Raw genomic sequence first — 191195 nt, forward strand, 5'->3', positions numbered from 1 at the left:
GTTAAGCATATTTGCATAGAAAAATGGATTCCAGCAAAAAAAGACTAAGGGACGGTGGTTATGTCTTAGGTAGACACAACCACCGCCCCCCCCCCCCCCGTCTTCTTAGCTGTATAATTAACCGCAAGTTTAGGCCAATCAGCAACTCCACTTCCATTATAATGGAACTCAGAAACATAAATTTCCTTAAATACCCTTTTGATGCTGGACCCTTCTATGATTTCTCTTAAACCAGAAGAGATAATATAATGCTCAACTTTAACTTCCTTCGTTTTACCATAGTTATTTATTTGTGCAAACCACTCCCGAACACCAGTAAAAACTCTCTATAAATTCACGGTGTCTAAAAGGTTCCAGAACTATGTTCATACTTGCGTTTCGCTTCCTCAACCGAGTGATTCCCGAACGCATCATTAATTGAGGATATAAGCTCGCTTATCTGCTCTTTAGAATAACCTAATGACTTGGCGGCAAATAGTACATAGCCACAGCAAGCACTATTTGACCAGGTTTCGCTACACAATAAAGCCATGATATTTCTGTTTTTATTCTCTTGTTCAGTATCCATGCTTATTGCCCCTTACACACAATCTCAATAAGCATATGCAAATACAGTCTTATTTATGATAAATGATAATTAATTTTCTAATTCAACCAGCATAGATTCTTGCTCCAAGCGAACTTTATTTGCAATTAAATATTTAATACAATCATAACAATCCAACAATTCATGCTTGGCGGTCAATAGCTTTAGTTTTTCAGCATATTGCTCTGTTATCGGGGCAGTCAGGTGCTTATACTTTATTAGTTCGGAGGTATTCATCCGAAAAGGCTTGATTTCTTTCCGAATTTCCCGTCTTAAACGTGCTAACATGCTAAATCCTCCGTAATCGATATCACCCCAATGTGCCCAAATACAGCCTTCCGGCATCTTTTCGCTGATAACGAGAAAAAAATGTTTTTTAGATGGGCTATACTGTCCCGCGTGGTAAAGAACAAGTTCATCATCCGCCATGCTTTTTTGTATATATTCAATGTAATTTGCTCGGTTTTCAATGCTCAATATCCGTTTTACATACGGTGATATCACCAAATTTCCCCTTAATAAGTCGGATATACTGAGGCTGCCGCCAAAACGAAGAGGAGCAAAGTCAACCACTTCATCTTCAATCATCAAACTGACCTTTCCGCAGAATTCAAATTGCTCAGGATATTTGACGATCCCGACCTGCCGAAGTATATCCTCATCGCGGGTATCATCATCACACTCCAGATATTTTCTTAAAATACTTATGATACGGGATCTTGTTGCCTTCTCAAATTTCTTTGAATCTCCAAAACACTGTAGAGAGAATACTCTTTCGGTAATTTCCGGGCCAGTCATCTTATCTATCGTACATATAGCTTTGAATAAGTGATTTCGTTCCGTTGCGTCGGTAGGAATAGAACTGACAATGCTGCGTTTTTGGGAAATCACAGTGTAAGCATCATGGAAAAAATTCTTGAACCACAGAGAAGCTACCTGTTCATGCATATCCAGAATCTCCAGGCAGATTTCATCGACAACATCTCTCTTCGATTTGCGCCCGGCAACTTTATAAGCAAATTCCATTTTATCTGTGTTCAGCCAAACCTTCGCAATGATGTGATCTCGTTCACCTTTCATCCACTCAAAGGATATCAAGTTCAGTTCGGATAACTCTGTTACCGCCTGATTTACAGAAATGCGCCGCTCGCTCTGCTCAATATCGTAATAAGGAAAATCACTTTTTCCGCCATCGTAGAATTTCAACAGTATTCTGCGTGTCGGTTGCTTTTCGTCTCTGAAGAAACTGCTGCGCTCATATTTGTCCAGTAACGCCGATAGTATTTTTTTCTGAATAATACTACTCATAGATAATTTCCTCGACTTGCTTTGGATCAAAACTCCGGATGCAAGTGTGCTTTCCGTCCCTTAAAACACAAAGATTCCTATCTACAAGCGTCGCGATATCGCCAATCTTATCAGGCGGGGCAGATAAAACGACTTGAAAATCAAACTTCCGCAGCAATTCTATGCTCCTGACGATTCGTTCGCCATCCATTTTAGAAAAGGCTTCGTCGAAAATAATAAGACGGGCTGTCCTATAGCTTTTTTCTCGTCCTGCGCGGTATAGTTGAGCGAAAGAGGCCAGGACAGCGATATAAAAAGGCGTCTGTGTCTCACCGCCGGATTTTTTGCCGAGTGTTTTGGATAAGCGCTGGGCCACGTCATCCGGTCCCACAACCTCAAGGTCAAAGACCAAATAAGTACGATAATCGGTAAACTCATGAACCCGTTTTTCGTATTCCATGCTTCCCTGTGGACCGCCCGCTCCGTCTTCATTAGTTATGATTGCAAACAAATCCTCGATTTCCTCTTTATACTTCGCGTTAAATTGTCCTGAAAGCAGATTATATCCGCCCTGCAAAAGCATTTCATCGACAATCATGTCATAATAACGCTTGTACTCCGGCTTTGGAATCATGCGAAACCGGTATGTATCCTCACCGAAAGAGGCTCCCCTCAGCGCGCCGTTTAATTCGTCAATTTGGCGCCTGGCATTGTTGATATTGTTTTGTAAGCGGCTCAGAAAATCTTCTTGGAATTGTTCAAATGCTTTTGAGCGTGCATCTGTGATTCTGGTCAAATAGTCAGGCAGCTTGTTATCGGTGAGCTCAAGCCATGCATCGTCATAGACGTCATTGCTTTCCGCCTTGACGTCAAAGCCCATTTTGTATTTTTCATTGTATAAGCGTCTCAGTTCCAGTATTTGTTCCCATGCAACCTCTTTTGCGTTTTTGGCTCTGCTTCGTTCCCTTGGAAAAGCGTCGGCGATATGATCGGCTTTTCTTCTTGACGATAATTCCCGTTCATATCTGGGAGAGCCAGTTTCCCGGATCCAATCCGCACTGTACCCGGCTGCAATAGCTGTTTCCTTCTCTTTCAGTTCCTCTGTAAGCTTGGGAATTGTTTCATCCTGTAAGCGGCGCAGCGTTTCTTCAAGCTTTCCGCTGTATTCCGAATCTTGACGCAACAGTTGATCTTGTTCTAAGACACTTCTATCCAGCGCCGCAATACGGTTTTTCAAAGAATCTACGGCGCTTGTGTCAATTGCTTCACGGCTTTTTCGCAGCGTAGACAAATCCGCTTCGAGTGCCGGGATGGAAGATACGTTCCTGGCAGCGGAAACAGCATACTCTATTTCAGTATTACTCAGTAAAGTCAGTCCGCCGGTATAATCAAGTCCTATTTTTATGCCAGCGCAAACCGCGACTCGCTCAGTCAATAAGTTAATCTCTCGTTTAACGGCGTCAAGCCTTCTTTGAATAGCGCCTTGCCCAATGGCCGGCTTTGCCCAGCGTTCCGGATTCATTGCCCTGACAACAAAGTTTTGATACAGCATTCCTTCGTCAGTCACTGAGGTGCGAAAACTTCGCAGTTCTCCCACGTTTTCGCACTTTTGAACTCGCCCTAGGGTGTAGTTTAAGAAAATTTTTACATCAGAGTCGTCTGTTTCAATTTCTTCTGCCAGGCTCCCGGTGTCTGCCATAGGATTTAATCGTTTTAGTTTTTCAATATCGACAATTCCTGTGCCATAGATAGCTTGTTGGCGTTTAATTGAATCATAGACACGCAGAGCCGCAGTAAAATATTCCTGCGGCACAATGAGATAAAACTTTTGAGTATTGAGATATCCTTCAATGGCATTGCGCCAGCGGTCATTTTTGATTTCGGCGACTTCTGCAACAATGCGTACATTGACATCCTGCTTGGCAATTATGCGCAGGCGAGAAATCACCGCTGCTTTTAAATCAAGCGCATCCGGCGGAAAACGATAAATTCCCCTTTCAAGTGATTGCTGCTCGGCCATGAGTTCTGATCGTTGCTTTGCCAGAGTTTCTTGCGTATCCCGCAAGTGGGCCGCTAATTCGATGGAGTGCCTTTTAAGATTATCAGCGGCAGCGGAATAATCAGCCAGCCCGGCTTCTCCAACCTGCACCACGGCAGCCGCATCCATCTTTAACAAGGATCCGCTACTTTCGAGAAAGGTGCGCCCTTCCACGCAAATGTCACTGATGCGGGATGCAACGCCCAGTTGCATTAAGCTTGTTTTTGCCGCTTCGACTTTTTGGAGCATTGCCTCGGTGTGTTTTCGCCATGCAGAAATACATGACGAAAGGATACCCAGCGTCTTTTCATATTCAATTTGAAGCGTACTGATTTGGACCTCTTTTTCAGCAATCTGCCGGTCAATTGTATCTAATGCTTGCGCAGCACTGTCATTTAATAATTGGGCATTTAATGTGTCTCGTTGCTCACGGAGTTTTCCAAGACGAATATCCGCATCCGCTATTTTGGTTTTCAATTCAGCAAGTTGCCCCGCGACTTTTTTAGCGTCTGCCAAAGCTGAACCCAATTCGGCACTTTTCATATCTGCGGATGCACGATCAATTAAATAGGAATACAGTCGTTCATTGCTTCTCTGCGTGGTATAACTTTGATGTACGCTCACAATTTCATCCAACAACGCAATTCTCTCTTTGAGAACAGCGGCTTCCGCTTCCAGCCGCTTATAGCTTCTGATGTTTTCTTGCATATGGCTCACATCAACAGCTTGCTGTGTATCACATACAAAGTCAGAAATGAACTGCTGAATATCCACACTCGGATTGAAAGATACCGCTTTTTTCAGAAGACTTGCAAAGCGATCACGTAAACCGCCAAGCTTGCCGTATAGTTTTGTTCGGAAATCTCTCCCCACATCGGTTGTCTCATAATGACCAATATAACGCTCTTTGAGAAAAGTCCGCAATGCAGTAATATCCATTGGCGTATTTCCACGCAGGAATCCATGATTATGCATCTCGCCATTATAAAGGAAGAACAACTTTTGTGTGTCGTTTTCTGAATATGTATCAAAGCAGCAGCCTACAGTAAAAGCCTTTTTCTTTTCTTTATCATAGAACTCCAACACAATATAGCTTGTAAATCTTCCGCTTCGAAGATAGCGAAACCCAGAATCCTCATCATCGCCCAATTCGCCCATGAGATAGCCTTTTAAGGTACGATTTCCACGGCCGCTTGCAGCCTTATTAAAAAAACTGCCGCTTGTATCGCCCAACAATATCAATTGCAAGGCATCAATAATGGTTGATTTTCCCGAAGCATTTTTTCCTGTGAGAAAATTTAGCTGGCCAAATTCGATCAATTCATGATTAAAGTAATGCCAATGAATCAGCAGGAGTTTGCGTAAGATTTTCATTCCGAATCCTCCTGTTCTCCGGCTTCTACTGCCATATCCATATCGGCATCATCCGCTCGCAACTCTTCTAATTCCAGCATCATATCATTGATCCCTTGGTTCGGGATCATGGACAGGATGGACGGAAAAATTAACACACCGTTTCCGTCGGCGCTCCAAGCTGTGGTTTCAGTTTTTTGGATAATATTAAAATGGGAAAGGGCGCGTTGCGCTTCAAGCCGCTCCTTTTGTGTTGTTTTGCCTTTATTGAGAAGCCCCAGCATCCTCATTTTTTCCACAATAGCGCCCGTATCAGTTCGTACAATGTGCAAGTTGTCCCCCTGCTCCCGTCCTTCTTCATAGATCAAGCGGCAGGTGTAAAGGAACAGCGTTGTAAAACGGTCTATACGTAATCGGTTGTGATCATATTCGTTGGCAAGCGAGATAACGCCATAGTTATCATCCTTTTCCAGCTTCCAACCAGACGCAGAAAAGTACTCGCCCATACAATCAAATAGCCGATTGACCATTCGATAATCTCCGTTTGGTTCAGTCCATTGTTTATCTGGTTTATACACATCGCGGACAAGGTATGTGTGCGACAGGAGGTAGTTGGCAAGCCTGCGAAATTCACCCTTATCATAATTGGACAGGGCTTCGAAAGTCTCACTCCACATGCTTTTCAACCTCCTTTTTGGCGATTGTCATATCAGAGATTAAATATCCGTTCCGCCGGACGCGTCCTTCCCTCATCTCAACGATATACGGCATCCCTCTATCATTTTGCCGGATTACAGCCAAAATGAGCAAAATAAAATCGGCATCATCGGTTATGGGGATATCCTTTGCATCCACCCGACTGGCACCCGTTGCAAAAAAACCTTCAACAAAAGCGCGCACCCTCGCGGCAGGGTATCCGTTTTTTATTTGCTCCAGCAAGTATCCTTCTGCGAGATCGGCAAATGAATCATCCTGCTCTATGGTGAGCGGAGCTCTGTCAATGCGCCGGCTTTTAATGTTTTTATGGTATAAAGACCAGGCGTCAAAAAACTCCTGTCTGCTAATCCGAATATTTTTCTCCATAATCCCGGCAAGCCGATCGCGTTTTCCTTCTGTCATGCTTGCGTATGTTTTTAACAGATCTGCAAGCTTGCCTTTAATGGATTGGTCTGCGGTCATCAGGTATTGGATTTTTTCAATAGAACTTTTGGTATATATGCTGTGTTTTCGATCTATCTCGCTAACAAGGTCGCCGACTGCCTGATATGCATCCAGAATGTAATCAATCGCTTTGACGATTTCCGTGTCGGCTTCCGTTTCATCCTCATACTTTTTTATGCTCATGGCGCGATCACGCATCGTTTGCAGCAGCGTTTCATCCGCCAAGATATCAGTTAGTAAGCTCTGAATCGGAACCATATACCGATGGACGGAGTCCATCGTCTTAATGGGGTGGTAGATACGATCCGACATTCTTTTGTACTCACCAAAGTGATCCTGCAGGAGTAGATTGACATCTTGCTGTTCCACAATGCCTCGAAGAAAGCCCCGTATTCCATGATAGAGCGAGCGCAAAGCATATTGTAATTGTTCTGTGTTGGCTTTTGCGGATAAAACAGCCTCATACATATGCGATTCATTCTCCGTCTTGGCTTGTTTTAATCCGGAAAAGGTTGCAAAAACCAAGGAGTTATATTCTTGCAAGGCATTGTTGCCCAACTCGCTAAGTAGTTTCATGACAGGAATTGCATAGCTGCGCGGTGTAATAATTTCAATAAAAGAACCATCCAAAAACTCTTTATCAACCCATCCTGTTTTGGTAAAGCGATCTAAAATTAATCTGGCTTTCCCGCTTAAGGTGAGTCCGTTTTCCTGCATCTCATCATCTTCCTCTAATTCAAAGGCTCTATCCTCTAAGATTGAAATCAAAGATGCAATAAAGTCGTCCACACGTATGTTCAACTCAAACTTGAACATTTCATGTAGAATCATCAACGCATCAAAATAGATTTCTCGATTTCTAGAAGATAAAATCGAAAAGAAATTACCTGGAACTACGTCAAACAGCTTCAAGTCATCACCACCTCGTATAATAAAGTTGTATAAAATATTGCTCCATTAGGAGCGTGTTTGGTACAATTCAAGCAACAGATAGAGATCGTAGTTCACCGCCGCGTTAAGTGTTCCGAAAAGCTGAATCTTGCCAGGCGTCGGTGTGGCGTTGAAGGCAATCATCGTCACGTTCGGCTACTTGCTGTCTTCCGGATTTCCTCAACAATTTGACTTCAGTTGTCCGCTCGTCATCATCGTCTGTTTTCAGCGTCATCTTTCCCAGGAAACAAAGGACGGTGGTACTGTTTTTTTAACTTTTTGATAAATACATTTCGTTCTATTTTATTTAATCGTAAAACCAAGTGTTTTCTGCTCGACTTACTTCTAATTATTAGTAACATTCTTACATAAGGCAATACCCCAATTCATCCCAGGTAAACATTTTCGTTATGCATTCCAAATAACGCTGATCTGGCAACTGCTCTCTCCGTTCAGGTAAAAAAAAAGGACGCGTGGACAGGTTACCGTCCCATTATATTCTCACGATCACCCTTTTTGATATCCAGTTTTCAAATATGCTCCGCTTATTGATTCCCCTGCACATGATAGATAATTCCTGTCTTACTTTTCTTTCTCACTTGTCTTGGGATTATATCACCTCACGCTAATATAACAGATCCACCCTTCTGGAACAATGAATTTGTCCCTCTCAAGGTCGAGAAGAAGCATTTTTCATAGAATATTAGAGGGATTATTGTATCCCTTTATTTTTTTTAGTTGCTTGTGACTTTTCTGAACTAGTGCATCGGTAGCCGCCATCTGGCAAATAATCTCTTTCACTAATGCGTCAAGCTCACTACCTTCTGAATAGTCAACAGGAGCGATATAATTTACTCGTTTATGAAGAAGTAAATCTTCGACCTTAGCCTTTTTTTGATATACCGCAATAGATTGTCCGCCATTAGCTCGAACCAATTTCATACAAGGAACATCGGTTAATCCATCCCCAAAATATATCATGTTTCTAAAAGGCACCCGTCGCTCATCTCCCGGTACATACTGGTTTAATGCCCCATCTTCAGAAATATCTAAAACACCCTTGTTAATTCGGAATAAGAACTGGGTTTTAGCTGTATAATTAACCGCAAGTTTGGGCCAATCAGCAACTCCACTTCCATTATAATGGAACTCAGAAGCATAAATTTCCTTAAATACTTTTTTGATGCTGGACCCTTCTATGATTTCTCTTAAACCGGAAGAAATAATATAATGCTCAACTTTGACTCCCTTCGTTTTACCATAGTTATTTATTTGTGCAAACCACTCCTGAACACCAGGAAAAAATTCAATATCCTTACCCATTTGTACGAAATCTTCTCTTCGTATGGACTTATTTGCTGCGTCGGCTTTGCGAATCATGGTATACATATAGGCAAGAATTCCGTCCATATGTTGCTCTTTTGCAAGTCCATTAGATTCCCTCCAAAAATCATTGGAACTCATGCCGATATGTGGAATAAATGTGTATTCCTGCATATCTTTTGTGCAAAGCGTTTTATCAAAATCATACATCAAAGCGATAATCGGCTTTTTAGCTGCCATGATTACTCCTTTCTAATTCTTGCCGTCAAATAAAAACTTTTTCTTATCTGCCAATGTTTGGCTCTGCTTCACGTTCAGCCGCAGAGAACATGGTGATAGCGGTTTATTCACTTTTTCGGGAAACTATTTTGAATGGCAGAACCGATTTTAAAACGATCAGCCAATTGCCACAAAGACTTATAGTGTACGGGATGGACGAAGTTATCGACATTTATATGTTTAAAAGGCAGCCTTACTGCCCTACTACTAGAATCGTGACCATCTTTCTTTATCTACAAACCCATTACAAACTTATTTCCTATAAAATACAAAAATCCTGCCAAATTATACATATTGAGGCAGGATTTTGCTATGATAGTGGGAAATAGTATCCGGCTTTGAAGGCTTAAATTAAGAAACTATATTTATAAGGTGCGATATGCAGGCGATTCCTATCCAAATTTTTGAATTCATTTCTACCCCATAACCCGTATTGCATTTTCTTTCACTTCTGAGACCAACTCCATAATTCGCTGCTGTTTGGTTTTATCAAACAGCTTCATAAAGCTAACGGGTTTATCGAATGGCGGTTTCATCAGGTCCACCGTATTTTCCACATAGCCGTTTTGCACAATATAGTCTACAATCTTTTTCACGAAAACAATTTGCGATTGGCTCAGGGACTGATCATTAATGAATTCGGAAAATACTTTCATTGCAGCATCCTGTTCCAGCTTACCAATTTTGCGCACCAATAGGCCAAACGGCGTATTGCCGAATTCCCGCTCATAATCGGTTTTGCTGCCAAGGTCATCGGTCAGAATGTGCTCCAAATTTTTATAATCCGCTGCGGTTAGGGGTATATTGTTGCGAAGTTTATAGATAGCAAGGTTATCTTTATTGTCTTCAATATACCGGTTAACTTTCAGTTTATAGTCTTCAAAATCATAGGGCGCACCTAATGGGTCCCCTTCTCTGACTCCCATTACCTGGTCGGTTAAATTCGTATAGATTACATTTTGTCCACCCGTATCGACAATAAATTTAATTAAGTCCCGCAGAGCAACGCGTACCGCCTCGAAGGATAAAATACCGGCATTCTGCCAGAATTCATCGGTTTGAATGGTATTGATCAGCTCGATTTTTTCTTTCACCTGGGGGATACTGATTCGTTTAGCCAGGTTTATACCGATATTGATTAATTGCCGCTTGTTCCTTTTAAAATATGGCAGTGCTTCAATCTGGGCAAGCATGAGACCATACATCAAATTATCAAAGCCCTTAGCATATTCATCTTTATCCTCCATATAAACCAAGGGGGCCAGATACTGGATTAGATTATGCTTGTCACTCTCTTCCAGACAAACAAAGGTGGCTTTTTCTTTGTACCGTTCAACATGTTGCAACTGCAATTTTACCGAAACCAGCTCGGGATTCAGCGCCTGAATCTGGAAAATAATCCCTTCAATTAGCTCATTTCGCCAGTTTTGATAGTCTGCAGCGTCAAACGTGGCTTGCTGCAAATGGGCAATTAGCCGAATCCTTTTGCTGAAAATCGCTTCGGTAACGCTTTCGGTCTCAGAAGACTCAATCCCTTGCGGTGCCTGGCGGAAAAACTCAAAGTTGCCCAAATAATCAAAGATATAAAAACACTGTTTAACCCTGCCCGGACCAAACAGATTCTCGCAAAGCCGGGTTCCCCGTCCGATCATCTGCCAGAATTTTGTTTTTGAGCGTACTTTCTTAAAGAATACCAGGTTCACAATTTCCCTCACATCGATGCCGGTGTCCATCATATCTACCGAAACCGCGATTTGCGGATACTTGTCGGTCACTTTAAAATTAGTGATCCGGTCCAGAGCATACGTTATTTTATTGTCAATGATCTGGGCAAATTGTCCGTTATGCTGTGGATACAGCTTGTTAAAGCGTTCCTCAATATACAGAGCATGTTTGTGATTTGCAGCAAAGAGGATGGTTTTCCCCAATTTATCGCCGCCTGCTACTTTAATGCCTTGATTCATCAAGTGTTCGAGCACATAATCCACGGTATGCTGGTTGAAGATAAACTCATTCATTGCCGGGGAAGGAATAAAGTCCGGCATGTCGCCGTCCTCATCGGTAAAATCTTCTTCATACCGGTCTTTATCTTCCGCCGAAAGCTCGTCATAGGTAATTCCCTGCTCCAGAAACTTTGTCCGTACTTCGATATTATGGTAAGGTACCAGTACCTTGTCTTTTTTTACAGCCGTATCATAGTCATAGGCATAGGTCGGCACACCCCGTTCCATTTCGAAAAAGTCATAGGTGTTCCGGTCGACTTCGGTTTTCGGGGTTGCCGTCAGTCCCACCAGGTATGCATCAAAATACTCGAAAATGGCACGATATTTTTTGAAGATGCTCCGATGGGCTTCGTCAATAATAATCAAGTCAAAATGGGCCGGTGTAAAGAGCTTTTTCCCATCCTCGCTCTTGGCGGTATCAATGGCATTAAGCATAGTCGGGTAAGTAGAAAAAACAATGCGGGCGTTTTTATCCTCCTTGCCATTTAGCAAATTGCCAAGAGACATATCCGGCAAATAGGTTTTGAAATCATCCTTGGCCTGCTTCACCAAGGCGGTTCGGTCTGCCAAAAAAAGGGTATTGGTAATGTACCCGCCCCGTGACAATACATCGGTGAGGCTGGATGCGGTTCTCGTCTTGCCCGTTCCCGTTGCCATAACCAAAAGGGATTTTCTGTGTCCGGTCGTAATATTTTCACAAACGGCGCGGATGGCTTCCTTTTGATAATACCGGTCGGTGATACGGTCCTGAATCTTGACTGCCTCTAATTTTTTGCGCTCTGTTCGCCGGCTCATCAGTTTTTCCAGGTCTGATTTGGCAAACATGCCGCTAACTTTTCTTTGGGGTGAAGTGACATCATCCCAGAGGTAGGATTCAAAGCCATTCGTCATAAACAGAATGGGCCGCCGGCCCGTCATCCGTTCCAGACAATCAGCGTATAACTTAGCCTGGTGGGTACCGAGCTTCGGATCTTTCGAGGTCCGTTTGGCTTCAATTACTGCCAGGGGCAGACCGTCTTTGCCGTATAGCACATAGTCGGCAAACCCTTTTCCCTGTTGATTCGGCATACCGGCAAGTTCTACTTCTTCTTTGACATCATCGCCAAATACCCAGCCTAATAGTTTTAAATCCACATCAATATAGCGTTTGCGGGTTTGAAATTCGGACAGATCCTCCGGTTTAAATTCCCGTTCCTCTTTATGCTGCTCTTTTTGTGCGGTCAACGCGGTGCTCATTTCGGCAATCTGTGCCAGCAGTTTTTCAATTTGGGAATCCTTTTGCTTAATAAGACTGTCGTCAACCGCCACTTTTTCCCGGGGTATCGCAGCTTCGTCAAAATGGCGTTCTGCGTAGTTTGCGCCGTAGCAGTAATCCAGCCACTGAATAAATTCAAACAATCCACGCATCGACAACACTGCATCGTTACGACTGACCGCTTTTTCGGTATGTACCGCCAGATTGCCAAGTTTAATAATATAAGACAATTTGCCCCAGGTCTTATGATCCAGGGCAAAACGGAACGAAGGTTCATGAATGAGGGCCTGCAAATTGTCTTTATAAGGCATAGAAATGGTGTTGTCGGCTGAGTAAACCCATTTTACGGCTAACTCCAGTGCTTTTCTGGCTCCCACCGCCGCCATAGCCGGCGAGGTCATCAATACCTCCTCCGCTTCCATGGCCGCAGGCGCAAATAACTGGTATTCAGCTTGTCCTTGTAAAAAATCAAAATTTGCAGGCATATGGATCACCTCATATTATTCGAAGTACTCGCTCATTAAGCTATCAAACAGATATTGGCTTTCATCGATGGCTTTTTGTACAAGGGCTTTTTGTTCTTCAATTTTGGTGACGATTGAGGCGAATTGGGTTTGGAGGGGGAGGGGAGGAAGGTATATGGAGATATTTCCAAATTCTTTGGCATTAATATTAGCCATACCAATAATGTTTTTTGCCATAGATAGAAGAAGCTTCTTGCCATAAGAAGAATTTAAATAACTTGAGATAAATTCTGAATTAGCTTTTTCATTTGGTATAAGCTTAACTAAATATCCAGCAAAAGCCATGGGTTGCTCTTCTTTAAAGACAGCTGTTTTACCTACCAACTCTTTGCTATTAGTTCTATTGAAAAGCAGGTCCCCCTTATAAACTAAGTATTTTTCTTTATCCTGCTCTTCTAAATCAATGTATTTCAAGTTTGACAAATTCATACTTCCACTGTATGTAATATTATTCATTCTTAATATTGGATACTCTCTTTTCGATTCATCTGCTTTTGAACTTGTACCATATTGAATCTTCTTAGATAATTCTTTAATATGTACGATTTCCCACCCTTTTTCATTAACCATTGGGTCACCAAACATATCATAAAAAGTGGATTTAATCAGGTTGTCTAGTTCTTCCAACTGTTTTTTACGAAGGGCTATTAGTCTGGCTGCTACGTCAAGGGTTTGGGCAATTTGTTTTTGGATATCAAAGGGCGGACAAGGAATTGAAAGACCCTTTAATACGCCACTTGTAATACCTTGAATAGTTGCTCCTCTTTTCTGGGTATTCAAAAAATGGAAAAAGCTTTTTATACAATAGACTAAATATTCTTTAGAAAATAGTTTCTCATCTATATTCGTAATGGATAGAATATCTTGACTAGTACACATTTCTACACTGTTAATTGAAACTTTACCAACCCCTACGCGGATTCCTATCATAAGTGAATTTTTTTTTATTCTTTTAGTAGCACTATTCTTAATTGCTTCATCAGTAATAAGCTCTACCGCGTCTTCTTTGTTAACATATGTCTTTCCAAGTGATATTGTGGTTATCCAAGGCACATTTCCTTTAAAATACTTTGATTCTTGTCTTGTTGGAGTTCCCCCGCTTTGAAAATCACCTATACTACCTAATCTAACCTTTTCCCACTTACTCACCGATAAGCCCCCTCAGTTCTTCCATCTTAGAGCTTATCTCAAGACTGAGTTCATCCAGGCGAGTCATAATCGCATAGGGTGGATCATATTCAATTTTTTCGTATTCTATTTCTTTATAGCGGTTAATGGAAAGATCATAATCATTCTTTTCAATAGCCGCTTTATCCACCAGGAAGCTTTGTTCGGTCGGCTTTCTATGAGCTTCCCCGGCAAGGTTATTAAAACGGGTAATAATATCGGGAATATCGCCCTCGTTACCTAAGTTAGTACGCTTATCATCCAGAGAGAATCCATCGGACTTCATATCATAAAACCATACCTTATCCGTGCCGCCCGCTCCGGTTTTGGTAAACACCAATACCGCCGTCGAGACACCGGCATAGGGTTTGAACACACCGGACGGCATGGAAATAACGGCCCGCAGTTGATGGTTTTCCACCAATTCTTTGCGTAATGCCTTATGCGCCTTGGTTGTGCCAAACAGGACTCCGTCCGGTACAATACAAGCACAGCGCCCGCCCATTTTCAGCATTCTGAGAAAGAGCGCCACAAACAATAATTCTGTTTTTTTGGTATCGCACACAGCCTTTAAATTATCATGAATGCTTTCGGCATCCACGGTTCCGGTAAAAGGCGGATTGGCTAAAATCACGTCAAATTCCGAAAAGATAGTGTTTGTTTTGGAAACGCTGTCCACATAGTCCACATGAGGATGCGTAATAGAGTGAAGCATTAGGTTCATAGCCGAAATACGCAGCATGGTACGGTCGGTATCGTAGCCGGAAAACATATCGCCGGCAAAATGCTCCCATTGATCAGCCGTCATTTCAGCTTCATACTTGGTTCGCACATATTCCGCCGCTGATACCAGAAAACCCGCCGTACCGCAGGCCGGATCGGCAATTTTGTCATCCGGCGCAGGATTCACTAACCGCACCATCATATCGCGGATGTGTTTCGGGGTTCTAAATTGACCATTTTGTCCGGCTGTAGCCAACTTGCCCAACATGTATTCATATAAATCGCCTTGCATATCCAGGTCTTTTATATCATGCTCATAAAGTTCATCCAGGCCTGTGACGATTTTCTGCAGTACCTGGGGCGTCGGAATTAAAAACATGGCATCTTGCATATACCGGGAAAAGGCAGAGCTATTTTCGCCATTCATTGCTTTAATGAAAGGAAACACTTTTGTTCCGACAATCTCATAAATTTCCCGGGGATCTTTATTTTTGAACTTACTCCAGCGCATTGCCTGTCCATTTGCATCCTGCGGAAATATCTTAGGCATTGCTTCGCCACTAACGGCCTCAAAGCTTTCTGTTTCCAGCTCTTTTTCGTCAAGGGACCGAATAAACATTAAATAAGTGAGCTGCTCAATAACCGTCAAAGGATTGGTAATCCCCCCAGCCCACATATCCGTCCATATTTTATCAACTTTATTGCGTACTTCTCCTGTCAGCATTGCTTCAATCCCTCTCGCTATTGACTAATTTGAATAAATGTAACAATTTTTTCACTAATATCATATAGTTTTTAAGTATTTGACTTTTATTGGAACAAATCCTCCTGATGCAACAGAAGAATGTTCCCTTTTGTCAATGTAGGCCCTATTTACCTTTCAAAAAAAATCCTGCAGAATGATCATCTTGCAGGATTTTACATTGTTAGGTGTCGCGAGACAGTTTGTCAATATTTTTATTTTATCAAAACGCTATGGTTCCAGCCAGTTCCATCGGAAAATCAAATTCATCAATTGATCTCAATATTTCCATCCGGAATATCTACAATTAAAATACATCCGCCAGCGTTTGGGCTCCCAGGAGTCGGCTAAATGTGGTATACCTCGGTGACTGTGGAGCCGCTCCTTGTTTTTTCCCACCAAGGCGTATAGGTCCAATTGGCTTCGCTTTGGACTTGAACCATACCTGATATTTGCCAGTATCCTTATATCGCGCTATATTGGCAACCTCTGCGTAGTAAGTTATAGCCGATAATGGAGCAGTCTGATAGGCAGCGATATACTTTATCCGATCAATCATTGCGCTGGAAATCCGTATTGCATACCAACGGTCCTCTCCAAGAAAAACATCGGCAAAACCCTCCTCGTTGGCCGGGACAACAATTGTATCAAGCTCATCGCTACGAATACCTTCTTGCAATGTAATCTCCTTAATGTCTTGTTGGAACGGAACAAATTTGTGAATCATATCCCCCTGGCTCTTAAACGTCTGAAATTCGATGACATCTGTTTTCATGGTAAGCTGACTAAGTACACTCTCCAAAGCAGTACTTTGTTCGTCAATCACAATGATGGCTGAGACTTCTTTTTCGAAAATTATATCCTCAAGCAAATTATCAATATTACGATAGTTCGTTTTTTCAATAACTGAATCGACCAAGCCTTTCTTCTGAGAATCGCTCAATATCGACTGCAGTAGAAAGTCTTTGATCTTTCTTCCACTCACTTTATACGAAATTGCGAACTTCAGAAGCTGTTGGCCAATGTGCTTATACGGGTCGTGCTTTACCAATTCGTTTTCCAATATATATAACTTAGGCTGGGACTCGAAGGAAAAGTCCAGCAAATACCCGTCCGGTATGGAAAGAATCTCATCACCAATACGTTTTTTAATATCGATATAGATTGACTTGGAGCCAAAGATCTGCCTTGCCGACTCAACAATGACTTTTTCAAATTCTACTTCGTTGGGGTATTCGTAATACTCATATATTCTTTCCCCTACAACCAGCACAGATTTTTCCATAATCCACCCTCCATTGTTAACCCATACACCCAATTGCCTTCATGGCCCTTTTTTATGCCTTAATAACCCGAACAACTTGAATTGCTTCATCATAGAGCCGAAGTAATCGACATTCTTATATTCTAGAAAGCATATTACCGGCTCCAATATTTTTTCAATCCGGTTTTATATCGTCGAAGAATCGTGAGTATCTTCTCTATTTCAAAACCTATTAGCAACTTTATTTCCCACAAAAGACAAAAATCCTGCCAAAATCACATGTATTGAGGCAGGATTTGTCATAATGGTTACTACAGCGCAGCTGAACAGATACACCGTTTAAGCAGCCCGCTGGCGCTGCCATCTGTGTTTTTCCATCCTGTTTTCCATAGATGTTGGACAATAGGATGATTACGGAACGGCATGGTACCAAAAATTATTTTACGAAAATTTTCGTTATATTTTCTTGATTTATTTCTGCGATCAGGGTATATTAATTATAATAACTTAAAAAAGTAGGTGAATTTATATGTTCTCCATTCGTCCTATCTCCGATTTATCAAGAAACATGACCGAGATTGAGCGGCTTGCTATTGAAGAAGGTCAAATTATTCAGTTAGCTAAAAATTCCAAAGAGCATATGGTAATTATGGGAAGCGATACTTATAAAAATTTGTTGGCAAAGCTGTCAATGTATGAAAGCCTTCTGATATCTGAAGCGCAAATTCGTCAAGGTAAATCACAGCCTTTAGAAGTTGCTATGAAGAAATCAAATAAAAAGTTTCAGGAGAAATTAGATGCCTTCAATTCGACAACGCAAAAAGTACACGGTTAATATTACACCCCGCGCGGAAGCCGACTTGGAACGATTGACGGATTGGTGGCTTTTTGAGAAACAAAATCCGTCAATCGCCGAAAAAATTCATAACTCCTTTTGGGATAAAGCTATAACTCTACAGGACAGAGCCCAGTTATACCGTATTCCATGGGACACACATCCGGAACTGGCAGACCTTGATTATCATTTATTTACGTTTAATCCTAAATTTCATGCCGTAATGCTTTATCGTATTGATGAAGTTATTAATACGGTTCATATTCAATTTGTTTGCGATTCGAGAGAAAATAATATTTTATCAGAAATGATAGAGGAAGCAAAGAAAACTAAAATCCTTAAGCTATAAGGCTAGCAAATCCGGCGATTTGCTAGCCTTTATAACAATATCCATTTTGAAAATAGGCATAAGAAAAAGCAGCCTATCCTCTAAGCTGCTTAAATTATGATATACCACTTCCCGAGATAGTTGATGGTGTCGGTTTTTCTACTCCCTGAGTAGGGAGTGGTCCTTAAATAACGGCATGAAAAAAACCGCTTAGCGGTTGCAGCGGCCTTCTTCAAACAAATTTGCAATTCCGAGAAGAGCCGACGCGACCAAACATCAGCTATCTCTTTCTATTTACTATATCCGCTAAAATGCACCCCGTCAAGAATACTCAACGCCGCAGACGGCGTTTTCCTCTTGCTTCGTCTGCTTCCTTCTTATCCTGTATTTCTTTGGCAGTCGTCATATAGTGATTATGTGTTGGAAAAAAATATAGCGTTATTAGTTCCGGAATTAAGACGATCAAAGCCATTCGCTTCTCCCATTTTTCCGTCAAAATACCTGTAGAAACAACGCCAAACATGAGCATGGCCCACGGACCTTTCGCGATTTGTACAACAAGAATTACGGTCATAAGCCATAAGGCTATCGTAACAAAAATCATCTCATTTTCGCACCCTCCATTACTTTTCTTTCTATAAACTCCACTGAATCTTCGGCTATACTCTTTTTATATAGAACTATCCCCGCATGGCCGCAGTGATAGAGCTTCCGCTCCGGTTTATCCCACTTTTCCCATAACCTGCTTGCATCTTTAAAATCGATATACCTATCGTGGAGTGCTGAAAGGATCAGCACTTTTTCTTTGGGCATCATAATATCAAAATTACCGGTATTCAACATGGCCCATTGTGTTTTTAACTGGTCATATGTATAATCGCTTTCCTCAAAGTCCCTCTTGATGTACTTTCCTGGAACGTTGTGCCAAATGGCATGAGAAAGACTGTTTGGAGAAAAGACAGTAATCGCTCCGTCGATATTTTTTTCAGATGTGGCCGCAAGATTGACAATTAATCCTCCAAGGCTTATTCCGACTAATACAACCGGAGCCGGCCTATTGGCTCTCAGCCAGCTAATTAATGCTCTCAAGTCAACAACAGCTTGTCTTACCGAAGATAAAGTTCTCTCGATATTGGCGCTAATCATGAATTCCCCGTTATAAGACAAAGTACTGTCCTGTCGTTCTGTATGATGGGGTAAAGTAACAAAATACATGTCATAACCATGATTCATAAACGGGTTTAAGTAAATTGCCTTAATTCTCTCAGTATCCTGACGCCAGCCATGTACTAAAATGACATTCAGTGAAGTATTTTGCTTGTTTTGAAAAAACGTACCTGTCGCGTATTCGTTGCACTTAGCATTCTCGACTTCACTTTTGTATTTAAAACTGCCTGTTTGATAATTACCGCTGTTACTCATATCTTCAAAAATCAAATTTGGTGTTTTAGGCTCAAAATAAAAAAGTGTAGGATTTTCCGGCATCGATATTGATTCAAGGGCTTTAAATTGCGAAGTAACACTTTTTTGTCTATGCAGTTGATATAATGCATATTCATCAATGACTTTCGCTAATAGTCGATTCAAACTGAAAACCACCCTTTATGTTAGACCAACTTTACAATTGCCGGTTTTCCCAAAGAGTTTAAGTCAGTTCTTATAACAAAAAAAGACCGCCAAATGATATTAGTAATAGTATGAACAAATGCAGCTGCAAATATATTTTTTGTAAGAAGATAAGTCAAACCATAAAAAAAGCCAGCTATCGAAGAAAGCACAAACAGCTTTTTTCCACCAAAGCTAATGTGGTGGCACCCGAACAAAAGCGTTGCCAAAATAAGAGGAATCCACTCTCCCCCGATAAACTGCCGCAGATAGTTAAAGACAAATCCCCGAAAAATAATTTCTTCTGCAATAGCTACATGGAAAAAATTAAAGATTATTAAAATGAAAAGATTTCTTGCTCTGATTTCTTTTAAATTAAAAGAAAGATATTTTAATTTGTATCCTATAAGAGCGGCAAAAAGACAGCATAAAAAAGTTAGTCCCAAGGTTACTATCCATACGTTTACTGTACCGAGAGAAGTTATGTTGATATCAATTCTCCTATACCCCAAGAAAATATACAGGATTAGAAGATGAAAGGTTAAAGATAGCCCATAGAACTCGATAGTATTCGCTTGATACAGCAAAGGCACCTTGATTAAACGAAATTGATTCATTGCAATTATCAAAGCAATAATAAATATATCGATAAAATGGAATTGGTTTTTACCGGTCGAAAATATAAAGCTTAATGCGATTGGTACTGCTATAAACAATACTATTTTTAAAAAGTTTTTTAATCCTAAGGTATGATTAATATAAATTTGAGAGGATGCTAAATATAGCATTAAAATGGCTGCCGCCGAAAAAGGATGAATCGTTAGTGTTAAGCCATATTGAAGAATATAAAAATACATTAAGGAATAAGTAATTATAAATAAAGTAGTGATTTTTCTATTACCTTTAAATGAAGTATTAGGAAGTAGCGAAAGCATAATTAATGTTAATACTACTCCGATATAAAAAAGCACATTGATTCCTCCATTATTTTTATATAACGAAAATTATACCGGAGCATTCCTAATATTTCCATAGATATTGTCCCAAAAGGTAATATCTATGATTACAACTGTATGTTTTAGCCATTTATGTAAACTATTTTTTCATATACTTTTGCATATACTTCTGTGTCCATGGACAATTAGCTAAACATTTTAAACAACATCTGCAGTGATATACATCAACCAGTAAATCCCTATTCATCCCTACACTCCATGTTAATCCACGAATACATTTTTCTGGGCAAATATTTTGACAGACAGTACATTCTCCACATTTTGATATTACTATTGGTCTATTTTCGGTAGGTAATGGTGCGTTTGTCAATACGGTAGACATACATAACGCACTCCCATATTCCTGGGTAATTAACAAATTGCTTTTTCCAATCCAGCCCAATCCTGCCAATACGGCAATTGTTTTATGTGGAAGTGAAGTAGTTTTTGTAGTCTCATCATAAGACCCATGCAAAAGGTGATTTTTCTCTGACTGCGCATAGGCTTTATATCCATGTGCAGTGATAAAATTAGCCGCCCATTCTGCGAGCTTATCAGCGTTACCTTCCTTTTCATGGAATTCCGAATAATCTAATATATTTTCCGTAGACAGACGATAAATATAACTGGGGCCTAGAATTACTCCTATTAAAAGAGCAACGCCATACCCCCGATTTTCGTTTGCCGAAAGCATTGATATATCAACTACCTTGACAAAATTAACACCACGGATATTTAATTCAGAGACTAACTCGTTTAACATGTGCCCCTCCGATTGTTTTGCAGTTACAAAATAATCTGTTGTTCGCATTATTTAACGAATACGTAAAAAGAGTCAAGGGACGGTTCTTTGACTCATTTTATTAAAAACCAAACTATAAAAAGAGTAGTAATAATGCTTTTTTATCTTAGGCTTATTTTTTCTTTAAAAAGTTACGCGTTTTTCGTAAATTTACGGATTTTTCTTTTGACCGTTTCCATTTAGCTAATAAATATTGTACTTTATCTGTTACAAGTAAATTTTCCATTTTATATTTCACATAATTTTGATATCGTTCAATATCTAATTCTCCATTTTCTATAGCAGCTCTTACAGCGCATCCTCTCTCATTCTGATGTTTACAATCTCTATATTTGCATAGGCTCTCCAATGCCTCAATATCTCCGAAGACATCGGAAATACCTTCGGTCGCACATACAATTCCTACCTCTCTTAAACCTGGTGTATCGATTAATAATCCTCCGTTTGGTAATTTAATAATCTGTCTATGTACTGTTGTATGCTTGCCTTTACCGTCTTTCCGAGTCTCTCCTACTTGCATCGTATCCCTACCGATTAGTGCATTCGCTAAACTTGATTTTCCCACCCCGGAAGAACCTAAAAAAAGCGCTGTTTTTCCTTTCTCAAAATAAAGATTCAACTCATCAAGTCCCTCGCCTGAATGTACAGATATCGCATGTATCGCAACATCTGGAAACCTTTGTTGACATAATAATATTTCACTCTCAATATCATCACATAAATCCGATTTTGTTAAAACAATAGAGATATTGGCACCACTCTCTTTTGCCAATATCATATACCGCTCAATTCTTGCAGGATTAAAATTCGAATCCAAAGATGTGCAAATAAAAATGGTTTGAAAATTTGATGCCAGTACCTGTATTCCATCTTTAGACCAATTATCCTTACGATAGAATAGTGTTCTTCTAGGAAGCAACTTTTCTATTATTGCCATATCGTCATGCTGGGATAAAGAAACCAATACGTAATCTCCAACAACGGGGTATCCGCTTTCTAATTTCTGCTTGTAAGCAAACTTACCTGATACCCGGGAAAACATTATATTCTTTTCTGTAACAATTTCATACCACTGTCTGTGTTGCGAAATAATCCGAGCAATTGTATATTCCTCATTTTGACTATATAAATTACCCTTAGAATATACCAGAAACCCATATTGATCTAATAAATCACTCAACCTTGATATCTCCCTTTTTATATCATTTTATCTACATTTTTACCTGTAGAAACACGGAGATAGCCATAAACCATGTTAAATACTCTCCAGACCATGAAAACCGTATTAATATATTATAATTGTCATTATATGACTATAAATAATCAACTGTAATGTAGCAATTATTGTACCATGAAAACGTATGTTTTTTTCGCCAAGGCCAAGTTAATCTATTGTCATGATTGTTGGCAGGAATTTCCTGTTTTTAGTAAGAATAAGTAAAACTGTAGTAGAGAAACTTTATTGGGATATGAGTAGTGAGTGCCGGTAAAATTGTTATAATCCACCGATTGTGGGCGGTGGTAAAGCTATATTAACTAAGAAAGGAAATAATATGGCAGTAATTTATCTTGATAATGTGTCCTTTCAATTAAAACAGATACAAGATTTCTCATGGCTTAAAGAAATTGGCGATGTCTTTTGTGTTTTTGATCAACAAGATTCGGGAAATGTTTCCTTTGGCGTAAAAAATGGTGATAATAAATATTTTGTAAAATATGCGGGAGCGCAAACAACAGAATATAAAGGGAGTACGCAAACTGCAATTCATAGTCTTAATAAAGCCGTACATATATATGAGGACTTAAGGCATGCGAACGTGGTTAATTTTGTAAAAAAAATAGATACAGATAATGGCGTAGCTGCTGTATTTGATTGGTTTGACGGAGAGAGCCTGTTTGCACACTGGACATTTGATAAATGGGACAGGTATACTCATCCTGCTTCACCGTACTACAAATACAAAAGGCTAAGTGTAGAAACCCGGTTAAAATCCATAGATGCAATATTTCAATTTTTATTGTTTGTTGAACAACAGAATTATGTTGCTGTCGATTTCTATGACGGGAGTATTCTATATGATTTTAATACTGATACAACCAAGATTTGCGATATAGATTTTTTCAGGAAGAAACCAACCATGAATGATATGGGTGGATACTTTGTGGGATCAAGAAGATTTAAGTCACCGGAAGAGTATATTTTAGGTGCTCCAATAGATTCAATAACTAATGTAAATGCAATGGGAGTATTGTTATTCGGATTAATCGGCGGAGAATATGATCGTTCATTTAAAAAATGGGAAGTTTCAAAGGAACTGTATGAAATTGCAAAAAAAGCAACTTTACCGGAAAGAGAAATGCGATTTCAATCAATCAAAGAGTTTTACAAAGAATGGGATACGGCAGTAACTCATGCATATGGTGGAAGTGTGCCGGGAAGTGTGTAGATGGAACAACCTGCCAGAATTTGTGGATAAGGCAACGCAGGGGTGCGACCTAAGCGTCATATAAGATTTGGCAAGGTGGCGATGCTAAAGGCTTACGGCTTTTTTATGTGCCTAATGCCTGCGCTTATTTTGGCTTAAAGTGTATTTTAAACAAATATCCGGTAGGATTATGATTTAATGGCAATAATAAGTACATTAAGCTGGGTGCCGGATGAACTCCTGCCTTCCTAGTGGTATAATAATAATATCGGTTCGGGGGTACGTTGTCACTCAAACGAAAATTCTTTTGATAGAGGTAGGTTGATAATATGGGAAAAGGTTCACCTAAAACCAGTTACAAGAATATCCAAAAGGCCACTAAGAGTTCTAAGTTCGCTACTGCCCAACAGGCGGCAAAGAATACAATATTTAATCGTAAGGATAAAGAGAAGTAACATAGAAGGTAGTTGTAAACTTATACATCAAATCGAAAACTCCCCTGCCGAAGGCAGGGGAGTTACATTTCTAGTAGCGTCTATTATTTTGACTGAAGCAGTCTCTGCAGTAAACGGGACGGTCACCACTAGGGAGAAACGGGACTTGGGTCTGTGCACCACAGGCGGCGCAGGTTGCAGCATGCATTTCGCGCTGCTGGTTGTTGTTATTACGGCGAAAACCGCCATTGTTTTGTTGCTTGCGAGCTGCTCTGCAATCGGGGCAGCGGCTAGGTTCGTTGGTGAATCCTTTCTCGGCGAAAAAGTCTTGTTCCGAAGCAGTAAAAACGAACTCGGCGCCACAATCGCGGCAGGTTAAATTTTTGTCTTGATTCATATAGAATCCTCCTCAATTTTTCTACCCAGAATAGTGAATGTGAAATTACGCATCGAAACTTCCCTCACTGGCTAGATTGAGAAGGATAAATGGTTAACCGCATTAGCATATGTACTGAGCTTTTTAATTATACTACTTATTAGGGCAATTGTAAAGCACTAGAGGGTGTCAAGGAGATGGGGCGTCGACCAAAGCCAGGATTGTCACTGGTTAGTGGCCTCCTGGCTTTCCCAATTCTTCTGAAGATTTCATTGGGCAAATTTAGCTATTACTGAGTATTTATCTTGACAGTCCCCAATAGCTAGTTATTTTTTCTTTCCATACAAAGCTATATTTCTCTACTAAGTCACGAACCCGTAATGGTTTTCTACCAGTCAATTTTTCAACTGTATCTGTTTCAATTGCCATTAGGCCGTCTCTAATACCGGCTTCGTTTGTTACCATGTCATTACTGCACCAGGGCACCGGTGATTTTGAATAATCGCCGCTTGTTTCACGAGGAATATATATTGAATCTAAATACTTATAGAATTCTTCATTTGTAGCTGTCACGTATTCATAATTAATACCTGAAGTCTCAGCAATTATAGCGCAAATTTCACGCTGACTAATTAATTCACCGCCTGTTACATCATAGTCTTTATTGTGTTCGCCTTTACCTAATAACAACGCAGCGGCAACACGCCCACTGTCATCTTTTGCAATAAATGTTGCTTTTCCTTCGCCTGCGGCAGTAATCCATTGGTTGTCACTCAAGTTGGCTAACATAACGGAATTAGTTAAGTAATTTTCCATATAAAGGTTGTTTCTCATAATATTAAAGTTTACGCCAGTCTCATGTAAATATTTTTCTGTGGCGGTATGATCCGGTAATACATATTGATAATATCCTTCCCGATTAGCGCCTAGGAATGAAGTATACGTAATATGGCCTACACCGGCTGCAATAGCCGCATCAATTACATTTTTATGTTGTTGAACCCGTTCCGGTCCATTTTTTATACCGGATACAATATAAATACGGTCTCCGCCTTGGAAGGCTTCTATCATTTGCTCCTTGTTATCATAGTTTGCTTCTTTCACCGTAACGCCTTGGTTTTTCCAATCTTCTATCTTCTTTTTTGGCAATCGATTTAAAACTGGGCAGGTAAATATTAATTCTTCTCCGGGTACCTCGTTAAGCATATTCGTTGCTACTCTTCCACCTAATTGTCCATCTGCGCCGGTAACAATATAACGCATATTTTCCCCTCCTGTTTATTCCCAACTAAAATAAATGGATAATCTAATACGTTACCCTTTATTTATTAACATTTTACCGTTTTACTGCTTGGGAATGAAATTGAAATATGTTATTATTAATAAACAATTTCTATAAGTACGGGAGGTCAGTCTACATGCATGTCAAACAAATCGAGTGTTTCGTTCATCTAGCTGAAACTCTAAATTTTTCCAGAACTGCAGAGCTTTTATATATCACCCAACCTACTGTGACCCATCAAATTAACACGCTGGAAGATGAGCTTAGATTAAAATTATTTATTAGAACCAAAAGAAAAGTTGAACTGACTCCGGCAGGAGTTTCCTTCTATACTGATATGAAAGATATTTTAACAAGAACAAACATCGCAATCGTCAAGGCAAAGAACTACGCCCGAGCCTTTGAATCTAATTTATTAATCGGGTATGACGGAAATGTAGAGGTAAATCGCCTTCCCAATATACTAAGTATCTACAAGGAAAAGTTTCCCCACGTACATCTTTACTTAAAAATAGCTGATTATAAAGAAAAAAGAAATCTATTTACGAATTATAATTTTGATTTAATTTTTGCTGTCAAAGAAAGTATTGAAGATTTATCAGAGGCTGAGTATGCCGAACTTTTTACGGGAAGATTCGTCTGCGTCTTGCCTAAAGACCATCCATTAGCTCACAAAACCGTTATCCAAATGATTGAATTGCAGAATCAGCCTCTGATTCTATTAGATCCTTTAAAATGTCCATCCGAAATGGCACGGGTCCAAAAGGATATCCAGATAAAATGTCCTGCTTCCACTGTTTATTTTGGTGACAGCGCCTTAGTCGGCTATACCATGATTAAGGGAAGACTTGGCATAGCGGTGTGATGCCTGACTTTGTATGTCCGGAAGATCCGGAGCTTTCTATTATTCCACTGGATGTAAAAGATTTAATTTCTTATGGAATTGCATGGCATAAAAACAATGAACGGAATGAAATAAAAGGCTTCGTTGAAATTACAAAGCAAATCTACAAAACCTCGCTAACAGCCTGATGGCAACTTTAAAGCTACTGCCCATCTTGGGAAAGAGTATACTTCCTGCTATGCCAAAGTAAAATTTATTGTATATTCGCCTGAGCCCGTGCTTGCCTTATAACTTCTATCATATTTTTCAAACGCAAGACCCTCGGAATCCGTAATGTTATCAACATCAGCAAGGTACAACGTTGCAGTCGTATTTACCGGAACATTTATTTTGATAGAACCTTTTTTACCATTGAGCTGCCAATGTATACCTACTTCGCCGTAAACGCTCTGATAAGCGGCTTTGACATAAGACAACCCACCACCAAATAACGGCTTGAGGAGGATATGTTTATACCCCGGTGCGTTTTCGTCGATTTCAATTCCGGCAGCAGCGCGATAGAGCCATTCGCCGATTGCGCCGTAAGCATAATGGTTAAAAGAATTCATGTCCGCGCTCCACATCGTGCCGTCCGGCTTCAATCCGTCCCAATGCTCCCAGATTGTCGTAGCGCCGCGTTTAACCTGATAGAGCCAAGAAGGAAAATCGTCTTTCAGTAAAAGGTCATACGCTTCTTTTACATAGCCGTTCTGACTTAAGGCATGACAAATATAAGGCGTACCGACAAAGCCCGTTACGAGGTGTCCGTTTTCCTTTTGGATGAGCTTTACAAGATTCGCTGCAATTTTTGCTTTGTATTTCTCTCTGACTAAATCGAAATACAGTGAAACCACATGCGCTGTCTGTGTCTGCGCTTTTAAGTTGCCTTCGTTGTCAAAGAAGTTCTGCTGATAGTCTCTCTTTATCCCATTATAGCGTGCAAGATAGACTTCATAATCTCCATCCTTGCCAATGGCCTTGGCCATTTTCGCAAAAAGCAATGTAGAATAAGCATAATAAGCGGAGCAGACAAGTTCATTCGGCGTCGCGCCGAAATAGCTTCCCTCTTCAGCATCGAGCGCAACCCAGTCGCCGAATTGCAGCTTGAATTTCCAGATACCGTTTTCAGCATGGCTATGCATGAAATCGACCCATTTTTTCATGGAAACATACTGCTGACGGATAATGTTTTTGTCACCGTAGGTCAGGTATACAGTCCATGGCACAACCACTGCAGCGTCAGCCCAGGCTGCGGCTGAATGCGTTCCCTGGCGCAGCAGCCAATCCCCCTTAAAATCCCCTGTCAAAAGATCAGGTACGACATGCGGCACGCCGCCCTCTTCAGTTTGGTCGGCGGCAACATCCTTAAGCCATTTTTCATAAAAGGCGTACGTATTCTTCAGAAAGCAGGCCGTACGGCAGAAAATCTGTGCATCACCCGTCCAGCCAAGGCGCTCATCGCGCTGCGGACAATCCGTAGGAACATCAAGAAAATTACCCTTGAGTCCCCACAGAATATTATGCTGCAGCTGAGTGATATCCTGATTGGAGCATTCGAAAGAACCTGTGGATTCCATCACAGAGTGAACTGTATAAGCAATAAAATTCTCCAGTTGCGGCGCGCCCGGATATTCAACGATCTGGGCGAACTGAAAGCCCTGGAACGTAAAGCTCGGATGGAAGACTTCCTTACCATCGCCTTTGCAGATATAGATAACCGTCTCCTTGGCGGCGCGCAGATTGGCGAAATATGCATTGCCGTTTGAATCTAGGACTTCAAAACATTTCAACTGAACCTTATCGCCTCTTTTGCCGTCAACCGAAAACTCGATCCATCCTGTCATATTTTGGCCAAAATCGACTACTGTCTCGCCCTTCGGCGTCGTAAAGATGCGTTTTGCCGGTATTCTGTCATTGACACCAGGTCTTGAAGCATACTGCGGCTGCAGGAGTACTTTCTCGTACTCAACGATATTCACGCCATGCCATAAGCTGCAATCGAAACCGGCACAACTCCAGCCGTCCTGCTCAAGCGTTGCGTCATATATCTCACCGTCATAGATTTCTGAGAAAATGACCGGACTATCCGAGCCCTGCCAGCTTTCATCCGTAACGAAGATGTCTTCCGTACCGTCTTCATATTTTACATGAACCTGCGCCAAGAATGCCGTGACCTTGCCGTAAATATTTCTTATGTGGTTAAAGCCCATCAGCCCCTTATACCAGCCGGCCCCCAAATGGGTGCCTAATGTGTTTGCACCTTCCTGCAACAGCCTAGTCACATCATACGTCTGATATAAGAGACGCTCCTGATAAGACGTCCATCCCGGCGTCATCTGATCTGCGCCGACTTTTTGGCCGTTGATAAAGAAATGATATAGCCCCAGAGCCGTCGTATAGGCATAGGCTTCCTTGACTTTTTTACCGATATAAATGTCCTTTCTTAGATACGTTCCCTTTGATTGATCAGCATCCGCCTCTGTTTCGGCAGAGATGAAAATTCCCCGCCAATTATTGTCTACGAGACCGCTCACAAAGGATACCGGAAGCGACCACTCACTCCATGAATTTTCATTATCCTGCACTTTAACACGAACGAAATACCGGGCAGCCGTCTGCAGTACAAAATTTTCAATATCAGCCTGTAACGATTCGCCGGAATCTACAACACCGCTGTCGTATAAAACAGAAAAAAATGTCTCATCTTCGGCAAGTTGCAGCTTATACGCCTTCTGGCTGATATTCCTTTTATCACTGGAAAGCTGCCACGAAAGCACAGGCATTTTTACCACGCCGGCAGCTTCATCCATATAATTCATTTTTACCTGTATAACCTTAAACATTTGCGAAATCCCCTTTAAGAAATTATTAAACGTAGTTTAACAGCTACTTATCCGTTTATTGTTATATCATTATGGTCTGTTGGATTTATTTCCATATCATCGAGCGCGTCACCATAGCGTTCCTTCGTAATCTGTTCCAATGTCTTCCCTCTGTCATCCGGAGCCCAAATTGCACCAATAATCCAGCTTATAAATCCAAAGATTACCAGCATAACTGCAGCAGTCCGGAAACCGAGGAAATTCATGATGAGCGGTACAATAAATCCCCAGACAGCTGCAATAGCACGGGCAACGAAGAACGTAAAACCCTGTGCCGTTGCACGATAGCGTACCGGAAAAAGCTCGGAACTCCAAAGCTGATAGAATTGCTGTTGCATGGAGAAAGAGGAAACAAGAGTAAATGCCCAGAGCATCCATGGCTGCAGCATATCAGCCGGCAAGGTCCATATGATCCAGGAAATCATGCAGACCGAGCCAAAAACTCGATAAAGCGTTCTTCGGTTCATTTTATCGGCATACTGCATAAATAATATAGCCGTCAACACGCAGAAAACAAAGTTAATAGACTGCAATGTCAACGCCATTGTGTTGCTGAGATTGCCGACATGCTCATAAATGTATGGCATGAAGAAACCGGAAGTACTTGCCGGAATGTTCCAGATTGCGTAAATACCGCAGAGGAATAAAACAGTTTTCAAACTGGTGCCCTTTAGAATTGTTGTATAAGTAATTTTCTTCAGCTTGCCTTCAGCAATAAGTTGATTCTCTTTTTCCTTGGCATTTTTCCATTCACTGGATTCCGGCATCTTTAAACGCTGATACCAGACAAAAGCGGCAACGACAATGAGATGTGCAAAAATAATGCGGTTGCCCAGCAAGCCGAAGGCCGCATTCAGCGGAATAGAAGCTGAAAGAACGAGCGCCGGTCCAAGCATCCAGGCAAACTGTGCAGAACCACAGTGCTTTGCCCTGTTCTCCGACGGTGCTTCTTCCGCAATAAAGGTCCATGATGCAACAATGTCAGCACCTACCGCAAGGCCAATAATCAAATAACCGAACAGAAACATCGGATAATTCGTAGCGAAAACGATAAGAGCAACACCTAGCATATAGACCAGTAAGGCATAATTGTATACGAACTTTCTCCCATATTTATCGCAGATTTCGCCACCAATGAGCGCTCCCAACGCAGCGCCGCCTGTATTTGAAGACAGAGCCGCCAAAATGCCCATCTGTAGGCTATCCATTCCCAAATATGCCTGCCACATACTGAGCCCTGCTGCACCAGCAACAATAGAACCGGCGTCGATATAACTTATTAACCCGGCAATAATTGTTTTTTTCCAAGGTGACATAGTATTATTCAGTTTCATATGTTGCCATCCTTCCTTTAATCTATTATTTTAAGTAGTCCATTTAATAAGCTTTCTGCCTGCAGAATACAGAAGCTTTTCGGTTTGAGTAAATGTAGTATCAACCAGCAAATGATAGAAAAAATTTGCTGATTGAGGTGCTAAGCTTAGACCTTTTATTTGTTATAATTATAAGTAAATTCAGAAATAAGAAATAGGAATAAAATTAATTAGTTTAATTGATTTATTTTAATATCTATTCTAAATCGCAAGTGGAAACACCGAGGTGGTACAAATGAAACTGGAAAGCATCGAAGAATATCTTCAGGCTTTGAATCCGGATGAGATTTTTTATCGCCAATACTATCTGGCGAAGAGGCATGAGAAGGAATACGCCACTTACATCCAGAGTCTAAATCCCGAATTCATCCGGCAAAACAACCTCATTGTCCCGGAAATTGCATACTCCTTCCAGCCGGAACAATTCGGGGATGAATCTTTTTTCTGCATAGATAGTCCCCAATGCATTTTTTTAAAAAAACATGACCGCTACACACCGGAATTTCTGCACAGTCATATCTTTTTTGAGGTTATTTATGTACTGAAGGGAACATGCAGGCAATCCATCCAAGGACAACAGGTCTTCATGGAAACGGGCGATGTTTGTCTGCTGTCCCCGGGAGTAAAACATACGATCGCTTGTTTCGATGACGACAGCCTCATCATAAATATCCTCATCCGGCGCAGCACCTTTAAAGAAGTTTTTTTCAGTTTTCTGCGCAACGACAATATTCTTTCTTCATTTTTCCTCACTAGTCTTTATACAAAACATATTTGCGAATACATTGTTTTCCACACAGGTTATGATTTAGAGATAAAGCGAAATCTTTTAGAGATGTACATTGAACAGTTGGAGAATAAGAGATATTCCGAACGTATCCTGAACAATATGTTGATGATTTATTTTGCGAAAATTCTCCGGGGATATGAACATAACATCATTTTGCCGGCGGCGGTAAATAAGGAGAATATCCGGGGACTTGCGTTCATTTATTATATGAAACAGCATTATAAGGATATCACGCTGGAAGATATGGCAAGGGAATTTCACTTTACGGCACCGTATACCTCGGCATATATTAAAAAAGTTACGGGTTATACCTACACGCAGATTCTGCAAAAGCTGCGCCTAGAGCATGCAGAGTCGCTGTTAAAGAACACAAATGTTTCTATCAGCCGGATCAGCGAAGAAATCGGTTATCTGAATCCGGAGCATTTTATCCGTCTCTTCAAACGAAGCTATGGCATATCTCCAAATTGTTTCCGGCAAAAGTGGGGGAACTGTCAAGAGGACCTTTTGTCCGCCGTATCCTTGACACCGAAGTAAAAAATACCCTATAAAATGGACTCTCGCATCGTCCATTCTATAGGGTATTTTTATCAGCCTTATCCAATATAGTGTTACCGTCTCATATATTTACAGTAGCAATGCATTGGTCAATGCAGCGACAGCCTCAGCATTGGTAACCCTTGTCTCTTTGTCAACAAAAGCAGTGTAAATATGAGGAATTACAAATTGTACACCATTTTCCAAGCAAGTCTTCACAACAGGAAACACGGATTTAGCGTCTATACCACCAGTTGGCTCAAAAATGGTAATGCCATACTTCACAGCCGCCTTAACCATAGCTGCCACCTCATCAAGACGTTTGCACCCTTCAATCGGATAGAACTTAACTGATTTTACACCGATTTCCTGCATCAAAGCCGCCGCAGCCTCACAAGAAATTACATCTTTATACTCTTTGCTAAGAGGCCCGGTCAAAATACTTACTTTCCCCGGACTACCGGCAGGTGCAACCAGCGCATTAACTAGTGTACGGCTGCTGCCTGCGCGTTCCAAAGCCCCCAGTGTATATCCTGCCGCGGGAAATATCTGGTTAACGTGTACCGGCTTTGTTTTTACCGCAACGTCAATCACTCTACGCCACTCTTTCGGGTCACCGGCGCCTAAGCCTACGGATACCGGAATCCCGGCCTCTTGGTAACTATTTACTTGCGTCACTGCCGCCTCAACGTCGGCAAAATTTTTTACCATAATCCCAATATATACATTCCCTTTAGTGGCTTCCGTAATTTGTTTCGCATTTTCCAAATCTTTGGCTAACACATTTAAACAGATAGGATTAGACATCTTATTTCTCCTTTATGATTTCTTTAATGCGCATGGCAATTACTTCCTCCTGCCGTTTTAGGAGCGGACGCGGGTCTATGCTGATAATTCCTAAATTAGCATAGTAGTTACGGGTATAGATAGCCGGATTTCCCTCTTCCAGTTCTTTAATAATTTGGTAGGCATCTTTGCTGGTTATTTCAGGATTTATGGTCAAATTGGCACGGTAAATTGCCCGGCCAGCCTCATCCTGAACAATTTCTCCCTTGATTCCGGAAGTCTTGTCAAACTGATTGATTAGCCAGGTCATACGCTCAATCTGCAATTTAGAATCATCCACTTGGCATTCATATAGTTTCAGCGCAGTCAAAAGGCCGATTATCCCTTCCTTCCCCACTTTCATTGCCCGGCCAATCCCCTTATACTGCTTACGGCAGGCCTTCATAAAATTAGCCCGGCCGCAGATAAAGCCGGAAGTGGGGCCTCCCAGAGCCTTACCTCCACTGTAGATAACAATATCCGCACCGGCCGCCGCATATTTTTTCAAATCGCCTTCAGCAGCGGCATCGATAATAAAAGGCAAGTTATATTTCTTGGCAATGGCCGCCATTGTTTCAATGGATTGCATGCCCTTTTGCACTGCATGATGGGATTTAACATAAAATAGGGCAGCTGTTTTTTCAGTAATCGCCTCTTTAATATGGCACGCTTCCACATGATTCGCCTGGCCGGCTTCGATAACCCTGCCGCCGCCTAAAGTAATCATTTGTGCAACCGGGGCGCCAAAATTTACGACGTGTCCTTTTTGCAAAATAATTTCGTTTTTTAATCCGTCACTATTGGGCAATCTTTCGATTTTGCTCAAATCTGTACCCGCTATAACAGCTGCCACCGCAATTGCTATCCCGGGAGCTGCCCCGGCAGTAGGGCAGCCATCCTCAGTCCCGGTGGCAATGGCAATTTTTTGACCCGCGGCTACCATCAATTCTTCCATGACTACATAATCCATAGCCGCCGCCCCCAAGGCCTCGGCGATTTCAGGCTGAACCGCACTGGCGCCCAGGATAGTCATTTTTCCACTGCCATTAATCACTTTCCGGACACCAAATTTCTGATAAATACTCATTCCATTCCCTCCACAACATCCGCAAATCTGGCCGACACCGAACAAGTATAGCCAGCAGATAACGCTAAGCCTTTTGCGGCCGCGAAATCCACTGGCTGCACTTATTTAGTTAAGATAGCTGATGAACTCCAGATTATAAAACCAGGATGTTACTATAATTTCAGCACCCCATTCGCTATAAAAGCCCCGTCACGGAACAAATCACACTAATCGCAATAATCGTTGTTAAAATGATATTGTAGCGGGGTCCCTTTTTCTTCAGGTATATGTAGATGCCAAAAACAGCTACAATTGGCAATAATCCTGGAACAACAGAATCTAATATTTCTTGCAAAGGCAGTGGCTGCCCCTCTAGGATACCTAATTTAAACGGCGTTACTATTTTTACATAGCTTGCCGACAAGGCTCCCATCATAAATAACCCTAAAACACTGGCTCCATTGATTAGCTCCTTGATTCTGCCGTCCTGCAAAAATCCTATAATGGATTCTTTACCTAATGAATATCCTCTATGGCACAGGATATAGCTTACTACTAAAGTAATTCCCGTATAGGCGACGAGTGGCAAAATCCCCCCCATAGGGTTTCCATTCATAGCCAGAGGCAGAAACAATGCAATAAGCAAGGGCATGACTGCGCCCCAGATAATCGCATCACCGATACCCGCAATCGGTCCCATAAGACCGGTTTTTATTCCTGTAATAGCCACTTCAGGCAGATTGTCTTCCTTGGCCTTTTCTTCCTCCATGGCAATTGTTATACCATGAATAATGGTACCGGCAACCCCTTCGGTGTTAAAGAAATTCAAATGGCGGGTTAAAGCTTCACTAAGCGCGTCCTTTGTCGTATATAATTTTTTAAGTACGGGAATCATACTGGCGCAAAATATTAAACTTTGCAGCCGTTCATAGGAATTTGACAATTCAGCGCCCATATAATAGGTTAGCCATACTTTTGTAATATCACTTTTCGTAATCTTTGAAGCGTTATCAATCACCATTATGCTTTTGCACCTCCATCTTTTGAGGAATTATCTCTATACAATAAAGCGATACAAGTGCCAAAAACCGCTGCCGCCATTACACTGATATTAAGGAATTTTACCGCGAAGAAACCTAGAATGAAGAAAGGGATTAAATGCTTTTTACCAATTACCAGAATCGTAATGGCAAAGCCCAATGCCGGTAAAAATCCGCCCATGATTTCGAAGGAATGAGTAAGCCATTTGGGCATCAGCGCTAAAAAACTATTTACAACCGAGTCGCCATAATACGTCGTCGCAAATACGATAGGAAACCGAATGACAAAACCGGCTAAGGCCGGATAAAGAAAAGCGCAGCGATAAATTCCGCCCGTGTTACCGTTTTCTGCATATCGATCGGCCATATGTACCCAGGCGGCATTTATGGTACGTCTGAGTTGATCAACAAATACGCCGATTACGCCAAAAGGCACCGCCAGGGCAATGGCTAAACTTGGCTCCATTCCTGTTTTTACCGCAATGGGGATAGCGATACAAGAGGCTAGCGCAGGATCGGACGGCACATTGCCGCCAGGGGTCGAAGTAACACCCAGATAAACCAGCTGTATGCCCGCTCCTATAATCATGGCTTTGCTCATATCGCCTAATAACAAGCCTACTACGATTGCAACACATACAGGCTGCAACAGCATACCGGAGAAGGTATACCCAAAACGCAATCTGGCAAACCAATAATAGAGTCCCATACAAATGGCAACTGTCAATGAATCCATTTTTACCCCTTCTTTCTTCTTAATATTTCTTGAGAATTTGGCCTAAAGTCTGCGGCGTATCCTCCGGTATTGTCTGAAAGTATATTTCCACTCCTTTCGCTGCCAGTTCTTTTAATATTTCCACATCGGCAGCATCTAAAGTGATATTCTGAAATACCACTTTCCGTTTAGGTCCTCCTCCCAGTCCGCCTATTTGAACTTTCTTTATTTCAAAACCCTTGTTCCAAGCTGCTAAAAGTGATTTTAAATCGCCAAAAAGAATCAGCACATTTCCTTTGCCAAACTGGCTATTTTTCCAATGCTCGCAAGCTTCCTCTATACCATAACAATCAATCTCTACCCCAGGCGGCGCCGCCATCATATAAATATTTTTCATAAAAGGATCCTGTATGAGCATGTCACTTGCGACAATAATGCGATTTGCATCTGACTGCCCTAACCATTTTGTTAAAACTTGCCCGTGAATTAATCGGCTATCCACTCTACATAAAGCAATCGTTGCCATATTTCTCCTCCTTCTTTAACGAATAGCGCTCTTTTCAAAACTTGCCCGGATTTCACCAACCACATCCTTACACCCCTGTTGACTCACTGTAACAATTTGCCGTAACGTTTGTGGATCATCCAAACTATCAATTGAGCTCATCGCTTCCAATAACATAGGAGCATTTAAGCCGGATAAAATATGAATATTATATTTCTGGCTTAACTTCGCGGAAACATTAGAAGTTGTACCGCCGAACAAATCAGTAATAATCAGTGAGTGATCCGCCATTTGCGCCACCTTGTCCGCCACTTTTTCGAAATATTCCTCGAAAGTATAATGAGGCATTAAAGGAATCTCCGATACTCTAGCCGTACTTCCCCATATCATCTTTAGACTGTCAATTAGTTTCTCACCCCATCCGCCATGGGTAAGTAACAAAATTTCTGCTTTTGGGCTTCCCATAAAACACCTCCCTTCTGTCAACTAACAATAATCGCAAATATCATGCCAACTTGTGTCATAAAAAAAACACCCGAAGGTGTTATTGCTGTAAAATCTCATATATACAGTTTAATTCCCCTTTAGATAGCTCGATTCCATAATTATTTTCGATTGTCGCAAATGACAGTTTTATGACAGATAGTATTTCATTATAATTTTGATGCTGTATTTTTGCTTTATATTCTAATGGTTTTTTATTTATGATAATCCGTTCGACCATGCAGCAGCAATGTATTAAAAAACGTAACCGCACTTGTTTCGAAACCCGCAGTTTTAGTTTATTACATAATATCGACAATACTTCCTCCATTTCGGTTAGTATCTTTTCGGGGTTTAGAATTGTGAGATAATCAATCAAACTTTGCAAGGTAATGGAACCTACAAAATTCCTTGTAATATCCTCCAGTCGATTATCAGCATTATCCAGTTGATTTCGAATACCAATTATATCAACAAGCAAATCAATCCCATCCTTAGAGAATAGTTCCTCTAACGAAATAAACGGGATGTCCAGTAAATTAATATTAAAAGTTCCTATTACGCCAATAATTTCCTCATCTTCTTTAACTTGACCCAACAATTTTTCTTGCGTATTAATCAGATGGTATTCCTTCGCTTCAATCCGAAAGTCCTGCGGCAGCAAATCCTTAAACGTATTTTCAACCAATGTCTTAATTTTTTGGGCCGTTCCTATTCCCGTAACGCAGGAAGTAATTAACACCTTGGATTTTTTTTCGGTTAACTTCACCGTTTGCACCAACAAAGTATACTGCTTTGATAACTGTTCAAAGTAAAGCAGCATGTCTTTAAGAGGTTTAGGATTATAGAGTAAAGTTTTCGTAATCTCTAACAGAATTTCTGTTGTGATATTTTTAACCACCAAAGTTTCAATTCCGAATTGACGTTTTACAATTTCTCCGAAGGTAGTCAACGACCCCATATCAACTAAAATAATTAGCTCTTTGTAGCTTTTTTGCCGGACTAATTGTAATAATTCCTCTAATGTATCACTAATTGATTGCTCAATGGGCATATCAATTGCTTCTACCATATCTGTCTTGAATAATGCATTGGCAAAATCAGCCATACTTGTAGCTGTCATTTTACCATGAGCGATAATTACTATACCGCAACTAAGATCTTTTGCCTCACCCAAATTACTGTCATACAAAGCATTCAAAAATAAAGTCATAAAAATAAGTTCACTTTTGGGGCATGGAATATTTAAAAATTTAGACATATAATCACATATTTGCTGCGCTTTTTCATACTCTTTTTTATAATGCTCTATGATAAAAGGAGCATTATATATGGGCGGATTAATTCCTTTTTTCATATAGGTTACAAATGTATATATATGAAGATAGAAATTATTTCTTGTACTTTCATCTAAGATTTTACCTGTTATTTCTTCCAGTTTTTTTATAAGTTTATCAATTTTTCCTGTCATTGGCACTTCTAGATTCCGGCGGCTACAATGATTCACACTGCAACTCATCGACTTATTATAAAAAGTATACTGAAACAAAGTCGAAATTTTATTTTCCAATAGAGCCCGGCTTTCTGCATAAGAAAATCGATTCTTAAGAGCATCATATTCCTTTATTAGCAAGGAGTAAAAATTCATCTCATCCGCTTCATTATCCTTGCTATTATATTCCTGTAATAAAAATCCTTCACTTTCCGGCGTAATAATAATAGTATCGTTCTTGTTGAATATTGATTCCAATATTGTTTTTATCTTTACCTCATTCATGTGAATATTTTCTGTCACAAATGTGTCGTCCAAAATAATATTCTTATATCCTTTTGTCATAACATTCAAAAATGCTTGCGCACACTTATACTGAATTTCACTTTTTAATGCACCTATATTGCCCTCAAAATTATGAGTCATAAGATAGTATGCAAAAGCATATGATAATTTTATACCCAATTTTGTTTTAGCACTTTCCTGCTGTAAAAAGAATATTATTATCTCCAATCTTTCCTGCAAAGTTCTATCTTTTAACGAAGGGATGCTGATAGCCACCTGGATCCTTCTAAGAAATGTTTTTAGTAATGTCGAATTAATATCACACGTAGTTGCACCAATTAATCTTACAGTGGCTTGTTCCTCTATACCCGAACCCAACTTACGAAAAGTCCCCTTGTCCAATAGAGAAAAAAGTTTTTCTTGTCCTTCCGCGGGGAGCCTATGGATTTCATCCAGAAAGAGAAAGCCTCCGTCCGCTTTTTTTATCATACCCACTTTATCCTGAGCAGCTCCGGTAAAAGCCCCTTTAATGTATCCAAACAGCTGCCCCGTAAGCAATTCAACATTATTGTAATATTCAGAGCAATTAAAATAGACAAATGGAATGGGACCTTCTTGCTTCCGGTGTAGTTCATAAAACTTATGCATCAACTCGGCAAAAAAGGTCTTACCCACTCCCGATTCACCACTTAGCAGTACATGTAACCCGCTGGGAGGATATAACACGGCTGATTTCGCCTTGTTTATAGCATCTTTAAGACTGTTATCATGACCAATCAACATTTGAAATGGATCTTGAAAAATACCATCCTGCTCCGGCGGAGAATGCTTTTCCCAATAATAGTATTGTTTTAATTCTTCAAAACTTTTGATTTCCCAATGTTCTTTATCTATAGAGATATCCAGCAAAGTCTCAAGTTGATTCTTATCAACAAAAAGAACCGGTCTGCTTTTAATTTTGACTAATTTACCTTCTTTATGAAGCAAGTTTAATTCCTGACTTACCGTATTCCTTGCTATGCTCAGATTAGCACTAACTGTTTCGGCAGAATATCCAATTTCTGCATCATTATAGAGTGAATCTTTATCAATTAACTTTGATAAATTTTTAATTTCTCCATATATGCGTTCTTTTCTTTTCATACTTTCCTCCACAGCTATTATAAATAATCCGGCAAACAATAAACTCCCAACATTTCCGCTTCATTAAAACGAGTTCAACTAGGCTTCCACTCTATACCTACAGCTCTTGCTTGTTTCATTTTTCTTATTATACCTATACCCTCTCCCAAAAAGCAAGGGAACCTATTAATAAACAAAAAAGGCAATGGGAGTATTGTTATTCGGATTAATCGGCGGGGAATATGATCGTTCATTTAAAAAATGGAAAGGTTCAAAAGAACTGTATGAAATTACCAAAAAGCAACTTTACCGGAAAGAGAAATGCGATTTCAATCAATAAAAGAGTTTTACAAAGAATGAGATAAGGCAAAATATTAAGCAGACCTGCAGCCGAAGCCACCGGAAACAAAGACAGCAACCATTTTCCTTTCAGCGGGTTATTTAGGTGCGGCAGTGGTACAAAGCTAAGCCCATTCAAGAAAAATCCCCCGGCTAGGCCGGAGGATTATTTGGCAACCAGTATAGCCACCTATGTTTCTATCTCAAGAGTAACTCTTTAAAACTTAAAATTTATACCTGCCCCAATGCCTTTGAATGTCGCGTGGTTATTATCTTCATATTTTTTCCAACTCAAATCAAACTGGCTGTTTTTGTTTAAATCATATGTAAGACCAATAACCGTATCGTCGAAATGTCTTCCATTCTGATAGGTCCCGTATACACCGATTCCGGCAAAAAGGGGTTGATTCACTGCTACGCCATAAAACAGATTGTTATCACTGGCTGCATTATCTGTTGCCATATGCCTTTCACCAACCAAAAGCGCTATATTCGGCAGCAGCGAACTTTTCAAACCGTAATCGGTATAAGATGTCTCACTCGACTGGGCGTGACTTATAAAAGCCCCGTATCCGAGTCCAAGGCCAACGCTGCCATAGATTTCGTTAAATCCGCTAGTTCCGCCAGCCGACTTATCCAGATTATAATAGTTGTAGCCGACTTGAACACTACCTATACCGGCACCGGGGTCGGGCACCGCACACATTCCCAACGATGACATTGCAAAAATAAATATAATAGTCAGCGCTATTACCTTTTTCATCCGTGATTCCTCCTAATCATAACTTTCCGTGTAAGAATTGAAATACCATACTCTTTTACATTACCAACACCTCTTATGTATCCCATCATACTGAACAAGTTCAGTATTGTCAAAGACTATATATTGCCACATCTGCATTAGAACGAATCCCAGGAATCAAAGAAGGGTTATTATCAGCACTTACCGATAAGAATAGAATTCCTGTAGCGGATCGAGGGAATCCCGATATTTGTATGGTAAGCAGATATCATAAAGCGTTTAATGTTGACGAGTATAATCTAAAATACATATGTCAAATCATCATATCCGCAAGAAGAATAAAGGTCTCATTTCATCCTGTAACTTTACACGGTTTTGCAAGCTGCCCACAAAATGCCCTAAATGGAGTTTTCCAGTAGTTCTGCCGCCAGTTAAAATACGTTTTTTCATCATCAAATTCCTTTCAAAGTTAATTTTTAGGCCACTAAAACTCCTCAATAACAAAACCCTCGGCTTGAACCGAGGGTTATCACTTTTTATTTACCGTTTACAGGCGACAGCCTATGACCAGATAATCTTAAAAAACGCCCTGCAATTAGGACGTTTTTTCCAGTTCTCATGCTATAATGTTAAAAGGACGAGCGACCACTCGTCCCAAAACCGAATAAGGAGGTGGTTTCTGTGTGGATTTCTCCACGAGTGATTGTCTGGTTAATTATCGCCATAACGATAATTTTACTTAGACCAGTTGCAATCACTTTCTGGTTCAAGTAACCTCCCTATTCCTAAGTCAAACGCTCCTGTTCCTAGCAGGGGCGTTTGATGTTTTATCCTATGTTCATTATACCCTGTTTATACAATTTGTAAAAGTATTTTTTGCCATTCGGGCTTTTACCCCCGAATCTTCAATAACTGCAACTGCCGCACCGTGGGAGGTGTGGCGGTGACGGGGTTGAAAAAAATCCTGCCAAATTATACATATCGGGGCAGGATTTTGCTATGATAGAGGGAAATAGTATCCGGCTTGGAAGACAATAAACTTAGTAACTATACTTATGAGGTGCAACGATATGCAGTCGAGTCCGATCCAGATTTTTGAATATTTATTGGCCTTAAAGAATTTAACGGTTCCGGTAGTCAGGAATATACCGGGTTACAAGGATAAATACTGGTGGCAAAGTGAATTCCCGCTTCATGATGGCTGTCCTTTTTACGGCGATACCAAGGACCCGGATGCCTGGCTGGAGGTTTATAAGCAAACCATTGATCCTTCCCCCAAACCCCCGGATGAGCTTCAGGAATGGGTCATCGATAAAGGGACCGAACCGGACCGTCCCCCGCAAGTCCATGAGACGATATCCAAACTAACGCCGGAAGAGAAAGAACAATTAACTATACTAGCTCGACGAATTGCCGAATTGGAAAAACAAATCACCGGCATAGAGGAGGCTGACAACCGTTCCAAACTGGAAATGGACTTATTGAGTGCCCGCAATAAGGAAAAAGTTTTACAAGATAAGAATGAAATTTTCTTTGCTGCGGACCCTCACCGGGTGGCGCTGTGGCATCAATGGCTGAATGAGGTATGGCAGCCTTGGGCGGACATTACGCTGCCCAAATTAAAAGTCCAGCAAATCTACGGGGCTTTCTTCGCTCTTTATCAAAGGCTCCAACGGGAAGGAGACGCCACGGAACTTGTTTGGGGCCATGGCCTGTTGACCTGGTACACCGACAACCTAAAGATCTCCCGTCCTGTTCTCACTACTCGTATGGAACTGTTATTTGATTCTAAAAACGGGGTTTTTAAGCTCCTCCCCACGAGTAACGGCACCATTTTAGAACTGGACATGCTGAGCAATATTGAATTGCCTAATTCTGCTCATTTAATATCAGCCGAACGGTTTATTCAGGAGAATGGCATCCATCCCTGGGATGAAGCGGTCACGGTCCCTTTCTTTGAGGAACTGATTCACGCTCTTTCCCCCAATGGAAACGTGGAATACAGCGTACAATCCGGACGTAATGTAAACGTTGAAAATACACCGGTCATTTATAACGCTCCGGTGCTATTTATCCGCAGCCGTTCCGGCAGACAGTGGCAAAACGAACTGAATGGGATCATTGAGCCCATCCGGAACGGCCAGTTTGTGCCTGAGACAATACAATCCTTAGTCTCTCTGGCTGTAACAGAAAGTGCGGCTGGGAATGACGGGCAGGCAGCCGGCCAGCCGGAATGGAGCGCTCTTGGGAAAGAGCTTTTATTTCCCTTGCCCGCCAATAATGAACAAAAGGAAATTATTCGCCGGTTAAGCAGGAATATTGGGGTCGTCGTCCAAGGCCCTCCGGGAACGGGAAAAAGCCACACCATTGTCAACCTGATCGCGCATCTGTTGGCTCATGGGAAACGGGTCCTCGTTACCAGCCAAACGGAACGGGCTTTACGGGTCCTGGGAGATATGATCCGGCTAAAATTGCCGGAAATCGCCCCTCTCTGTGTCAGCGTAACCGGCGGCGATGCACGGTCGGTACAAGAACTGGATCTTGCCGTTTCCAAAATATCGGAAGGGTTAGACTTAATGAATATAGAGGTTCTAACCTCCGAGATTGAACAATTACGGCAGGATCTCTTTGACTGTAAACGGAACCTGGCCAAATTAAAAACGGAGCTCGGCCGGGCCACGGAAGCGGAACACATTACGGCGGCCTTTGCCGGGCAGGAATTTTCCCCGCTGCAATTGGCGGATTGGACGGCAACCCATCAGGAGGACTATGGCTGGTTACCGGATGACATCGCCGAAACCTCTGAGATTCCGCTTTCCGACAGGGAACTGGTCCGGCTATTCCAGTTACTCGGAGAATTAGCGCCAACGGAGATTGACCAGGTTCTGCAGTCCCGTCCGGCCTGGGAGGCTCTCCCGGCGGCGGAAGAAGTGGTTGATTTAACCAGCCGGTTGCAGGAATTTAAAGAGGGGAACCGGCTGCGGGAAGAAAAAATCAAAGGCTGGACGTTCTCGCCCAACGCGGACCGTAAAATCACGGAATACTTGGCTAGTACGGAAAAAGCAATCCAAGCACTTTCATTGCAATCGGAGGAATGGCTGGTTAAGATATTGGACGACATCGTTCACGGCCACAACCGGAGTGAATACTGGCAAACCCTGGTCACGGATTGCCGGGAAAAAATACAGGAGATCCGCAATTTTGAGAATCAGATTAGCGAGTTTTCGTTCGAAGCGCCTGCTCATTTCGATATCCGTAAGGTAAAAGAAGACGCTGAGCTTTTACTCACGGAACTTAGAAAAAACGGCAAACCGGGTTTTGCCTTCAAGATGTTTAGCGGCCGAAAAACTTTATATATTTTGGAACAGTTTAAAATAAACGGTTCTATGCTTCGCACGGCCGAGGATGTGGCGGCGCTGATAACCCACCTCCATATTTTGGCGGCGAAACAACGGCTGGCGTTAAAGTGGACTAATAGTACTAAAATTATCGATGCTCCGGCTGTTACTCCGGATGAGTCGCGGCTGCTGCCCATCCTGGATAAATATATTGAACTGATTGAAGTTTCCTTTACCTGGAAGTCCGAACATTTACAGACTTTGAACCGGATTACCGGGGATATTAAGCCCTATGGCGTGCTGGACTGGATCAATCCGGAATGGCTCTTCGCCTTTAAAGACGGCCTGATTGCCTATCAAGAATTGCTGGAATATAAAAAGTTAAACCAGCAGTTTGAGTCCTTTTCCCTCACTCTAAAGAAGGGACTCGCAGTAGAAACGGCCCACGCTTCCTGGGGAACTTTGTATGAAGCGTATCGTCTTGGCAACGGCAGCAAATGGCGTGAAACCTTGATTCATTTAAAGCGCTTGCAGTCGCTGGAACCCCAAGTCAAGGAATTGCTATCCTTAAAGGATAAACTGTCAGCCTGCGCTCCGCGCTGGCTGGCGCAAATCGAAGCCGAAGCAAGAAGTACGGATGGCCCCATTGAGCCACCGGCTGCCTGGCGGGAAGCCTGGGAATGGAAACGGGCGCAAGCCTGGCTGAAAAAACATTTTCAGCGGTATAACCTGGAAGAACTGTATGAACAGTTACATCGCGCCCGGGACGGAGAAGCCGGAATCATTCAAACCCTCGTTTCTAAATCAACCTGGCTGGAACAAAACCGGCGGACTACGGATATACAAAGGAGAAGCCTGCGGTCCTGGGTCCAGACAATCCGGAGAATCGGCAAAGGTACCGGCAAATACGCCGCCAGGCATCAGGCGGATGCCAAAAAGGAAATGGCTATCTGCCGGGGTGCTGTTCCGGTGTGGATTATGCCGTTAAACCGGGTTATTGAAAATCTCCAGCTTTCCAATGACCGCTTTGATGTTGTAATTGTAGACGAAAGCAGCCAATGTGATTTGTTTGCGCTTACCGCCTTGTTCCGGGCTGAACGGGCTGTCATTGTCGGCGATGACCGCCAGATCAGCCCGGAAGGGGTCGGAAGAGACCAGACGGAAGTTTATAAACTGATTGACCGTCATTTAATTCAGGTTCCGCAGCGGGAACGTTTTACGCTGCAGGATAGCTTGTATGATACTTGTCTGCGGGTATTTCCCGGACAACAAATTATGCTGAAAGAACATTTCCGGTGTGTTCCGGAAATTATCCAATTTAGCAATGACCAATTTTACGGTGGAGCCATTGAACCGCTGAAGGTTCCCACAACAGACAGACTGACCCCGCCCATAGTAACCGTCCGGGTAGAGGATGGCTATCGCGAGGAAGGAACCTCGGCGGTCAATAAACCGGAAGCCCTTGCCCTGGTAGATAATATTGTAGAATTGTGCGCCAATAAAGATTATAGCAATAAAACGATGGGTGTCATTTCGTTGCAGGGTAAAGACCAAGCCTATGAAATTGAACAATGTCTGCGTGAAAAACTCGGGGAAAGTGAAATGATGGAGCGCCGGCTCATTTGCGGCGACGCCTATTCTTTCCAGGGGGATGAGCGTGATGTCATGTTTCTGTCAATGGTTGCCGCTCCCAATGTGCAGAATGGGGTATTGAGCAAGCGATCGGATGAGCAGCGGTTTAATGTTGCGGCCAGCCGGGCGAAAGAGCAGTTGTGGCTCTTCCATTCGCTTGATTTAAATCAATTGAATCCGGGCTGCATGCGGTACCGGTTGCTGCAATATTGCCTTGATCCGAAACGGACTCAATGCGCCATGGAAGATGCGGAAGAAGCTTTTAAACGCTACGGTTCCAGTCAGTTCCACCGGGAAGTCCATAAGATGATTGTGGCACGGGGGTACCGCGCGATTCCGGAATTTAAAGTCGGCACACATCCTTACCGGATTGACACGGTTATCGAAGGGATGAATGCCCGGATTGCCGTGGAATGTGACGGAGATACCTGGCACGGTATGGACCAGTGGGAAGCCGACCTTGAACGTCAAATGATCTTAGAGCGCGTAGGCTGGAAATTTTGGCGCGTACGCGGCAGTACCTTTTACCGCGACAAAAATAAGGCGATGGAACCGCTCTGGGATTTACTCGTCAGCCTGGGAATCGAGCCGGTAAAACAATCGATTTAAGATGATAGCCCCTCTGGAATAAAATTTTCCAGAGGGGCTACTCAGTGCTTGTCCAATTCAATGCTATTATATGGGTTTCACACCCATAAATTTGTCTGCTTTAAATTCACCAGCATCAGAAAAAGTTGATTGTAAGCGAAAGCTTTAAAATCAGCCGGTGACGTTTTTTTCGCTTTCCAGGCTTAAATCGTCAGTTGATACGGCAGAGCACGCTAATTGTTCCAGGATTTGTATACTTTCAATCCGCCCGACTACAATGAGAAGATCACCAGACCTTATCCTTTCGTCGTCGATATTCGCCGACAAGAACTGGTCATCCCGCTTAATAGCAGTAATAAGTAACTTAAGAAAATATTTTTTCCACACTTCATTGGGTGTTTTGCCTATCAGTGTTGATTCCGGGCCGATACTAACCTCTACCAAATCATAGTGAATTCCCTGGTTAAAAAACATATATTCAAGAAAGTCATACGCTATTGGGTGCCTGATCGCCGCCAGCATCTGCCTGCCCCCCGAGATGGAGGGCGATATAACGGTTGTCGCCCCGGCTTGCCGCATTTTTATTTCGGCTTCTTCATCCTCCGCTCTCGAAATAATAGCAATATCTCTATTTTGGTTTTTTGCCGACAGGGTGACATAAACGTTATCAGCATCATTTGACAACGCTGCGATCAGAAAGCTTGCCTTTTTGACACCCGCTCCCTGCAGGGTTTTATCGAGTTTCGCATCACCACATATGGCCATTATTTTGTCTTCAAGCAACGATTCAACTTTTACCGGGTCGGATTCGATTACAACACAGGGCTTCCCGTTTTTTTGCAGGCCGGCTATGACCTCTTTGCCGACCCTTCCGGCGCCGCAAACAATGACATGCTGATTGAGATTAGTTATTTCGCGTAACATCGTGCGCCTCCCAAAATGGTCTCTTATATTTCCCTCAACAATCAGACTAAAAATTAAAGTGAACGTATATGCTGCCGTGCCGACGCCAAAAACAATAAGAGTCGCTGTAAAAATTTTTCCGGATATCGTCGCCGGAACAATATCGCCGAATCCCACCGTAGATACAGTTACGACAGTCAAATAGACGGCATCAATTAAAGACAAGTGTTCGATCAGCATAAACCCGGTAATTCCAAAGATCACTACACAAAGCAAACAAACTACTGCTATTTCTAAACGATTCATTAAGGTATCTCTTCCCGTCTTTAAATGGTATAAAAGTAAAAGTTGTGTCAGTTATCTGGCAGGTGCCCTATGTCATACAGCTTAGTCAGAATTGGTACTCCAGTTTATTAGCTCAACGTGAATTATTTCAGTCAATCATAGGCCATTTCGCTGCAATCATGAAAAATCCTTCTAATGGCGTTAAGTTGTAAGTTCTTGTCAAAAAACAAGTAGGGAAGAAATGGTATCAGGTCAAATGATGATAAAAACAATTAAGAGTCTACAACCAATCCATGGGTTGTAGACTCTTTCTGCAAGGGGCCATATAGATCATTGCGAATTTTTAATCCTGTTAATTTTAATTATCTCGATGGTTTTCCCCCACATGTGGATATTAAAACGGTTGGTGACTGTAGCTTTAACTTGAACAGGTAAACCATCTTGTTTGAATTCTTCCTTCAAATTGGTAGGTTCATATTTTTTGCCATCTTCTGAAATAATACCCCAGAAATCTCCCTCTACCATAACATGCCTTATAGTTCCTTTAAAATTAATACTTTTAGTGCTAGTGGCATAAGTTGTTGACAAGCCCAGACAGAGTATGGCAACCAGACTGAGAACGATGGTTTTTTGAACTAATTTCATCCAGGTGCTCTCCTTTCTTCATATATGAGTATATGTAATCCGGCGGCAGTAGCGGTTCCCCTATCCCTCACGGTAAATGAACAATCATTGTTGAGATATAGTTGAAAATTCGATACCGGGTAGTTATTTCCTCTCTGGAAATCTTCTGTTTTCGACAAATTTTGCATAACGAAGAAAAAAGTATAGTGGGCAGTGAAATTCTTACCGAAGCGGCGTTATCACTCAAAACCGGCGGAGCTGATTTTCACCGGGTTTTATAATAATTTGGCGGTGGACCGCAAATTCTTGATTAAAGGCGCTATCACTCATGTTCAAGATACTTCATCGAAGCATCCTTAGTAGATTATAAGAAGCAAACTAGGATAAACAATGACTAAATAAATAATAGTCGTTGAAATAAAGGCCGCCATGGCTAGGTTAACATTTAGCTTATGTATTTTCGCTGTAACTACTGCATTTATTGCCGTCGGAGAACACGATAGGATTATCAAAGTCTTCAAGACTTCAGGGTCCGATATCAATCTCATTGCTATGAGATAAACGGTAATGGGCGTAGCTAAAAATTTGATATACGACAACTTCCATGTATTAGTCCAATATTTCCTCATTTGACAGAAATTTATCGTATACCCTATGGGAAGCATATATAACCAGGATCGGATATGAATAGTGTAATTAAATAGGTCTCCAAATATTGCAAGGCGATGATACTTAAATACATTGAGCAAAAGACCAAATAAAATCCCTAAAACCGGAATTTGTTTCGGGTTAAAGATAACATCTTTAAGGGAAACTCGTGACGCCCTATTCTTACTGGCTTGGTAATAATATTGAGCCATTGGAAAACAAAACATATAAAGGATAATATGTGAAGGGAGCATTACCAATTGTGAGAGCGCATACCCTTTTTCCTGAAATAAAATATATACTGAGATTGCTCCGATCACCCCAATATTTGATAACAAAGTTGATAAAATATAACTGCCTTGTTCTAACGGATTTTTATAAATGGATTTCACTGTTAGATAGGCAAATGCACCGGGGATAAAATGAATAAGAAGCCCTAAAATTGGTATCCATATTAATTCCGGATTTAATTGGATTTTCCAAAAGCTTAGTACGTTTAGAAATGTGGATAAAACAAATAGGTTTACGAATATCATTTGATCAAATAATATCTCCGGCATAACCTTCTTCCATTTCTGAAGGTTATATCCAATAAATATGGGCAGGATGATATCGGTTACAAAAGAGGACATTCTTAAGATGATATCCATAATCTGAATCCAGGTTGCTTTAACAACCTTTCCTTTCCTTAATATCCTTTGCATTCTGACTGTATGTTTAGAAATATGCTGAGTATCGAGTATTCAGTATTATTAGTTACAAGGATATTGCCACCGCCAAAAACCCCCACAAAAAAGAAAAAGTGCTGATCCTTTCAGCACTCTACGATAAATATATAGATTTTGAAGATGCCGGCAAGCTCCGGGAATTTCATTATCTAATAATTTCAAATCTACTATGGTCGGGATGCCAGCTTCCTGCTCCACCATAGATCACGTCAGGAGAAATTTTATGTCCATCTATAAACAGATCAAATACTACTTTTTCTCCGCCATCTACTTTAAAATCGATTCCATCTACTCCCCCAGCTGTCTCAAAGCGGAAATCCATTTGATGTCTTTCATGCCCCACTGTATAGGCGTCAACATTCTCAAGGCGCACACCGTGTACATCTACAAATCTACCGTTCGTATGAACGGCACCGCTGAATATATGGGATTGCCCCTTGGTAGTTGTCCTAATATGTATACCACTACCATCATGCCAAATGAAATAGCCTATTACTTGACCGGGATGAAAGGCTTCCGGCCTGCCATTGAGTTCGGAGGGCCAGGCAAAAACACTCCCTGTTAATGCAATCAGAAAAAGACCGACTAAAGCAATGGTTACTACTTTTTTCTTCATTCTATGAACACATCCTTGTTGATTTTATTATTTAATTTTATAAGTAAACAATGGCAGCTGTGTGTCAATTTATCATCTAACTACTTTTTCGACTTTACGTTTTGAAATCGATGTGCTCACCCACGCCTTCTGGAACATAATGAGCATGATTTATACTGCCGGTTTCAGCTTCCGGTTTTTCTATTGTAATTTTTTTTTCAAATAGATCGGCATTTAACCTTGATTTGTATCTCGGTCTGTGATGTAACCTTACAGGCTGGACTTCGCGAACTGCCCGTGTTTTTTTTATTGGCTGCACCGGCTTTATTTTACGTTCCAAAATATCACCTCCCAACTTGCCCTTCTTAGTACATACAGTATATCGATAAGCCAATAGATCTGCTTAAGCTCAAAATCAAATTTAAATAAGCAAGTTACTTGAAGCATAGAAACCGGCATGAAGCTGACTAAAGCAAAATGCCCTCTACCGAAGTAAAGGGTATTCTGCAAGGACTACATAGTGATGCTACTATAACATCAACATAGCTTCCCCCATTTTGCTATATTGATATCTAGATTATTATACCAATAAATTATGAATATAATATGAATAAATTATAAAAAAAGCATAAAACAGGAAAAACAAACATCTCTTATTTTTAAATAATTAAAGCGGCTTGGCTATTAGCCAAAACCGCTTCTTTTATTATTGTTTCTTCTTTTGGAAGTTCAGTTAACCTTGACTAGTCCAGCAATCGGACGAATATTGGTTAAAGTAGTCATAAGGCAGGTAACAATAACCCTTATCCCCCCAACTGTCGCCCCAACTATTGCGGACAATTAACATATTTCTGCTATCATCGTAGCCCACGACAAGAACAGCATGACCGCCAAGATACTGTTCTTTGCTCTTGTCCGGAATAGGAACAATCCCCGTTTTGGCCACTTCGTCGCTTTCAAACGACGCGTACACCTCGATACCGATAACTACCGGTAATCCTTCAGCAAGTGCTGCTTTTAACTGGGTTAGAGAAGCAATACGGTGATACTCGCTGACTTTGAATGCGGCAGCGTCGGCAACATCCTTGTTGTTTGGCGGATTCGTAAATGTAGAAATGTCATACGGCCAGTCTGCTTCCGGACATACGCCAATTTGGTTTAGCACCTTCATGCCGTCCCTGATCTCTGCGCCGGAATCTTCGTTGACCGTACCTTCCAGCAACCGCTCTTCATAGTAGAGAAAGAGTCTGGACAATGTTGTCAAAGACTGGCCGGCTTTTAACTCCAGGTATTCACGCAGTCCGGATGCAATGGCATTCGCCGTGCAGGAACCCAGTTCTCCCTGATCGACAATCGGACTGCAGCTCGCCCGCAAATCTACCTTAGTCGGCAAATGCTCAACAAGCTTATATTTTGCCGAATAAAAAATGTGATCTCGTAAATCCAGGGTATCCTTCTTTAATAAATACTTATGCATAGGCATAGTTGTTGACCTCCTATTTTTTGCTTCCCTTGCGGGTATATTTTTAACCGCATTAGCGGTCAAAGCCTTATATACTCTATTGGGTGTGTCACAAGTCGGAATATCCATTCCATTTGTAATTTTTTCCACAACGACCATTACATTTCCTTCCAGATAATCCATCATCCACCATAAATAAAAACCTGGCAGCCAAAGCCACCAGGTGCCCGATCCTCCGGCGCAAACCGGGATCTCCCTCTACATAACACATTAGCATAATTCTATTTCGTTACATAGAATATATCAAAATACTTTATTGGGAGGCTATCTGATGGCAAAGTGGAATTCAAGGCCATATGAGAATAAGTGTTGCCATAACCTCAATCCAAATCACAAAGAAATATGCCCCTATTGCGGTCATGAGTACAATCCCGCTCATTATTGCGGCCCCGGTTACGATCTAGACCTAGACCTCGATGAGTTTATGGAAGAAGAAAGCTGCAACGACGACTGCATGCCGGAGCACAAACCTAAAAACATCAATCCAGATTGCACAATAACAGAGCCATTTCCCGGCAAAGGCCAGATATATAAGGCTCCTCCTCCGCCGTTGATCAAACCGAAGTACGGTGAATATATTCAACCCTGGGACGGCTATGTCCCCGAATGTACCCTCAAAGACAAAGAAATATGCAAATATTTTCCCGTGCAGACATCCAACATCAAAACCATTATTTATGACGGCATAGAAGTACAGACAAACAAATGGATGAACTTGGCCTGTGAAGAAGCGGTGAAGTCCGTACAATGTGGCGGGGGACCTTTTGCTGGCGTTATCGTTCAAATTGATGATGAAACCAATGAAGTAATCCGTTATTGGATCCAGCACAACCATGTGCCGCAGGAAAGCGATCCAACCGCCCACGCCGAGTTGAGCGTAGTGCGTGATGCCTGCAAAGCGCTTGGTGTCCTCAATCTCAGCAGAATCACTAAGGAACAATCACGCCTGACGCAAAAAAGTTTAACCTCTCACTGTGAAATCTACAGCGCTGCCGAGCCGTGCCCAATGTGCTATTCAGCCATTTACTGGGCCAGAATACCGGTGCTGTATTTTGCCGCTACCAGATACGACGCCGCCCAGCAGGGTGTCAACTTCTCCGATCAGCCGCTATATGATGATATTTGTCTGCCTTATAAAGAAAGAAGAATCAAAGTTTATCAGTGCACAACAGGCAATTCGCTAGACGCCTTTAATCTATGGAAACGCAGCGAAAAAAGACCGTATTAATGTTTTAAGATAGGAGCGTAATTTATATGGGGCGCTACAGGGAACCTCAACTGACGGGCCTTATCGTTTGGCCGGATGACGTGCACTACGACGCGGCCCGCCAGGAGTGGAACACTCTTTTCAATAAGTTCCCGCTGGTTATCGTCTTCGTGCAGGATACCCAGGACGTCGTCAACGCCGTACGCTGGGCGCGTCATTGGAATGTCCCCATCCGCATGCGCTCCGGCCGCCATAGCTACGAAGGCTTATCGGCTGTTGACGGCGGTATTGTCATCGATGTCAGCCGGATGAAGCAGGTGAAAGTGGACGACAGGCACGGCGTCACCACCGTTCAAACCGGTACAAGCAATATTGACTTGCATCACATTCTTGGGTCTGAAGGGTTCGTAGTGCCGGGAGGGGTCTGCCCCACCCCTGGCATCGCCGGAGTGACTCTTGGCGGCGGCCACAGCATGTTGGCCCGGCCGTGGGGTCTGACCCTTGACCATTTGCTGGAATTGGAAATGGTTGACGCCAACGGCTGCGTTCTCCAAGCCAGCGCCGACCACAACTCCGACCTGTTCTGGGCTTACCGCGGGAGCGGCGGCGGCAACTTCGGCATCTGCACTTCTTTCCGCTTCCAGGCCCGCCGCATTGATACCGTTGGTTTCGCTGAAATAAACTGGGATCTGGGCGACCTTGAGAAGGTGTTGCGGATATGGCAGCGCTATACCTTCCCCGGGGCCGACGAGCGGCTCACCCCCACCCTCTTTATAACTTCAAGCCTGCAGCCCGTGCAGTCCAATTTCGCAGGCAAACAGTCGCCGGATTTTTTCCCAGTGGTTATGCAGGGAGTCTTTCTCGGTCCGGCAACCGAACTGCGCCGCCTGCTGCAGCCTTTGCTGCAAACCGGTTCACCACGAAAGATAACCATCGAAGAAATGCCCTGGCTCGAGGCGGTTGACCGGTTATCGGCATCCCAGCCGACAACTCCCTCCCCCTTCAAAAGTACCGATTGCTTCATCCATAGTAAGTTACCCGAGGCTGCCATCAGCACAGTCCGGCGCTTCATCGACAATCCACCCACCTCCTCGGTCACCGTCTTGTTTCATGGATTGGGCGGAGCGATAGCTAAGGTACCCAGTCACGCCACTGCCTATTTCTACCGGCAAGCCTGGTCCAAAATCGCCCTCTGGGCTACCTGGGACACCCCAGACGATGCGTCTGCAGGCATCCGCTGGGAAGAAGACTTCCGCATGGCGATGCTCCCCTACACCTGTGGCGTTTACGTCAATTCACCCAATCTTGCTATCAAAAACTGGCCCATTGCCTACTACGGCTGCAATTTCGAACAGCTTACCCGAGTGAAGGCCAAATATGATCCGGAGAATGTCTTCCATTTTCCGCAGAGCATCCCGCCCGCCTGATAAAAAGCCCTCATTTGAAAAGACAAAAATACATGGTGCCGGTTCTCTTGTCTAATGTACCTGACGCTAATATTAGCAATCGCTGCTATTTTTCTTGTTAAGACAGGAGAACCGTCACCTCTCCTGCATACATAAATAATGCCCTGCCGTTAAGGCAGGGCATTTTCGTTTTACCAAAAAATATGTATCAAATGTAAATACTAGTTTTTTCGTAAGCGTTTGCAGCTTGAAGCGTTTGGTAATTTGTATTGTTGTTGGCACTAATTGGGTTAGTTGCATTACTTTGAGCTACGGCGCCGCTGATTGCCGTTATTTTACCGCATTGACCGCAGTTCGTGCAGACGGGGTAACCTAGTGGACATTGATTAGTAGATAAGCCGCCAGCTTGAGAATCTGAGCCTGCTTTCGTTACATTACTATTGGAGGAATTGCTCAAATCTAAAGCAGCGGCTGCGCCTACGCCCGAAGCAGTACTTGCAGCTTGGGTTTGTCCTTGTTGAAACGGTTGAAGTGGATATAATGGATTGGTATTATTATTAACGGATGTAATGCTCATGCAAACCCTCCTTTCTCCAGTAATTTGGTTCAGTGGATTCAACCAAAACAACCAGCTCTATCGGAAGATCTTATTGGACTAAACTTACCAGCAGGTAATCGGCCTGTCCTAAGAATGATAGGACAAACCACTTGTTTTTTTATTACTTATACATTTCAAGGCAATCACTTCTTTACATTATAATATCACAATAGAATGGAAATTTATAGTATTAGGAAGATATTCGGGAATTAAGTGCAAAAATATCCCTAAATTGCCTCTAATGTTTGCTTAGTCTTTTCAGTTATGACATTGCCTGTATTTAAGGTTCCTTTTGGTTCAATCAAAATAACATGCACTTCATCGGTCGCTATGGGAAGATGATCAACTCCTTTGGGAATAACAATTAATTCGCCCTCTTCCAGCGAAATCTCGGTATCTCTGAATTTGATCAATAACTGACCCTTTACTACCAAAAACAATTCGTCCTCATTTTCGTGATGATGCCAGTCAAACTCCCCTTTTAGTTTTGCTAATTTAATGTAGGAATCGTTTAATTCTCCAACGATTTTAGGGCTCCAGAAATCGTTAAACAGACTAAATTTCTGAGACAAATTAATTTTATTCAAAAGTATCATCCCCTTTAATAAATTAATATTTCATTTTGATATACCTTTATGTATTAGTCATTTTTACAATAAATCCGCTATCCGGGCACGAAAATCATTGGCCCCGCCGTTAGCCGGATGAGGTACGCTAGCATGTTGAATTCCAAATTCAGCTAACGTTTTATCTGATTTTGCACCGATGGATATTATTTGGGCATTGGGAATTATGTTCTGCAAGCTTCGTAAATAGGCCGCTCCCGCTTCCAGTTCCGCTAAGGAAGGCGTTCGATTCGTCAATAGATTCCCCTTTTTAAAAGGATGAAAAGGAAATATGTTCCATAAAATAACGTCCATGGGAGATTTAGAATTTTTAAGGATCGATTCCCAAACGATCGTCGCTGTCGGTTCATTATAGCCTTCTTCCCTGCATTTCTTTTTTATATTAGGATGTCCTGCATTACTCGTGCGCTGACCGTTGCCTCCTATGACCATCGAAGAATGGACGATTGGATGATATCCTAATAAAATTCGTTCCGACGTCATGGCGATGCCTGAAAAATGACCGCCTTGATAACCCAGGGCCTCGGCAACAAAAATATATTTAGCCTCGTCAAGCCGGAGCCGCAGATATTTTTCTAACTGATCACAGCGAATGCCTGGCGCCATTTCCCCAATATCAAACTTCCCATCAAAATCTACCCACGGATTATATACTTCCGGTGCAGTATACGATTTAAGTTCATTAATAAACTGTATTACTTGCGGCAAAAAAATACTCCTCCCCGAACGTTCTTATAAACTATTTTGCTTTTACAAAATCATTCCGCCTGACAAATCTATCCCCCAAAAAGTCCGGTTACGGCGTCAATGGTGCAATTATAGTTCATAAGCTCAATCCATCCGTTTACCCATTTTAGAGGCTCTTACAGATACATTATATCGAATTTATCAAAGCTTGGCATTGCTTTTGTTCAAAAAGAACCTTCCCGGGAAAAGCAAAAAGCAAAAGTACCTTCACCATTTAGAGTGAGGGTACTTTTAATGTGTGTCCATCAATATGTTTACAGCCAGTTGATTAAACTAACTTAATTTCCGGCCCATTTCTTCCGCTTGTTTTAAAATCCCGGGCTGCTCCATAATGTCGTCTTTTTCCCTTACATTACCGACAATAAGATTGCCTGCGTTCTCCATTTTAAAGAAACCGAACACTTGGTTTAAATATTCCGTCACATTGCTGAAGGCGGCTGCCGGCGCGCCGCTGCAGGTTACGGTTATGTACCTTTTTCCCGGCAAGTGTTTTATCGTGAGATCCGGTTCTAAAAACACCCGCATTCTGTCGATGAAATTTTTGGTATACCCGCTAACCTGGATGCAATATACCGGCGTCCCCACAATAATGCAGTCTGCCTCTGCTATTTTAGGTAAAAGAGTTGTCAGCTTGTCGTCAATGGAACAAAAATCAACCTTTTTTGCCTGACATGCATCACACGCTATACATCCCTTATTATCCATTTCCGATAAATTGTAAACCTCAACGTCATGACCGCTTTCCTTCGCGCCTTTACAAATAGCGTTTACTATTTTCGCAGTATTGCCATTCTTTCTTGGACTCCCCATAAATGCCATTATTCTCATTTTCATTCCTCCTGGTATTTTTCGTTATGTTCCGAATAATAATTAAATGCTCATTTATTTAAGTAGAAAACTACTTATGCCTTTATCGAATCCCAACTCATCTGAATTATTTCATCAACCTTTTGTTCCGTAAATTCAAATTCGCCATTGAAATGTTTTTTAGCGATTTGCATTAACGGACTAAAAGCATAAATAAATATTAGATTGGTATCAATCTGTTTAAAAATACCCTGTTCTTTTCCCCTTTCAAAAAATTCTATCAGTGGCTTAGCTATGATTTGAGTTTCTTCCTTACAGAGTTTCTGAATAAGGGGTGAGTTAATATACTGTTCAAAAAAGAGAAAATAGTCCTTATTTTTTACAACGTAATCCATATAATTTTTCAATATCTGTTTAAATTGAACTTCTATTGGTAAAGAGCCGTCAATTCCACGGAAAATTTTCTGCTGCATGTCTGTTTTGACTGTCAAAAAAAGCTTTTTGATCATATCCTCTTTATTCTCAAAATAGACATAAATAGTCCCCGCAGAAACCCCTGCGTTTTTAGCAATCTTTGACATGGAAGTTTCCGCTAAACCAACTTCATTGATAAGCTGTATTGCCGCTATGATAATTCTTTCTTTTTTGTCAGCGTCTTTATATCTCATATGTTTAATAATAAATGAACGTTCATTTATTGTCAATGTTTAACTAAAAACAAATTACCTATAGTCTCTCCACCATTGACGGTTTGGGTAGTTGTCGTCGCCAATCGTAACGATTTCGCCAATCCTTGGCGTAGCCACCGGCACGCCCTTTTTCCGCGCTTCCAGCATTAGCCGTTCTATCTGACCGGTCCAGTTCGGATTGGACTGGCTGAACATACCCCAATGAATTGGCACCATAAGTTGTCCTTTAAGGTCGATCTGCGCTTGTACCGCCTTTTCCGGGACCATATGGATTTGTCCAAAAAAGTCGTTCGCCTGACCGCATTCCAGAAAGGTAATGTCAAACGGTCCGTGTTTATCGCCAATTAATTTAAAGTGCGGACCATAAGCGCCGTCACCGCTAAAGAATAGGTTTGTCTTTTTGCCGGTAATCACCCAGGAACACCACAGCGTTTTATTGCGGTCATTTAACCTTCTGCCGGAGAAATGCCGGCTTGGTGTACAGGTAAAAGTCAAGTCTAAAATTTCCAATGTTTCCCCATAAGTGAATTCGGTTATCTTTTCTTTATCGATTCCCCATTTTTCAAGGCGCATTCCAACGCCAGCGGGCACGCAATAATGATTTACTTTATCTTTTAGCGCCATAATCGTCTTATAGTCCATATGGTCGTAGTGATCGTGCGATAAAAGCAGAATATCCACCCGGGGAATGTCTCTGACTGTTACCGGTAATTCATCGGTAAACCGTTTGCCCGTAACTAGGGTAAATAGCCAAAAAAGTTTAGTTAGCACAGGATCGCAGAGAACCGTCTTGCCTTCGGCTTGTATAAAAACTGTGGAGTGACCAAACCATATTGCCTGGGATTTATCACTCAAAAAACCGGTTAGTTCCGGCTTTACCACCGGTATGGATCTTTGCGGGCGTCTGTCGGGGTTTTCTGTAAAGTTCATTTTTAGACGGTCAAATAATATGTTTAAGGCACGAATATATCTCATAGTTTTTCTCTTCCTTGTCATTGCCAGTAAAATTTACATTATTTATTTTACCACAAATTGCTTGCTGCAAGGAAACCCAGGGAAGCAATGCCCGTGTGTACACACAGACATTGCTTTTTGCCAATATTGTATCCAATATGTTTATGTTGTCAAGCTATAATAACAGTTGCTGTAGTTTCCTTTTGGTATTATTATCTGCAGGCATTTGAATCGTGATATATGCACCTTTCATTTCAGTCATTTCAAATGTAATATGACACAGATATAAATCTCCAGCTTTTGGGTGATGCAAAAGCTTTTGTCCCTCTGGCGTTCCACTAATTTTTTGGTCATTCCACCACTTGTTAAAAAGTGAATTGTTTTTCAACTCATTTATCATTTCCATCATGGAAGTATTATTCTGATATAAATTAAAATTAGTTCTTAATTGTTCTACTCTTAATTTCGAATACCCTTCCCAATCATCTAATATTTTTCTTATATAGGAATCATTAAAGGCCCTCCAAATAGTGTTCCTTTCCCTTTCGCCCATATTTTCATAGTATCCATAGACTTTCGTTGCTGTTTGGTTCCAGGCGATAATAGCAAAATTTTGATCCATGACATATGCGATGCTGGGATTTTGATTATCAAGAAATTTTTGCAGAGTTTCAGAAACAGAAACTAACGAATTGTCATTCGCAGGCGGCATTTTATCTGATAGATTAAATAAATATCTTTTTTCCTCATAATTTAATTGCAAAGCTTTACTTAATGAATTCAAAACAGATATTGATGGATTTACATTTTCTCTGCCTTGCTCAATGCGTATATACCAATCGATACTTACGCCTGCTAAATCAGCAACTTCTTCCCGCCGTAATCCTTTGACTCTTCTTCTTTTATCAACATGAATACCAACTTGTTCAGGCCTTAATGTTAAACGTTTTCTCTGCAAAAAAGAGCCAAGTTCTTTACTTTTAGTCATATGTAACCTCCTGAATTTCTAACAGCTTGCAAATAGCAATTAATTATCCTGGTATTTATCATCCTGGGATAATTACATCTCTTTCAATCCATCAATCGAAACCGTATACTTGCTGTAGACATAAAATAAGAGATAAGGAAGGAATTATGATGCAAATTAAAGACAGGTTTTCTAAACCACTATTAAGCATATTAACGATTGTCTGTGCGGTTGCAGTTGCTAATTTATATTACGATCAGGTTTTACTTGCCAGTATCTCTAAATACTTTTCCGTGTCTGGGTCCTATTCCGGCTTACTGGTTACCACGGTCCAGATTGGTTATACCATCGGCTTGCTTTTATTAGTCCCGCTCGGAGACAGATTTAATAGAAGGGTTCTGATAATATCCAGTCTTGTTTGTTCTGCTGTTTTTATATATCTTATGACAATCATGCCAACTTTTAATTTGGTGATACTAGTTGGTTTTTTTTTAGGTTTATCTACAGTTTCCGCCCAACTCATCATTCCCTTTGTTTCTTCTAATATGCTGGCCGAGAAACGCAGCGTAATTGTCGGCCACTTGTTGACAGGCATCTTCCTGGGTGTTCTATATGGTAGAGTCTTCGGCGGATTTATCGGCCAATTTATGGGCTGGAAAGCAGTACATGAAATCGCGGCAGCAATTTTGCTGATTTTCGCAATCTATTTGTATTGCACACTTCCAAATGATAAGGTAATTAAAGAGAAATCGTATAAAAAAATTATATCATCCTTGATACCTTTGCTGAAAAAAGAAAGGGTATTAAGGGAAACTATTGTTTTTGGTACTGCTGCCTTTTGCTCCTTCAATATTTTTTGGGTTTCCTTATCTTTTATTTTAGGAAATTCTCCTTACCACTATGGAAGCGCCGTAGTTGGGACATTTGGATTTATAGGAATTGCCGGGGCATTAGCAGCAGGATTCTCAGGAAAATTGACAGACAGCAAAAGAGTAGATTTATGGAATATCCTCGCTATTTCAATTATGCTTGTTTCTTTCTTGGCGTTAGGCGCATGTTGGAACCAGATTGTAGTACTAATTATTATTACGTTTATTTTAGATATTGGTTCCAGAATGAATACTACTATTAATCAAGGACGCATTTATAAGCTTAATCCACAGAATCATAGCCGATTGAATTCCCTTTACATGGTATTTTATTATTGGGGAGGTTCTTGGGGGTCCTTCCTAGGAACAAACGCTTATCATTTATTTGGAGCCGTTGGAATAGTATTGGTGAGCTGCTTAATTTTCTCCCTGGTATATATTTACTACTTAACGTCTCGTATTATTGCCCGCCGAAATGGATAAAACCATCTAGCCTGCATATTACATTTTTTATTTACCAAGTTTTAGTCAAAAAACCGTCCCTTTCCAGGAACCAATTTTACGACTTAGCATTGGGCTAACATCGCTGCTACCAAGTACTATCCAGATAAACCCTGGAAATCTGTTAATCCTGAAATATCTTACGGCTCTTTTTCTATTGCACACCGGTTGGTGATAAAGGACCAAAACTGCATTTTAATGGGTGACATAGGACGATTTTTCTTGCGGACGATGGAAATCTCACTGTATATATCTTCCCATAAAGGAATCGCCGTCAGGTCATCCTCTTCTGGCTGCAGCACACTTTGCGGCAAGAGCGATATGCCAAGTCCCCGGGAAATCATCTTGAGAATAATACTATGGCTGCCGACCGTACAAGAAATGTGGTACACAATTTTCTGTTTGCTTAGCTCGTTTAGACCCAGGTGATGCAAGCCGGATTTGCGGTCCAGCAGAATAATCGGTTCCGGTGCAATATCTTTCAGCGCTATGGCAGAACGTTGAGCAAAAGGGTGATTGCACGGACAAATACAGGCCAGGCGTTCTCTTCGATAGGAGAAAATCTCGTAAGACGCCGTGTCGGTAAACATTTCGGTGCGGATAAAGGCTAAATCCAGCACCTCATTATCTAATAAGGTCAGTATATCCTGTTGGGATTCTTCGTAGATATCAATGTTGGCTGCCTCGCTGAGAGTGGCCTGAAATTCAGCGATCAGCGTAGAAATGTGATAGGTCGATTCAATGGGAATGAGTCCTACGGTAATATGACGGTCTTGGGCGGTAGTGCAGGCTTTCAAAGCAGCTATCACGGTGCGTTGCGCCTGCAGGGTTTGCTCGGCAAAGGACAGAAATATCTGTCCGTGCTCGGTCAGGCTAACCCTCGAATGTTCTCTGGTAAACAGGAAAACACCCAATTCATTTTCCAGGGCTTTGATTTGTTTGGACAGGGAGGATTGAGAAATGTGATTTTCGCCGGCGGCTTCGGAAAAGGTACCTAAACGAACGATATCGGCAAAATATGCGAGCTGTGAAAAAGTCATAAGCACTCCTTGCGTAGAAAGTTTAATCGATCGCCTCCAGAGTATTCTCTTCAGGAAAGAGGCCATGCCAATTTGGAATTGGCTTTCAAAACAGTTTTATCTACAATGATTATATAGAGAAAAAAGGATACCAAAAGGAGGCAGCCTATGTCTAAGGTATACAAGGATTTACGTGAATTTTTAGCCACCTTGGAAGAAGAAGGGCAACTGGTGCGGGTCAAAGAAGAAGTTATGCCCGAACCGGATATTGGCGCTGCCGGTCGCGCCGCAGCCAATTTGGAAAATAGTCCGGCTATTTTCTTTGAAAAGGTAAACGGCTATAAGTATTCGGTAGTAACCAATGTGCACGGCTCCTGGTATAATCATGCACTGATGATGGGTATGCCCAAACAGACTCCTGTCAAAGAGCAGTTTTTTGAGCTCAACCGCAGGTGGGATAAGTTTCCCGTACCTCCCAAAATTTTAGCGCGGGAAGAGGCTTTATGCAAGGAAAACGTGATCACAGAAAACATTAATTTGTTTGATATTCTGCCGTTATACCGGATTAATGAGCAGGACGGCGGTTTCTTCCTGTCAAAGGCTTCCGTCATTTCCGGTGATCCGGAGTTTCCCGAGGATTTAAATAAACTGAATGTCGGGATCTACCGGATGCAGGTAAAGGATGTGGACAGACTGGCAATCCAGCCTGTACCGGTGCATGATATTGCAATCCAGTTAGCCAAGGCGGAGGAAAAAAACGAACCTTTGCCCGTGGCTATTGCCTTGGGAGTCAGTCCACTAGTCACATTTATGGCGTCGGCGCCGGTTGCCTATGACCAAAATGAATATGAATTTGTCGGCGCGCTGCAGGATGGCGTTCCCTGTGAAATTGTCAAGGCCGATACTTGCGACCATCTCTATGTGCCGGCCCATGCGGAAGTGGTAATCGAAGGGTACATCATTCCCCGCCAGCGGTTTGTGGAAGGGCCTTTCGGGGAATTTCCCGGCTCATATTCCGGCTGCTGCAAACAATGTGAAATCCAAATTACACGAATTACGCACCGGACAAATCCTATTTTTGAAAATCTCTATATAGGAATGCCCTGGACGGAAACCGATTATTTAGTGGGACTGAATACAAGCATCCCACTGTATAAACAAATTAAGGCGACCATGCCTGAGGTGGTGGCGGTTAATGCCATGTATACGCATGGCATCGGCGTGATTGTTTCCACCAAGGTTCGTTACGGCGGGTACGGCAAGGGAGTTGCCTTTCGTCTGCTCTCCACGCCACATGGCATGCCCTATTCCAAGATTGTAATTATTGTGGATGAATATGTTGATCCGTTTAATCTGGAACAGGTGATGTGGGCGCTCACAACAAGGGTTAAACCGGGTAAGGATGTTGTAATCATTCCCAACTGTCCTGGCATGGTGCTTGACCCTTCCTCCAATCCGGCCGGTATGCATGACAAGCTGATTATTGATGCGACAACCCCGGTCGCGCCTGAACCCAATCCGCGCTCCTGCGAGATGCTTGTACCTTCGCCGGCTACACCCAAATGGGAAGAAATTCTTAGACAACTGCAGAGTGCAGCCCAAAAGAAACAGGAGGGAAACAGATTATGAAATGTCCCCGCTGCGACAGTGACAAAGCCCGTATTATGACCAAGTCGCCAGTAGGCGGCGCCTGGGAAGTCTATGTTTGCAACCATTGCTGCTACTCATGGCGCTCAACGGAAAATATCCAAATTAGCGAAATATTTAAGCTAAATGATGAAAAAATTGCCAATATGGGCATGCTCCCCCCCATACCGCCATTAAAAAAATAGCATTTAACTCAGCGGGGCATTCCCGCTGAGTCTTTTTTATCGCCAGAAAGCAAAGTCTGGGAATGACAAAAACCAGGATGCACTTTGGTGACCTTCCTGGCTTTTGGGTATATATACTTATTCGCCTAGCGAGACCTGCTTATCGGACATCGTCGCAATTATCAATATATATCGCTCTGTTTTTCCCTGCCTCTTTTGCCTGATACAGGGCCACATCGGCAGCTGCTAAGAGTTTTTGGGTGTCTTTTCGCTTATCCAGCATGCTAATACCGATACTAACACTGATCTTATGACAGTTGCCGGTCGAATCAACAGCAAATTCGGTTTCATTCAGCATGTCTAATATTTTTTGAGCTACCTTTTTTGCCCCGTCAATGGTTACATTATGTAATACAATGGCAAATTCATCGCCGCCGAGTCTGGCTAAAAAATCATCGTGTCTAATAATTGCTTTCAGCTTTTTAGCCAAATCGATTAATACCTTGTCACCCATACTATGGCCAAAAGTATCATTAATGAATTTAAAATTATCTATGTCAATAAAAAGAAGCGCGCCCGGATTGTTCTCTCCGGATTTATCCATAATACCAGTAAGATGTTTTTCCAGATAATATCGATTGGGAATACTCGTCAGATGGTCATGCGTTGCTAAATACTCCAGCTGTTCAGCAGCTTGCCTGCGATAGGAAATATCCCGTACGATACTTAGCAGCACCCTTTCGCTGCCCATGGCCGTTCCCTGGGAACTTACCTCAACATAAAGCAATTGACCGTCTTTGCATTTATGAACCGTCTCAAATGTTATCCCTTCCTTGTCTGCCCGTTTCATTTGCGTTGCTATTTCACAGCTAGTGCTGCTTTCCCGCAAATCCGCTATACTCATTGAGGTTAATTCGTCTCTGGAATAACCGTAGGTACGAACTGCAGCCTCATTCACTTCAAGAATACGGCCGTCCAAATTAACAAATAGCATAACATCTCTGGCATAGTCGGCCAAAATTTTATATTTTCTTAGTTGCTTATTCGTTTCCTCTAAAGCTTCTGTTCTCTCTTTAATCAAAGCTTCGAGACTTTTCTCGTATTGCGTGGTATACTCAGCCAATTGCAAATTCTGATTTTCATTGATCAAATTCGTTGCCGTGTTTATTAAATTTAGTAAAATATCCTGCGTAGCAACAATATTAAGCAGTTCTAAAACAACAGTTCGACCCTCTATAGAAAGGGGAAAAGCAGTAATCATATATATTTTATTGCCATACCCTTCGAATTTAACAAACGTATCGTTTTTTAGCGCTGCTTTCAAAGCAATACAATTCATACAAGCATGGCCGGTTTCCCAAATCTGATAGCATGGTTCTGCCCCTTCTTCTATATCGGTAATGGAACGCTGCGTACCGTCGGCATTAATGACTCTCTTAAGAAAAGGATCAACCAGTCTGACTTTATTGTAATATTTTATTAGACTCTTCATATCTTCAATTATGGTATTTAGGTCATGCATACTTCACTCACCTCAAAAGAGAGAAAATATGGAATTAAACGAAGAAGAATGAAAAGCCTGTTATAATAGAAAAATTACATCGTACGTAACTTATTGATATTAGTAAGGTATTCTAGAAATGATATCCAGTTTTTGATATATTTCGACATTTATTAATATAATCCTTTATCACAGCTTGGGAGCACCTCAACGAAAAGCACCACAAAAAGCACCCTAGTGGTTTTCTGTAATATTCTATTCTTTTTTACTATCCTCTACTTTAAATATCCCGGATTCCAAGAGCTGAAGTGTTAGGCGGTAGGATTTCGCCGCCCCCTCAGAATACAGGTCACCACGAAACTTTTCCATATCCTTGGCCATTGTGTCCAGCCATTGGATTAATAGCCGCATGTTAATCCTCTTATATTCCACATACTTCACCTCGCATTATATATTTAGGCAACAGAAGACTGCGAAAATTGGGATAGAATGCAAACAGGGGCAACCAGCCTAATGGCATTTTGCCCCTAAAGAAATTTTCGCTTTGATTCCGGACTTTTAGCTAACTATAAAACAACCCATGATTTATTAGTCGCCTTGCATGCCTCAATTTTAGCCTTAACAACCTCTTTCATTGCTTGCCGGCATGGCCTATACATTTTTCTTATATCATAGACACCGGGATTTTTTGTCATGAATGTCTGTAATGCCTGCAAATTGGCTAATTTTAGTTCCGTATCAAAATTCACCTTATTAATACCGCACCGTACTGCCTGACTTACCATTTCCAGCGGCACACCGGAAGAACCATGCAAAACCAACGGGATAGGCAATTTCTCCCTGATTTCCTGAATTCGGTTAAAATCAATTTTTACGGTTCCTTTATAAATGCCATGAGCCGTTCCAACAGCAATGGCTAGAGCATCACAATGCGTTGCTTGGTAAAAATCCACAGCATCCTTCACTTCTGTATAAATATCCTGTTCCGATTTTAAATCATCTTCTTTACCCCCGATAATGCCCAATTCTGCTTCTACAGCAATACCTAAGGGTCTGGCTATTTTAATGACTTCATTAACCTTCCGTACATTTTCCGCCAATTTTTCTAGTGATGAATCAATCATGATTGAAGTCCAGCCAAGTTGTATTGCTTTTAAGCAGTATTCATATTTTTGTCCATGGTCCAGATGCAAAACCACTGGAACTCTTGAACGTTGAGCCGCCCCAATGCCAATATCGGCCAAATATTCAAAGCCGGCATAATCAATCGCACCCTGTGTCGTCTGAATGATCACAGGTGCATTCATTTCTTCCGCACCTTCAATAATAGCTTGCAAATTTTCCATATTAGCAAAATTAAAAGCCGGAACTGCATATCCATTTTCGTAAGCATGCTGCAAAATTTGTTTTCCTGAAATAAGCAATCTGTTCATCCTTTCTATCACAAATTTTTACTAACCGTCCTTCGATATAAGCCATACAAAACTGCACCTATTATTGAACCCGTAAGTATATCGCCAAACCAAAGAAAAGGATTGCTCACAATAGGCAATATCAAAAATCCGCCATGAGGTGCGGGAACTTGGATTCTCATAATATAGGTCATTGCTGCTGAAATAGATGAAGCAATCATTAATATGGGAATAACCCGCAAAGGGTCCTTAGCTGCAAAAGGAATTGCACCTTCTGTAATATGCGTTGAACCAAGAATATAGTTTACTAAACCGGCTGCCAATTCTTCCTCCGTAAAATACTTCTTAAAGATAGTGGTAGCCAGGGCAATCACTAACGGTGGAGTAATACAGGCGGCTGACACACCCGCCATAAAATAATAGTTGCCTTGCGCTAAAAGCATAGTTCCCGTTACATAAGCAGCCTTATTGACAGGACCGCCAAAGTCAAAAGCGCACATGGCCCCTACCGCAATACCAAGCAGTATTGGATTCGAATTTTGGAGAGAACCTAACCAATTCATCATCCCTGTATTAATAGCGCCGACGGGTTTTCCTAATAAAAACATGACTGTTCCGATAATGAATACTCCTACCAACGGCATAATAAAAATAGATTTTAGTCCTTCAAACTGCTTAGGCAAGCCGGACAGCATATTTTTAAGCCACAACATTAAATAGCCGGCCATGAACCCGGCAACAATTCCGCCAAGAAATCCGGCACCAGTGGCATTCGCCATTAACCCGCCGACAAAGCCGGCTACCAATCCTGGCCTATCCGCAATCGATGAAGCAATAAAGGCTGTAAAAATAGGAACCATTACCGAGAACGCTTGTCCACCGATTTTCATCAACATGGCTGCAAACTCATTGTATTGATCTGATTTAGGATCCGCGGAAAAAATCCCCCACAGAAAAGATATAGCAATCAGTACACCACCGGCTACAACAAAGGGCAGCATATTGGAAACGCCATTCATCAAATGCTTGTAAATCTGTCTGCCGACAGATTTTTTACCGGCAGAGCCGACTCCGGCTACTGTCATTTGTACACCTTGCCGAATGGGTACCAAGTTATTAAGAACCCTTTTTATCAGTTCGCGCGGATTGTGAATTCCCTCTTGAACTGAAACTTCAAGAACAGGTTTACCATTAAAACGATCGGGATTCACATCTTTGTCAGCAGCTATTATGACACCTACCGCTTCTTGAATATCCTGTTCCGTTAACACATTTTCCGCACCGATGGCTCCATTCGTTTCTACTTTTATCTCTGCTCCAAGTTCTGCAGCGGCTTTTTTCAAAGCCTCCTCCGCCATAAAAGTATGCGCTATTCCTGTCGGGCAAGCAGTTACAGCAATAATTTTTTTCATGCTAAATAACCTCCTTAACTTTTATTTGTTTTATATACTCATCCACTTTCTCCAAAGTCCCGATTCCTTCACTTTCCGCCACGTTTGCCCCAGTAGCTGAAGCTTTTTTGAGGGCGCTTTCCAAATCATATTTATATAGCCATTCACTCAAGAATGCTCCCAGTGCTGCATCCCCCGCACAGGCAGAGCTTAGCACCTGTATTTTAGGCGTAGTACAGTAATATATTTTTGCACCATTAAAAAAGTAAAGGCCTTTTTCGCCTAATGTCAGCAAAACATTACGGGCTCCCAACTGCTTTAATTCATACAACGTTTGCCTCGCGTCCAATTCATTATTAATTTCAATACCAAAAATATCGTATATTTCTTCGTCATTTGGTTTTATTAATAACGGCTTATATTGAAGAAGTCCTTGCATTCTCGGCGAACTAATATCCATAATGACTTCAATGGAACGTTCCGCACAAGCTTTTAAAATTAAATCATAATAAAGCCCATGAATCCCTGGGGGAAGACTGCCGCTAACCACTAAGTGACTGCAATTTTGCAGGTTTTTAATTAGGCCCAACATTTTTTCTTGTTGTTCTTTGGGAACAAAAGATCCCTGATTAACAAATTTAAATTCATTAATCCCATCATTAACAAAAACATTAATTCGGGTAATTTCCTTAAGCCAAATGGGTTCCACTCCCAAACCAATATTCGTTAATTCATCCACAATATATCTTCCCGTAAATCCTCCAAAAAAGCCCAACGCTTTTGAGGGAATACCGTAGTGTTTGAGAACCAAAGATACATTAATTCCTTTTCCATTGGGAAAATATTGTGCACTTTCCGTCCTGTTTACAACCGATGGCTGAATTTCTTTGCTTTGAATATTCATGTCAATTGCCGGGTTGGTTGTTAATGTATAAATCAATTGGCTATCACTCCTAACCACCATCAGTAACATTGTCAATTTTCATTATATATAAAATAAACTGAATTTTGTTTTCCGCTTTGGGAAGCGTTTTCACGCTCTTACAACAAAAGTTAATTATGGTACCCCTCTAAAAATAAGAGGAAGCAGATAATCAGTCAGATTATTGCTTCCTCTTATTAATTGTCAATATAAAACACTATAATGCCAGATAATCTATAAGGATACGGGAAATGACATATAGCGGCATTCTGGACGTGACTTCAAACTTTTTGATAGACACATGATTGTATTTATATCCTTTCAAGTATACAGTAGAGAGTTTTTTCAGCGGTGTGTCTTCCGAGCAGCAACAGGATATTACTCTGGCTCCTATAGAGACGGCATTCTCCGCTGAAGTAATTAATTCCTCCGTTTTACCGTAAAGAGAAAATATAACTAATAGTTCTTTGTTTTTCATTTCAGCAGTAATCTTTCTCATAACATTTGGATCGGAAATTTGAAATGAATTAAAACCAAGTAACTGTAATTTAAAAGAGAATTCTTGAGCTACCAGTTCCGTCAATCCCCTGGCAAAAACATATATCCTGTCGACTTTTTTAATTAATTCAATTGCATTCAATATATTATTAATCGCTAGTTGTTCCACTGTATTCGTCACTTCTCGCAACGACTTTTCCAATATCTCATTAATTTGTCCCAGATCAGAGTCTTCGTTATTCTTCTTTGATAACATGTACCGTAATTCAGAAAAACCACCAACACCGCATTTTTTTATTGTGCGAGAAACCGTTGCCGGTGAAGAAAAAGTTTTCTCAGCTACCTCTACAATAGACATGTTAGAAATTTTATCTGTATTCGCATTAATGTAGTTTACTACTTGTTTTTCCGTCGAAGTTAGTCTTTCATAAATAGAATGATCAATTTTAATGATCAACCGATTCACCTCTCTTTAATCTTAATTACGAGAGATCTTTTAATTTTATTATATTGAATCGATATAAACCGGTCTATAAATTGATTTTTGTTTTCTATTTTTGAAAACATTTTCAGTTAGTTCATATAAAACTGCAGGGGACGGTGATTATATCCTGAATTCAAGCCATAACCACCGTCCCCTGCAGCTTTTATGTACCTGCCATAAAATCCTCCTAAGCTTATGATGATCGCAACGAAATCTATGCTTCCCAGGGTGGGCTTCCGGGGATATGGACCGGAAAAGTCGGGCAAGTTGTTTCTAGCAACCTAGCTTCCCGCAAGTAAAATACCGGTCTTTAACAAACGGCAGAGCCTCGCTGCTGCTGACTCAATTAGCACTTCACCATTTATTATGCATTCCTCTAAATTCATGGGCCCGGGTATAACACTCATCAAACCATCTATTCCCATATTCAGCACGGATTCCGCCTCTTTTCCCAAGCTGCCTGATAAACAAACTACAGGAACACCAAATTGTTTAGCCAGTTTTGCCACGCCGACCGGCGCTTTGCCGTGTGCTGTCTGAAAATCCGTACAGCCTTCGCCGGTAATAACTAAATTGGTTGAAGCCATAAGCGCCGCAAAACCAACGCTTTCTAAAATGATATCTACACCTGGACAAAGCTTAGCATTAGTAAAAAACAAGAGACCGGCACCGAGCCCGCCAGCCGCCCCTGCTCCGGGATAAGCCGCCATATCTTTGCCTGTTGCCATTTTTGCTATTTGGGCATAATGATACAGCGCTGCATCCAGCTCTGCGATCATTGCCGTAGTTGCCCCTTTCTGTGGTCCAAAGGAAGCCGCAGCTCCCTGTGATCCACACAGGGGATTATCAACATCACAAGCTACGACTATTTCACAGTCTTTTAACCGAGCATCTAACCCGGTGGTATCAATAGCTGCCAGTTTTTTTAACGAACTTCCACCCTCTGCCAACTGCTCTCCTTTAGCATCAAGAAATTTCACACCTAAAGCTTTAAGCATGCCCATTCCGCCGTCATTGGTAGCACTGCCGCCTATCCCTATAATAATTCTTTTAGCTCCAGCCTGCAAAGCCGCCAAAATGAGCTGCCCAGTCCCATATGTGGTCGTAATTCTAGGGTCACGCTGCTCTTTTTCCACCAAAGTTAGACCGGAAGCTGCCGCCATTTCAATAACTGCTGTTTCCCCTTTATCAATTAACCCCCAGGCTGCCTTTACTTCCTTTTGGAGCGGCCCTCTAACTAACTCATATTGTATGTTTCCGCCGGCAGCTGCCACCATTGCTTCGACTGTTCCTTCTCCGCCATCGGCAATTGGCACTTTAATTACCCGGGCACGGAGAAAAACGCTTTTAACTCCCTTTTCCATAGCGATTGCAGCCTTAAAAGCAGAAACACTGCCTTTAAACGAATCAGGAGCAACTACAATTTTCATAATGGATCCCTGCCTTATTTGTTAACAACATTAACCGGATCTCCTGCAAGAAAGGCTTGCAGATTATCCATGGCTATATTCATTAGCCGTTGTCTCGATTCTTTTGGCGCCCACGATATGTGTGGAGTAATAATGCAGTTTTTTGCTGATAGCAGCGGATTATCTTTTTTAATTGGTTCTGTTGAGACAACATCAAGTGCCGCTCCAGCAATTTTTCCGCTATTTAACGCTTGCGCTAAATCTGCCTCTATAATCAATGGACCCCGCGAGGTATTGATAATCAAGGCATTTTCCTTCATCTGCGCCAGCGAATGTTGGTTAATAATACCTTTTGTGTTTTCAAACAAGGGGCAGTGCAGACTGATGACGTCAGACTGCTCAAAGAGTTCAGCAAGTCCGGCATAACGTAATGTCCCGCTTTCCAATTCCCGGTTTTGGCAGCTGTCATACGCCAGAATGCTCATACCCAAGGCCTGTGCTATTTTTGCTGTTGCCTGCCCAATACGTCCAAATCCGATCACGCCCATCGTTTTACCTGCTAGTTCAATCAGTGGATAGTTCCAGAAGCACCAATCCGCATTATTGCTCCATTCCCCGTTCTTAACAGCCTCACTATGCATGCCCACATGGTGGCAAAGTTCCAGCAACAGGGCAATCGCCATTTGCGCTACAGCAGCAGTACCATAAGTGGGAATATTAGTTACCGTAATACCTTGTTCTTTCGCTGCCTCTACATCAACTACGTTGTATCCGGTTGCCAGCACCCCAACAAATTTCAAATTAGGCATGGCCTTTAGCATATCCCGCGTCAAAGGAGTCTTATTGGTAAAAACAACCTCGGCATCGCCCACCCGTTTGATAATTAACTCCTGCCCGGAAGCATCATAGGCCGTCCGATCATATATGGTAGTTTCGCACATGCATTGTAACCTCTTCCAATCCAAATCCCCCGGATTTAGCGTATAGCCATCGAGCACAACCGCTTTCATACTGTCATCTCCTCATACTATTGAGTTGCAAATAAAAAATCGACTCGTTATCATTTACATATAGCTGTTTTCTCACGCGCGGGAAAATATTTTTTAATTTACGGAATTTTCTATCATTTTATTTCCCTGCCGTTTTCCAATAATTGCAACGCTTCCGATTCAACTGACTTTCTTTCCCCAAAAGGCATTGCTAGTATGCCAATAGAACTGTTTCTATTGGCGGGGAACCAATCTTTCTAAAGCTGGCAATACATATTACGCCCAATACAGTGCCTTATTTAAAGATAAGATTTTTCCATACTTCCACGGAGTTTTCCACGGCTTCTTCTGCAGAAATAAAATCCCGATTTTCAATAGCTTCCAAGATCTTTCCGTGTGTTTGCTTAGATTCAAGGCTAAAATAAGAATGATTGTGAATACTTTGCTCAATATAAGGTCTGAAGTACTCCATTACAAAGTTATATATTTTTTCTAACAGCTTATTTCGGGTAATCTTACCAAGAATATGATGAAATTCCAAATCGCAGGCCAACACTTTATCTGCCGTTCGTTCGTTATCAATTTTTAAAGCTTCCAGCGACTCATGACATTTCCTTAGTACCTCTATTTCCCGGTCAGTTGCATTTTTTATAACCAGCCGCAGAACGTCTTTCTCTAATAAAAGACGCAATTCTTGCAGTTCGGCAAATTCCGGCTGAGAAAGAATAAAACTAAAGAGCAGAGGATCAAACAACACTTTGCCTTCAATATCTGACGATACATAAGTACCGTCACCGCGTTTTATTTCGATAATGCCAAACGCCGATAAAATCTTCATAGCTTCCCTAATGGAGCCTCTGCTGACAGATAAGAACTTGGCTAATTCCATTTCAGCCGGAAGCCGGTCACCTGGAATTAACTTTTTCGTTAACAACAACTCTTTAATATTATTAATAACATAATCGACAGATGATTCATTTGGCTTAGGCGTTAACAATCGGGAAAAATCAAATTCATCAGTTTGCTTCACATACAACTTCTATCTACCTCTCTGTCATTATTTAACATATAAATATTTCTTACATTATAACATTTTATTAGTATATTTGTTATTTTAAACTTTGTTGATAATTTATTATAACAGAAGATGTAGTCTAAGCTAGATTGCCCATTTTTTGTCTAAATTTTAGGGTTATCCGGGTGAAGCATTGTCGTGATAACGTCATCTAATACCTGCTCATCCCAAATCCGCTTCCAGTCTTCACGCAGTACTAGCCGGTTGCCAAGCTCGATTGCCACAAGACAAGCGTCTGAAACCTTAGTATTACCCAATTTACCTAAAAAATTAGCCGAAAGATTGTAGATGTGCCCGGCCAAAAACGACTCGGCCGCCGCCTTGGGAATACCGCGCCGCTCTGCTTCTTTAACAGTTTCAGCCATGGCATATAAAGTAGTTGCTCCCAATATTTCTACTAAAGTTGGCTCTAAAAAGGCAATATCCCGAATCCCCATGACATAACTATTGACAACAGGGGCAAACATCATTTCGCTAACCATTCTGGCTTTTGCAAAATTTTCATCAGTGCCTAGGATTTTGGAAATGACAATATCCTGTTTTCCGGCAATTCCGCCAAAATAGTCATGTCGCGCTTCGTAAGTATCTTGATCCAAAAAATAAGACGGATGGCAGGGGTGAGTGACCACAAAGGTACAGTCATCCCGCAGCGCCAGTTCTTTCGCTACAGCTGCCGCAGGATCCAGAATAATTAAACTGGTATTGGGCACCATCATCTTGACAATACCAACGGAAACGTCATAAATAATCTTGTCTGGAACAGCCAGTACAATAATATCACTCTTAGGGACACAAACTTCAGCATCAGTAACCGCAAAACCCCGCTCCTTAATTGCCTCAATCCCAAATCTTGAGTTTTCGCAAAAATATAACTCCACTTTATCAGGATGTTTACTCAAATTGTTAGTAACGCGCGTACCCATTTTCCCGCCCGCGCCAATTACGCTTACCACGATTTTTTTACTCATGTTACTTTCCCCCTTTACTTTTTTGCAAGGATTTCTTTACAGCCTCGATAATGTGTTCAACCGACATTCCATAATAATCGGTAACCTGGTCAGCAGGGCCAGAACTTGGAAAAACATCTTTAAGACCCACCCGTTCAATATACACAGGGCAGTATTCTGTACTTACTTTCGAAACAGCATCGCCAAGACCGCCAAAAATATTATGGTCTTCTACCGTAACGGCAGTGCGGCATTCGCGTAAGACAGAAACAATGCCCGCAACATCAATCGGCTTTAAGGTATGAACATCAGCTAATGTAACATGAATTCCCTGTTCGTGAAGAAGTTCAGCTGCTTTAATGGCTCTGTTTAAAATAAAACCACTGCCAAAAAGAGCAACATCTGTACCGTATTTTTGCAATACCTTGATTTTGCCAAATTCAAACGGAATGTTTTCCTCATAGACAACATGCTCCCGTCCGCTGCCTGCGCGCAAATACACCGGACCGTCAACACCAGCAATCGCTTTTACCGCGTGATAGGTTTGATGTGCATCCGCCGGAGCAACTACCGTAATTCCTGGGATACTGCGAACAATTCCTATATCTTCAAAAAACTGATGGGTAACCCCTTCGCGTTCGCCGCCAAAAATACCGCCGTTAATACCAATAAATTTTACGTTTAATCCAGGATAGGCAACAAAGGTTCTGAGCTGTTCACAGGCTCTCATGGTAATAAAACCGCCATACGTGCCTACATAAGGAATCAGACCGCAACTAGCCAGCCCGGCAGCAACGGCAACGGCATTTTGCTCAGCAATCCCTACTTCGATATATCTGTCGGGAAACTTATCCGCAAAAGCGGTAGCCCGCATAGCTTTTAATGAATCTGCCGAAACAAAGAAAAACCGGTCATCTTGTTCCGCCAATTCAATGAGCGCTTGTGCAAACGCTTCTCGGGTTCCTTTATAATTACTCATTTCCCTGACCTCCTAATAAGTTTACTGCAAGGCTGAGCTGTTCATCATCGGGAACACGTTTATGCCAGGAATTATCATTTTCCATGAAGGGAAGACCTTTTCCCTTGACGGTATTCGCAATAATCACAGAAGGCTGAGCCGTCTTTTTGGCCTCGGCAATCGCTGTTATAATTTGGTCAAAGTCATGTCCGTCAATGGTTTGGCAATGCCAGTTAAATGCTTGCCACTTTGATAAAATAGGCAATACGCCGCTGACCTTATCTACCCTGTCACCGCTTTGCCATCCGTTATGATCAACAAATAAAATTAAATTATCTAACTGATATTTACTAGCGCTCATAGCCGCTTCCCAGGCAATTCCTTCCTGGATTTCGCCGTCTCCCATCATAACATAGGTATAGTACGATTTTTCACGGTATTTTGCGGCTAAAGCCATCCCTACACCAATCGATAAACCATTGCCAAGTGAACCTGAAGTCATATCCACGCCAGGCGTTTTGTTCATATCAGGATGACCTTGCAGCATACTGCCCAAACTTCTTAGGCCCTTTAACTCATCTGTCGGAAAAAATCCGCATCTTGCCAGCGCTGCATAGAGTACGGTACAAGCATGTCCTTTAGAAAGAATAAACCGGTCGCGGTCTTCCCAGTTAGGATTTTGGGGATTAAAACGTAACTCTTTGAAATACAAAACCGCAATGATATCAGCAATCGAGAGCGCTGGCCCCGGATGTCCGTCTTTAGCTGCGTGAACCATCTTTACAACATCCAGCCGTAATTGATTGGCCTTGGCTTGCAGTTCAACAATATTGCCGGTTTTAGACATATAGTCGCCACTCCTTCATTAATAAATCGTTAGACGTATGATGTTTGATGTTCAAATTAAGAGTAGCATATCTATTTTCCGTTTGTCAATACTGTCAAAATATTTTAGCATCTTCATCATACTAAAAATATAAAAAATTTTCTGTTTATTATATTGACACCCCACTCTCGAGCCCCTTATAATTGTACCAGACGTTAAACGTTTGATGTTTGACAATTGTAACGGAAGGAGGACATTTTAACCTACCTAGTCAATGCGGAGCCCTATCATAAAAAGCAACAAGGAGGCTACCTTAAATGACAAAGCAATTACCCTTCAATGAAGATCGCTTAATAAGCAAACTGCGCTGGAGAATTGTACCATATATCTTTTTGCTTTATATTGTAGCCATGATAGACAGAGTCAACATTAGTTTCGCAGCACTTGAGATGAATAAAGCGTTAAATATATCTGCTACCGCCTTTGGTACCATTGCTGGCATATTTTTTATTGCGTATTTCTTTTTTGAAATTCCTAGTAATGTAATTATGTATAAAGTCGGTGCCCGGGTATGGATGGCTCGCATCCTCCTAACTTGGGGGGCGGTTACCGTTTTAACAGGTTTTGTAAACAATGAGACCCAATTTGGGATTGCCAGGGTGCTCCTCGGTGTAGCTGAGGCTGGGTTTTACCCAGGAATAATTCTGTACATGACTTATTGGTTCCCCTCTAAGCATTTAGCCAAAACGCTGGCTATCTTTATGACAGGTATGGCCATCAACAATATTTTGGTTGGTCCTATCTCAACATGGATTATGGATAATATTCAATGGTTAAACTTGCCTGGTTGGCGCTGGCTGTTTATTCTCGAAGGAATCCCCGCGTTAATTCTTGGCATCACAACCTACTTTTTTTTGATTGACCGTCCGGAATACGCTGGTTTCTTATCTAAAGAGGAAAAAGATTGGCTTGTAGCCGAACTCAAAAAAGAACATGATGCCAAAATCGCCAAAAATAATATTTCGAAATGGGAAGCACTTAAAAACAAACGGGTTTGGCATCTTTCTATCATCTTTTTTGGCTATGTTTGCGCCATGTACGGTCTCAGCATGTGGATGCCGCAAATCATCAAAGCTTTAGCCAAAACCTTGAGCAACACACAGGTTGGGCTCATTTCGACCATTCCGTATATCTTTGGTGTTGCTGCTATGATTTTAGTTGCACGTCATTCGGATAAGACCATGGAACGACGTTACCACATAGGCTTACCCATATCGATAGCCTTTTTTGGATTAATTGCCCTTACTGTAACGACTAATCTGGTTTGGTCTATGGTCTGGATTATTGTAAGCATTATGGGCATTTACGGTTTTGCTGGCAGTTTTTGGACATTGCCTAGCGCTTTCTTATCTGAAGCCACTGCGGCAGTTGGTATTGCTATGATTAATTCATTTGCTAATCTAGGCGGTTTTGCCGGTCCATACTTTGTTGGATACATGAAAGATCTCACAAATTCGACAACAGCCGGTATGTACTTTTTAGCCTTCTGTGCAATCATGGCTGGCGTATTAACAATTATGTTACCCAAAAGACTGATCTCACCCGAATAAACAACCGTTGATGCCAAAAACTAAGCTTGAAACATTTTCAGTTATTTCGTAAAAGGAAGGGGATGGTGGTTATATCCTGGATTCAGGCCATAACCACCGTCCCCTGTATTTTTTAATGAAAACATCCCACTACCGCTTCAATAAAGTCAATATAGTTATTACACCCGGTCACTTGAGCTGCGTTGTTTTTCTCCAGAAGTAAGACGATTAAATTATCATATACATCATGGAAAATGGCTCTTTCAATTCTGTTGATGGCAAACAGGAATACAATACTGACTGAATGATGATCCCATTCGATGGGCTTCTTCTCATTCAGCAAAACAAACATTCCGGTCTTTTTCGCATTCATTTCCATCGAGTGGGGTACCGCAATATGTTCGAATGCCGTGGAAGCTTGGTTTTCCCGATGAAAAATTTCGCTGTAGAAGGAGCCGGTTACATACCCCTCCTTTTCCATCACATCCGTCATAAATCGAATCGCTTCTTCTTTGTTTTTAAAATCAACATTTTTATAGAAAAACTTAGGATTTGATATCTGCATGAGCTGCTGCTTTAATTTTTCCCGCTTCTTCCGCAAACTGATTTTCTGGATTTTATCTTCGATATTCTCAAAATCCCGGTCATTGACGAAGGGAGTTATCCGGACCCATTCCCGTTGTATCGTTTCCGCTACCGGAATCGTAGATATCAGTAAATCTACTTTTTCCGTCTCAGAAATCTGTTCCAGGGAAGTGACCACCGTTTTTATTTCTATTCTTTCCCCAAAACGCTGTTTTAGTTTTTCCGTCATTATATTGGAAAAGTCATAGTACTGGGGAAATAAAATAATGCAGCTGATAATTTTTCTTTTCGATTTCTGGTTTTCCAGGTTCGAACCGATGTGCAGGGCAATATAAGCCATTTCATCTTCTTTTAAATCATAGTTCGTAATTTCTCTGATTTTGTTCGCCACTTCCACCGCGCATTCAAAAATAAGCGGGCAAGTGTTCTTGATGTGATCCAGCAGCGGATTTTTCGTTGTATAGCCATTTTCCAGTCTCACCAGCAAATTCTTAATGTGCAAAGTGAATTTAGCGATAAAGTCCTGATTGTCGGCATCAATAAAATAAGTACTTTTTAATAAGCTTCTTACCGCATCAATAATCTGCAGACAATCTTCGCCTACGATCGCTTTGATGTTTTCATTATTTAGGGCAGCAAAATCCATTTTCATTAGATGACTGAGTAAAATGATTGTCAGTTCTTCCTGTTCTGCCGGACTGTAGCTTATGTGAAAATTCTCTTCTATTTTAGCGGCTATATCCCGGGCTAACTCCTGCTCCCGTATTCCGAACCGCTTTCCCTCTATTCTGGACTGGCCAAAGGTTCTTTCCTTCTTGATCCGGTCTATGCCGATGATAATATCCAGCACCAGATTCAGCAGGGCATATTCGTTAATATAGTAATGATACTGTTTACACTGCTCCGTAATGATAGACTGTAAAAGCTTCAGGTCGTAGCCTGGAAACACCGTTTCAATAACTTCAAAGCTCATAACATTTTTATTGAATTCTTCATATAAAATGTTACTTAGTATTTTCCTTTTATCCAGCTCACTGCCTTCTATAGTTACATAAGAATTCGCTGCGGCAATGTAAAGGTCAAATTCCCGCAATTTCTTTTTTACTTTCACCATATCTTTTTTAATGGTTTCCACGCTTACAAAGATTTCTTCCGCCAATTGGTATAAATCCGTTTTTCTATTACCCAGAGCATCCTTGGTAAGGATGTTGGTAATGATATAATTTACTCTTTCTTTTACTGTCCGGGGTAAATTCCCACCGGATTCATCGGAAAGATTTTTTGCTTTTTCCCGGTCGATTAAATAACCTTTTCTTGAAGAAGCAATCAGGCCATTTTCATTACCGTTGATTTCGGCGATATAGGTTTTGATACTTCGTTCCGATACATTTAAGGTACTTGCCAAAGAGCTTGCTGTCGTCCAATCATCATTATCTAACAGAGTTTTAATTAGTTTCCTATAATTGCCCTTCATTTCCTCCCCCTGCTTTGCTTCATGATTCTGTATTTAATATTCCGATGGCAAACAGTACGCAGGCAATGCCTGCAACCCCGTTTACGGAAAGGGGTTCCCTAAAAATCCAAACGCCTAATAAAGTGGCGACTACCGGTTCAATGGAGGCAATAATCGATACTTTGCTGACTTCTATCTGTCTTAATGCGGTTGTGTACAATATATAGGGTATTACGCTGCAAGTCAATGAAACGACAACCACTGCCACCATCGCCATTGGCGTGTTCACAACGATTTCTACTATGCCTTTACTATCACCGGCAAAAAGGCCGCCTATACCGGCCAGCAAGAACGTATAAAAGAGAATTGTCAAAGAATGATATCTTTGGATAAGGATTCTTGCAAAGATGCCATAGAAAGCGTAACCGACTGCCGCACCGATTCCCAGTAAAATTCCTTCACCGGATATTGCCGCGGCTTTGCTTGACAGGATCCCCGATACCAAGGCGCAGCCAACAACGGAGCAGATCATGGCGAAAGCTTTTTTAACCGTCAATTTTTCCTTAAAGATGGGAATGGAAAGTAACGTGACAAAAACAGGGGATGTATATAAAAGAACGGCGGCGACGGATAGGGACGTTATCTGCACGGCTGCCGTATAGCAGGTATTGAAAAACAGCATACTGAATATTCCCGTACCCATAAACCATTTAAAATCGCTTTTCTGCGCCTTTAGTTTTTCCTTGTCGGTTATCAATAAATAAATGCCTAAAAAAATGGCCGAAACCAAAAACCTGGTTAAAACTATCTGGATGGAAGAAAAGCCGAAATGGGCCAGTACTCTTACGTTAAGCCCCAATGTTCCCCACAAGCTGGCCGCTAAAATAACAAATAAGATTGCCGTCTTTTTCTTATTCAATGCTTTATTCCTTTTCTATTCATTTTACGGATATCAAACAAGAAAGACATTCTGCAGATCGCCTATGGCTTCTGCAGAATATCTCTTTATGCCCTATAGTTCTTCGCCATTGGTTTCCACAACTTTCTTGTACCAATGGTAACTATCCTTCAGGCTCCTCTTGCAGGAGCCCTTTCCATAGTCGTCCATATCGACATAGATAAATCCATATCGTTTGCTCATTTCGGAGGAAGAACAGCTTACGATATCAATCGGTCCCCAGGGATAATAGCCGAATACATCCACGCCGTCGAGCACCGCTTCTTTCATCTGTTGAATGTGGGCTCGTAAGTAGTCTGCCCGGTAGTCATCGTGAATGCTTCCATCGGCTTCCACGTTATCGAAACAGCCCAAGCCATTCTCGGCAACGGCGATTGGCTTCTGATACCGGTCCCAGTACATATTCAGTTTTGTCCTAAGGCCGATAGGGTCAATTCCCCAGCCCCAGTCACTGCTCTTAATATAGGGATTCTCATAAGCAGTTTTCCTTTTTGTAACACTTCCGGCATCGGCAATTCTTGTGTAATAATAAGAGATTGCCATGAAATCCGCGGTATTTTTTAAAACTTCTTCATCGCCTTCACCGAATTCGATATGAATGTTGTGGTCATCATAGTAGCGGGAAGCATAGCCGGGGTATTTTCCGCGCAGCAGCACATCGCCGTATAAAAATTCCATCTGATTTCGCTTATAGTTTGCCAGTACATCTTCCGGTTTGCAGGTCGCAGGATAGCTGATTCCATCACTGAACATCATGCCGATATGAACGTCTGGGTCAATTTCTCTTGCATATTTTGTAATCTTGGCGCAAGCCACCATTTCATTATGAACTCCCTGGTATTTTGCTTCCAATAAGTTCGCCGCTTTATCTTCGGCAATGCCTAAATGGTTAAAAGATTCATGGACGATTAAGTTGATTTGATTTACGAGAATCCAATATTTTACCTTGCCTTTGTAGCGGTCCAGCAAGGTTTGACCATATTTCACGAAAAAATCGATGACTTCCCGGGAATACCAGCCTGTATATTGGGTAGTTAAATGAAGCGGCATTTCATAATGAGACATAGTAAGCATGGGTTCCATTCCATTGGCAAGAATTTCGTCAATCAATGCGTCATAGAATTTCAGGCCGGCTTCATTCGGTTTGGCTTCCTCTCCGTTGGGAAAAACCCTCGCCCAGTTGATAGAGGTTCGAAAAGTATTTATACCAAGGCCTTTTAATAATTTTAAATCCTCTTTAAAGGTGTGGTAGAAATCAATCCCCCACCGTTTGGGGTAAATCCCGGCTTTATCTTCCACAGCCGCCCGAATGTCCCCGGTAGTTATCTCTTCGTTATATTTTTTATTTAAAGGGATGTCATTCCGGAAGCGGTTTATATCTGCCACACACCAGCCTTTTCCGCCTTCTTGCCAAGCTCCTTCACATTGATTGGCCGCTAACGCGCCACCCCACAGAAAACCGTTTTTAAATCCGGTTACTTTATTCATAACCATAATTACTGTTCTCCCTGTTCCAATTTTGAAATTCGTTGTTCCAAGGATTCAAATACTTTATATAACTTTTTCGTAAGATTCAGTTCGCTGTAAACTGTCATCAGCGTATCCTGGGCATGGGTAAACAAGAGTGAGTGGCCGATGTCTTCTCCTCTGGCCTCACTTTGAATCATGTCCGTTTGGATTTTATGAGCCTCGGTCATTTTTTTCTGCGCTTCTTTCAGCTTTTCTGTCGCCGTTTCATAATCATTGACCGAGATGGCCGTTAATGCTTCCGATATGAGTAATCTTGCGTCGCCGGCCTGGAGAATCATTCCCATTGCGGCCGTGGTAACTCTGTCATCCATTTTTTGCCTCCTATTCTGCTGCCGTTACTGCTTTAGCTGGAATTTCTTTGTATGTTTCCTCTTCCATTTTTTGCTTCTCATATGTTTTAAAGAATGGATACCAAATTGCGGTCGACACGGCAATGATGATGCCCAATAAAATTAATCCGGTAAAGCTCCTCGTTGTAATCCAGGTTGAAAGGGGAAAGGGACAATACCACATATCAAATACAATTGCGGGGATTGGTGCAATGGCGATTACTTTGGTGAATACCCAGATTATGGCTGGAAGAATAATCCCCTGTAACCACATGGGAAGCATCATGATCGGGTTCCAGGCAATCGCGCCGAACACAACCGGTTCGTTAATGTTGAAAATACCGGGAACTAGGCAGGCTTTTCCTAACGCATTGATTGACGTAGATTTTGAACGCATCATCATGATCACCAGGGGAAGCGTGCAGCCAACACCGCCTACCCAAAGGTAAGCAGAATAAATCACCTCTGCGGTAACCACGTTTAAGTTCGTTGCATTGACTGCCGCGCCGGATGCGGCTAACGCCACGTTGGCTGTAATCGCTGCCAGAAACACCGGTTTGGTAGCCGGAGTTAATACCCAGCCGGAAATACCCATCGAATATAAGAAACAAGATAGAAACATAGTCAAAACAAAGCCATACGGTGTCTCCATAAAGGCGGCAATGGGGCTGAAGATAGAAAGAATTATATTGTAAATGTCAATCTTCATAATCAGCACTGCGATCCAGCCGGTACATATTACGATCCCAATTGGCAGCATAGAGTCAAACCAGGCTCTGACAAAGTCGGGAATCACAGAATTTTCCTTAAAAAATGAAAACTTTCCAAATAAACTCATTACATAGCCGGTAAAAATACCGCAAAAGATCGCAATAAACATACCGCCGGCGCCGAGTGAACTGTGGCTAAAGCCGATTGTTTTATCAGCAATCACTTTCGGCGTAACAACGATTAAAAACAAGATAAGTCCGGTTAAACCGGCAATAATCCGTTGTTTACGCAGCTTCTTCTTTTCCATTAAGTTAAAGGGGATCAGAAATGCCACAAATAAGGAAATCTTGCTCATCGTCCAGCCAAACGGCGTCCAGAAAGAGGGCAATGATGGGAAATAATCATTTAGAATGGCTAATACGCAGAATAAAGAACCCAGTAAAATAAACGGCAATATTTGCATAATCGAATCTTTCAGAGTTAGCACCCATACATTGTTGTTAATCGTATTCATTCTTGGCGCAAAACTGTTTTTTAACCAGTTGATGATCGCATTCATTTTTTTACAGTCCCCCCTTCATAATTAAAAAAGAGATAAAATATGTTCTAACGCCTTTTCGCCATTTAACGTGGAATAATATTCCGGTTTCATCAAGGCCACTTTTATATCCGCGTCGCCTACGATTTCATCTACTTCCTCTACGAGATAGGCTAAGTGAGGTCCTACCATTAAGCAGTCAATGTCGTCGATGTAGTTTTCAATCTCTGATTCACTTCTTGCCGTAACAGTCATGTTGATCCCTTTTTCTGCCGCGGCTTTGCGGATATTCGCCGCCATAAAGCCGCTTGACGCCCCTGAGCCGCATACTAATAGAACTCTTAATTTATCCATTTGTATCTCCTTTCCAACCCCTTGCTTAGTAAATGCCTTCTTGTCGTCTACTATGCCTTCATTATATCTTTGTGTTTTTAGGCGAACAAATAAAGGTTTGCACCGGAAACGTGCAAATGCAAGTCCGCTGCATGGAACCAGACAACAGCAAAAGCCAGGACTGGCGCAGTTTTTTACCGCCTCCTGGCTTTCTTTTTGCAATGTATCCTGTTTACAATTTCAATATAACTTATAACTCACGTTCCGCCTGCTTTTTTCGATATTCCGCCGGGGTACATTTCATTTGTTTCTTAAACAGGCTATGAAAGTAACTAAGATTATCAAAGCCAACATTCATTGCGACTTCAATTATTTTTCGATTGCTCTCCCTGAGAATTTGAGCTGCATGGTTAATTCTGTATGAATTAATATACTCTACGGGAGTCTTTCTCATCATATGTTTAAAAAAACGGCAAAAATGCCCTTCGCTCACGCCCACCAGCTTACATAATTCTCTTACTGTAATTTTCTCATTATAGTGTTCATGAATATAGCAAAGTATCTTCTTCATCTGATCTGATTTATAATTGTTTAAATACAATTTATCTCTGGAAAAAAAGCGACTGTTTTTTATGAATTCCGCGAGAATTAATAAAAGCTCCGCTTTGACCGCTAACTCATAAGCTTGCGGACTATCCGCACAGTTTTGAATAATTTTCCAAAGAGTATCCATCACTTTTCTTTCCCAGGCAGATTGTCCGTCAATAAAAGTCGGCAAGACCAACTGTTGGGTTAGGAAGGGGTCAATAAACTTTGTTTGTATAATGTCAAATGAATTACTGTTTAAAATGGTTGGGTCAAAAACAATTGCCCGATAAGTACAAAACGAATTATGACAGGGATATCCCGCATGAATACTTCCTCCATTTACAAAAATAGCCTGCCCCGCCTGCAATTCATAATAGGACGTTTCAATCTGGAAAACTGCTTTTCCGGCAGTCACCAGCAAAAATTCCCATTCATCATGCCAGTGACAATCCAAAATTTTTTCTCCGGCGCTGCATTCAATGATATATGTGGCTAATGGAAACATTTCACTTCCATGAATCCGGTTTTCCTTTAGTGCCGCTTTATCCAAATTCTCCACCGCCCGTCAAATGTAAACAGCAAAATATTGAAATTCTTTTATCTTTATTTTAATCAGCCAGCTTCACAAAGCAAATAAAGCAGTCCTTTTTCTTTCAATAAAATGCGGCATTCTTCTTTGAATAAACGGAAAAATCAACCGAATTCTTACTATTTCTAGAATTTAGCATAAAGAAAATATTTTTAATACTACCGTCAAAATCCTGTTATTAATCATCAAAATAGTGCAAGTACTGTCATAGAAATCTACCTATAATAAAAATTAGCAGTAAAAATAATAAGAAAATTTATAAATTTAATAAAAAGAGGAGGACAAATAAACAAATAAACAAATAAATAAGAAAGCGGGGATTATAAAATTATATGAAAATTAGTGATGGAAACTGGCTGATTCAAGAAAATTTAAAGGTTATCAACCCACTTTATATTCACGACGTCCAGTATAAGAATCATGAATTGCTGGTCTATGCGGCTCCGCGTGATATCCAGGCGCGGGCAGGCCAATTAGACACCCCCCTGATTACTTTCCGTTTTTTTTCGCCGCAAGCAGGAATCCTTGGCGTCCGCGTTGAGCATTTTAAAGGGACTTATCCGTCCTCTCCCGCTTTTTTCCTGACGACTCAGGCTCACCCTGCGGTTACCTGCACGGAAAAAAGCGACAAAGTCATTTTCCAAAGCGGTCAATTATCGCTTGTAATTCCAAAGTCGGGCACTTGGCAAATGGATTTTTATCATGCCGGGAAGCGTATAACCGGAAGCCGGGCCAGTGCTGCGGGATACGCACAAGATCTTTTCACCAAAAAGTCATATATGTTTGAACGCCTGGATCTTGGCGTAGGCGAAACGGTTTACGGGTTAGGGGAACATTTTACGGCCTTTGTAAAAAACGGTCAAACCATAGAAACCTGGAATCGGGATGGTGGCACCAGCACGGAGCAGGCTTATAAAAATATCCCCTTCTATCTTACGAACCGGGGGTACGGTGTTTTTGTGAATCATCCGGAATTGGTCTCCTTTGAAGTCGCATCGGAAAAAGTATCCAAAGTCCAGTTTAGTGTTGCGGGAGAGTCTCTGGAATATTATGTAGTTGACGGTCCTACCGCCAAGCAGGTACTTGACCGGTATACCCGTTTAACCGGACGCCCCTCACTGCCGCCGGCCTGGTCTTTTGGTTTGTGGCTCACAACCTCATTTACAACCAATTACGATGAACAAACGATCACTGAGTTTATTGACGGTATGAGTGACCGTTCTCTCCCTTTGCATGTATTTCATTTTGATTGTTTTTGGATGAAGGCGTTTCATTGGTGCGATTTCCAATGGGATCCCGCCGTATTTCCCGACCCGGAGGGAATGATCCGGCGTTTAAAAGCCAAAAACTTAAAGATTTGTGTATGGATCAATCCATATATCAGCCAACAGTCGAGTCTCTTTGCCGAAGGAATGTCGCAAGGATATTTGCTGAAAAATACCAAGGGCGATGTTTGGCAATGGGATAAGTGGCAGCCCGGACAGGCAATTGTCGACTTTACGCATCCCGCCGCCTGTCAATGGTATGCCGGTCATTTAGAACGGCTGATTGATATGGGCGTCGATTGTTTTAAAACCGATTTTGGTGAACGGATCCCAACGGACGTTATGTACCATGATGGTTCGGATGCCCAAAAGATGCATAACTATTATACCTATTTATACAATAAAACCGTATTTGACGTTTTAAAAGAAAAATTGGGGAGTCATAATGCGGTGCTCTTTGCACGTTCCGCAACGGTTGGGAGCCAATCCTTTCCTGTGCACTGGAGCGGCGACTGCTATGCCACTTATGAATCGATGGCGGAAAGTTTGCGGGGCGGCCTTTCTTTAGGGTTGTCCGGGTTCGGCTTTTGGAGCCATGATATCGGCGGGTTTGAAAATACGTCACCGGCCCATGTTTATAAGCGTTGGTGCGCCTTTGGTTTATTATCCAGCCACAGCCGCCTGCATGGCAGCAGCTCCTATCGAGTCCCCTGGTTATACGATGAAGAAGCCGTTGATGTCGTCCGTTTCTTCACCCAATGGAAATGCCGTCTCATGCCTTATTTATATGGAATGGCAGTTGCGGCGGCGCAGCATGGCTTGCCGGTTATGCGGGCAATGATGCTTGAGTTTCCGGATGATCCCGGTTGTGAATATTTAGACAGGCAGTATATGCTGGGAGACTCGCTGTTAGTAGCGCCTGTTTTCAGTGAAGAGGGTAACGTTGCGGTCTATTTACCCTCCGGCCGGTGGACGCACTTATTTTCCAACCAGGAAAAGACCGGCGCCGGCTGGTGTAATGAACAATATGATTTTCTGAGCCTGCCGCTCTATGTACGCGAAAACACGCTTCTGCCGCTTGGCTGCAATAATCAGCGCCCGGATTATGACTATACGGAGGATCTTGAATTCCATTTATTTGCACTGCAGGACGGGAACCAAGCCGAAACAGCGGTTTATGATGTAACCGGCAATCTTACCTTAACAGTCCGTATATCCCGTAACGGAAATTGCTATCAAGCCGATTTTACCAATCTAAAAAAACCGTGTTCCCTCATCCTGCGCGGTATAACCGGTCAATTGACCGGCGTGACGGGAAACCTCTCCGCCGGACAGGAAACATTCGGTTTGCGCATTACCATTCAGCCAGATTCTGAGCGCGTACTTTTCGCCATTGGATAAGGATTGATCCCACATTTCGCACCTGAACTTATGGCGACAATATTTGAACCTGAAAAGAGGTAGCAAAAATGATATTATCGAAGACGGAAAAATCGGTTGGGTGCTGGCCGGAGTAAACTATCAAACCGGAGCCGCCATCCAAAATTCCGCCGCCTTGCACGGAATTATTGCCCTCTTCACGATTGTTCCGGCTATTACTTATGCTCTCAGCGCCGTTGTCAGCCGCAAATATACTATATTTTCTGGAACAAATATTATCGGAACTTAAACTTAACGCCTAACTGTCAAAAATAGAGCAAACTATAGTAACAAAGAGAGTGTTAAGGCATTCCAATGCTTTAACACTCTTTTTGTTCTCTAATTTAATCTATTTTAATGATTGCAATAGACGCTATATTGCGCCAATCATATTAATTTACTGGAAATAAAGCGGATGCAGTGATAAAATATCACTATAAATTGCAAAACACGTCGTAAAATGTAAAAAGTTAGGATGCCAATAACAATTCACCTGAATTCACTTAACGGGAAATTTATTTTTATACAGCCCTATTTTAAAAGTCCGAATCGTATTAGAATTTGCACGGTTGTATAAAACAATATTAAGGAGATGGGCATGGAATTTATCAGAAATGTGCTGAATTATGTTGAAGCGAATGACCTTTACCCCGATATAAGAACGGTTGAAGATGTTCCGTACCCCAGCTTAATTATCGGGGGAAAGGAATATTTATGTTTTTGTTCAAATAACTATTTGGGACTTTCAATTCATCCACAAGTTAAGGAAGCGGCAATTGCCGCCATCAAAAGATATGGAATTGGAACCTGTGAATCACGGTTGGTTGCGGGCAATTTGTCGGTGCTGGAAGAATTAGAACGGGAATTAGCCAAATTCAAAAATCAGCCTTCTGCCGTAACTTTTATTACGGGTTTTATGACGAATTTAGGTGTTATACCGGCAATTATGGATAGCCCCGATCCTTATGGAATTTATAATCTTCCCGTGTCAATCAAGGACGAAGATAATTTGATAATCAATGACTTTCTCAATCATCAAAGTATCCGGGAAGGTAGTATGGTTAGCCGGTCAAATATAAAGAGCTATATTCATAAAGATATGAATCATTTGGAAAAAATACTAAAACGATATAAAGATAAGCGCAAACTGATCATAACGGATGGAGTTTTCAGCATGGATGGGGATATTGCACCGCTGCCGGATATTGTAAAGTTAGCGCGTACTTATAATGCGATGGTAATGGTCGATGATGCACATGGAACAGGAGTTTTGGGGAAGAACGGTAAAGGGACGGCCGAATATTTTGGATTAGAAGGGCAAATCGACATTGAAATGGGAACACTAAGTAAAGCGGTTGGCGCGATCGGCGGCTTTGTTGCCGGTTCGGAAAGTTTGATCAAATATTTAAAATTACGGGCCTCATCTTATATTTATACGTCTGCCATTCCGCCGGAACAAGCGTGTGGTATCATAGCCGCGCTGAAAATTATGCAGGAAAGTTCTGCTTTGCGAGAAGCGCTATGGAAGAATGTACGCAGGTTAAAAGAAGGATTAAGCAGTATGGGTTTTAATATAATCCATTCCGAAACCCAAATAATACCGATCATAATCGGCTCTGAACAGAAGTGCGTAGATGCCTCAAGGTATCTTTTTGAAAATGGCATCCTTACTCCTGCTATTAAATATCCGGTTGTAAAGAAAAACGAAAGCAGAATTCGACTAACAGCAATAGCCACCCACACGGACGCTCAGATTGACCGGGCATTGGAAGTATTTTTTCAAATGGGTAAAAAGTTTGGGATTATTTAAAGGTCTATATAATTCAAAAAGCAAGCTCACCCACAATCAGGGGTAGCTTGCTTTTTTGATTGGTTATTCACTTTTTAGTAAAGATATATTTGCTATTTTTATGATCTGTTCCCAGGTTTGCTTATTGGAACTGGATTCGCTGGTTAGGATAAGCTCTTTTTCCGCACGGGTAACAGCGGTATAGAGCCAGCGGGGATTGTGTCTGAAAGCGTCCTGGTGTACAAAAACTTTTTCCCATTGGCTGCCCTGACTTTTATGAGCGGTAATGACGTAGCCATAAGTGGCTATAGATACACTTTTGGAGAGTTCCTGTTTGCGGGTGGCAAGATTTTTGTCGTACCAGTCGGTAGGAAAGTACTTATCTACTTCCAGGAATTGGCCATGATAAACAGATGATTTTTCGATAGAAGGAAGGAGAATGATTTTGTGGTTATCATTGATAATCAGATAGGCTACAATGGGAATGGATTGTCCTTGCACGTTTTCTTTAACTGGCAAGATCTTAGAAGCGATGACAGCAATTTTATTCAAGGTAAGTCTATCGCCATTCACAAAGTATAAACTGTTGCCAATGAAAAGAATTTTATCACCGTTTTGTGGCTCGTCCGTTATATTTTCGCCAAATTTCACCCGACGGGCTCTTTGATTGAGTGCCAATCTTGCGTTGTTGGTGCCAACGATGAAAATACTGTCTTCCTGGTTAATCACTGATTGTAAAAAAGATTGGACAGCGTCCTGTTTCCCCGATATGGTTACTTCCCCTCGAGAATCGTAGGGAATTGTTATTTGGTTAAGCTTTCTAAGACAGGTCGCGTAGAGAAGAATTTCACTGCCGGCTCCCTGGCGTTTTACTTCGGTAAGCTCAAAATTTTTGTTCTTTAATATTCCCGGATCGTCGCCGATCGGTTCGAGCTGGAAGTTGTCGCCGAAAAAAATGACTTTTGCGCCGGCTAACCGGCTCTCCCGGATGAGGTCGGTATAAACCGTTTGGTTGAGCATCGAAGACTCATCGACAAGGACGACATGGTGTGCTTCAAAATTGACACGAGGTATCCATTGACCGGTATCAGGGTCGGGTGAACCGTAGAGAATGGAGTGTAAGGTTCCAAAAACCACATTGATATCGTCAAACTTGTCTTTCAGAACCTTAACGGCCTGATTGGTGGGAGCTGTAATGATGCAGTTTTTTTGAATCGCTAACGCATACCTGACAACATTTTCTGCAATCGTCGTTTTACCTGTACCGGCATAACCGGAAAGAATATAGGCAGATTCTTTACTGCCGGATAAAAAGCCGGCAATCTTTTGGAGGGCTATTTTCTGTTGCTCTGTATATACTATAGAGTTTTTACCGAAAGTAAGAATGTCAGGTGCTTGTGGCAGTTTTTGCGGTGTAATCTCCTCTTGGTTCTTTTCTTGTATTTCAATTTTATTCTCTGTGCTATTTTTTTGAATGGCATTGGAATCTGTCAAAGGAAGCTCAAGTTGTTGCATAGTAGTGCGACCTTTCCTTATTAAACTGGGAACTGGATCCTCAATAATGCGAATAACCCCGCCACGCCTTCGGATACCGGTCAAAGACCAAGGTCATAAATCCGGTTAGCGTTGTCAAAAAACACCTTGTCATGATGCCTTTCCGGGATAATATGCGCAACAAACTCAATATAATTGGCGATATTAGCCAGCGGCCAATCGGTCCCATAGAGCAGGCGGTCATAGTCGTCCAGGTATTCCAGCCAGGTTTTGAAAAAGTTAATATAACCGTGCTTTCTGGCAAAAAAATCCGGCATGCTGTCAATCCGGCCCTCCAAAATTCCCGAAAGGTCGGCAGCTACATTTTTATTTTTTCCAATGACCGCAATCGCGTCGACAAGCCAGGGATTGCCGATATGACACATAACAAACTGAACCTGCGGGTAGCGTACCGCTGCTTCATCCAAGACCATAGGATGACTGTATTTCAACAGGGCATTGCTGGTGGCCGTCAATCCGGTATGAACGGCCACCGGCTTTTTATACTGCATAGCCAGCTGATAAAACGGGTCAACCGACGGATCGTAAATATAGAAGTGATTGTAACCCGGATACAGCTTAATGCCCACACAATTCTTTCTTTGTAAATGTTTTTCTACCCAATAAGCTTGCTGTACCGCTTCTTCCGCTTTAAAGCAGGTACTGTCCAGTCCAACACAATAGCTAAGATAGTCCGGGTACTGATGTTCGCTCAACTGCAGACCCCGGTTCCCCATGACTACCCCCTGAACAATATTATGCGCCGCATACCGGCTTTTCAGATGCTCGCTGGTATTTTTATGGCCCGCCAATTCTGCAATCTGGTCAAAGTAAGGCTCCCGGCAGAAGTGGATGTGGGCATCAATAATTTTCATTCGGCATTAGTCCTTCCTGGCATGATTTCTTATGCTTGGATTCCTATCCAATATTATATGCTGACTTTTTTTAGAGATAACGCAGAATCTTGTATGCGTCGGCTCCAAAATTCCGTAATGTTACATTTTATTTGCTAATTTTTATTCGAATCCTGCTAATAAAAGAAAAAATGGCAACGGATGGATTTGTCACAGTTTGGCAATATTTTAATGCTAAAATTTTACTAAGTTTGAAATAAAGGAGGTGTACATACTTTCTAAATCTGGAGAAACTATTATTTTATTTTAAAGGGGGGCTTTACTCATGAACAACAAAAGGGTTCTATCTTTCTTAGTTATTTCTTCTCTGCTAACAATCTACGCTTTTCCTGCATTTGCGGATACCTCGGATACTTCTACATCGACAACTTCTCAAACGGTAACTGTCACCACTGCTTCACAACCGGCAACAACTACTTCTTCAATAACGCTTACGGCTGAAGACCAACAACTAGCTGATGCATTAAGCACAACCTATGGAGTTACTGTGACGGCTCAAACTATCGCTAATATCCACGTTACAGGAGTCGGTTATGGTGAAATCTCTAAAGCCTACGGCTTTGCTTCTCTTTCGGGTAAAACTGTAAGTGACATACTTGGGATGAGGCAATCTATGGGCTGGGGTAAAATTGCGAATAGTCTTGGTGTAAACGTTTCGGATGTAACTCGAAACGATGAAGCAGTTCAACATGCCGTCAACAATTCCGAAAGCATTGCAAGCAGCAGCAAAGCCAGTCAAAAAAATAGTGACAGCCATGGAAATAGCGGCAGCCACGGAAACAGTGGCAGTCACGGTGGCGGACATCACTAATATTACATAGAGCGTCTCTAAAATGAACGCATAAAAATAAGCCTATTTAATAGGCTTATTTTTATAATAAGTACTGGTTATGTTTCCGTAGATATTGTCTAGAAAAGCAGTTCCCCTGATCCTGATTATAAATCAAACTTTAAAGAATAAACACGATTGCATTCGTATAGGCAATAAAAATGCTCCGCAAATGGGAGCTATTTTTGATATGAATTTACCTGAATTATTTTTATGCCTGGTTTTGCGGTGTTAAGTGCAAGTTTCTTATTAATTCTCTTTGGGCTTCATCAACTCGTTCGTAGATAAATCGCGTAAAATCCTGGTCATTCGTCCATGCATTCTCAAGGACCTGGATGTATTCATGCCTTACGGCGGAGGGTATGATTACGATCGGATAACCATCCTGGCGTAAGGTTAGATTCATAAGCAGCCTTGCAGTCCGGCCATTCCCATCTTTAAAAGGATGTATCTGAACAAGTTCTTTATGGACTTGAATTGCAAAATCTACCGGGTGCAGGACTAAACGCCTTTTTTCCAGTGAAATGGCCCATTCTTTCATTTTACCTGGTACTTCATCCGCTGTCGGAATTTTATCATTGTGTTCGGTTCCGGAAATATAGATCGACTGCATACGATATTTACCTGCTATTTCAGGATTTTCGGGTTCTACGCAGTATTTGTGCAGTGTCTTGATATCACTTTCCGTTATCGTTTTATTATTTTGGGCCAAATTCCACATGAAGTCAAAAGCTCGCCCATGACCGATTGCCTCAAGGTGGTCCTTTAGGGGTTTACCTCCGATCGTTATTCCATCTTCCAAAACAACCTTCGTTTCCGAAAGGGTTAATGTATTTCCTTCCAGTGCATTGGACGAATGGGTTAATCCCACCCGGTAATATTCTTTGAGATTTAGTATATTCTCATTGGTAAACGGCCGATTGCTATTTATTAGCTGTTGCTGTTTATCGATTTTTAATAGTAAATTTCTATCGGATTGCAATGCTGTCCCTCCTAATCAATACCTATACGGCTGACGGCTCTAGGCCGATATAAGCTTATTCTTCCATAAAGTAGTCAGTCAATTCGCTCTTTCAATGTACCTATTTATCTTTAAATGCCAAGAATCCTGCAAGTTAACGCGCTTCGTTAACTTTCGCATGCTTTGAAATAAACATAAAAAATAGTTCCTTCTTTACTTGTCGTAAACTCAATCAGAGCATCGTGTCTTTTAGCAATACTATAGCATATCGCAAGACCAAGTCCAGTGCCATTTTCCTTAGTAGTATAAAATGGCGTCCCTATTTTAGCCTTTACTTCCTCGGGAATTCCTTTTCCTTCATCTTGAACAGCCAAAACGATCCGATTACGCTTTGAAAAGATTTGAATGGTTAAAGTTCCCCCCGGATACATTGCCTCAAAGGCATTACGAACTAAATTCAAAATTAGCTGGCGAATCTCTTTAACATCCAACATAGCCAACGGAATTTCCTGTAACTCGATTTTAACCTTTTGCCCTATAAGGTGTGCATCGCATTCAATTAAAGGCAATATTGCTTTTAGAATTTCAACTAAATTAACTGGTTTACGTTGAACTAGTTTATTATTTGCCAAAGATAAAAACTCGGAAATAATTTGGTTGGCCCTATCTAATTCTTCAATCATTAAAGCAAATTTTTCTCTATAATCATGGAATTGCTGTTTACTCTCCAATAATTGCAAATATCCGCGAACCGTCGTCATTGGATTCCGTATTTCGTGAGATATACTTGCAGCCATTTCTCCTACTAAAGATAACCGGTCTAGCCGGGCCATCTTTTCTTGAATTTTTTTCTGTTCATCAATATTACGGAAATAAACTGCCAACCCCCCGCCGGATTGCGGATAAATACTCATGCTCATCCAATACTGGCTAAGTTGAGAGAAAAATTCAATGTGCATAGGAGTTCTCGTACTTTTCGCCTTTACCATGCTTTCATAAAAAACTGGCGTCTTAGGAAGGATATCCCATACGTATTTTCCTATTAGATCCTCCTTCTGTCTTAAGGATTTATAATCTTCGGCATAAGTCATGGCCACCTTATTTACATAGGAAAAGCGCCATTCATTATCTAAAAAATAGCAGCCGTCGGGCATGTTTTCGATGATCTCCCAAATGTCTCTTCTGCCCCGTTTAAATTTGACCGAATGGTTCCTCGTTAAGGACGAAAATTGTATATGTTCCGTAACGTCATTAATAATCATTAAAATTCCGGCAAAATTATCGACAGTATCTGTCACTTGAGATATCTGCCAATTAAAATATCTATCGTCTGTAAGCCTTTTATGCCACCTAGTCACACTAAAAGGGTTACCAGTTTGTAATGTATTTAAGTGTATTTGCAAGAGTTCGTTTACAATCAATGGATCATATTTTTTAGAAAAGATATCTTGTAAAGTATGGCCCATAATATCATTTATAGCCATATTATGTATATTTATTGCAAAATAATCATTTACCATAATAAATTTTAAATTATGGTCTAAAACAGCGACTCCAACATTAATGCTCTGTAATATTGCCTTAATAACCGCCGCCATTCCAAAGGAATTTTTCTCTAGATTTACGAGGTATGATTTTCGCTTGGTCTTTTTTTTATTGGCCGTAATATCTTCATAAATTGTAATAGCCCCGTTTATTTCACCATTTTCATCATACAATGGAAATGCATTCAGTCTGGCAGTTTTGGAAATACCATCATTCCAAATAAATTCTAATTCTTCATTTACAATGATTTCATTGTTTCTGACTGCCCGTTGAATAGGCATCTCTTGAGATTCCAATTTACATCCATTACATAACACCTCCGCTTTATAAGAAGTTAGTGAGTTATGATAAAATAAACCAATTCTTAAAAAATTAGCGGCTAGCAAATTATGGCATATAACGGTGCATGATTTATCTGTAGCGATTGATATTCCTAATGGCAAACTATTAAACAGTTTCCAAATAATCTCCTGTTTAATTTGTATATGGGGAAATTGAAATACTGTATTCATAAATTTCATCCAATCTTTTATAGTTATTACATATATTTCTAATTTCAACAAAATTTAGCTAATCCCCTTCAATTTTCATTTAAAATCCAAGATTTTTGACAAAAATTATGGTATACAGGATTTCCTTATCCTCGAAGCCCATTATCTACAAAGCCTATAATCAGCTAAAAAAAGAGTCCTTTAGCAAATATTCTTCGCTGTGTTTTGCTCTATAAATGCTCGTATGGCCGGCGATAACCATTTGTCCTTGTGATAGACAATTTGTGTATAAATTTCAAATTTGGGGCCACGCCATGGTATTTCCAACAGAAGATTTTTCTGAATCTCTTCCGCTACGGTCGCTTTAGGAAGAATCGTTACGCCATACCCATTCATCACCAGCTGTTTGATTGCCTGTATATTATTGATCTCGGTCAGATTCTTGGGGCGGACCTGATTTTGGGCTAAGATAGCATCAATCATCGCCCGGTAGGTACATCCAGGTTCAGTAACCACTAAGTCTTCATGGTGAAAGTGAGTTATATCAATTTCCTCAAAGTGAGTAAAAGGATGGTTAGGGGCAGCAACCACGACGATTTCCTCGCTGCCAAGAATGTGAGAAATTAGTTCCGGAACGGTTATTCTACCGGAGAGTAAAAAGGCAATATCAACTGCATTGTTTTTTAACATCTCGAGAATGTTGGCAACGCTGTCAAATTTTATACGAGTGGTAATATGAGGATAATGAACTTTGAAGTGGTTCAGAATGGCTGGCAGATGCACATATCCTAACGATTCATTGGCCCCAATTACAATTTTTCCGCCAAATTCCCCGTTGCCCTGCAATATATCTGTTGCTTCTTTTGCTGTAGTGACGATGCGCTGCGCATACGGAAACAGAAGTTTCCCTTCGTGGGAAAGACAAACTTTGTGTCCGAGTCGGTCAAACAGCTTAACGTGGAGTTCTTCTTCCAGGGCTTTGATATGGGATGATATCGTTGGCTGCGAATAGCCAAGGAGAGCGCCAGCTTGAACAAAACTGCCCGCTTGGGTGATGGAGAGAAAAGTTATCAATTGTTTAATTTCCATAATAATATCCTTATATTCCCATTTGATTTTTCTATCGATATTATTATAACTATCAATTTTACAAATGTCACGCGGTTTGCTATAGTAACAGTAAGAAAACTGGCAGGCTATGGTATGACCGGTTTGCCAGCTTGAAAAATGGATAAATAAAAATGATACGATAAGTCGGGAGGGATCTTTGTGGACATCATTAATATTGAAGAAGCAATCAACGAGTTTTGGTCGGATAACCCCCTTAATATTGTAAAAGACCTAAATTCTTTACAGATTTTTGATAAGCCTCTCATTGGCGTAGCTTCGGCATATGATCCACTTTTTGAACAGCTTAAAGAAGAAACCGCCGTCGGTCCTCACCATATGTCGCCACAGGAATGGTTACCCGGCAGCCAATCCGTAATTTCTTATTTTCTTCCCTTCACCGAAGAAGTTCGTACGGCTAACCGTCGCATGGGGCAGCCCGCACGGGAGTGGCTCTACGGACGCATTGAAGGGCAACAATATAATAATGCCCTATGTCAATTCCTGGTTCGTTGGTTTACCGCTGCCGGCTATGAGGCAGTCGGCCCTTCAGTCGATAAACGATTCCAGGTCACGAACAAGCGCAGCAATTGGTCGGAGCGGCATGTTGCCTTTATAGCCGGCTTAGGGACCCTAAGCCTTAGCTGCTCTATTATTACTAAGCGTGGTTCAGCAGGACGGTTGGGCAGTGTAATTGTGAACACCCTTCTTGAATCCACTCCCCGCTACTATACCGAAAAAGATGAGAATTGTACCAAGTGCGGCGCTTGCATTTTGCGCTGTCCACCTCTTGCCATCAATGAAAACGGGAAAAATCACGCCGTATGTTCCGACTATCTGGACAGGGTATTGGCGAGATTTTCGCCCCGGTATGGCTGTGGCAAATGCCAGACCGGCGTCCCCTGCGAGACTAAAATACCTGATAAAGCTAGGATTGGTAAATCGACCGCTATATGAATGAAAAAAGGCTACTCCGAAAGATCAAAAGAAAAAGGGCAACAAAAATAAGCCTCCCTAATAATGGGTAGGCTTATTTTATCAACTGCCGATTGGCTGATAAATTCTGGTAACAAGGCAATTCGCCTTCCCGGGCCCTACATTCGCCACTGTGAAGGAGACAGTGGCGTCCGGGTTATGAATGCAGCATAACTCCTTCGGATTAAGCACCATCTCCGGACCGTCCAAAGTAACCCTGACAGTTCCCTGATGCAGGTATATAACCTGTGCGCTCAGTTTCATCCGCGCCGGCGGCTCATCAAGTAAAGTCCGGGTTTCTTGTTTTTCCAGAGGTAAATAAGCAACCGTCCCGCGGTATTCATTCCGGGTCATCAAATTAAAATCAACCGCTCGGCCATAACTGGTCGTGGTCCAGCCGCCGTCAAAAGTATCCTGTTCATATGGTTTGAGTTCTTTCTGATACTGCTCCTGATGGACTAAGGTAACATTCCCCTCCAGCAGGACCAGGATCCGGTCTACTCCCGGCAGGGCGGAAAAGGTCGACTGATCCGCTTCTACTGTGGCTGTACTCAGGCGCCAGGAAAACTCGCGCTTTAAATAAGACGCTTCTGCCGGATCAATGTAAAGTTCCGTCGTCCTGCCGCCCGACCATCGATTAACCGGGTAATCGGCTGTTTTTTTTATCACTACTTTATTATGCATTATACATTCTCCATTTTTTATGTTATCTTTTATAAAACTTATAACCCGGCTATTCTCTTGTCAACATCCGGCGCATCACTGCCTGCACCTGTTCTATAATCCTATTTTCCGATATAGTTACCGGGATAAATCATTTCTTTGGGTGCCACATTGCGGCTTTGGGCCCACGGGTAATAGACGCCGGCAGTTACAAGCAGGGCAATGATCCAGGAAATATCCGCCCCACCGAGCATTTTGGTAATCGGTCCCGTATACATGGATTGAGCCATAAAAGGAATTTGTACTAACACCCCGATAAAATAGGAAACAAGCGCCGGCGTGTTCCATTTACCGTATCGGCCTTGAGGATCGTATAAGGCTGGAATATCAATTTTCTCTCTGGATATCCAGTAAAAATCGATGAGATTAATTGCACTCCAGGGGGTAAACACCATAAGCAAGGTCAAAACGAAATTTTTAAACAGGTTCAGGAAATCTTTGCTGGCAAAAATGGCGATGCAAACCGATAAAATAATCATTCCCAGTATGAAAAAACTCCGTTGCGTTGTCGTAACGCTTTTCTTGCCATTAAACGCCGTAGTAATCGTTAGCATGGACATGAAGGACCCATACGCGTTCAACGTATTGACCGTTAACTTGCCGATCACAATAACCAGGTAAATTAGAACGGCAATTACGCCGATTCCTCCCAATTCCCCTAAATACCCCACTTGATTTTTCAAAAAACTCCCGCCATATCCGGCAAGGCTGGCCGCACTAATAATAACGCCAAGCGACATGGCCCATTGGGTGCCGATAACACTTCCCAAAAAGGTATTCCAGAACGTGGCCGTCTGGGACGTGCTGCGCGGTAGATAGCGGCTGTAATCTGCGACATAAGGACCAAAAGTAAGCTGCCAGCCCGCTGAAAGGGAAATAGCCAATAAAAAAGTGCTCATTGCAAACGGTTTTATACCGATAAAAGAAGCAACCGGAAACTTTATGAATGCCATGATTGACAGATAGGTAAAACCGATCATTCCGGTGATTGTCGCAACACGGCCCAAAGCATGAATGTATTTGTAGCCAAGAAGCGCCAATAATGCTGTCAGAGCACCAAAAATAATAATGCCAACAGCCGGTGTTTCCACACCAAGAATACCATTTATCGCCTGCCCGGAAAGAACAGTGCCGGTGGCTGCAAATCCAAGATACATTAACACCGCCAGGACAAGGGGTAGAATTGCACCCAGTACACCGAACTGGGCGCGGCTCGAAATCATCTGCGGCAATCCCAGCCGCGGCCCCTGCGCTGAGTGAAGGGCCATAACGGCGCCGCCTAAAATATTGCCGACCAACAAACCAATAAAGGCCCAAAGAGCATCTGCGCCAAAAACGACGGCCAGTGCGCCATCCACAACCGATGTAATCTGCATATTGGCACCGAACCAGAGTGTGAACTGATTGAAGGGCGTACCATGTCTTTCCTGGTCTGGAATCATGTCAATCGAACGAGTTTCAATCAAAGTCTCTTTCGCCTGGGTCATCCTCTTCACTCCTTTTTTATGCATCTACCCTGAAAATACCGAGATCACCGCACTCCACCCGTTCCGCTCGCAATTACAGATCATCCCACTCAACTTTCATGGGATTCCTCCTTTCGAACAAACTCGCCACGGATTTTTTCCTTATCTATTCCTCTAACCCTATGCTAATTCGCTCCATTTAGCAATTAAAATGAAGCTCCCGTTCGTTTTCATATTATTAATAGTAAAATCATTAATTCCCAGAAATGCTGCGCTATAAAAAAATACGTCCGAAGAACAAGGTTCTTCGGACGCCATTGTCCTTTTTAGCCGTTTGTTACTTATTAAATTAGCATCTTTACCATGAATTGTCAAATTGTTTTGATAATCTGGGATTTTCCTATAAGTTTCGAACCGTCCCCTGACTCTCTACTTTTTGTTCACATCAATGTTATTTAGTACGATTTCTTTACTTCCACTGGTTTATTCGTTTTGAATATCGCCAGGGCCGTGTCCAAAGCCTGGGTAAACAACATGGTATCGACCGCAACCGCTACGAACGTTGCGCCCCATTTTATACACTTTTGGGCCATTTCAGGCTCAACCGCTAACGTCCCTGCCGCTTTTCCCAAAGCCCGGATGCGTTTGATGCTTTTTTCGATAATTGCCTGCATTTCAGGGTGGCCCGCATCTTCATACCCGAGAGAAGCGGACAGGTCGGCCGGTCCAATAAATACGCCGTCAATGCCATCGACTTGTACAATTTCGTCCAAATTATCGATTGCCGCCTTGGTTTCCGCCTGAACAAGCAAACACAAATTTTCTTCCGCTTTTTGCATATAGTCACTGACTCTTCCCCAGCGGGAGGCTCTGGCGATGCTGGCGCCTACTCCTCTTACCCCTAACGGCGGATAACGCATTGCCGAGACCATTTCCTGTGCCTCTGACGCCGAATTAATCATCGGAACTAATAGCGTTTGCGCGCCAATATCAAGCGCCTGTTTTATCAGTGTTCGATTTCCTTCCGCCACTCTGATTACGGGATGGCTGGGGTAAGGGGCTATGGCCTGGAGTTGGGAAAGTTGGGTCTGAATTGTATTCGGAGCATGTTCCCCATCCAAAAGCAGCCAATCATAGCCGGCCGTTGCGGCAATTTCGGCTATGTAGGGAGTTGCCGTACTTAACCAAAGGCCAATTTGTGCCTCTCCTTTGACAATGGCCGTCTTAAAAGGGTTACACAGCACTTCGTTTATTGCGTGGTTCATTTTATTTTTCTCCTTTTATGGGATTTATCTATTCACTTTTTGTTCCTTTAAAGCAAGAATGGCGAGGGAACCAATCACCGTGATAAAAGCTAATGTCAGCAAACCGGCAGTCCCGTTATGAAAAAAGGTCTCGGCTTTGACTCTTATGAGCGGAGCCAGAAAACCGCCAAAGGCGCCAAACATATTAACAAAGCCAATGCCGGCGGCTAATGCCGCCCCGGATAAAATGTTTGTCGGCATCGTCCAAAATACGGGCTGTACGGCAATAAAGCCGATCGCGGCAAAACAGAGGGCAATAATCGCCAATACCGGGGAGGCAATGGCGGAAATTCCTATGCCGAGTCCCGCCACCAAAAGGGTCCTGGCGGCCGTTTTTTTACGTTCTCCTGTTTTATCGGAATAGCGGGGGATGTAATAGGTGCCAAACAAAGAAGCAATCCAGGGAATCGCGGCAACCAACGATACGGTAAATCCTACCTTTTGCCCCATCAATGCCCCAACTTGCGTGGGAAGGAAGAAAATAAGCCCGTAAACACTAATCTGTATAATCATGTAAATAATGGCTAGATGCCATACCTTTGCATTGCCCATTGCATCATAAATACTGGAACTGGTTTTAACGCTTTCTTCCGAATTAAGCTGGTCAATTAATACTCCCTTTTCATTTTGATCTAAGAAACGGGCATCCTGCGGTTTATTGTCCAGGTAAAAAAAGGTGATGATCCCTGCAAGTATGGCAATCAGTCCTTCAATGATAAACATCCAGTACCAGCCCGGTTTGCCCATAAATCCGTGTAATTCCAGCAACGCGCCGGAAAGGGGGGAACCAAATGACAACGCTAACGGCGCTCCCATATAAAACAGCCCCATAATCCCCGCCCGATATTGTTGAGGAAACCACTGGGAAGTGAGATAAATCATGCCTGGAAAGAATCCCGCTTCGGCTACGCCTAATAAAACTCTAACGGTTAGAAATTTCCATTCCGTATCTGCATAGGCCATGGCAGCGGATAAAACTCCCCAAACCAATGTCGTCAAACCAATCCAGGTTCTGGCGCCAAATTTACGCATAAGTAAATTAGCAGGAACTCCCAGGAACGCGTAAGCGGCAAAAAATATCCCCGCCCCCAGTGCATAGGCCTCATTGCTCAAGCCGGTATCCAGCTGATAGGCCTGTTTGGCAAAACCAATATTCGAGCGGTCTAAGAAAGCTAGAATATAAAGAGCTAGCATAAATGGAATCAAACGCCAACTGGTTTTCTTTACAATGTGCTCAAGTGTCGCAGTCACAAGCATCTCCCTCTCATAATGAATTAAAAAAAGCGGGTAATTTTGCTTAAGAATTTCAAAGCCTGCTAGAGCAATTGCTCTGCTACTGCACTGGGTAACAGAGCCTATTTATTAATGAGTATAAGCACGCTTCATTTTGCACGTCCGGTTCAGTTCAACCCCAAAACCGGGACGGTCCAAAACGGTTTTATGAATTTTGCCATTTACGGGAACCGGCTCATTAAGCAAAATTGGGTCGAACTGGGGACGAAGCCTTGCACAATCCGGGCTCGTCATCAAAAATTCGCTGAACGGCGTATTGGTAAAGGTAATCACAACGTGATGAGAATAAACGGAAGAACCATGCGGAACAACCCATTGCCCCCGGGATTTCGCAATGGCGGCAATTTCTGTCAAAGTGGTCACACCGCCGCACCAGCTTACATCGGGCTGTAAAATGTCTACACCGATATCCGAAAGCATTCGGAAAGACTCCAGATTGCCATGATGTTCGCCTGTTGTTACCAGCATGCCCTTCGGTGCGTTACGTTTTAACTCTCTATAGCTCTCATATTGTTGCGGCGGAAAACACTCTTCAATCCATTTCAGGTTGTAAGGTGCACAGGCGTGTGCCAATTTTGTAGCATAATTTACATCCTGGCTCATCCAGCAATCCAGCATCAGCCAAAAATCAGGGCCGCATTTTTCACGGTATTCGGCTACCATCGCAGCATCTTTGGCTATGCCTTGGTCCGAATCCTGCGGTCCCCAGTGCGTTGGCATCTTACCGCCGATAAAGCCCATCTCTTTCGCTAAATCGGGTCTGGCACCTGTTGCATAAAACTTAATTTCGTCCCGCACAGCACCACCTAATAATTTATAAACAGGCAGGTCCAGTACCCGGCCGTACAGATCCCACAGAGCATTGTCTACGCAGGAAATCGCATTCATCACTATCCCGCCGCCGCCGGAATAGTACCAGGTCGCATTGAGCATTTGGTCATGAATCAATTTAATATCCGATACGCATTTCCCCTCAACAAACCGGCTGAGATGCTTTTCCACGACAAAGCAGCCCATTTCCCCGCCTGTGGAAATGGCAAAACCTGTTACCCCATTATCGGCTTCGGCTTCAACAATTAGAGTGCCTAATACATTGATCCCGAAAGATTGGCGGGATTGTTCATATTCCTTGTACTTGCTCATGGGAGTGGCAATATGATCGTCAATCCAGTGACTTCCTTTCTGATCATGATAATCTCCGCCGCCGCTGCCTTTTTCCGCGGTGGCTCCCCCCATAAAATAGGCCCGGATTTCTTTAATCTTTGGTAAATTCATGCTCCTTTTCCTCCTTGTAAATTTAGGTTGTGTCTTGCAATTCCGCAGCTTTTTTTCCTTTCTTAGCTAAGTATTCTCTCCTCCTTCCCATACTATTAGTATTTAGTTCATATACATGAACTGAGTTCATGAGATTTAGCATAAAAAAATCAATTCATTGATTCATATATATGAATCAAGTTCATAGCATATTGTGTAAAAATGAATCAAACTAGAACTTGAGTAATTACTCTATTCATAAACAGAATGGTTGGAGGTCTAAATTTAGAAAAACAACCGGATTCGCCGAAAGCCCAATCGTTTCGATATCTCTAACGCTGCATTGGTAATCATTTTGCCAAAAAGTTCTGTTTTCGCCGTATCCATTTTTAAGTATATCGAAGCGATACTAATAGCGGCAACCGGTTTTTCCGTCCGGTCATAGACCGGTGCGGCAACGCAAAAAATCTCGTCTTCCATTTCGCGGTTATCAATAGCATATCCCCGTTCCCGGGTTAGGCTAAGATCCTCAAGCAGCTTATCCAATTCAAGAATGGTTGCCGGCGTATAAGCGATTTTATCCGTATTCCTATTCCAAATTTCTTGTACCCGCTCTACAGGATATGCCGCTAACAGCGCTTTGCCCAAACCGGTGCAATACATTGGCCTTCTTATCCCTAAGCCGGCGGAAGTGGTTATGGAAGAATTCTTTTCAACACGGTCCAGATAGACAATCGTCCCCTTTTCCTCGATCGCCATAAACACGGTTTCACTGGTTTTCACGCTCAGTTCTTCTAAAAAAGAGCGTGACATCTTGTGAAAATCAATCTTTTCCAAAACACTCATGCCGAGTTCAAACATTTTGAGACCTAAACGGAACGTTTTGAGTTCTTTACTGTCAAATTCCACCATGCCTGCTTCTAATAATGTATAAATAAGGTCATAGGTGCTGCTTTTCGGTATATCCAATGCCTGTCCGATTTCTAACTGGGTAAGTGGTTTCGGACTGGCCGCCAGTATATTTAAAATCTCGATTGCTCTGGATGCAGATTTATTAATCGTTAAAATAGCAAACCCTCCAATTCACATATATGAATCAGGTTCAGAATTTATTGTATAGTTAAATAGTAACTACGATAACACTCCATGTCAAGCATTTTCTAAATTTTAAGGTCCAGGCCCTTTTGTCTAAAGGGCCTGGACCTTATTGGAGTCTTCATTTTTAGCTGTAAAGTAAGACCCTTGATGCCTGCGATCCGTTTTGCAGCTTACTCTTCCAGCCGTACCAGGGTTCCTTCTTTATAAGACTTTTGCGCCGCAAGACCGATTAGCACGGGTTTTAAGCCGTCAATTCCTGAAACCGGGGTGTCTTTGCCGGCGGCAATGCTGGCGAAAAATTCCCGCATTTCTGTTTCAAACGATTCCATGTACCTTTCCAGGAAAAAATATTTGGGCTTATCTGCCGCTACACTCTGCTTCGTGCTGACTACCACATTCGTCGGAACATCATTGGAGACACTGATTCCCCCTTTGGTTCCTAGAACCTCGACCCGCTGGTCGTAGCCATACACGGCTTGCCGGCAATTATCAATCACGCCGATTGCCCCATTTTGAAACTTCAGGCTAATCAAGGCGGTATCCACATCGCCTGCTTTGCCAATGGCTTGATCAACCATGATCCCTGCATTGGCGTAAACTTCCGTCACTTCGCTGCCGGTGAGATACCGGACCATGTCAAAATCATGAATTGTCATATCCAGAAACATGCCGCCGGAAACCTTAACATATTCAATCGGAGGCGGTGCCGGATCACGGGAAGTTACTTTAACAATTTGCACATCGCCAATCTCACCGCTTTGGATTAATTCCTTCACCTTTTTAAAGTTATGGTCAAACCGCCTGTTGAATCCTACCTGAAATTTTACGCCGGCTTTTTTTACGGCGTCCAGCGCTGCATGAATGCGGCGGACATCAAAATCGATGGGTTTTTCACAAAAAATATGTTTGCCGGCCTCTGCTGCTTCAATCGTAATTTGTGAATGAGTATCCGTAGATGAGCAGATCACAACGGCCTTAATTTCCGGATCCGCAATAATCTCTTTGTAATCGGCGTATACATTGGCGATTCCCAGCCCTTTGGCCCACTCCCGAATGGTATCCGCATAAATATCCGCGATGGCCTTCACTTCCACGTCCGGAAAGTTCTTCACGATGTTGCCGGCATGAATTTTACCGATACGGCCCGCGCCAATGACGCCGACCTTGATCTTCTCTCCCATTTGCGAAACCTCCTTATATTGTTTTATCGGCCCTAGCCAATTGCAAAGTATTTGCTCACAACAGCTTTGGTCTTTTCTTTACCTGTTTTAACCGTCTTCTCAATATCCCAATCCCAGTATTCCGGACGGAATAATTCTACCGACACCATTTCGCTGTAGCCAATTTCTTTCAAGGTCTGCAAAATTAAGTCCAGATTAATAGCTCCGTCGCCAGGCCATAACCGTTTGTCATCCCGCAAAGCGCCAACCGGCAAATCCTCGGCATCGTCAATATGGAAAATAAAGATTTTGGACGCATCCGCCTGCCGCAAGTCCTCGATTCTTGATCCCATGGCATGGAAATGGAAGCAGTCCAGAACCATACCGACATTGTCCCGGTTTACCGCTTTCACAATCTCATAAGTCTGGCCGAACGTATTTACGGAACAATTGGGATAACCGACGAATTCATAAGCCAGTTTCATACCGTATTTTGCGGCAAAATCGGCTAATTCGTTTAATACTTTAATGGATTCTTCCTTGATCTGGTTTCTCGTATAACCACCGACATCAAAGGTCGGCACTACGACGGTTTTATGGCAATCAATCCTGGCGCCTGCTTCACACAAAAATTTGAGATTCTCCTTAATCTCCTGATAACCCGCGGCGTCCCGGAAGGTAATAAACTCCAGGGCATTAAATGCATAGGGTTTTATTCTGCTTCGCTTGAAAAATGCCGCCAGGTCGTCCAGGCTGTGTGTTGTCAGATAGTCTTTCAATTTGTCCAGCCGGATTTCAATGAAGTCGTAACCGTGTTTCTCACAAAGCGCCAAATCGGTTTCCAGGTTGGAGTGCTTCATTGTTGTTGCTTGATTAAAACAAAGTTTCATTGTAAATCTCTCCTCTAGTCGTTATTTTTTATTTTTAATCTTGTCGAGTAAAACAGCCCCGACAATGATTACGCCTTTTAATATTTGCTGCCAATAAGGCGAAACATTTAACAGGTCCAGGCCGTTATTGAGGACTCCAATAATCAACGCACCGATCATTGTGCCGCCAATCGTGCCGATACCACCGGATAAACTGGTTCCGCCAATAACGGCTGAAGCAATTGCATCCAGTTCATATCCAACGCCGGAAGTCGGCTGTCCCGCATCCAGCCGGGAGGTCAAAATAATACCGCCCAGACCGGCCAGCAATCCGGCCAGGGAATAAACATAAATTAAAGTTCTTTCCACATTAATGCCGGACACAACGGCCGCCTGGGTATTTCCGCCGATGGCATAAACGTGCTTGCCGAATTTGGTATGTTTCAAAAGGATATGGACCAGCACTCCTGTTACGATCATAATGTAAATCGGACAGGGGATTCCCAAGATATACCCGCCGCCAATAAACTCAAAACCGTGACTAAGATCGGTAACCGGACGCCCATCGCTAAAAATCAGGGCGGCTCCCCGGGCAGCGGTATACATACCGAGGGTTGCGATAAACGGCGGAATTTTGCCCAGAGCGGAAATCGAGCCGTTGATGAACCCGGCAAAAGCGCCCGTAAACAACCCAATCAGGATGGCCAGCAATAGTTGGGAATCACTGTGCGCATAGGTAGCCGTCACCACGCCGACCAGCGCGACGACGGAACCGGGGCTTAAGTCAATTCCGGTGGTGATAATGGCCATGGTAGAACCCATAGCGATAATTGCAATCACCGAAATCTGCCGGACGACATTGATCAGATTCTGGGGATGTAAAAAGGTAGGAGATAAAATAGACAAAATAATAACCATAACCAGCAGGATAATGAGCGTTTCCGATTTTATCAAAATATTTTTTGCTACATTGAGTACCGGTTGGGTGCCGTTTTTTTCCGTGTCCACCTTCAAATTGAGCATGATTTCACTCCTCGCATCTGTTATTAACCAACCATACCGGTTGCACAGCGCATGACACTTTCCTGACATGCCTCTTCCCGGCAAAGTTCTCCCGTTATTTTTCCGGCATGCATTACAATCACGCGGTCGCTCATTCCCAGAATTTCCGGCAATTCGGAAGAGATCATAATGATCGCCTTGCCCTGCTTAGCCAGTTGGGACATGGCCTTATGAATCTCGGCCTTGGCGCCTACGTCAATTCCCCGGGTCGGTTCATCCAGAATAAGAATGTCGGCATTGATCATCAGCCAGCGGGTAATTAAAACCTTTTGCTGATTGCCGCCGCTCAGGTTCTTAATTAATTGGCTTAAATCAGGGGTCTTGACATTGAATTTTCCCCGCATTCCCTCGCAATCTTTCCGAAGCTGGCCGTGTTGGATCAGCCCGCAGTTTAAATATTCATCCAGATTTAATATGGACATGTTATCTTCCACCGATAAGGGTAAAAAAGCGCCGGTAAGCTTTCGGTCTTCGGTTAAAAAGGCCATTCTGTGTTTGATGGCATCCTGGGGGGATTTAATTCGGATTTTTTGGCCGTGAATGTAGACTTCCCCCTGGTCCGGCAAATGGATGCCAAATAAACTTTCCATTAATTCCGTGCGGCCCGCTCCCATAAGACCGGCCAACCCGAGGATTTCCCCCTTATGCAGGGTTAAATTCACATCATAAAACTTCTTAGTTAAGGTGAAATTCTTAAGCTCCAGGACCACCTCGCCAATTTCCGCCGTTTCCTTGGGAAACAACTGTTTCAGTTCCCGTCCGACCATCAATTCAATTAATCTTTCTTTGTCCGTAGCCTGTGTCGGCATAGAAGCCACCATCTCCCCGTCGCGGAAAACCGTGACTTCATCGCTGATGCGAAACACCTCATCCATTTTGTGGGTTATATAAATAAAGGAAACTCCCTTCGCTTTCAACCGGTTAATGATTTTAAACAGATGCTCTACCTCCCGGTCGGTGATCGCCGATGTAGGCTCATCCATGATAATCAGCCGGGAATTATAGGACACGGCTTTGGCAATTTCAATCATCTGCATATACGAGGTGCTCAAATCTTTCATTTTCGTTTTCGGATTGATGGATATTTCTAATTGGTTTAACAATTCCACCGTTTTTTGCTCCATGGAATTGTCATTGACCCAAAAGGTATTGTTATAACTGATTTCCCGGCCTAAAAACAGGTTTTCCGCCACCGTCATGTGGGGAACAGGGCTTAGTTCCTGATGGATCATGGAAATACCCAATTGTAAAGCCTCATTAATGGACCGAAACTTAACTTCCTGACCGGCAAACCGGATCGTGCCGCTATCCGGCTGATACATACCAATCAGTATTTTCATCAAGGTCGATTTCCCTGCGCCATTTTCCCCCATAAGCGCATGAACAGTTCCTTTTTGTACTTTTAAACCGGCCTGATGTAACGCCCGGACACCGGGAAACGATTTGGAGATCCCCTGCATTTCCAGCAAATAATTCAGTTCCATCCATTTCACCTCTCACGATCAAGATAAAACGAATACCATTCGTGAAAAATGGTATTCATTTTATCTTTTTTCTTACGATCCCACTTTCGCTTTACTTGTATTTCGCCAGATATTCGTCCACTTTTTCTTTCGGCACTAATTCATAGGGAATGATTATTTTCTTATCCACTTTTTCGCCTTTCGCAACTTTCGCGGCTACTTCAATTGCAGTGCGGCCCTGTCCTTTGGCGTCCTGAAATACGGTAAAATCCAATTTGCCTTCTTTTACATATTTCAGCGCTTCCGGCGTTGCATCAATCCCGCCGACTTTTATCTTACCAAGCATTCCGGCATCTTCGATCGCCTTCAGCGCCCCCAAAGCCATTTCATCATTTTCCGCCAGTACGCCGTCGATGTGCATATTGGACTGCAGCCAGTTCTCCATTACTTTCATGCCTTTGTCCCGGTACCATTCTCCGGTTTGCGAGGCAACCACCTTAATACCGGGATACTTTTTGAGAATATTATCATAGCCCTGTTTTCTTTCAATTTGGGGCTGATGGCCGTATGTACCTTCCAGAACGACAATATCGCCTTTCCCGCCCAGAAGGTCGGCCATTTTTTGCGCTTCCAGTTCCCCGGAATACACCGAATCGGAACCGACGTAAGAAACGGCCTGGTCCTGATTCGCCAGCGGCCTGTTCACACTAATTACGGGAATTTTAGCCTTAACCGCCTCTGCGACCATCGGTTTGGCCGCTTCGCTGTCAACCGGCATAACAACAATGACATCCACTTTTTGGGCAATTAAATTTTCCATTTGCGACATTTGTTTACTGCTGTCGTATTTAGCATCCATATAAACAACGTCGATATTATCGCCTTTTAATTTCTCAGCCGCCTGTTTCATGCCATCCAGCATGTACGTTTGAAACTGGTCGCTAAAATCACAAAGCAGTACCCCGATTGTTTTCTTAGGCTTCACCGTATCCGCCTTTGCCGATTGTTTAGAGTCACCTGAACCACACCCGCTGACCAAAGAAACCGTAAACAACAGAACAACCAGTAATACCCATACCCTTTTGGCTTTCATCGTAATCCCCCTATCATTTTTTTATTGTTTCTATTCGCTCCATTAATGCCATGGAGTAAACAGCGACAACCTCCATTTGCAACCGCTTGCAATTTTTATGTGAGGTAAAATGAGAAATCATCGTCACACAAGGGATTCAAATAAATATAAAAGTCATATTTCTTCTGTCCAGCTATGGCAGCATCTGGCTGCAAATTTGTTTGTCCAGCAATAACGTAAACTTCAGGCTTTCCATAAATAGGCTGACTATAAACTCAAATCAAAATTTTCAAATCATTCAAATTGTACAATATGCCCTTGGTACCTTAATATAGAGTCAATAGGTACAGACTTTATATAAAATATACCGTAAGCAGTAACACTTATATTGTAATTTCTTTATTTTTTTTGTAATTTTGTTTTATCTTATTTACTCTTCAAATTTACATAGCAAATGCCTAACTGGAATAATTGCACACGTGTGCAATTTGAGGTAAAACGATATTTTGTCAAAAGCAAAATGCACACGTGTGCATTTTTGCACATACATTATTTTTCTGGTAAAATTCATCAAATATTGCCCCCGCAAGACTCTCTTACGACGACTGTAGGCTCGATAATTAATTGTTCTTTTTGGCAATTATTATTCTTTATCAAATTGATTAACATTTCACAGGTTAATATAGCGATTCTCTCCCGTGGCTGATGTACGGTTGTTAAAAATGGTGTAAAATACGTTGCCAGTTCAATATCATCATACCCAACAACGGCGATGTCCTGGGGAATTCTTATACCAAGTTTCTTTAAACCTTCCATAGCGCCGAGAGCCATTAAGTCCGTTTCGGCAAATAACGCAGTAATCCGATGCAACCTATCCTTGCAGTTCATAATTGCCTGGTAGCTGGATTTAAAAGAACGGTCCCCATAAAGCAAGAATTCGTCTTTAAAGGGAACTTGATAATCTGCCAACGCCTTTTTATATCCTGATGTCCGGTTAACAAACTCCTCCCATTTTTCAGCAGTAGAAATACAGGCAATATTTCTATGACCTTTTTTAAGGAGATGTTCGGTTGCCAGATACCCGCCTCTAAAATGATCGGTACAAACTACGTTTTCATTCTGCAGAGACCCGGTGGGAAAGTGATGTAAAAAAACAAAGGGTATGCCTAGCTCTTTCATTAAATTCAACGCATTTATATCTTCTTCATCCAGCGATGGATTCACAACAATTAATCCATCCACTTTATTGCTTTTAACCAATCTTTTAATATTGCTGGAATATCTATGAAACTTATTTTTCGGGAATGCGACAATCAAATCAAGTTCTTCCCGTTCCAAACTCTTCCGGATTAAATTATGGAGTGAGCTATAATACAAATTAACATCAAAATCCTCAAACGACTCGGGATAAATAATCCCAATGGTACCTGTTCTTCTGGTACTCAAGCTTCTGGCGTTCGCATTGAATTCAAACCCTAAATCATGCGCGATTTCAATAATCCTGCTTTTCGTACATTCAGCGACCAAATTACTGCCGTTTAAACTGCGGGAAACGGTTGAATGACTGACTCCGGCAATTTGTGCAATGTCTTTAATAGTAACTGCCACAATATTCACCTTGCGAAACAAAATTATGAATTTTTACACTTTTATTATAACAAGCGATTGCAATTTGTCAACAATTCCCTTTGCAAATTTTTTTGACCTTACTAATAAATACTTATTCTTAATCTAGCCGGATCTGCAATACTTAAATAAAAATACCCATAATTACAATACCGATAGCGCCCAAAGATAAAGGGATGCTACCGACCCATAAGGGTGATACCGCTTTTTATATCGCTCAAATTTCTCTTTGGGAAGCTCTTTTAACCCGTATAAATTCATCATACCCCGGCGTATCGCTAAATCGCCGTAACTTACAACATTGGGCCGGCCCAGGGAAAAAATCAATAACATCTCCGCCGTCCATATGCCAACCCCGTTAAGGGCAATCAGCTGCTTTATTATTTCCTCATCAGCCAGAGTGGGCAACGCGCTAAAATCAATAATGCCAGTGAGAGCCGCCTCGGCAATGCCCATTATATTTCTCGCTTTTCGCTCACTCATACCGCAGCCTTTGATCGCCGCCAGCCCCGCTTTTGATATGCTATGGGGTGTAATATCATGCTTCAACAGAGTGTACATTCTGCCGCTTACCGTTTGGGCCGCCTTTGCGGATATTTGCTGGCTTAAAACACTTTCAATCAGAGCGGCAAAAATGTCCGGCGTTACCTCTCGTTGGATCCTGCCGATCTGATCGATGGCCCTGCCTAGTTTTTTATCCCGCCGCTTCAAATGCTCCATTTCAATTTGTCCATATTCAAAAAAAGGCATTGCCGAATGTTCCTTCCTTACTGAGTAATATTTTTTTCAGCGCCAGTCCGCCGCGATAGCCGGTTAATGTGCCATTGGTGCCAATTACACGGTGGCAGGGAATGAAGATAGGAATTGGATTCCGGCTGCTGGCCAGTCCGATTGCCCTTGCGGCTTTTTCCTTGCCCATTTTCAGGGCAATCTCTTTATAGGTGGCAGTTCGTCCATAAGGAATCTCACCCAGCAGCGACCAAACCTGCTGCATAAAGGCGGTGCCAACAGGATTGAGCGGCAGGGTAAACCTCTTTAATTCACCGGCAAGGTACCGGTCCAACTGGTGTGATGCTTCTACCAGCAAAGAGTTTTTTCCTTCTGTTGCGGGTTTTGGCAAAGCCTCCCTGCCAAAATATAAATTGGTAATACTGCCGTCCATTTCGGCAATCCCGATTTCCCCAATCATAGTATTGCAAAAATAAACATTCATGGTTCGCCATCTCCCCCCTTTCTATATTCCTGCGGGGTCAATCCTGTTTGTTCTTTAAAACATCTATGAAAATTCGATGCGCTCTGGAAACCGGCAAGGCAGGCAATTTCCAGAATCCCGGCATTGGTTTGCCGTAATAAAGAGCAAGCCTTTTTTACTCTGCTATTCATAATATACTGCCTCGGAGTAATGCCCGTACTTCGCTTGAATAACCGGGTAAAATGGCTGGGACTCGTGTTTAGCTGCCTGGCAATAATGTTTAAATCGACCGGTTTAGTGTAAACTTGCCGCAGTATTGCCTGAGCACTACGCACTAAGTCCTGCTCCGGGTCAAATGCCGGCATATCCGGGCGGCATCGTTTGCAGGGACGAAAGCCGGCTGCAAGAGCAGCCTCCACCGTATCAAAAAATAGAACATTTTTACCAACCGGCGTTTTCGCTTTGCAAGATGGCCGGCAGAAAATGCCGGTCGTTTTCACTGCATAGAAAAACAATCCATCGTAGGCCTTGTTGCAGCGGGTAACAGCTTCCCATTTTTCGCGCTCCGTTAGTGCCATTGTTCCCATAGTTACTCCTCCATCTGTCCTGCAGAGCATCCCTGCGCAGCCATGTGCCTCTCTCTTTGATTTTAGTATAATACAATTGTTATCAAAAGATCGTCCTATATTTTATCAAGTAATTCTGATTCTCTCTATTCTATAGGAAAAGAAGAAAAGCCGGGGTTGTCGCACTAAGAAATCCAGTGCGACAACCCCGGCCCATTTTCTATTTAAAATGCTTATCAAAAAAACTGATGATCACCTGCATTACTTCCGGCTGAATCCAATAAATACCGCCATGCTGCGCCCCTTTGACAACATACCGGGTCGACTCAATGCCCTGCGCTGTCAGTGCCTGATGCAGAATTTCCGTTTGACTCGGCGAAACAAGGGTGTCCTTATCGCCATGCATCAAGAGGAACGGAGGAGTTTGGTCAGAAATATACGTAATCGGATTGGCTGCTTTGGCCCTTTCCGGGTCAGCTAAAATGCCGCCGTCTTTACCGCCAAAAACAGGGCTGCCGTTGACCCAAAGCGCTTCGGTAGCTCCCGGTGATTTATGCAATTCCTGCACTTCCGGGGAAAAGTCAGATCCCACTCTGGTTAAATCAGATAATCCGTAAAGGTCAACAACCGCCTGCACATTGCTGTTTTGATTTAAATTATCGCCTTTATCAAATTGTTTGGTTCCACTTGTGGTACCAGCCATGGCCGCCAAATATCCGCCTGCCGACCCTCCCAATACGCCAATCTTATCGGGATTGATATTAAATTGTTCCGCATGCGCTTTAAGATAACGAATTGCCGACTTTACATCTTCTAAAGGCTGGGGAAAAACCGCCGTCGGGGCAACCCGGTATTCTATGCTGGCAACAACATAGCCGGCTGCGGCAAGGTCCATACGCTGCTGTATGTAGCTGTCTTTATTCGCATTGATAAATCCGCCGCCCGTTATAAAGACAATGGCCGGCATTTTTTCCTTCTGCTGCGGTTTTAACACGTCCATTTTCATCGCCACATTTTCGTAGCCCCGCATCGGAACCTGCTCGTACACGACATTCGAAATAAGCTGAATTAAAGGATGCTTTATCTCAACATCCAAACTTTTACTTGCCGCAGTATTTCCCGCAGCGGAAACACTTCCCATCAGGCCGGTCATTAATAATCCCGACATGACCATAATTCCCATCGTTTTTTTTAATTTCAATCGATTCACCCTGCTTTCTTTTTTAAGTTTCTTTGAAAATAAACTAGTTTTTTCTTTTGGTATAGGTTTCCGGGAGTTCACCGGGGGCACAATTGATTACTTCCTCTTTATCCGCACCGCACTCTTCAAGAAAGGTAATTGTCGCAAATTCATCAACAACCATTTTAGGATAGGTTGGCCCCTGATCACGGTACTTTTTCATCAGCGGCAGATATTCATTTTGGAAGCATACTGTCTTCTTGGGATCTTCTTTAATCCAGGCGGGAAAAAAGATTGTACCATGGATTTTCCGCGTAGCTAAATTAAAGGCCAGGCTCACGCAAGTGCCTGTCGGTTCATCCCATGATATCTTGTAAACGTCGTCTGCCAGGGCAACAATATAGGCCTCTTGTCCTTTTACCCAGCGGCCACCGACAATTCCGCTGTGAATCCGGTAATCAAAGGTTTTATCATTCTTGATATAGACTTCATACTGCCAGCCATTATCATAGGTATAAATAAAATGTTTACCAATTAAATTTTTTAATTCTTCCTTCATTATTCTATCTCCTTTTACTTTTTATCTAAATATCAACATGTAAATATGTACATGTTGATATTTATGTATATATTATATATACTGTTATTTTAGAAAGTCAAGTAAAAGGGGCAATATTTGAATGAATACATTAGAATACGCGATCTTAGGTTTAATCGATAAACAAAAAGTTACGGGATATGACTTAACTAAAATATTTAATGACAGTATCGCCGATTTTTGGAGCGCCAATCAAAGCCAGATTTATCCTGAATTAAAAAAATTAGTCCAAGCCGGGCTGATTCAGTATAAAGTTGTAATTCAAGGTGAAGTTCTTGAAAAAAAGCTCTATTCAATTACCCAAAAAGGAAAAGAAGTATTAAAACAATGGGTTCTGGAAGAGGAACCCCCGCTGCCGCAAAACAAGGATATTTTTAAACTGCGTATTTATTTTGCCGAACATTTGAGTAACGAAGAGCTTTTGAGAAAGTTTAAAGACCGGCAGGAAGAATGCAATCATCTTTTAAAACGCTATCGAAAAAAGGTCGCAGAATACCAGGATGTACAGATCCCGCCCGAAAAATTAGGTGATTTTATTTTATTAAAGGGTGCAATCAGGCAATTGGAATCGCAAATCACATGGATTGATGAATCGTTAACCTATATTACTAACTATAAATAAATTCAAATTCCACCCATAAATACAAAAAATAATTTTCTCCACCACGATACTTAAGCCCCTATTTGCCGCTGCCAGCAAATAGGGGCTTAACCAGCTATACTGTATCCGGGCGATAACACCCAGAGGAATTTTCACTCTATCCCAACATTTAACATATTATGTATTAGGTTCTATCCACAAAAGACGACATCACCAAAAACCCGCGAGATTCTTTGCGTGGGTTTATTTTTTCATGCTTTGGTAATTGTAATACTTGGGAAAGGACGGTGATAGTTACGACTTCTCTAGGCGATGTAAAATACAATTTAAGAACCCGGTTCCATAAAACGGTCAAAGTGAAACCGATTCAGCCACTAAAACCTATACAGCCGATAAAGCCAATCATTCCCATAAAACCGATCACTCCGATAAAACCATTATCGCTTTCAAGCCCATCGGATAGCTAAATGAATTTACAAGGGCAAACTAATTGGAGAAATATTGAATGTATCAATCCTTTCTCGCGATTTTAGCTAAGAAAATTACGTAGCAAGAAATGCAGGCTGACAAAAATGCAAAATATATTCCCCCAACGTAGCCCACGGTTAGGCAGCTAATGCCAAGTCCATACCAGCCTAGTTTTGACTGATTGTCGTATTTTTCCCAAAACAAATAGAATAGCCCGGCAATGACCCCAGCCCCCAGGGTTCCCACAATTCTTGACAAGTGGTACATGTCAACCATACTTCTCCTCCTTGTAAACTATTAACCCACCCTTTTTTGAAATTTTAATCTCCCATAAAATAATATATTTTAATATTTCTTCAATATACAAAAATAACCTTTTAATATATTTATTATTATAGTTTTATTAATAAAAAATGTACCCTAGCATTAAAGCCACGGGCACATTGCCGAAGTAATTTTAAGCGGCTATTCTTGTTTTTTTATTATTGATACTAACTCCGCCTGTTAAATTTATGGGCTACACAACGTTTCGATAAAGGCATGCTGGTCTGCCGCTTTTAGCAGTTGATCCACGCGTGTCTTGTCCTTTAAAATGCGAAACATCTCATTAATGACGTCAACATCGTTGCTTTTAATTGCCGGCAGACAGATTAGAACAACTTTATTCTTCTGGCCATCCCACTCAATGGGCTGCTGTAATTGAACAAAAACGATGGCCGACCGTTCAACGAATACCGGCAGTCCATGCGGGATGGCAATTCCGTTCTTAAAGCAAGTGCTGCTCATTTCCTCCCGTGTAAATAACGACTGCAGGAACTCACTTTTTATATAGCCTTTATTAAAAAGTGCGCTTCCTATTGCTTCCAGTACCTCCTGCTTATTCTTGTACTTAGAATGCAAAAAAATGAAATCTTCATCCAGAATCTTCTTTAAACTGTTTCCCTTCTGCTGCTTAACCAAATAATCAACCAGCATCTTTTTATCCTTACTGAAATCTGTTTCGAACGGTATAAAATTAATGTTATGGATTCTGGGATTAATGGTACCGATAATAGCAAGAATATTGTATTGTTGATTTATAATATTAATTTTTTGTTTCAGTTCCTCATCCATAACGCTTAAAACCATCGTTTTTAAATCCGGGTAGTATTCTGCAAGCAGTTCTTTAATCTTTAATGCAATGCCGCGTCCCGTAAGACAAGTACAAAGAATGACCGGTTTCTTATACGAATGATCAATTGAAATCATAGAACATAAATGCCGGGGATGAATCAGGTCATAATAAACATCATCTAAAATTTCTTCCGAGCGATCATCGGCTATATATACCTTTCTTACAGCTTCCATTACGGAAACTATATCTACCCGGTCAATCGTACGGGTTTTAAGTCCCGTCTGATTATGAACAATTTCCCCGATATTCGCTAAAGAACCCATATCGACAAAAAAGAGAATCCCCGTATCTTTTTCAAAGGTCTTAGCAATTTCCACCACTTTTTTGAAGGTTTTCGCCGGGTTTTCATTAAACGGCATATCTACTGCGATCGGAAAGTTTACGCCCATTAAATGATTAACAATTGCAATCATTTCCGACGCTATTTTTCCATGGCATACCGTAATGATCTCCACCTCATTTTTCTTATTTGTAAATTGCAGCATTTCTTTTATATAAATCGCGATAAATCCAATTTCTCCTTCGGGAAGACGAATATTTTCCTGCTTTTCAACTTGCTCTGCCAGTTGAAGTGCTAATTCAAATTCATTTTTAAAACTTTCTTTAATATGTAAAATGTTAGGGTTTACGATTTCTTGATTCTGTTTAATTCGTTTCAAGGCCTCGTCAAGATGAATGGCAAGATAAACAAGCACTTTTTCATTGATTGACAAGTCCGGATACTGCTGACGGATTACAGCATAAAAAGAATCGGTCATTCGGCTTATTGAATCGCCAACCAAATACTTCAATTCCGTCAACGGCAGTGTCCGGGCTTCCGCACCTGCCCGAATCAAGTCAAAATTATTTAAAATAAAGTTCCAAATAATTTTTTCTATCTCTACAGTAGAAATATTCATTTTTTTCAGTTCCTGATACTTCTTCTCAACCTTTACATAGATATCTTCAAAAATCGGATACTTTTGCTGTGTTTTAGTTGTATTTAGCGGAACAAACAAAGCATCTTGAAAGGCAATGGCACTATTTCGTTCAATATTTTGAAACAATGTATTATATAACAGCTCACTAAAGTCAATGATAATTTCATTTTTTCCGCTATTGATTTTTTCAACATAGGCATTGGCACAGGTAACTTGAATTTCGCTCTTGAGTTGCCCAATATTTCCCGGATACTCTTTTATCGTAAAGGACGATAAGATTTTTCTATTAACCAGGATTCTACATTTGGTACGATTTGCTTCTTCCTGGAAAAAATCATAAATAAGCTGCGCTTTTTCCCGGACCGGCCGTTCTTTTAACGGCGGCAGTTCAATAATCATGGGAATTCTGCGCCTGAATGTCAAAAGAAACGAGGACTCGATGTTTTCTGTTGTAGCTCCGATAAAAAACACTTGTGTCTTTCTGGTCATATTCCCTTCACCTAAACGGCGGAATTGCCCTTTATCTAAAATGGAAAATAGGATTTCCTGACCTTTAGGCGGCAACCGGTGAATTTCATCTAAAAACAAAATGCCCTTGTGTGCTCGCTCGACTAATCCTTCCGTATCCTGATCGGCTCCGGTAAAGGCGCCTTTTTTATGACCGTATAAAATAGAAAGCAATAACTGGGGATTATCCCCGTAGTCTGCGCAATTCAACGCTACAAACGGAGCATTGGCCGCCAAAACTTTTTGATTGACTGCATATTGATACATACACTCCGCAAACATTGACTTTCCGGTTCCGCTATCCCCAATAATTAATGTAGGTAGTCCGAAAGGCGGATATAACATGGCCGCTTTTGCCTGCTGAATATTTTTAGTCAAACTGCCGTCAAATCCCGTTAATTTTGAAAAATCAGTAATCTTTGGTCCTGCCAGCGGCGCTTGCGGGCGGTCGGGTTTCTTATTGATATTTACTGTATTGTTTATAAGATCGGCAATATAGTTTCGCGAAACTTGAAACCCTTCTTCCGAAAGCTTGTCTAACAGCTGTCCGGTGGTAATCTGCGGATTGCTTTGTTTTATTGTCTGAATCGCCAGTTGAATATTTTGTTTCTTCCGCTCACGGGAATTGGGAATATTTAGTTCTTTCCGGATTCCAGTAACAGTCTCGCGATAAATAGACAGACTTTCGGCTATTTTTTCATCATTTAAGGGAGAGTAGATACTTTCATTCTGAATCAACTGCGTAATCTTTTCCCGGTTGTTTTCCAACATCCTTCATCCCTCTTTCGAATTCACACTGGCAAATAAAAGGATCTCTGGAGGCGGCTTTACGCTTATTATACCATTCTACGACAAAAAGTTAATAACAAACCGCCCTGCCGTACCCGGAAAGTGGGGCGTTTCCACCTGCCGGAGAAATCAGCAAGCGGAAACGCTTTCTTGGTCGTTATGCCCGGTGGTTTGAGCCAAATAACTGAATATAGTACTCCAATTTCTCCCGGTAACCCTGCAGCATGGCCGATTCCGCCTGCCGCATACCGGTAATTTCCTCCTGTTTTATCCGCTGCTCCAAAACAGAATAGCCTGCTTTATCCAAATCGGTATATAAATTCAGCTTCGTAATTCCCAATTGAATCGCTTTTTTCAGGTTTTCATCCCCGGTGCCGGAACAGCCGTGAAGAACTAGCGGAACTGGTACAACCTGATTTAGTTGTTTCAATAAATCAAAATGCAGTTCCGGCTTACCGGCATATACTCCATGGGAAGTTCCGACAGCGACAGCCAGACAGTCAATCCCCGTATGCTGAACAAACAACAACGCTTCTGCCGGTTTTGTCAAACCTTCGTTCTTGGTCTCTTCATACTCGCTGCCTTGGCCCACGTGTCCTAACTCCGCTTCTACCGTAACATTGACCGGGTGCGCAAATTTTACGATTTCTTTTACCTCGGCAATATTTTGTTCAAACGGACAAGTGGAACGATCCACCATGATTGATGTAAAACCGGCCCGGACGGCCTTGACCGCATCACTATACTGCTGACCATGATCCAAATGAACTACGACCGGAACCCGTGCGGTTTTTGCTGCCCTGACAGCAATTTTACCAAATTCGAAAATATCGGCCATGGCTGGATATAAGGCCAGAATCAACGGCGATTTATAGTTTTCCGCTGCCGAAATTGCTGCTCTTATACTCCCCTCATTCCATGCATTCGCTGCCGGAATTCCATATTGGTTTTGTTTGGCATCACGTAAAAGAAGTTCCAGATTAACAAGCATTTCAGCATCACATCCCCTCTGTTTGCTTAGCGGCCGCTGCTGCTGTTTTTCCGCTTTTCTATTTCTTTGCTGTTAAAACAAGTTTGTAGACTGGACTCCTGGAAAAAGGGCTGCATCCGCTCAGCCAGCAATTCGGCTGATCCTGCCGAAACATCCACCCGCTGTCCGGCCAGATGAGGGGTTAAAATCACATTATCCAGTTTTAACAGGGGACTCGTCGATGGCAGTGGTTCGGTATAATACACATCCAAAGCCGCACCTGCAATCTGCTTCTGCTGCAACGCTTCAATCAGCGCCGCTTCATCAATGATTTCACCGCGGGCAACGTTGATAAAGTAGGCTGTCGGTTTCATCCTGCCCAATAATTCCCTGCCAATAACTCCTTTATTCTCCGGCAACGGCGGAATATGAACCGAAATGAAATCACTGTTGGCAAACAGTTCCGGCAATGACGACACTTTTGTATACTTGGCCAATAAAGCTTCCTCAACAAAGGGGTCATAAACCATCACCTTCATTCCCAGACCCGCTGCTTTTTCAGCTACCCGTTTGCCAATTTTGCCGAATCCGACAAGCCCGAATTTTTTATTTTTAAAGGTTACGCCTCGAAATGTGACAAACTCATCCCATATCGGATTTTCCCGGTTGATATCCCGGTCCCACCGTCCGGCTTTGACGTATTGATCGGCTTTAATAATATTTCTGCCCAACAGCAGTGTAAATGCGATAGTCAGATCCGATACCGGTTCCACGGAGCGACCCGGAGCATTGAAAAAATAGATCCCTTTTTCCGTGGCTGCCTGGATATTTACACTGACGGCATCAGACCGGCAGCAGCCAATGGCGATCAGTTTTTTCCCCGCCTCGATTACCTGTTTGGTTACCGGCGCCGTATGGACAACCAGAAGGTTAACATCGTCTATACGTTCAATCAGTGCTTGCGGGTGACCGCAATATTCCGTGATGCTGTCATCACCGATATCTTCCTTGCGGTCCCGGCTCATCGGCTTATCCATAATTACATCGAAGCAATCCATTTCATATTGATATCCCTGTAAGGTCTGTTCCACTGCCTTTACCAAATCATTTGTTTTTACCCATTCGTCCCCAACTACCAGTACTTTTATTTTTTGGCTTTTATTCATTTTATTGCTCCTTTCCCCTTTATCATTTTATACCTGTCCGGTATCACCGCTAAGGCTGGTTTCCATCACCCGGAAGGCACAGGATTTCTGAATGGAAAATTCGGTATGCCTCTTCCCGGGAAGTTACTTTATAAAGCGTCATTAACTTGTCTTCCTGCTTGCAAAAGTTAACAATATTTTTCAAATAATTCAAATGTCTGTTTTCTCCTTGCAAAGCCAGCAAAAATATAATTCCCACGGCAATCACAGACTTTGAATTTCCCATCTCGGCAAAGGGAATCAGCTTTTTGGCAATTCCCATTATAACAGCCGGCCGAATCACATTTTCGGCCTTGGAATGGGGCACCGCAATCCCGACTGGTTTTGTCGGCAGTCCGGTCGGACATGAATCTTCCCGTTCCAACGTTGCCTTCAGGTATTCCTGGTTGACATACCCTTTTTGCATCAGATACCCCGACAAATACTGTATAACCTCTTCTTTCGTACTTGCATTTTCCAGAATCACGGCATCATAATATACATTTTCTAGTATTTGACTCATCGTCAATCTCCCCTATAGCAAGTTTTCCAACTAGAACCCAAAAATCCACGAAAATACCTTATACACCAATACCAACCCCGGCGTGCCTGCAGCATCCCAATTGGATATCAAGCCTTTGGAAGCGTCATAGCCCATGGTTTGCGCCAAATGGGTCATTGAATCCGCCATAAACGTAGCTCCCCAGCAAAACAGGCAAACAATCAGGGATAAAATAATAAGGTTATGCAGGATATTCCCTTCGGTAATTGCGTTTACAGCCGCACTTTCCCATAAAATAATAATTAAGCTTACCGAAGCAATCATTTGGCATCCAGGCAAAATGAGTGAAATGAGCAAGGCAATGGGATACATAATCAACGCCGTGGGAATCACTGCGGAGTGGCCAATAACCGTGGAACAGTCCAATGCAATCCGGACATCGTCGCGGTTAAGTTTACTCACAAGGATACTGCGCGCCGATTTTATGATGGGAAACCATCCCTCGACCAATATGGCTGCCATTCGCGGCAGCAACAAGAATGCAGCTGCCATTTTTACACCTAACAGCAGGGACGGCATGATGCCGATTTGACTAAATGCTCCGATAATAATTCCCAGAACCGCTCCCATAACGGTCGTTTCCCCTAACACGCCGAATTTTTCCTCAATTGTTTCGGCATTAAACTGAATATTTTTGATCACAGGAATTCTCCTCAGACACCACTCAATAGGAATCGCAATACAGGCCTGGAAAGAAAAATGGGTTCCATGCGGCCAGGACCCTCCCGGCGGGAAATTATTGATTTTTTCAATATAAGGTGCGGCAATATCGGCTGCCTTTACGTCTATAATTAGGAAAACAACAACAGCCAGTGTCGCCAGCCAGAAACTGCCGCTCGCAACTCCCACGAGCCCCGCCAGCAGCATTGCTCTCCAGGTATTAAAAACATCTACGTATAACGTTTGGGTAAACCGGACGGTCACCAAAATAACATCGACAATGAGAAAGACTAATACGCCAAAATAACCGTAGGTATTGCCAAACGCATAACCCACCGAGCCCCAGCCAATATCAATAATGCTTTTATTAAACCCGTAAAGAGCGACCATGCTTGTAATTGGTTTAATCATAGCTTCCTGAATTAAATTGACAACTAAAAATAATCCGGTAAGTCCAATAGATACCTTTAATGCCCCGGCAATCGCCTTCTTAAGCGGCACCCTGACGAGTAATGAGACAATTAAAATAATCCCTACAATGGTTACTGTGGAATCGAACTTGAAAAAGGCCGAAAGGATATTTGTAATCGTAACAACCAGATCCACTTATATCCGCCTCCCATAATTGATTTTTTAATTGTGAGCGTTGCCATTTGGATGCTGCAGACAAATATTCTTTTGTTGCTAGGAAAACCTATCGCTGCAATTTTCGGACCTCCATAACAATTTCATCCAGCGCCTTTTTAGCAGCTTTGTCATCCAGCATAATTCCTAATGCCCTGATCATTGGCACCGGATAATTTGCCTTCATTTCAACCGTTGTCACCATCATATCGGCATTAGCGATCGCCTCTTCCACATCATTTACCCTGCACAATGTGACTTTTACATTTTTTATTCCCTCCTGCTTCATTCGTTCCCCAATTTCTTCCCGCAGATAATTTGACGTACAAATTCCGGCTCCACAGCAGCAAAGTATTGAGATTTTGTCTTTCATAGGCTCCCCCTTCTTTCTAAATGGTTTTGCTTTTCAGCTATATTTCTATGCAACTCTTATGCCAATTACAAAAAAGAACAAAACACCCTTATTCTTTCTACATAATCAAACTCCATTCTTACTTTTGTAATTACAAAAACATGCAAGCTGCCGCTATTCCTTTTGTAAATCTTTACGAAATCGTATTCAATGCAAACCGATTATCATCCCAGTGTCTCTTAAAAACATAAAACGACCAACCGGTACTTGCGGCTGATCGTTTGTATATATAGTATCTTAATTTTTAGGACTTAAGGCAATAAACCAAAAAAATTATACTCATGGCCAGGTCCCTATGACTTGCCCTGAGCCCTGCACCATGAGCCGAAAGACCGCCCTAAGCTGCCCTACGCGGTCCTTCTTATTCCTCATCCTGCGGACTGCGTTCTTTTTCAGCCGGTAGAGGCTTCGCCGCCACCGGCTGTAAACCGGCTATCGACTTTTGGGGTTCGGCCGGAACCAATCCCTCGTCCTGCCACATCTGATAGAGATAGACTAACAATAAATGTACAACGGTAGTTGCAAATGCACCAATTCCCGCCAGAGCATTATTGTGATCAACGTATACGAAAATGCCCCGGATATGAAGCAGAGGCTGCACCAACCAAATAAGCACCAGGCTTCCCGCCAACTGAACCGCTGTATACAGCCAAAAGCGCCCATAAGTATATTTAAGAATCCACATTGCCCCTACCGGCAGCGCACCATAAACAAAACTTATCATTTCGCTTAACGGATACACGTTCTCATGGGTTTCCCATATATGCCAGGTAACGCCTACGTCAACGATTATCGTATTGGTTGCTATCACGAATAAAGCGGCAGGCATCCAGTGTTTAATTTCCTGCCGTTTCATAAAGAACAAAGTCAGCCAGGGCACCACTAACATTGACCACAATATCGCCTGATTACTCGTGACACATCCGCCTCCTAGAAACTTCATTTAACATTAATATTTCCCGTATATCACAATTCATTCCGTTCATAAGCTTTGGGATTTCATCTGCTATTTTTTCTTGTAATATACAGGAAAGGAAAGGTAATCCAGTTACGATGTCGAAATTTAGAATAAACAATAGAAATTTGTATATATAAGTTGAGAAATGGAGGAGTACAATGGACAGAAACAGCATTCAGTTCCGTGTAATATTAGGAATTACGGTTAGTCTGGCAGCTATAGCGCTTCTAATAGCAGGATTTGCTATTTATACAATCCGGACCAACTTAGCGGCCAGCGCCCGCAGTACTGTGGAAGAGCGTTATCAAGGAATGATACATTTATTCGACATTTATAAAGCAAATGCCTTAGGACATGCCCAGTCCTTGGCGAGACATCCCGGGATCATTGCTGCTGCCAAGAGGCATGACACCCAGGCTTTATTTGCTATAACGACGCCTTTGATGAAAGAAAGCAAGCTCGATTATATGGTAATTACCGACCCCAAGGGATTTGTTATTATCCGGACTCACGAGCCGGGTAAAATTCCCGCGGCAAATGATAACATCGCCAAGCAAATAAATGTGTCTCAGGCCATGAAGGGTAAGGCATTTGTTGCTATTGAGGAGGGCAAAGTGGTGAAGCTCTCGGTACGGGCGGGAGCTCCTCTTTATGATGAAACCGGGACACTGGTCGGTGTTCTTTCTACCGGCTATGTCATTAGCCAAAATGAAATTGTCGATAGTGCAAAAAAAATGTTTAATGCCGAGTTTAGCTTATTTTTGCAAAATGAGGAGGTAGCGACTACTCTTAGGGACGCAGCAGGCAAGAGAATGACGGAAACGGCGCTGAACGACCCTGCCATTATCCAGACCGTGCTTACTTCAGGACAAACTTACCATGGCATTAACCGGGTCGGCGGCACAGATTATACGGCTGTCTACGGTCCCTTGACGGGAGCAAACGGAAAAGTAATCGGCATGATCTTTGCGGGAATTCCCACTACCTTCATTGAAAGAGTCATTAATTCTCTTACCTTCCGTATTGCAGCGGCGGCTGCGGTTGCTCTTGTCATTGTAATTTTAGCTGCCGTCTTTTTTATTCGGCGTCTTCTAAAACCACTTCAGGTAATATTGGAAAAGGTTCAGGAAGTGGCAGCCGGGAACCTCAGAATCTCGCTGCTGGATGTTCACGGCCGGGATGAAATTGCCCGGTTAGGTGCCGCTGTAAATACGATGATAAATAACTTGCGTAATCTGATCCGCGGCGCATCGCAATCAGCCGAGCAGGTAGCGGCATCTTCACAGCAATTGACTGCCAGTGCTAATCAGGCCGCGAATGCCGCCAATCAGGTTGCCGGGTCGATTACAGAAATTGCGTCGGGGACGGAAAAACAGTCAGGCTCAGCCACTCAGGTCAGCGCGGTGGCGGAACAAATATCGGGGAGTACGGAACAGATCTCCTCTACGGCAGACAAGGTGGCGGAAATTGCGAAAAATACATCCCGGGAAGCGAAGCATGGCCGGCAAGCAATAGAGCAGGCCGTTGACCAGATGCAAGCGATCGAGACAGGGTCCGCATCCGTTAATGCGGCCATCGCGGATTTGGCTAAAGGCTCGCAGGAAATTGGTGAAATCGTAAATCTTATCTCGACAATTGCCGGCCAGACCAATTTACTGGCGTTGAATGCCGCAATTGAGGCCGCCAGGGCCGGCGAGCATGGACGTGGCTTCGCCGTAGTAGCGGAAGAAGTTAGAAAATTGGCTGAAGAATCGAATCAGGCCGCGCAGCAGATTACCGCATTAATCGAACAAAACCAGACGAATATGGATCAGGCTGTCGCTGCCACGCAAACGGGAATGACGGGAGTCCAGGCCGGAATGACAATTGTTAATTCGGCCGGTGAGACTTTCAAAAAGATTGCCGACTCGGTTGTACAACTTTCCGGACAAATTGAAGAAATAACCCAATCCATTCATCAAATTGCAGACGACGGTAAAGCACTGGCTGTGTCCATTAGCGAAGTCGACAAAGTGAGCAAAGAGAGCGCCGCCGAAGCTCAGACCGTATCGGCGGCAACAGAGGAACAGTCCGCGTCTATGCAGGAAATTGCCGCCTCCAGTCAAAGCCTGGCCCGGTTGGCCGGAGAATTACAACAGGCTGTCGCCAAATTTCAGGTATAGTATTCAAATAACAAAGCACGTGCCTTCTAGAAAAGCGCGTGCTTTTGTTTTCACATTTATTAAAGATTAGACTGTACCGCCTTGCCGGCAAGACGGAGGAAAGCGCTGGCGGCGGTCTCCAAATCGGCATCGGGTGTATCTTCCTGCTTGCAATGGGATAAGCCTTTAGACGACATGGCAAACATCATAACCGAAGGTACAATTTTTGCCATTTCCGCCGCATCATGGAGCGGCCCGGAATACATAGCCGTATCTTCCCCGGTTTCTTCCTTGACCGCTTCTTTACAAAGCCTGGTCAGACAGGGATCAAAAATCGTCGGTTCAATGCGCCAGATTTTTTCCCAGCTTACCGTCACATGATGTTCCTGCACGGCTCTTTCTACTACTTCCTGCGCCTCTTCGAACATGGCCTTTAATTTGTCCGGGTCGATGGAGCGCTGATCCAGCGAAATCGTGCAAGTTTCCGGCACAATGGTAACAACATCCGGCGTTACACTTGCTTTGCCAACCGTACAAACGCCCTCGTATTTTAAAGCGATTTTTCTAAAGTCCAAGGCTGCCTGCGCTGCCGCGAGAAAAGCATCCTGCCGCATAAGGGTGGGGAAAGACCCGGCATGGGCCGCTTGCCCCCTGAATTTGATATAGTGACGTTCACAGCCGGTGATTCCATAAACACAGGCTACTGATTTTTTCATCTCTTCCAGCACCGGCCCCTGTTCAATATGGAGTTCGAGATAGCCGACAATCTTCTTGGTTAAAAAATCAGTATGCGCCTCTAGAATGTGACCCAGGTCCACATCGTAGGTTTTCAGGGCGTCAACAAGCGGAATCCCTTTATTGTCCTTAAGGTGGATAATGTCCGCTATATCCAGCGTGCCGGATACAGCCGAGGACCCAATGAGACTGCGTCCAAAACGGCCGCCTTCTTCATCGGCCCAATTTACAAGATAAAGCGTCTTATGGGGTTTTGTCCCCTGTTTCCCATACCGGTGCATCACTTCCATACCGGCGGCGACGCCCAGGGCTCCGTCAAGCCAGCCGCCATTGGGCACGCAGTCAAGATGACTGCCGATCAGAATGGCCTCTGCCGATACACCGGCAATTTTTGCCCAGCTATTTCCCGCTTTGTCAACGGTAACTTCAGCCCCCTCAGCTTTCATCTTATCGGCAAACCAGTCTCTGGCCTTTTGCCAGGTCGGCGTCCAGGCAACCCGCTGGGCCCCATTTTTATCCGAAGTCATTGCCGCCAGTTCCCGTAAGTTGGCCACAATCCGTTTTGCACCGGCTTTTAAATCATATTCCATCCTTTTCTCCCCCTCTGCCTAACATTACACGATATTGCGAAGCTCCTGGCCTTGCCTATAATAGGGAGCCTTCATTTTAATGACCTGTTTGGGGCAAACCAGACTGCACAGCGAACAGCCGTCACATTTAGACTCATCAATCTGTATTTGGCGGCCCCTTGCCTGGATTGCTCCATAAGCCGATTCATTGCAGGCCACCAGGCACTTCCGGCAGAACGTACATTCCGCCGGATTGGCCAAAAATGCCTTGGCGGCATACTCACGGCTCAAATTTGTATGGGACGTCATTTTTTTGGCGGCTATTCCACAGATATCTGCCAGCTTTTTGATCTCTTTTTCTTGCATATAGCTTTTCAATCCGGCCAACATAGGCTGGATGATCTGGAACCCTTCCAGCATGGCCGCCGTGCAAATTTGAACGGCACTGGCCCCCACGGCAATATACTCGATTGCATCCTGCCATGTTCCGACACCGCCAATGCCGTAAACGGGAAGCTCAACCGCATTGGCAATTTGCGCTACGCAGCGAAGTCCAACCGGTTTTACGGCATAGCCTGAATAGCCGCCATAGGTAGAATAGCCGTTCACCGCAGGCAGGGGCGACAAGGTATCCAGATCCACTCCCATTAAACATTGGACTGTATTGATTGCCGCAATCGCATCGGCGCCGGCGGCGGCTACCTGCCTGGCAATGGCGGCGATATCCGTCACATTGGGTGTTAGTTTCACAATGACCGGTAAATTCACGGCTTCTTTTACCCATTTGGTAATCATGGCGGCAATTTCAGCACTTTGCCCGATGGCAGACCCTATGCCTTTTTCCGGCATTCCATGAGGGCAGGAAAAATTCAGCTCCAGCGCATCGGCGCCGGCCCGTTCCATTTTAAACGCCAGGTTTTTCCACGATTTTAGAGATACATCCGCCATGATACTGGCAATCAGAACTTTGGCCGGATATTCCTTTTTTATGGCGCGGATCTCTTCTACCCAATAATCGCAATTTTTTTTACTAACCAGTTCAAAATTTTCAAAACCAATATTCTGCCCCTGTTTATCTTTTAATACGCCAAATCGCGGACTTACATCGCTGATTTCCATCTCATCCGGTTTGATTGTTTTTATTACCGCTCCGCCCCAGCCCATCTGAAACGCCTTGCGGATAAAATTGCCATCCGAGGTCGGCGGCGCCGAAGCCAAAATAAACGGATTTTCCAGATGAAGCCCGCCGATCGTCACACTGACATCGGCTTCATTCCGGTTTATCGAATCCGTATCCATAAAACACCCTCCTTGTTTCCTTCGTCTAAATAAGCACCGGTGCTGAGCGCTTAATAAAATTGCCCGTCCCCGCCTTGCCGGTAAAGGTTCCGTTTTCCGCAACAATTTTGCCGCCGGCAATGGTCATAACCGGATAGCCCTGAATGTTAAATCCCTCATAGGGGGTATAGTCCACATGTTCATGCAGAATAGACTTGATAATGGTCAAAGACCGCGCCGGATCAAACAGGACCAGGTCCGCATCGCTGCCGACGGCGATGGTTCCTTTGCGCGGATACATGCCAAATATCTTGGCCGGATTGGTGGCGGTAATTTCCACCATTTTTTGCAGGGAAATTTTCTTCCCGCTTACCCCAATCCCGAATAACAGCATCATTCTGGTTTCTACCCCGGGTGCTCCGTTGGGGATTTGGCCAAAAAAGCCGCGCCCCATTTCTTTTTGCCCCTGGAAGAAAAAAGGACAATGATCGGTAGCCACAGCCTGCAAGTCGCCGTTCTTTAGTCCCTTCCACAATGGTTCCAGACTTTCTTTATGGCGGAGCGGCGGCGACATGACATATTTAGCGCCGGCAAAATCCGGCTCCCGGTACTTATCTTCATCCAGCAATAAATACTGGGGACAGGTTTCCGCCATAACCGGCAGCCCGAGCGCCCGCGCCCGCTTAAGCTCTTCCAGCGATTCCCGGCAGCTTAAATGCACAATGTAAAGCGGCGCTCCGGCCAGTTTCGCCATCGTAATGGCCCGGTTTACCGCTTCCGCTTCCGCCAGATTCGGCCGGCTTAGAGCATGATAAATGGGCTCGTTTTTGTTTTCTGCTTTAAATTGCTTAACCAGATAGTCAATAATATAGTAATTTTCCGCATGAACACAGACTAAACCACCCTGCTCTTTGGCAATTTTCAAGGCTTTCAGCAAGGTATCGTCCGTAACCCGGAACCCGTCGTAAGTCATAAACAGTTTAAAGGATGAATAGCCTGACTGGATGGCTTGCGGCATTTCCTTCATAATTGCATCGTTCATATCGGTTATGGCAATGTGAAAAGCATAATCGATGGCTGCTTTCCCGGCGGCCTTCTCCTGCCATTGGGCCGCTGTTTCCGCCAATGTGGCCCCTTGCGGCTGAATGGCAAAATCCACAATTGTCGTCGTCCCGCCGCAGGCCGCGGCAATGGTTCCCGTCTCAAAGTTATCGCTGGCGACCGTCCCGCCGAAGGGCATATCCAGATGGGTATGGACATCAATGCCACCCGGCAGCACGTATTTGCCTTTGGCATTCACAATTTTTTTCGCCGTACAATCTAAATGACTGCCAATCAGGCGGATTTTACCGTCCGAAATTGCCAGATCGGCGGTATAAATATCGCTGGCGGTAACAATTTGCCCCTCTTTTAAAATAAGATCCAATTCTTCCATCCGACTCTCCCCTTACTCTTCCAGTACTGCTACATCTTCCTGCGCCGACGCAATTTTCATCAGAATAATATAGGTGATAAAGGATGCGCCGAAGCCGACAAACCAGGCATAGTTAAATAACCAGGCCAGGGAGGGAACAATTTTTCCAATCAGGGCAATGCCGACTCCCACCGCCAATGCGATCACCGCCATGACGTTAACTCCCCGGCTGTAGGTGTAATCACCCTGTTCTTTATAAAGGTCCTCCAAGTTTAATTCGGTTTTCCGGAGGACAAAATAATCGGCAATCATAATTGCGGCAATAGGGCCAAGAAAACCGGAATATACGTTGAGCCAGTTAAAAATATACACACTGGGATCCGACAAAAGTTTCCACGGCATCATCAGGACCGCAAAAACCCCCGTCATTAAAACACCGGTTTTAAAGGAAATGCGTTTGGGAGCAATATTCGAAAAGTCATTGGCCGGCGAAACAAGATTTGCGGCAATATTCACCGATAAGGTCGCTACGATAATGCCAAATAAGGAAAAAGCCAGGACAAGGGGATTGGAAAACTTCAACAATAAATCCACCGGATCCCAGATGGCCTTGCCGAATACTACAACCGTCGCCGACGAGATCACGACTCCCATGACCGAAAAGATTGTCATTGTAGGCGGCAGTCCAATGGCCTGGCCGATCATCTGCTCTTTCTGCCCTTTGCTAAAACGGGTAAAATCAGGAATATTCAAAGACAGGGTCGCCCAAAAACCGATCATCCCCGTCAAAGAGGGTACGAATACGGGAAAAAATTTAGCCAATGTATCCAGTTTGCCCTTTTCAGCCAAAATCGGCCCTAACCCATGCGCTTCATTCACAATCCAAATTAACAACATAAAGGTCATGACCAAAACCAGGGGCGCCGCCCAGTTTTCGAACTTACGAATACAGTTCATGCCTTTATAAGCCAGTAAAATATTCAATGCCAGAAAACCAATGAAGGTAATCATGGCCGGTAAACTGAGTCCGGCAATGATTATATCGCCGCCAAAGTTTTTCCAGGCCGGAAACAGGGCAATCAGAAAATTGTTTACGGCGGTCCCGCCGATAAAAGCATTGATGCCAAACCAGCCGCAGGCGACTCCCGCCCTAAGGAGCGCCGGAATGTTAGCGCCCAAGGTGCCAAAGGAGGCTCTGGCAAACGCCGGAAACGGGATGCCGTATTTTGTCCCCGGATGGGCGTTTAAAAGCATCGGTATCAATACGATTAAATTTCCTAAGGTAATGGTAAAAATAGCCTGTTTCCAATTCATGCCCAGGGCAATCAAACCGCTGGAAAGCATGTATGTTGGAATGCAGTGTGCCATGCTGACCCATAGGGCGGCAAAATTATAAGAACCCCAATTTCTTTCCTGTAACGACGTAGGCGCCAGGTCCGGATTATAAAGGCTGCTATGCGAAACGTCCGTCTTTAGTTCGACCATTTTTTCAGTCGCCATACTACTTTCCCCCTTTGAATTTTAATTTACAAGAAAAAAAATAACCCTTCATATCAAGCGATAGTAAGCGTCATTGCTTTTAAGGCCACTTTTCGCAGTCCTTTGACATTCAATATTCCCCGCCTTTTTGGCTATAGACCGGGAGAAATACTGCCGCCATAAATTCAGGGTGCGAAATATTGGCTTTGTCCGATATGAAGCTGTTCTTCAAAACACAAAGAACCCAAGACGAATCGTCTTGAGCCCCGTTGCTCCGCTTGTATCTTGAATTGATTCTCAGTATAGCATTGCCCCGTTCCGGCGTCTATGTTCTGCAGCACAAAAAACTCTGTGCTTTATAGTCCAGCCGGCTGAATTTACATTTTTCGATTTTGTAAATTCATGTTATACTATCAAGAAAGACCTAATGGGTCTTTAAGTGGAAGGAAAGTATTTTACTTTTCGGCTTTCTTAGGAAGCATGTGTTATTTAAAAACAACCCGAAAAGTTATACTTTCCGATCCCATAAAAAAAGTAAAGTCAAATCGCACCATTCACTCAAAGTCGGGAGTGAACAGGAATACTCTTGGTATTTCTGCGGGCGATTTGGCTTTTTTTGTTAATCAACCAAGACAAGGAGGGTGCATATGGCTATCAGCTTAGGTTATATCCATAGCAAAGCGGAACGGATCTATTCCATGCGGCTGATTGCGGGAGAGGGAGGTCTGAATCATAGCGTCCAATGGGTTCATATGCTCGAAGATGAAGCAGCCGCTACCTTCCTGCGAGGCAATGAGCTCGTTTTTACAACCGGCATTGGCCATAGCGGGGAAGACTGGCTCCTTCCTTTCGCTAAAGGATTGGTCGAACACAACGCGGCCGGTCTTGTCATTAACATCGGGCCCCATATAGCCCAGGCACCGCCAAAACTCATTCAATTTTGCCAGGAAAACGATTTTCCTTTATTTACAATTCCCTGGGAGATCCGGCTGGTTGATGTCACGCGTTATTTCTGCCGGTTTATCATCCACCGGGAACAAAAAGACCTCAATATTTCGGCCGCCTTTAAAAATGCCATTTTCTTTCCCGACAAAAGTTCCCATTATCAGGTCCAGTTGGAATCGAACGGATTTAATCCGCATTGGCATTATTGTGCGGCGGTCCTTTCCGTCCAAACCGATAATGACGAGATTAAAGAAAAACTCTTAATACAAATTCATGCAGCCAGTGAAATCATTTTGCACCATTTGGCGGAGCATTTTTGTACTTTTATCGAAAACAAGCAATTAATCATCATTTTTGCCGCGGTGAAAGAAGATACTCTCGAAAACTGTTTGCAGCAAATCCTGCATCACTACGAACAAAAAAAACAGCCCTATCAATGCCACATCGGCATTGGGCAAAATAAGAGCGGTCTTTTGCTGCTAAGCAAAAGTTATAAGCAGGCCATTTCCGTATTGCGCCTTGCTCAGAAAAACAAGAATACCAAAACGTATTACAATGATATCGGAATCTACAAAATTTTGCTTTCGAGCGGTGACATCAACGTACTCTATGAGATTTATAACGACACTTTAGGCGTTCTGGTGGACTATGACGCCGCCAATAAAACTGATTATGTCAACACCTTAAAATGCTATCTGGAAAATGACGCCAGCGTACAGACCGTTGCGCAAAAAACATTTGTCCATCGCAATACGATCAACTACAAACTAAAAAAAATCAGGGAGATCATGCGCTGCCCCATCAACAGCGTGGAAGACCGGCTGCGTATCCTGCTTGCTTATAAAATTAAAGATATATTGTAGGCCCGGCCGCTCAACTGTGTTTTAGCACAAAATACTTTGTGTTTGAATTGATTGTATTTCATTTTTGAGGATGCTATAATCAACGCAACAAAGATACATACGGTCGATGCAAAGCAATGGAGCTTTAACGGTTTTCATTGTTTTTTTGTGGGATCAGAAAGTATAACTTTTCGGGTTGTTTCTAAAATAATGCATTCTTCTTGAGAAACCGAAAAGTAAAATACTTTCCTTCCATTTAAAGACCCTTTGGGTCTTTCTCATGTAAAATTTTAGAGACAGGGGCGATATAATATGACAGGACAAGAAATTAAAGAACAGGATTTACAATATAATTTGCATTCCTGGTCCAAGCAGGGCAATCTGAATCCTATTCCGGTGGAAAAAAGCGACGGTATTTATTTTTGGGATTATGCCGGAAAGCGCTATGCGGATATGTCTTCCCAGCTTGTAAACCTGAATCTCGGCCATGGCAACAGACAAATTGTCGAGGCAATCAAGCAACAGGCCGACCAATTCTGTTTTATGGGGCCGGGCTATGCGGTCGAATCCCGTTCCAGGCTGGCTAAAATGGTCATTGACCTCTTGCCGGATAATATGGGAAAAGTATTTTTTACCAACGCTGGAGCGGATGCCAATGAAAATGCTATTAAAATGGCGCGGATGTTCACCGGCCGCAATAAAATTTTCAGCCGTTACCGCAGTTATCATGGGTCTACTTTCGGCGCCGGCAATCTGACCGGCGAGCCGCGCCGCTATCCGCTTGAACCGGGCATCCCTGGATTCGTAAAATTCTTTGATCCTTATATCTACCGGGAACCGATTGAGTTTGCCGGCGAAGAAGCGGCAACGGCCTTTTACATCGCCAAGCTCCGGGAGCAAGTCCATTATGAGGGGCCGGACAACATCGCGGCCATCGTCCTGGAAACGGTCACCGGCTCGAACGGCGTCATTATTCCGCCCAAGGGCTATCTTAAAGGGGTTCGTAAAATTTGCGACGATTACGGTATTATGATGATTTGTGATGAGGTTATGGCCGGCTTTGGACGCACCGGGAAAATGTTTGCCTTCGAACATTTTGATGTCAAGCCGGATATCGTAACCTTTGCCAAGGGCATCACTTGCGGCTATGTACCACTCGGCGGCGTGGCAGTCGCCAAAAAAATCGCCGCTTATTTCGACGACCATACCCTGCTTTGCGGCTTGACCTATAGCGCCCATCCCCTCGCTTGCGCCGCCGGCGTGGCCACATTGAACTATTATAAAGAAGCTCACATTTTAGAACAGGTCGAAAAAACCGGCAAAGTACTCGGCCAAATCCTGGAAGAGATCAAAACCAGGCACGCCTGCGTCGGCGATGTCCGTTATATTGGTCTGTTCTCCGCCGTTGAACTGGTTAAAGACAAAACAACCAAAGAACCGCTGGTTGCTTACGGACAAGACCCGCAAGGGGTCATGAGCGGAATCATAAAACAGCTTACTGCCAAAGGTTTTGTTACCTATTCCCACGAAAACATGATTCTTGTCGCTCCGCCGCTTATCATCACCGAAGCGCAGCTCCGGGAAATGATGGCGATTTTAGACGAAGTACTAACCGATATGGATCAAGTAATAACAACAAGAAAAACCGCTTAACGCGGTTTTTAGGAGGTATTCCATGTTTACTTTTTCCTTACCCACTAAGATTATAGCCGGCCCAAATTGTATCAAAGAAAATGCAAAAGAGATAAGGTCTCTGGGTAAAAAAAGCTTTATTGTTACCGGCAAAAATTCAGCCAGCCATAACGGTTCTCTCTTCGATGTGCAAGCGGCCTTGGAAGCGGAAAACATTTCCGCCATTCTGTTTGACCAAATCACCAGCAACCCTTCCATCAACCTTGTACGCAAAGCCGCTCAAACCGCCCGGGAGGAAAAAATTGATTTTATCATTGGCATCGGAGGCGGCTCACCGCTTGATGCGGCCAAAGCGATTGCGGTGCTGGCGACAAATGACCTTGACGATGAGGCCCTGTTTTCCGGTCCCTATGCCCACCCGTTTCTGCCGGTTGCCGCCGTCCCGACTACTGCCGGTACCGGCAGTGAGGTAACCCAGTACTCTATACTAACCAATCAGCATCTGGAAACAAAAACCTCCATCGCCCATCCCGGACTGTTCCCCAAAGTTGCTTTTCTGGATGCGCGCTATACCCTGAACCTCCCCAAGCTCATTACCATTCATACCGCAATCGATGCGTTGTCACACGCGCTGGAAGGATATTTGTCCGTGAAGGCCACCGATTTCAGCAATCTGTTCGCGGAAAAGAGCCTGGCTCTTTTAGGAGAATGCCTGCCACAGCTTTCTGCAGACCTCGCCTTCCGTGTTCGTGAAAAGCTTCTCTATGCCTCCATGCTGGCCGGCGTTGTCATTGCCCATACCGGAACCACGGCCGTTCATTCCATCGGCTATTCCCTGACCTATTTTAAAGAGATTGACCATGGCCGGGCCAACGGATTATTGCTGGCAGAATACCTGCGTTTTCTTGCTCCGTCTTATAACGACAAAATACAGGCAATCCTTGATTTACTGCAGTTAAAAGATATCAGTGAATTTTCCGACCTTATGCATCGTCTTTTGGGTAAAAAAGAAGAAATCACCGCCGCCGAAGTTATGCAATTTAGCAGCAAAGCGGCGCAAGCCGCCAATCTAAAAAATACCTTAATCAAACCGACTGAACAGGATATCGCCGCCTTGTTGCAAAAAAGCCTGACTTTTTTATCCTAATGTAAATAAGAGTAAATAACGCTTTATTTTTTATCCATTCCTATTTTGCGGAATTTTTACCCTTGATTTCAGGCATTTTCCCTGCCGGTGAACCATATTTTTGCGCCGTAAACGTATAGACAAGCTTATCACCTACTTTGCCGGCTATTGATCCACCGCCGGTGATCGACGCAAACGTTGGATAATCAAGCCAATGGATACCATAGATTATTAAAATAACATCAACGATAGTACCAAGAATAAAAAGCATAAATGCCAACGCAATAATTACCCGCGTTAAACTGGGTTCATTCTGCTCGTATAAGATTCCAAATAAAAATTCTTTACATCGGCGCCACAATAAGCTCTCCCCCCTTCGTTCCTATATTATGGGAGTTTTAAGAAAACGGTGATAGTCCCGAAACGTAAAGCCCCTATTTGCCGGTATCCGCAAATAGGGGCTTGTTATGGAATTACATAGAATAAATATCCGGCAGTTGAAAACCGAGTGTCTTTACCTGCTCTCTATCCAGATAGGCGTCATGATGAATACAGCAAACCTTGCTTCGTAAGTCAACAGGGATTATCTCACATAATTTTCGCAGGGATAGGTGGGGATTCTGATCGTAATCCAGCCCGCAAGTGTCCTGATACATTCTTTCCAGCTCACCTTTTTCCAGCATTCTTAACACACTTTCCCGGATTGAATTGGAATCCCCGCTGTAAAATATGCGTGCTCCTTCGTATTCCAGCAGAAAGCCAAAGGCGGGAATGGTCGTTACATGAGTGACAGGTATAAACGACAGGTTGAAAGCCCCAAGCTCTTGATCCGCCGCATCCACAGTTAGATTACTAATGATCTCTACCATTTGTTTCTCAACACCAATACACTGCAAGAAGGTTTTGAGTAATCTATTTTCCGGAAAATACAACTTGGGTGTAATCTTCAGGACATAATACGCGTAAAAGATGATATCTCCCAAACTGCCCACATGGTCCGGATGGGTGTGGGTAATGACAATATGTAATCTTTTCAGACCGTCCAATAATTGCATTGCCTGCAAACGATGGAACACAGTTCCGCCACAGTCGATGAGCAGCAGCGAATCCCCTTTTTTTAGGAAAGCGCTCGTATTTCCAATCCGGGTATTAAAGGCGCTGCCACAACCAATAAATTGAATCATTTTACCCTCCTTAACCGGTTTCTATTCTTTATATCTATTATGCTGTTTCGCGTACGGATAGCCCGGATTTAAGAGAGATGGAGTCATCTACCAATTAGTATACCAGGCATTGAGGCTTCCATCCTCTTCGACGCTGACTTTGTCATTGCCGGAAGGGTATTTAAAAAACAGTAATTTGAGTCCCGCCTTGGACTTTTGAGCATAAGTAATTCCCGGCCGGATTAAAAAGAAGTCTCCTTTTTCAACCAGCGTTTCTTCCTTGGTTTTTATATCTATATATTTGCTTTCCCCGGCCAGGACATAAATATACTCCGTTGTGGTTGTATGATAATGCGGTTTTTCAATCGTGTATTCTTTGTATTCCGTAATGCCCGCTTCTATATGAGGATCCCGCAAATAATCCAGTTCCTGGGGTAAGGCCAGTTCGCCCGCTAAGTACTGGCGCTTGGAACTCTCCAGTGCGGTTTCAATCCGGTTGCCGCTTATCACTTCTATTTTTTTCATCCCTTTACCTCGACGCTAATAAACCTTTCATGGTTGCTACCACATTTTCCGTAGTGAAGCCAAATTTTTCAAATAAGGTTTTCGCCGGTGCCGACGCTCCAAACGTGTTCATGGTAACACAGGCACCGTCAAGTCCTACATATTTGTCCCAGCCAAAATCAGAGGCCGCTTCCACCGCGACTCTGGCCCTTACGTTTTTAGGCAATACGCTTTCCCGGTATTCCGACGTTTGTGTTGCAAAGACATCCAGAGATGGCATGCTCACCACTCTTACATCAATATTTTCTTTTGCTAATGCCGCTTTCGCGTTCACGGCCAGTTCCACTTCCGAGCCACTGGCCATAATGATCCCGTCCGGCATCGCTTTTTGGGAATCAGCCAGAATATAGCCGCCTTTTAATGCTTCTTTGCTTGACCCTTGCAGTGGCGGCAGGTTTTGCCGTGATAATACCAGGGCGGTCGGCGTCTTTGCCGATGTCATTGCATAATACCAGGCCGCGCAAGTTTCAGTGGCGTCCGCCGGTCTGAATACGGCGAAGTTCGGCATCGCTCTGAGCATTGCCAATTGTTCCACCGGCTCATGAGTAGGACCGTCTTCTCCCACCCCTATACTGTCATGGCTTAAAACATATGTCACAGGCAATCCCATCAGGGCTGCCAGTCTTGCCATTGGCTTCAGGTAATCACTAAAGACAAAAAAGGTGGCAACAAAGGGTTTCAAGCCCCCATGCAGCGCCAACCCATTACCGATGGCGGCCATGGCAATTTCTCTTACCCCAAAATGAATATTTCTGCCGCTATAGTTATGTCTGGAAAAGTCTCCCGCACCGCTCATATTGGTTTTATTGGAAGGAGCAAGGTCTGCACTGCCGCCAATCAGGTTCGGCAGCCAATCTTTAATACGGTTGAGCAGGATGCCCGATAAGTTCCTTGTCGCTTCCGGCTTGTCCGTAAAGGCCCAAAATTCTTCCCTGTCGATTAAATCCGCCGTAATCTTTTCCTCATAATACCGCGCCCAAAGAGTTCTCATCTCCGGGTATTTTTCGCTATAACTGGCAAACATTGCGTTCCAGGCCGCTTCATCGGCCGCCTTTTGGTCGGCAATTGCCCGGTAATGATCGTAAACAACAGCCGGAACATAAAAGGCATCCGTTTTCTCCCAGCCTAATTTTTCTTTAAGGGCGGCAACATTTTCCGCTCCCAGCGGTTCTCCATGCGCACTGGCCTTCCCCTGTTTAGCCGGGCAGCCATAGCCAATCTGGGTTTTCACGATAATGCAGGAAGGTTTATTGGTTTCGGCTTTTGCCATTTCAATGGCTCTGCCAATCGACGCCAGATCGTTGCCGTCTTCAACTGTCAAGGTTTGAAAGCCAAAGGCCTGCATTTTTTGGGCCACATCTTCGGTAAAAGCAATTTCCGTACTGCCTTCGATCGTAATTTCATTACTATCATAAAACACAATCAGCTTATGTAAGCCTAAGGTTCCTGCCAGCGAAAAGGCTTCGGAAGAAATTCCCTCCATCATGCAGCCGTCTCCGCCCAGTGCATAGGTATAATGGTCAACAACGGGAAATCCGTCTTTATTAAAAATCGCGGCAAGATGCGCTTCCGCCATCGCCATACCGACAGCCATTCCCATGCCGGCGCCAAGCGGTCCGGTTGTCGCTTCCACACCGACCGTATGGCCATATTCCGGATGACCGGGCGTCAGGGAATCTTCCTGCCTGAACCGGGCCAGGTCTTCAATGGCTAAACCGCCATAGCCGAATAAGTGTAAGAGGGAATACAACAGAGTCGATCCATGTCCGGCAGACAAAACAAAACGGTCCCGGTTAATCCATTGGGGATTTTTCGGATTATGCTTCAGGTGCTTCGCCCATAATTCATAAGCCACCGCAGCGCAGCCAAGGGGCATACCGGGATGGCCGGAATTCGCTTTTTGTACCGAATCTGCCGCCAAAATACGAATTGCATTTACTGCCATTTCATCCATTTTACTCATTTCATTTTCTCCTAAATTATTAATTTTTCTTTTATACCCACTTTTCGCAATTCTCTATCATTCAGAATAATCCTCCATGAAAAGGTAAACTGAGATATTATTGCCATAAGTTCAGGGTGCGAAATGTGGTTCTACAGCAAAAGCTGATATGAAATTCATACCAGCTTTTGTCTCTTACCCGGAGGTTCTCTTATTTATGATACATTGCATCTTGTTCTTTGCGCAAATTATAAATCAGGGTGGTTTGATCCAACTCTACCATATCCAGTGTTAAAAGCTGCCCCTTTTTGGCATCCTTTAGCATACGGGTTTTATTTGTTACCAAACCGTAAGGAACGTAGCCCTTGGCATCGGCCTCAACAGCAGTGGCAATCGACCCATACGTAGTATACCCGCCAATTCCGTCAATGTACTGGCCCGCTTTCAAATCGGTTTTGGCAACCGTAATGCATTCGCTCACCAGTCCGTCGATGGGTACGATGGTGGGTTCCCCATCAATCACAGCCTTAGCCACGGTTAGCGGCGTTTCTAAATTGCATAAATGATAGGGCCGGTATAAAATCCATAAAGGACCCTCCCCCATGCTATGATAACGCATTTGATAGGCGATTTCTTCGTTTTCCGTCGCCACAGCGACAAATACGCCCGGAGCAATGCCATTTACGTATTCAACCACACCATGTTTCTCTAAAATACCGCCATCTTGCTTGAGCTTATATAACTCCGGCAATTCTTTCACAGTTGCCGCAACCCCGTGTCCGCCGGTCACATCGGGAATCAAACCCGTAGCATTGGACATAGCCGTCATTTCTACCATTGTTTTGGTACCATCTTTAAAGGCGCAAAGCATTTTAGGACTCATTTTACGGCGGGTCGCTTCTTCCAGCACTGTATCCGGATTGCAATTATAATCCAGCTTGTTATTCTTTCCCTTACCCATTACTTTAACATCCATGCCCATGGCTTTGGCAAAACAATATAATTCCATAACCGCGCCCGGCTCATCCCCGGCCGAACCGGTATAAATAACGCCTTGCCGCGCCGCCAGCTTTTTCAGGTAAGGTCCAATAACAACATCGGTCTCCACATTCAGCATGACTACGTGTTTCCCGTTTTTCATTGCATCCGTTGCCACTTTGGCCCCTACATCAGGCACCCCGGTGGCATCGATGGCGCATTCCACCAGGTTAGCCTGCGAAATTAAATCCGCATTGACGGTGGCAATGTATTTTCCGGCTTCCATCCAGCGATTGGCCTCGGTGAGAGTATCCACAACCGCAATTTGGTCGTCTTTTATGCCGGCATAATGAAAAGCATTCACAGCATTTTCAATATTGATATCGGAAACAACTGCCGGCATGATACCCTGCATGAGTACCATTTGCGTCACCATGCCTCTTCCCATTTGGCCCGCACCGACAATACCCGTACGGATAACGTTTCCCTCCTGTTGCCGTTTCCTTAACTTTTGATCCATGTTTAACATCCAAAAGACCCCTTTTTAGTCTAGTTATTCTAAATTTCACAAAAAGCCGGTCCATTGCTTTGGATGAAAAACGGCTGCTAAATGACTCTCGTACAGCTCAGATAGAATTAAAATATTCAGTTTGTCTCTCCTGGTAAAAAATTTGTTTTATCCCAGAATAGGTTGTCTTTTCGGGCCGTTATTGTTAGAATATTCTCGAGATGTTTTTTATGTTTGGTACTGGCTGCAGGGATTGCTTTTTGCGGAGAAATCCCTGCGCCGGTATCTTTTTTTGTTGTCCCGTACATACTCTTACTCCTTAAATATTGCCGGCAATTCCCGCCGTCAATAAAATACAGAGGGTTAGTCCAACTCGTTTTAATCTTCTGAGCTTTGATTCATGAACTTTAACCCATTTTTTGCAGCCAAAATTCATCTTTGACAACTTGCTTCCTGTAAAATGTTGAATCATTTAGAAAATCTCAATGGTACCTCCTACGAGAATATCTGAAGACAGCAGCTCATCTCCTTCCAGCATAATACATCCCGGACGGTCCGGTTTCGGTCCGCCTTTGAAGCTAAGTGTGCAGTGTCCCAGTTCTTGCAGCGTGTGTTCCGCTTCCGAACCGATGGCGGTGATCGTAAATACCTTGTCACAAATAATTACTGTATCACCAATCGCCAATCCCGCAAGCAGGGGGGACGGTTTGTGCAAAACCGCTATTTCCGCTAATTCCGGCGGCGCCCCGTCATTAAAGATGATGATAAAATTCAATTCCTTGTCACTCAGAAAGTGCAGCGCATCCATTCCCCAGCCGGTAATTTCGGACTGATACTTCATCGTTCTCCTCCTTTAGCAATGAATCAACTTCTTTTGCCTCGTATATTAGTACATGCCAAAACTGAAAAAGTAAGCAATAATAACTGCCAGCGGACCGGTGATCAGCCGCGAATACAGAACTGCCGGAACCCCCATTTCAATTGTTTCCGGGTCTGCTTCCCCCAGGCTTAAGCCAACGGGAACAAAGTCGCAGCCAACTTGGCCATTTATTGCAAATAAAGCGGGCAATGCATATTGGGCGGGAATATGGCCCAAGCCAAATTCAACGCCCAGCAGTGTGCCGACAACCTGGGCAATCACTGCCCCCGGGCCAAGCACCGGGGATATAAAGGGTAAAGAACAAACAACGGAAATAACCAGCATACCCGGGAGTGTACTCGCCAAAGGAGATATTGTGTTGGCGATCAGATTGCCAATGCCGGATACTTTGATAATCCCGATAATCATACTCACAAAGGCCATGAACGGTAAAATGGTCTTTACGACCATATCAATGGTCTCTCGGCCTGCCTGGTAGAATTTATTGACGACTCCGCCGACACCAATTCCCAGCCGGGTAATGATGTTTCTCTTTTTATTCACATTCATTGCCGCAATTTCCGCTCTCGCCTGGGCTTTCGTTTTGGGTTCGGAATGAGCCGTTCTTGGCCCTGTCCCGGCTGCAACAAGTCCTTCTTTACTGGTCAGGATGGCGCCTTCCCCGGCATATCTGAGACAGCTTTCGGTAACTGCCGACACATATAGATTTTCGGTAATATACTGCGCCAAGGGTCCGACCTTGCCAACCGGAGTCAGATTCACGGTAAATATTTTCTTCTTAGGATACACGCCGCAGCGCGCCGTACCGCCGCAATCCACAACCGCAACCAGAATCTGGTCGTCAGGAACGGACTTGGTAAATCCGTCAATTGCCTCACAGCCTGTCATTTCTGCGATTTTAGCCGCTACCGGATGAATGCCGCCCCCCGTGACACTAACAATTTTATTGCAGATATCTGTCGGCATGATCGTTAAAGGACCGCCCCAGCCGCCGCTGCCTTGGGAAATCGTAATGGCTTTATACATAAAATCATTCCTTCCTACATTTTTTCATTGCCACGGTGATTTTTATTTTGCTTTGGCTTTCATCGAAGTATAAATTTTTTCCGTAACAATGCCGCGTATAAAGATTATAATAATCCCGACAAGAAAGTATCTAACAGCCAAGTCACCCAAAGGAAGTCCCAGTTTGGTAATCCCTGCGGCTATCCCCATGTAAACGAACAACTCGCCGCCATTGGCATGGGGAAACAAGCCGGTAACAGGATGGAGAAAGCTTACGGTTGCATCATAAAACGCCGGTTTGTGCTTTTCTTCAACAAAGCGTCCAAAACTGTAGCACATTGGATTTCCTAAAAACAAAACAGATAAGATAGGTAATATGGTATACCGGGTAATAATATTTTTGGTTGCTTTTTGCGCCAAACTTTGCACCCGCTCTTCACCAATCAGTTTGATGACGGCACTCACTGCCGTCATCAGGACAACGATCAGCGGAATAATTCCGGCTACCCATCCGGCAAAGGTCTCTGCCCCTGCTTTAAAAAGTTCCATAAACCCATTGGCCAATCCAGCTAGTAACTCCATATTTTTTCCTCCGTTCTTTAATTTCCAGAATTTTCCGAAATATATATGTTGTATTCATTTAAAAATTTAAATTTTAGGTACTTACTTTGCTTGTTTGGGCCCTAAACAAGCTTTTCTTTAAACCAGTATTAATTTTATAATTTGTCTGGATTCAATCTAAGATTCAAAGCATCCAACGCCTGAATATGCGCTTTATACATTCTCTGTTTCTTTTCCGGCAGTGATCCGTACTCCGCCAGTAAATCATAAATCGTTTTACCAATGATTCCCCTGATCTCTTTAAACCTATTAAAAATCGTATATCCTTCCATAATTTCACCCGCAGTAATCACTCCGTCCCGGTTACAGGCAATCACTACTATATTTCCGGGAACGAATCTGCCTTTTTTGCTGCCAATGCCAACATTGCCCAGCCTGTGCAACCGGCGAACGGCTTGTTTATACTGCTGCACCTGCATATAAGTGCCCACCGCCTGCGCTGTCATAAGAAAGAGCAATCCGAGAAATAGCCTAGTCAAGTTCATCCGCAATCCTCTCTTTCACGCTGAATTATCTTTCCAGCAAAGCCATGGCGCAATCGAAATCCGTAATCAATATATTTAAAAAGCCGCCTCGGATCGCCCCCAGCACAGCATTGGCTTTATGGGCGCCGCCGGCAATACCAATTCGCTTTTGCACCTTCTTCAACTGCTCAATTGGCATCCCGGCCACTCGGTCATTAAATTGTTTGAACTTTTCCGTGCTACCATTCTGATCAAAAAATTGCAATGAAATATCGCCGACTGCGCCGATTTCAACGAAACGGTCCAAGACTTCCGCTTCGATATATCCGGTCGCCAATAAGGTTGAACCGCCCCGTTCGGGTATCCCGATTCCCATAAGTACCGTACCCACATTGCGATAAAAGTTAAAAATGTTACGCACCGATTTTTCTTTAAGAAACTCGTTTAATACATTGACACTGGAAAAAGTCGCCGGCGAAAAGAACTGTACACAATCGCCGCCGAATAATTTGGCAAATTCACCGGCAATATAGTTCGCATGGATGTCTAACCGGCTTTCGCCAATACCGCCGACAATCGGTACAAAAGTACAACGGATAGTATGCTCAATATTGCGTTTTGCCCGAATTACGTTTTGCAGCGTCATTCCCATCGAAACGCCTACAACGTCTCCGTCATCCAACGTTCTGGCTAAAAAATTTAATGTTTCCTCCCCTAAACTGCTGCTTATTCTTTCCGTCCCCGTTTCTATAGGACTTGACTCAACAACAATCACTTCTTTAAGGTTAAACTTTTTTTCCAGTTCCCGTTCCAATTTACCAAATGTTAAGTTGTAGGGGTTATTGATATCAATCTTTACGATCCCTTGTTCTTTGCCTAATTTCAGCATTCTTGAAACCGACGGTCTTGATATGCCAAGATGTTCACAAATTTCCTGCTGGCTCATTTCATCTTCATAATAAAGACTGCAGCATTTGAATATAAGCCTTATGTCATCAATAACCTTTTTCATAGTAAACACTCCGTCGTTTTTATTCCCCAAACTGCATTTTTTATTATTATCTTACTATTCATAATTATATATGGCATCCCGCATTTTATCAATATATCAAATTTAGAACATATGTAAAAATAAAGTTTGTGCTTTTTTTATTTTTTCATCTGTTCATAATTCGCTTAGTTTCCCTGTCCCCTGCAAAAACAACAAGGGGCAATTGCCTTTAATTGCAATTGCCCCTAAAATAGCTCTTTTGTAACTATTGCTACTGCATCAACTCTCCCGCAATATCTAAAAAAATTCCTGTCAAAATGCGTAATTGTTCAAGAGAGTGTCCTGGTAGTTCCTTATCCCTTTATCCGTCTATCGTTGAACGCGTCCCGAACCATCGCCGGCCATCAATGTTTTTACCTCGTTAACAGTGACGTGGTTATGATCGCCCTCGATAGAATGTTTGAGACAGGACGCCGCCACCGCGAATTCCAAAGCCTCTTGATTACTCAGACCGGCCCGAAGGGCGTAAATCAAACCGCCTCCAAAGGAATCACCGCCGCCGACCCGGTCGACGATATGTACGGCATAATTGCGGGAGAAATAGTACTCGCCCCCCTTATACAACATTGCCGCCCAGTTGTTGTCCGAAGCTGAAATACTGCTGCGCAGAGTAATGGCGACCGCTTTGAACCCGAAGCGGTCACTCAGTTGCCTGGCAACGTCTTTATAGCCGTCATGGCTCAGCTTGCCGCCGGTTATATCAGTGCTGCCCGCCTTAATGCCGAATACTTTCTCGGCATCTTCCTCATTAGCGATACAAACATCAACGTAAGGCATAAACCGGGTCATGACTTCGCCGGCTTTTTCACTTGTCCAGAGGTTCTTGCGGAAATTGAGGTCGCAACTCACCGTCAGCCCTGCCTTCTTTGCCGCTTTGCAGGCATCCAGCACCGCCTCGGCTACGTGGTCGCCAAGTGCGGGGGTAATGCCGGTGAAATGGAACCAGTCGGCACCGGCGCAAATTTTCTTCCAGTCAAAGTCCCTGCTTTGCGCCTGAGAGACCGAAGAGTACTTCCGGTCGTAGACCACTTTCGACGGACGTTGAGAGGCTCCCTTTTCCAAAAAGTAAATGCCGATCCGTTCCCCGCCTCTGACCATATAGGCCGTATCAACACCATAGCGGCGCATTTCGTTTATTGCCGCCTGACCGACCGGATTGTCGGGAACTTTGGTAACGAACAAGGCGTCAACGCCAAAATTGGCCAGCGATACGGCAACATTGGCCTCGCCGCCGCCATACACTGCATCAAAACTTTGCGCCTGCTCAAAGCGGAGATAGCCGGCAGGAGCCAGCCGCAGCATGATTTCACCGAAACAGACTACTTTGCTCATCTACATTTGACACTCCTTTATTTTAAGCCGCGGGCATCGCAGATTTCTTGGATAAATTGCCGGGCGACGGTTGTAATTGACTCATAGTCGCCTTTTTTAGCCCCGCCGGTAAGATTGCCGCCGGCGCCGACAGCCACACAGCCGGCCTTGATCCAATCACCAACGTTTCCCAGGGCCACTCCGCCGGTAGGCATCAGCGGCGCTTGCGGCAGCGGCCCTTTTACCGCTTTTACAAACGCCGGCCCCAGGCTTTCTCCCGGAAATACCTTAATGATATCCGCGCCGGCTTCCATAGCTTCGACAATTTCTTTTATTGTTGCCGCGCCGGGCATAACCGGCACCTGATAGCGATTACACAGCTTGACCGTATCAAAATTAACACTTGGACTGACCACGTACTGCGCCCCAGCCAGAATCGCCGTCCGGGCCGTTTCAGGGTCCAGCACGGTTCCGGCGCCGATAATAATTTCATCTAACCCATAGGTAGTTGCCAGTTCTTTGATTACCTCAGCGGCACCGGGTACGGTGAAGGTTATTTCGATCGCCCCTACTCCGCCTTTAATGCAAGCATCCGTTATTTTCTTCGCCTGCTCCGCCGATTCCGCCCGTACGACGGCAACAAGGCCGCTATTCATAATCTTTTGCAGTACCGCAATTTTGGATAACATCTTCGTCACTCTCCAATTTCTTCGTCCTAACCCTTAGGAATACCAGGCTTGGACTGTCCGGAACTACTTTTATTTCACAAGATAACCGCCATCGACCGGGATAACCGCCCCGCTCACATAATCACTTGCCGCAGAAGCCAAATAAATTGTGGTTCCTTTCATATCATTCCCGGTGCCCCAGCGGCCCGCCGGAATCCGCTCGGAAATTTGCTGGTATCTGGTCTCGTTGTTTATAATGGCCTTGTTCATATCTGTCGCCATATATCCCGGGGCAATGGCGTTGACATTTACCCCTCTGCCTACCCAGTCATTTGACAATTCCTTCGTAAGCTGGGTTACGCCGCCTTTGGCCGCCGAGTAGGCGGGAACCGTTTGTCCGCCAAAGAAGGAAACCATGGAAGCCACATTAATAATCTTGCCGTAACCCTTCTTAAGCATAATGCGTCCCGCCAATTGACACAGGATGAATACCGAGTTCAGATTGATATTCAAAACCTCATCCCATTCTTCAATCGGGAATTCTTCGGCGCTGTGTCTTCGCTGGATGCCTGCCGCCGTTACCAGTATATCCAAATCGCCCCCCAAAGCGGCCAGACAGCCGGCAAAAGCCCGGTAATTTTCCTGCCGGTCTCTTAAATCGGCTTTTACACCATAGCATGGATACCCCTTCTTAGAAAAGTCTTCGGCTGCTGCGAAAACCGTATCGGAAGAACCGACGATTGCTACTTCACAACCCGCTTCCAGCAGTCCTTCCGCCATTCCGTGGCCGAGGCCCCGACTGCCTCCCGTTACAATGGCTTTTTTGCCTTCGATATTAAACAGATTCATAACTGCAGCTCCTTCTTTATTCAAATAAAACAACCATCTTTTTCACCTTGGGGTCGGGATGGTCCATATAATAAAACATTTTTTCGATCTCATTAAATGGAATAAAAGTAGTAGCAATCCCATTCAAGTTAAACGCATGCCTGGCAAATTTTTCAATCGTAGGCTTAAACTGATAGCAGGACATTCTCGAACCAATCAAATCCAGTTCGCGCTGATTCAGCATCGCTTGCGAAATCGTCTCCGGCGCAGTGACAAAACCCAGGCTTACAATCCTGCCGGCATTCCGTACAAGGCCAACCTCAAACAGGGACGTCAACGATCCCTGGAAGCAAGCGGAGTCAAAAGCGACCGTAACCCCTTTTCCCCTGGTAATTTCCTGGACTCTTGCCACTATATTTTCCTTTTTGCTGTTTATAATATAATCTGCTCCATAGCCTTTGGCTCTTGCCAGTGTCTCATCATTCACATCGCAGCAAATTACGGTGCAGCCTTTTTCTTTACAGGTCTGCAAAATAATCGAGCCAATTGTTCCCGTTCCCAGAATAAACACGATATCCTCCGCCACCAGCCTGCCTCTCTGGGTGCAATGGGCGCCAATCGCGTATGGCTCGATTAATGCGGCGTCTCTAAAGGGAATCGTTTCCGGAAATACATAGGCATCCTCTTCCGGCACGACGATATACTCCCGCAATCCGCCGTCGGTTCCGCTGCCGCGCACCCGCACATTTTCACATACATTCTCCCGGCCGATTTTGCACTGGTAGCATTCCCCGCAGGTTATAATCAGGTCAATAACGACTCTGTCACCGATGTTTACTTTCGTCACTTTAGGACCAACTTTTACAACAATACCTACGTTTTCATGGCCCGGAATTCTTGGATACGTCGAACAGGGATTGGCCCCGTGATAAATGTGATGGTCAGAGCCGCATATGCCAACCGCTTTCATTTGTACCAGCACTTCAAAATCATTAGTGATCCCGGGAAGTGGCACCTCCCGGACTGCATACTCATGCGGCTTGGTAATTACTACCTCTTTCATTACTTCCCTCATGATTCAACACCACCCTTTTATTTTTGTAATTGTATCTGGTCCGCTTTTTCAGGCACCACAATCCGTTTGACCTCGCCGACAATAAAAAGATAAGACAGGGCTCCGATCAGAGCCAATGCACTAATAAATACCAATGCCGGTTTAAAATTTCCGCCCTTTGCTAATATTCCGATTATTATCGGCACAGCAATAGCGGAAAGATTGCCCATAAAGTTAAACATCCCGCCCGTCAGGCCCAATAAATTAGAAGGCGCCAAAGCCGACACAAAAACCCAGGTAATGGACGCTAACCCGTTGCCGAAAAATGCCAAGGCCATAAACAGGATCACGGCAGTCTGGTCTTGCACATAGTTTGCGCCAACAATGGAAGTAGCCAGGGCCAGACCGGTCACAATCGGCACCTTCCGGGCAAAACCGGTGGAATGACCGCGTTTTATGAGGGTATCCGAAATAAATCCTGATAATAATATGCCGACATAGGCGGCTAAAAAAGGAAGAGAAGCCATAAATCCCATTTTAATAAACGCCATACCGCGATATTGAACAAGATACGTCGGAAACCACGTCAGAAAAAACCAAAGAATCGAAGAAAGACAAAACTGAGCGATAAATACGCCCCAAATATTGCGATTTTTTAAAACGTACTTTAACTGTAACCAGTCAGCCTTTTTGCCATTTTCTTTTTCATCTGCGTCTACCAGGCCGCCGCCCCGGCGAATATAATCCAGTTCCGCCTCATTGGCCTTACTGTCTTTAGGACTGCGGTAAAACAGATACCATACCAAACTAAATAGTACGCCGGTAACCCCTGTCAGGAAAAGCATTCCCCGCCAGCCAAGGGTGCTTTGGATATATACGAGAAGCGGCGTAAAAAAAGCAATGCCCACATACTGTCCCGAGGTGTAAAAAGCAGTGGATGTAGCCCGCTCCTGTTCCGGGAACCAGGTGGTAATAACCTTGTTATTTGTTGGATAGGAGGGAGCCTCGAAAGCGCCAAGCGCTACGCGCAAACCAAAAAGAGCAGAAAAGTTGTTCACCAAAGATTGTAAACAAGTGGCAACAGACCAGCCGCACAATAAAACCGCATACAGCAGACGCGGTTTAATGCGGTCGACGAGTAAGCCGCCCGGAATTTGCAAAATAGCATACGACCAGCCAAACGCCGAAAAAATGAAACCCATTTCCACTGAGTTGAGGTGTAAATCATGTCCCAATAGTGGCGCCGCCAAGGAAAGATTGCTGCGGTCCATATAGTTGATCACAACACCAAGGAAAAGAAGAAAACCAATGACAAAACGTTTTTTGGTAGCTTTTTCTGTTTGCATTACCTGAATGCCCCCTTAATTTATTTGCCGGGAATCTGGTTCACGGAGTATTCAACGTTCCGTCCCCCCTCCTTGTCTGAGTCCAGGTTGTCACCGTATTTTCACAGGGATATTTGGCAGCTTCCACTTCGTTAATATCAACCCCCAAACCCGGTTTATCATTGGCATATATATAGCCCTTCTTAAACTCCGGTAAGCCGGGAAATACATCCAGCAAAGCGTCTCGCGGCCCTTTTAATTCCTGTATAACAAAATTGGGCGGTTCGGTTCCCGACCATTCCTGCACCCCAAAATTCATCGCAGCCAAATCAATATGTATATTTGCCGCATGGCCCAATGGCGACATATCCCCCGGCCCGTGCCATGCCGTCCTTACCCCGAACTGCTCGGCAAAAATCTGCAATTTTCGAGCCGGAGTTATGCCGCCAATTTGACTAATGTGGACACGAATATAATCAATTAACCGTTCCGTAATCAGGAATTTCCATTCGCAGGGATTGTTAAACAGCTCACCCTGAGCCAGTGGAATGGAAGTCTTAGCACGAAGCTGCCGCATCCATTCACCCTCTTCCAGCGATATGGCGTCTTCCAGGAAAAATAGATCGTACGGTTCCAGTTCCTGCGCAAATTTCATCACTTCAACGGGTTTTAAGCGTTCATGCACATCATGACACAGAGCAACGTCAAAGCCGATTTTGCTACGAATTGCATCAAAAAGTTTTATTGTGTCGCGCATATATTTTTTGCTGTCAAGATAAACGCCATCCAACGCCCCCTGGGGAGAAGCAGCAGGAGCCTTCCCATACCTGCCGCCGCCATAGCCGTCAATTTGGCAGCGAATATGCGTTATCCCCTGCTCTTGATACTTCTGGATCTTTTCACATAGCTCGTTCGGATCTTTTCCATCAGCATGCCGGTAGATAGGAACCCCGGAGCGGCATTTGCCGCCAAATAATTGATACAAAGGCATCCCGGCCATTTTACCTTTGATATCCCATAACGCCATATCCACGCCGGAAATGGCATTATTCTCGACCGGACCGTTACGCCAGTAAGCATTTTGATGCATCAATTGCCACAATTCTTCAATGTTTTCGGCGCAGCGGCCAACAAGAAGCGGCTTCAGATATTCTTCAATCATACATTTCACCGCGATATGCCGGTAAGCAAAAGTTGCGCAGCCTAACCCATATAACCCATCCTGGCTGGTTTCCACTTTTACGGCTATAAGATTGATTCCCTCCGGCGCCGTAAGAATGACTCTGACATCTGTAATTTTAGTAGACATTTTTCCTTTCTCTCCTCTTTGGTTGTTAGTCGTAAGTCGTCTGACAAGTTTAATGAAAAATATAAGACAGTAATTACTCTGCTTCTAACCGTTCTATGGCTTGCTGCAAATGTTCCTTCATTAAATTTTTGGCTTTTTTAGCATCCTTATCTTTAATCGCCTTGATCATTAATGTATGATAATAGACTCCATCATTATAGCCAAATGCTTCATTCATTTGTTTATGGTTTTTTGCTTTCTGCTGGAAAACTTCTTTTAAAGACCTTTCTAATAAATGATTGCCCGTAGCATGACAAATCTCTTCATGAAATAACATATCCTGTTTTACAAATTCTTCAGACTGACCAATACTTTTTTTCATATTGCTTAGATATGTTTTCAGGTTATTAATGGTCTCACCGGTTGCCTTTTGAGCGGCAATATATGCGCATTCCGGTTCAATGATCCGGCGGAACTGCAAAACCTGAATTATATCGTCATAATCCGATTCATTAATTGCATTTACATTATTTCTAACGCCCATAATATTGTTTGTCTTTACAAACGTGCCTTTTCCCTGAATGCTCTGCAGTACATCCAGCGCAATAAACTGCTGAATAGCAACCCGTATACTGGCCCGGCTTACCCCCAAAATGTCTTTTAAATCATTTTCCGAGGGAATTTTTTCGCCCACCGCCCAAGTACCATTTTCAATATTCTTCTTTAGATATTCAATCACTTGTTGTGTGATATTCGCCTTTAGAATTTGCAAAAATAATACCCTCAATTCTGTTTTTACTTGTCAGTTGCCAATCGTCATACAAGTTTGATTTTATTATATACCAAAATGCTAAAAGGAATCAATAGAAAGATTTCATAGACTGTCTCAGTGGCCACTCCAGCAATATAATCATCTACGCCATTCTGCTGCTGTGATTCGCGAAAAAAATATGCCCTTGACGTCAAATCAAGGACATATTTGGAAGAAGTGGTCATTATGAGTTTGGGTGGGACTACCTTTAGGATACCGCAAAATTGTGACAAAAGTATAACAAAAGGGCTACTACCAAACAAAAACAAGCTGGTTCTCTTCGGCATCTTTTACTCCTAATTCTTCCCTTTTACCAATACTGTTTCGCACCTTGCGCCTCGCAGCCGGTGCCGCAAAATTTTCTGGTACTCCGCCGAATGATACCAGCGGAAAAATTCGGCTTCATCCGGAAAACGGATCAATACCGTCCTGCTGCCTGACCATTCTCCCTCCAATACCTTGGGACTTTCATCAACAGCAAGATATTCTCCCCGATAATGGGCAAAAATAGCATCGCACGCATCAAGATATTTTTGATATTCCACGGGATCTTCTACCTCAATTTTGGCAAGAAAGTATACACTCATCCGTTTTTTCCCTCTTTTTATCCGTCTATGTCTCTATAGCTACCTGATATAATTTATAACGTTGCGGTTTCTTGGCGGTGGTTCAATTGCTTCAGTATTCTTGTAACCTAAAGCAACCGAGGCATACGGTTTATAACCGTCCGGGATTCCTAAATTCTCCAGATACTCTTCCCCTTCCGAACCGGTAAAAGCAATAATCACGAAGTCAACCCAGCAGGAGCCAAGCCCGATGGATTCCGCGGCCAGTAACATGTTCTGCGTTGCAGCGGCGCAGTCCGATTCAATTACCACGGCATTTTCTTCTCCCGACACTAGGATCACAGTCGGTGCACCATAGAATATATTAAAGCTTTCATTACTGGCCATCGTTTGCAAATGTTCAATTTTTAATTGTTTGGCTTTTTTCTTTGCTTCCCGGTTCAGCCAGGTGAGCAGTTCCTTATTCTGTATTACCGTGAAATGCCAAGCCTGCTGATTTCCCGCGCTCGGAGCATAGATCCCCGCCTCCAAAACAGCCTGCAGTTCCTCCGCCTTAATTTGTTCCGACTTAAAATTACGGGTGCTTCTGCGGTTTTTGATACTGTTTAATGTTTCATTGACCGGCATGATGTCATGTCTTCCCCCCAACACCGATAAATTTAAGCTTACAGGTATTATATGCTGCGCAGAATCCCCTTTATCCTTATTCGTAGCCTAAACGGTATTATGTATTAATTATTTAGGCTAAATGAATACTAGTACTATCCGTTAATCAAGGAGGTTATTTCTTGAATAATCAGATAATACTTTGGGCTATGCTGGCTGGGCCGTTTTTGACTCTCTTTTTAATGAAGCAGGACGATATAAGACGCTATATGCCGGTAGGTTTATTTGCGGCGGTCGCGAGCGCAATCATCGGTGACGTAGGCATTACTCTGGGCTTCTGGGTTCATCGTGAAACAGCTTATCCGCTTCACAGTTTAATGCCTTTCGATATTGGTTTGAATACGGTAATAACCCTATGGATATTTAAATTTACCTATCAACGATTCTGGGTCTATCTGGTTACGAATGCAATCTTAGATTTGGGTTTTGCTTTCTTGCTTTTTCAATATTATTTTCCCAGCATCAACATGCTTAATTTAGTTGGCATTTCCCCCTTCCAAACATTTCTCATTGCCTTGATACTCGCCGTAGTATTATATGGATATCAAATGTGGCAAGAAAGAATTTTCCGGGAGTCTGAAAGGACAGCCTTTTCGCCGGGGCTGCAGCCGGCAGCGGCTAAGCCACTGTCAAAAAGACAAGAAAATAAGCCGGATGAAGAATAAATCACACGGAGTTTAATTCAATTTTAGTTTGCCGTGCCATATAAAAATAATAATCCACCCACTACCATCACCACATTGGCAATTCGGTCGTATTTAAAATAAAATAGAGGAAAACTGCCTAAAACAATCAGTTCCCCGAGCAGTCCCAAATTCCAGTTTCCTTTATAAATATCATAGGCAACCATAAATAAATAAGCGGTAATAACTAAAGCTGCTGCAACTTTAGCTTTTTTTGTTAAAAGCAGCGTAGACATGTCAACATCCTTTCTTAATCACCTTCAGAGGTTTGCCTACCTGAAAATCATTAGCAAACAGTACCGGAACCCTGCCAGATAGGTCTGAACGATTTCGGCTGAATAATTTGTCTTTTCTATATTTTATCATATTTGCTGATTTTATAATATACAAGCTTATAGGGAAACCGCTGCGCTTGCCTTTTAAAAATTTATAAATTCCATTAAGAAAGACCGCTCGACACGCTCGACACGGTCTTTCTTCTGCCCAGCTATATTATTGCTGCTAAACTAGATAAGGCCTGTTGCCTGGCAAATACCATAGGCAACAAAAGCGGCAACAGCGGGTCCAACGATGGGAACCCAGGCATAACCCCAGTCGGAGCTGCCTTTCCCGGGAATTGGCAGCACAGCATGAATAATGCGAGGGCCAAGGTCACGGGCAGGATTCAAAGCATATCCACTGGGCCCGCCCAAGCTTAGACCTAAAGCCCAGATAAGCATACCGGCCAGGTAGTTGCCAAAACCAGGCGACATGCCTGCCGTCCCGGTTACCAGTCTACTGCCGAAAGAGGCCAGGCAAATAAATAAAAGGGTCGTGGCAATTATTTCACAAAGACAGGCAGCCATATCATTTTTGATCATTGCTCCGGAGGTAAATGTCCCCAATATAGCTCCTGGATTTTCGGTAACTTCCCAGTGAGGTAAATAGGCCAGCCAAACCAGAAAGGCCCCGAGCATGGCCCCAAGTAATTCAGCGATCATTATCGGCAAAGCTACCGAAATCGTATAGACACCTGCCAGCACTTTAAATAGAACAAGAGCCGGATTCAATTCTCCCGCACCGCCAAGAGCATTACTCATAAAAGCGCCCAACATAACAGCGAAGGCCCATCCTGCGGTGATGGTAATCCAGCCGCCGCCCAATACGCTAACATTTGCTCTTGATTTATTTAAGTTAACGTTAGCACAGACACCACAACCAAATGAGGTAAGAACCGCCGTTCCGAGAAATTCCGCTACTACCATAGACATTTTTCTCATTCCTCCCTTAATTCATTAAATTAGGTGTTTCTCCATTTAATCCCACTTTTCGCATTCCCTTGTCATTCGAGGTTCTCACCAGCCTTTCTGATTCTGTTTTAGAAAAAAGAAGTCCATTTATGCCTAATATATCTTTGGATATAACTAGGGAATAAACGGACTTCTCTAATCTCTCGTCCAAGCTATTCATTTTATTTCACCTGTTCACCGGTTGTTTTGCCCTATAAAGAAGCAAGTTTCATGCCGGCCATGATAAAATCGTCCGGCTGCTATACCCCAGGTTTTTAGCGGCCTGTTAATATGCCAGCCGAGACTCAAAACAAAGTTGCGGGGAAAAATTCCCCAAAGGCTAGGAATTATTCCCCACATTTTTGTTCTCTATTTGCATCTTTGGCCATAAAAATAGCTTAAAGGCTATATATAATTAGGGAGGGTAAAAAGATGTCAAAACTATCTATCATAGCACTTATAGTAGCCGCTTTACTGTCGGGACTAATAAAAACCGGTTTTGGAATTGGCGCCGGCTTTTTTCTAACCCCTCTTCTTTCTAATTTTACAGGGGCCAAAGAGGCCCTAGGCATAATGACTCCCTTCATGCTTTTTACCGACTTTATAACAATATTTATCTTTTGGCGAAAATGGGATTGGCATACACTCTTGTTACTGGGCCCCGGCTGCTGTTTAGGAACGGTCGCCGGCGCTTATTTTATATCCTGGGCCTCACCATCCGCTACGGAAATAACTATTGGCACTACGGCAATTATCTTTTCTCTGGTGCAAATGTGTCAAGGAAGAATCCATACCTTCCAACTTTTTGAATTTAAAACATGGCATTTCATTTTGGCCAGTATATTTGCCGGCTTTGCGTCATCTATTGCTCATTCCGGCGGCATTATATTAACCATTTTTTTAATCACCTTGTGCTTTTCCAAGGAAAGGTTTGTATCCACGTTAGCCTGTATTCTTTTGTTTGCCGATATAACAAAATGCATTCTATTTAATAAACTTCAAATTTTAAAAGGTACCATGATGATACATGGTATATTCTTGTTACCGGCAATGCTCCTGGGCAGTTGGCTCGGTTACAAATTGACCAAAAAGTTAAATCAAAAACGCTATAATTTTTATATGAACCTTATCGTGCTGATAAGCGGCATCCTGTTACTGATTGAGCCAAAAGATTTTTTCCCTTAGTCCACATTAAAGTTACGGCAGCTATTTTTTATAAAAAATGTTTTATGAGCCTCACGGTTCATACTGATTTTTCGAATCATGATATTCTTTCATCTTGTTTCTAAACTCTTGGCTTACCCGAATCGCTTCCGGTGAATTAATCCCCTTTTTACTAACAATCTCGTGTAGTTTTTCTTGCAATTGTTCTATTTCTCGCCATAATTCTTTTTGATCGTGCATAAATTCCCTGCTTTCTTATGACCTTATATCCATTATATCAGAACAGCAGTTCGCATTAAAAGATAGTTAATTAATTTTTAACAAGAAAAACTTCGAGAGTACTGCTTGGCCGGAAATCCTAAGCGGGCATAAAATATTGACTGACAGCCATAATAATCCTGAAAATATGAAAGAAAGGGATCTAATGAAAACGAAATTCATTTCAATCCTTTTAGCGCCGTTGACACCGTCCTTTGCCGTACTGCTCCTACTGACGGGCCTGTATTCGCTAACCCTTAACGTCGCCAACGCCAGGCGTAAAAATCACCCCCGGGCCGAAACATTTGCCCGCATCAGCGGCTGGTTGTATATTCTGGGTGGAGTGGCCGTAATACTGCATGTTTTCTTTTAGCGCACCAGTCCCGGTCTTCTAATGGTAACTTTTATTTTGACATCAAGGGGAACCGTTGGGAATACTTCTTCATCCCAGCGGTCTTTTACGGTCTTCCAGTACTTGGGATGCTGACGGTGAACGAGGTCACCCAAGCTTACGGCATCGGCTTTCATCCCCTGCAGCCTGCTATACGCGGCACGGACCTGCCCGGTGAATTGCTCATCCAAGCCTTGTTCCACTGCCGCCAGGAATTGAGGCTTCAATACTTTCTGTCCCAATTCGGTATTTTCATCAAGGTCGCCGATAAAATTGGCCGTCACGGAAAACCAGAGCCTGCCATCCTGAACATGCGAGTCCACCTTGATATGTGATTCCACCAGTTCAAATACTGTTAATTTTTCCGGATTGACAGGATTGGGGATGGAAAAGACCCCTTGTTTCAGGAATTCCTTTAAAATCTTTGCTCCCACCGTTTCCCACTCGTCCAGCTCTCCCACCATTTTCTTGTCTCTATTGAAGATAGCTCCTTTCGTCAGTTTCACGTCACCATTTTCCATCACGATTTCCGCCAGGGCAAAGGAGTGCTTTTCCCGTATCGCCTCCAGGACATCCCCCAGATTGATTATGCCGGCAAAGCGCGGCGTCATATGAACATTCTGTACTGTTTTCGCAATGTAAATGCTGTTGACCTCATCGACCTGCAGCTTGCCTTTCAATATATTCTCGGCCCGGCCGGGAGTGACAAACATCTTCACTGTCCGCCGCATGCCGGGGTCGCGGGCAAAAAAATCCAATAAATCGCCAATTCCATCCCGGGCCACGGCCTCACTAAAAATGATTGCCTGTGTATCCTCAAAAAAAAGGGAAAAATAAACTTTGGCGTCAATGGCTCGGGTAATCGCCAACATCGATTCTCCCTCGCCGGCATACAGCAGGTGGTGTTCCGTGCCGCTTTTGCCTTCCGACTTTTTTTCGAACTTGGGCAGCTCAAAGGTAACCCGGTATTTTCGCTCACCTGCCTCCTGGGTAACATGGGGCAGGTCGTATTGCCCTTTGGGAACAGGTGTAGCATAGTCGATTCCTATCCCAAGAACAAAGCCCCGGTTTTCTATTTCTTTCCGGTCCCAGCATCCCGCTGTGAGGAGATTCAGGATCATCAGACCGCATACCCCGTAAAAACGCAGGCACCTATTATTTAGCACGTCTTCCTCCTCTGCCGCCACCAGGCAAGGCCGAGAAGAAAGGGGAGTACTCCCAATCCCCACACCAGCAAAGCCCGGTTGACCCATTCGGAAACCTTGGCAGCGGTTTGATAATTGGGAGGCAAATCAACAAAGTAGAGTAAAAGCGGCACCAACAATACCACAACCGGGCGGCTGTCTTCCAGATTCAGCATGCGCCGGATTCCAAAGGCCGTGAAGTAAACCCAATTTAGCATACAGGCGACAAACACCGGTATCCAAAATATAAGAAAATACCCGTCAATCCGTTCGATAAAAGTATCCGGTATTTCCACACTGCGATAGGCAATAATAGTCGGACTTAACATATAGGCGGTTTCCTTAACGCCCAGTATCCCCTGTACAATGACCGTAATCAGAGTATATACAAAAATCAGGGCGGCGACAGCTGCGGCGCTCCACTTAAAAACCTCTTTCTGTCTGGTTATAAAAGGGTATAACAGGCCGATCACAAACTCCGGCCCTGTATAGGCATACCAGCTCGGTATGGCGCCCTTAAAAACAGGGCCCAGTCCTTCCGCCAGGAAAGGCTGATAATGTCGGCTATGTACGGCCAGAAAGCCCAGTAAAATAATCAAAAAAAACACTATATGGGACGACACAAAAATCACCTGCTGCAGACGAATGACGGGAAACAGGCCGTATTGCGCCGCATACAGCAGCAGCAGCAATATCGAAAACGTAATAACCGGCGGCGGAGTTATATGAAACAGGTACATTTGAGCCGCCGAACCAAAAGTCCGTATTGATACGATAGGAATCATAGCCAGCAAGACAACTAATATCAGGTTAAAAAGTTGCCCCAGGAACGGGCCAAGCAGAATGCGATGATATTCAAAACAAGTAGCCTGCGGAAAATAGGCGGCTAATTTTGCTGCCGTCCATACGGTCAGCAAAAAAAGTACACCGCCGAGCATCACCGATAGCCACATGTCTTCTTGGGCAGCTTCCGCTACGGAACGAGGCAGCGTAGTCATAGAGACACCAAAAGCGGTAACAAAACAAATCACGAAGAGTTGGAGCGGCGAAATCCGTTGCCCTAAACTCAATTGTACCGGTCTCCTTTCCAACGGTTACTTTTGCTGCCGTTTATGATCTATCGGTTTCAAATAAGCGGGACGCTCGTCCATCCGGTCCGGCGGCGCCACCACCACTGTATCCTTAAAATCGCTAAAATGGCGGACGTTTTTCGGCACAACAGGCGCCAAATACGGCACACCAAAACTATCGATAATACTAAGATGAGCCATGAGGGCCAGCAGCCCGATCATTACGCCAAACATTCCCAATATCGTGCCGAGCAGCATCAGCGGCACCCGCAGCAGCCGCACAATTAAATTGAGCCGGTAATTGGCGATATTAAATGAAGCAATGGCGGTAAAAGCAATCACGATGACCATCGGGGAACTTACCAATCCGGCGCGGGCGGCCGCTTCGCCAATGACCAGGCCGCCTACGATGCTGACGGCGGGACCGATCGTTTTCGGCAGCCTGATGCCGGCCTCCTGCAAAACTTCCAGCAGGATTTCCATAACCAGCGCCTCCAGAAAAGCCGGAAACGGAATGCCCAGCCGGGCCGAGGCAATGGTAATTGCCAGCGGGGTAGGCAATAAGCCGGGGTGAAAGGTCGTCATGGCCACAAAGAAAGCCGGCGTCGCCATCGCAAACAAAGAAGAAAAATAGCGGGTAATCCTGATTAAGGAAGCAATTGCCCACTTTTCATTGTAATCGTCGCTGGTTTGAAAAAAATCAACCAGCGTGGCCGGCGCCAAGAGACTAAAAGGCGAACCGTCCATCAGGATCCCCACTTTTCCTTCTATCAGAGCGGCGGCAAACTTATCCGGACGTTCGGTAGGCAGCATAGTAGGAAATATTGAATACGGATGATCCTCTATTAACCCGGCTACTGAGCCAATACCGACCGGAACATCCAGCTTAATCTGTTTTAGACGTCGCTCCACCTCGCATACCAGGCGCAGATCCGCAATACCTCGAAAGTAGAGCAAAGCAAAATCGGTACTGCTTCTCACACCGGCGGTAATTTTTTTTACAATCAGGTTCGGATTTTTCAGCCGTCGCCGGATCAGGGTGAGATTAATCTCAAGATCTTCGACAAAACCGTCGCGGGCCGCATAAACGTTGGATTCCGCTTCCGGCTCGGAAATAGCGCGATGATGCATTTTTTTATTTTTCACCACAATGAAAGCCGGCATATCATCAATTAAGAGCAGTGCATCGCCCGTCAATAATTGCTGCACGGCCGGCTTCATTTCGTCAACCTCACTAAAAGAAGCAACCGTAAGCAGGGTGTTTTTCAGGTAGGCAAATTCGTCCTGCTGTGAAGAAAACACTAACCCTGCCACCGGCGGCAGCATCAGTTTGCCGATTACGTGAGTATCAATCACTTCTTCGTCAGTCATCCCGGCAAAAAAGGCAACCGCCGCTTTCCGTTTCGAAGCGGTAATGGAAAACTCCCGGATTTGAAAGTCAAAGCTGTCCGCCAGCATTTCCCGCAGATGTTGCAAATTGATATCAAGCCTCGCGTCAACCGGATAATTGGCTGGATCGGCATGCTGCTCCCCAAGAGTATTCACCAGCGCCTCCGTATCCGTTTCAATGTCTCGTGCATGGGTAATCAGCGACGTAAGCTTGCGGAGCTTACCGGCAATATTCTGTGTAGACTTGGAACCGGATGGATGATTTTTCTTCATGTTGGCCCCGTTCTGTTCCGGATATATTTTATAGCCTAAGTGCAGTCACGATAATTAAAGTCACTATTTATCTTATATTCTCCAGGATAGGGATTGAATTATTCCAACTTTCTTGGCGACAAAGCTGCGGAGTTAACCAACTTACTTCGTATTAGGTTAGCCTGAATTCATTTATTTCCAGCTCAGAAAGCTGCTAGATAAAGGCTGCCGAATTGCAACAAAAATAAATTGCGTATCCGTAAGACAAGCTGTAGTATTATAAGTAGGGTATCAAATGAATTCGAATTTTTAATATGAGGTGCAGTATGAAAAAAAGTTTATTGATAATGATTTCTTTATTGATTCTTTGTAATATTTCCTATGCCGCCCCCAAAAAGGCCGACTGGCACGATGTATTGACCAACAACAATATTGTATATAGTGTGGACATGAATACTATAGCTGTTAAGCCGGACGGCGTCATGTTTTGGAGCCTCATGGACAATCACAGCAATAATCAAGTGACTAATGTACGGATCGCTGTAAATACCAAAGAAAAAATCTGCCGCTTCGAAGAGGGAATTATTTATGACAAAAAAACAAACCGGCAAATACTAAAGCTTGACCGGCCCATGGAATGGAAAAAGTTAGTTCCCGGTTCCTCTATGGAACGCATGGTTAATTATGTTCTCTCCCATCACCGGGAAATAAAAAACGACCTGCTCTGACCAAATCATTATTTAACGCCCTTTATATCCCAATAATGTATTTATTTGGCAGGACTTTTATCTACTATAAGGAATTAAGATTAAACAGGTCCAGTGGAAACCGTGAACCGACCTTATTTTCTCAAGCATCGAAAGGAGAATAAGTTGAATGGAACAATGGGAAGAAAAATGTTACACAGGGAAGTTGCAGGAAAGGTTACTAAAAACCCGGTCTATTATTATATCCGGAGAAATTACCCAAGCATTGGCGGAAACAGTAATGGCCCAACTTTTAATTTTACAAGAGACTGGCAATGAACCGGTCAAATTGTTTATCAACAGTCAAGGCGGACATGTTGAAGCGGGCGATACGATTCATGATATGCTCCGGTTTATTAAACCCCGGGTCATTATGATTGGCACCGGCTGGGTCGCCAGCGCCGGGATTACAATTTTTCTTGCAGCAGAAAAGCAGGACCGCTATTCATTGCCAAATACACGCTTTATGATTCATCAACCTTTGGGAGGAGTCCATGGTACAGCCACCGATATCAAAATTGAAGCGGAAGAGATTGTCAGAATGCGCAGCCGAATAAACCGATTGATCAGCAACCGCACCGGTCAGCCTTTAGAAAAAGTGGAAAGGGATACGCAACGGAATTTCTGGCTTTCGGCGCAAGAAGCGAAAAACTACGGAATTGTACACCAGATTGTTTCCCAATTCACTGATATACCGTAACGGGGCCAATGCCCAGGGCTCTGGGCTCAGGCGAAAAAAAGCCGCCATTGTCCGGGACATAACCCGGCAAGGGCGGTTTTTAGTTTCTGTCCAGTGTCCTAAGACCCGTTTTTACCTCTTGGACCCCAGGGTTTAAAAACCGAAATAAACATCAAAAAGATCAGTACTCCTAATGATACACTCAAACCAATAACCAGCATCTCGCGATTATGGAGATATTGAGCATTTTGCAAGGTATTATTCCGATTCGCAAGGATAAGCGGGACTGTTTCATGAATCCAAAGTCGCATCTTGATCCCGCCAAAAAGAATTATGCCAATATTGGCCAATAATTTTACAATAATCCAGTAATATTTCGCCAGCCCCCAATTTGTCCGGGCAGCGAGCCAAATCCCCGTAAGAATTGTTCCCAGCCCTCCCGGAATAATCAAAAACCAATCAAAGTATTGAATATAGTAATGAGCCGCAAAAATTAACACAATGTGCCTGGTTTTGGTCGCCAAAACAGCCAGGAGGAGCGCCCCCAGCCCGCCGGCAAACCAGATACTGACAAAAAGAAGATGAAAGGTCTTCCACCAGTTTTTCTGCCTGTGGCTCATTGGTTTGTCAAACATATTATCTCTCCCAACTCTAACATCAGAAAACGTTCAATTTTTTCCGATACTGTTATTCCTTACCAAATATCAAAATTCCTCTATTTTTGTCTTATTATTTTAGAAATTGTAAAAAAGCAGCATTTGTTTATAATCATTAAGGCAGATCAATACCGGCCTTCTGCGCTTGAGACTGCTGAATTTTCCGCCGGATGGTATACAGTTTGCCGTTCTTTACAAAATGTGCTCCGTTCTGTTTGAAGTAAAAGGTAACCCTTTTTGCCGGCATTGCTTCCCCCCCAAAAAACAAACTCCTGCCAGCCAAGGCAGGAGTTTAATACTATTCTTTTAAACTGATGGTCAACTATTTTTTCAGGTGATACGGAATAGCGGTTACGATGACGTTTTCCCGAAAAATCAGCAGGGTGCGAAGAACCCAGCCGGTCTGGTTATGCAGCAGACGGTGCCACCATTTCTTGGTTTCAAACTCGGGAATAACGACAGTGATATAGTCGTAGTCATTTTTCTGGGTTGCGAGTTTGCTAACAAAATCAAGAATAGGCTGAATGACCAGCCGGTACGGCGAGTACACCGTCACCAGTTCAATCCCCGGATTCCAGCTCTTCCACTTGTCTTCCACTTTCTTGCCAGCGGCTTCGTCGGTAGCAATATGCAAGACAATAATGTCCTCACTGATCGAGCGGGCGTACCGCAGCGTTTCCGCTACCACCCGGGTAGGACTGGCGATAGGTACGACAACCAGGTTTTTGGCCTTGGTCTGGGTAAGACTTTGCGAAAAGATTGCTTCCGGCAAATGAAGCTGTTCGGCCATGTCGTTGTAATGCGCCCGGATAGCCCGGAAAATACAGATCATAATCGGGACAAAGACCAGCACGATCCAGGCGCCGTGACTAAATTTAGCAATGGAAACGATAATAACGACACTGCCGGTCAGACAGGCACCGATGGCATTGATCACCGCCCGCAAGACCCAGCGGGGTCCTTTTTCCCGCCGCCAGTGGACCACCATGCCCATTTGGGAAATAGTAAACGCGGTATATACACCCAGCGCATATAAGGAAAGCAGGTGCTCTACGTTACCGTGGAATATGAGAATCAAAATTCCGGCAATTATGCTAAGCAGGACAATGCCATTAGAAAAGCTGAGGCGTTCACCCCGCAGTCCAAGATAACGGGGAGCGTAACCATCCTTGGCCATAATGGATAAAAGTGGCGGCAGTCCATTATAGGAGGTATTCGCCGCTATGTATAACACCAGCATTGTGGAGATTTGAATAAAATAATAAAACCAGTTCCGCTTAAAGACAACAGCCGCCAGTTGTGACAACATAGTTTCCTTCTCCAGCGGGAGAAAATGATAGTGCATAATCAGGAAAGAAATACCGATAAGCATAATTCCCAGGATGATAGCCATATAATAAGTGGTCAGGGCGGCATTTTTTGCTTCCGGCTTTCTGAACGCAGGCACTCCGTTCGAAATGGCTTCTACCCCGGTAACCGAAGCGCAGCCTGAGGAAAAAGCCCGCAAAACCAGTAACAGCATAGTCCAGTCAAGGGGGTGCCTAGCAACAGACGCCGCAGGAATGAAGGGAGCCGTTTGAGTAAACACTTGATAGACGCCTACGGCAATAAGGGTAAATATCCCGAAGACGAAGGCGTAGGTTGGAAAAACGAAGACATTGGAGGATTCCCGTATACCCCGCAAATTCACGATCATCAATAAACCAAACAGCACCAGCAAATCAATGGTAATGGTATGGGGTATTAACACAGGAAAAGCGGACACCAGCGCATCGGTACCCGAGGAAACACTTACCGAAACTGTTAAAACATAGTCGGCAAACAGAGATGCGGCCGCAATAAGAGCCGGCGTAACCCCCAGGTTGCGCATAGCCACCGAGTAGGAACCGCCGCCACCGGGGTTCGCTTTGGCAACCTGGCCGTATGAGATGGAAATAATCGCAAGGATGGCAAGGATTGTGGCAAATATATAAGGATAATAACCATAGGCTAACAATCCCGACATCGTAAGAACAATAACAATTTGTTCCGGACCGTATCCTACCGAAGACAGCGGATCGGATGAAAAAATGGACAGGGCTTTCCACTTAGGAAGTTTTTCATGGATGATTTCCTGGTTATGCAGCGGCCGGCCGATTAACAATCGCCTAATATGTTGCATCATAACTTTAGTCTCCTTGTATAAATGTTCATTTAAAATTCTTCAATTATTTTTACATTACTATTCACCGATTCTCTTTAAGTATTGCCCCTTCCTTATTTATACTTCATTAAAATATTTAAATAAACTACATATAGAATAGCATACCATAAAAGATTGTCAATATTCCCAACAAACTGCAATCTCTAAAAATTCCGTATAAAATGTAAGGAATAGCTTGTTGGAAAATAGTACCAATTTCACTCTATTTAAAACACTTTATTAAGTTGATTAATAAAGTTACCTGCTTAGTGAACAGCCTTCATCCATCTGGCAGTTCATCCAGCCCCTCAAACTGCATATTATAATATTTGGCATATAGTCCGTTTTGCGATAACAACTGCGCATGATTCCCCCGCTCCTGAATGCCGTTGTGGTCAATAACGATAATTTCATCCGCGTTGCGGATCGTACTGAGCCGGTGGGCCACCACAATGGTGGTCCGGTTTTGGGAAAGACGCTCCAGAGAATCCTGGATATAACGTTCACTTTCGTTGTCGAGGGCAGAGGTAGCTTCATCTAAAATCAGGATTTTCGGATTCTTTAGAAATACGCGGGCGATAGCCAGCCGCTGTTTTTGCCCGCCCGAAAGGCGGGTACCCCGTTCTCCCACATACGTTTCGTATCCGTCATCCAGGCTCATGATAAAATCATGAATATTGGCGTTTTTCGCCGCCTCAATAATTTCCGCATCCGTGGCATCGGGCTTGCCGTAGGTGATATTCTCCCGTACCGTGCCGGCAAACATATACACGTCCTGCTGTACAATGCCGATAGCCCGGCGCAGGGACTTGAGAGTAACATCCCGCACATCTTTGCCGTCAATCCGAATCGCTCCTGCGTTTACGTCATAAAACCGGGGCAAAAGGGAACAAAGGGTTGTCTTGCCGCCGCCGGAAGGTCCCACCAGCGCCACGGTTTTTCCGGCGTCAATGGAGATATTCACCCCATCCAGCACGCCGGTACTTTGATCATACCGAAAGGAGACATCCTGATAGACAATATGGCCTTGGACATTGGTCAGCGCCACGGCGTCAGACCTTTCCAAAATTTCCGGCGTCGTATTGATAACTTCCTGAAAACGTTTAAAGCCGGAATACCCTTTCTGAAACTGCTCCGTAAAATTGATAAGCACATCAATGGGATTCATAAAAATTCCAATATACAGGGCATATACGGCAAGATCGCCAATCTCCAGACTACCGTTGGCGATAAAGAAACCGCCGCTGACCAGCACCGCCGTGTACAGCAAGCCCTGGAAAAGGCCGTTTCCTGCCTGAAAACTACCCATGATTTGATAACTGCTAACCTTCGAATCCAAAAACCGTAAATTGCTGTCGCAAAATTTTTCCCGTTCCAAATCCTCATTGGCAAATGATTTTACAACGCGAATACCGGAGAGGCTGTCCTGAACCCGGGAATTCACGCCGGCGATTTTTTTCCGGTTGTCCATAAAAACGGCTTTCATTTTCCTGTTTTTATAAATGCTGAAATAAATCATGACCAGGGTAATCAGAAAAAGAATGACCGTCATTTTCACATTGAGAAACAACAGCAGCGCAAAAGAACCGATAATTTTCAAGGTGCAGATAAAGAGGTTTTCCGGTCCGTGATGGGCCAGTTCCGAAATATCGAACAAATCGGATACCAGCTTCGACATCATTTCACCGGTATTATTACGGTCATAGTAAGAAAAGGAAAGGCGCTGATAGTGATCGAATAAATCCTGCCTCATATCACTCTCCATTCTCGCGCCCATAATATGTCCCCAGGTAGTTATATAATACTGGCAGGCATAGCGAATTCCGTACATAACGGTCATTCCGGCAGCGATAATCCCCAGGGTCTGCCCAATTTCCGCCGTGTCCCGGGTGAAGACAACATGCGTAAGAAAATAAAGGATTTGAGGAAATGTGATATCCACCAGAGAAACTATCGAAGCACAAACCAAGTCGGTAAAAAACAATCCCCGGTAGGGTTTATAATAATGAATAAATTTTGCCCAAATAGACATAACGACCTCCGTTTATAGAACCGCCATATTTTTCAATAGCCATATCTTACCACATCAAAGGCATTTCGCAAAGACCCTCGAAATATGGACGCCACAATACACAGACATAACTTGTTCTGCATATAATTGTAGCGATGCAAATTCTGTTTGGCGGGGTGGAGGGTCTTGGCAATATTTAAATTACTCCCGGATGAATCCGTACTTTTTTCCTTAACCCCTGACGAAGCCACTTTACTTTTCTATTTATTAGGAGTCGCCGCAGCCCAGCCATTAACCATTGATGAAATTAATGTTCTGGCAAACGGACTCTTTGAAATGTCACAAGTAATGTTTGTCGTTGCCGCTCAAAGAACTTTTATTAATGATGCCAGTGCAGCCCAGCAAAAACAGGAGGAAGCGGAAAAAGCGAAAGAAAAAGAAAAATCCCATGAAAAGCTGGAAGTGATGATAAAAGAATTGCAATTTCAAATGAAACAAATGCAAAAACAAATTGATGCATTAAAGAAGTAATTTTAGAAAAGTTTCATTTTATGACAAAACGCGGAAATAGCAGTGAACCTTAGAGGATTTTCTCGATAGATGTCTAATAATGGAATATTATAGATTTCATGGAACCAATTACATATTCTACAAAAGGAGAGTGCTTATTTTATGGACGATCCATTAATTAAGACAATAATATCTCCTATAAACAATGTATGTGTAATCATGGTGATGGCCTATTTAATGAGTCATTCGGCATACTATTGTGAAATTCTCGACGGAAAGCGTACTTATAAAAACCAAATGTTATTGCTGGTAACATTTGGTTTGTTTTCTCTCTATGCCGCTGCGGCAGGCGGTGTATCCAATGTCCGGGTTCTGGGACCGATGCTCGCCGGATTACTGGGGGGACCCGTAGCAGGAGTAGGAGCCGGTTTATTTGGCGGAATCTACCGTTTTTTTGATATAAGATACGCCGGAGCGGCAGAAATGGCTAATTCCGCTTTATTAGCAACCTTGCTCGCCGGACTGGCGGGAGGTCTGGTAAATCGGTGGAAAAAAGGGCAGTTGCTGGGCGTGTGGGGTACAGCAGGTTTTGCCGTTGCTTTTGAGGTGTTTCATATGGCGCTGACTGTGGCTATGGGCGAACAGAGTGAAATTGTGGTTGCAACTGTAAAAAGAGTGGGCATCCCAATGATTATCAGTCATGCCGCAGGTGGTGCCATCTTTGTATTTCTTACCCAAAATATCATTAATACTCGTAATATTCAGTCAGAATTACAAAAAAGCGAGGTACGCTTTGCAGTTGCTTTTAATCTAAATCCCAGTCCAATGATCATCAAAAGAGTCAAAGACAACCGATATGTCGCTGTAAATGACAGTTTTTTATTTACCTTTGAAAGTAAGCCGGAAGATATAATCGGCCGGAAAGCGGAAGATTTACCGTTTCAATTTGATAGGTATGATACATTTTTACGGTTGTTGCAGAAAAAAAAGTCAGTCCGGGAATTTGAAACCCATCTGCGGAGTAAGACAGGAAAAGTTTGGGTCTGTCTGTTATTTGCCGAGTTGGTCAATATCAGCGGCGAAATGCATGTGCTGAGTACTATCATTGACATTAGTGAGCGAAAAAGGCTGGAAGAAAAATTATTGCGGCTGGACCGGCTTAATATGGTAGGGCAAATGGCGGCCAGTGTTGCCCATGAAATACGTAATCCTCTTACCGCTGTAAGAGGTTACTTGCAAATGCTGAACATGAAAGAAGAACGTAGTGTCATTAAGGAACGCTATGATCTAATGATTAAAGAACTGGACAGAACAAACGTAATTATCAGTGAATATTTACTGCTGGCCAAAGATAAAGTACCTTGCCGGATAAACTGCTGTCTAAATACGATTGTCAGTGCATTACTTCCCTTGTTACAGGCCACTGCAGTCGCTTCCAACTGTTCTATCAAGCTTTCATTGAATGATATTCCGGATTTGTTTCTTGATGAAAAAGAAATTCGCCAGTTATTGCTTAACTTAGTCAGAAACGGCCTGGAAGCAATGCCGAAAGGCGGCGAACTTGCCATACGCACATTTTTTGATAAGAACCAGGCTGTCTTGGCTATAAGCGATCAAGGCCCCGGTGTTCCACCACAAATAATAGAAAAACTAGGTACGCCCTTTTTAACTACGAAATGCGCCGGCACAGGCCTGGGTCTACCGATATGCTACCGGATCGCCCTGAGGCATAATGCTTCTATTGCGATTGAAACCAGTCCTGAGGGTACCACCTTTGCGGTAAGGTTTAATGTTATCAAAAATGCCCAAAATGATCCCTATGATGCTCCCAACAGAAAAACGGGTTGAAAGTTTATTTTACTGTGATTATTTATGACATAATCTACTATAATACTACAAAATACTGCCAAAACATGATATTATTTATTTAAAAATTGTACGGGGAGAATTTGCCGATGCTAACTCCGTCAATGCCTGAGCCGTCTCGTCATAATATTACCTTTTCTCTTAGAGCTATGAGTAAAGCCGACGTGATGGATGTTGTTGGCCTAATCCGTGATTCTTACGGCGATTCCTATTTTTACAAACAATTTTATGATCCCCGGGAAATTATCCATGCCAACCAGTGCGGACGTTTAACCTCGGTAGTGGCCGTAACCGGTGACAATCAGCTCATTGGTCATATGGCTCTTTTACGGACAGAAGACGATCCGCAAATTGTTGAACCGGTTATGGCTGTGGTCAAGACGGGCTTTCGCAACGGGGGAGTGCTAACCGGATTAGCAGAATATTTATATATAAATAGAAATCCGGAACTGTTTGAAGAAGTAAAAGGAATATATATCCCGCCTGTTACCAAACATATATTTTCGCAAAGACAGGTATATAATCATGGCTTCAAAGATTGTGGCATTTGGTTGGGATATCTTCCGGACGCCCAGTTTAAGGAAATCAATGTCAGCCCTTTACAACGGCTGACATTGGTATTGACTTACATGTATTTAGAACAGCCCGGTTCTATAATCATCTACCCGCCGCCGCGGCACAAAGAAATGATTGCCAAGTTATTTAAAAATATCGGGGTTCCTTATGTCCAGTGCCGGCTGCTGCCAAAAGATTTACAGAACTATTTCCATACGGAATCCCTGTTAAAAGTGAAAGTTAGCAATGCATTAGGACAAGCAATCTTAAAAATAATACACTATGGACCTCATGTTATTTCCGAGATTCATACAAAAATAAATGAGCTTTCTCAACGTAATCTGTCCGTCATTCATTTATATTTAAGTCTTAATAACCCCTTGACCGGTTATTTGACGCCTGAATTCGAAAAGATGGGCTTCTTTTTCGCCGGAATCATGCCGGGAACCGCCTGTAACGATACGCTGATTTTACAGTACTTAAATAATACGGCAGTTAATTATGACAAAATTTTATTATTTTCTGCTATGGCGCAGGAAATATTGGGTTATATAATTGCTAAGCGGAATTTGTAATTACCCTGTTTCAGAAAATAAAAAAATCCGGCTATTACGCCGGATTTTTTGCAGACTCAGAAGTCAAACTTCCGCGGATTCTGCAGAACCATTCGCCTTTTTATTTATTTGCCGAACCAATTGCAATACCAATCAGAAGAGCAGCAATTTCGTGCAACGTTTCGTCGTGACGTTGTCTTTCCCGTTCCTGACGCTCATGCCATTCCCGTTCACTTTCGTGCCTGCGACGCTGCATTTCCCTTTCGTGCCGCTCATTTTCCCGGCGCAGTCTCTCATCATGTTCCCGGCGCCGTTCTTCTTCATGCCGCCGTTGTTCCCGCCACCGGTCATTATCACGGTCATGCCGGTCATCCAACTGGACGATTTGCTGCGGCCCATTATAACTATATACGGGAGAAGCAAATACTGCCGATGCGCCAAACCCCATTTCTATCATGCCGATCATCGAATAGATGATTGTTTTTTTCACAATACTTTTCAAGAATATCCCCTCCTCATATCGTGTTTTTAGTATAATGGGAAAGTATGACAAAACCGTGACAGGTGGTTAAGAAAAACCGCTGACATGGCTTTCAGCTATAAATTCGAAATGCGAAATGTGGATTAAACCTTTAGAAACAGGTGATATGTTGGATACCGTATTCGTTTTCATCCTTTTCTTTATCGCCCTGCTTTTCAGTATTTATTCAAAAATATCTATCCTTTATCCGCTTCTTTTGGGCCTGATTTGCTTTACATTACTCTCCCTGCTCCGTGGCTACTCCCTGCCGGCCTTAGGCCGAATGATGCTTGCCGGCGCAGGAAAATCATTCATTGTCCTAAAGATTTTTATACTCATCGGGGCCATTACCGCCGTCTGGCGGGCTTGTGGAACCGTTTCTTTCATCGTCTATTATGGAATGATGTTTTTAAACGCCCACTATTTTATCTTATCGGCCTTCCTGCTTTCCTGTATTGTGTCGTTTCTTCTGGGAACTTCCTTTGGTACGGTCGGAACCATTGGCGTGGTTTTGATTATTCTGGCCAAAAGCGGCAATGTAGCCGTCAATGCGGCCGCAGGCGCAATCATTGCCGGCGCTTATTTCGGCGACCGCTGCTCGCCCATGTCTTCAAGCGCCAATTTGGTAGCCTCTTTAACCAATACCATGCTTTATAGCAATATTAAAAACATGGTTAAAACCTCCACAATTCCTTTTATCCTTTCTGTTATTGGCTATCTGCTTTTATCCTACTGGAACCCGCTGCAGTTTCATGACAGTCAAATTGCCGGTGAAATAGCAAGTTCGTTTGACATCAGCAGAATTACCCTGCTGCCTGCCGTTATTATCCTTCTGGCCGCCGTTTTTAAATTGGATGTCAAACACTCAATGGGGATCAGCATCCTGGCAGGTATATTCATCGGCATCTTTGTTCAACACCAAACATGGGGAGAAATGCTCCGCTACATCCTGACAGGCTACACTACGAACCGGACAGGTCCCTTTGCTGAAATCATCCAGGGCGGCGGGCTTTCTTCCATGTTTAATGTAGCCCTAATCGTTTTACTGTCCTCGGCCTATTCGGGCATTTTTGCAGCAACGGGACTGCTGCGGAATATTGAATGTTTCATTGAAAAACTAAGCCAAAAAGCCGGCGTTTACCCGGTGACAATTTTGACCAGTATCGCCACCGCCGCCTTCAGTTGCAACCAGACCCTTGCCGTTATGCTAAGTCATCAATTTGAAAATACGATTTATGAGAAACATGGGCTTAGCAACTATCAGTTGGCCGTTGATCTGGAAAATACCGTAATCGTGATTTCTGCCCTTATTCCCTGGAATATTGCCGGAGCTGTTCCGGCCAGCGCTTTATCCGCCGATGCGGGCTTTATCCCTTACGCATTTTACCTTTTCCTCATACCGTTAGTTAATCTGTTTATTAAAAATATAAAAATTTCTTAACTGCTGTTCCATAAATATACGCCCGTTGAGGGCTATTTTTTTATGAAAAAACAGTCCTCACGAAAATGAGGACTGTAAATAAAATGGAAGAGATTGCTTCTTTATTATAGCGGCAAATTATGAAAAAAATATGACAAGCCCTGTGCTTTTCCCTATCCCGGCGACCAGGGAACGCAAACTAGCTGCTTAAAAAGATGCAGATACTAGGCGCGGCGAGCATTCGAACGAGGCGTACTCAGACGTACGTTGAGTGAGAACGCGCAGCCGCAACAATGTTAGGTCCCACATTTCGCAATCATTGTCGAGTGTTAGTGAACTGCGAAAGTGGGATTGATGCGCTTTTTAAGCAGGATCATCTCATGAAAAAAGAGCCTTGCGGCTCTCTAGTCATTGCTTTCCTTATGACTACAATTAGTACACTCCCATTTTCCAGGAACTAATTCCACCATCATACCCCCACATTGGGGGCATTTTTTAATGTCATCCATTTTATTACCTCCTGCTATTAAATAGCACTTCGACAAAAGGAATTTTTTTCCTCCTATGTCAAAAGAAACCTATTCAGTACAAAAGGAATCTTCATCAAAAGCGAGGCTTTATGCTTTGCGGAAAACTGAATATATTATGAGGGTCATACTCTTTCTTGATCCGACGCAGTCTTCGCAAATGCTCCCCGTAATAAGCCCGCTCATAATCCGGCGTTTGGCTATAGGGAAAATTTATATAGGATCCCCGGGTGATCGTATATATATACTTAAAGCCCGCATTCACCCATTTTCTGTGTTGCGGCGCTTCCGCTTTGCTTTCCCAGGAAGATGTAATCGCCATTATATAGCCGGCATTTCGGTAGGCAAAGCTTGTCGCGTCTGTTTTTATATCCCTGACGGCTCCACCCAGCGAATAGACTCGAATGGATGAATCTCTGTCAGAAGGCGCTCGATCCATTATTGAGATCAGTTTCTCCAATTCATCCAGCGAAAATTGTCTTTGTACAAATCTTCCCGCCGTCTGAAAAGCTTCCCTTTCAGGGTACATCGCTGCTATTGTTTTTACGGCGTCAATAAATGGGACATAATCAATATTCTCAAGAGTTAAGCCCGGAATAGCAAGCAATGGCGCTAAAATCCGTCTAGCCTCTTCCGGCTTCCCATAAAAGAAAGCATTTACCCAGGCTCCCCGCTTATATATCCCGCTAAAGGAACTCAGCCGCCGGTCCAAATGAGGCAGCCACTTTTGCCATACCTGCAAAAATTGGAGTCGGGCCGCCACATTATTATCCCATCGCAATTGAATCAAGGTTACTTTATTTACTTTTTGCAAGCCAAATTTATAACTGGTTACAACGCCGAAATTCCCGCCGCCGGCTCCCCTTAGCGCCCAAAACAGCTCAGAATTGCATTCACAATTGGCCGTTAACAGATTCCCCCCTGCACCTACCATTTCCGCTTCCAACAGGTTATCCGTTGTCAGGCCCAAATAACGGGTGGATAAGCCGATGCCACCTCCCAAGACCAGCCCGGATATAGCTACCCTTGGACAGGTCCCCCCGGGGAAAGTATATCCATACTTATAAAGATACTCGTATAGAGGCAATAATCTCGTTCCTGCCTCGATTCTGACAGTATCGTCGGCGATATTCAGCTTTATGTCTTTCATAAAGGTAGTGTCGATGACTAATTTATGCGTACCGGTGGAATATCCCTCGTAATTATGCCCCCCGGACCGGACCCGCAGTCTGATTGCGTTTTCTCGGGACCAACGTATCGCGTTGGCTACATCTTCCGGATTAAAGCAATATACGATGACGGCAGGATATTTATCAATCGCCTTATTATATTCTTGTCTGGCCCGCTCATATTCGGGATCCCCCGGTACCACGACTTTCCCGGTCAATCCTTTGTATTTCAATTTATTCACCTGCCAAATTAATCTCTTACTTTATATTTATGTTAATAAAATGCCGATTGCTACATTATCCGGATTATGGAGCTCACAATCGCTTCGGTCTTCCCCCTGTTTATTGTCATCCCAGGCAAGTTAATATTGCCTGAAAATAAAAACAGAGCTGCCCTAAGACAGGTTTGGACCTGTTTTTCGGACACCCCTTAAAACTCCCGGTATCAGGATATTCTTCCTTTACGCTTTCGCTACAATGTTAACGGTGAAGCCGGCAATCCGGGCGAATCTGTCTTATTGACAAACCGTCAAATTGCTTACTCTTTCTTAATCACTTCACCGCTGTTTTAACTCAAAATTTTCATTTTAGATACTTCAGTACCGTCCCTTGGTATCAGTAAAAAGAAGAGAAATCGAATATACCGGAGCAAAACATAAATAACAATCATGCCGGCAAAAACCTCTTCAAAACCAGCCACATCTTTTAAGGCCGGAACGGTCTGGTTTGTTTTGAATAAAAAGCCGTCTGCCGCTTTCATCGCCGCAGCACTGATTACAAAGGGAAAGGTAAAAGCCGAATAACTTGGATAAAACTTCAGTCTTAACATCTTAGGCATATATAGAAGAACAACGAAAAACATCATTAAAGATAAAATGATTAACAGCCAAAGGAGGGTCATGTCTTTTTGCGGAAAAGAATTTAGGTATCCCGTCAGGCAAAGACTGGCAGGAGCGGCAAAAATAGCAATATTCGGCAGTACCGGTTCCGGAATTGCTTTGACTGCCAGCACCCGGTACATTACAACCGGCAGTAAAGCCAAATACGTTATAAAACCGAACCAAAAGATTCCTCTTCCCAGAGTCAACGCATTAAAAGCAGGTGCGGTTACACTGACCGTCACAATACCGACATAGACGATAAAATAGCTCGGAAACACATTCCGGATATTGAAATGGAAGATAAACCGGTTCGTAAAATATACTAGCAAAGCGCCATGAATGAAGATGCCGGCTAACCACATTCCATAAGCCAGCCTTGGCAAACCAGGGTTGATATATGCCGCCAGAATGATTATCGCCATGGAAAAAGTGGGAGCCACACTGGCAATCACCGGATTGCTGAAATCAGCCAAAATTGCCGGCATATTGAAGACAATTTTTATGATAAACAGTAACAGAATGATGCCTGCCAACGAACCAAAGATCATTTTGTAACTGCTGCCATAGACGGCAACTAAATTACCTTCCGCTGCCAGAGCCAGCATCAATCCGGCCAACGGAACGGGAAGTTTATGGATAAATTCCTTCATAGTATCTCCGTTATTCTTCATCAATATTTTTTAAACCAAGTTCTCTTACGATGATCCGGGCTGTTTCTGCCGCTATTTCGCCGGTAAAAGAGATGCACTGGTTTTTATGTTCCCCCGAAGCCATGTCAAATCCTTGGGTATGAACATGACAGCAAAGGCAGCCGTGTTTTTTTCGAAAGCTGCCCTGCAATTCGTTGGCTAAGGCTAAGGTATGCTGAACTTTCTGGTCCCCCCGTTTTGTCCGGCCAAAAAAGTAGCCGATGCACAGGACACCGCCGGATACCGCGCCGCATACACATTTTGATTTGCCAATGCCAACCGGAAAACCGGAAGCCATTGCAATCATTTCATCAGGCATATCAATGGCAAAGTTGTCCTTAATGGAACTAACAATGGCCTCAGAACAATAAAAATCACCGCTTCTAAAAGAGTTCTCAGCATCACTTTTTATTTTTTGAATACTGACTTCCTGTTTCAAATCAATTCTCCCTCACTTAAAATATTGTCAACAGTCATTATAGATTATATATATAAGGGATTCCCTTGTCCAGGAGAAAGCCATTATGCTTTAAATATAATAAAAACAAAAGCGGCAATTCATCCGCCATCTGAAGGGATGGGAGACTTCCTGCCGCTCAGGTTAAACTATTACCACATCGGAGAGTTGCAGTTATTGTCAAAGCAAGCGAAGAACAGCAGCCAAACAACGATAAAAATAATTGTCCAAATGCCGCTGTCCCAACCGGGGCCAACCTCGCTGAACCCCCCACAGCCACCGTAACCACCGTAGCCCCCGTAACCCACAATACCTCCTCCTCTGGCAAGAACTTTATGCATCTTATGATAGAAAGAAGCGGACGGTGACCCCTTTTCACAGTTCGCAGACTAGAATTCCCGGCAAATGTTCAATATAAAAACAGGAATTAATGAAGAAAAAATCCGGAACCTTTGCCGCAGTGTTTAATATAATATAGGGTGTTAGCCCCCGGTAATAACAACTTATACAAAGAGGTATCTTATGTTACATTTAATTAATTGGACTAAGCATCCGGTTATCCGCAAATGGCTGATTCACTCCACTACGGTTCTCGGCGTATTTATGTCTACTCTCGATGCGAGTATCGTTAACATTGCCATGCCGGAAATCACAACCTATTTCCATACAACGCTCAATAACGTAGAATGGGTCGTGATGATCTATTTGCTGCTTATTAGCAGTCTGCTGTTGACTTATGGCCGGATTGGCGATATGTATGGTCACCGCCCTGTCTTTATTAGTGGATTTGCTATTTTTACCATCGCTTCCTTATTCAATAGTTTAGCTCCCAATATCTGGCTCCTTATCGTCTCGCGAGCGCTGCAGGCTCTGGGCGCCGGGGCTATCTTAGCCGTCGTCCAGGCGATTATCGCCGATACCTTTTCCCCGGCGGAAAGAGGGAAAGCCATTGGCCTAAATGCTATGTTTGTTTCCCTCGGTCTTGCTACGGGACCGTCACTGGGCGGCTTTTTAGTCCAAAGTTTTGGCTGGCAGTCCATTTTTACGATTAACATTCCTATCGGTATTCTCGGTACTTTTTGGGCTTGGATCGTACTGCCGAAAAAAGACGGGCAACCGCAAAAATTTGATTTTGGCGGTGCAACTACTGCTTTTATCAGTCTTAGCACGTTTTTACTGGCCCTAAGCCACGGACAAGTCTGGGGCTGGAACTCATCCCTGGTTATGGCTTTGTTCTTCGCGACCCTAGTCACCTTATCAATTTTTACTTATATCGAAATCAGGTGCCCTTACCCCATGTTTCATTTTACTCTTTTCCGCAACCGGGTATTTTTAGCCAGTAATCTGGCCGCCATGATCAATTATCTAACCCAATATACGGTAACCTTTCTCATGCCTTTTTATCTGGTTAATTTTTTGACAATGCCGGAAAAAGCAGCCGGATATCTGATGAGCGCCTTTCCCCTGACTATGATGTTAGTCTCCCCGGTAGCCGGAAGCCTGTCGGACCGTTTCGGCTCACGGTTCTTAACGTCTGCCGGCATGGGAATCATCTGTGCCGGCATCCTTCTGCTCAGTCACACAGAAAACTTTCATTATTGGCTGACGATTGCCGGGTTAGCTTTTGTCGGCATCGGTACCGGCCTGTTCCTTGCTCCCAACAATAACGCCATTATGGGAAGCGCGCCCAAAAATCAATTGGGAGTGGCCTCCGGAATGTTAGCCTTAATGCGGAATGTCGGTCAGGTAATGGGCGTTGCTGTCAGCGGCGCTATTTTCAGTACACAGTTGGCCAGATATTCCCATTGGGCCGGCAAAGCAAGCTTCCCCCTCGCTTTGCACGATACCTATCTCGCAGCGGCCGTGATTGGAGCGATTGGCGCTATTGTCTGCTGGTTGCGCGGTGGCCAAAAGTAAGGGGGGAAAATACAAATAAATTTTGAAAAATTAATTTTATGGAAATACGGCTTGAATTAACAGGAATGCCTGGCGGCCATGTCGAAGAAGGACCCTGCTTAACGGAGAAAAAACAATCTATCTTGTTAAATTTTTTTAATTATTTTGAGACGAGGTGTCCTTATGAGTAAAGTAAAGTTTGCGATCGTTGGCTCCGGGGCGATTGTACCGGTACATGCCCAGGCAATCTTAGGCGTCCCCGAAGCTGCTTTGACCGCTGTCTGGGGACGTTCGGCCGCTAGGGTGCAGGAAACGGCCGGCCAATATCATTGCGATGGCTATACAGACTATCGGGAGATGCTGAAAAAAGCCGACATTGACGCCGTATCGATATGCACCCCCAATGGGACGCACGCCGATTTGGGAATCCAGGCCGCACTGGCCGGCAAGCATGTCGTCATTGAAAAGCCGATTGATATTGACCTGGAAAAAGCGGACGCTCTGATTAAAACCTGTCAAGCCCAGGGAGTGACCCTGAGCATTATATTTCAAAGACGCTACAGTGAGGGAGTTATGGCCTTAAAACAGCTGCTGGATGAGAAAAAGCTGGGAAAATTGCTTTTCGGCGGCTGCTATATCAAGCTGTACCGCAGCCAGGACTACTACGACAGCGCCGCCTGGCGCGGAACCTGGGACCTGGATGGCGGCGGCGTCCTAATGAACCAGGGCATCCACTATATCGACATGCTGCAATATCTGGCCGGCCCGGTTGCAGAAGTGTCCGGTTATTGTGGCAATTTGGGCCATACCGGTCTGAAGGTGGAAGATACCGCTTCTGCCAGTATCACCTTTCAGTCGGGTGCACTGGGAGTAATCGAAGGAACTACCTGCGCCTATCCCGGCCTGGTATCACGGGTTGACATTTACGGCACCGAGGGCAGTGCCGTAATTGAGAATGACGTACTTACGTTTGTGGAATTAAAATCCGGTTATAAGTATGCTGCCGGAAGCAGCACCGAAAACGCAGGCGTAAGCAATCCCGGTATCGATTTTGAATACCACCGGCGCCAATTCCAGGATATCGTTACAGCGATAAGAACCCGTACCGTACCGGCTGTTGACGGACCAAAAGGACGCAAGGCTTTGGAAATCATCCTGGCAATTTATAAATCGGCCTTTACAAGCCAGCGCGTTACCCTGCCGCTGTCCGACAGCCTGTTTCTACAGGAGCTGGCTAAAGCAGGCGGCTTTACCTCGAAATAAGAAAAAACCGCTAACGCGGTTTTTCGGTAATTGGAAAGTGGTAATTGGATTTTTGAAAAGGAAACAACCACCTATTGAAAAACCGCGTCAGCGGTTTTTCTTATTATTTTATAATCGCACAAATTTCTTTTGCCGCTTGTTCGGCAGTTATTGTACTCACATCCACCTTGAGCGTATCCATTGTATTATATAATGCGAGCCGCTGGCTGCTGCGGCCGACAATATCCGGCTCTCTCAGCCCCCGTTCCACATCTTGCTGCAATCTGTTTTTAAGCGCACTCTCCGAACAAGTCAAGGAGATTTTATAGGTTTCAAAATCGAAGACCTTTAATGGTTCTAAAATCTGTTTAAAAATAACCTCCTGATGGATTACCCAGCAAAAAATAATATACTCATACCCGGAATTCTGAAGATATGACTTTAGCAAATAGGTTATGTTGCCAATGACCATCGCTTTATTCTCTTCTGAAACCACGAACGGATTCATATTCCAGCACCAGTCTCCATCCAGGTAAACACTGGGATGCAATTTTTCAAGCAGGCTACTGCAGACGGTACTTTTGCCAACCCCCATGGTTCCGTTCACTATAATCAGCTTTTTCATTCTGCACCTCCATCGGAAATACAGATTTGATTCCTTAAATCCTCCGCAGCCGCAAAAATCGTGGATGACAGCATTCCGGCAGGTGAAATCTTATGCTTAACTCTCATAAATGAAAATAGCTTGGCGCCGTCTATTTTGCCGTCCGTACGGATTGCTTCATCCGGTTCATTCAGCATCCACCGGTACCGGGGAAAAACATGAAAATGAAAATGGGTTGTTTCTTCTCCCAGGCTACAAATATAAATTTTTTCCACACCGGGTAATTGCTGCAAAATAGCGGCCGCTTGCTGAAGCGTAGTATGTATGACCGCCAGCTCCACACCGGTAAGGTCCTGGTATTGGGTTGTATGCCGGAGCGGCGATAAAATCAGGTATCCGGGAATATTAATATCCAGACAATGGTGGAGAATAACCCGGCGATCCTGATAAATTATCCCTCCCGGGGGATTGATTTCCGTGGAAATAATTTTACAGGTTAGGCACATAAAGTGGATTCCTCCCTCTGCCTGTCGTATCTAGTCATTACCTAAAGAAAAATATCATAAACCGGTCATCCTAAAGTTTAAGCTCCAGTTTTCCCAGGACATGGTCTAAGGGGATATTGCCAATCAGTCTGCTGTCAAGACTATGATTGCGATTATCTCCCATTACAAAGATACTGTTATCCGGCACGATAACTTTTCTATCCGCCACAGTCTTCATTGGCTCCAGGATGTAAGGTTCAGTCAGTTTTACGCCATTTCTAAAAACACGGCCATTTTTAAATTCCAGTGTATCTCCCGGTTTTCCTATCACTCTTTTAATAAAAATATAATCCGGCTGATGAATAAACTTAGCTACCGGTTCGGTCAGATCATCCTGTAAAGTCCGTTTCCGGTTAACCCGGCTGTCGATTACTACAATATCTCCGTAATCGGGTAATTGCTTCATACTATGAGATAACTTTGATACAATTAGATGCTCCCGGTCCTGCAGCGTCGGGTCCATAGAATGTCCTTCCACCACCATGTGCTGAACAACGAAAACATTGATAAATAAAGCAATCGCCAGGGAAATTGCCAAACTATATATCGATTCCCAAACAATTTTAATCCAGTTCATCCAAAAACCCCTTCCGGTAAAATTATCCTACTCCTGCCATTCTTTACAAACATCAACCCATTTCATGCCTTGCGCAAACTGATATAACTCGTCACAATTCAGTTCTATGGCGGAATTACTGCTGCCGCAGGCGGGAAAAACCGTTTTAAACCGTTTGACTGAAATATCGACATACGCCGTAACCGCTTCATTTTTAATGCCAAAAGGGCAGACTCCCCCTACGGCATGTCCGGTTAAGCCGAGCACTTCTTCCGGTGATAACATCTTCGCCTTAATGCCAAACTCGTCTTTGAACTTGCGGTTGTCCACTTTGGCATCGCCGGCGGTCACAACCAGGATGCAGCCTTGTTCATTTTTAAAAGAAAGCGTCTTGGCGATCCGTGCCGGAATTACATCCAGCGCCCGGGCCGCAAGTTCCACGGTTGCGCTCGATACGTTAAATTCCAAAATATCGTTTTCTCTGCCATATTCTTTGAAATACTCTTTCACTGCTTCAATTGCCATTTTTCCTTATCTCCTTCGGTTTCCAGCCCGTATATTGAGCCCCATTATGATTCCCCGGGGCTGCTAATGCGTTCCGGGGATGGAACCAGGTTAGGCGCCGGCAACAACTCTCGTGCTATCTTCCGGCAAATCCGACACCTGTTAACATTTTTATTTCCCATAAAAATACAAAAATCCTGCTACATTCACACATATTTTGTTGTCAGGAAGACAGCAGCCGGATCCTATAAAAAAAGAACCCCTTTTTAAAAGGATTCCTCTGCCAAAAAATAGTAAGTTCAAATAATTAAAAGATGTTCCTCATTTATAAAATCATAATAAATCCAGATTAACCTAATCGTCCAATATTTCCTTTACCAACCTGGTTATTCCCCAAATACCGGCTATAATCCCTGTACCGATGGCTAACGGAATTGCTGTAGCTGCAACGGTTGCCGTAACTGCGGCAGTGGCGGTAACAACGGATGCGGCGGCTGCCCCGGCTGCCACTTGGGCAACGCCGGTTTGAGGCAACGCAGGGTTGGCGCAGGACGGTTCCGTATCGCACAACAGCGGCTGGGTAGTTTGCGGCAAATCATTTTCTTTTAAACAGCTTCTGACTTCTTCTTCGGACATTAACGTCTCCATTCGGTTACCTACCTCCCAAAACTCGCTCCGCTATAAGATTATTATATACCTCATCAATATATATTATCATTGATTTTGCCAAAATGATCTCCATCCCGGCAGAAAAACAAAAATCTTCTTCCGATCCTAACGATAGAATTCCCAGAACCGGTTGATCCGGTCCACGGCACTTTTGAAAGCAGGGTACGGCAATCCAGTATTTATAATATTGGAAGATCAGTTTTTGAGGCGCCGTTAATTTATACTCCTCGGCTTTAAAATTTCTGGCCTTAATGACATCGCCTTTCCGGTAACACTGACTAATCACATTCTCACTGTTGCGCGGTTCAACCTGAACAAAGACCTCCGATTCTTTGACGCGCGTCAACTCCGGTCTGGAAACGAAAAATTTTTTACTTTGCTCCGTATTACTATGCCGCAGCCGTTTCCTTGTTCCCTTTTCCGGCAGATATACAACAAGATGTGCCCTTGCCAGCCAGTTAATCAAACCGCAAAATTCTTTTTCCGATACGCCGCCGGCTAAATTGGACCGACAAAATTCATCCACGACACAATTGGTAAAACGTTCCCGGATATAGCCTTTCAGATAGTTCTTCTGTCCAACCACCTTGGGATATTTTATTTTCACAATAAAAACGCTGAAACAGCTGTAAAGAACGGAGATAAAGGTTCCCAAGCCAAACATATAGTCCTTGGCCACCGTTACATTAATACCGGGCAGGAAACCGCTTTTTTGCAAGTAGTCAAATGTATTTGACCGGGATAAATATAAAAAAGCTGAAATAACCACCGGAATAAAAATCAGCTCCAGAAACAGAGCCACTTTATATTTCATGAGATGTTAAATATCCTCCTACTACAGTATATTATGTTTTATATAAAAAGGATGGGGCCTAACATTTATTTAATTTTACATTTATTGGTAAACTCCTGCTGCTATTAGAAAACCCGCTGACGCAGTCTTTTAGTCCGGGACAAAAAGCGTGAAAAAAGCGCAAGCTTAGTACTAAAATTAGTGCAGGCTTGCGCTTATTACTCCGTTTTATTCTAGTGTCTGCAAACCCTAATTCTATAGTGTTCTTACGAGATCTCTTCCGCCCTGCTTTGTTGTCGTCGGCTTACATATTCCCGATATGCACGCCGCCTCCGCCTCGCAGGACGAAAAACCTCTCGCAATTCATCCTATAGCTTTAGAGTTTACAGACCACTAGTTTCCCATTTTTAAAACCGACCGGAAATGTACTTTCGCTGTGATCATTTTTTGATATGCCTCTGCGGCCTGTTCCAGGGGAAATACGTCGACCACCGGCAACGCTTTAGTAACAACACTGAAACGGATGGCTTCCTCGATATTGCCGGAGGAAAATCCGGTGAGAGAAAGCCCATTGCGCAACAAACCCAGCGGAGAAACCGGAATCGGTTCGGCCGGAGCGGAAACAAAAATCAGCTGTCCATGGCGGGCGAGCCCGCTAATCAGGCCGGAAATCGCCTTACTATCCGGAGCGGTGGAAAGAATGACCTTCGCCCCGCCAAGCTTCCTCAGTTCCTGAGCCGCATCAACAGCACCGGCGTCAATATAAATATGCACGCCAAGCTGATACGCCAATGCTTCCTTCGCTTTGCCGCGAGACAGCGCAACCGTTTTAAAGCCAAGTTTGGCGGCATATTGCACGGCAAGATGGCCCAATCCGCCCAGTCCATGGATCGCTACCAGATCTCCGCCTTTGGCAATGCAGCTTTTCAATGCTCCGAAGGTAGTCCGTCCGGCGCAAAGCAGCGGCGCCCCTTCTACCGGCGAAAGCTCATCCGGTATAGCGACAAGCGCCTCGGCCCGAGCTACCATGTACTCGGCATAACCGCCGTCGGTCGAAATACCGGTGATCAGGGATTGTTCGCAGCCCCCGAAGTCTCCCCCGCGGCATGCCCCGCAGGTAAAGCAATGCCCGCCGTGCCAGCCGACACCGACCCGTTGGCCTGGCTGCCAGTTTTTGACCCGTGTCCCCGCCTTGTCGATGGTTCCGATTACCTCGTGGCCCGGAATCCGGGGGTATTGAATGCCAGGGAAATGGCCTTCCTTGACGATCGCATCCCCATGACACACCCCGCAGGCTTCCACCTTAATCAGGACCTCGTCTTCCCCCGGTTCGGGAATTGGCCGCTGAACCAATTCAAAATTGCCGCCCGGAGCACTAATTTGAACAGCCTTCATAAATCCCATAATCCCACGCCCTTTTCTTTAAGTATCTTTTCCGTGCATGGATTGGCCTAAGCTGGAATAAACGACTGTCATGCTCCTAAAACCGGTCCCCTATTTCTTCGTATGCGCCTCGTAAAACTCATAATACTTTTTCAGTTCCCGCTTCAGCAGGTTAGGAGTATCGAGCTCATAAGGGCAATTCTTTTTACAGTGGCCGCATCCCACACATTGATTGATTAAATCCATTTTGGCCCGGAAACTGTCTTTTAGGAACGGCTGGTAGGGCGCCCGGTTTAAAAGCAGGGATATTCTTGCCTGGGTAGGTATTTCGATACCGGCGGGACAGGGCATACAATAGCCGCAGCCGCGGCAAAAGTTTCCCGCCAACTCAGCCCGGTCCTTCTCAATATCCTGCCACATAGCTTCATCCAATACGGGTGGATTCTTTTCCAAAGATATAAATTCATCCAGTTCATGCATCTTCTGAATTCCCCAAATCGGCACCACATTATCGTATTGCCGCAAAAAGGCAAACGTAGTGGCCGCTTTGGTAATTAATCCGCCGGATAACGCTTTCATGGCGATAACACCAAGCCCCCGTTCCTTGCATACCTCGATCAGTTTTAAATCTTCCGCGGCGGATAGCGAACTGAGGGGAAATTGAATGGTATCGTACCGGCCTGATTCCGCCGCTGCGATTGCCGTTTTGATATTATGATTGGTTAAGCCAATAAAGCGGGCCATTCCTTTTGCTTTCGCTTCGACTAAACCCGCGTACGGGCTTTCAGGATCCTCCGGGTCGGGCAGTTCCTTGGGATTATGTAATTGCAGAATGTCCACATAGTCTGTTTTTAGCTTGCTCAGGCTGGTTGCCAAATCTTGCAACAGGGTTTTCCTGTCCCCGGCTTTACTTTTGGTCGCGATGATAATATGATTTCTTACACCGGCAAGGGCATAACCGATTTTTTCTTCACTGTCCGTGTACACCCGGGCAGTATCAAAAAAGTTTATGCCGCTGTCATAAGCCTTTCTGAGAATCGCTTGGGCTTCTTCCAAAGAAACCCGCTGGATGGGCAAGGCGCCAAAGCCGCTTCTGCTCACCATTAAATTCGTACGGCCTAATTTTATCTTTTCCATGCTGTAAAAAGCCCCCTTACTGAAACCCTAAGTTACTATGTAAAAAGTCCGGTGTGATTTCAGTTCTGCTTGCCAAAGGCACCTTCGAATTGAGATACACACTTATTTTTATCATACTCCTTAGAGTATGCTCTAAAGCAATATTTAAAATCGAATTACCCGCACTTTGCGAAAAACTTTCACCCCATAATCAAACCGGCTACTGCGGCAACTACTAATATAATATTGGCCGATACGCGCCGGGATACGGCAAGAGCGGCGCTGATAACGGCAATGGCCGCCATTTCCGCATTCACTCCGTTGCTGCGAAACATGCCGGCTAAAACCAGCACACTGAAACCGACTATGACAAGCACCACTCCGTCAAGCAATCCCTGGACCGCGGGGTGGCCGGCAATGCGCCCATGGTAGCGTTGAACAAGCAAAACGAACAGGGGAGGCAACAGCAGGGCAATACAGGCCAGGACCGCTCCCGGTACTCCGGCGACCAGATAACACAGGCTGACGATCCAAAGCCCGTTGGGTCCGGGAGTGACCTGGCCAATGGACAATGCCTCGGTAAATTGTTTCTCACCGGCCCATCCCCGGGCGATAAAATCGGCATGCAAACTGGGCAAAGGGCCAAAACCCCCGGTCGAAAACAAAATCGACTTAAATACAACTCCAAAAAACAAAATCCAGTTCATCATCTAATCCTCCTGAATCTTCCCGGCAACCTGCCAATAGAGAACTGCGCCGCAGAGACCGCCCAGAAGATATAATACTACGACCGGCGGATTTAAAAACAGGTAAAGCATTGCGCTGCCCAGCATAATGCCGATTGCAGCCAAAAACGGCAACGCTCCCCGTTTACGGTTCTTAATAAAGATCGGTCTGGCGTTGCGCCAGTTCGTGGCCAGGGCAATCCCGAATATGGCGGCAAACACGGCCCGCAAAGCCCCCTGGACTCTCGGCAATCCGCTGATATTGGCGTAGATGGCCGAAATCCCAACAGTGATGGCCGCACTCGGCAGAATCAGTCCGGCCAGGGAAACGATTATGCCCGCCCAACCGGCAAGCTGTTTACCGATCAGTATCGTATAAGCAATAATATTTATACCCGGTACAATTTGCGACATGGCTATGATATTGGCATACTCTTCGCCAGTAATCCAGTGGCGTTTATAAATAAAGTTTTCCTGAATCAAGTACTGAGTAATGGCGCCGCCGCCAAAGGACGTAAAGCCAATTCGCAGCCACGTGAGAAATAACCGGCTGAGCATAAGCGGTTCAGCCACGCCCGTTGTCCCGGAATTTCCTATTTTGTCTTTATTTTGTTCCGTCATCCAACTTTGCTCCTCATCTATTTTTAACTTCATCCCTTTCTTAGTTACTCTCCTATACTAGCATATTTTACGGATACATTGATTTTCTATTTTGAAGCAGGCGCAAAAAAATACCCTTTACCAAAGTAAAGGGCATGCAGAAGGAGCTGAGTGATTAAAATCTATAGAAACGCCCGGCATAATAACAGAATTGAAAATAAACCCCATTATTATGCCGAACGGATTCTTTTCCGGCTGACCATCCGGTTACCTTGTTTATTATAACCGCTAATTATGAAGAGAGTATGAAAGAACTATGAAGAAATTATGAAAAAAACTATCGCTTTGCAGGACTGTAATTGCCGTCCGGCCCCTTCCAGCGGAATTTCCCCTGCGTCTTGGCGCCGATTTGAATTGCTTCCGTCGGACATTGATTTATGCACCGCATGCACAAAAAACACCGGTCCGCAAAAATTACCTCCTCTTGAACAGCAATATTCCGGGACGGGCAGATCCGCTCACAAAGACGGCACTTAATACATTGTTCATCGGCCCGGAACTTCCGCTTCATCTTTTTCTCAACCAATTTGTAGATTAGGCTCATTAATCCCCCCATAATCCATCCGCTCCATTTTACCGGCGGCAGCTTAGCCTCCGCCCGTTTCCCGTTAGCTCCACCTAAATTGGCAACCACACCGGCAATCTCAGCAACGGCCTTTTTAATCATTGCCGCTTCATTGAAGTTAGTAGAACGTACTTTCATTACATATCGCGATTCTTTTCCCATAAAAACCAATCCGTCTGAACCGGGCATTTTTACTTCGGCAAAATGCAAGGGCACCATGCCTTTTCTAATTAATCTCCGGCCGATTTTCCGGAAAGCATTGGCGCTATAAAAACCCATAGTGGAAAATAGGATCGCCTTCTGAGTCCTGGGAAGGGTAAGTTCGTTAACGTAATCCTGTAAAAACAAAGGCATATCGCAAGCATAAACCGGATATCCCAGGATCAGAACATCAAACTTGTCCACCTTCGCGGGCGGAAACGTTTCTACTGCCGACAGCTGAACGTCATAATTTCCCCTGCAAAGTTCATCCCTTATTTTTTCCGCTATAAAACAGGTATTGCCGGTTCCGCTGAAATAGAGTATTAGTATTTTCATAGTACCCTTCCCCTCAATTGCCGCACTGTCGCCTTGCCGTTCGAGTCGGGTCGAGTAGAAACGCGCCTTGCGACGCGCAACCCTCACAGAACCGGACTTGCCCTATTAAGGCATCCGGCTCTTCATAGCAGCATTTACTTACGTCTAGCCATAGATATTTACATAGATTCTCGCGTTAACTAGCGGGAATCTCTCCTCGAGTTTTGCAAATCCTTCCCAAGTCAGGCTGTTCTTTTGGCTTCTACGATTGAGCACTTCAAGTATCTTGCGCCGTATGCGGTATCCAAACGCATGAATTCCGTTGCTGTTGTCGGTCACCCCATAGTAGCGGTAGTGCCCAGCCAGCTTGGCATTTATCTGCTTGATTAAGTCTCCTATCTCAGTGTGCATATTTTGATAGAGCCAT

The 191195-nt window shown here is 43.4% G+C and carries 175 protein-coding genes; 34 read left to right on the forward strand and 141 right to left on the reverse strand.

The annotated features are described in order from the left end of the window. Window positions 1-343: 343 nt before the first annotated feature. The 10 genes from LUCIF_RS11855 to LUCIF_RS11900 form a co-directional block, all read right to left on the reverse strand. A complete protein-coding gene (locus tag LUCIF_RS11855; protein WP_122628107.1) occupies window positions 344-568 on the reverse strand; it encodes a UBA domain-containing protein in 225 nt (74 codons plus the stop codon). Window positions 569-637: 69 nt separating this feature from the next. Continuing rightward, window positions 638-1894, reverse strand: coding sequence for a Wadjet anti-phage system protein JetD domain-containing protein (locus tag LUCIF_RS11860; protein ID WP_122628108.1), 1257 nt, complete (start codon window positions 1892-1894; stop codon window positions 638-640). Next, entirely contained in the window at window positions 1887-5285 is a 3399-nt protein-coding gene (locus tag LUCIF_RS11865) for an ATP-binding protein (RefSeq protein WP_122628109.1), read from the reverse strand. The genes LUCIF_RS11860 and LUCIF_RS11865 overlap by 8 nt, the downstream gene beginning before the upstream one ends. After that, window positions 5282-5941 (reverse strand): DUF4194 domain-containing protein, encoded by a 660-nt coding sequence (locus LUCIF_RS11870; protein ID WP_122628110.1) that lies wholly within the window; start codon window positions 5939-5941, stop codon window positions 5282-5284. Before LUCIF_RS11870 ends, LUCIF_RS11865 begins: the two co-directional genes overlap by 4 nt. Continuing rightward, window positions 5931-7337, reverse strand: a complete 1407-nt coding sequence (locus LUCIF_RS11875; RefSeq protein ID WP_122628111.1) for a Wadjet anti-phage system protein JetA family protein — start codon at window positions 7335-7337, stop codon at window positions 5931-5933. The genes LUCIF_RS11870 and LUCIF_RS11875 overlap by 11 nt, the downstream gene beginning before the upstream one ends. Window positions 7338-8048: 711 nt before the next feature. Then, on the reverse strand, window positions 8049-8918 hold the full coding sequence (locus tag LUCIF_RS11880; RefSeq protein ID WP_122628112.1) for an HAD family hydrolase: 870 nt from the start codon (window positions 8916-8918) through the stop codon (window positions 8049-8051). A gap of 455 nt (window positions 8919-9373) precedes the next feature. After that, on the reverse strand, window positions 9374-12700 hold the full coding sequence (locus LUCIF_RS11885; RefSeq protein ID WP_122628113.1) for a DEAD/DEAH box helicase family protein: 3327 nt from the start codon (window positions 12698-12700) through the stop codon (window positions 9374-9376). Between the two features lie 15 nt (window positions 12701-12715). Then, window positions 12716-13888 (reverse strand): restriction endonuclease subunit S, encoded by a 1173-nt coding sequence (locus LUCIF_RS11890; protein ID WP_122628114.1) that lies wholly within the window; start codon window positions 13886-13888, stop codon window positions 12716-12718. After that, window positions 13881-15353: a type I restriction-modification system subunit M gene (locus LUCIF_RS11895; protein WP_122628115.1), complete on the reverse strand. Its 1473-nt coding sequence runs from the start codon at window positions 15351-15353 to the stop codon at window positions 13881-13883. Before LUCIF_RS11895 ends, LUCIF_RS11890 begins: the two co-directional genes overlap by 8 nt. A 325-nt stretch (window positions 15354-15678) precedes the next feature. After that, window positions 15679-16656, reverse strand: coding sequence for a DUF8743 domain-containing protein (locus tag LUCIF_RS11900; RefSeq protein WP_122628116.1), 978 nt, complete (start codon window positions 16654-16656; stop codon window positions 15679-15681). Window positions 16657-17164: 508 nt separating this feature from the next. Here LUCIF_RS11900 and LUCIF_RS11905 point away from each other — a divergent pair. Beyond that, complete coding sequence (locus LUCIF_RS11905; protein ID WP_122628117.1) at window positions 17165-17470, forward strand: hypothetical protein; 306 nt, start codon at window positions 17165-17167, stop codon at window positions 17468-17470. After that, entirely contained in the window at window positions 17433-17819 is a 387-nt protein-coding gene (locus LUCIF_RS11910; protein WP_122628118.1) for a type II toxin-antitoxin system RelE/ParE family toxin, read from the forward strand. The genes LUCIF_RS11905 and LUCIF_RS11910 overlap by 38 nt, the downstream gene beginning before the upstream one ends. A 310-nt stretch (window positions 17820-18129) precedes the next feature. Here the strand turns inward: LUCIF_RS11910 and LUCIF_RS11915 are convergent, their stop codons facing one another. From LUCIF_RS11915 to rsgA, 5 genes are all read right to left on the reverse strand, one after another. Further along, window positions 18130-18402 carry a hypothetical protein gene (locus LUCIF_RS11915; protein WP_122628119.1) on the reverse strand — a complete coding sequence of 91 codons (273 nt, stop codon included), beginning with the start codon at window positions 18400-18402 and terminating at the stop codon, window positions 18130-18132. Next, the gene (locus LUCIF_RS11920; protein WP_122628120.1) at window positions 18399-19385 is read right to left on the reverse strand and encodes an alpha/beta hydrolase; all 987 of its coding nucleotides are present in this window, start codon (window positions 19383-19385) and stop codon (window positions 18399-18401) included. Before LUCIF_RS11920 ends, LUCIF_RS11915 begins: the two co-directional genes overlap by 4 nt. Window positions 19386-19405: 20 nt before the next feature. Further along, the gene (locus LUCIF_RS11925) at window positions 19406-20374 is read right to left on the reverse strand and encodes a CPBP family intramembrane glutamic endopeptidase (RefSeq protein WP_122628121.1); all 969 of its coding nucleotides are present in this window, start codon (window positions 20372-20374) and stop codon (window positions 19406-19408) included. 124 nt (window positions 20375-20498) lie between these two features. Then, the gene (locus LUCIF_RS11930) at window positions 20499-21161 is read right to left on the reverse strand and encodes an epoxyqueuosine reductase (RefSeq protein ID WP_122628122.1); all 663 of its coding nucleotides are present in this window, start codon (window positions 21159-21161) and stop codon (window positions 20499-20501) included. Between the two features lie 151 nt (window positions 21162-21312). Then, the gene (gene rsgA / locus LUCIF_RS11935; RefSeq protein ID WP_122628123.1) at window positions 21313-22380 is read right to left on the reverse strand and encodes a ribosome small subunit-dependent GTPase A; all 1068 of its coding nucleotides are present in this window, start codon (window positions 22378-22380) and stop codon (window positions 21313-21315) included. A gap of 331 nt (window positions 22381-22711) precedes the next feature. On the opposite strand from rsgA, the gene LUCIF_RS11940 reads away from it, so the two are divergent. Further along, window positions 22712-23647: a protein kinase family protein gene (locus LUCIF_RS11940; protein ID WP_207857548.1), complete on the forward strand. Its 936-nt coding sequence runs from the start codon at window positions 22712-22714 to the stop codon at window positions 23645-23647. A 504-nt stretch (window positions 23648-24151) separates the two neighbouring features. Here the strand turns inward: LUCIF_RS11940 and LUCIF_RS11945 are convergent. Together LUCIF_RS11945 and LUCIF_RS11950 are read right to left on the reverse strand one after the other, a co-directional pair. Beyond that, window positions 24152-24457, reverse strand: a complete 306-nt coding sequence (locus tag LUCIF_RS11945; protein ID WP_122628125.1) for a zinc-ribbon domain containing protein — start codon at window positions 24455-24457, stop codon at window positions 24152-24154. Window positions 24458-24736: 279 nt separating this feature from the next. Then, a complete protein-coding gene (locus LUCIF_RS11950; RefSeq protein WP_122628126.1) occupies window positions 24737-25699 on the reverse strand; it encodes an NmrA family NAD(P)-binding protein in 963 nt (320 codons plus the stop codon). A gap of 155 nt (window positions 25700-25854) precedes the next feature. Here LUCIF_RS11950 and LUCIF_RS11955 point away from each other — a divergent pair, with 155 nt between their 5' ends. Then, window positions 25855-26583, forward strand: a complete 729-nt coding sequence (locus LUCIF_RS11955; protein ID WP_207857550.1) for a LysR family transcriptional regulator — start codon at window positions 25855-25857, stop codon at window positions 26581-26583. Next, window positions 26583-26750: a hypothetical protein gene (locus LUCIF_RS26515; RefSeq protein WP_207857552.1), complete on the forward strand. Its 168-nt coding sequence runs from the start codon at window positions 26583-26585 to the stop codon at window positions 26748-26750. The genes LUCIF_RS11955 and LUCIF_RS26515 overlap by 1 nt, the downstream gene beginning before the upstream one ends. A 48-nt stretch (window positions 26751-26798) precedes the next feature. On the opposite strand, the gene LUCIF_RS11960 is transcribed toward LUCIF_RS26515, so the two are convergent. Continuing rightward, the gene (locus LUCIF_RS11960; protein WP_122628127.1) at window positions 26799-29444 is read right to left on the reverse strand and encodes a family 78 glycoside hydrolase catalytic domain; all 2646 of its coding nucleotides are present in this window, start codon (window positions 29442-29444) and stop codon (window positions 26799-26801) included. Between the two features lie 47 nt (window positions 29445-29491). Beyond that, window positions 29492-30817, reverse strand: coding sequence for an MFS transporter (locus tag LUCIF_RS11965; protein WP_122628128.1), 1326 nt, complete (start codon window positions 30815-30817; stop codon window positions 29492-29494). Window positions 30818-31091: 274 nt separating this feature from the next. On the opposite strand from LUCIF_RS11965, the gene LUCIF_RS11970 reads away from it, so the two are divergent. Next, entirely contained in the window at window positions 31092-32183 is a 1092-nt protein-coding gene (locus LUCIF_RS11970; RefSeq protein ID WP_122628129.1) for an AraC family transcriptional regulator, read from the forward strand. A 90-nt stretch (window positions 32184-32273) separates the two neighbouring features. On the opposite strand, the gene LUCIF_RS11975 is transcribed toward LUCIF_RS11970, so the two are convergent. From LUCIF_RS11975 to LUCIF_RS12025, 9 genes are all read right to left on the reverse strand, one after another. Further along, a complete protein-coding gene (locus tag LUCIF_RS11975; RefSeq protein ID WP_122628130.1) occupies window positions 32274-32990 on the reverse strand; it encodes a KDGP aldolase in 717 nt (238 codons plus the stop codon). Between the two features lies 1 nt (window position 32991). Continuing rightward, window positions 32992-34095 carry a DgaE family pyridoxal phosphate-dependent ammonia lyase gene (locus LUCIF_RS11980; RefSeq protein ID WP_122628131.1) on the reverse strand — a complete coding sequence of 368 codons (1104 nt, stop codon included), beginning with the start codon at window positions 34093-34095 and terminating at the stop codon, window positions 32992-32994. Window positions 34096-34270: 175 nt separating this feature from the next. Further along, entirely contained in the window at window positions 34271-35095 is an 825-nt protein-coding gene (locus tag LUCIF_RS11985; RefSeq protein WP_122628132.1) for a PTS system mannose/fructose/sorbose family transporter subunit IID, read from the reverse strand. After that, entirely contained in the window at window positions 35095-35850 is a 756-nt protein-coding gene (locus tag LUCIF_RS11990; RefSeq protein WP_122628133.1) for a PTS mannose/fructose/sorbose/N-acetylgalactosamine transporter subunit IIC, read from the reverse strand. The genes LUCIF_RS11985 and LUCIF_RS11990 overlap by 1 nt, the downstream gene beginning before the upstream one ends. Before the next feature lie 19 nt (window positions 35851-35869). Then, window positions 35870-36355: a PTS sugar transporter subunit IIB gene (locus LUCIF_RS11995; protein ID WP_122628134.1), complete on the reverse strand. Its 486-nt coding sequence runs from the start codon at window positions 36353-36355 to the stop codon at window positions 35870-35872. A gap of 15 nt (window positions 36356-36370) precedes the next feature. After that, entirely contained in the window at window positions 36371-36799 is a 429-nt protein-coding gene (locus LUCIF_RS12000) for a PTS sugar transporter subunit IIA (RefSeq protein ID WP_122628135.1), read from the reverse strand. Between the two features lie 79 nt (window positions 36800-36878). Further along, window positions 36879-39737 carry a transcriptional regulator DagR gene (dagR, locus tag LUCIF_RS12005; protein WP_122628136.1) on the reverse strand — a complete coding sequence of 953 codons (2859 nt, stop codon included), beginning with the start codon at window positions 39735-39737 and terminating at the stop codon, window positions 36879-36881. Window positions 39738-40272: 535 nt separating this feature from the next. After that, the gene (locus LUCIF_RS12015) at window positions 40273-40818 is read right to left on the reverse strand and encodes a hypothetical protein (protein WP_122628138.1); all 546 of its coding nucleotides are present in this window, start codon (window positions 40816-40818) and stop codon (window positions 40273-40275) included. Window positions 40819-41118: 300 nt separating this feature from the next. After that, window positions 41119-41250, reverse strand: a complete 132-nt coding sequence (locus LUCIF_RS12025) for a hypothetical protein (RefSeq protein WP_306438788.1) — start codon at window positions 41248-41250, stop codon at window positions 41119-41121. Between the two features lie 617 nt (window positions 41251-41867). Between LUCIF_RS12025 and LUCIF_RS12030 the strand changes: the two genes are divergently transcribed. Further along, window positions 41868-46376, forward strand: coding sequence for a PDDEXK-like endonuclease domain-containing protein (locus tag LUCIF_RS12030; protein ID WP_165865977.1), 4509 nt, complete (start codon window positions 41868-41870; stop codon window positions 46374-46376). A gap of 150 nt (window positions 46377-46526) precedes the next feature. Here LUCIF_RS12030 and LUCIF_RS12035 read toward each other — a convergent pair whose 3' ends face one another. The 6 genes from LUCIF_RS12035 to LUCIF_RS12060 form a co-directional block, all read right to left on the reverse strand. Next, window positions 46527-47564 (reverse strand): potassium channel family protein, encoded by a 1038-nt coding sequence (locus LUCIF_RS12035; protein ID WP_122628140.1) that lies wholly within the window; start codon window positions 47562-47564, stop codon window positions 46527-46529. Window positions 47565-47873: 309 nt separating this feature from the next. Then, window positions 47874-48188 carry a hypothetical protein gene (locus LUCIF_RS12040; RefSeq protein WP_122628141.1) on the reverse strand — a complete coding sequence of 105 codons (315 nt, stop codon included), beginning with the start codon at window positions 48186-48188 and terminating at the stop codon, window positions 47874-47876. Between the two features lie 335 nt (window positions 48189-48523). Continuing rightward, window positions 48524-49465 (reverse strand): AEC family transporter, encoded by a 942-nt coding sequence (locus tag LUCIF_RS12045; protein ID WP_122628142.1) that lies wholly within the window; start codon window positions 49463-49465, stop codon window positions 48524-48526. A gap of 223 nt (window positions 49466-49688) precedes the next feature. After that, window positions 49689-50159, reverse strand: coding sequence for a hypothetical protein (locus LUCIF_RS12050; RefSeq protein ID WP_122628143.1), 471 nt, complete (start codon window positions 50157-50159; stop codon window positions 49689-49691). A gap of 94 nt (window positions 50160-50253) precedes the next feature. Beyond that, the gene (locus LUCIF_RS12055; protein ID WP_122628144.1) at window positions 50254-50478 is read right to left on the reverse strand and encodes a hypothetical protein; all 225 of its coding nucleotides are present in this window, start codon (window positions 50476-50478) and stop codon (window positions 50254-50256) included. A 393-nt stretch (window positions 50479-50871) separates the two neighbouring features. After that, window positions 50872-51621, reverse strand: a complete 750-nt coding sequence (locus tag LUCIF_RS12060) for a C1 family peptidase (RefSeq protein WP_122628272.1) — start codon at window positions 51619-51621, stop codon at window positions 50872-50874. Window positions 51622-51931: 310 nt separating this feature from the next. Here LUCIF_RS12060 and LUCIF_RS12065 point away from each other — a divergent pair, with 310 nt between their 5' ends. Together LUCIF_RS12065 and LUCIF_RS12070 are read left to right on the forward strand one after the other, a co-directional pair. Continuing rightward, complete coding sequence (locus LUCIF_RS12065; protein ID WP_207857556.1) at window positions 51932-52888, forward strand: nucleoside deaminase; 957 nt, start codon at window positions 51932-51934, stop codon at window positions 52886-52888. Between the two features lie 26 nt (window positions 52889-52914). Then, a complete protein-coding gene (locus LUCIF_RS12070; RefSeq protein ID WP_122628145.1) occupies window positions 52915-54294 on the forward strand; it encodes an FAD-binding oxidoreductase in 1380 nt (459 codons plus the stop codon). Window positions 54295-54481: 187 nt separating this feature from the next. Here the strand turns inward: LUCIF_RS12070 and LUCIF_RS12075 are convergent, their stop codons facing one another. The 7 genes from LUCIF_RS12075 to LUCIF_RS12105 form a co-directional block, all read right to left on the reverse strand. Further along, window positions 54482-54850, reverse strand: coding sequence for a hypothetical protein (locus LUCIF_RS12075; RefSeq protein ID WP_122628146.1), 369 nt, complete (start codon window positions 54848-54850; stop codon window positions 54482-54484). A 248-nt stretch (window positions 54851-55098) separates the two neighbouring features. Continuing rightward, a complete protein-coding gene (locus LUCIF_RS12080) occupies window positions 55099-55458 on the reverse strand; it encodes a cupin domain-containing protein (protein WP_122628147.1) in 360 nt (119 codons plus the stop codon). A gap of 63 nt (window positions 55459-55521) precedes the next feature. After that, window positions 55522-56205, reverse strand: coding sequence for a uracil-DNA glycosylase (locus LUCIF_RS12085; RefSeq protein WP_122628148.1), 684 nt, complete (start codon window positions 56203-56205; stop codon window positions 55522-55524). 312 nt (window positions 56206-56517) lie between these two features. Beyond that, window positions 56518-57072 (reverse strand): flavodoxin family protein, encoded by a 555-nt coding sequence (locus tag LUCIF_RS12090; RefSeq protein WP_122628149.1) that lies wholly within the window; start codon window positions 57070-57072, stop codon window positions 56518-56520. A 74-nt stretch (window positions 57073-57146) separates the two neighbouring features. Continuing rightward, complete coding sequence (locus LUCIF_RS12095; RefSeq protein ID WP_122628274.1) at window positions 57147-57719, reverse strand: TetR/AcrR family transcriptional regulator; 573 nt, start codon at window positions 57717-57719, stop codon at window positions 57147-57149. 54 nt (window positions 57720-57773) lie between these two features. Beyond that, window positions 57774-58715 (reverse strand): MBL fold metallo-hydrolase, encoded by a 942-nt coding sequence (locus LUCIF_RS12100; protein WP_207857558.1) that lies wholly within the window; start codon window positions 58713-58715, stop codon window positions 57774-57776. Window positions 58716-58869: 154 nt separating this feature from the next. After that, a complete protein-coding gene (locus LUCIF_RS12105) occupies window positions 58870-59682 on the reverse strand; it encodes a helix-turn-helix domain-containing protein (protein WP_122628150.1) in 813 nt (270 codons plus the stop codon). Window positions 59683-59828: 146 nt separating this feature from the next. Between LUCIF_RS12105 and LUCIF_RS12110 the strand changes: the two genes are divergently transcribed. Then, a complete protein-coding gene (locus LUCIF_RS12110) occupies window positions 59829-61013 on the forward strand; it encodes an MFS transporter (protein WP_207857560.1) in 1185 nt (394 codons plus the stop codon). Between the two features lie 158 nt (window positions 61014-61171). Here LUCIF_RS12110 and LUCIF_RS12115 read toward each other — a convergent pair whose 3' ends face one another. Then, window positions 61172-62071, reverse strand: coding sequence for a LysR family transcriptional regulator (locus LUCIF_RS12115; protein ID WP_165865978.1), 900 nt, complete (start codon window positions 62069-62071; stop codon window positions 61172-61174). Window positions 62072-62218: 147 nt separating this feature from the next. Between LUCIF_RS12115 and LUCIF_RS12120 the strand changes: the two genes are divergently transcribed. Further along, window positions 62219-63679 (forward strand): non-oxidative hydroxyarylic acid decarboxylases subunit C, encoded by a 1461-nt coding sequence (locus LUCIF_RS12120; RefSeq protein WP_122628152.1) that lies wholly within the window; start codon window positions 62219-62221, stop codon window positions 63677-63679. Beyond that, window positions 63676-63882 carry a non-oxidative hydroxyarylic acid decarboxylases subunit D gene (locus LUCIF_RS12125; RefSeq protein ID WP_122628153.1) on the forward strand — a complete coding sequence of 69 codons (207 nt, stop codon included), beginning with the start codon at window positions 63676-63678 and terminating at the stop codon, window positions 63880-63882. The genes LUCIF_RS12120 and LUCIF_RS12125 overlap by 4 nt, the downstream gene beginning before the upstream one ends. A 139-nt stretch (window positions 63883-64021) precedes the next feature. Here LUCIF_RS12125 and LUCIF_RS12130 read toward each other — a convergent pair whose 3' ends face one another. From LUCIF_RS12130 to LUCIF_RS12180, 12 genes are all read right to left on the reverse strand, one after another. Then, a complete protein-coding gene (locus tag LUCIF_RS12130) occupies window positions 64022-65383 on the reverse strand; it encodes a sensor domain-containing diguanylate cyclase (RefSeq protein ID WP_122628154.1) in 1362 nt (453 codons plus the stop codon). Between the two features lie 234 nt (window positions 65384-65617). Beyond that, on the reverse strand, window positions 65618-65773 hold the full coding sequence (locus tag LUCIF_RS26085; protein WP_165865979.1) for a hypothetical protein: 156 nt from the start codon (window positions 65771-65773) through the stop codon (window positions 65618-65620). A gap of 155 nt (window positions 65774-65928) precedes the next feature. Beyond that, the gene (locus tag LUCIF_RS12135) at window positions 65929-66795 is read right to left on the reverse strand and encodes a class II fructose-bisphosphate aldolase (protein WP_122628155.1); all 867 of its coding nucleotides are present in this window, start codon (window positions 66793-66795) and stop codon (window positions 65929-65931) included. A gap of 8 nt (window positions 66796-66803) precedes the next feature. After that, window positions 66804-68186 (reverse strand): PTS fructose transporter subunit IIC, encoded by a 1383-nt coding sequence (locus tag LUCIF_RS12140; protein WP_122628156.1) that lies wholly within the window; start codon window positions 68184-68186, stop codon window positions 66804-66806. A 1-nt stretch (window position 68187) separates the two neighbouring features. Further along, the gene (locus tag LUCIF_RS12145) at window positions 68188-69105 is read right to left on the reverse strand and encodes a 1-phosphofructokinase family hexose kinase (protein WP_122628157.1); all 918 of its coding nucleotides are present in this window, start codon (window positions 69103-69105) and stop codon (window positions 68188-68190) included. Between the two features lie 199 nt (window positions 69106-69304). Beyond that, window positions 69305-70042, reverse strand: a complete 738-nt coding sequence (locus LUCIF_RS12150; protein ID WP_122628158.1) for a MurR/RpiR family transcriptional regulator — start codon at window positions 70040-70042, stop codon at window positions 69305-69307. Between the two features lie 308 nt (window positions 70043-70350). Next, the gene (locus LUCIF_RS12155; protein ID WP_122628159.1) at window positions 70351-71499 is read right to left on the reverse strand and encodes a glycerate kinase family protein; all 1149 of its coding nucleotides are present in this window, start codon (window positions 71497-71499) and stop codon (window positions 70351-70353) included. 14 nt (window positions 71500-71513) lie between these two features. Beyond that, window positions 71514-72488, reverse strand: coding sequence for a D-2-hydroxyacid dehydrogenase (locus LUCIF_RS12160; RefSeq protein ID WP_122628160.1), 975 nt, complete (start codon window positions 72486-72488; stop codon window positions 71514-71516). Between the two features lie 274 nt (window positions 72489-72762). Continuing rightward, window positions 72763-73497: a FadR/GntR family transcriptional regulator gene (locus LUCIF_RS12165; protein ID WP_207857562.1), complete on the reverse strand. Its 735-nt coding sequence runs from the start codon at window positions 73495-73497 to the stop codon at window positions 72763-72765. A gap of 149 nt (window positions 73498-73646) precedes the next feature. Continuing rightward, window positions 73647-74510, reverse strand: a complete 864-nt coding sequence (locus tag LUCIF_RS12170; protein WP_122628162.1) for a phosphogluconate dehydrogenase C-terminal domain-containing protein — start codon at window positions 74508-74510, stop codon at window positions 73647-73649. A gap of 1 nt (window position 74511) precedes the next feature. Beyond that, window positions 74512-75468 (reverse strand): transketolase family protein, encoded by a 957-nt coding sequence (locus LUCIF_RS12175; RefSeq protein ID WP_122628163.1) that lies wholly within the window; start codon window positions 75466-75468, stop codon window positions 74512-74514. After that, window positions 75461-76294 carry a transketolase gene (locus LUCIF_RS12180; RefSeq protein WP_122628164.1) on the reverse strand — a complete coding sequence of 278 codons (834 nt, stop codon included), beginning with the start codon at window positions 76292-76294 and terminating at the stop codon, window positions 75461-75463. The genes LUCIF_RS12175 and LUCIF_RS12180 overlap by 8 nt, the downstream gene beginning before the upstream one ends. A gap of 296 nt (window positions 76295-76590) precedes the next feature. Here LUCIF_RS12180 and LUCIF_RS12185 point away from each other — a divergent pair, with 296 nt between their 5' ends. After that, on the forward strand, window positions 76591-77883 hold the full coding sequence (locus LUCIF_RS12185) for an MFS transporter (protein WP_122628165.1): 1293 nt from the start codon (window positions 76591-76593) through the stop codon (window positions 77881-77883). A gap of 112 nt (window positions 77884-77995) precedes the next feature. Here LUCIF_RS12185 and LUCIF_RS12190 read toward each other — a convergent pair whose 3' ends face one another. The 7 genes from LUCIF_RS12190 to LUCIF_RS12220 form a co-directional block, all read right to left on the reverse strand. Next, complete coding sequence (locus LUCIF_RS12190) at window positions 77996-79921, reverse strand: BglG family transcription antiterminator (RefSeq protein ID WP_122628166.1); 1926 nt, start codon at window positions 79919-79921, stop codon at window positions 77996-77998. Window positions 79922-79940: 19 nt separating this feature from the next. Continuing rightward, on the reverse strand, window positions 79941-80819 hold the full coding sequence (locus tag LUCIF_RS12195; RefSeq protein ID WP_122628167.1) for a DMT family transporter: 879 nt from the start codon (window positions 80817-80819) through the stop codon (window positions 79941-79943). A gap of 93 nt (window positions 80820-80912) precedes the next feature. Further along, window positions 80913-82352 (reverse strand): glycoside hydrolase family 1 protein, encoded by a 1440-nt coding sequence (locus LUCIF_RS12200; RefSeq protein ID WP_279386957.1) that lies wholly within the window; start codon window positions 82350-82352, stop codon window positions 80913-80915. 2 nt (window positions 82353-82354) lie between these two features. Continuing rightward, window positions 82355-82699: a PTS lactose/cellobiose transporter subunit IIA gene (locus LUCIF_RS12205; RefSeq protein ID WP_122628168.1), complete on the reverse strand. Its 345-nt coding sequence runs from the start codon at window positions 82697-82699 to the stop codon at window positions 82355-82357. A 10-nt stretch (window positions 82700-82709) separates the two neighbouring features. Then, the gene (locus tag LUCIF_RS12210; RefSeq protein WP_122628169.1) at window positions 82710-83987 is read right to left on the reverse strand and encodes a PTS sugar transporter subunit IIC; all 1278 of its coding nucleotides are present in this window, start codon (window positions 83985-83987) and stop codon (window positions 82710-82712) included. A gap of 24 nt (window positions 83988-84011) precedes the next feature. Then, window positions 84012-84320 (reverse strand): PTS sugar transporter subunit IIB, encoded by a 309-nt coding sequence (locus tag LUCIF_RS12215; RefSeq protein ID WP_122628170.1) that lies wholly within the window; start codon window positions 84318-84320, stop codon window positions 84012-84014. Window positions 84321-84549: 229 nt separating this feature from the next. Then, window positions 84550-85437, reverse strand: coding sequence for a helix-turn-helix transcriptional regulator (locus tag LUCIF_RS12220; protein ID WP_122628171.1), 888 nt, complete (start codon window positions 85435-85437; stop codon window positions 84550-84552). 371 nt (window positions 85438-85808) lie between these two features. On the opposite strand from LUCIF_RS12220, the gene yicI reads away from it, so the two are divergent. The 3 genes from yicI to LUCIF_RS12235 all read left to right on the forward strand — a co-directional run bounded on the left by yicI (window position 85809) and on the right by LUCIF_RS12235 (window position 89970). After that, window positions 85809-88142, forward strand: a complete 2334-nt coding sequence (gene yicI / locus LUCIF_RS12225) for an alpha-xylosidase (RefSeq protein ID WP_122628172.1) — start codon at window positions 85809-85811, stop codon at window positions 88140-88142. 43 nt (window positions 88143-88185) lie between these two features. Then, on the forward strand, window positions 88186-88410 hold the full coding sequence (locus LUCIF_RS12230) for a hypothetical protein (protein WP_122628173.1): 225 nt from the start codon (window positions 88186-88188) through the stop codon (window positions 88408-88410). A 348-nt stretch (window positions 88411-88758) separates the two neighbouring features. Next, on the forward strand, window positions 88759-89970 hold the full coding sequence (locus LUCIF_RS12235) for an aminotransferase class I/II-fold pyridoxal phosphate-dependent enzyme (RefSeq protein WP_165865981.1): 1212 nt from the start codon (window positions 88759-88761) through the stop codon (window positions 89968-89970). Between the two features lie 63 nt (window positions 89971-90033). On the opposite strand, the gene LUCIF_RS12240 is transcribed toward LUCIF_RS12235, so the two are convergent. Next, entirely contained in the window at window positions 90034-91548 is a 1515-nt protein-coding gene (locus LUCIF_RS12240; RefSeq protein WP_207857564.1) for an ATP-dependent DNA helicase, read from the reverse strand. Then, a complete protein-coding gene (locus LUCIF_RS12245) occupies window positions 91545-92357 on the reverse strand; it encodes an amidohydrolase family protein (RefSeq protein WP_122628176.1) in 813 nt (270 codons plus the stop codon). The genes LUCIF_RS12240 and LUCIF_RS12245 overlap by 4 nt, the downstream gene beginning before the upstream one ends. A 304-nt stretch (window positions 92358-92661) precedes the next feature. Here LUCIF_RS12245 and LUCIF_RS12250 point away from each other — a divergent pair, with 304 nt between their 5' ends. Beyond that, window positions 92662-93207 carry a hypothetical protein gene (locus tag LUCIF_RS12250; protein WP_122628177.1) on the forward strand — a complete coding sequence of 182 codons (546 nt, stop codon included), beginning with the start codon at window positions 92662-92664 and terminating at the stop codon, window positions 93205-93207. A gap of 229 nt (window positions 93208-93436) precedes the next feature. Here LUCIF_RS12250 and LUCIF_RS12255 read toward each other — a convergent pair whose 3' ends face one another. The 3 genes from LUCIF_RS12255 to LUCIF_RS12265 form a co-directional block, all read right to left on the reverse strand. Then, window positions 93437-94207, reverse strand: a complete 771-nt coding sequence (locus LUCIF_RS12255) for a Fic family protein (protein WP_122628178.1) — start codon at window positions 94205-94207, stop codon at window positions 93437-93439. Between the two features lie 146 nt (window positions 94208-94353). Further along, window positions 94354-96243, reverse strand: a complete 1890-nt coding sequence (locus LUCIF_RS12260) for a PAS domain-containing sensor histidine kinase (protein ID WP_165865982.1) — start codon at window positions 96241-96243, stop codon at window positions 94354-94356. A 180-nt stretch (window positions 96244-96423) separates the two neighbouring features. Then, complete coding sequence (locus LUCIF_RS12265) at window positions 96424-97311, reverse strand: LysR family transcriptional regulator (RefSeq protein WP_122628180.1); 888 nt, start codon at window positions 97309-97311, stop codon at window positions 96424-96426. 180 nt (window positions 97312-97491) lie between these two features. On the opposite strand from LUCIF_RS12265, the gene LUCIF_RS12270 reads away from it, so the two are divergent. Beyond that, a complete protein-coding gene (locus tag LUCIF_RS12270; protein ID WP_207857566.1) occupies window positions 97492-98286 on the forward strand; it encodes an epoxyqueuosine reductase in 795 nt (264 codons plus the stop codon). Between the two features lie 81 nt (window positions 98287-98367). Here the strand turns inward: LUCIF_RS12270 and LUCIF_RS12275 are convergent, their stop codons facing one another. The 17 genes from LUCIF_RS12275 to LUCIF_RS12355 all read right to left on the reverse strand — a co-directional run bounded on the left by LUCIF_RS12275 (window position 98368) and on the right by LUCIF_RS12355 (window position 116191). Then, complete coding sequence (locus tag LUCIF_RS12275) at window positions 98368-98988, reverse strand: HutD/Ves family protein (RefSeq protein WP_122628182.1); 621 nt, start codon at window positions 98986-98988, stop codon at window positions 98368-98370. A gap of 101 nt (window positions 98989-99089) precedes the next feature. Beyond that, the gene (locus LUCIF_RS12280; protein ID WP_122628183.1) at window positions 99090-100514 is read right to left on the reverse strand and encodes a purine-cytosine permease family protein; all 1425 of its coding nucleotides are present in this window, start codon (window positions 100512-100514) and stop codon (window positions 99090-99092) included. A 434-nt stretch (window positions 100515-100948) separates the two neighbouring features. Beyond that, window positions 100949-101758, reverse strand: a complete 810-nt coding sequence (gene yfaU, locus LUCIF_RS12285) for a 2-keto-3-deoxy-L-rhamnonate aldolase (protein ID WP_165865983.1) — start codon at window positions 101756-101758, stop codon at window positions 100949-100951. Between the two features lie 24 nt (window positions 101759-101782). Next, on the reverse strand, window positions 101783-103048 hold the full coding sequence (locus LUCIF_RS12290) for an MFS transporter (RefSeq protein ID WP_207857568.1): 1266 nt from the start codon (window positions 103046-103048) through the stop codon (window positions 101783-101785). Window positions 103049-103159: 111 nt separating this feature from the next. Then, a complete protein-coding gene (rhmD, locus tag LUCIF_RS12295) occupies window positions 103160-104365 on the reverse strand; it encodes an L-rhamnonate dehydratase (protein ID WP_122628185.1) in 1206 nt (401 codons plus the stop codon). Window positions 104366-104629: 264 nt separating this feature from the next. Then, the gene (locus LUCIF_RS12300) at window positions 104630-105427 is read right to left on the reverse strand and encodes an IclR family transcriptional regulator (protein ID WP_122628186.1); all 798 of its coding nucleotides are present in this window, start codon (window positions 105425-105427) and stop codon (window positions 104630-104632) included. A 185-nt stretch (window positions 105428-105612) separates the two neighbouring features. Continuing rightward, the gene (gene iolG, locus LUCIF_RS12305; protein WP_122628187.1) at window positions 105613-106623 is read right to left on the reverse strand and encodes an inositol 2-dehydrogenase; all 1011 of its coding nucleotides are present in this window, start codon (window positions 106621-106623) and stop codon (window positions 105613-105615) included. Between the two features lie 32 nt (window positions 106624-106655). Further along, window positions 106656-107492 carry a sugar phosphate isomerase/epimerase family protein gene (locus tag LUCIF_RS12310; RefSeq protein WP_122628188.1) on the reverse strand — a complete coding sequence of 279 codons (837 nt, stop codon included), beginning with the start codon at window positions 107490-107492 and terminating at the stop codon, window positions 106656-106658. Between the two features lie 21 nt (window positions 107493-107513). Next, window positions 107514-108494 carry an ABC transporter permease gene (locus LUCIF_RS12315; RefSeq protein WP_122628189.1) on the reverse strand — a complete coding sequence of 327 codons (981 nt, stop codon included), beginning with the start codon at window positions 108492-108494 and terminating at the stop codon, window positions 107514-107516. Between the two features lie 23 nt (window positions 108495-108517). Continuing rightward, window positions 108518-110017 carry a sugar ABC transporter ATP-binding protein gene (locus LUCIF_RS12320; RefSeq protein ID WP_122628190.1) on the reverse strand — a complete coding sequence of 500 codons (1500 nt, stop codon included), beginning with the start codon at window positions 110015-110017 and terminating at the stop codon, window positions 108518-108520. A 91-nt stretch (window positions 110018-110108) separates the two neighbouring features. Beyond that, the gene (locus LUCIF_RS12325; protein ID WP_122628191.1) at window positions 110109-111089 is read right to left on the reverse strand and encodes a sugar ABC transporter substrate-binding protein; all 981 of its coding nucleotides are present in this window, start codon (window positions 111087-111089) and stop codon (window positions 110109-110111) included. A gap of 549 nt (window positions 111090-111638) precedes the next feature. Continuing rightward, window positions 111639-112685, reverse strand: coding sequence for a LacI family DNA-binding transcriptional regulator (locus LUCIF_RS12330; RefSeq protein ID WP_165865984.1), 1047 nt, complete (start codon window positions 112683-112685; stop codon window positions 111639-111641). Between the two features lie 153 nt (window positions 112686-112838). Continuing rightward, window positions 112839-113444 carry a DNA-3-methyladenine glycosylase family protein gene (locus tag LUCIF_RS12335; RefSeq protein WP_122628193.1) on the reverse strand — a complete coding sequence of 202 codons (606 nt, stop codon included), beginning with the start codon at window positions 113442-113444 and terminating at the stop codon, window positions 112839-112841. Next, window positions 113431-113907 (reverse strand): methylated-DNA--[protein]-cysteine S-methyltransferase, encoded by a 477-nt coding sequence (locus LUCIF_RS12340; RefSeq protein ID WP_122628194.1) that lies wholly within the window; start codon window positions 113905-113907, stop codon window positions 113431-113433. Before LUCIF_RS12340 ends, LUCIF_RS12335 begins: the two co-directional genes overlap by 14 nt. Beyond that, on the reverse strand, window positions 113904-114473 hold the full coding sequence (locus tag LUCIF_RS12345) for a bifunctional transcriptional activator/DNA repair enzyme AdaA (RefSeq protein WP_122628195.1): 570 nt from the start codon (window positions 114471-114473) through the stop codon (window positions 113904-113906). Before LUCIF_RS12345 ends, LUCIF_RS12340 begins: the two co-directional genes overlap by 4 nt. 199 nt (window positions 114474-114672) lie before the next feature. Beyond that, window positions 114673-115662, reverse strand: coding sequence for an alpha/beta hydrolase fold domain-containing protein (locus LUCIF_RS12350; protein ID WP_370745316.1), 990 nt, complete (start codon window positions 115660-115662; stop codon window positions 114673-114675). Window positions 115663-115696: 34 nt separating this feature from the next. Further along, window positions 115697-116191: a phenolic acid decarboxylase gene (locus LUCIF_RS12355; RefSeq protein ID WP_122628196.1), complete on the reverse strand. Its 495-nt coding sequence runs from the start codon at window positions 116189-116191 to the stop codon at window positions 115697-115699. Window positions 116192-116312: 121 nt separating this feature from the next. Here LUCIF_RS12355 and LUCIF_RS12360 point away from each other — a divergent pair, with 121 nt between their 5' ends. Further along, window positions 116313-116852 (forward strand): PadR family transcriptional regulator, encoded by a 540-nt coding sequence (locus tag LUCIF_RS12360; RefSeq protein WP_122628197.1) that lies wholly within the window; start codon window positions 116313-116315, stop codon window positions 116850-116852. 489 nt (window positions 116853-117341) lie between these two features. Here the strand turns inward: LUCIF_RS12360 and LUCIF_RS12365 are convergent, their stop codons facing one another. From LUCIF_RS12365 to LUCIF_RS12400, 8 genes are all read right to left on the reverse strand, one after another. Next, window positions 117342-117575 (reverse strand): hypothetical protein, encoded by a 234-nt coding sequence (locus tag LUCIF_RS12365; RefSeq protein ID WP_122628198.1) that lies wholly within the window; start codon window positions 117573-117575, stop codon window positions 117342-117344. Between the two features lie 234 nt (window positions 117576-117809). Next, a complete protein-coding gene (locus tag LUCIF_RS12370; protein WP_122628199.1) occupies window positions 117810-120671 on the reverse strand; it encodes a sigma 54-interacting transcriptional regulator in 2862 nt (953 codons plus the stop codon). A gap of 175 nt (window positions 120672-120846) precedes the next feature. Then, entirely contained in the window at window positions 120847-121680 is an 834-nt protein-coding gene (locus LUCIF_RS12375) for a class II fructose-bisphosphate aldolase (protein ID WP_122628200.1), read from the reverse strand. A gap of 26 nt (window positions 121681-121706) precedes the next feature. Then, the gene (locus tag LUCIF_RS12380) at window positions 121707-122825 is read right to left on the reverse strand and encodes a 2-hydroxyacid dehydrogenase (RefSeq protein ID WP_122628201.1); all 1119 of its coding nucleotides are present in this window, start codon (window positions 122823-122825) and stop codon (window positions 121707-121709) included. Window positions 122826-122874: 49 nt separating this feature from the next. Then, on the reverse strand, window positions 122875-123366 hold the full coding sequence (locus LUCIF_RS12385) for a PTS sugar transporter subunit IIA (RefSeq protein ID WP_122628202.1): 492 nt from the start codon (window positions 123364-123366) through the stop codon (window positions 122875-122877). Window positions 123367-123396: 30 nt separating this feature from the next. Continuing rightward, the gene (locus LUCIF_RS12390; RefSeq protein ID WP_122628203.1) at window positions 123397-124671 is read right to left on the reverse strand and encodes a PTS transporter subunit IIC; all 1275 of its coding nucleotides are present in this window, start codon (window positions 124669-124671) and stop codon (window positions 123397-123399) included. An 88-nt stretch (window positions 124672-124759) separates the two neighbouring features. Further along, window positions 124760-125062: a PTS sugar transporter subunit IIB gene (locus tag LUCIF_RS12395; protein ID WP_122628204.1), complete on the reverse strand. Its 303-nt coding sequence runs from the start codon at window positions 125060-125062 to the stop codon at window positions 124760-124762. A gap of 400 nt (window positions 125063-125462) precedes the next feature. After that, on the reverse strand, window positions 125463-126044 hold the full coding sequence (locus LUCIF_RS12400) for a hypothetical protein (RefSeq protein WP_207857579.1): 582 nt from the start codon (window positions 126042-126044) through the stop codon (window positions 125463-125465). A 173-nt stretch (window positions 126045-126217) separates the two neighbouring features. Between LUCIF_RS12400 and LUCIF_RS12405 the strand changes: the two genes are divergently transcribed. Beyond that, the gene (locus tag LUCIF_RS12405; RefSeq protein ID WP_122628205.1) at window positions 126218-128221 is read left to right on the forward strand and encodes a methyl-accepting chemotaxis protein; all 2004 of its coding nucleotides are present in this window, start codon (window positions 126218-126220) and stop codon (window positions 128219-128221) included. A gap of 59 nt (window positions 128222-128280) precedes the next feature. Here LUCIF_RS12405 and LUCIF_RS12410 read toward each other — a convergent pair whose 3' ends face one another. From LUCIF_RS12410 to LUCIF_RS12425, 4 genes are read right to left on the reverse strand one after another with little or no spacing between them, the layout of a single operon-like run. Then, a complete protein-coding gene (locus LUCIF_RS12410) occupies window positions 128281-129525 on the reverse strand; it encodes a Zn-dependent hydrolase (protein WP_122628206.1) in 1245 nt (414 codons plus the stop codon). Window positions 129526-129549: 24 nt separating this feature from the next. Next, window positions 129550-130803 (reverse strand): NAD-dependent dihydropyrimidine dehydrogenase subunit PreA, encoded by a 1254-nt coding sequence (gene preA, locus LUCIF_RS12415; protein WP_122628207.1) that lies wholly within the window; start codon window positions 130801-130803, stop codon window positions 129550-129552. A gap of 25 nt (window positions 130804-130828) precedes the next feature. Further along, window positions 130829-132217, reverse strand: coding sequence for a dihydropyrimidinase (hydA, locus tag LUCIF_RS12420; RefSeq protein ID WP_122628208.1), 1389 nt, complete (start codon window positions 132215-132217; stop codon window positions 130829-130831). A 12-nt stretch (window positions 132218-132229) separates the two neighbouring features. Further along, window positions 132230-133696: an NCS1 family nucleobase:cation symporter-1 gene (locus tag LUCIF_RS12425; protein ID WP_122628209.1), complete on the reverse strand. Its 1467-nt coding sequence runs from the start codon at window positions 133694-133696 to the stop codon at window positions 132230-132232. Between the two features lie 626 nt (window positions 133697-134322). Between LUCIF_RS12425 and LUCIF_RS12430 the strand changes: the two genes are divergently transcribed. The 3 genes from LUCIF_RS12430 to LUCIF_RS12440 all read left to right on the forward strand — a co-directional run bounded on the left by LUCIF_RS12430 (window position 134323) and on the right by LUCIF_RS12440 (window position 138241). Continuing rightward, complete coding sequence (locus tag LUCIF_RS12430; RefSeq protein WP_122628210.1) at window positions 134323-135483, forward strand: PucR family transcriptional regulator; 1161 nt, start codon at window positions 134323-134325, stop codon at window positions 135481-135483. Between the two features lie 291 nt (window positions 135484-135774). Continuing rightward, the gene (locus LUCIF_RS12435) at window positions 135775-137115 is read left to right on the forward strand and encodes an aminotransferase class III-fold pyridoxal phosphate-dependent enzyme (protein ID WP_122628211.1); all 1341 of its coding nucleotides are present in this window, start codon (window positions 135775-135777) and stop codon (window positions 137113-137115) included. Window positions 137116-137137: 22 nt separating this feature from the next. Further along, window positions 137138-138241 (forward strand): iron-containing alcohol dehydrogenase family protein, encoded by a 1104-nt coding sequence (locus LUCIF_RS12440; protein ID WP_122628212.1) that lies wholly within the window; start codon window positions 137138-137140, stop codon window positions 138239-138241. 40 nt (window positions 138242-138281) lie between these two features. On the opposite strand, the gene LUCIF_RS12445 is transcribed toward LUCIF_RS12440, so the two are convergent. The 20 genes from LUCIF_RS12445 to LUCIF_RS12540 all read right to left on the reverse strand — a co-directional run bounded on the left by LUCIF_RS12445 (window position 138282) and on the right by LUCIF_RS12540 (window position 155874). After that, entirely contained in the window at window positions 138282-138581 is a 300-nt protein-coding gene (locus LUCIF_RS12445) for a hypothetical protein (protein WP_122628213.1), read from the reverse strand. Between the two features lie 112 nt (window positions 138582-138693). Next, entirely contained in the window at window positions 138694-139404 is a 711-nt protein-coding gene (locus LUCIF_RS12450) for an MBL fold metallo-hydrolase (protein ID WP_122628214.1), read from the reverse strand. 87 nt (window positions 139405-139491) lie between these two features. After that, window positions 139492-139908, reverse strand: a complete 417-nt coding sequence (locus LUCIF_RS12455) for a cupin domain-containing protein (protein ID WP_122628215.1) — start codon at window positions 139906-139908, stop codon at window positions 139492-139494. 4 nt (window positions 139909-139912) lie between these two features. Then, window positions 139913-141910 carry a transketolase gene (gene tkt, locus LUCIF_RS12460; RefSeq protein WP_122628216.1) on the reverse strand — a complete coding sequence of 666 codons (1998 nt, stop codon included), beginning with the start codon at window positions 141908-141910 and terminating at the stop codon, window positions 139913-139915. 190 nt (window positions 141911-142100) lie between these two features. After that, window positions 142101-143396: an NAD(P)H-dependent oxidoreductase gene (locus LUCIF_RS12465; RefSeq protein WP_122628217.1), complete on the reverse strand. Its 1296-nt coding sequence runs from the start codon at window positions 143394-143396 to the stop codon at window positions 142101-142103. Between the two features lie 116 nt (window positions 143397-143512). Further along, on the reverse strand, window positions 143513-143683 hold the full coding sequence (locus tag LUCIF_RS26090) for a hypothetical protein (RefSeq protein ID WP_165865985.1): 171 nt from the start codon (window positions 143681-143683) through the stop codon (window positions 143513-143515). A 164-nt stretch (window positions 143684-143847) separates the two neighbouring features. After that, entirely contained in the window at window positions 143848-144216 is a 369-nt protein-coding gene (locus LUCIF_RS12470; protein WP_122628218.1) for a PTS glucitol/sorbitol transporter subunit IIA, read from the reverse strand. Between the two features lie 45 nt (window positions 144217-144261). Next, entirely contained in the window at window positions 144262-145281 is a 1020-nt protein-coding gene (gene srlE / locus LUCIF_RS26785) for a PTS glucitol/sorbitol transporter subunit IIB (protein ID WP_122628219.1), read from the reverse strand. A 42-nt stretch (window positions 145282-145323) separates the two neighbouring features. Further along, window positions 145324-145842: a PTS glucitol/sorbitol transporter subunit IIC gene (gene srlA / locus LUCIF_RS26790; RefSeq protein ID WP_122628220.1), complete on the reverse strand. Its 519-nt coding sequence runs from the start codon at window positions 145840-145842 to the stop codon at window positions 145324-145326. A gap of 134 nt (window positions 145843-145976) precedes the next feature. After that, complete coding sequence (locus tag LUCIF_RS12485; protein WP_122628221.1) at window positions 145977-146366, reverse strand: transcriptional regulator GutM; 390 nt, start codon at window positions 146364-146366, stop codon at window positions 145977-145979. A 25-nt stretch (window positions 146367-146391) separates the two neighbouring features. Then, window positions 146392-147357, reverse strand: coding sequence for a sugar-binding transcriptional regulator (locus LUCIF_RS12490; protein WP_165865986.1), 966 nt, complete (start codon window positions 147355-147357; stop codon window positions 146392-146394). A 348-nt stretch (window positions 147358-147705) separates the two neighbouring features. After that, entirely contained in the window at window positions 147706-148728 is a 1023-nt protein-coding gene (locus LUCIF_RS12495) for a sugar kinase (RefSeq protein WP_122628223.1), read from the reverse strand. Between the two features lie 17 nt (window positions 148729-148745). Beyond that, on the reverse strand, window positions 148746-149396 hold the full coding sequence (locus LUCIF_RS12500) for a bifunctional 2-keto-4-hydroxyglutarate aldolase/2-keto-3-deoxy-6-phosphogluconate aldolase (RefSeq protein WP_122628224.1): 651 nt from the start codon (window positions 149394-149396) through the stop codon (window positions 148746-148748). A gap of 69 nt (window positions 149397-149465) precedes the next feature. After that, entirely contained in the window at window positions 149466-150224 is a 759-nt protein-coding gene (locus tag LUCIF_RS12505; protein ID WP_122628280.1) for an SDR family oxidoreductase, read from the reverse strand. A gap of 16 nt (window positions 150225-150240) precedes the next feature. Further along, window positions 150241-151278, reverse strand: coding sequence for an alcohol dehydrogenase catalytic domain-containing protein (locus tag LUCIF_RS12510; protein WP_122628225.1), 1038 nt, complete (start codon window positions 151276-151278; stop codon window positions 150241-150243). A gap of 17 nt (window positions 151279-151295) precedes the next feature. Beyond that, window positions 151296-152603 (reverse strand): MFS transporter, encoded by a 1308-nt coding sequence (locus tag LUCIF_RS12515; RefSeq protein WP_122628226.1) that lies wholly within the window; start codon window positions 152601-152603, stop codon window positions 151296-151298. A gap of 40 nt (window positions 152604-152643) precedes the next feature. After that, entirely contained in the window at window positions 152644-153891 is a 1248-nt protein-coding gene (locus LUCIF_RS12520) for an enolase C-terminal domain-like protein (RefSeq protein WP_122628227.1), read from the reverse strand. Window positions 153892-153964: 73 nt separating this feature from the next. Then, window positions 153965-154642 carry a FadR/GntR family transcriptional regulator gene (locus LUCIF_RS12525; protein WP_122628228.1) on the reverse strand — a complete coding sequence of 226 codons (678 nt, stop codon included), beginning with the start codon at window positions 154640-154642 and terminating at the stop codon, window positions 153965-153967. 335 nt (window positions 154643-154977) lie between these two features. Then, window positions 154978-155268: a DUF1330 domain-containing protein gene (locus tag LUCIF_RS12535; RefSeq protein ID WP_122628230.1), complete on the reverse strand. Its 291-nt coding sequence runs from the start codon at window positions 155266-155268 to the stop codon at window positions 154978-154980. Window positions 155269-155307: 39 nt separating this feature from the next. After that, window positions 155308-155874 (reverse strand): nitroreductase family protein, encoded by a 567-nt coding sequence (locus tag LUCIF_RS12540; RefSeq protein WP_122628231.1) that lies wholly within the window; start codon window positions 155872-155874, stop codon window positions 155308-155310. A 161-nt stretch (window positions 155875-156035) separates the two neighbouring features. Here LUCIF_RS12540 and LUCIF_RS12545 point away from each other — a divergent pair, with 161 nt between their 5' ends. Then, on the forward strand, window positions 156036-156578 hold the full coding sequence (locus tag LUCIF_RS12545) for a hypothetical protein (protein ID WP_122628232.1): 543 nt from the start codon (window positions 156036-156038) through the stop codon (window positions 156576-156578). A 23-nt stretch (window positions 156579-156601) separates the two neighbouring features. On the opposite strand, the gene LUCIF_RS12550 is transcribed toward LUCIF_RS12545, so the two are convergent. Further along, the gene (locus tag LUCIF_RS12550) at window positions 156602-156832 is read right to left on the reverse strand and encodes a hypothetical protein (RefSeq protein ID WP_122628233.1); all 231 of its coding nucleotides are present in this window, start codon (window positions 156830-156832) and stop codon (window positions 156602-156604) included. 270 nt (window positions 156833-157102) lie between these two features. Continuing rightward, a complete protein-coding gene (locus tag LUCIF_RS12555) occupies window positions 157103-157846 on the reverse strand; it encodes an MIP/aquaporin family protein (protein WP_122628234.1) in 744 nt (247 codons plus the stop codon). Between the two features lie 450 nt (window positions 157847-158296). Here LUCIF_RS12555 and LUCIF_RS12565 point away from each other — a divergent pair, with 450 nt between their 5' ends. Beyond that, window positions 158297-159049: a sulfite exporter TauE/SafE family protein gene (locus LUCIF_RS12565; protein WP_122628236.1), complete on the forward strand. Its 753-nt coding sequence runs from the start codon at window positions 158297-158299 to the stop codon at window positions 159047-159049. Window positions 159050-159100: 51 nt separating this feature from the next. Here LUCIF_RS12565 and LUCIF_RS12570 read toward each other — a convergent pair whose 3' ends face one another. Next, window positions 159101-159268, reverse strand: a complete 168-nt coding sequence (locus LUCIF_RS12570) for an aspartyl-phosphate phosphatase Spo0E family protein (protein WP_122628237.1) — start codon at window positions 159266-159268, stop codon at window positions 159101-159103. Window positions 159269-159434: 166 nt separating this feature from the next. On the opposite strand from LUCIF_RS12570, the gene LUCIF_RS12575 reads away from it, so the two are divergent. Beyond that, window positions 159435-159659, forward strand: a complete 225-nt coding sequence (locus LUCIF_RS12575) for a CLC_0170 family protein (RefSeq protein ID WP_165865987.1) — start codon at window positions 159435-159437, stop codon at window positions 159657-159659. Here the strand turns inward: LUCIF_RS12575 and LUCIF_RS12580 are convergent. The 3 genes from LUCIF_RS12580 to LUCIF_RS12590 are packed head-to-tail and all read right to left on the reverse strand — an operon-like array spanning window position 159656 to window position 163593. Further along, on the reverse strand, window positions 159656-160843 hold the full coding sequence (locus tag LUCIF_RS12580) for a Ger(x)C family spore germination protein (RefSeq protein ID WP_165865988.1): 1188 nt from the start codon (window positions 160841-160843) through the stop codon (window positions 159656-159658). The two genes, LUCIF_RS12575 and LUCIF_RS12580, sit on opposite strands and share 4 nt — an antisense overlap. Beyond that, window positions 160837-161931 (reverse strand): GerAB/ArcD/ProY family transporter, encoded by a 1095-nt coding sequence (locus LUCIF_RS12585; RefSeq protein WP_165865989.1) that lies wholly within the window; start codon window positions 161929-161931, stop codon window positions 160837-160839. Before LUCIF_RS12585 ends, LUCIF_RS12580 begins: the two co-directional genes overlap by 7 nt. 24 nt (window positions 161932-161955) lie before the next feature. Beyond that, on the reverse strand, window positions 161956-163593 hold the full coding sequence (locus LUCIF_RS12590) for a spore germination protein (protein ID WP_122628241.1): 1638 nt from the start codon (window positions 163591-163593) through the stop codon (window positions 161956-161958). Between the two features lie 305 nt (window positions 163594-163898). Here LUCIF_RS12590 and LUCIF_RS12595 point away from each other — a divergent pair, with 305 nt between their 5' ends. After that, entirely contained in the window at window positions 163899-164300 is a 402-nt protein-coding gene (locus LUCIF_RS12595) for a hypothetical protein (RefSeq protein WP_122628242.1), read from the forward strand. A 148-nt stretch (window positions 164301-164448) separates the two neighbouring features. Then, window positions 164449-165018, forward strand: coding sequence for an ATP-dependent Clp protease proteolytic subunit (locus LUCIF_RS12600; protein WP_122628243.1), 570 nt, complete (start codon window positions 164449-164451; stop codon window positions 165016-165018). 98 nt (window positions 165019-165116) lie between these two features. Here the strand turns inward: LUCIF_RS12600 and LUCIF_RS12605 are convergent, their stop codons facing one another. The 4 genes from LUCIF_RS12605 to LUCIF_RS12615 all read right to left on the reverse strand — a co-directional run bounded on the left by LUCIF_RS12605 (window position 165117) and on the right by LUCIF_RS12615 (window position 169867). Next, entirely contained in the window at window positions 165117-165632 is a 516-nt protein-coding gene (locus tag LUCIF_RS12605; protein WP_122628244.1) for a DUF2269 family protein, read from the reverse strand. A gap of 136 nt (window positions 165633-165768) precedes the next feature. Then, entirely contained in the window at window positions 165769-165900 is a 132-nt protein-coding gene (locus LUCIF_RS27005; protein WP_279386958.1) for a hypothetical protein, read from the reverse strand. A 75-nt stretch (window positions 165901-165975) separates the two neighbouring features. Next, the gene (locus LUCIF_RS12610) at window positions 165976-167817 is read right to left on the reverse strand and encodes an APC family permease (protein ID WP_122628245.1); all 1842 of its coding nucleotides are present in this window, start codon (window positions 167815-167817) and stop codon (window positions 165976-165978) included. Window positions 167818-168115: 298 nt separating this feature from the next. Continuing rightward, window positions 168116-169867 carry an ABC transporter ATP-binding protein gene (locus LUCIF_RS12615; RefSeq protein ID WP_122628246.1) on the reverse strand — a complete coding sequence of 584 codons (1752 nt, stop codon included), beginning with the start codon at window positions 169865-169867 and terminating at the stop codon, window positions 168116-168118. A 165-nt stretch (window positions 169868-170032) separates the two neighbouring features. Here LUCIF_RS12615 and LUCIF_RS12620 point away from each other — a divergent pair, with 165 nt between their 5' ends. The 3 genes from LUCIF_RS12620 (at window position 170033) to LUCIF_RS12630 (ending at window position 173352) form a co-directional block, all read left to right on the forward strand. Further along, the gene (locus LUCIF_RS12620) at window positions 170033-170377 is read left to right on the forward strand and encodes a hypothetical protein (protein ID WP_207857583.1); all 345 of its coding nucleotides are present in this window, start codon (window positions 170033-170035) and stop codon (window positions 170375-170377) included. Window positions 170378-170518: 141 nt separating this feature from the next. After that, window positions 170519-172204: a LytS/YhcK type 5TM receptor domain-containing protein gene (locus tag LUCIF_RS12625; RefSeq protein ID WP_122628248.1), complete on the forward strand. Its 1686-nt coding sequence runs from the start codon at window positions 170519-170521 to the stop codon at window positions 172202-172204. Between the two features lie 107 nt (window positions 172205-172311). After that, window positions 172312-173352 carry a hypothetical protein gene (locus LUCIF_RS12630; protein ID WP_122628249.1) on the forward strand — a complete coding sequence of 347 codons (1041 nt, stop codon included), beginning with the start codon at window positions 172312-172314 and terminating at the stop codon, window positions 173350-173352. A gap of 100 nt (window positions 173353-173452) precedes the next feature. Here the strand turns inward: LUCIF_RS12630 and LUCIF_RS12635 are convergent, their stop codons facing one another. Further along, window positions 173453-173833 (reverse strand): hypothetical protein, encoded by a 381-nt coding sequence (locus LUCIF_RS12635; RefSeq protein WP_122628250.1) that lies wholly within the window; start codon window positions 173831-173833, stop codon window positions 173453-173455. A 115-nt stretch (window positions 173834-173948) separates the two neighbouring features. Between LUCIF_RS12635 and LUCIF_RS12640 the strand changes: the two genes are divergently transcribed. After that, window positions 173949-175292: a Na+/H+ antiporter NhaC family protein gene (locus tag LUCIF_RS12640; RefSeq protein WP_122628251.1), complete on the forward strand. Its 1344-nt coding sequence runs from the start codon at window positions 173949-173951 to the stop codon at window positions 175290-175292. A gap of 582 nt (window positions 175293-175874) precedes the next feature. On the opposite strand, the gene LUCIF_RS12645 is transcribed toward LUCIF_RS12640, so the two are convergent. The 3 genes from LUCIF_RS12645 to LUCIF_RS12655 all read right to left on the reverse strand — a co-directional run bounded on the left by LUCIF_RS12645 (window position 175875) and on the right by LUCIF_RS12655 (window position 178976). Continuing rightward, window positions 175875-177209 (reverse strand): FAD-binding oxidoreductase, encoded by a 1335-nt coding sequence (locus LUCIF_RS12645; RefSeq protein WP_207857585.1) that lies wholly within the window; start codon window positions 177207-177209, stop codon window positions 175875-175877. 326 nt (window positions 177210-177535) lie between these two features. Next, entirely contained in the window at window positions 177536-178498 is a 963-nt protein-coding gene (locus LUCIF_RS12650; RefSeq protein ID WP_122628253.1) for a TDT family transporter, read from the reverse strand. Between the two features lie 10 nt (window positions 178499-178508). Further along, a complete protein-coding gene (locus LUCIF_RS12655) occupies window positions 178509-178976 on the reverse strand; it encodes a C-GCAxxG-C-C family (seleno)protein (RefSeq protein ID WP_122628254.1) in 468 nt (155 codons plus the stop codon). 540 nt (window positions 178977-179516) lie between these two features. On the opposite strand from LUCIF_RS12655, the gene LUCIF_RS12660 reads away from it, so the two are divergent. Next, window positions 179517-180911: an MFS transporter gene (locus LUCIF_RS12660; RefSeq protein WP_122628255.1), complete on the forward strand. Its 1395-nt coding sequence runs from the start codon at window positions 179517-179519 to the stop codon at window positions 180909-180911. Between the two features lie 162 nt (window positions 180912-181073). Continuing rightward, complete coding sequence (locus LUCIF_RS12665) at window positions 181074-182153, forward strand: Gfo/Idh/MocA family protein (protein ID WP_122628256.1); 1080 nt, start codon at window positions 181074-181076, stop codon at window positions 182151-182153. A gap of 103 nt (window positions 182154-182256) precedes the next feature. Here LUCIF_RS12665 and LUCIF_RS12670 read toward each other — a convergent pair whose 3' ends face one another. The 12 genes from LUCIF_RS12670 to LUCIF_RS27315 form a co-directional block, all read right to left on the reverse strand. Continuing rightward, the gene (locus LUCIF_RS12670) at window positions 182257-182757 is read right to left on the reverse strand and encodes an ATP-binding protein (RefSeq protein WP_122628257.1); all 501 of its coding nucleotides are present in this window, start codon (window positions 182755-182757) and stop codon (window positions 182257-182259) included. Next, a complete protein-coding gene (locus tag LUCIF_RS12675) occupies window positions 182754-183242 on the reverse strand; it encodes an HIT family protein (protein ID WP_122628258.1) in 489 nt (162 codons plus the stop codon). The genes LUCIF_RS12670 and LUCIF_RS12675 overlap by 4 nt, the downstream gene beginning before the upstream one ends. 70 nt (window positions 183243-183312) lie before the next feature. Continuing rightward, entirely contained in the window at window positions 183313-183858 is a 546-nt protein-coding gene (gene lepB, locus LUCIF_RS12680) for a signal peptidase I (protein WP_122628259.1), read from the reverse strand. A 27-nt stretch (window positions 183859-183885) separates the two neighbouring features. Next, the gene (locus LUCIF_RS12685) at window positions 183886-184362 is read right to left on the reverse strand and encodes a YbaK/EbsC family protein (RefSeq protein WP_122628260.1); all 477 of its coding nucleotides are present in this window, start codon (window positions 184360-184362) and stop codon (window positions 183886-183888) included. Window positions 184363-184695: 333 nt separating this feature from the next. Next, entirely contained in the window at window positions 184696-184989 is a 294-nt protein-coding gene (locus LUCIF_RS12690) for a hypothetical protein (RefSeq protein WP_122628261.1), read from the reverse strand. A 4-nt stretch (window positions 184990-184993) separates the two neighbouring features. Further along, window positions 184994-185824: a hypothetical protein gene (locus LUCIF_RS12695; protein ID WP_122628262.1), complete on the reverse strand. Its 831-nt coding sequence runs from the start codon at window positions 185822-185824 to the stop codon at window positions 184994-184996. A gap of 372 nt (window positions 185825-186196) precedes the next feature. Further along, complete coding sequence (locus LUCIF_RS12700; RefSeq protein WP_207857595.1) at window positions 186197-187198, reverse strand: alcohol dehydrogenase; 1002 nt, start codon at window positions 187196-187198, stop codon at window positions 186197-186199. A 99-nt stretch (window positions 187199-187297) separates the two neighbouring features. After that, window positions 187298-188323 (reverse strand): aldo/keto reductase, encoded by a 1026-nt coding sequence (locus LUCIF_RS12705; RefSeq protein WP_122628264.1) that lies wholly within the window; start codon window positions 188321-188323, stop codon window positions 187298-187300. Between the two features lie 179 nt (window positions 188324-188502). Continuing rightward, window positions 188503-189012, reverse strand: coding sequence for a chromate transporter (locus LUCIF_RS12710; RefSeq protein ID WP_207857598.1), 510 nt, complete (start codon window positions 189010-189012; stop codon window positions 188503-188505). Next, window positions 189013-189648 carry a chromate transporter gene (locus LUCIF_RS12715; protein WP_122628265.1) on the reverse strand — a complete coding sequence of 212 codons (636 nt, stop codon included), beginning with the start codon at window positions 189646-189648 and terminating at the stop codon, window positions 189013-189015. Between the two features lie 316 nt (window positions 189649-189964). After that, on the reverse strand, window positions 189965-190789 hold the full coding sequence (locus LUCIF_RS12720; RefSeq protein WP_122628266.1) for an EFR1 family ferrodoxin: 825 nt from the start codon (window positions 190787-190789) through the stop codon (window positions 189965-189967). A 144-nt stretch (window positions 190790-190933) separates the two neighbouring features. Further along, window positions 190934-191179: a group II intron maturase-specific domain-containing protein gene (locus LUCIF_RS27315; RefSeq protein ID WP_122627561.1), complete on the reverse strand. Its 246-nt coding sequence runs from the start codon at window positions 191177-191179 to the stop codon at window positions 190934-190936. Between the last annotated feature and the right edge of the window lie 16 nt (window positions 191180-191195).

The organism is Allolucifera butyrica, assembly GCF_900476375.1.
Classification (GTDB): domain Bacteria; phylum Bacillota; class Negativicutes; order Sporomusales; family UPPP01; genus Lucifera; species Lucifera butyrica.

Coding starts and splice junctions, on each gene's coding strand:
- LUCIF_RS11855 (WP_122628107.1), bottom strand. CDS start 568: ATGGATACTGAACAAGAGAATAAAAACAGAAATATCATGGCTTTATTG.
- LUCIF_RS11860 (WP_122628108.1), bottom strand. CDS start 1,894: ATGAGTAGTATTATTCAGAAAAAAATACTATCGGCGTTACTGGACAAA.
- LUCIF_RS11865 (WP_122628109.1), bottom strand. CDS start 5,285: ATGAAAATCTTACGCAAACTCCTGCTGATTCATTGGCATTACTTTAAT.
- LUCIF_RS11870 (WP_122628110.1), bottom strand. CDS start 5,941: ATGTGGAGTGAGACTTTCGAAGCCCTGTCCAATTATGATAAGGGTGAA.
- LUCIF_RS11880 (WP_122628112.1), bottom strand. CDS start 8,918: ATGGCAGCTAAAAAGCCGATTATCGCTTTGATGTATGATTTTGATAAA.
- LUCIF_RS11885 (WP_122628113.1), bottom strand. CDS start 12,700: ATGCCTGCAAATTTTGATTTTTTACAAGGACAAGCTGAATACCAGTTA.
- LUCIF_RS11895 (WP_122628115.1), bottom strand. CDS start 15,353: ATGCTGACAGGAGAAGTACGCAATAAAGTTGATAAAATATGGACGGAT.
- LUCIF_RS11900 (WP_122628116.1), bottom strand. CDS start 16,656: ATGGAAAAATCTGTGCTGGTTGTAGGGGAAAGAATATATGAGTATTAC.
- LUCIF_RS11905 (WP_122628117.1), top strand. CDS start 17,165: ATGTTCTCCATTCGTCCTATCTCCGATTTATCAAGAAACATGACCGAG.
- LUCIF_RS11910 (WP_122628118.1), top strand. CDS start 17,433: ATGCCTTCAATTCGACAACGCAAAAAGTACACGGTTAATATTACACCC.
- LUCIF_RS11915 (WP_122628119.1), bottom strand. CDS start 18,402: ATGATTTTTGTTACGATAGCCTTATGGCTTATGACCGTAATTCTTGTT.
- LUCIF_RS11930 (WP_122628122.1), bottom strand. CDS start 21,161: ATGTTAAACGAGTTAGTCTCTGAATTAAATATCCGTGGTGTTAATTTT.
- LUCIF_RS11945 (WP_122628125.1), bottom strand. CDS start 24,457: ATGAATCAAGACAAAAATTTAACCTGCCGCGATTGTGGCGCCGAGTTC.
- LUCIF_RS11950 (WP_122628126.1), bottom strand. CDS start 25,699: ATGCGTTATATTGTTACCGGCGCAGATGGACAATTAGGTGGAAGAGTA.
- LUCIF_RS11955 (WP_207857550.1), top strand. CDS start 25,855: ATGCATGTCAAACAAATCGAGTGTTTCGTTCATCTAGCTGAAACTCTA.
- LUCIF_RS26515 (WP_207857552.1), top strand. CDS start 26,583: ATGCCTGACTTTGTATGTCCGGAAGATCCGGAGCTTTCTATTATTCCA.
- LUCIF_RS11960 (WP_122628127.1), bottom strand. CDS start 29,444: ATGTTTAAGGTTATACAGGTAAAAATGAATTATATGGATGAAGCTGCC.
- LUCIF_RS11965 (WP_122628128.1), bottom strand. CDS start 30,817: ATGAAACTGAATAATACTATGTCACCTTGGAAAAAAACAATTATTGCC.
- LUCIF_RS11970 (WP_122628129.1), top strand. CDS start 31,092: ATGAAACTGGAAAGCATCGAAGAATATCTTCAGGCTTTGAATCCGGAT.
- LUCIF_RS11975 (WP_122628130.1), bottom strand. CDS start 32,990: ATGTCTAATCCTATCTGTTTAAATGTGTTAGCCAAAGATTTGGAAAAT.
- LUCIF_RS11980 (WP_122628131.1), bottom strand. CDS start 34,095: ATGAGTATTTATCAGAAATTTGGTGTCCGGAAAGTGATTAATGGCAGT.
- LUCIF_RS11985 (WP_122628132.1), bottom strand. CDS start 35,095: ATGGTGATTGATAACGCTTCAAAGATTACGAAAAGTGATATTACAAAA.
- LUCIF_RS11990 (WP_122628133.1), bottom strand. CDS start 35,850: ATGGATTCATTGACAGTTGCCATTTGTATGGGACTCTATTATTGGTTT.
- LUCIF_RS11995 (WP_122628134.1), bottom strand. CDS start 36,355: ATGGCAACGATTGCTTTATGTAGAGTGGATAGCCGATTAATTCACGGG.
- LUCIF_RS12000 (WP_122628135.1), bottom strand. CDS start 36,799: ATGGGAAGCCCAAAAGCAGAAATTTTGTTACTTACCCATGGCGGATGG.
- dagR (WP_122628136.1), bottom strand. CDS start 39,737: ATGAAAAGAAAAGAACGCATATATGGAGAAATTAAAAATTTATCAAAG.
- LUCIF_RS12015 (WP_122628138.1), bottom strand. CDS start 40,818: ATGAAAAAGGTAATAGCGCTGACTATTATATTTATTTTTGCAATGTCA.
- LUCIF_RS12025 (WP_306438788.1), bottom strand. CDS start 41,250: ATGATGAAAAAACGTATTTTAACTGGCGGCAGAACTACTGGAAAACTC.
- LUCIF_RS12030 (WP_165865977.1), top strand. CDS start 41,868: ATGCAGTCGAGTCCGATCCAGATTTTTGAATATTTATTGGCCTTAAAG.
- LUCIF_RS12035 (WP_122628140.1), bottom strand. CDS start 47,564: ATGAATCGTTTAGAAATAGCAGTAGTTTGTTTGCTTTGTGTAGTGATC.
- LUCIF_RS12040 (WP_122628141.1), bottom strand. CDS start 48,188: ATGAAATTAGTTCAAAAAACCATCGTTCTCAGTCTGGTTGCCATACTC.
- LUCIF_RS12045 (WP_122628142.1), bottom strand. CDS start 49,465: ATGGATATCATCTTAAGAATGTCCTCTTTTGTAACCGATATCATCCTG.
- LUCIF_RS12050 (WP_122628143.1), bottom strand. CDS start 50,159: ATGAAGAAAAAAGTAGTAACCATTGCTTTAGTCGGTCTTTTTCTGATT.
- LUCIF_RS12060 (WP_122628272.1), bottom strand. CDS start 51,621: ATGCCTATGCATAAGTATTTATTAAAGAAGGATACCCTGGATTTACGA.
- LUCIF_RS12065 (WP_207857556.1), top strand. CDS start 51,932: ATGGCAAAGTGGAATTCAAGGCCATATGAGAATAAGTGTTGCCATAAC.
- LUCIF_RS12070 (WP_122628145.1), top strand. CDS start 52,915: ATGGGGCGCTACAGGGAACCTCAACTGACGGGCCTTATCGTTTGGCCG.
- LUCIF_RS12075 (WP_122628146.1), bottom strand. CDS start 54,850: ATGAGCATTACATCCGTTAATAATAATACCAATCCATTATATCCACTT.
- LUCIF_RS12090 (WP_122628149.1), bottom strand. CDS start 57,072: ATGAGAATAATGGCATTTATGGGGAGTCCAAGAAAGAATGGCAATACT.
- LUCIF_RS12095 (WP_122628274.1), bottom strand. CDS start 57,719: ATGAGATATAAAGACGCTGACAAAAAAGAAAGAATTATCATAGCGGCA.
- LUCIF_RS12100 (WP_207857558.1), bottom strand. CDS start 58,715: ATGAGATATATTCGTGCCTTAAACATATTATTTGACCGTCTAAAAATG.
- LUCIF_RS12105 (WP_122628150.1), bottom strand. CDS start 59,682: ATGACTAAAAGTAAAGAACTTGGCTCTTTTTTGCAGAGAAAACGTTTA.
- LUCIF_RS12110 (WP_207857560.1), top strand. CDS start 59,829: ATGATGCAAATTAAAGACAGGTTTTCTAAACCACTATTAAGCATATTA.
- LUCIF_RS12115 (WP_165865978.1), bottom strand. CDS start 62,071: ATGACTTTTTCACAGCTCGCATATTTTGCCGATATCGTTCGTTTAGGT.
- LUCIF_RS12120 (WP_122628152.1), top strand. CDS start 62,219: ATGTCTAAGGTATACAAGGATTTACGTGAATTTTTAGCCACCTTGGAA.
- LUCIF_RS12125 (WP_122628153.1), top strand. CDS start 63,676: ATGAAATGTCCCCGCTGCGACAGTGACAAAGCCCGTATTATGACCAAG.
- LUCIF_RS12130 (WP_122628154.1), bottom strand. CDS start 65,383: ATGCATGACCTAAATACCATAATTGAAGATATGAAGAGTCTAATAAAA.
- LUCIF_RS26085 (WP_165865979.1), bottom strand. CDS start 65,773: ATGCGGCTATTAATCCAATGGCTGGACACAATGGCCAAGGATATGGAA.
- LUCIF_RS12135 (WP_122628155.1), bottom strand. CDS start 66,795: ATGAACAGATTGCTTATTTCAGGAAAACAAATTTTGCAGCATGCTTAC.
- LUCIF_RS12140 (WP_122628156.1), bottom strand. CDS start 68,186: ATGAAAAAAATTATTGCTGTAACTGCTTGCCCGACAGGAATAGCGCAT.
- LUCIF_RS12155 (WP_122628159.1), bottom strand. CDS start 71,499: ATGAAAATTGTAGTTGCTCCTGATTCGTTTAAAGGCAGTGTTTCTGCT.
- LUCIF_RS12160 (WP_122628160.1), bottom strand. CDS start 72,488: ATGAAAGCGGTTGTGCTCGATGGCTATACGCTAAATCCGGGGGATTTG.
- LUCIF_RS12170 (WP_122628162.1), bottom strand. CDS start 74,510: ATGAGTAAAAAAATCGTGGTAAGCGTAATTGGCGCGGGCGGGAAAATG.
- LUCIF_RS12175 (WP_122628163.1), bottom strand. CDS start 75,468: ATGAGTAATTATAAAGGAACCCGAGAAGCGTTTGCACAAGCGCTCATT.
- LUCIF_RS12180 (WP_122628164.1), bottom strand. CDS start 76,294: ATGTCTAAAACCGGCAATATTGTTGAACTGCAAGCCAAGGCCAATCAA.
- LUCIF_RS12185 (WP_122628165.1), top strand. CDS start 76,591: ATGACAAAGCAATTACCCTTCAATGAAGATCGCTTAATAAGCAAACTG.
- LUCIF_RS12190 (WP_122628166.1), bottom strand. CDS start 79,921: ATGAAGGGCAATTATAGGAAACTAATTAAAACTCTGTTAGATAATGAT.
- LUCIF_RS12200 (WP_279386957.1), bottom strand. CDS start 82,352: ATGGTTATGAATAAAGTAACCGGATTTAAAAACGGTTTTCTGTGGGGT.
- LUCIF_RS12205 (WP_122628168.1), bottom strand. CDS start 82,699: ATGGATGACAGAGTTACCACGGCCGCAATGGGAATGATTCTCCAGGCC.
- LUCIF_RS12210 (WP_122628169.1), bottom strand. CDS start 83,987: ATGAATGCGATCATCAACTGGTTAAAAAACAGTTTTGCGCCAAGAATG.
- LUCIF_RS12215 (WP_122628170.1), bottom strand. CDS start 84,320: ATGGATAAATTAAGAGTTCTATTAGTATGCGGCTCAGGGGCGTCAAGC.
- yicI (WP_122628172.1), top strand. CDS start 85,809: ATGAAAATTAGTGATGGAAACTGGCTGATTCAAGAAAATTTAAAGGTT.
- LUCIF_RS12235 (WP_165865981.1), top strand. CDS start 88,759: ATGGAATTTATCAGAAATGTGCTGAATTATGTTGAAGCGAATGACCTT.
- LUCIF_RS12245 (WP_122628176.1), bottom strand. CDS start 92,357: ATGAAAATTATTGATGCCCACATCCACTTCTGCCGGGAGCCTTACTTT.
- LUCIF_RS12250 (WP_122628177.1), top strand. CDS start 92,662: ATGAACAACAAAAGGGTTCTATCTTTCTTAGTTATTTCTTCTCTGCTA.
- LUCIF_RS12260 (WP_165865982.1), bottom strand. CDS start 96,243: ATGAATACAGTATTTCAATTTCCCCATATACAAATTAAACAGGAGATT.
- LUCIF_RS12265 (WP_122628180.1), bottom strand. CDS start 97,311: ATGGAAATTAAACAATTGATAACTTTTCTCTCCATCACCCAAGCGGGC.
- LUCIF_RS12275 (WP_122628182.1), bottom strand. CDS start 98,988: ATGCATAATAAAGTAGTGATAAAAAAAACAGCCGATTACCCGGTTAAT.
- LUCIF_RS12280 (WP_122628183.1), bottom strand. CDS start 100,514: ATGACCCAGGCGAAAGAGACTTTGATTGAAACTCGTTCGATTGACATG.
- yfaU (WP_165865983.1), bottom strand. CDS start 101,758: ATGAACCACGCAATAAACGAAGTGCTGTGTAACCCTTTTAAGACGGCC.
- rhmD (WP_122628185.1), bottom strand. CDS start 104,365: ATGAATTTACCAAAGATTAAAGAAATCCGGGCCTATTTTATGGGGGGA.
- iolG (WP_122628187.1), bottom strand. CDS start 106,623: ATGGGAGAGAAGATCAAGGTCGGCGTCATTGGCGCGGGCCGTATCGGT.
- LUCIF_RS12310 (WP_122628188.1), bottom strand. CDS start 107,492: ATGAAACTTTGTTTTAATCAAGCAACAACAATGAAGCACTCCAACCTG.
- LUCIF_RS12315 (WP_122628189.1), bottom strand. CDS start 108,494: ATGCTCAATTTGAAGGTGGACACGGAAAAAAACGGCACCCAACCGGTA.
- LUCIF_RS12320 (WP_122628190.1), bottom strand. CDS start 110,017: ATGGAACTGAATTATTTGCTGGAAATGCAGGGGATCTCCAAATCGTTT.
- LUCIF_RS12325 (WP_122628191.1), bottom strand. CDS start 111,089: ATGAAAGCCAAAAGGGTATGGGTATTACTGGTTGTTCTGTTGTTTACG.
- LUCIF_RS12335 (WP_122628193.1), bottom strand. CDS start 113,444: ATGCCTTTTTTTGAATATGGACAAATTGAAATGGAGCATTTGAAGCGG.
- LUCIF_RS12340 (WP_122628194.1), bottom strand. CDS start 113,907: ATGAATGTTTATTTTTGCAATACTATGATTGGGGAAATCGGGATTGCC.
- LUCIF_RS12345 (WP_122628195.1), bottom strand. CDS start 114,473: ATGGGAACAATGGCACTAACGGAGCGCGAAAAATGGGAAGCTGTTACC.
- LUCIF_RS12355 (WP_122628196.1), bottom strand. CDS start 116,191: ATGAAGGAAGAATTAAAAAATTTAATTGGTAAACATTTTATTTATACC.
- LUCIF_RS12360 (WP_122628197.1), top strand. CDS start 116,313: ATGAATACATTAGAATACGCGATCTTAGGTTTAATCGATAAACAAAAA.
- LUCIF_RS12365 (WP_122628198.1), bottom strand. CDS start 117,575: ATGGTTGACATGTACCACTTGTCAAGAATTGTGGGAACCCTGGGGGCT.
- LUCIF_RS12370 (WP_122628199.1), bottom strand. CDS start 120,671: ATGTTGGAAAACAACCGGGAAAAGATTACGCAGTTGATTCAGAATGAA.
- LUCIF_RS12375 (WP_122628200.1), bottom strand. CDS start 121,680: ATGCTTGTTAATCTGGAACTTCTTTTACGTGATGCCAAACAAAACCAA.
- LUCIF_RS12380 (WP_122628201.1), bottom strand. CDS start 122,825: ATGAATAAAAGCCAAAAAATAAAAGTACTGGTAGTTGGGGACGAATGG.
- LUCIF_RS12385 (WP_122628202.1), bottom strand. CDS start 123,366: ATGAGTCAAATACTAGAAAATGTATATTATGATGCCGTGATTCTGGAA.
- LUCIF_RS12395 (WP_122628204.1), bottom strand. CDS start 125,062: ATGAAAGACAAAATCTCAATACTTTGCTGCTGTGGAGCCGGAATTTGT.
- LUCIF_RS12400 (WP_207857579.1), bottom strand. CDS start 126,044: ATGAAGTTTCTAGGAGGCGGATGTGTCACGAGTAATCAGGCGATATTG.
- LUCIF_RS12405 (WP_122628205.1), top strand. CDS start 126,218: ATGGACAGAAACAGCATTCAGTTCCGTGTAATATTAGGAATTACGGTT.
- LUCIF_RS12410 (WP_122628206.1), bottom strand. CDS start 129,525: ATGGAATATGATTTAAAAGCCGGTGCAAAACGGATTGTGGCCAACTTA.
- preA (WP_122628207.1), bottom strand. CDS start 130,803: ATGGATACGGATTCGATAAACCGGAATGAAGCCGATGTCAGTGTGACG.
- hydA (WP_122628208.1), bottom strand. CDS start 132,217: ATGGAAGAATTGGATCTTATTTTAAAAGAGGGGCAAATTGTTACCGCC.
- LUCIF_RS12425 (WP_122628209.1), bottom strand. CDS start 133,696: ATGGCGACTGAAAAAATGGTCGAACTAAAGACGGACGTTTCGCATAGC.
- LUCIF_RS12430 (WP_122628210.1), top strand. CDS start 134,323: ATGGCTATCAGCTTAGGTTATATCCATAGCAAAGCGGAACGGATCTAT.
- LUCIF_RS12435 (WP_122628211.1), top strand. CDS start 135,775: ATGACAGGACAAGAAATTAAAGAACAGGATTTACAATATAATTTGCAT.
- LUCIF_RS12440 (WP_122628212.1), top strand. CDS start 137,138: ATGTTTACTTTTTCCTTACCCACTAAGATTATAGCCGGCCCAAATTGT.
- LUCIF_RS12450 (WP_122628214.1), bottom strand. CDS start 139,404: ATGATTCAATTTATTGGTTGTGGCAGCGCCTTTAATACCCGGATTGGA.
- LUCIF_RS12455 (WP_122628215.1), bottom strand. CDS start 139,908: ATGAAAAAAATAGAAGTGATAAGCGGCAACCGGATTGAAACCGCACTG.
- tkt (WP_122628216.1), bottom strand. CDS start 141,910: ATGAGTAAAATGGATGAAATGGCAGTAAATGCAATTCGTATTTTGGCG.
- LUCIF_RS12465 (WP_122628217.1), bottom strand. CDS start 143,396: ATGTTAAACATGGATCAAAAGTTAAGGAAACGGCAACAGGAGGGAAAC.
- LUCIF_RS26090 (WP_165865985.1), bottom strand. CDS start 143,683: ATGTACGGGACAACAAAAAAAGATACCGGCGCAGGGATTTCTCCGCAA.
- LUCIF_RS12470 (WP_122628218.1), bottom strand. CDS start 144,216: ATGAAGTATCAGTCCGAAATTACCGGCTGGGGAATGGATGCGCTGCAC.
- srlE (WP_122628219.1), bottom strand. CDS start 145,281: ATGTATAAAGCCATTACGATTTCCCAAGGCAGCGGCGGCTGGGGCGGT.
- srlA (WP_122628220.1), bottom strand. CDS start 145,842: ATGGAGTTACTAGCTGGATTGGCCAATGGGTTTATGGAACTTTTTAAA.
- LUCIF_RS12485 (WP_122628221.1), bottom strand. CDS start 146,366: ATGAACTTGACTAGGCTATTTCTCGGATTGCTCTTTCTTATGACAGCG.
- LUCIF_RS12490 (WP_165865986.1), bottom strand. CDS start 147,357: ATGAAAAAGGTTATTGATGACATAAGGCTTATATTCAAATGCTGCAGT.
- LUCIF_RS12495 (WP_122628223.1), bottom strand. CDS start 148,728: ATGAGCAAAGTAGTCTGTTTCGGTGAAATCATGCTGCGGCTGGCTCCT.
- LUCIF_RS12500 (WP_122628224.1), bottom strand. CDS start 149,396: ATGTTATCCAAAATTGCGGTACTGCAAAAGATTATGAATAGCGGCCTT.
- LUCIF_RS12505 (WP_122628280.1), bottom strand. CDS start 150,224: ATGAATCTGTTTAATATCGAAGGCAAAAAAGCCATTGTAACGGGAGGC.
- LUCIF_RS12510 (WP_122628225.1), bottom strand. CDS start 151,278: ATGAGGGAAGTAATGAAAGAGGTAGTAATTACCAAGCCGCATGAGTAT.
- LUCIF_RS12515 (WP_122628226.1), bottom strand. CDS start 152,603: ATGCAAACAGAAAAAGCTACCAAAAAACGTTTTGTCATTGGTTTTCTT.
- LUCIF_RS12520 (WP_122628227.1), bottom strand. CDS start 153,891: ATGTCTACTAAAATTACAGATGTCAGAGTCATTCTTACGGCGCCGGAG.
- LUCIF_RS12535 (WP_122628230.1), bottom strand. CDS start 155,268: ATGAGTGTATACTTTCTTGCCAAAATTGAGGTAGAAGATCCCGTGGAA.
- LUCIF_RS12540 (WP_122628231.1), bottom strand. CDS start 155,874: ATGCCGGTCAATGAAACATTAAACAGTATCAAAAACCGCAGAAGCACC.
- LUCIF_RS12550 (WP_122628233.1), bottom strand. CDS start 156,832: ATGTCTACGCTGCTTTTAACAAAAAAAGCTAAAGTTGCAGCAGCTTTA.
- LUCIF_RS12555 (WP_122628234.1), bottom strand. CDS start 157,846: ATGTCTATGGTAGTAGCGGAATTTCTCGGAACGGCGGTTCTTACCTCA.
- LUCIF_RS12565 (WP_122628236.1), top strand. CDS start 158,297: ATGTCAAAACTATCTATCATAGCACTTATAGTAGCCGCTTTACTGTCG.
- LUCIF_RS12570 (WP_122628237.1), bottom strand. CDS start 159,268: ATGCACGATCAAAAAGAATTATGGCGAGAAATAGAACAATTGCAAGAA.
- LUCIF_RS12575 (WP_165865987.1), top strand. CDS start 159,435: ATGAAAGAAAGGGATCTAATGAAAACGAAATTCATTTCAATCCTTTTA.
- LUCIF_RS12590 (WP_122628241.1), bottom strand. CDS start 163,593: ATGAAGAAAAATCATCCATCCGGTTCCAAGTCTACACAGAATATTGCC.
- LUCIF_RS12595 (WP_122628242.1), top strand. CDS start 163,899: ATGAAAAAAAGTTTATTGATAATGATTTCTTTATTGATTCTTTGTAAT.
- LUCIF_RS12600 (WP_122628243.1), top strand. CDS start 164,449: ATGGAACAATGGGAAGAAAAATGTTACACAGGGAAGTTGCAGGAAAGG.
- LUCIF_RS12605 (WP_122628244.1), bottom strand. CDS start 165,632: ATGTTTGACAAACCAATGAGCCACAGGCAGAAAAACTGGTGGAAGACC.
- LUCIF_RS27005 (WP_279386958.1), bottom strand. CDS start 165,900: ATGCCGGCAAAAAGGGTTACCTTTTACTTCAAACAGAACGGAGCACAT.
- LUCIF_RS12610 (WP_122628245.1), bottom strand. CDS start 167,817: ATGATGCAACATATTAGGCGATTGTTAATCGGCCGGCCGCTGCATAAC.
- LUCIF_RS12615 (WP_122628246.1), bottom strand. CDS start 169,867: ATGTCTATTTGGGCAAAATTTATTCATTATTATAAACCCTACCGGGGA.
- LUCIF_RS12625 (WP_122628248.1), top strand. CDS start 170,519: ATGGACGATCCATTAATTAAGACAATAATATCTCCTATAAACAATGTA.
- LUCIF_RS12630 (WP_122628249.1), top strand. CDS start 172,312: ATGCTAACTCCGTCAATGCCTGAGCCGTCTCGTCATAATATTACCTTT.
- LUCIF_RS12640 (WP_122628251.1), top strand. CDS start 173,949: ATGTGGATTAAACCTTTAGAAACAGGTGATATGTTGGATACCGTATTC.
- LUCIF_RS12650 (WP_122628253.1), bottom strand. CDS start 178,498: ATGAAGGAATTTATCCATAAACTTCCCGTTCCGTTGGCCGGATTGATG.
- LUCIF_RS12660 (WP_122628255.1), top strand. CDS start 179,517: ATGTTACATTTAATTAATTGGACTAAGCATCCGGTTATCCGCAAATGG.
- LUCIF_RS12665 (WP_122628256.1), top strand. CDS start 181,074: ATGAGTAAAGTAAAGTTTGCGATCGTTGGCTCCGGGGCGATTGTACCG.
- LUCIF_RS12670 (WP_122628257.1), bottom strand. CDS start 182,757: ATGAAAAAGCTGATTATAGTGAACGGAACCATGGGGGTTGGCAAAAGT.
- LUCIF_RS12675 (WP_122628258.1), bottom strand. CDS start 183,242: ATGTGCCTAACCTGTAAAATTATTTCCACGGAAATCAATCCCCCGGGA.
- lepB (WP_122628259.1), bottom strand. CDS start 183,858: ATGAACTGGATTAAAATTGTTTGGGAATCGATATATAGTTTGGCAATT.
- LUCIF_RS12685 (WP_122628260.1), bottom strand. CDS start 184,362: ATGGCAATTGAAGCAGTGAAAGAGTATTTCAAAGAATATGGCAGAGAA.
- LUCIF_RS12690 (WP_122628261.1), bottom strand. CDS start 184,989: ATGGAGACGTTAATGTCCGAAGAAGAAGTCAGAAGCTGTTTAAAAGAA.
- LUCIF_RS12695 (WP_122628262.1), bottom strand. CDS start 185,824: ATGAAATATAAAGTGGCTCTGTTTCTGGAGCTGATTTTTATTCCGGTG.
- LUCIF_RS12700 (WP_207857595.1), bottom strand. CDS start 187,198: ATGAAGGCTGTTCAAATTAGTGCTCCGGGCGGCAATTTTGAATTGGTT.
- LUCIF_RS12705 (WP_122628264.1), bottom strand. CDS start 188,323: ATGGAAAAGATAAAATTAGGCCGTACGAATTTAATGGTGAGCAGAAGC.
- LUCIF_RS12710 (WP_207857598.1), bottom strand. CDS start 189,012: ATGATGAACTGGATTTTGTTTTTTGGAGTTGTATTTAAGTCGATTTTG.
- LUCIF_RS12715 (WP_122628265.1), bottom strand. CDS start 189,648: ATGACGGAACAAAATAAAGACAAAATAGGAAATTCCGGGACAACGGGC.
- LUCIF_RS12720 (WP_122628266.1), bottom strand. CDS start 190,789: ATGAAAATACTAATACTCTATTTCAGCGGAACCGGCAATACCTGTTTT.
- LUCIF_RS27315 (WP_122627561.1), bottom strand. CDS start 191,179: ATGCACACTGAGATAGGAGACTTAATCAAGCAGATAAATGCCAAGCTG.